A 196,029-nucleotide genomic window follows, 5' to 3' on the forward strand; every position below is an offset into this window, starting at 1 on the left:
TACCAAAAGATACTCGCCAGTGTTCGTGCCAAAGTTGAGCACGCGTTCCGCATCATCAAGCAGCAGCTTGGCTCTACCAAGGTGCGATACCGCGGCATTGCCAAAAACGACAACAAGCTGCAGACGATGTTTGCGTTGGCCAATTTGTGGATGATGCGGCGCGCTTTGCCACAGCTGCAGGCATGAGTAGGCCTGCAATATGGCCCGACAGGGCCAAATACCTCAAATGAGGCTTAGAAGAGCTACTAATTTGCTCAAATGGGGTTTCACCACAAGTCGCATTGAACCCTCTTGTCTTGATTCTGGTAGTTTTGCAGAGTTTCCCTTAGTTAAGGCGCGCATCAACGGCGCCTATCCATTCAATAGTGAGGAGGTAATTCATCTCGCGGATCGCGAGTGCCTTCTGCAGAAGAGCTGCTTTGCACTTGCTGCAGGCGTTGCACTTGTGCTGTAAGGGTGTCAATTTGGGCTTGTTGCTTGTACACAAGTAAATTGAGCTGTTCAAGTAAATCGTCGTTGTAGCTTTGTTTGATTTCCAGGTCGGTCAAGCGGGTTTCGATGTGCGCTGGCAGTGTATTCGCTTGCGGCAATGGTGGTGTGCTGGTCATAGGAAAGTGTGCGTTCAGGGCGAGCGGCTTGCAAGATGCAGCTTGATTATTGGCTGCTGGAATGCGGTGGAATACGTTTGGCCGACCGTTCATGTCTGCGCAGAGTGTCTACATACAGCTGTTCTACCTTGTCTCGGGCCCAAGGTGTTTTGCGCAAAAATTTAAGACTGGAGGAAATACTAGGATCGAGCTGAAAGCAGCGTATGGGAATACGTTGTGCCAGTGCTTTCCAGCCGTAGTGGTCGACCAAATCGGTCAGGAGACGCTCCAACGTCACGCCGTGGAGCGGATTTCGCGGTTGTTCTTGCAAAGTCATGCGGTATTGTCAAGCATTTAAGACTGGATGGTTGACTGGTACTGGCAGTACTTTAATGTTCTGCCGTATGCAGACATGCGCGCATGAAGAGCTAGGTTTGCGCCTAGCAGTGCTCAGGTAATAACCAATTCAACTGGAATATTTCCGCGTGTCGCGTTGGAGTATGGACAGACTTGATGGGCCGCATCAACCAGTTTTTGTTTTATATCAGCATCCAAGGCTGGCAGCGCAATGACCAGTTTGACGGCAATGCCGAATGCGTTACCTCCTTGCGTTGGACCTAGTGAGACGCTGGAATCAATGGCAACGTCTTGTGGGACTTTGATTCCAATTTTGGGGCCAACTGCCTTCATTGCCCCAATAAAACAAGCTGCGTAGCCAATAGCGAAGAGTTGCTCAGGATTTGTTCCTGGCTTGTTAGAGCCGGGTGGACTCAATTGCACGTCCAGCGCGCCATCACTGCTTTTGCCAGTGCCATCACGTCCGCCAGTGGTATGGGCTTGGGCGGTATAGATAACTTTGTCGAGTGGGGTGCTCATGGTGGTCCTTTGCGTTCAGAGAGATAAGGCTTACAAGAGTAGACCCAACCGTGTGCTGGCGTAAAAGTGATGGCCAAGTCGCGGTTGCAAGTAATGGTATTGGCTCTTGGTCAGCAGAGAACGTCGGTAGAAGTTAGTGGTCCTGCTGTAATGGATGTTTGGACGATTCCTGGATTGTGAATTTTGAGGAACCCAACAATCGTGCATGACCAAGTTACGGTATACAACGTTTGCTTAGCTTGCTATTGTTTTCACGTATTGCTTCATAATTCCGTCTCGTTCGCGAGGCGGTGTTGTGCAAAAAAGGGCGGCCAGCGACGATCCGCAGTAATCGTGCTGCAGCAATTACATGAAGGAAATCGCGGCCATGGGTGCGCAATGGAAAGAAAAAGGCAAGGCGCTTGTCGCTGATGCCAAAGGAAAACTCTTCGGCAAACTGGTCAAGGAAATTACAGTCGCAGCTCGCATGGGCGGGGGAGATCCAGCAGGAAATTCACGCCTGCGCATGGCTGTTGAAGCGGCGCGTAAGGCATCGATGCCAAAAGATACGCTTGAGCGCGCCATCAAAAAAGGCTCTGGCGCAGGCGCTGATGCAGTCAATTATTCAACCGTGGTGTTTGAGGGGTATGCTCCGCACCGCGTGCCGGTGATGGTTGAGTGTTTGACAGACAACCCTAACCGCACGGCCCCAAACATGCGTGTGTGTTTTCGCAAGGGGCAGCTGACTGCAGTGGCTTGGGACTTTGATCACGTTGGCATGATTGAGGGAGAACCTGAGAATGGCGCTGATGTCGAGTTAGCTGCGATCGAGGCTGGAGCCCAAGATTTTGAAGCTGGCGAAGAAGAGGGTGTGACACTGTTTTTGACTGAGCCTGGCGATCTGGATTCTGTCAGCAAAGCGTTGCCGCAGCAGGGGATCAAAGTCATATCTGCCAAGCTTGGCTATAAAGCCAAGAATCCGGTCAGCATGGGCAGTTTGCCTGCTGAGGCACAGGAGGAAGTGCAGACTTTTCTTGCTGGTATTGAAAACGATGATGACGTGCAGCACGTCTATGTCGGTTTGATCGACTGATTTAGAAAGCACTCAAGGCCTGCCGAAGGGATACTTCAGCAGGCCTTGAGAGTCGGTTTGCAAGATTTAGATCTTGATGCTGTTCATATACTGGTTGAATGGGAATTCAGAGAAGCGGTTCCACAGAATTTGATCGCGTTGGAATGCGCGCATATCTTGGTGGATTTCTTTGAATTCAGGTGATTTGGCTTCGTGTTCGGCAAAAACCTCCATGGACGCCTTAAAGCCTGCATCCATGATTTCTTTTGAGAACATCTTGAGTTGAGTCTTGTCTGCAACCAACTTTTTCAAAGCGCCAGGGTTGTAGGCCGTGTATTTAGATGTCATGTCTGCTGCGGCCACGCGGGTTGCGGCATCCAAAATCGCTTTGTTTTCTGGTGAGAGTTCGTTGTATTTTTTTATGTTGATGAAGAACTCAAGTTCAGCACTGCCTTCCCACCAACCTGGGTAATAGTAAAACGGAGCCACTTTATTCAGACCCAACTTCTCGTCGTCGTAAGGGCCAACGAATTCTGCAGCATCCAACGTACCTTTTTCCAGTGCGGTGTACACATCACCACCAGGAATGTTTTGAGCCACAACCCCTAATTTGGCCATGGCTTCACCAAACACGCCGCCGCCCAAGCGCATTTTCAAGCCCTTGAGATCATCAACGGTTTTAATTTCCTTGCGGTACCAACCGCCCATTTGCGTGGTGGTATTACCCGCGCTTGCTGCACGGAAGTTGTATTTCTCAAAGAAAGCATTGAGCAATTTATACCCATTGCCGTGGTCTTTCCATGCGTTCAGTTGCAGGGTCGTCAGACCAAATGGAACCGCGCAGCTAAAGGCAAAGATAGGGTCTTTGCCTGTGTAGTAATAGGCTGCTGTTTGTCCAATTTCGATTGTGTCAGCTTGCAGTGCATCAACCACTCCAAAAGCGGGCATCAGTTCACCAGCTGGGTGAACGCTGATTTCAAATTTCCCACCAGACATGGCTTTGACGGAGGAAGCCAGTTTTTCAGCGCTGCCGAAAATAGTAGGGAGTGACTTAGGAAAGCTAGAAGCCAGGCGCCAGCGGACTGCTTGTTGGGCGTGCACGGCTGGGGCAACGCCAGCAGCTAAAACGCCAGCCAGCCCTGCGCCTTTGATGATTGATCGACGATCCATGAAAATTCTCCCGTGTAAATAGAGGGGCCATCCTGCGAAACAATGCAGGTCTCTTTGGCCGCCTGCGCATTGTATTGAACGTGTTTCAAAGCGAAATAGCGGGAAAACCCCGCTAACTGGCAATAGCCGTGCAGGCGGGTTGCGAGATGCCGAATGCACATGGCTAAACAAGGATGAATTGGGTGCAATCCGGTCATAATAAGCAGCGATAATCATTTCCAGTTTTGAGTCATTGTTGCTGCAGATCGCAGTCACCCTGGTGAGTTGATGACTCGCATTTTTTCTTTTTTGACGTGACTTGTCCGAACTCCCATATTGATGATGCGTTTTCGTTTGTTCAGACGTAGATATCCTTTGAACGGCCGCCGTTTGATGGTGCGTCGACTTGTTCCGAAGTCTTTGCGCTGGCTTCTGGGGATGCTGCTGACTGGAATAGCTGTGCTGGCTATTGTCGCGAGTCAATGGGGGCATGATGTCATGCAGCGTTTTAGTAGGCAGGAGCAATCGCAAGCCGAATTGGCTCGTTTGCAGCAGGAGATGCTGAGTTTGCAACACCAATTGCAAGCCCAAACACCGCAACCTCCGGCAATGCAAGAAAATTTTGCAGAGTTGCAAGGCTTGCAAGCGCCTGCCCTAAGGCATGAAGATGCACAAGCCTTGGATGCCTTGGCGGTTATGCATGAAGCAACACTAGAGGCATTGCGACAGCAAGTTAAAGAGCTGCAGCAAGAGAATCAACGCCTCAATAATGAGTTGAGCTTTTATGAAAACCTGCTGCCCGCAGAGGACAATGGCGGAGTATCCATCCGTAGTCTGAATGTGGAGCGGCGCGTGCCCGATGAGTTGTATTGGCAACTTTTGCTGATGCAGCTCAAACGCAACGCAGCTCCTTTCAAGGGCGAATTGGAATGGCAGGTGGCTGGCACATTGGACGGGAAAACATGGCGTCTACCTGCTAAAGATCGAAGGCAGAGCCTTACGCTTGAGACATACCAGCGTTTGGATGGCCGAGTTCCTATACCAGCAAATTTACAGCTCAGCAGTGTGACTATGATCGTGTGGGAAGGCAAACAAGAGCGCACGCGTCAGTCCATCGCCTTTGACACACAGTAGCCATCCGATCATCGAAAGTGAGTTTGAATATGTTTTCTAAAAACAAACAAGCAGCCATCCGAAGCCTAGTCGCACAGGGGTGCCAGATCCAAGGCAATATTTCTTTTACGGATGGCATTCGGATTGAAGGGGTCGTGGAAGGGGCACTCACTGGAGATGTGACTGCGTCCAAAAAGGGGACATTGGTTTTCGTGGCGGAGCATGGGCGAATTGCCGGTGGTATCAAAGCCGATGTGATCATCGTCAATGGTTTGGTTGAGGGGCCGATTCATGCAGCGCAGTTGTTGGAGTTGCAACCCAAAGCCCGCGTGTGTGGCGACATCAGTTACCGGCAACTTGAAATGCACCAAGGGGCATTGGTGTCTGGGCGAATGAATCCTATTTTGCCTGCACAAGAGCCAACCACCGCAGCGTTGGAAGTGCAACAGCCCGAGGCGATTGGTACTGAATTACCTCAACTGCAAGGCGTTCAGACTCAACGCAATACTGCAGCGCAAATACCTGCTGCTAGACGCGCTGAGGACAGCAGTAGCAGCACTGCTAAAACAGCAAAAACCAGCAGCGCAGCATAGACATCTAATTTGGCCTAATATGACGGCCATTACCACGCTGAAATGCAGCGTATTGTCCAGTGATGGCATGTGGGCTGCAGAAGTCCAATATCCATCCACTTTGGAGAGCAACGATGAATGCAGTAGCAGAGCAAGCACAAACAACAGATTTGCCGACCCCCATTATTTTTACCGATTCAGCTGCTGCGAAAGTGGCTGATCTGATTGCCGAAGAAGGCAACCCTGACTTGAAGTTGCGGGTGTTTGTTCAAGGCGGTGGTTGTTCAGGTTTTCAGTATGGTTTCACGTTTGATGAAATCGCTAATGAAGACGACACCACGATGACAAAAAATGGTGTTTCACTCTTGATTGATGCGATGAGCTATCAATATTTGGTGGGCGCTGAAATTGACTATAAAGAAGACCTTCAAGGTGCGCAGTTTGTCATCAAGAATCCGAATGCGACAACCACGTGCGGTTGCGGATCGAGCTTTTCGACCTGAGTTGCCCTTGTCGCTTAAACCAGCAATACAAGCGAATGGTTCATTGCAACTTCACTGAGGTTTGTTTAGAGCGTTATCCTTACTGCGGGTATTGAAAAAAACAAAAAGGTGCTATCGAAAGCGCCTTTTTTATTTTGAATGGAGTGTTATTCCTGTTCAATATGCTTTATCAGGATATCTCCAAAGCCTGAGCAGCTCACTTGCACGGCACTTTCCATCATGCGGGCGAAGTCGTAGGTGACGTGCTTGCTTTGGATGCTTTTGGTCATTGCTCGGATGATGACATCAGCCGCTTCTGTCCAGCCGATATGGCGCAAGAGCATTTCTGCCGAAAGAATGCTTGAGCCTGGATTGACATAGTCTTTGCCTGCATATTTGGGCGCTGTCCCATGCGTGGCTTCAAACATCGCGACGGTTTCATTCATATTGGCACCGGGCGCAATACCAATACCGCCGACCTGTGCTGCCAGTGCGTCTGAAATGTAGTCACCATTGAGGTTCAATGTGGCGATCACGCTGTATTCAACCGGACGCAGCAAAATTTGCTGCAAGAAGGCATCGGTGATGCAGTCTTTAATGGCAATGTTCTTGCCTGTACGTGGGTTTTTCAGGCGTAACCATACGCCTCCGTCAATTTCCTCTGCGCCAAACTCGCGCTTAGCCAGGGCGTAGCCCCAATCACGAAACGCCCCTTCGGTGAATTTCATGATATTGCCTTTATGCACCAATGTCACACTCGGTTTGTCATGGTCAATGGCATATTGAATCGCTTTGCGGACAAGTCGCTCGGTCCCTTCCTTTGATACAGGTTTGATACCAATACCAGAGGTTTGTGGGAAACGAACTTTATTGGCACCCAATTCGTTTTGTAAGAAAGCAATGAGTTTTTGCGCCTTCTCACTGTCAGCCTGAAATTCAATACCAGCATAAATGTCTTCTGAGTTCTCCCGGAAGATCACCATATTGGTTTTGTGTGGCTCTTTGAGCGGCGAGGGGACTCCATCAAAGTATTGAATGGGACGCAAACAGACGTACAAATCCAGTTGTTGGCGTAGGGTGACGTTCAATGAGCGGATTCCGCCTCCTACTGGAGTTGTTAGTGGCCCCTTGATTGAGACCAGATGTTCTTTGACCACATCAACCGTTTCGGTAGGTAGCCATACGTCGGCACCATACCGTTGCGTGGCCTTAGCACCCGCATAGACTTCCATCCACTCCAGTTTTCGTTCTCCAGCATAAGCTTTGGCTACTGCCGCATCAACGACCTTGCGCATCACGGGAGTGACATCGACCCCTACGCCATCGCCTTCAATAAACGGAATGATGGGATGGGCGGGGACATTCAATGTGTTGTTCGCATTGAGTGTGATTTTTTGACCTTGTGCGGGTACTTGAATGTGCTGGTATGTCATGGAAGTCTCCGGGGAATGCGAAAAAATCTTGCTTGCGTTTCAACCAAGAAACACAGTCAAAAAAAGAGAGTGGTTGTGGGAGTACCTAACGCAGGCCAAGCCTTCGGGTAGGTGTGGCTGGGTTTGCATACGTACTAACGAAATGCAGTGGTTTCGCATTTTAACGGGCACGGATGGATAACGGTGCGCAGTCGATTCTATCCATGCAGTATGTTCATTCCTTCCACGCACCTAGTGGGTTAGGGTGTGTGTTTTGTTTGGGGTAGACAAATTTTTTTAGCTGCGACATAAAAAAACAGCATTCCGTAGGAATGCTGTTTTATCTTGATGCATTTAACGCGATATGGAGATCAATGCGCTTCTTCGTGCATTTGCGACTGAAGGTAATTGGGCAATCCTGTCTGCTCGATCAGTGACAGTTGAGTCTCCAGAAAGTCGATGCGCTCTTCAACGTCTTCAAGAATCTCCAGCAACAGGTCTCGGGAGACGTAGTCCATCACCGTTTCACACTGGGTAATGCCTGCTTTGAGTGCGCTTTGTGAGTCGTGTTCAAGCTGCAAATCGCACTCCAGCAACTCTTGTACGTCTTCGCCAACGCGCAGTTTGCCCAAGTCTTGCAGATTGGGCAGGCCATCCAATAGAAAAATGCGAGCCATCAAAGTGTCAGATTGCTTCATGGCCTTGATAGAGGCTTTGTACTCTGCTTTTCCCAGCACACCAAATCCCCAATGCTGCAACATACGGTAGTGCACGAAGGTTTGGTTGATGTTGGTCAGCAGCACTTTGAGCTCGGCCTGCAAATGGGTCATGACTTGAGGGTCGCCAATCATGGGGCACTCCAATATAGGTATGTTATCAATGACGCTATTGTTTCAAGCTTGCTGTGCTCTGGCAATGCAATCCCATGCTTTGCCAGTCTGGTTGCGCGTGATATTAAGAACGGTTCTCTCTACGCATTGAGTGTGCCTAGTGCACAGGACATGCTGGGCACTCTGGCTGAACAGATTTGATTCAGGTTCAGCCAGAAGCCGTTATGGCTGAGCGACACAGTCGGCGAAGAAGCGTTTGTTGCCATCGGCGTCTTTTTCCATCACTAAACCGTGGATATCGGTTTCGAAACCTGGCAGTTGTTTGGCAAATTCGCGGGCAAATTTCAGGTAATCCACGATTTTCTTGTTGAAGACCTCCCCAGGAATCAACAGTGGAATACCCGGCGGGTATGGCGTGACCAAACCCACAGTGATGCGACCTTCCAAATGGTCGATTTCCACACGTTCAGTCTTGCGGCGGGCAATGTGCGCATAGGCATCAGCAGGGCGCATGGCCGGCGTTAAGTCAGACAGGTAAATTTCGGTGGTCAGGCGCGCAATATCGTGCTTGGCGTAGAGTTGGTGCACATGCTGGCACAAGTCGCGCAGGCCCATTTTTTCATAGCGGCGGTGTGCAGCAGAGAACTCCGGCATGATGCGCCAGAGTGGTTGGTTTTTGTCGTAGTCGTCTTTGAATTGCTGCAGCGCAGTCAAAAGCGTGTTCCAGCGGCCTTTGGTAATGCCAATGGTGAACATGACAAAAAAGCTGTAAAGCCCCGTTTTTTCCACAACCACGCCATGTTCGGCCAAAAATTTGGTCACGATGGAAGCTGGGATGCCGGTTTTGTCGAACTTGCCATCCAAATCCAAACCTGGCGTAACGATGGTTGCCTTGATCGGATCCAGCATGTTGAAGCCGTCTGCTAGGTCGCCAAAGCCGTGCCAATTGCTGCTGGCTTTGCGTGACTTGGTGCCGTTGCTGGAGATGATCCAGTCCGCTGAGCGGCCCACTCCTTCTTCGGCGAGCTTTTCAGGCCCCCACACTTTGAACCACCAGTCGTTCTTGCCAAACTCATCTTCCACCTTGCGCATGGCGCGGCGAAAATCGAGTGCTTCTAAGAGGCTCTCTTCGACCAGCGCTTCGCCGCCGGGCAACTCCATCATGGCGGCAGCCACATCGCAACTTGCAATGATGCTGTATTGCGGGCTGGTGGAGGTGTGCATCAGATAAGCTTCATTGAACAAAGCGAAATCAAGTTTGCGCTCTTGAGAGTCTTGCACCAGTACATGGCTGGCTTGGCTAATGCCGGCTAGCAATTTGTGGATGGACTGCGTGGCGTACACCACACTGGTTTTTGGGCGGGCGCGTTTTTTGCCCATGGCATGGTAGGTGCCATAGAAAGGGTTGAATGCGGCGTGTGGCAGCCATGCTTCATCAAAATGCAGGTTGTCGACATAGCCGTCGAGCATGCTCTTGATGGTTTCTGTGTTGTAGAGCACGCCGTCATAAGTCGATTGCGTGAGGGTCAACACACGCGGCTTGATCTCTTTGACGTTGACATCTTTGAGCAGCTCTTTCATCAAGGGGTTGGCCTTGATTTTTTTCTGGATGTTTGCAGGCTCAAATTCGCTTTTATGGATGGGGCCAATGATGCCAAAGTGGTTGCGTGATGGTTTCAAAAAGACCGGAATAGCGCCGGTCATGATGATGGAGTGCAGGATCGATTTGTGGCAGTTACGATCGACCACGACCACATCGCCTGGCGCCACATTGTGGTGCCAGACAATTTTGTTGGATGTGCTGGTGCCATTGGTCACGAAGAAGCAATGGTCGGCGTTGAAAATGCGAGCAGCATTGCGTTCGCTCTCGCCAATGGCGCCGTTGTGGTCGAGCAGTTGGCCTAGCTCTTCAACTGCGTTACAAACGTCTGCACGCAGCATGTTTTCGCCGTAGAACTGGTGGTACATCTGCCCAATAGGCGATTTCAGGAAAGCGACGCCACCTGAGTGCCCGGGGCAGTGCCAAGAATAGGAACCGTCATCTGCATAGTCCAGCAGGGCTTTGAAGAAGGGCGGCTGTATGCTTTCGAGGTAATTTTTTGCTTCGCGGATGATGTGCTTGGCAACAAACTCAGGCGTATCTTCAAACATATGGATGAAGCCGTGCAACTCGCGCAGAATGTCATTGGGCAAATGGCGGGCTGTTTTGGTTTCCCCATGGATGTAGATGGGCACTTCGTCGTTGCGACGTCGCACTTCTCCGATGAAATCACGCAAGCTCTGAATAACCAGTGGTTCGCCTTCATCGCTGGTGGTCAATTCTTCATCGTCAATAGACAAAATAAAAGCACTTGCGCGGCTTTGCTGTTGGGCAAATTGGCTCAAGTCGCCATAACTGGTCACACCAACAACTTCAAAGCCTTCTTCCTCAATGGCATGTGCTAAAGCACGAATTCCTAAGCCGGAGGTGTTTTCAGAGCGATAGTCCTCATCAATGATGATGATGGGAAAGCGGAATTTCATGGGGTGACACTCCCGAAAAAAGCTGCCAGTTCAGGCCAAAATGGAAGGCCGCCCGCAGATGCCAAAGACATGTGCGGGCGGAAATGCGCGAAGTGTAATCAAATCGTGTGGCAGATGCATGAAAAAACGCCAAAACATATCACTTCAGCAAGGCATTCAAGTGACTTTTGATGATGAATAGGCGGTGTTTTAGCCCAAACTAGGTTCTTCGCCTCCAAGGGCTTCAATCAATTGTGGGATGAGCTGGCTTAACTCTCCTGTCGTCAATGCCACATCGGCATCAAAATGGTCGTCATTTTTGTCTTTGTCTTCGTGTACAGCATCACTGAACGCGAGTTTTTTTACTTGGAGTGTCTCGGTGAGTACCAATTGGCAGCGGTCGGACCAGCCCAGAGACAGCCGGGTAGGGCGTTTTCCTGCTTGTAGGTGTCCGCGGATTTCCTCAATCTCCAAGGAGTGTCGTGCATAACGGACACTGGCTTTGGTGTCATCAACAGCTTTGAGTTCGCACTCATCCCCTAGGCTGAATGCGCCCGGCGCGCTCTGGTCTTCGAGCCAGGCGGTCATGGCTGTTGCCGGGCTTTCTTGTGTCTGCAAAATTTTGGGAATGAAACCGGGCAATTGTTCAACCAACGCTGTGAGGATTTCATCGGCTTTTTGTGGGCTGCTGGCGTCGATCACCAAGAAGCCTTGTTTGATATCAATCCAAACCCAATGGCCTTGGGTTTTGGTAAAGGCCATTGGGAGCAGGCTTAGGCGGGCTTCGTCTTTGAGATCTCGTAATTCTTTACGACCCGGCTTACGCCCTGTTTGGGCCTCAATTTGCAGGCTTTTTTCATTGACTTGCGCATCTACTACAGATGCAGGCAATATTTTTGTTTCCGTGACGTGGCGCAAGATCCATTGACCATTGATGGATTCGACCATTGGTGCATGGGGCTGGCCACGGGGCGCAACCCAGCCTAGTGCGCGTTCTTGCGTCGGGGTGCAAGGGGTGAATGGATGGGCCTCAAGGGCCTGGGTGGCGGCGGTAAGGTCTGGCGACCAACTCGAAGCAATGCGGTAGATCAGTAGGTTTTTAAACAAAACAATAGGTCCTTGCGATGGTCATGCACTGGTAGCGGTGGCAGTTCGTGCATGGGTGGGCAATGTCTGATTATCACCGCTTCGTGTTGCAATGCATGGACTGCGACTTCTTCAAGAGGCTTGGTGTGCAGTATGCTCAGAGGATTATTTCTATTGCGTTATACGAGGAGTGACCATGTCAGCGCTACCAGCTTGCCCCCAGTGCAGTTCAACATTTGTGTATGAGGATGGTTCTTTACTGGTTTGTCCAGAATGCGCCCATGAGTGGTCTAGTGTGGACGTTGTTGATGAAGCAGAGGAGCTTCAGGTAGTCAAAGATGCCGTGGGGAATGTGCTGCAAGATGGCGATGCTGTGACCGTGGTCAAGGACTTGAAAATCAAGGGCTCCTCAACAGTGGTAAAGGTAGGCACTAAGGTTCGTAGCATCCGCTTAGTAGATGGGGATCACAATATCGACTGCAAGATTGATGGAATTGGTCCGATGCAGCTCAAATCTGAATTTGTTAAGAAAGCTTGATGTACTCGCCGCAGCGAGCCACGCGTGCCAATATTCAGTAAGTCGGCACAGAAGAGTCAACCGTGGCAGACCATGCGTCGATTCCGCCCACAATGTTGGCGAGTGTAGAGAAACCGTTGGTGTGCAGGAAGTTGGCCACATTCTGGCTACGTACACCATGGTGGCAGAGCAGGGCAGTGGGGCGATCCGGGTCAAGGTGGTTCAGGGCACTAGGAATCTCACCCATAGGCAATTGCTTTAATTCACACGAAGCGAGAGGTTCAATGCTGGCGATTGCCCATTCCCAAGGCTCACGCACATCAATGATGAGAGGCTTTTCATCAGATGCTGCGTGGTTCTGAGCCCATCGCAATAGGTTCTGTGGTGTGATTTGTTCAATCATGGCTGCGGTTGTCTATTTGAGGAGGTTGGGATTTTCCCTAGCTAGGCGTGAGGAAAGGGTAATGAATCACAATGGTATGGCTTTTTAATTCGGAGAGTTTAGCCCCATTCGTACACTGATTTTGATGTGACAGCGGCACATTCAATGTTCTAGTCCTGTGCAAACAGTTGCGGTTGGCATGTGCTGCACGGGGTTTACGCTATTCTTGCAACTGTTTTATAGCGTCAAGCGGTTTGCGCATATTTGATCTGTTCGATAGACCGCATGACAATTTTTTTCATGCGCATTGCTTTAGATGCGCAATCGTTTTTATGACATCTTCACGTTCACCACGTATTGCATTAATTGCTGCATTGACGCGTAATCTTACTATTGGCCGCAGTGGAGGGATGCCGTGGCATCTGCCACAAGATTTGCGCCACTTTAAGGAAAAGACGATGGGCAGCCGGATGATTATGGGAAGCCGCACTTGGGCGTCTCTGCCCGGATTATTGCCAGGTCGTGAGCATGTGGTGGTTTCCTCTCGTGCCTTGGAGTTGCCGGGGCAGGTCATTTTGGTCTCTAGCCTTGAACAGGCTTTGGCTTTGCCAAGCAGATCAGAGGCAAAAGACGGGGCTGAGACGGTGTTTGTGATTGGTGGTGGCCAGGTGTATGCCCAAGCCTTGCCATTCGCGACGGACTTGTACTTGACAGAAATCCATACTGATATCGAAGGGGATACCCACTTCCCTGCATGGAATAAATCTGATTTTGTTGAGCAAAGTCGCCAGTCGCATAGTGCCCCCTTGGAGAAGGATGGGCCTGCAGTGCCATTCGATTTTGTGCATTACAAACGCCATGCGACGTAATTGAGTGCATGCCTTCTGGGCCTATAGATTTCTCGACAATTTTGGTTTTTAGGGGGATGCGCTATGTCTGCCTCAATTCTGGCTATTTTTCCAGGAACATTCGATCCTATTACGCGTGGGCATGAGGAGATGATTCGCCGTGCCGCACGCATGTTTGATCGTTTTATCGTCGCGGTTGCTGCGGGGCACCACAAGAAGACACTGTTTACGCTAGAAGAGCGTATGGATATGGTGCGCTCTGTATTTTCTGATTTGCCACATCTCAGTGTGCATAGTTTTTCAGCATTGATGCGTGATTTTGCGATGGAGCATGGTGCACAAGTGATGGTGCGTGGCGTGCGTGGCGTGACGGATTTTGACTATGAAGTGCAGCTAGCCGGCATGAATCGAAAACTGATGCCTGAGGTGGAGACCATCTTCATGACGCCGAGCGAGCGCTATCAATATGTCAGCAGTACCTATGTGCGAGAGATTGCGACACTTGAAGGCGACGTAGAGCAATTTGTTTCGCCACAGGTGCACCAGCGGCTCTTGGCGCGCGTGAAAGAGCGTCAGCAGACAGCAGGCTGATCGGGGAGAGTCGCTCTGTTTTTTTGATGGGCGTACCGACGGATGGCGTTGTGCACAAAGCCTAGTTTTTGCAGAACAGGTGACGAGAGTGCAAACGGATAGGCATCGTTATGCCCTAGGCTGCGATTGAGACTGTTGAGCACTAAAGAGATGCCCATACTTTGATTCAATAGGTGGCTAATGTCTTGCGGTGAATCATCCTGTGGCGCTTGTGCGAAGGTGGTGAACGGATTTTCTACCTGTGTGCAAAGCACTCCTTGCGTACCATGTATTGCGAATTGAAGCTGATAACTAGAAGCGGTTTCCTGTAAATCGATCAAATGCAGGTAGTGTGCCCAAGTTTCAGCCCAATCCTCCCAAGGGTGGGCTGAAGCATAACTGCTGACATAGTTGTTTTGCCAGTCCCCTTGAGGAGTTTGGTAGTGCTGCTGTAGTGCTTGGCTATAGTCCAGCCGTTCATCGCCAAACAGCAGTCGAAATTTTGCAAGCGCCCATTCGTCACGGATGAAAAATTGATCCCAGTAGAAATGGCCTACTTCATGACGTAAATGCCCCAAGAGGGTTCGATAGGGCTCGTGTAGGTTGATGCGTCTACGCGTGCGTTCTGCGTCATCAGCTTCGGCAATATTGAGCGTAATCAAACCGTTTGCATGCCCGGTCATTACAGGGTCCTGACCCTCTATATCTTCAAGAAAATCGTATTTAGGGGGGTGTTGGGTATTTTTCAGCCCTAGCTTGGCCAGTGAGTAAAACAAGCGTCGTTTAGCATTTTCAATGGTAATCCACGCATGAAGGTTGCTGAGGTTCGATAGATTTGGAATAGTTTCCGTCTGTCTGCATGAGAGGCAGTAGTCATGCGAATCAGAGGCTGCAAGGAGAAAGTTGCATCCGTGCGCGTCGATATGGTTTTTGCAAAACTTATAACCTCCCACAGGTTGTTGCGTATGGATTTGAAAACCCATCGCATTGTTGAGTTGCCAGTGTGACTGAACGATAAGGGGCGAATCACCAACAGGCGCAGTAGGCGCCGTCGTATCGTTTACTGCATCTTCTAAATTGAGGGCGCTTGGATGAGGTGCCTCAATAGATTGCAGCGCGAGCAGAGTGAGCGACTCTGGATCAAATCCAAGTGGGCTGCCGCAATTGACGCAAACTTGGCTATCAAAGAAAACCAAATTGGCGCATTGTGTGCATTGAAACGTTTGCATAATGCCCCTAGAGCAACCCTACAAGGGGTTAATAAAGCAGTGGGACTGGCATCAGACTCAACAAAAGCAACGTGCATTGCCGCATTAGCACAGCCGCTGCACATTGCGCGCTCAACTACACACGTAAATGTTGAAGATCGGTGAGTCCCTTACAGTGCTCAATAGCCTATGTTGAGGCAAGAAACAGCCTGCATATAGATGTTATTAATGCACAACGACAGGATGTTGAGCCAGTCCGGTATAGCTGTCCAGTGTGTCTTCCACTTCTTCTTGAGTTGGTGTATTGCGTTGCCACTCTTGAATTTGGGCATGAAACACCTCAGCCCAACTCCCATCTAGATAAACTTCGCGTCCGGAGCGTTTGTCGACGATTTCAAAGCCATGCCGTACGAGATTGTGCTCAGGCTTGGGCTCCCATAAAGAGTCTGCTTGCAATGGGTTGGGAATATCCTGCTGCATATGCACGACTGAAAAAGCTTCAGAGTCATACAAAGTATTCATGGAGTCCTCCAATGAGATAGGTTCATTCCACATGGATGGGGGCGTTTGGCTAACTTTCAATAGAACGGAAGTTTGTGGGGCAGGCCCCCAACTGTGAGCAGTTTTTAACTGTGTTGTCAATAGTGACCAGTATGCACGAAAAATACCAACATTTTCGCGAAGTGCGATGAAGCGTTTTTAAGTACGGCAGCTTGATTGAAATCGTGCTTTTACGTATGGCTTTATAAAAAAAGCCCGGCATATGCCGGGCTTGAAAGGATCCATGAAAATGGTTTCGAAAGGATCCAAGGAGACAAAGGTTACCTGCCTTGCAAAGGCGCCACCGCTAGGTTGTGCTAAGTGACTCCGTTCCGGGCAATCGTCTATGCAGGCATTTGTACAAAGCAATGCCTTGCACTAAATATCAGGAGCGGCGACGTGTGGTGCTTTTGGCTGCGTTCGATGCACTTTCGGTCACGGCGTTGAAATTTGCTTGTGCAACATCAGAAGCTTGCTTTACCGTTTTTTGCACTGACTCAAAAGCATTGTTGGCTGCGGAAAGAGCACTGCGCACAACGGCGACAGAAGCTTCAGTACCTGCAGGAGCGTTTTTTGCTGCGCTTTCAACCAAATTGGTCACAGCCTGTTGCGCCTCAGCGGTGCGTTCTTCAACGACTTTGTTAAGCTCCTGACCGCTTTCAGAGGCGATTTCGTACAACTGGCGGCTGTAGTTGGAGACTTTTTCAGCCAATGGTTGGAAGATACTCGATTGCAGAGCCGCCAACTCTTGTGCGTCTTTAACCGACAGAACAGCTTGGCTGTGCTTGGCCGCATCGCTCAAGGCTTCGCGTGAAACCTTGACGTTCAGTTCAATGAGTTTTTCCACGCTGGCAAAAGCTTTGTTGGTCAAACCAAACAATTGCTCGATATTGGCTTTGTGTGCTGCGAGAACTTGTTCTGGGGTCAGTGCCATGTCAATCTCCAAATTACAAATGGTAAGAGGGGTAATCCATGCTGCTACTGGGGGATGCCCATTTTTCAGGTCTCATACAACTCATGTTGCGCTGCAGCATGCTTGTGATTATGCACGACGCACCAAATACATGCAATCTTTTTGTTGCAATGCAGCATTAATTGGATTGCATAGCGCAAAGCCGGCATCATTCAATCGACTTGACAGAGGGTACTAGTGCAAGAAGCTGCTGAAGTGCATGCTTTGTTGCAGCCTGCCTTATGGATGCACGATCACCATGAAAGACAATTTTCTCGCTGACAGTTTTATTGTATGCAGACCATGCAAACCAAACGGTGCCCACAGGCTTGTCGTATGAGCCTCCCCCAGGGCCGGCAATACCGGTAATGGCAACGCTGAAGTGCGCGTTTGAATGGATGATTGCGCCGTGGGCCATGGCCCGCGCAACGGGCTCGCTGACTGCACCATGCTCCATAATCAATGCGCTCGGCACACCGAGCAGATCCGTTTTGGCGTCGTTGGAGTAGGTCACCATGCCTCGGTCAAACCACAGACTTGATCCTGCCAGATCAGTGCATGAGGCTGCTACGAGGCCTCCTGTGCAGCTTTCAGCGGTCACCAGCATGGCGTTTTGCGCAATTAATGCACCAGCCAGATCAGATACTAGCTGTGTAATGGTTGCTATCGTCGTTGGTGGGGAGTTGCTTGTCATGGCTGCGTTGGATCTAAAGTGATGGAGGTACCAGATGTGGTGCCAGGGATAGGCTCAAGATTCGTTTTTAGCCTAGCCATTGGTGTAGGACTGCAAGCACGAGGAGACTGCAAAAGGCGGCCACCAAATCGTCCCAAATGATTCCCCAAGCCCCACGCCAACCTGTGCCTTTGAAGGTGCTGTCAGCCCATTTGACTGGTTGTGGCTTGGCTGCGTCGAAAAAACGAAACAGCAGGAATGCGAGCAGTTGTAACCCAAAAGCACTTGGCCCAAGCAGCCATAACACTAGCCAGAACGCCAGAATTTCGTCCCACACAATGTGACCAGAGTCAAGCGAGCCTAAAGCATCCGATGTCGCTTTACATGCCCACCAACCAAAAAATAAGGCAGACAGCCAAACAATAGCAATGGTTATATCGTTTCTTTGCGCTAGAAACAGATTAAAGCTCAGCCAACCCCATGCTGTGCCTACAGTGCCGGGGGCGTATTTACTTAAACCTGAGCCAAAGCCGAGTGCGATCAGTCGGGCAGGGTGTTTGAGGTCTTGAATGCTTGGAGAACGTTCAATGGAGGCGGTCTGTGAGGCCATGGATGGTGGATTTGAGCGTGAAGTCGTGGGCAGTTTGGGCGTGCATGCCTGAGGCTGTGTGCGTGTTTGCGAGCTTAGGAATGTCACCTATGTTAGAGCGTAAATAGGTGAAAAATGACAATATTCCGTCAGAATGGACTGTGTTGGAATCAAAGAGACAAGGGCTGCGCTTGGCGCAGCTTTCAATAAAAGGAGTTGAATGGTATGAATCATCGCCCCTGGCTTTCAGCCTATCCAGATGGTGTTCCTTCCGATATTGATCCAGATCAATACAGTTCTTTAATTGATTTGATGCGCATCGGGTTCGCGCAGCATAAAGACAAGGTGGCATACAGCTATCTGGGGAAAGATTTTAGTTTTGCCCAGATTGATGAGCAGAGCAAAATATTTGCAGCCTATTTGCAAGGGCTTGGCCTTAAGAAGGGCGATCGTGTTGCTGTGATGATGCCTAACGTGGTGCAGTATCCGATCGCTGTCGCAGGCATATTGCGCGCAGGATTGATACTTGTGAATGTCAATCCGCTCTACACAGCACGCGAATTGGAGCACCAACTCAATGATTCTGGCGCAGCCACCATTGTGATTATTGAAAATTTTGCCCAAACATTGCAAAAGTGCTTGGGCAACACGCCCATTAAGCACATTGTTTTAGCCAGCATGGGGGACCGTCTGGGCATGATTAAAGGCTCGGTGGTCAATTATGTGGTGCGAAATGTGAAGAAATTGGTGCCAGAGTTTGCAATGGCGGGTGCGATCCCTTTCAATACTGCGCTGAAACTAGGCACTGGAAAACCGTTAACGGCAGTATCGATAGACCGGGATGACCCTGCGGTTCTTCAATACACAGGTGGAACCACAGGCGTGAGTAAAGGCGCTGTGCTGAGCCACCGCAACATCATTGCCAATATCCTCCAGTCCGAGGCCTGGAATGCGCCAGCGATGAACCGTATCCCCAGTACAGAGCAGCCTACCTCAGTATGTGCCTTGCCGCTCTACCATATCTTTGCTTTTACGGTGAATATGATGCTGGGCTTGCGCAATGGGACGAAAAACATTTTGCTGCCTAATCCGCGTGACTTTCCAGCTGTTTTGGGGGAGTTATCAAAGCACACATTCCATCAATTTCCTGCAGTCAATACATTGTTCAACGGCTTGCTGCACCACCCTGATTTTGCAAAAGTCAATTGGCGCAATTTGAAAATATCGATTGGTGGCGGTATGGCCGTGCAGGGGGCGGTTGCGAAACTGTGGCTTGAGAAAACAGGCTGCCCGATTTGTGAAGGCTATGGATTGTCAGAGACCAGTCCTTCAGCAACATGTAATCCTGTGACGGTACGTGAATATACGGGAACGATTGGGGTGCCTTTACCGAGTACGTTGCTCAAATGCATTGATGACGAAGGCAATGAGGTTGCACAGGGGCAGCCAGGTGAAATTGCTATCAAAGGGCCGCAGGTCATGCAGGGATACTGGCAGCGCCCTGACGAAACAGCCAAAGTGATGACAAGCGACGGTTTTTTCCGCTCGGGCGATATTGGAACAATGGATGCCAATGGTTATTTCAAAGTTGTAGATCGTAAAAAGGATATGGTGCTAGTGAGTGGCTTCAATGTATTTCCCAACGAAGTCGAAGACGTGATTGCTGGGTTGCCTGGTGTTTTTGAGTGTGCAGTTGTGGGCATTCCTGATGACAAAACAGGTGAGGCGATCAAGCTGGTGATTGTGCGCAATGATCCGGCGCTGGATGAGGCTGCTGTGCGTAGCTATGCCGCTGATAATTTGACGAACTACAAGAGACCCAAAGTCATTGAATTCCGTGACGCATTACCCAAAACTTCTGTGGGAAAAATTTTGCGCAGAGAATTGCGCGGGTGAATTTGGCCCAGGGTGACGATTTTTTGAAGTTTTCCGCAGATTTTTCGACTGACTGAGTCTTTATAAAAAAATCCCCGCTTGCTTAAGCGGGGATTTTTATGTATGTGCCATTGCTGGCACTGTTTTGACGCAATCAGTGTGTTTGCAGCAACCGGCGAATATCACGGTTGTTGGGCAATGCGTAGTCATAAGCGCTAATGATGCGGCTGTCTTCTGTACGCACCAGCTTCAAGCTGACATACGTAAAACGTGAAGCAGCAGAGTAGGTGCCGACCAATACGATAGCAGAGTTCTGGCTCTTGGCTACATTCTGAACTTCGCGCGACAGAAGCAGCTCACCTGTGCCTTCTTGCACAAAGACGTTGCCGCGGAGTTTGATTTCGCGCACATTCAGCCCCGAATTGGCCAATGTCGAGGAATACTGCTCCGACAGTGTACGCCCCAAAGGTGCTGAAACGCGTGTGTCGTTGACATCGACAATGGTGGCAACCAGCAGCGGATTATTCTCAAAATTAGCGGCGCCATAGCCCGCAATCAGCTTTTGAGCAGCCTCTTGATTGGTGCTCAAAAACGTATTTGCTGTTGCGTCTTGGTAGCTGGGCTCTGAGCGGACAGCGTTCGTGTTGTAAGAGCAGCCGGTTAGTGCGACTGCTGCAGCCAATGATGCGAGGAATTGGATTTTCATTGATTCACCACTTTCAGATTCACGCTTTTGAGGCTATTGCCGTTGTCGACGCCAAACAAGCCGGCATCTACATTTTCAAGGTAATACACATCGGTTGTACGCGAGATAAAACGATCTTGGTGCAAGACAGCCGTAGTTAGCACCAGTTCAGTACCTGTTTGTGCAGAGTAGGTTGAGAGCTCTGGATGTCCGTAACCTTGGTGCAGTGGCACAGATTCAATGTTGTGCGCACCATGGCGAACGGTAACGCCATCACCGAGGTTGTAATAGTCGCGCCCACCATGGCCGGTCACCCATAAATTGGATGGATGACGCACAACTTGCGTGTGGTAAACCACCGTGTATTGACCGGCTACGGGGTGGGCTTGCACCGTTGCGCCGCTATCAACCAGAGCGGTTGTCAGCATGTCGCGGAAAGCCCAGTCAAAGCTTGATGCATTCTCCGGCAAGGCGACATACAGAGGTGTACTTTGTGTCGCCCCTGCTGCTTCCAGTGCTGCAACAGTACGATTTGTTGCATCGGCACTGATGGTGCTCCAGTGCTTAGCCGAACGGACTTTGTATTGGGATGTTTGATCAAAGTTCTTTGATAAGGGGATGGCACTGCTGCCGCAGCCAACAAGACCTGCTACGGCTAAACACAGCGCAGTAGTGCGAAATACGCGTTGATGCATTTTGACTCTCCTAAATACTGTCTGACCTTAAAGGTCGTTCGTTTATGCGTAAAAGTAACTATTAGTGACCTGATGCCTATTGGAAAACAATCTTGAGCTTTTCTCACGCATTACAAAGCATTTTTATAGTTTATTTGCAAAAAAAAGCGATTGATTGACGAGAAAGCTACGTTTTTGAATGCCCTCCAGTGGTAACGCGTATTTTTTATGCTTTGGCTAAACCTAATGGGTAAGCATAGGTTTATCTAACCCAATTCAGGATGCGCGTTTTGCCAGAATTTCAAAGGCAGGAAGTGTTTTGCCTTCGAGAACCTCTAAGAACGCACCTCCCCCAGTGGAAATGTAACCAATTTCCGACTCTAACTGATATTTGGCAATTGCAGCAAGAGTATCTCCACCGCCTGCGATGCTGAATGCCTTGGAGTGTGCAATAGCTTGTGAGAGGGTTTTTGTTCCATTTTCGAACGCATCGAATTCAAAAACGCCAACTGGACCATTCCATACAATTGTCCCAGCAGATTGCAGTTGCGTAGCCAAGTGTGCGGCGGTATTTGGACCAATATCCAGAATCATGTCGTCATCTTCGACATCCTGCGCATTTTTAGTGGTTGCGGGGGCGTTGGCTGCGAAGGTCTTTGCTGTCACCACATCTTCTGGAATGGGAATGATGGAGCCCCGCTCTGACATCATCTTGATAATGCTTTTGGCTTCTTCAACCAGATCCGTTTCGGCCAAGCTTTTGCCTATGGGTAAACCGGCTGCCAGCATGAAGGTATTGGCAATGCCCCCTCCGACAATTAGAGCATCGACCTTCTCAGCAAGGCTGCGCAAAATCGTCAGTTTGCTGGAGACCTTTGAGCCGCCAACAATAGCGATCAATGGCCGTTGAGGTTGGCTGAGCGCTTTGCTGAGCGCATCGATCTCAGCGGCGAGCAAGGGGCCTGCACATGCAACAGGCGCGTATTGGGCCACGCCATAGGTGGATGCCTCTGCACGGTGGGCTGTGCCAAAAGCATCATGAACAAACACATCACAAAGCGCTGCCATTTTCTTTGCAAGTACTGGATCGTTCTTTTTTTCTCCAACGTTGCCACGGCAGTTTTCAAGCAGAACGACGTGTGATGGTGTAACGTTGACGCCATCGATCCAGTTTTGAACTAGGGGTACTTCTTGACCTAGTAGCTCGCTTAGGCGTTGTGCCACAGGGGCCAATGAGTCTTTGGCCTGCAATTGCCCTTCCGTAGGGCGCCCCAAGTGACTGGTGACCATGACAGCAGCGCCTGCGCCGAGTGCTGCTTGAATGGCTGGGATGGAGGCGCGAATGCGTGTGTCTTCCGTGATCAGCCCTTGTTCATTAAGGGGCACGTTCAAGTCAGCGCGAATCAGTACACGCTGATCTTTGATACGCCCTTGTTGACAAAGGTCGGTGAAACGGATGAATTGCATGCTTGACTCCGATTTGAATAAAGTGAAATCAACTAAGCTGGCACAAGCGCCGCGTAAGCCGTGCGGTGTGCGAATGCCTCACTCAGTAGGGGGCGCTTAAAAGGCCGTATTGTCGCGTAAATTGGTGCGGTGAAACGGCTTGGTGAGGTGTGAGCGTTGTGGTTAGCTGTTCTGCAGTGGTGGTTCACCAGCCTAGTAGCAGTCGCAAGGGTAAATACACCGCCATGCCCGCAAGAATGGTCCCAAGAATGCCTTGCCGCCAAAAATAGTAGGCGCAAGCGGCAGGGACTGCATAAAGCCGAGCGTCTTGCCAAGTCGCGATCAAACTGCCGTTGCTTGTGACTATTTCCGGGATGATTACGGCTGCCAATGCTGCTAAAGGCGCGTATTTCAAGCCACGCTTGAGCCAGGTTGGCAGAGGAATTTCTTTGTTGGGGAACATGAAAAAGCCTCGGGTGATCACTGTGACGATAGTCAGTCCAATGATTGCGCTCAGTACCCACCAGTCGTCGTTACTCATTTCAACTTACCTGCAGAAGATGGGGCCCCTGTTTTCAAAGCTTGTTCGAGAGACTCAAAAATCAAGCCGATGACGATGGCCGCGGAAATCGCAACCAAAATGTTGAGTTTCAGGGGCAGGGCATAAGCCAATACAGCAACTACGCCTGCAACGGCAATGGCAATATAGGTGTAGCGATCAACCAGCAAAGACAGTGTTACGCCAAGAAGGGCCAGAATACCGGCAAAGCCCAAACCCCAATGAAGGGGGATGAATTGGGCAAGAAAAATGCCTGCAAAGGATGTGCCTTGCCAAACACACCATGTCACTAGCGCACCACCTAGAACATAGTATTCATGCTCTGGCGATGGCTGAATATTTTTGTAGCGTTTGAAAAAAAGCACGAAAAGCATATCTGTGGTGAGGTACATCAGCCAAATCCGCTTGCGGCGAGGTAGGTGGCCAAAGGGCTCGCGCCAAAGACTGCTGAAAATCACAAAGCGCAGGTTGACGCATAACCCGGTAAGCCAGATGACCCACAGTGGAGAGTGACTGGCTAACAGCGGAAGGACTGCCAATTGGGAGCTGCCTGCGTAGACCAGCAGTGACATCAGTCCAGCCATCGGAACAGATAGCCCGCTTTTGACCATGGCGACACCAGTGACCAAACCCCATGCCCCGACGCCGAGGGCGACCTGAGCTTGGTCTTTTGCACCATCACGAAACGCTGGATGTTTGAGCGTCGTTTGCAGCCGTTGGCTTAGCGACAAAGGAAGAGGGGCGTGAGGGCACATGAGCAGAAGTAGGGAGCAGAAAGTACTATTGTTTTTTTAGTGATGAATGTGGCTCAAGCAAGTAGTTTGGAAACCAAAATTGCAATCTCTTGTAGCAAGCTGCTTGCAGATATGGATTGTCAGTTGCTGAGCAAGGGACCCAGAAGCAGGCATGCAAAACCAATAATGGCAAGCGCGCATCTAGACTTGCGTGGCCCCACCGCAGCGAGCTCTGACTCTGTCCATAGGCTATGCAAAGGAGCGTTCAGTACCGGAGGCTGGAGAAATGCCAGTATGCCAAGCGCGATCCACCCCATTACCTGCCAAACCCCGCCTGAGGCTGGCGTTACTGCCATGTTCCAAACTTCAAACATGCCCATTCCAATGAGTAAGCTGGAAAAAACGATTCGCGACGTAATGTGAGGCCACAGCTTGGTCATAACGGGATTGGACTTTTGGGGAGCAGGCAGCGGAGTGCGCAAAAGAAATGGCGCTCTTGGCGCCAACATGAAACGGTATTATGCCTTTACTGCGCAAGCATCATTGTGTGATTAGGTTAATCCAGAGCTGCAAGCTCATGCTCATGGAGTAATAAGCTCGAACCGGTCACCAACTTGGAGATCAAAACCATTGAGGAACTGCTGCACAGGCAGGCGCTTGCTGCCAGCACGCTGCAATTCAATAAGGCGCAATGCGGTGTTTTCTCCGCAAGCAACGAGAATGCCTTGGCTGCGGTCAATGGCCACAACCGTACCGGGTTCATCTGCGTTATCTGTGGGGGATTGTTCAACCCGAGCGGTCCATACTTTCAAGGTCTCGCCCTGCGCTTTATCCGCTGTTGTGTCGCGTTTGAGTAATGTGGATTGGGCTGCGGGAAATGGATTGAAGGCTTGTATTTTCTTGACCAATTGTGGTGCAGGAAGCTGCCAATTCAAATTGCTTTCTGCGCGGCTGATTTTTTCTGCATAAGTGATACCTTCTGCAGCTTGAGGCGTGCTAGGTAAGAGGTTTCGTGCTTGTGCCAATTGTTCCATCGCTTGGACTATGCATTGGCCGCCAAGTATGGCTAAACGATCGTGCAACTGCGCAGTGGTTTCATTCGCCTCAATAGCCAGATGCGCGATGGAAATGACGGCACCTGTGTCCAGGCCTTCATCCATTTGCATGATGCTGATCCCGGTTTCAGCGTCCCCTGCCTCAATAGCGCGGTGAATTGGGGCAGCTCCGCGCCAACGTGGGAGCAGACTGGCATGGATATTTAAACATCCAAAACGCGGCAGCGTAAGCACCCACTGGGGAAGGATCAATCCGTAGGCAGCGACCACCAATACATCCAGATTCAATGCTTGCATTGCAGCCTGCGTGCTCTGCGCTTCTTGGGCGAATTTACCATCGAGACGCAAACCATGCGGTTGGAGTACAGCAATGGAATGTTGCTGTGCTAACTGTTTAACGGCCGAGGCTTGCTCTCGCATGCCACGCCCTGCAGGGCGATCGGGCTGGGTTAAAACGAGTGTGGGTGTATATCCTGCTTCAATCAGGGCCTGAAGCGCATGTTGGGCAAATTCCGGGGTTCCTGCAAATGCAAAGCGTATGTCTGATCTCATTGCGTGGTGTTATTTGGGTCTGCAGAAATTTCAATGTTTGATACCACGCCTTTAGCGTCCACTGTAATGGTCACTATAAAGTAGCGGTTGAATTCACGGCTGCCGTAGATCCAGTTTCTACTGTCTGTATCGGCCTCCGCTTGAACGTTGCTTGCTGGTGCATCGTCACCGAGACTTTGCAGTAATCCAGCTCGTGGCATTTCTTGCCGGATAGGTGGGCCAAAGTGTTGAAGTAGCTGTGCCGTCGTCCATGTTTGTGCTTGCACTAGAGAAAATGCTGCCCGTGTCCACGCCGGACCAGACGTGATCAATTGCTTTTGTGTGTCAAAAACCACGCGATCCCGCTGCATGTCACGGATGGCGGTGTTGTAAAACCAAATACTACCTTGATCATTCGTATAAATGGCAAACGGTTCGCCACGCTGCGCGCGCAATTGGTCTTGGTTTAATCCTTGAACAACGCGTTGACCAAAGAGTGTGGGACTGGCTGGGTGCGGGGCGCCTCCATCAGAAGAGGCACAACCGGCCACAATGGTGCAAAGGAGAGTGAGGCAAACGAAGAGTCGCACGCGCATAAACTTGTATGTGAGTGATGAAGGAAAGGGGGGGACTGCAGATTGTCACATTTGATAGCAGCCATGCGCTGACAAAAATAGCATTGCTGATCCTGCTTAGCTGCGAAATAGCATACCAGTATTGCTGTGGCCTCACCGCGTTATCCCGGCTTTGGCATTCCTACTGTACAGAGTGCAAGCTTTAATTTCTCATCTACCCTGGGTAGCAACGGGCCTGCGTCCGGCTCCTCAGTCTGTAGTTTTGCTTTTTTGGCGTTTAAGCAACTTGGCTTTAATACGATTGCGTTTGAGAGGGGATAGGTACTCAACAAAAAGTTTACCCATGAGGTGGTCCATCTCATGTTGAACGCAGACGGCTTGTAAACCCTCCGCCTCAATAGTGCGCCATTGACCATGTTCATCCTGCGCTTTGACATGCACACGTACATGCCGCTCAACACCGTCGTAAATTTCAGGAACCGAGAGGCAACCCTCATCGCCTGTGGATGTTTCGTCACTGGCCCAGACAATCTCCGGATTGATGAGGATAAAAGGCTCTTTGCGTGATTCTGACGTATCCATGACCAGCATTCGCTGATGGATGTCCACTTGCGTTGCCGCCAAACCCACGCCGTTGGCTGCATACATAGTTTCCAGCATGTCGGCGGCAATTGCCCTGATTTGATCGTTAACTTCAACGACAGGAACTGCCACTTTGTGTAAACGTGGATCGGGGTACTCAAGAATATTCAGGATAGCCATAATACGTTGCTTAGTAATCTGTCGTTATTTTCGCGACTTTTGCGATTGATCACACTCAAGCCAGAAGAAAATCATTGATTAATGAAGGCCTTAGAATGAGAATCTATGAGGATTGTCACAATTTGGGACGCTTGTTAGTCTCTTGAAACCATGAGGTGAGGCGGTGCATGGAAGTGGCCCAGTCGCTCATTTTGGGTTTTGCCACGGATTCTTGCTGCTAGGATCGCGTGTTGCGTAAGCGGCGCTTCTCCATCTTGATTCAGATTTGTTTATCACCATGATTTTGAACCAATTTAAAAAATTTCAATACAACCGCGTTTTCTTCGCGCAAAAAACAGGCCTTGGATTGGCCGCTACATCGTTGATATTGGTTTTCGCCATGCCCTTGGCACAAGCTGCCAGCACCACTAGCGTGACGGTGGCACAGAACCAGGCTGCACAGCAAGCTGCAAGTCAGGGCGTTCCTGTTTCGGCCTTGAATGCCAACGCACCTAGTTCCTACACCGTGCAGCGTGGGGACACACTATGGGCTATTTCAGGCTTGTATCTTAACCAGCCATGGCGTTGGCCTGAATTGTGGGGAATGAACTTGGATGCGGTTAAAAACCCGCATCTCATTTATCCTGGCCAAGTCTTGCACTTAGGCGTGCGTGATGGCTATGCTCGCTTATCTGTTGACGCCTCGTCCACAGGAACCATCAAACTGTCCCCGTCTGTTCGCTCGGAGCCCTTGGCGGCCGCCGCGCTGCCCACGATTCGCCGCGATTTGATTGAGCCGTTTTTGGTGCGCCCGGTCATCAAGGATGAGGCAGAGCTGGAACGCCTGCCGGATATCCTTTCCTCCGTAGATGATCGTTTGATCATGGGGGTGGGGGACAAAATTTATGTGCGCGGCACTGACCAGTTGCCGTTATCCACTCGAGATGGCTCTCCAAAACAGTTTTCTATCTTCCGCCAAGCAAAACCACTCAGAGATCCTGAAACTAAAGAAATTTTGGGTTACGAGGGTGAGTACGTGGGACAGGCGCGCATTGTGCGCGATGAGTTTTTTGAAGAAGTGCCTGACCGTCGTGGTCGTACCGTAGAAGAGTACCGTCCTGCGACTTTGGAGATCACCAAGTCGGTTTCGGATGTGCGCGTTGGTGATCGACTGGATTTATTGACTGAGGATGCTGATTACTCCAGCTTTGTGCCCCGGCTTCCGCCCCCGGAAACTACTGGCCGTGTGATCTCGCTGTATGCGGATGTGTCGGTGGCCAATGCGACATCAGGCCAAGTGGTGGCTGTGAATTTGGGCACGGATGATGGAATTGAAGCAGGGCAGGTTTTGCAAATTCTCAAAAAAGGGCGCTTGAGTCGTGACCGGGAAAATGGGCCGAATGCGCGCATTCGCCTGCCAGATGAGCCCAATGGCGTGCTCTTGATGTTCCGTGTTTTTGAACGCGTCTCTTATGGCTTGATCATGGATAACAATGATCCAGTCACGGTTGGAGATAAGCTGACAAGCCCCGAGTGAGATAAAACGTTTTTTTCTGTGCTTGTATCTGGATTGTCCCGCCTGCACCTGCTGTAGGCGGGATTTTTATTTTCTTATCCTCGCCTGAATTTTAAAAAACAAAGACATGGCCGATTGCGTTCGGCAATACTGATGGCCTTGCCACGCGTATAGAGGGCCTACCGACCTAAATTGCAGGAGGAGACAATGATGCGAGAGCAATTCGACCAAGAAATTGCACCATGGTTGCGCTTACATGGGTGCGCACATATTGGAGCATTACGTGCGGCCCAGTTGATTAGAGCATTTGGATTGCCGCAGCACGTTTTTGCGCAATCTGAGCAGACGTTGGCGCACGTATTAGGTAGTCAGCGCTACGCCCAATCTGTTTTGCGACAACCATCTCCGACCATGTTGGCGACGATAGAAGCCTGCTACCGCTGGCTGTCCGAGGGCAATGTGAAAGCGTCCGGCTTGAGCAAGGCAATAGTGACGTTGGGAGATGCACGTTACCCTCCTAGCCTCAAAGAAATTGACGACCCACCATTGTTTCTATTTGCCATTGGGGCTGAGCGATGGCTGGATCTCAATACACGACCGTGGTGGCAGAGCTGCAATGGATTATTGGCTGTTGTGGGCAGTCGGGCGCCAACAGGGCAAGGGCAGCAAAATGCACACGTACTAAGTGGGCAAATTCAAGCGCAAGGTGTATGTATTGTTTCAGGGTTGGCGCGTGGTATTGATGCTGCAGCGCACGAAGGTGCCTTGGATGTGGTTAGTGGCCAAGGGCCTGCAACAGTTGCAGTCATGGGGACAGGCGTTGATCGAATCTACCCTGCATACCATAAAGAGCTTGCTCACCGCATTGCCCAAAATGGCTTGCTGTTGAGTGAGCAGTTGCTTGGGGTCGGGCCATTGGCCACAAATTTTCCCAAACGCAATCGCATCATTACTGGGATGTCGCAAGCGACCTTGGTTATTGAGGCGGCTGAAAAATCCGGTTCCTTAATTTCTGCTCGTTTGGCCGCTGAACAGGGGCGTGATGTGATGGCTGTTCCTGGCTCCATCCATTCTGCGCAGTCCAAGGGGTGCCACTGGTTGATCAAGCAAGGGGCTAAATTGGTGGAAGACGCAGTAGATATCTTGGAAGACTTTTCTACGCTTGGTACTTTGGATCTATCCCTAACACAGAGCCCAATAAATACTGTGAAACGCACCGGAACAAACACTTCTGAAGCGTCGCAGGCATTGCCATGTGAGGCCGAGGAGGATGACGCGTTTTTGGTCGCAATGGGTTATGACCCCATTGACCTAGAACAATTACAGGCGACGACAGGCCTACCTACCGCAACACTTCAAGCACGGCTGCTTGAGCTGGAGTTGATGCAAAAAATAGTCCGATTGCCAGGCGGATTGTTCCAGCGACTGGGGCGTTGCTGAGTACGCATGCATAAGGCTTGCCTTCTTAAGGTTCATGAGGCTTTTTGAATGGCATTTTCGCGCTTGCGGCCTTTCGTATTGAATGGGGCCGATGAGTAAAGAAATAGCGTTTAAAGTCTTGTAAGTGACAGTTTGCTGCACTGCACTGGGGGTTACCCGGTGCGATGGTTGGGCGCTGGCCGATACCCTTGCGGATATTGAAGTTCACTGTAATTAAAAAAGCGCAAGGAGACCGACATGAAGTCACTTTATCGTTCCTTACCGAGCCATCTCGTTATGGCTACGCTGGCCGGTTTGCTGGCAGCGAATGCTGCTCAGGCACAGCAAGGTGAGTCTGTCAAAATTGCTTGGATTGATCCTTTATCAGGGTTGATGGCTTCTGTGGGCAGTAATCAACTCAAAAGCTTTCAATACACCGCTGATTATTTCAATACGCAAAGTAAGAATAATCCCGCTGGCGTTAAGTTCGAAGTGGTTGGTTTTGACAACAAGCTGAGCCCACAGGAAACGGCAAGCATTGTGCGCAGTGTTATTGATCAAGGCATTCACTACATCGTGCAGGGCAACGGTTCGGGCAATTCGTTGGCCATCATGGAAGCGTTAGAGCGCCATAACGCTCGCAATCCTGGCAAGGAAGTGATATTTCTCAACCATGCCGGTGTGGATTCGGACATGACCAATGAGAAGTGCAGCTTCTGGCATTTCAGGCTGGATGCCGACAATACCATGAAGCTCAAAACGATGACCCAGTTCATTGCCGACAAGCCAGAAGTCAAAAAAGTTTTTTTGATTAACCAGAATTATGGCCATGGGCAACAAGTTGCGCGTTTGGCCAAAGAATACCTGAAGCAGGTTCGTCCAGATATTGAAATCGTCGGAGACGATTACCACCCATTGGCGCAGGTGCGAGATTTCGCACCCTATATTGCCAAAATTCGCCAATCTGGGGCTGATGCCGTCATTACAGCCAATTGGGGGTCAGACTTGTCTTTGCTGATTAAGGCGGCAAACGACTCTGGGCTACATAACGTGAACTTTTATGTCTATTACGGCACTGCCAGCGGTTCCCCGACACAGCTGGGCGCGGCTGCTGAAGGTAAAGTCTATGAGGTGTTTTATAGCCACATGAACTTGCCTGGTGAGATAGGTGAGGTGACCCAAGGTTTCAAGTCCAAATTTGGTGAGGACATGTATACCACTGCGGTCTATAACGGTTTGGCCGCCTTATCGCATGGGATGGCGAAGGCCCAATCGACTAATGCTCTGGCCGTTGCCAAAGCAATGGAGGATCTGGAGTTCCCTGGCGCTTATGGCACGGTGCAAATGCGCAAGCAAGACCATCAGTTGCAACAAGGCTTGTTCATGACCCGCTGGAGTAAGGTGAGTGATGCACTTCCCTATTCACAAGAGAATACTGGCTACGCGTTCCAGCCGGTGAAGTTCTACCCGCGCGAAGAAACCAGTACGCCTACGACGTGCCAAATGAAACGCCCCTCCTGAGGAGGATTCATATTCACCGTACAAACAGGTAGATCAACTCATGAGTTTTGAGTTCTTTGTCATATCGCTGCTCAACGGATTGAGCTATGGGCTGCTGTTATTCATGCTCAGCTCTGGGCTGACCTTGATATTCAGCATGATGGGGGTGCTGAATTTTGCACATGCCAGTTTCTATATGCTTGGAGCATATTTAGCCTACGTCGTCTCTAATGCAATTGGCTTTTGGGCTGCATTGATTGTGGCGCCATTGCTTGTTGGTGCGTTAGGCGCTGCGTTTGAACGCTACAGTTTAAGGCGAGTGCACAAGTTTGGCCATGTGCCAGAGTTACTGGTCACCTTTGGGTTGTCTTACCTGATTCTTGAGGTGGTCCAACTAGTCTGGGGCAGAGCGGCTGTGCCCTATGGTTTGCCACCATTCTTGCAAGGCCCACTTTTTACGCTGTTCGATACGCAGTTTCCTAAGTCGCGGGCTTTCATCATGCTGGTGGCCGTTGTGATGTTGGTTTCCATCTGGCTTGTCCTGACACGCACGCGCATTGGTCTGGTCATCCAGGCCGCGCTGACACATCCAGATATGGTGGAGGCATTGGGCCACAACGTGCCGCGCGTATTCATGCTGGTTTTTGGTGGCGGTGCAGCGCTTGCTGGGCTTGCTGGGGTGATTGGTGGCAACACCTACATCACCGAACCTGCCATGGCGTTGGCAGTGGGGCCAATTATTTTCGTGGTCGTCGTGGTTGGAGGCATGGGATCGCTTGGAGGGGCGTTTGTTGCATCACTGTTGATTGGCATCATGCAAACTTTTGCTGTTGCGATGGATTACTCGCTGCTCGGCTTGTTGCGTAGCGCCGGCGTGGATGCAGGGCCTGATACGTTTGGCTATCCTGTTTTGAGGCTGACTATTTCCCAAGTTGCACCGATTTTGCCGTATTTGCTTTTGGTGTTGATGCTTGTGTTCCGCCCACGCGGCCTCATGGGTAAGCGGGAGGGATAAAACCATGAACTCGACTTCGATCACTTCATCTGTCGCAGGTACTTCTCCTGTGCATGTGCCCATGCTTAATAAATGGCGCATTCTGGTTTGGGGCGCATTCGCACTGATTTTGATTATTGCGCCGCAATGGTTCAACAGCGGTTTGGCCCTGACGATGCTCTCACAAATGGGCTATCTGATTATTATTTGCTTGAGTTACAACATTTTGCTCGGTCAAGGTGGCATGCTCAGTTTTGGCCATGCTGTGTATGTTGGACTGGGAGCTTTCATTGCCATCCATGTGCTCAACAAAGTTGGAGATGGTGCATTTTTCCTTCCGGTCTCGCTGATTCCATTGGTCGGCGGTTTGGCTGGTGCCTTTTTCGCTGCGTTGTTAGGCTACGTGACGACGCGCAAGTCCGGTACTACTTTTGCCATGATCACGTTGGGTATTGGTGAGCTGGTGGCATCCATGGCCTTGATGTTTCCAGAGTTCTTTGGTGGAGAGGGAGGTATTTCAACCGATCGTGTTGTAGGTAATGCCTTTATGGGCATCACCTTCGGCCCTTCCATTCAGATGTATTACCTCATTGCCGCGTATTGTTTCGTGTGCACGGCCCTTATGTTTGCGTTTACACGTACGCCATTGGGGCGCATGCTCAATGCTGTCCGCGACAATCCTGAGCGGGTGGAGTTTATTGGGTACAACACCCACAAAGTGCGTTACTTCTCCTTCATCATCGCAGGCTTTTTTGCCGGTATTGGTGGCGGTTTGATGGTGTTGCACTTTGAGATTATTACTGCAATGGACAGTTTGAATGCCATCCGTTCAGGCACCTATTTGCTATTCACATTTTTGGGGGGAGCAACTTTGTTCTTCGGCCCCATCATTGGTGCGGTACTGATGGTGTTTGCGATGATTTTGATGTCTGAGCTGACGCAGGCATGGATGCTGTATTTGGGGCTGATTTTCCTGTTTATGGTGATGTTTGCGCCAGGAGGGGTTGCCAGCATCATTATGGTCAATATTCGAGTTTACAAATTTCACAGATTCAGGCCATTGGTATTGCCTTACATCGCGTTGGCAATCACAGGTGTCTTGGCATTCATAGGTATTGCTGCATTGATTGAAATGATTTATCACCTGCAAATGAATGCCATTATGAGCACCCAATTCACATTTATGGGGCAAACGCTGGATGTGGCCAGCGCCATGCATTGGTCGGTGATTGTTGGCTGGACAGTCCTAACTGTTGGCGTGTTTTTGTGGGTTCGAAAAGGCTTTGTCAAGCGCTGGCATCAGCAGCAAGAGCTGATTGAGGCAGATATTCGCCGTATGCAAGAAGGAGGTCGCACATGAGTGTGCAGCAACCATACGCTTTGGAGTTGCGCGACCTGCGCAAAGCATTTGGAAAAACGGAAATCATCAGGGGTGCCAATTTAGCTGTTCAAAAAGGTGAGCGAGTTGCCATCATCGGCCCTAATGGCGCAGGAAAGTCAACCTTATTTAACCTCATTAGCGGACGCTTGCTGCCATCTGGTGGAGAGGTGCAGCTCAATGGGCAGCGCATTGATGGAAAGACTCCTTACGACATTAATCGCTTGGGCTTGGCACGCAGTTTTCAGGTCAGTAATCTGTTTTCGAAATTGAGTGTTTTTGAAAATTTGCGTTGTGGCTTGCTTTGGAGTGCAGGCTACAAATACACCTTTTTCCGCTTCTTGGCGAATCTGCATGATGCAAACCAGCGTGCGGAAGAGTTGCTGCACAAGCTCCACCTTGAGAAACGGCGTGACGACCTGGCGATGAACCTGACCTATGCAGAGCAACGCGCTTTGGAAATTGGCGTCACCATTGCCGGTGGGGCAGATGTGATTTTGCTCGATGAGCCCACTGCAGGAATGAGCAAGACTGAAACAGCCCATTTCATTGAATTGATCAAAGAAGTGACAGTAGGCAAAACCCTTTTGACTGTGGAGCATGACATGGGCGTGGTTTTTGGCTTAGCTGACAAAATTGCCGTGGTCGTCTATGGGCAGGTAATTGCATTTGACACACCAGAGAAGGTGCGCGCGAACGCCGCAGTGCAGGAAGCCTATCTGGGATCTACCTTGGCAGATAACCAAGCCAACGCAGTACTCACTGGCGCTTCACAAGCAGAAGGGAGCGACTATGTTGCGCATTGAACAATTACATGCCTACTATGGCAAAAGCCACATCTTGCACGGCGTGCAATTCCATGTGGAAAAAGGCGAAATCCTGGCTTTACTTGGGCGTAACGGTTCAGGTCGCTCGACCACTGCCAAGGCCATTTTGGGGTTAGTCGATTGTCAGGGGGAAATTTTGCTTAAACAAGCCAATGGCCAAGAGGTCAATTTGGTGGGCAAAAAACCGTATGAAATTGCCTATATGGGAATAGGGTACGTACCTGAAAATCGAGAAATTTTCCCAAAGTTGACGGTGCATCAGAATTTGATGCTTGGAGAAAAACGTGGCCATCAATCCACACGATGGAGTTTTGAAGACTCTTATCGTTTATTTCCAAGGCTGAGAGAGCGACAACACACAGAAGCGGGTGTGCTTTCTGGGGGGGAGCAGCAAATGTTAGCGCTGTGCCGTGCGTTGATGGGCGATCCCGACCTTGTTGTCATTGATGAGCCTACAGAAGGCTTGGCCCCCAAAATCGTCGAGCAAGTGGGCGAGTTTCTTATTACTTTGCGAGAGCGCGGTGTTTCTGTATTGCTTATTGAACAAAAACTCACCATCGCTTTAGAGATCGCTGACCGTTGTCTGCTGATGGGACATGGCAGTATCGTGTTTGAAGGAACTCCTGAGGAGCTCAAGGCTGATTCAGCAATTCGTAAAGAATGGCTGGAGGTGTAATAAATTTACATGGATTTTTATGCCATTGCTAAGTGGGCTGTGGCGTCATCAAATGCAAAGACCATTCACGTGCGCTCCATTGTCGTGAGCACCAACGAGGTGGGCGACCTTTCAGTGGTGCCGAATCTGCTCGATCAAATACCAAAAGAAGAGACTGAATCGACCAGTATTTCCTACACAGTTTTGAGGCTCATGGAATTGCGTTTCTCGAACGCTACAGGATATAGACCGCTCTACAGAGGGATGGCTGCGTCTGAGGTGTTTGATAAGCGCGCCCTTCATTCGATTTATGCAAGGACTCCCCATATACGTGCAAACGGCCTTCATTGAATGGAGTTCGTCCTATAGGCGGTTGGCATCGCTTGTCAGCAGTTGTTACATATTTGAGGTTGAATCAAGCATCTTTTCATCCTTGTATAGTTTAGTTTGATCGGTATGCCATGGTTTAATGCCAATCAAATGCACTCTCAGCGTTAAGGCCGTATGGCTGCTATCTTTGTAGGATAACCTGAGTTTTTGACAGTGCTCTGGCGTTGAATTATTTCGCTTTTAATTGATATGGCAATGGCTCCTTTTCATTTGACTACCTCACTTTTAGGCCTTGGACTTGCGATCTTGATTGTGTTGTTGATTCGTCGAGATGATCTTTATATAAGGCATGCATTATTTTGGCTTGCCGTTGCCTTTGCCGCTGCCGTTTTGGGGGTGTGGCCTCGTATTCTGGATGGGATTGGGCATGTGGTTGGGGTTCAGTATTCTCCCGCCTTGGCATTGCTTTGTGGTGTGATTGTGCTTTTCATCAAAGCCTTGCATGCGGATGTGGTGAACACCCGTCTGGAGACAGATCTACGTCATATAGAGCAATCTGTAGCCCTGCTTGAAGCCGAGTTGGCTCAATTCAAGGTGTTGCGTGACCAAGTTTCCAGTGAAGCTCAAATGCGACATCAAAATAATTCACAATCTCCCTCATAATGCACTAACAGGTTTCAGTGTTCAGAAGTTTGCAACCGCCATTTCTGTTTGAATAAACCTCTGCCCGTAGTAGGCGCCCCTTGATGGCGTGCCTTTTGTGTTTACCCCAACTACAGAGAGCTGGTCATATTTGATCACGCGCTGCTGTCTTCGATGATCTCACTCAATCAACAAAACAACAATTTGTTAACCATGGGGCAGCCATATGAGCGTGTCGTGAAAATGGCTTTCATCGCGATTGCGCTGGTGTGCATAGCGGTGTATTGTCATGGTTTGGGAAATGGTTTGGTGTTTGATGATCGGCGCTTATCCGATGGAACTGTGATGGATGCGTATGGGGGCCTCTGGCCTTTTAAGCAGCGCTTGTTGTCTTATGGAAGCTTTGTTTGGATTGCCCACATTTTTGGGGAAGACAATTTTCTCGCACAGCGAATTTTCAATTTGATGCTGCATGTGGCAACAGCCATTGTTGTTGGACTCTTGTCACAGGCATTGCTTAATCAATGGCTGAAAGAGGCGGCATTGCGAGCCCCGCAGAGCGAGCTCGATGCAGTGCTTGATAAACGTCTGTCAGTCCAAGAATTGAGCACTCGTGCTCGCGTCGCTTGGGTGGTTGCCGTTGGTTGGTTTGCGCTCAACCCTGTGGCGGTCTATGCAGCTGGCTATTTGATTCAGCGCTCTATTGTGATGGCCACCATGTTTACTGCTTTGGCCTGCTGGGCATGGGTGTATGCATTGCAGCAGCAGCAATCAGGCCGCTCGCGTGGCTGGGGCTGGATGATCTTGGCCCTAGTGTCTGCTCTTATGGCATTTTTGTCTAAGGAACATGCTGTTTTAGTGCCAGCGTTGGCTGTGCCTCTGTATGTTTATGTAAAACGGCCCTCTGCGAAGTCATTGCTATTGGTGCTGGTAGGGGCTGTCGTTGCTGTTGCGTTGCTCTCTGCTGTGCTCTGGAGTCGTTTTGGCCAAATCTTGGGAGCCGCTGCGTTTGATGAGACGTCTGGCGCATATGTGCGTGAGCTTGCTGCACTCCAAACGGATGGCGCTGCGGGCCCATTTGTGCTGAGCATTTTTAACCAAGCTAAACTGTTTTTCTTTTATTTAGGTTATTGGCTGGTTCCTGACGTTACCTCTATGTCGATTGACATGCGTCCAGAGTTTCCTCTAAGTTGGTCGAAGCCTATAACGCTATGCTGGATGCTTGCATTCATTGCGTTTGTTCTCGCAAGCATTTGGGCACTGCTAAAGCGACGTGATGGTTGGAGCTTATTCGGGCTGTGTGTTTTGTGCGCCACGGTTCTTTTTGGTACGGAATTCGCTACAACCTGGATTCAAGATCCATTTGTTTTGTATCGCAGTTATTTGTGGGCTATTTTTCTTCCTCCAGGCATGGCCATGCTCTGGACCGTATTGCCACGTAAAGCCATTTTGTTGCTAGGTGGTGGGATTTTGTTTGCGATGGCAGCATTGAGCTACCACCGTCTGACGTCCTTCAAAAGTGAATACACCGTTTGGGATGATGCCGCAGATAAAATTGATCAATCTGCGTCTGCGCAGGCATTTGGTCGCTGGCGTCCCTTCATGAATCGTGGCGCTTATTACCTTGAGCAAGGCGAAGGTAATGCGCAATTGGCGTTGGATGATTTTGATCATGCGGTGCGACTTGGGGAGCCTTTAGGCAGTGCCTTGTTCAGCCGAGGGATGGCTTTGCAATTACTGGGTAAGTATCCTGAGTCCGTTCAAGCGTTCCACCAAGCTGAACAAAAAGGTTTTCAAGATACTTCCTTGTATTACCAAGCAGCAGTATCGCTGCGAAGTATGAATGCAGCTCAGAACGCGGTGGCGGCGATTGAGCAAGGGCTCAATCGCAACCCCGATGCAGTGATGAAGGAGCATTTGATTCTTTTGCGCGCGGAGATTTACAGCCAAGCCGGTGCGCATGCGCAAGCAGCGAAGGAATATGCTGATTTGCTTCAATTGGTGCCGGAAAGTGGAAAATATCTGGTCGGCCTTGGTATGGCATGGATGGCGCAGGGCAATAAAGATAAGGCGCTGGAGCAATTCAATCGGGCAATTTCACTTAGAGATGACTCTGCAGCGTATTTTGCGCGCGGCTTGTTGCAAATGCGCATGGGTGATGGGCCCGTAGCTGCATTGGCAGATGTTGAAAAAGCTGTGGCACTTGCCCCTCAAAATCAACTCTATCGGCAGGCTCTTGCTAGCCTACGCAACCAAACCTCTACGACGGTTGTGCCTCAGTTGGGGCCGTTGCGGCAACTTGAGCGTTAACCTCACATCGCTCTGTGAAGGTAACGACTTTGACATGGCTCTAAGGCAACGCTAATGCGGACTTTTGTCACGGAACCTCTGGACGGTCAAGCTTCCCCCAGTGCAGATGGGCCCTCTTCATCAGATGTCGGAGGGGACGGTTTGCGCAGGGCGGATAACCAGTTTCGAATCTTGCATATCGGCAAGTTTTATCCTCCTGCGCGCGGCGGGATCGAAACTTATCTCGCAGACTTGATGCAGCAGCAGCGTTCGCATGGTATGGATGCCCGGGCACTGGTGCACGGCCAACCACTGGCCGATGATCCATCTTGGATTGAGCGTTTGCCCGTCCATATTCGACTGATTTTTACACCTATTTCTCTTGGCTTTCCTTGGGCTATCAGACGCCAGCTTAAAAGTTTTCAACCTGATGTTTTGCATCTGCACATGCCTAACGTGGCTGTGTTTTGGTTGCTTTCTTTGCGGCGTGCAAGGCGTATCCCATGGGTCATTCACTGGCACTCAGACGTAACGTTCAGTGCAGGGCAAAAAGCATTGTCATTGGCCTACCGCTTGTATCAGCCGTTTGAACGTTCTGTTCTGGCTCAGGCTCGCTATGTGATCGCAACTTCTCCTCCTTATTTGCAGGCAAGCGAAACACTGAAAGATTGGCATGACAAATGTGTCGCAATTCCTTTGGGATTGCAGTTGCAAGACACCAGTCAGGCACAGTGCATGTGTAAAGGGGGGCGTGACCAGCAAGACCTGTGCGATGAGAGCGTAATTACAAAGGCGCAATGGGTAGAGGGTAAGTTACGCGTGCTCTCTATTGGACGTTTGACTTATTACAAGGGTTTTGAAATCTTAGTGCAGGCTGTGAGCGCCATGCCAAATGTGCAATTGCAGATTGTTGGCGATGGTGATTTACGTTCTGAATTGCAAGAGCTTATTGCAGCGTTGCGCGCCCAAGGTTTGCCTGCGGATGTACAGTTGCTCGGGGGCGTTAGTGAGGATACTAAACACAGTTTGCTTGCTACATGCGATGTTTTTGCCTTGGCTTCTCGTGAAAGAACTGAGGCCTTTGGCTTGGCGTTAGTAGAAGCAATGCAATTTGCACGCCCCTGTGTGGTTACTGATTTGCAAGGTTCAGGGATGCCGTGGCTGATTCGACAATCTGGCGCAGGTTTATGTGTGCCGATGGAGGATGTTTCTGCTTGGCGGCGTGCCTTTTCTACGCTTGCCTCTGATCCGGGATTGCGACAGTGTTTTGGCAATGCGGGGCGCCTGGCTGCACACGAGCTATTCTCAATAGGGGCCAATAGTTCGCATGTCAAATCGCTATACGCATCGCTGGTGCCGGAGCACCAATCCACTCACAGAGGTACGGTAATGGTTATGTCGCTTCAAAAAGCCATTTCCGTATCTCAGTTACAAACATGGCATACATGGCTAAAGCACAGTCATGACGGAGATATGGTCCTGATTGAAGAGGCGCAAGCCTTCGATGGAGGGGAGGCAGGACTTGCTGATTGGCTCCGTGCCAATGGTGTGGTTGTGATTCATGCGCCACGCGACTTTTCTACATTAAGTGCTACGCAAACAGCCATGCGCTGGGCTTTGCGACAGGGTTATAAACAACTACTCTTTGTTCCAGCGCAAATGGCTCTCATGCCTGACGTTTGGTCATCGCTGAGAGCCTCCATGGGAGGCTTGCTTGAGCAAGCAGAAGCCAATGATGTGGATATTGTGCAAGTCGTTGCAGTAGCCCCTTCTACCAAATTGTCGAAAGGTTGGGTAGAACGTTGGTTAAGCTTTCTTATGAAAACTGACGTTTCGCTCGACAGCGGGCAGAGTCTCTATGTGTTTAAACGTGCTGCGCTGGAGAAGTCCTATCAAAAACGTTTGTCGATTCTGGATCAGCCAGAAATAGGATTGCGCCTGCTTGCGATACAAGCGCAGATCAAGATAGAGGTCATTCCTTTAGAAATACAGCTTGCTACGCCCAAAAAAACACGTTGGCGAGAGCTTGGTCGTTCTGCCCGTTTGTGTGTAGTTGGCACTTTGATGTATTTTGCAAAACGCACAAGCTGTAATAGCAATCAGCATTAAATGGCGCATCAAAAGCGCTGCATATTGGCCTGCCAGGAGGGACTCGAACCCCCGACCTGCTGCTTAGAAGGCAGCTGTTCAATAGAAAAAATATATTAAAATCAATGACTTACGATAGCAAAAAATCTATTTGGGAAAAATTTGGGAAAAATTTTGGAAAAAATAAGAGTTTCTTCACTAAAAGCTTTAAAAATCTTAAATAGGGTTTTTGTAAGCTATTGATTTTACTTATATATTTTCTTGTTTCTAATGTTTGGAGTGGGGCTTTGAGATGGAACAGCTGCCTCAAAGGTAGCTGTTCTATTTATGAAATTTTTTTTTGGTTTATATTCCGTAATTTTTCTCTAAAATCAACCAATTTTGATTATTTTTCTTGCTGATGGGCATCGTCCGGTTGAACTTTCATTTAAGGAGAACTGAACTTTAGCGCCCTCGTATATTTCGGCTTCATTTTCCAAGTCTTTGTAAAAAAAGAAAACGTCTTTTCCTTTTTCTCGTCTGATAAAACCATAGCCTTTGAATGGAAAAAAGCATTTAATAGTTCCAGTTTCCATGTTATCTCTCAGATCGGTTCGTTGTAAAGAAGTTCATCTTTCATGCCTAATGGTTTGCATGATTTAAGATTCCCTTTTATTTGGTTTGCCAGTGATTTGTTGTTTCTAGTTAAAATATTTAATTTGTATAAGAGCTTGTGATATTTTTTGAAATAGACATATTTTTTTCTATAATTTGGTTTTGATTTTAGTAAATAGTTTGCCTGTTTCCGAATACTGACTTCTTTACTTTTATCGAATAGTGGCAGGATGCCTCTTAAAATATATCTATATCTTTCGGACTCTTTATGTTTTAGATATGAAAGTTTTGCAACTTTTCCTGAAATGCTATTGTGTATCTCATGATACTCTGCACTAAAGCGATCTTTTTTTGCCATTGTTTGACATTTATGCATTTCTGCTCTTATTAATTTTCTATCGTATGTATGCGCTTTGGGGGTTCCTCTGTTTAGCCATAGGCCAGTCACTTCCATGAGTATTTCAGGATTCGATCTTGATGTTATTTTTTGTTTTTTATTGTTGAGCTTTAAATCTGATTTGCTGATTGTTTCTTTTGTTTTTTTGATTATTTTTGTTATTTCTTCTTTGCTTATTAAATGTTTGGAAGAAATATTTATATCATCCAGTAGGCGTGTGTATGTATATTTTTTACTGGATAGCCAAGATACTAGTGAGTATTCTGTATTATTCAGAATCAAATTTGCAATGTGTGAGCTGCTGCAGCCGCCTTGTGGAACCGAATTGTTTAAACAACAAAGTTCTGCTAATAATTTAGATACATCTTTGGGGAAGTGACAGAAAAATTGAAAAATCTCTTCTACTTTATCAATTGAAATTGATGGATAGAAATTTTTAATATCTAATGCAATTACAACCTCTGCTGAGGAGTGACAATTTGCATTTTTAACATAATCTTTTTCTGGCAATCCACCGTGCAAATACGATGGATAAACAACATTTTCAAAAATGTGTTTGTTAATTCTCTTTTGTATTATTTTTAAATGATTGCTTGGTATATTGATTTCACGAGTGCCGCCACTTTTTTTAACTATTTCATGAGCATGATAATGCTCCTCAATATTAGAGGCTGTTCTTTGGAGAATGCTTAGCTCAACTTGTAATGTCTTTGATAGAGCAGCCAAGGAGCCGATAGGGCGAGCATCGTAAAATGGGCGCATAAATGAAAAAGGTAAATGTCAACTTATATCGAGAAAATATTTTACTAATTCAACGATAATCAGTTTTGAAAAAAATATTGACTGTTTAGAGAAAATAATTTTTTCGAGCCAGCTATTAGCGCTGTTTTTAATCGGAAGTTGCTCTCGCTTCTTCTGATTTTTTTTGTGGTTCTCTTGCGAGATCCCGAATATGATTTTTTTTGTGACTTTTTAGTCATCTTAACCTCTTTTCCGTTAAGCACACCGAGATTGATATGCAGCACAACGCGGAAAAGAAGTGTTAGAGAATTAAAAACTTATAGCTGACCCAGACATTTACTTTTTTAGCACAACAACCGACTCTATAAAAAGAGTTCTCAGGAGTCTTTGCCGCTCAATGGGATTAGAGGGGGGGGACTGCCTGACCCGCCGGTACAGTTCTGTTAAACAGAACGTTTTCCAAAAAAGAAAACTCAGACTTCTCTAAAAAAAAATCAAAACAAAAATACAGCCCAGACGAAGCATCTGGTATGAGACATACTTTAACGCAAAAAATACTTCCGCTAACTTTTCTGGAATAGATTTTTCACATTTATTGTTTATTTTTGTATCATGTGTAATTTTAGTGGTGTTTTTGAGTATTTTTATCGAAATACATCTGAAGATGTGCTAAGTTTTTTGCTCTATGGATCTAGCATCCCAAACTTTTCCTGAATGGTACTTGTGATGCATTTTGAGAGGTAGCGATAGGTTTCTTATGAGTGAAATAAAACTTCCACGTGTAGCTTAAACCTCATAGGTACTTCTTTGCAGGCAATAAAAAAGCACCCTTTGGGTGCTTTTTGTTTATGGTGCCCCGTGCTGGGTTCGAACCAGCGACATCTCGCTTAGAAGGCGAGTGCTCTATCCAACTGAGCTAACGGGACAATTTGGGAAAAATTTGGGAAAGATTAGATAAGAATAGGCAAGAAAAGGCCGGAAATAACGGTAGTTCTAAGGATGGCTTATTTTTGTAAGTTGTTGATTTTAAATATATTTTTTTAGATTTTGCACCAAATCATTTGAAATTAGAAGGCAGCTGCTCTATCCAGTTGAGCTACTGGCAGCTTGATTGCTGAGCCGATAAGAGCCTGGCATCATACCAGTAGTCATCGGCCCTTTTGTGATGGTCACGCGTTTTCATGTGGAGTTACTTTGTGAGGGGCATTGCCTTGAGTGGGCTGTGCGCTTGTAAATGGTGTGCGTAGTCCTGTGTATGCTTGCGTTCTCGCTCAAGATAGCGACCTATAGCCGCTTGAAATGGGCCGTCGGCGATCCAGTGGGCGGAATAGGTTGTTTCAGGCAGCAAGGCCCTTGCGAGTTTGTGCTCGCCTTGGGCGCCACCTTCGAAGCGGTCATAGCCATGCGCAATGCACCAAGCAATGGGCTGGTAGTAGCACAGATCAAAATGCAAACTGTTGACGCGCGCGAGTGCGCCCCAATAGCGGCCATAGGCGATGTTTTCGCTGCCGCCGTGCAGCGATTGATCGTGTAATGCCAATAGGCTGCAAGCAATAGGTTCGCCCTTTGATTGCGCGATGAATAGCAGCCAGTGGTCCGGCATGGTGTGTTGCATGTCTTTCCAGAATGCGGGCGACAAGTAAGGGCTGTTGCCGTGTTCGAGGTAGGTTCTTTCATAGCAGCGATAGAAAAAGGCCCAGTCTGCTGAGGTGATTGCCTTACCTTGTACTGTTCTGTATTCAATGCCTGCATCTGCGACTTTGCGCATTTCTTGCTTGATTTTTTTACGCTTATTTCCTTGAAGGGACTCAAGAAATTGCGTGAAAGAGGCAAAGCGTTGATCGGTTCCGGGCGCAGCGTTGTGCCAGTGAAATTGCACTCCCTGACGAATCAGCCAATGCTGTTGAGTGCATGCTTGGCGATCTTGTTCAGATAAAAAGAGGATATGTGCTGTCTCCAAACCCTGTTCGTTACACCACTGGCTAAGAGTCTGTAGCAGCCAAGTGCGAGTGGTGTCATCTTGGGCCATCAAGCGTGTACCAGGCGCAGGTGTGAAAGGGGGGGCAACCAGAGCTTTTGGGTAATACGCTTTGCCATGTTCGGCGTAGGCATTGGCCCAGGCGAAATCAAATACATATTCGCCCCATGAATGGGACTTTAAGTAGAGCGGACAGGCTGCAATAAGTCGCTGGGCATCCCATAAGCACAGGTGGCAAGCTGTCCAGCCGTTTTCAGGCCTTGCGCTTTGGCTTTGTTCCATTGCCAGCAAGTATTCATGCCGCATAAAAGGAGTGGGCTGCTTTTGCTGTGCCAGCAGCGTATTCCACGCATGGGCATCAATCTCGCTGATGGCTGAATGCAGGCGCGCGATAATGCGGCTATGCCCTGAGGGCGTTGGGAGAGGGTGCATCTGAATACGGTGTTTTCTTACCTGATGACCGATTGTGCGCTTTCTTGGTGGGCGATGCAGTTGGCACACGCATTGTGTGTGAAACGTTTAAATATGTGCGCGCCTATTGGTTTTTGCCAGCTATGCAGTGGCGCTGCGGCTGGCAGTCAACACAAATGAAGTCATGACACTGTCTATTTGTATTGCGCAGCTCAATCCTGTGGTTGGGGATGTGAAGGGCAATCTTGCCAAAGCGATTGCAGCGGCAGAATCTGCACACCAACAAGCCCATCAGTTGGTGGTCTTTCCTGAGTTGTTTTTATGTGGCTATGCCGCTGAGGATTTGTTTTTCAGGCCTTCGTTTCTTGAAGACTGTGCGTTGGCATTGCAAGAGTTGATTCAGGCCAGCATTCGATGGCCTGGTTTGCATATCTTGATGGGGCACCCGCAAGCGGTCGATGCCGCCGCACCTTGGCCGCGCGACAGTGATTTTTTGCCACCTGCATGGAATGCGGTCAGTCTGATTTCACAGGCGCAAGTGTTGGCCACTTACCGTAAACAAGCTTTGCCTAATTACGGAGTGTTTGACGAGAAACGTTACTTTGCTAGCAGCACAGTGATGGAGCAAGGGCTAGCAGCAGACCACATAGAAGCGAGCGCTGCGACTGTGGTTGACATTGCCGGTGTGCGTTTGGGGTTACTGATTTGTGAGGATGCTTGGGTGCCGCAACCAGCGCTGCGCGCCAAGGCGGCGGGTGCGCAGGCGTTGGTGGTGGTGAATGCATCGCCTTTTGTGGTCGGTAAACCGCAACAACGAGCCCATATTTTGGCCCAGCGTGCACAGGAAACAGGGCTGCCATTGGTTTACGCCCACATGGTGGGCGGGCAAGATGAGCTGGTATTCGATGGGCACTCATTTGCGTTACAAGCCGATGGCGGCATGGTGGCGATGGCCCCTGGTTTTGAGGAAATTTTGTGGCCGTTGGTATTGATTACTGATAGTGCGAGTGCGCAGCAATGCCGTTGGGCAGACGCGGAAAAAACGCAACCACAGCCATGGGACGATGCCTCATTGCAAGCTTGGCCGCAAATCTGGCAGGCTTTGGTATTGGCCACGCGTGACTATGTGCGTAAAAATGGGTTTGCCCATGTGCTGTTGGGGCTCTCTGGTGGGCTCGATTCGGCGTTGGTGCTGGCGATAGCCGTAGATGCATTAGGCGCTGACAAAGTGCGTGCCGTGATGATGCCTTCCCCCTATACCGCATCGATCAGTCTGGAGGATTCCCGAGAAATGGTGCGTCGACTGGGCGTACAGTATGACGAGATAAGCATTCGAGAGACATTTGAAACTTTCAAACTCAGCTTGGCTGCGCAGTTTCAGGGGCGAGCAGAAGATACCACTGAAGAGAATTTGCAGGCGCGCATTCGCGGTGTGATGCTGATGGCGCTGTCCAACAAATTTGGAGGGCTGCTGCTGACGACGGGCAATAAAAGTGAGGTGGCAATGGGCTACAGCACTTTGTATGGCGACATGTGCGGTGGCTTTGGCCCGCTCAAGGATGTGTATAAATCTGATGCGTTTGAACTGGCGCGTTGGCGCAATAGCTGCGGTGATGCTTATGGCGTTGCCAATCCGATTCCAGAGCGCATCATCACGCGGCCGCCGAGTGCAGAGTTGCGCGAGGGCCAGACGGATCAGGATAGCTTGCCTCCGTATGACATGCTGGATGCTATTTTGCGCTTGCGCATGGAGCAAAACCAATCGCGCGCGGAGATCGTTGCAGCAGGCTTTCCTGAAGACCGTGTGGACCAAGTGATTCGACTGCTTCGCATCAACGAATACAAGCGCAGGCAAGCTGCTCCCGGGCCTAAATTGAGTGCGCGGGTGTTTGGTAAGGATTGGCGCTACCCCATCACCAATGGTTATAGAGGGTGACGGTGCACAGGCCAGGTGCTACGCGCTATTTTTAAATGTCAAATCGCCTGGGTAGATATCCCCCGCACCACAATGGCACGGAGCCGCGCTTGCATGGTAGGAGGCGATTCCGCGTTACTATTAGGTATGCGGGCGCATGCACAGTGCCCGATTTATCTGTTTGACCTATTACAAGAGGCAGGAGTATTCCAATGAGCATGAAACTGATCACCGCCATCATCAAACCTTTCAAACTCGATGAAGTGCGTGAAGCGCTGGCCGATGCAGGCATTACTGGCTTGACCGTGACTGAAGTGAAAGGCTTCGGACGTCAAAAAGGCCATACGGAACTCTACCGTGGCGCTGAGTATGTGGTGGATTTCCTGCCTAAAGTGAAAATTGAAATTGCAGTAACAGAAGACGTGGTCGAGTCCGCTATTGAAGCGATTACGAATGCTGCGCGTACTGGAAAAATTGGTGACGGCAAGATTTTCGTGACCCCTGTGGAACAAGTGATCCGGATTCGCACAGGCGAGCAAAACGAATCTGCCGTCTAATTAGTGTGACGTGCCTGTGGCGGTTGCGCTGGAGTCCCTCAGAAAAAAGCGGATGCAACCTCGATGGCTTTCTAGCTTGCCCGCTTGTTATCGTGATGGAATGCCAAGCTAGAGCGTATTGCGATTAGGTGCGCCCAAGCCGTGGGCGAATTTCAGCGGCATAAGAACAAAAAATTTAGGAGCACAAGCATGGCATTGCCTGCCAAAGTCAACATCATCGACGTGGGCCCGCGCGATGGCTTACAAAACGAAAAGCAATTGGTGCCCGCGCAGGTCAAAACCGAATTGGTGCACTTGTTGCAAACGGCCGGTTTGCGCGAAATTGAAGTGACCAGTTTTGTGTCGCCAAAATGGGTGCCGCAAATGGCTGACAACGCGCAAGTGATGGGGCAAATTCAACGCCGTGACGGAGTGCGTTACTCTGTTTTGGTGCCAAACATGAAGGGCATGGAAGCGGCCTTGCTGACACAGCCTGACGAGATCGTGGTGTTTGCTTCTGCCAGCGAATCGTTCAGTCAGAAAAATATCAATTGCTCCATTGCTGAGAGTATTGAGCGTTTTGCGCCGGTGGTTCAGGCAGCTCATGCGCAAGGTATTGTGGTGCGTGGAGCCATGTCATGCACAGTGGGTTGTCCTTATGAGGGTGATATTGCACCTGCCCAAGTTGAGTATTTGGCGCGTTTGTTGCACGACGTAGGCGTTGATCGTGTTGATGTGGCAGACACCATTGGTGTAGGCACTCCACTGAAAATTCAAAGGGCCCTGGAGGCCACATTCAAGCACTTTGGCGTAGATAACGTCTCAGGCCATTTTCACGATACCTACGGTCAGGCCATCGGCAACACATTGGCCGCGCTTGAATTGGGTGTCTGGAATTTTCAGTCCTCTGTCGCAGGCTTAGGTGGTTGCCCTTATGCAAAAGGTGCAACGGGGAATGTAGCTACAGAAGATGTGGTGTTTATGCTGCATGGCATGGGCATTGAGACTGGGATTGACCTGGATCGGTTGGTGGATGCTGGCTTGTACATCAGTGCCCAATTGGGGCGACCCTCTCACTCGCGCGCAGGTACTGCCATCGCAAAAAAACGCCCTGTGCAAGAGGGGGCAGCAACAGGGCAAATCTGCGCTTGAAACGGCTTAGTGTGTTGCAAAAAATGACTGAACACGACCCGACTTGGCCTCTTGGTGTATTGCGCGTAGCAGAGGCATTGCAAACCTGCGAGCCGGTGGCCGAGCCTTTCATGCTGGAAAGCGATGCACGCACGGCGCAAGAGGCTGCAGATGCTTTGGGAGTTGCCTTAGGGCAGATTGCCAAAAGCGTGGTATTTCGCCGTTTGGCTGATGATGCGCCTGTTCTGGTGATGACTGCAGGGGATCGGCGTGTAGATGAAAAAAAGGTAGCAACCTTAATTGGCCCGGTTGGCAAGGCTGATGCGCAGTTTGTGAGAAGTCGCACGGGGTTTGTTATTGGTGGTGTGGCGCCTGTCGGGCACCTTACTCCCCCTATGGCTCTGCTTGATGCCAGCTTGCAGCGCTTCAGCCGCATTTGGGCAGCCGCGGGGCATCCCCGCGCTTTGGTCGCGTTGTCACCCCCTTTGCTTGAGGCGCTGACGGGAGCGCCGTGGGCCGAGGTGACGGCATGATTGTTGTTTTGTCGCGATTTTTAGTGATGGGCTGTTAACCTCATGGCTTGCGCTTCATCTGATCAACCTCTTTGGGGCGCATGTGCGCCGAAACTCCCGGCCCGCGCATTGTTGCGACTGGCTGAGCATGTACAGCGCAAAGGCATGTTGGCGAAACCGCTTCAGGCCAATTCGCGCAGCTGTACAGAGCAGAGTTCCATACCTTCCCCGTGTATTAATGTATGCACCATGCAGCAGATAGAAGCAGCGCAGCAGGAGCTGTGTTTGGGCTGTTTGCGAACGCTACCTGAAATCGTGGAGTGGGGCAGTGCGTCGCGCATACGCAAGCAGGCCATTTGGTCGGAGGTGTTGGTCCGCATTACAACAGTACAGGCATGGTCTGATGGTGCGCAGCAGCCTATGGAGGGCAGCGCAATGCAATCTGCTATGGCTAAAGCCAACGCAAAGGAGGTAAAGTGAAATCCATTCAGTTTTTCTTTGATTTTGTTTCGCCTTACGCATACTTGGCCTTTCAACGTTTGCCAAAGGTGCTGCAAGGCAGCTCATACCATGTGGCATACAAACCAGTGGTTTTGGGCGGTATTTTCAAGGAGCAAGGCATCACGGCGCCAGCCTCCATTCCAGTCAAGCACGATTGGATACGCCGCCACACCTTGTGGCTTGCGGAAGAGCAAGGCGACCATGCATTTCGATGGCCTGATATACACCCATTCAATAGCGTTGGATTGAGCCGATTGGCATTGGCCTGCAGCGTCCATGGCAGTATCAATCGCTTTACCGCGCAAACCATTTTTGAGCATGTCTGGCATGGTGGCGCAGATCCATTAAGTCCTGCCCGCTTGCAGGCCTTGGAAGTTCAATTGCAAGCGCAACTGGCCCAATCCACTGCCTATCCATTAGGCAGTGACGCCAATAAATTGCTCTTGCGGGCGCTTACGCAAGAGGCGGTTGATGCGGGCGTTTTTGGCGTGCCTGCTTATGTGGTCGATGGTCAAATGTTGTGGGGACTTGATGCCTTGCCCATGTTGAAGCAGTTGATTCAGGAAGAAGAATAGGCCTGATTTGATGGCAGGTGGGCAGTTCAGTCTGTATTGAAAAACCTCAATGCGACTCTCGATAGGCAAGTGCGAAATTTTGGTGTGCAGCCTGTACTGCTTACGATTGCGTGTTTGATTTCCCTCATAAATTTTCGGCCTGATCGCTCGTTGGTTGCATTTAATGGTAGTTCAGCCAGAGTCACGGGCTTTCCATGATGCAAACCTTGGCCTTGCGCGCAACGCACCCTTATGTAATGCGCGATAATCGACAGATCGCCCCAAGATCGACTCAAGAGGTTGTTGTCAGGGCCAGAGATGGTGGATTGATCCTCGCGCCTCTCACTTCTGCGCAGTTGATGCGATTTTTTTTGCCATAGTTTGAGCAACCACGATGCCTGTATACCGATCCAAAACCTCTACTGGCGGCCGCAATATGGCCGGCGCGCGTGCCTTGTGGCGTGCCACCGGCATGAAGGATGATGATTTCTCCAAGCCGATCGTTGCGGTCGTCAATTCATTTACTCAGTTTGTTCCGGGCCATGTGCACCTGAAAGACTTGGGCCAACTCGTTGCGCGCGAGATCGAAGCTGCCGGCGGTGTCGCCAAAGAGTTCAATACGATTGCCGTGGACGATGGCATTGCCATGGGCCATGACGGCATGCTTTATTCACTGCCGAGCCGTGACATCATTGCTGATTCTGTGGAATACATGGTCAATGCGCATTGTGCGGATGCGATGGTGTGTATTTCCAATTGCGACAAGATCACCCCCGGTATGCTGATGGCCGCGATGCGCCTGAATATCCCTGTGATTTTTGTTTCTGGCGGTCCAATGGAGGCGGGTAAAACCAAGCTGGCCAATCCAACGACCAAAACCATAGAGTTCAAAAAACTGGACTTGGTGGATGCCATGGTGATTGCTGCCGATAACCATTACTCTGACGAGCAAGTTGCACAGGTGGAGCGTTCGGCATGCCCAACTTGCGGTTCTTGCTCAGGCATGTTCACCGCCAACTCCATGAACTGTTTGACTGAGGCCTTGGGGTTGTCCTTGCCCGGCAATGGCACGGTTGTGGCTACCCATGCAGACCGTGAGCAGCTGTTCAAGCGAGCGGGACACCGCATTGTTGAGCTGGCCCGCCAACATTACGAGCAGGATGACTACAGTATTTTGCCGCGCTCAGTGGGGTTCAAGGCATTTGAGAATGCGATGACGCTTGATATTGCAATGGGCGGCTCGACCAACACCATCTTGCATTTGCTGGCTATTGCGCGTGAAGCGGAGATTGATTTCACGATGACCGATATTGATCGCTTGTCGCGTGTTGTGCCCCAGCTGTGCAAGGTTGCTCCTAACACCAACAAATACCATATTGAGGATGTGCATCGTGCAGGTGGCATCATGGCTATTTTGGGCGAGCTTGAACGTGCAGGAAAACTGCACATCAATGTGCCAACCATTCATGCCAAAACATTAGGCGATGCATTGAACCAGTGGGACATCGTGCGAACCAACGACGAAACTGTGAGGCATTTTTATTTGGCGGGCCCTGCAGGAATTCCAACGCAAACGGCGTTTAGCCAGAATACCCGCTGGCCAAGTCTGGACTTGGATCGGGCCGAAGGCTGCATCCGCTCTTACGAGCATGCCTTCTCTAAAGAGGGGGGCTTGGCCGTGCTGACAGGCAATATTGCACTGGATGGCTGCGTCGTGAAAACAGCTGGTGTTGACGAAAGCATCTTGGTGTTTGAGGGGCCAGCACGTGTTTATGAAAGCCAAGATGCCGCAGTGACTGGTATTTTGGCTGATGAGGTGCAGGCTGGTGAAGTGGTGGTGATCCGTTACGAAGGTCCTAAAGGGGGCCCTGGCATGCAAGAGATGCTGTATCCCACCAGCTATTTGAAGTCCAAAGGTTTGGGTAAGCAGTGTGCATTGCTTACTGATGGGCGCTTCTCTGGAGGTACGTCGGGGTTGTCTATCGGCCACGCTTCGCCCGAAGCTGCTGGTGGCGGCGCGATTGGTTTGGTCCAAAACGGTGATCGTATTCGCATCGATATTCCTGCCAGAACGATTGATGTGCTGCTGCCAGAGTCAGAGTTGGCCAGTCGCCGTCAAGCGCAGAATGTAAAAGGGTGGAAGCCTGCTAACCCTCGTTCACGCAAAGTCTCGACTGCCTTGAAAGCGTATGCGAAATTGGTAACATCTGCAGACAAAGGCGCTGTGCGTGATGTGACTTTGTTGGACGATTAAGTCGACGTTAATCGCACTTTTGCTTATTACCCACGCGGTTGATGCGTGGTAAACAAAAACCGCTTGTAGAAGCGGTTTTTGTTTTGGTTCTATGAACAGTCCAGTCTTTGATGTAAGGCAGGCGCAGGTTGCCGGAATAGTTTAAAAATAATTGGCGCAATGAAATTGAATTGATATGTTGCGCTGCACAATATTGCCCCATGATTTTACGACCTAAGCTCCACTGGCTGCGCATGCTTTTTGTTTGGCGCGGTTCGGTCTTACCCATCATCATGCCCCAACTGGTGGCAACAACTACGTTTGCGATACTGATTACGCTGCTGCATGGCGCCATCTTGTCGTGGAAGGTGTCATTGAATTTTGTGCCTTTCTCCTTAATTGGTATCACGCTGGCAATTTTTTTGGGGTTTCGCAATAGCACTGCCTATGCGCGGTATTGGGAAGCCAGAACGTTGCTCGGAACGATTCTTGTGGCCGCCCGCAGTTTGGCAGGGCAAGGAATGAGTCTTAGCAGCGATCCACAAGCAGCGAAATCATTAGCGTATCGGCTGTGTGCTTTTTCGCATGCAGTAAAGCACCAATTGCGGGGGACTGATCCGCGAGACGATCTGAGGCACTTTCTTTCTGCAGAAGATGCGCAAAAGGTGCAGGAGTCCCGTTATCCGGCAGCCAAATCCTTGTGGTTCACCAATCAATGGGTGGGTGAAAATTTGCGGCAAGGGAATATCCAGGCTGCAGTGGTTCCCGCGTTGGAGCAGTCGATTGCACAGCTTGGTGCCGCCTTAGGTGGCTGTGAGCGCATCGCCAGTACGCCTATTCCGTTTACGTATTCCGTCATCATCCATCGGTGCATTTATTTGTATTGTTTTTGGTTGCCATTTGGTTTGCAAGACGCGATTGGCTACATGACTCCGGTGATTGTGTGCATCATTGCCTACACATTTTTTGCGTTGGAGGCTTTAGGCGCTCAACTAGAAGATCCTTTTGGAACGGAGTCCAATGATTTACCCCTGTCCGCGATTGCGTATACGGTTGAAGCATCGGTTCTGGAGCTGGTTGGCGAGGCGCCTCGCACGGAACAACCGATGCTGAAGGATTTTGTCTTGCTATAAATGCGCTGGTGGTACACGTAGGTATTCATTCTGATTGCTGGATTTTGTAATCTAGTAGTCAAGCGAACAAACCCAGGAGCGTAAAATCTGGGTTTACACCGTTCGGTGCATTTTGCCTCGAACGCACAGCCCTTGATTTGTTGTTTGACTGTGCATGTTCAACAACACAACACGTTTTCCCACACATGACGATTAATCGCGACACCCTGCATATCATTGACCACCCATTGGTTCAGCACAAATTGACTTTGATGCGTGTCAAAACAGCAAGCACCAATAGTTTTCGCAGATTGCTCAATGAAGTCAGCACGCTGATGGCATACGAAGTCACGCGTGATATGCCTGTGCAAATGGTAGAGATCGAAACGCCCATGGAGTCGATGCAGGCCCCTATGATTGATGGCAAGAAGCTGGTTCTGGTTTCCATTTTGCGTGCTGGCGGAGGCATTCTCGATGGCGTGCTGAACATTGTTCCTGGCGCGCGTGTGGGGCATATTGGTCTTTACCGTGACCCTGCCACTTTGCAGGCGGTGGAGTATTACTTCAAGATGCCTTCCGAAGTTGCAGAGCGCGATGTGATCATGGTCGACCCGATGTTGGCCACAGGCAATTCTATTGTGGCTGCAGTCAATCGCATCAAGGCACTCAAGCCTCGCTCCATCAAATTCATGTGTTTGTTGGCTGCCCCTGAAGGCGTCAAACTCTTGCAGAAAGAGCATCCTGATGTGCATATCTATACTGCATCGTTAGATCGAGAGCTGGACAGCCACGGTTACATTTTGCCTGGTCTTGGTGATGCCGGCGACCGTATTTTTGGCACCAAATAAAGGGTGCACCTCGCTTTTTGTTGAATGCTTTATTCCTACCGGAGCGTGTGATGTGTGATGCCTGTGTTCTGTGCCGAGAGTCAGGTGGACGAGTGGTGTTTAGCGCTTCACAATTTCGATTGATTCATGCGCAAGAGCCAGGTTTGGAAGCGTTTTATCGACTCATTTGGAATGCGCATGTCGCGGAGTGGTCAGACCTGAGCGCTGAGGATCAGGTGCTCTGCATGCAGGCGGTGACGCAGGTTGAGCAAGCCATGCGTGAAGTATTGGCACCACGCAAGATCAACTTGGCGGCATTGGGCAATATGGTGCCGCATTTGCATTGGCATGTGATTGCTCGCTTCGAATGGGATGGGTATTTTCCTGCTCCTGTATGGGCGCAGCCGCATACCCCGCCAGAGCAACTGCCGGTTGCTCAAGTAGACAGGGTGCGCAGATTGCGGGGGGATTTAGAAGCCGCTATGGTCGCCAGGCTGCAGTCGCTCTGAGTATTCTCTGCGAATGCATGATTGGCTCATGTGATAGCCTGTTGGCGGCAGGGTACTGAACCTTTTTTATAGTGATGCGCACAACCCCTTGTGCACAATTTTGATAAGTAGATTTCCATGGCAGGTTTGACGTCGACCACTCCTACGCCCACAAATATCGTGGTGCATGGTACTTCCAGAATTTTGGAGGTTGCCTTTTCCACCGGTGAGGTGTTTGAGCTGCCTTTTGAGTTGCTCCGCGTGTATTCGCCATCCGCCGAGGTGCAAGGGCACGGACCTGGGCAGGAAGTGCTGCAAACGGGAAAACGGCAGGTGGATATCTTGGCTGTCGAGCCTGTTGGGCATTACGCCATACAGCCCCATTTCAGTGATGGCCACCGCAGTGGTATTTTCTCGTGGGCGTACTTGTATGAGCTGGGCCTCAATCAAAGCAAGTACTGGAATGAATACGAAATTCGCATGACGATTGCTGGTGCATCACGCGATGCTTGAGCAGTAATCACATGACTTGAATGATGAGTGCTAGAGCAGCCATTAGATCTGTTTGGAGCAGGCGTTAAGCTGCTGGAGAAAGAATAACGGCCATGATTCCATGGCCATTAATTTGAATAGAAGCATCTCTCGCAGACATGCCTCAGTACAGCTTTCGCTTCTTTAGCGGAAGACCACCGTTTTGTGGCCATTGATCAGAATGCGGTGTTCGCTATGCCATTTGACGGCACGGGCCAATACTTGGCTTTCGGTATCACGGCCGCGTGCAGTCAGGTCTTCTACTGTGTCGGTGTGGAATGCGCGGGCAACGTCTTGCTCGATGATCGGGCCTTCATCCAGATCTGCCGTCACGTAATGGGCTGTGGCACCAATGAGTTTCACACCACGCTCATGGGCTTGGTAATAAGGCTTGGCGCCTTTGAAACTTGGCAAAAAGCTGTGGTGGATGTTGATGGCTTTGCCACTGAGCTTCTGACTCAGATCGTCAGAGAGAATTTGCATGTAACGTGCCAAAACCACCAACTCTGCCTGCTCGGCTTGGATGATCTCGTATTGGCGCGCTTCAGCTTGTGTCTTGGTCGCAGCCGTCACTGGAATATGGTGAAACGGCACGTTGTAGCTGGCTGCCAGTTGGTAAAAATCGCGGTGGTTGCTGATGATGGCGCGAATGTCGATAGGCAGCAGACCACTTTTCCAGCGGAACAACAGGTCATTGAGACAATGGCCTTCACGGCTGACAAACACAACCGTTGGGACTTTCTTCGCGGCATCATGCAGACTCCAGTGGATATTCAGTGGAGGCGCGAATTCAGCCAATGCCGTTTGCAGTTCTGCCAGATTTTTGCCTTCTGCAGAAAACTGCAGGCGCATAAAAAACAAACCTGTCGTCTGGTCGTTGAATTGCGCGGCCTCTTCAATATTGCCGCCGTTGTCGAGCAAAAAGCCAGAAACAGCGTGCACCAGCCCTTTGCGGTCAGGGCAGGAGAGGGTGAGAATGAAGGTGGTAGGAGCGTGATTCATAAGGGCCAATATTGTCGCATTGATTCATGCAGTGTGCTGCATTGCACCACGATGATGCATGCCAATTGCAGGTGCGGTTTATTTGGCTGCGTGCTGTTTGGCGCGGCGTGTGCGAACAGCCTCGGCTAATGCGAGTAGTACCGGTTTGGTTTGTTCAAAGCTGATGCAGGCATCTGTAACGGACACGCCCCATGCCAGCGGCTGTCCTTGTACATGGTCTTGTCGCCCTTCGTTCAAATGGCTTTCAATCATGATGCCTGTGATGCGCGTATCGCCAGCAGCAATTTGCTGCGCTACATCGTAGGACACGTCGATTTGTTTCAGGTGTTGCTTACTGCTGTTGGCGTGTGAGACATCAATCATCACTTGTGGGCGAATTTGGGCTTTGGCAAGCATTTGGCATGCTTCTTCAACATGTGTGGCACTGTAATTGGGCTGTTTGCCGCCGCGCAGAATGACATGGCAGTTGCGGTTGCCTGCTGTCTCAAAAATGGCTGCTTGCCCCATTTTTGTCATGCCCATGAATGCATGTGGTGCACTGGCAGCCAAAATGGCATCGCAAGCGACTTTGATGCCACCGTCGGTGCCATTTTTAAAACCCACAGGGCATGAAAGTCCGCTGGCGAGTTGGCGGTGACTTTGGCTTTCAGTCGTACGCGCCCCAATTGCGCCCCAGCTGACCAGGTCGCTTATGAATTGTGGGGAAAGTAAATCCAGGAATTCCGTGCCAACAGGCAAGCCCAGCTCCAGCACTTCCAAGAGCAGGGCGCGGGCTTTTTCCAGACCTTCATTCATGGCAAAACTGCCATCCATTCGAGGATCGTTGATGTAGCCTTTCCAGCCAACGGTGGTACGCGGTTTTTCAAAATACACGCGCATGACTACGAGCAAGTCGTCTTTGAATGTTTGTGCTTGCTCGTGCAATTGACGGGCATAGGCCAGGGCCTGCTCATGGTCGTGTATAGAGCAGGGGCCAACTACGACGATCAGCCGATCGTCTGAGCCGTGTAATACGTTGGCAATTTGCGTGCGGCTGGACTCGACCAAATCCAAGGCAGCTTGTGGCGCAGGGAGCCATTCTTGCAGCAGTGCAGGGGTGATCAGTGGTCGAATAGCTTTGATAGAGCGGTCATCTACGCGTTTAGCCTCTTCATGGTTGATCGGTGTTGCTTGGCGTGGTTTGTTATTGGCTGTCATGGTGAAATATGTCTGTGTGGGCGCAGGCCTTTTGAAGGCCTGTGCTATTGGGGGGCATGGATCAGGCTTTGCGCCCAAGCATTTTGTGCAAGGTGCCATCTTTCCAGACCCAATGGTGAAGGATGACCATTCCGATATGGCCAACAATGATCAGCAAAAGCAGCCAACCTAGCAGGCCGTGAATGCTGGCGCCCAAGGTTTCGCGTGTGCCATTGATGAATTGCCCAATCGCTGGAGTCGCCGTGCCCGGAGACAAAACAGGAATGGTATTGAACAGGTTGAAGCCGCGTCCTGACGCCCAGGAACGTACGAGTGCAGAGAGTGGAACCAGGAGCATCAACAGGTACAGTGCAGCATGGCCCAAGCTGGCGCAGCGTGCCAGAAATCCTGTGCCATAGGAGGGGCGGCGATGGATGTTGGCAATGGCCCAGATGGCGCGCAAGACCATTAGTACCATGAGCACAAAGCCGACATGCGCGTGAGTACCGAGCAGCCACGAATCACGTGGGTGCAGGCCGAGGGTGACTTTGAGCACCATACCTGTGAACTGCCATAGAAACAGCAGCGCCATGCTCCAGTGCAGGATGCGACTGATACGGCCATATTGAGTAGGGCTGTCAAGCCAAAGCGTGGGGGGGGCTGCAGTGGCAGTCATGGGGAGTAGAAATTGTCAGAGTGAGAAAAATGGTTGGTTGCGGCTCAAGGAATCAGCCTCACCTTGGAAGCTTGGCGATGCTTAAAGTCCAGCATTTTGAAGCAAGAACGCCAACACAATCCCCGCAAACAAGGTAAAGCCTAGCCAATGGTTTTGAGTGAAGGCGCGAAAGCATTCTGCACGCTGGCGGTGGCGGATCAGACGCCAATGCCACACCACTTGCAACCCTGCCAGTACAAGTGCAGCATACCAAGGCCATCCTAGCGAGAGGCTCCATAGGCCCCAAGCCCAGCACAGCAAAAACAGCACGTAGCAGGAGGTCACTCCTATAACATCAAAGCGCCCCAAGGTAATCGCAGAGGTTTTCATGCCGATTTTCAGATCATCGTCTCTGTCTACCATGGCGTATTCGGTGTCGTAGGCGATTACCCAGAACAGGTTGCCCAGCAGCAAAATCCAGGCGGTAGGGGCAATGGCGGCATTGACTGCTGCGTATGCCATAGGGATACCGAAGCTGAAGGCAACGCCCAGCACGGCTTGTGGCATGGAGAAAAAACGTTTGGTGAATGGATATAAAAGCGTGACAAGTACTGCAAAGACCGAGCAATAAATCGTCAGCGCGTTGGTAGTCAATACCAGCGCAAAGGCGGCCAGTGTGAGTGCCAGTCCCACCAATAATGCTTCTTTGACCGAAACACGACCGGAGGTGACGGGGCGGTTAACTGTACGTTTGACGTGACGATCAAAATCCCGGTCGGCTACATCATTGATGCAGCAGCCAGCGCTGCGCATCAAGATGGTTCCCAGCGTGAAGACAACAACTAAATGCCACCCAGGAAAACCATCTGCAGCCAGCCACAATGCGCTTAACGTAGGCCATAGCAACAGTAACCAGCCAGCAGGGCGGCTCCAGCGAATCAAATCCAGATAGTTGTGCAAACGTTGCGTACAGGTTGGCGCAGCAGAAGGGGCGGTGTCCATGAGGTAAGCGAGATGGGATGTTGGAATTGATCTGGGCTGAGCAATGGCTGTTGGTAGGCCGTCTCTTGCGCTCAAACTGGAGGCGCGCCGTTGGCGACTACAGCGGAGGCGCCTTGCGCTTGGGGAGAGGGCAGAGCGCGGTCAAGCGCACGCAGCAGATCGGTCTGGGTGATGATACCTTGCAAATGTTGAGCATCGTCAACGACAGGTACGTGGTAACGCCCACCCTGGCAGAGAATAGGGATGATTTCCATCAGCGGTTGTTGTGGATGGGCAATGACCAGCGATGGCACCATTACATCGCGTACCCGTTGTGGCTGCATGGCATTGTGGAGTGAGGGCTCTTGCGGTGCTGCTGCGGAGGGCGTTTGGTCGGCGCGGCTATTGCCTAAACGAGCCAGTCCAACTATGCTGAGGATTTTTTTACTCCATCCAGTCTGTGTCGCTGGTTTGAGCGTTGGCTGAGATTCCTCGGATGCAGGCGCTGAGTCATCACGATCGCTGGTGTTTGGTGTTGTGGTTGAGACCGTGTTGTGAAGGACGTCAAACCATTGCTCCAAGCCAATGGTGCCTAGCAAGCGATTGTGCTTGTCAACTACGGGCAACTCCCGATGTTTGCCCTGACCGAGCAGGGTGCGCAAGTCATCCAATGGGGCATCGGCAGGTGCGCAGCGGACATTGGTGATCATGGCATCAGCGCAGAGCAGGTCGCCCAAGTGGCGTTGGTAGGCTGCACCGCTGGCAACTTGGAGCAAAGACGTTAAGTCATCGCGACTGATGGCTAACACCTCGTTATAGCGCGCCAACGCCTGGTCCACATCGGATTGGGATACTTGGCCGCGCCCTGATGCAGGGGCGGAGCTGGCTAATTGCCGATAGGGATAGCGTCGGCCAGTCAGTCGGTTGTATGCCGTCCCTACAGCCACTAGTACAACTAAGTTAAAACCTAGGGGAAAGAGCAATATCTCAGGCGCATGCACATGCTTGAGCACCATGTACAGGGCGACGGCAGTGGCTGGCGGGTGTACGGCACGCAGTTGCATCATTGCCAGCACTGACAGTGGTAGCGCAATAGTTGCCGCAACTACGGTATTGCTGAACACGTAGGTACAGCCCATGCCGATAGCTGCGGCGCTGAGGTTGCCTACCAAAATGGCCCAAGGTTGTGCAAATGGGCTGGAAGGCAGGGCAAACAAAATGAATGCTGTGGCGCTGATGGAGGCGCCTTGCCAAAACATTTCCAGTTGGTCATGCGCAACCCACTGGCTGGTGAGTGCGGTGATACATATGGCCAGTGCCATTCCCGCCATGATCCGTGCGCATTCGAGTGGCGTGATGCCTGGAGATGCGGGGCTCAAATCTAAAAGCAGTTGCTTCCAGTAGGGCGGGCGTGGCGGTGTGGATGGCATGGCTTTACGCGCAAGAAGGTGCGCGGCGTGCGGCTGTTTGGGAGTGGCGCATCATTTCAATTGCGCCAAATGGCTAGTTAGACGACGCAATTTTGCCCCTGCTTGGCTGTCTGTTTCATAGCTTTGTGTCACTTCGTCGATTTCCAGCTTCAACTGGCGAATCATGATGTGCTTGAGCACATTGCGGAATTCATCTTCATAGTCCATTTGCGGATGGCTTGCAATCGCCTCAATGTGTGGCAGCAAGCGTTTGAGTGGGCCCGGCGCCGCCGCAAGAATGGCTGGTTTAAGTTGTTCCCAGGATTGGGCACCCTGGTGTTGGAAATGGTCGTCGACAAGACCAAAAAGCATCCCATCTGGGGCAGGTAGGCGGCACAACAGTGTCATGTCTTGCTCGCCAAGAGTTTCCAGTAATGGCATGTGGGCGAGCAAAATGCAGGCGGCGTGTTCTTCGCGGCGAAGGGGGCGTTGGCGCAGCGGCCCTTTGGCGGTAGTCGGTGATGAACGTGAGGCGTCTTTGCTACGGAAAAATTTGCCGCCATCTTTGTCACCACGTCCTTGCCATGGGCCCCGTTGGCTATTTCTGTTCTTCGTATAGCCTGAATCCGTAGCCTGAAACATGCTGTCTGGCAGCATATGCTGCTGCTCGTAAGTGTTCAAGGCTGGTTCGTACCCCTGCATATGCGATAAAGCTCTGCTGTCGTCGTGCTGGGGCAACCATGCTGGCGGTAGGTCGGCTTCATCGTAGGATGCCGGGGCCATCATGTCTTCCTCGCTCCAATAGCCTTGGTCTATGGGTGCTGGTTGTTGCGCATTGATGGGGTAACCGTCGTCTGCAAATGTCGGCGTGGATGGGGGCGCTGGTGCCTGGTTACTCTGGGGCGTGCGCTGGCGATACCCGTTGGATGCATTGGCCGCATGCGCATCCCATAGCATTTGCAGGTCTTCGCGGGCCATTTGTGCTACGCGCGCAATTTCATCGCGCATTTGCAGCTTCAAGGCTCCGGTGGGGAGCAATGCCCACAATGGCCGTGATTGATGTGCCATGCGAGCGCGCCCTTCAGGAGTGGCTAAATTGCAGTCCTGACTGGCAACTTGCAGCAAATATTGGCTAAGTGGCAGGGCCAGTTCGATCTGCTCTGCAAAGGCTTGTTCGCCACGATCGCGGATAAAGCTATCGGGATCATGCTCTTTCGGGAGAAATAGAAAGCGGATGCTGCGGGTATCGGTTGCAAAAGCCAGGGCCACTTCTAGCGCTTTGGCCGCCGCTTTTCTTCCCGCGTTGTCGCCGTCGAAGGAGAAAATAATATGGTCCGTATGCCGCAGCAGCAGCTGAATGTGTTGTTCTGTACAAGCCGTTCCCAAACTGGCTACGGAATTAGCAAAGCCCCATTGCGCCAGCGCAACGACATCCATATAGCCTTCGCACACCAAGGCAAAACCTTTGCTGCGAATGGCTTGGCGCGCTTCATACAAACCATAAAGCTCGCGGCCTTTGTGAAAAATCGGGGTTTCAGGTGAGTTGAGGTATTTGGGCTGGCCATTGCCCATAATGCGGCCGCCAAAGCCAATGCATTCGCCGCGGACATTGCGGATGGGGAACATCAGCCGATCGCGAAAACGGTCATACCTTTTGCCCGTGTCTTCTTTGTAAATGACCAAACCAGCATCCTCCAGCATGGGGTCTGCGTAGTCTGGGAACACGGATGCCAGTGCATGGTCGCCTGTGGGCGCATAGCCCAGTTGAAAGCGGGCTGCAATCTCGCCACTGACGCCTCTGCCTTTGAGGTAAAGAATGGCATCTGGCGCGCGCTTGAGGTGTTCTTTATAGGCTTTGGTTGCTTGGGCGTTGAGATCGGCCAGCGTCTTTTTTTCTTCTTTGCGCTGTTGCCGTTCTGCTGCCTGGGCAGGCGAGACGTTGTCTTGTGGCACTTGCATGCCTGCCAATTGGGCCAAATCCTTGACGGCATCTACAAAGCCCGTGCCGGCGTAATCCATCAAAAAACCAATGGCATTGCCATGTTTTCCGCAGCCAAAGCAGTGGTAGAACTGCTTGCTCGGACTGACGGTGAATGATGGCGATTTCTCTTCATGAAAGGGGCATAAACCCAGTAGGTTGACGCCCCCTTTTTTGAGCGTGACATAACGGCCGACCACGTCAACAATGTCTACGCGTTCGATCAATTCATCAATAAAGGTTTGTGGGATGGCCACGGTAGGAGGCGAGAAACGGTAGGAGGAAGAGCCAAGTCAGCTAAACAGCAGGTAGGTGATTCGCTGTGTTGATGCCATAGGCCCAAGGGGCTGTGGCTGGTAGAAGGGGCCAATTATCCAACTTTCTCAGCTGCGCGCTTTTTCTTGTTCATTGCTCACATTGGGATTTAAACGGGTAATCGGTAAAAGCAGCTGGCTTGAAGACAGGGCCCATTGTTGTTTGAGGGCGCTTCAGACTCAATATGCCGAATGCTGAATCAGCATTCGGCAACTGCCTGTGCTGTTTCGCCTTAAATGTGTTGCGTGAGTTCAGCGGCATTGTGCTGCGGCATGCCGGCAGCTTGCACTAAACCTTGCAGCAAAGTCGGAACATCTTGACCAATTTCTACCAATTGCATTTGCCAATCATTCATAAAACCATTGCTGCTGCAATTGCTCAGAAATGATTCCAGTCCATCGTAATAGCCAGCAGCATTGAGAATGCCGATGGGTTTGTCGTGGTAGCCTAACTGGCGCCAAGTCCAAATTTCGAAAAGCTCTTCGAATGTGCCAATTCCACCGGGCAGAGTTAGAAAGGCATTGCTTCGCTCGGCCATCATGGCTTTGCGCTGGTGCATGGTCTCAACCACGTGTAACTCATCGCATGCGTCATTGGCCAACTCTTTGTGAACCAATGCTGTAGGGATGATGCCAATGACACGGCCACCTGCTTGCTTGGTCGCTCTAGCCACCGTACCCATTAAGCCAGTTTTTCCTCCTCCGTACACAAGTTGTCCGCCGTGCTCGCCAATCCAGTGGCCAACTTGTTCGGCAGCTTGATTCATCAGTGCGCTTGTGCCGTCACGAGATCCGCAGTACACGCAAATAGAAAAATGAGGGGATGTCATGCAATAAACCTTTCATATAGTGCCCACGCCCATGTCATGAGACAAAAGACAATCGCGAGCAAAACCGCTGCACTACCCAAATCTTTGGCATTTTTCGATAGGGCATGCCATTCGGGACCTACTCGGTCAACAACGGCTTCTACCGCTGAGTTGAGAATCTCTGTGACCAGAACAAATACAACCGTACCTATTAGAAAGCAGATTTCCAGCCAGTTTTTTCCAACTCCGAAAGCAGCGGGAATCAAGATGATGGCTAGCAGCAATTCTTGTTTGAAAGCGGCTTCTTGGCAGGCTGCGATTAACCCATGACAGGAGTTTCTAAAAGCAGAAATGATGCGCTGGAGGCCTTTTCGAGGGGCGTGCTGTTTGGTTGGCATGGATGATTTGTCGACCTTAGCTGGGCCATGCCATGATCAGTATGCGGGGGCCGCATGGAGTCTGAGCAGGCAAAAGTGTGAGTATGCCCTGAGAAATGTTGATGCAAACCCTGATGGCTAAATCTGAGAACATGACAGGCAGTGCTGCTAATACCCAATGCCTTGTATTTATTGAGAAAGAGTTTGGACTAATCGGTATAAATTTCAGGGGGCTCTGGCGGAGTGATTGGAATGCCATGCCAGTAGATGACACGCGGTGCAGTTGGAGCAGGGGGCACGGGTAAAGTTTGCTCGGGCAGGTCGACCGTTGTGACTTCGGTTACTGGCCGAGCCTCCGTTGCTTCCTGTGCAGATGCATCAGGGATGTTAGGCGTTGGCACACGTGTGCGTGCGGGAGAGGTGAATTGGACAGGTTGAAGTGGTATTTTGGGTAAATTGCTTAACCCAGGTGTGACTTGATTGGCTGCAGGGATGCGCACAAGGTTGTTGCGACGCGCAGGCTGTCGCGGTGGCGCACTGGCTTTTTGGGCTGCTTTGGCTAGCTGTTGGCGTACGTCGGGTGCCAGTGCTCTGAAGTTTTGCCAAGCTTGGTTGAGTTCACTGACGTCAGAGTCATCCCACTGGCGGTACTGCTGTCGCAGTGCCTGTCGTTGATTTTCGTTGAAGTTTGCCCAGTTGGTGATATTCAGGCTTAGCCGAGAGCGATCAAACTCGCTCATTTCGCTGGCACGTTTTGCAATGGAAAGCCAACGGCGCTTTTCTGCGTTACTGATGAATGGCCAGATGGCTTCAAGTCCCGCCAAAGTAAGTTTTTCATCATCAGATAGATCGCCCCATATTGGACGCGTGATGTGCATTCCTTTGGGAGGGGGTGACTCTTTCTGTGAGATTGTGTTTGAAGTTTGCCGCAATTCAGTGGCTACTTGAGGCTCTCCGGCTAGCATCAATGGTCCGTTGTAGCTGATGCCTGCAGGTAAAGCGGGCTTCAGTAAGGGAAGCTGAAATGACTGCCAGGACAGTAACAAGGCCAATAGCAGCGCACAGGAAATAACCGAGATAAGACGGTTGGAGCGATGAGGGGCTGGAAGACTTCTGAGAGGCACAACGCAGGGTTTGGGGTGTCTAAATAGATAAAAGGCCGCTGCCGGGAGGTGCTGCGGCCAAAGCTATCATATCAGTGGGCGGCAGTTGGTGCTTTGGCGCCTGGATGAGAAACGTCTATTTTTTGGCTTTTCAGGTATTGAAGGAAAGCCGGATCAGAGAGCGCAGATGGTGGCACGGGGCTGGAGAGAATTTGCAAGTCCGTTTGCGCCAGTTCGTTTTCACCATCGTCACTGACTGCGCCTTGCATGAAAGCAACACCAGCGCCAGCAGCAATAATTGGGGCTGCTGCAAGCAATTTTTTCCACCAGGCGCCTTGCTTTTTGCCAGCGGTATTGGTTTTTTCCGATTTAGCCGCATGCTGGTGAGCCAAAACCACACGGTGTGTTTCTATGGCTTGCATGCGCGCTATACGCAAACGCTCAGAAATGTCTCTGGGGACATCGTTTTCATGCTGTTTGAGTGGCTTGGCAAATACTTTCCCAAGTTGATCAATCTCGCTGTCACTCAATTCTGTTTTGATTTCATTCATAGTTTCACCCCTAGTGCGCTGAGCGTTGAGCTCAATGCTTGAACGGCACGAAAGCAGTGGGTTTTAACGCTCCCTTCCGAGCAACCCATTGCTGCAGCCGTCTCTGCCACATCCATGTCTTCCCAATAACGCATGATGAATGCCTCGCGTTGACGAGCAGGAAGTTTTTTTAGCGCTTCTTCAATTTGCTGAAATACTTGCTTGCGTTCTGTGGTGGTTTCAGCGCTCTCCACCAGCTCTGAGCCATCGGGCCCAGCATAGTTCTCAAGCAATGAAAACGTGTCGTCTTCGTCGGTGTGGCGTTCAAAATCACTGAAGTTGCTGAAAACGGCATTGCGCGTTTTTTGGCGCCGAAACCAGTCGAGTGTGCTGTTGGTGAGGATGCGATTGAACAACATCCTCACTTCTTCAATAGGTTTATCGGCATAGTTTTCGGCAAGGCGCATCATGCTGTCTTGCACGATATCCAGTGCCGCGTCCTCATCCTTGACGTGAAAAAACGCTTTTTTAAATGCGCGTTTTTCAACTTCTTGGAGAAAGTCTGCGAATTCTTTTTCGGAGGCCAAAGCGAGCTCTGTAGTCGAGGGGTAGGCAAAAATGCATCGGTTGTATAGAAGCAACGCATGCAGTTGTGCTGAGTGAAGGAATGAAGGTCAGTCAGAATCAGGGCAAATTGTGCCTTGTCTTTGTAGTAGCGCCATTGGTTTCAAGTGGTTTCTTGCTCTCAATTTTGGAAGGCGCCAGTCTAGGGATTATTACGCATAAGCGCATAAAGTGCGTTCTTGGCTTGTTAGGCTGCAATATTTGATGCCATAATTGACAGCTATTCTCCCGCAATTAATGCAAACGGGGTGTAATGGGGTGGGCATAAAGCCCTGTATCAGGCCCGTTTTACACTCTTAAGTCTTGAGTCTGCTTCACAAGAGTTAGGCAAGGGGCACCGAAGGTTTTTCAGTTTAGAAAATCAGAAGGTTCATCATGGAAATCTCTAAAGCCGAGTACCAGTCAGCAGCCGACGCTGCGCAGCGCGCCAATACTCCCGCTCAAGCCCCCACCGAATTGATGGGCGCTGACATCCTCATCAAATCCCTCGCTGAAGAAAACGTCAAGCACCTCTGGGGCTATCCAGGTGGCGCCGTTCTCTATATATACGACGCGCTGTACCGCCAAGATGCCGTACAGCACGTTCTGGTTCGCCACGAGCAAGCTGCAGTGCACGCAGCCGATGGCTATGCACGCGCTACTGGCGATGTTGGGGTGGCACTGGTCACCTCCGGTCCAGGCTTGACCAATGCCATTACTGGCTTGGCGACTGCTTATATGGACAGTATTCCGATGGTGGTGATCTCTGGCCAGGTGCCAACGCCCGCCATTGGCCAAGATGCATTCCAAGAATGCGATACCGTGGGTATCACGCGCCCGGTGGTCAAGCACAACTTTCTGGTCAAGAACGCAGAAGACATTGCAATCACCGTCAAGAAAGCCTTCCACATCGCCCGCTCTGGCCGTCCAGGCCCAGTGGTGATCGATATTCCTAAAGACGTCTCGTTCAAGAAGGTGCCCTACAACGGCTACCCCGAGACCGTCGAAATGCGCTCCTACAACCCGGTGCGCAAAGGCCATTCCGGTCAAATCCGTAAAGCCTTGCAGTATTTGCTGGCTGCCAAACGTCCTTATATCTATGTCGGCGGCGGCGCTATTTTGTCCAATGCGACCGACGAAGTGCGCGCCTTGGCCAATAAGCTGGGTTACCCAGTGACCAACACCCTGATGGGCTTGGGCGCATTCCCTGCATCGGATCCCAAGTTCTTGGGCATGCTCGGCATGCATGGCACGGTGGAAGCCAACAACGCCATGCAGAACTGCGACGTGCTGATTGCCATTGGCGCACGCTTTGATGACCGCGTGATTGGCAACGTCAAGCACTTCATGCAAAACGAGCGCAAGATCATCCACATCGATGTCGATCCGTCGGTGATCTCCAAGCGCGTCAAAGTGCAGGTGCCGATTGTGGGCGACTGCAAGGACGTGCTGATTGAATTGCTCAGTATGCTCGATGAGAGTAATGAGAAGCCCGATGCCGAAGCCCTGCAGCAATGGTGGGCACAAATTGACGGCTGGCGCGAGCGCAAATGCCTCGATTACGACCGTGGTAATCAGGATGTGATCAAGCCACAGTATGTTGTTGAGACACTGTGGAACATGACCAAGAACGACGACGTCTACATCACCTCCGATGTGGGTCAGCATCAAATGTGGGCCGCGCAGTACTACCGCTTTGATGAGCCGCGCCGCTGGATCAACTCCGGTGGTCTGGGCACGATGGGCGTGGGCATTCCTTATGCCATGGGCATCAAGCTGGCCAAGCCGCAAAGCGAAGTGTTCACCATCACCGGTGAAGGCTCGGTGCAAATGTGTATTCAGGAATTGTCGACTTGCAAGCAATACGACACGCCGATCATCATTTGCGCGCTGAACAACCGCTATCTGGGCATGGTGCGCCAGTGGCAAGAGATTGAATACTCGGGCCGCTACAGCAACAGCTACATGGATGCCTTGCCAGACTTCGTCAAACTGGCCGAAGCCTACGGCCATGTGGGCATGCTGATTGAGCGCCCGCAAGACGTTGAAGGCGCACTGCGCGAGGCGCGCAAGCTCAAAGACCGTACGGTGTTTTTGGACTTCCGCACCGACCCTACTGAAAACGTATTCCCGATGGTGCAAGCCGGTAAAGGGATTACCGAGATGCTGCTAGGCGCAGACGACTTGTAATCTCAGCCTTCTTTGAATTGTTGTTTGAGTGCCAAGCCGCTAGTCAGATTCACCATGATCTGACAAGCGGCTTGGAGGCAAGAGCACGATTCGCCTCCCGTTTATTGTTCGATGAATCAATTGCTTGCCAAATTCTGCTGTTACCGCTGCAGGGTGAGGGCAACGAAAAGAGGAGTCTTTAGATGCGACATATCATCGCAGTCCTGCTCGAAAACGAGCCAGGCGCTTTATCCCGCGTTGTCGGTTTGTTTTCTGCACGCGGCTACAACATTGAATCACTGACCGTCGCTCCGACGGAGGATCCATCGCTCTCGCGCATGACGATCCAGACAGTGGGCTCAGATGACACCATCGAGCAAATCACCAAACACCTCAACCGCTTGATTGAAGTGGTCAAGGTGGTCGATTTGACCGATGGCGCTTATACAGAGCGTGAATTGATGATCGTCAAAGTGCGTGCTTCAGGCAAAGAGCGTGAAGAAATCAAACGCACTACGGACATCTTCCGTGGCCGCATCATTGATGTAACCGATAAGAGTTACACCATTGAATTGACCGGCGATCAAGGCAAAATTGATGCCTTTCTCAATGCCATCGACCGCACGGCCATTTTGGAGACTGTTCGCACAGGACCCAATGGCATTGGTCGAGGTGAGCGCATTTTGCGTCTCTGAACCCCCTGTTTCAATCGCACTGGCTAAGTAGCCTGATTGGCGCAAAGAGGGTGCTGAAAGAAATGGTTTTTTGTTTTTTTACCGGTTGAGAACAACCCCCAAAGCAGGAGCAAACAATGAAAGTGTTTTACGACAAGGACTGTGATCTGAGCTTGATCAAAGGTAAGACTGTCGCCATCATCGGTTACGGCAGCCAGGGCCACGCCCACGCACAAAACCTGAATGACAGCAAAGTGAAAGTCATTGTGGGCGTGCGCAAAAACGGTGCATCCTGGGAAAAGGCTGAGAAAGCCGGCCTGAAAGTCATGGAAATTGGCGCAGCGGTGAAAAAAGCCGACGTCGTCATGATCTTGCTGCCTGACGAAGACATCGGCGCAGTCTACAAAGAGCATGTTGAGCCCAACATCAAAAAAGGCGCTTCGCTGGCTTTTGCTCACGGTTTTAACGTCCACTACAACCAAGTCGTGCCACGTGAAGACCTGGACGTCTGGATGGTCGCTCCTAAAGCCCCAGGCCACACCGTGCGCAGCACCTACGCCCAAGGCGGCGGCGTGCCACATCTGGTCGCTGTTCACCAAGACAAATCCGGCAAAGCTCGTGACCTGGCCCTGTCGTACGCGACAGCCAACGGCGGCGGCAAAGCCGGCATTATCGAAACATCGTTCAAAGAAGAAACCGAAACCGACTTGTTCGGCGAACAAGCCGTATTGTGCGGTGGTGCTGTTGAACTGATCAAAATGGGCTTTGAAACCCTGGTTGAAGCCGGTTACGCTCCAGAAATGGCCTACTTCGAGTGCTTGCACGAGCTGAAACTGATCGTCGATCTGATCTACGAAGGCGGTATCGGCAACATGAACTACTCCATCTCCAACAACGCGGAGTATGGCGAGTACGTGACTGGCCCAGAAGTGATCAACAGCGAGTCGCGCACAGCGATGCGCAATGCGCTCAAGCGCATTCAAGACGGCGAATACGCCAAGATGTTCATCCAAGAAGGCCGCCTGAACTACCCATCGATGACAGCCCGTCGTCGCAACACGGCCGATCACCAAATCGAAGTCGTGGGCGGCCAACTGCGTTCGATGATGCCTTGGATCGCCAAGAACAAGCTGGTTGACAAAACACGCAACTAAGCGACTCCCCGTACACGCTGGTCTTGACTGGCGTGCACAAAAAAACCATCCATGCGTAGGCGTAGGATGGTTTTTTTACGTTTGCGACTAAGTTTTCTTTTATCAAGACGTAATGCAGTTTCGTTTTTGCGCGATGAGACTATTTGAAGTAGAGGGGCTGTTGATTGCGAGTGGCTCAAGCGCGCCATGCTGCAGCGTAAGAAATTCTGAAAATAGCCAGCGTTTCTTCAAGATGCTTTATTCACGTATGCTGGGGTGCTTTTTCCTGCATGGTTGATGGAATAATTGTGGTAACAAGCGTTTTGAAACTCAGAAACGCTCGTCCGCGATAGCAGGCAAAACCAACTCTCGTACAAATGAGGCATTAGAAAGCCGAGTCAATGCGCGCACCATGGACACCACATCGTGTACCGGAATTAGGCCGCCTTCTCCGCGCGCAGCTGCAGTGGCTATAGGCGTCGCTAATGCATCTTCGGTATTGAGGTAGCCCAGTTGCAAGCTGGTGACGGCCAAACTTCTATTGCGGTAACTTTCCCGCAATGCGTCAGCCATGCCGGTCAAGGCGAATTTTGAGGTTCCAAATACCACTTCTGGTCGACCGCTTTGGCGCAGACCCGAGGTCGAGCCAGTCAAAATGATCTGTGGTTTTGTTGATGACTCCAGTAACTTGGGCATCAGGTGCTTGATAAGTAACAAGGCTGCGGTGATATTGGTGTTGACCATGGCCATGATCTGCGCATCAGAATCACCCTCAAACCGGTAGGTGTCGGTAAAGGCTAACTCCTCCCAAACCCCCAAGTTGTAAATTAGTACATCTAATGTGTCGGGCGCTTGCTTAGCGATGGTTTGTGACGCAGTAAGAGGCTGGCTCATGTCGGCTTCAATCCAGTCCAAGCTTACACCAGTGGGCAATGTCAAATCAGTTGGGCGCTGGCGGGAGATGCCTACGATATGGTCGCCAGCTTGGCCAAGGCCTTCGACAAACGCTTTGCCCAGCCCTTTGCTGGCGCCGATGATGAGGTAGTTCATGATGAGTTTGAGCGTAGCAATGGGAGCTGCTGCATGACATAGGCTAAGCGCAGGAGCTGAATAAGAGACTGCACAGCTACTTGAGCCAGACGTAAGAGAGGGGGCATGAAACCCTGCACATTGCCATTTTCCAGGCGGCGATAGGCATCCTATTGAATTGACTTGAGGGTAAATACGGAGATCGTCTAGCTGGCACTTTATAGCCAAAAGCATACACTCGCGCCGAGCCCATAAGAGATTCGTGCAGTGTATGTATAGAGCAAGATAGTGCGGCTCAAACAACGTCTTTGGGAGATCATTCAATGGTTGAGGCGAATAATAAACAGAGGTGGTTGAATCACCTCGGCTGGCTGGCGCTGGCTTTGTTGGGTGCGTGGTCTTTAGGTGTAGTGGCCCTGCGACGCGGCGAAAGTATCAATGCGTTATGGCTGGTTATTGCGGCAGTATCTATTTATTTGGTGGCTTATCGATACTACAGCCTGTTCATCGCTACCAAGGTCATGCAGTTGGATCCTCTGCGGGCCACTCCTGCAGTGCTTAAAAATGACGGTTTGGATTACATCCCGACCAATAAGCACATTTTGTTTGGTCACCATTTTGCTGCCATTGCAGGGGCAGGCCCTTTGGTCGGTCCTGTACTTGCAGCGCAAATGGGTTATTTGCCTGGAACGTTGTGGTTGATTGCAGGGGTGGTGTTTGCAGGCGCGGTGCAGGACTTTATGGTGTTGTTCATCTCAAGCCGCCGCAATGGTCGCTCATTGGGCGAGTTGGTCCGTGAAGAGATGGGGCAGGTGCCCGGCACCATTGCCTTGTTTGGCGCTTTCCTGATCATGATCATCATTTTGGCTGTGCTCGCTTTGATTGTGGTCAAAGCCTTGGCCGAAAGCCCATGGGGCATGTTCACTGTTCTAGCCACCATCCCAATTGCCTTTTTCATGGGCGTATACATGCGCTTTATCCGCCCGGGGCGTATTGGTGAGATTTCGATCATTGGTGTGGCACTGCTGCTGCTGTCCATTTGGGCTGGTGGTTGGGTTGGGGCTCACCCATACTGGGCTAACATCTTCACATTCACTGGCGTGCAAATCACCTGGATGCTGATTGCCTACGGTGCAATTGCTTCGGTCCTGCCCGTCTGGTTGCTGCTCGCACCACGTGATTACCTGTCAACCTTCTTGAAAATTGGCACGATTGTGGGCTTGGCCATCGGCATTGTGATCGTCAACCCCGAATTCAAAATGCCTGCAGTCACGCAATTTATTGATGGCACTGGCCCGGTCTGGAAAGGCAGCGTTTTCCCATTCATGTTCATCACCATCGCTTGTGGTGCGGTATCTGGCTTCCATGCTTTGATCTCTTCTGGCACCACACCGAAACTGCTTGATCGTGAACCGCACGCACGCTATATCGGTTATGGCGGCATGTTGATGGAGTCGTTTGTGGCCATCATGGCCATGGTGGCCGCGACCGTGATTGAGCCCGGCGTCTACTTTGCGATGAATAGCCCTGCCGCCTTGGTGGGCAGCGATGTGGTATCTGTGGCTGCGGCTGTCTCGCAATGGGGTTTCCATATCACACCTGAGCAGCTCACAGCTGTCGCATCGGACGTCGGCGAAAACACCATTTTGGCCCGTGCCGGTGGCGCGCCCACTTTAGCTGTCGGTATTGCTTACATCTTGCATCAGGCGCTGCCGGGTGAGAACACGATGGCATTCTGGTACCACTTTGCCATTTTGTTTGAAGCGCTGTTCATTCTGACGGCAGTAGATGCCGGTACACGTGCTGGCCGCTTCATGCTGCAAGATTTGCTGGGCAACTTTATCCCCGCTTTGAAGAAAACTAATTCCTGGTCGGCCAATATCATCGCCACTGGCGGTTGCGTGGCCATGTGGGGCTGGCTGCTTTATCAAGGTGTGGTTGATCCATTGGGGGGTATTAATACCTTGTGGCCATTGTTTGGTATCTCTAACCAGATGCTGGCAGCGATTGCTCTGATGCTGGCGACGGTGGTTTTGGTGAAGATGAAGCGCGAGCGTTATGCTTGGGTGACCGCGTTACCAGCTGCTTGGCTGTTGCTGTGCACTACAGCGGCTGCGCTGATCAAACTGTTTGATCCCAATCCTGGCATGGGTTTTATTGCACTGGGCCGCAAATACAGCGAAGCGGTGACGAAAGGCGAAATCGTCGCACCAGCTAAGAGCTTGGAACAAATGAATGCGATCGCTTTCAATGCGTATACGAATGCGACCTTGACGGCCATTTTCTTGGTGGTGGTTTTCAGCATCTTTGTTTACAGCATCAAAGCCGTGATCAAAGCTAAGCGCAACCCAGAACGCACCGACAAAGAAACCCCGTTTGTCGCCATTTCAGCCAATGCGTAAATATTTTGCTGGTCGATTGGGTATATCCATCCAATCGACCAGCGAAGGAGTGTTATTAGTATGTTTAAAGACTTGGATATCAAGCAAGTGGGGGCTTATCTAGGGCGTGCGGCTCGGATGATGGTCGGTATGCCTGATTACGGGACCTACGTCGAGCACATGAAGAAAACGCATCCAGATAAGCCCTATATGTCTTATGAGGAGTTCTTTAAGGAGCGCATCAACGCCCGTTACGGATCAACTACGACCAGTCGTTGTTGTTGAGTGTGGCGGGCATCAGCATATGCTTAGCCTGCAGATTTCTCCCAGCCTTGCAGCGCATGCACCCACAAGCGCGCAGGCAACTTCCACTTCGCTTCAATGATCTCGGCCCGCTGGCGCAACACCGCCATACTGACCTCAATCGGCGCTTTGCGCGCCAGAATCACAGTATTGCCTTCACGGGTGGGTTTGAAGTGCCACACATTGGCATCGCCAAACGCCGCCGCGATATTGCGCATATTGCGCTCAAAGCTGGAGGTGCGGCCAAACAGGTTGACGGTCATGCAGCCGTTGGGGGCCAGCATGCCAAAACAGTCGGCATAAAATTCGGCGCTCTCCAAGACGGGGCCAGCGGCATCGTGGTCGTACAGGTCGATTTGCAGGGCGTCAATGCTGCTTTGCCAATCCGGGTCTTGCACCGCGTCGGCGGCGTTGGCGACCAGCACTTGCAGGCGCTCGTCATTTTCGGGCAGTCGAAACCAGCGCATGCAGGCAGCCACCACTTGCGGGTTCAGCTCAATGGTGGTGGTGCGCATGCCCAAGCGTTTGTAGCAAAACTTGGTCAGCGCAGCTGCACCCAAACCCAGTTGCATGGCTTGCAAGTCAGCAACTTCTTCGGGCTCCACAAACAGCAGCCAGGCCATCATGCGCTGCACATATTCCAGCTCGATCTCAATGGGCTTGGCAATGCGCATCGAGCCTTGGATCCATGGGGAGTCCAGGTGCAAATGGCGCACGCCATCTTCCTCGGAGATGCTGACATCGGGTAATTCGTAGGAGTCTGACAAAGCGGTTTTCCTTATGGGTGCGTGTTTGCAGACCTTCCCTAGGTGAAAAGAGTGCACATACGCTGCAAGCTAGCAAAACGCTTATTGTCCACTGACTTGGCGTCTTTGGTCGGCTTGGTCGACCTGAGTGATCGATTCAAAGACCAAGAGTCGGCACAAAAGCCGCGCGCCAGGCGTCGATTTTTTGCTCCAGCCGCATGCTGGCGTTCGCTGGGCTGGTCGAGGGTAGGCGCACCGAGGGCAAACCCAAGTGCTGCAAGCGGGTGTGGTGGCGGTAGCTTTCCTGGCCGTTGTGGGCAATCAAGGCCAGTTCTGGGCTTTGAGCGTGCAGGTGTTCAAAATCGTTGCAGATGGCAGAGCGTATGGCGCTGTCCAGGCTGCCTTGGCGCTCGCAACTGGCGTATACATCCCACAGCCCCACGCCATGCGCGAGCAACCACGCGCAGCGCTCTGCATAAGCGCTGGGTTGTGGATCGCTCGGCCACAGCGCGGCCATGATGGGCCAGAAGTGGTTGCGTGGATGGGCGTAGTACTGCTGCTGCGCCAATGAGGCCGCGCCGGGAAAGCTGCCAAGCACCATGATCCGCGTGTGGGCGTTGGCGATGGGAGCAAGGCCTTGCAGCGTCGGCACTGGGTTGGATGGGGCGGGTGTGGCGTTCACCATGTGGCTTTGCTTATTCATAGGCGTTCATTCAATGCTTGAGCGCTTATGGGGTGAGCCTTTGCATCGGCATCTACATTCGGCAGCAGCTGCGCCAGTTTGGGCAGCGCTGCCAAAGCATTGCGGGTGGTTTGCGCGGCCCAGGCCTCAAGTTCTACGCCCCGAAGTTCGGCGATGTGTGTCGCAATGCGCGGCAATTCTGCAGGGCTATTGCGTCCTTGCGGCTGGCCTTGCGCACGGGCTTCGGCATCTACATACAGCCAGTGCGGTGGGATGTCGGGGGAATCGGTTTCCATCACGATGGCATCACAGGGCAGGGTGCTGGCCAATTGGCGCAATTGCCTGGCGCGTTCATAGGTCATTGCGCCGCCAAAGCCGAGTTTGAAGCCCATGTCTAAAAACGCATGGGCTTGCTGCACGCTACCATTGAAGGCGTGGGCAATGCCGCCATGCGTGAAATGCGTTTGGCGCAGGTATTTGAGCACGCGGTCCACCGATTTGCGCACGTGCAAAATCACCGGCAATCGCTGGGTTTTGGCCAGCAGCAATTGTTCATGGAATACGCGTTCTTGCCAGACCGGATCCAGATTAACGAAATAATCCAGGCCAATTTCACCGACGGCGACCAGGCGCACATCGCTGTGGTTGGCGCTGAGCATGGCGTCCAGCAGTTGGAGATCATCGGCTTGGCTCTCGGGCGTGTAGAGCGGGTGAATGCCTAGCGCGTAAGCATCGCCAAAACGGTGGGCATCTTGTCTGGCATCATCCCAGGTGCGCTGCGCGACTGCGGGAATCACGCAGCAGGCCACGCCCAGCGCACGGGCACGTTCGCGCTCTTGCGCGCGGTCGGCGGCAAATTCGGGGGCATCCAAATGGCAGTGGGTGTCAATCCAGATCATGCGGCGATGATACGGCGGCATGCAGATGCCTGCATTCAGTCGAGCTGATTTCTTTTATTTCTGTCTTGACAGAAATAAAAGAAGGAATAAAATTGCGGCCATGGAACTGAGTCAAAGCGCACACAAATTTGTTCTCCATTGGGGTGAGATGGGAGTGGCATGGGGGGTTAACCGAACTGTGGCCCAAATCCATGCCTTGCTGTTTTTTCATGGCAAACCGCTCAATGGCGAAGAGATTGCCCAAACCCTGAATGTGGCGCGCTCCAACGTCAGCAATAGCCTGCGTGAATTGCAAAGCCTGCGTTTGGTGCGGCTGACTCAGGTGCTGGGCGATCGGCGCGATTACTACGAAACCTCGCACGATGTGTGGGAGCTGTTTCGCACCGTGGTGCGCGAGCGCAAGGAGCGGGAGTTTCAGCCCACGGTGCAGATGCTGCGCGACTTGGTGGCCTCGCCCGATTTTGAGCACGAAGCGCCCGATACCCAGGACCGGGTGCGCGAAACCCTGGCCTTGATGGATTCTTTGGGCGTGTGGGCCGATGAGATGCTGCGCTTGTCGCCCAGCACCTTGGTCAAGGTGCTGAACTTGGGGGCAAAGGTGCAGAAGTTTGTGCGTGGAGACAGTGCAGACAAATAGTCAGTGGTAAACGCGCATTAGAAAATGGTGGATCACATCCTTTTTATTTGAATAGTTATTTCTTTTTAGACAGAAATAAACGAATGAACTGAAATGCACGGTAGGTGATGTGTTTGGTAGTCGATGAATTGTTCAAAGGGGGTTCTATGCAAGCAGCTCACAAACCAGCTACTCAGTGGCCGCTAACGGTCTTTTATGACCATAGTTGCACCCTGTGCCGCAGCGAAATGCACAATATCAAAGCGCGCGACCATGCAGATGTGCTGCGTTTGGTCGATGCCTCGGATGCGCAAGCGCTGCTGCCACACGCGCCCGTCAAACCCCAGCAGGACCTAATGGCTTTGCTGCACGCTCGTGATGCGGCGGGTGTTTGGTATGTGGGGGTTGATGCCTTTGTTGTTATATACAAGGCGACTGATATGGGCTGGGTGGGGCGCATATTGTCTTGGCCAGTGGTGCATTCCATCGCGTCGGCCTTGTACCCCAGCGTGGCGCGCAACCGCTACCGCATGCCCAGCCGTTGGTTGTCGAATGCGTTTGAGGCCTCGCGCCAACGCGCCAGCAACCGCCAGGCGCAAGCTGTGCAGGCAGAGGCACATTGGCAGGCCAATCGTTGTGAGGCGGGCGCTTGTGAGCTGCGCGACCATGCTCCGACTGCGAATGTGGCAGGCAACCAAGCGGCCGCGCCTGCAGGTCATCACGAGGCCAGTGCAAGACCGCATCAGCCTGAATAAACCCACTATCTAAGGAGATCCAAGCATGAAAGTACTGGTTTTAGGTGGCAAAGGATTTATTGGCCGGCATATCACCGCTGCCTTGCAGCAGCAGGGCCATCAGGTCGTGCAAGGCGTGTCAGCCCGCCATGCGCAGTCTTTGCAACCGGGCGATGTGGTGGTGGACTACGCGCGTGATACGCAGGCCGATGTCTGGCTGCCACGTCTTGACGGCGTGGATGCGGTGGTCAATGCCGTGGGGGTCTTGCGCGACACGGCCCAGCGCCCGATGCGCGCCGTGCACACTGACACGCCCGCAGCCGTGTTTGAAGCCGCCAGACGCCTGCAGCTGGCGCACCTGGTGCAAGTGAGTTCGCTCGGCATCTCGCTCAACACCACACCGTATGGCATCACCAAACGGGCGGCTGAGCAAGCCTTGCAAACGCAAATGCAGGCCGGTTTATCGGCCACCTTGGTGCGGCCCAGCGTGGTGTTTGGCAAGGGCGGTGATAGCTCCAACCTGTTTTTGAACCTGGCGCGTTTGCCTGTGTGTGTATTGCCCGCCGTGGCATGGCGCACGCAAATCCAGCCGGTGCATGTGCTGGAGCTGGCCCAAAGCATTGCCCGCATATTGGCCCTGCCACAGGCCGAGCGGCCTACGAGTTTGGATGCGGTTGGCCCGCAGGCCGTGCCTTTGTCGGGTTTTATTGCCAGCCTGCGTGCGCAACACCAGCGCAAACCGGCGCTGATGCTGAAGTTGCCAGATGGCCTGACCAAGGCATCGGCCAAAGTGGGCGATTGGGTGCCCGTCACCCCTTGGGGCAGTGAAGCGCTGGGCTTGCTGAGCCATGACAACGTGGCCGATGCCGCAGGCATCACCGCCTTGCTCGGGCGTGTGCCAACGCATTACAGCCAGCTGATGCAACACGCTTAGTTTGGTACTCTGATATCGCTCAGCATCTGAGGCGATCTTCACTTTTGAATACACCGGCGGGCGATCAATGCCGCAGGTACGGGGTCACCTCGCCCTAAAAATTGGTTTTTATCAGAACGTAATCGAAGGAGCCCGCATGTATTCAGCAACCCGTCAATGGTGCGCGCAGACCGGCATGCCTGCATCGCTGCATTACGCGGTCGTGGCTGTGTGGTTGATGACCGCCTGGGTCAGCTGGTTTGACCACTACGGCTTTGGCGTGGCGCTGCTGGCGCAAAGCGGTATGGAGTCGGCTCTACTGCGCAGCAGTCTGATTTACGCAGGCGCTGCCTGGGATGCGCTAATTGGCCTGGGGCTGCTGTTCTGGCCCTCCAGGCCAATGTACCGCGTAGCCTTGCTGGGCATGCTGGTGATGACCTTGGCGGCCACCGTGCTGCAGCCCAGCTTGTGGTGGCATCCGCTAGGGCCGTTGTTTAAAAACATTCCGATTGCGGCCGTGCTGTGGTGGGGTAGTCAAGGGCCAGTGGCCAAACCTGAGGCGCGGGTTGAAAGCCCAGCGCAATGAACACAAGGAGTTCGCTATGAATAGCTATTTGGTCCTCAAGTACGTGCATATTCTCTCCAGCGTGTTGCTGGTAGGAACCGGTTTTGGTAGTGCGTTTTACTTGTTTTTTGCTAATCGCACGCGCGATGTATCAGCGATTGCTGCGGTTAGTCGCTTGGTTGTGCGGGCCGACTGGTGGTTCACCACGCCTACGGTTGTCCTTCAGCCACTGACGGGGATTGCGTTGGTGCATTGGGCTGGCTGGGGGTGGGATGCCGCTTGGCTGCAATTGACGCTGGGCTTGTATGCCCTTTCTGGTGCGTGTTGGCTACCTGTAGTGTGGCTGCAAATTCGTATGGCACGTATAGCGCTGCAGGCCCACCAACAAGGCGAGAACACATTGCCACGCCGCTATTGGCAATACGCCAGGGTATGGGAGTGGTTGGGCTACCCCGCATTTATTGCCATGCTGGTGATTTACTGGCTTATGGTGCAAAAGCCACCGTTGTGGAATTGAATGAATGTTGTGGGCTCTGAGTGTGGTGAGAGAGGGGTGTTGTGCAGGGAGGGCTATGGCATTGGCTCTGCACTTGAGATTCACAAATGTGACGATGAAAAAATGTTTTGCAGTAGCGCAAAGAAAACGCTGAAAACTGGTATGACCTCTTGTGCCTTCAGTTATCACATGATTTTGCTGCTGTGCTGCTAGAGTCCTCAGGTTTTACAAGGGGAGATGTGTGATGGGGGTTCTGGCCATTGTGGTGTCATTGGCACTGTTGATGTTTTTTGCATATCGTGGTGTCACGGTGCTGCTGTTGGCGCCATTGATGGCCGCAATGGCGGTAGTTTTGTCGGGCGAAATGGCACTGTTGCTGCCGTTTTACACTGGTACGTTCATGCCCGCGCTGGCCGGATATGCCATGAATTTCTTGCCAATTTTCTTGCTTGGCGCTTTGTTTGGGCGTTTGATGGCTGATTCTGGCGCTGCGCATACGTTGTCTACATGGATTGTGCGCGTAGTGGGGCAGCGCCATGCTGTTGTCGTTGTGGTATTGGCTTGCGCGCTGCTTACCTATGGGGGCGTTTCTTTGTTTGTGGTGGCTTTTGCCGTCTATCCGATTGCCAAAGATCTCTTCAAAACAGCGCAGGTGCCCAAGCGGCTGATTCCTGCATCTATTGCGTTGGGTTCTTTCACGTTCACGATGACGGCTTTGCCAGGAACACCGGCGATTCTTAATGCGATTCCAATCAAGTATTTTGGAACCAATTCGTTTGCAGCGCCCGGTTTGGGCATCATTGCTGCCTTGATCATGATGTTGGGTGGTTTGTGGTGGTTGCAGTCACGTGTTTCGGTTGCACGCAACGCAGCCGAGGGGTACGGTGAGCATGATGACGATGACGAAGCGCTACAGGAAGAGGGCATCAGTACCACGGAAATGCCCGTGTGGCAGGCGCTGCTGCCTTTATTGCTTGTTGTCGGGGTGAATGCCTTGTTCACATATAGGGTGTTTCCGGGCATGAACTTGGCGTTTATGACGGAGGCTTTTCCAAAGCTCAATACGGCAACAAGTGTGGGGCTTTGGTCGCTTATTATTGCGTTGGCTGTAGCTTGCACGACTTTGGTGGTAATGCGCCTTGGCCACTGGAGCGATTTGAAATCAACCGTCAATAAGGGCGTGTTTGGTTTCATGCTGCCATTGTTCAATACGGCTTCTGAAGTGGGGTATGGCGCTGTGGTAGCCAGTTTGGCTGGGTTTGCATTGATCAAAAATGCGGTGCTTAATGTGTCGCCTCACAATCCGCTAATCTCCGAAGCGATTGCCATGAATATTCTGGCTGGGATAACGGGCTCATCGTCAGGTGGTTTAAGTATTGCGCTGGAGGCTTTGGGCGCTGATTACCTGCACATGGCCGAGCAAGCGGGCATCAGCCCTGAGTTGCTGCACCGTGTGGCCGTGCTGGCCGCTGGCGGTATGGACACATTGCCGCATTGCGGCGCCATCATCACGTTGCTGGCCATTTGCAAACTAACGCACCGCCAGTCGTACGCCAACATTGCCGCAGTCACTATGCTTTTCCCTATGACTGCATTGGTTGTGGTGATTGCGCTAGGCTCTATGTTTGGAAGTTTTTGATACAGATGAACGCCATAAAGGTTTCCTGATGCAGCAGCGCCGTTTCGCTCAAGTTGATGTTTTTACCAATACGCCTTACCGTGGAAATCCTTTGGCAGTAGTGCTGGATGCGCAGGGGCTGAGTACGGCGCAAATGCAGGACTTTGCGCGCTGGACCAATTTGTCTGAAACCACGTTTGTGCTGCCAGCAGAACACAGCGCAGCTGATTATCGGGTGCGAATTTTCACGCCTGATGAAGAGTTGCCTTTTGCTGGCCATCCGACCTTGGGCACGTGTTTTGCCTGGTTGGCGGCGGGTGGGGTGCCAAAAGCGACTGATGGGCGCGTGACGCAACAATGCATCAAAGGGCTGGTCCGCTTACGACCTCAACCTCATGCGTCAGGGCTGTGGTCTTTTGAGGCTCCGGCACTTCAGCGCAGTCAGGTAGACCATGCGCGCTTAAGCGCGGTTGCCAATGCATTGGGTTTATCGAATGAGCGCATTGTGGCGCATCAACTGTTGGACAATGGGCCGCAGTGGTTGGTTCTGGTTGTGCCTTCTGCGCAAGAGGTAATGGCGTTGCGGCCTGATTTTGCTGCACTGCGTGCGCTCAAAGCGGATGTGGGTGTTGTCGCCTTGGGGGATCGCCATGCTTCTAATACTCCCCAGATGCCGTTCTTGACCGTGCGTGGATTTGCGACTGCCATGGGCATTCCTGAAGATCCTGTGACGGGAAGTCTCAATGCCAGTTTGGCCCAATGGTTGATTCATGAAGGTTGGGCGCCTGCGCGCTACTGGGCCAGCCAAGGGGAGACATTAGGTCGGGCGGGGCGTATTTTTTGTGAGCAAGATGAAAATGACCGCGTATGGGTTGGAGGGCACACGGTGTTGTGCATCCAGGGACTGGTTACTTTGTGAGATACGAGCGATGCATCCTATCCATAGTGGCAATCAGCCGTGCTGTTGAGGCGAGTTCTGCAAGATTTTTAATGCCGAAACAGGTTGTTTGGTTCAGTTAAACATAGACGTTTGCGCAAGCTTTGCTATAATCTTTGGCTTTGCAGCGTAGTCGCTGGCCGGGTGGTCATGTCGCGTGTCTCAAACGCTGTGGATTTTTCGCCTTGAATCGGTTGAGTAGGTGAAGAGGTATTGATAGTGCACGTTGGATCTAGGCGTGTATTGTTATCTTGACCTGGTTGAACTGCTAAAGGCAACCCCAAGGAAAATTTCGCAATGGTCGTAATCAGACTCTCCCGTGGCGGCTCTAAAGCACGTCCTTTCTTCAATATCGTTGTGGCTGATAAGCGTGTTCGCCGTGACGGTCGTTTCATTGAGCGTATCGGTTATTACAACCCTAACGCCCGTGGCGCAGAACAAGGCCTGAACTTGGCCCACGACCGTCTGGCTTACTGGCAAGGCGTTGGTGCACAAGCTTCTGACACTGTTGAGCGCTTGATCAAGCAATCTGCTAAGCAACAAGTGGCTGCATAATTTTTGCGCACTCTCGCACATCAATGGCCGTGCTCAAGCATGGCTGTTGGTTGCAAACGAACAGGTATTGGTTGCTACGACCGTAGCACAATGCCTGTTTTTTTATGGTTTTTTTGGGACTTGACTATGTATTGCTTGTGCATGGGTTGAGTCTGTGTTGTTTGGGTATTGTTTATGGCAACCTCTTCAAATCAATCTTCAAATGGGGCGCGAGTGGTCGCAACGACGAGTGCTGCAGAGCGTGTGGCTGAAGGCGTGCGCCAAGGGCTGGCGCAATTGGTTGCCAAGCAGGCGCCTGCCGAGGAGTTGATTGAGCTGGCGCGTATTACCGGTGCTTTTGGCGTCAAAGGTTGGGTCAAGCTGGCGCCATTCAGTGCGGATGCGGATGCCCTGCAAGATGCCGACGAGTGGTTCATTCAACCAGGTACTGGCAAGCAGCAAGCAGGCCCAAAAATGTTCAGTCAGTTGCTGCACGTCAAGGTTCTGCAACTCAAGCCCCAGGGTGATGCGTTGGTGGCTCAACTGGAAGGCGTCAACGATCGCGATTGGGCACAAGCTTTGCGCGGGGCGAGTATCGCTTTGCCGCGAAGCGCTTTTCCTGCTTTGGCAGAAGGAGAGTTTTACTGGGTTGATTTGATTGGGTTGGTGGTTCGCAACCGCGAAGGCTTGTTGCTGGGGGAGGTTTCTGAACTGCTTTCAAACGGGCCGCAGTCTGTATTGGTGGTGCAGCAATCTGCTGAGGGGGAGGCCAAGCCGCAAGAGCGTTTGATTCCTTTTGTGGATGCGTATGTGGATGAGGTGCGCATTCAGGAAAAATTGATTGTGGTGGATTGGCAGCCTGATTACTGATTTGGCCGTGGCCTTATTTTTCTGAGAGTCATGGGTATGCGTATTGACATCATTACTTTGTTTCCTGAATTGATCGCTCCATTTTTGGAGCATGGCGTCAACCGGCGTGCGGGGCAGGCAGGGGTGCAGGTGCAGTTTTGGAATCCACGCGACTTTGCTCAAGGAGGGTATCGCCGCATTGATGACCGGCCATTTGGTGGTGGGCCGGGCATGGTTATGCAGGCAGAGCCGTTGGCGCTATGCATGGATGCGATTCGTGCAGCACGCTCAGAAGTGTTGGGCCCTTCTTGTGTGGAGGGGCGCCCCATTTGCGCCACCAGTGATCGTGCACCGTTAGTGTTTTTTACGCCGGTTGGGCGTGCGATTACACACAGCGTGGTTGCGCAGTTCGCGCAAAGTGCGGGAATGGTGTTGCTGTGTGGGCGTTACGAAGGGGTGGATCAACGGTTCATTGATGCATATGTGGACTGCCAGCTCAGTTTGGGGGATTTCGTACTCTCGGGCGGCGAGGTCGCTGCTGCAGCTTTGCTGGATGCGGTGCTGCGTTTGCAGCCGCAGGTCTTGCATGATGCGCAAAGCCATATGCAAGACAGTTTCAATCCTGACCTTTCTGGCCTGTTAGATTGTCCTCATTACACGCGGCCTGAAGTGTGGCGCGGTCAAGCGGTGCCCCCCGTTTTGATGAGTGGTGACCATGCGCGTATTGATGCCTGGAGGCGGCAGCAAAGCCTGCAGTGGAGTGCGCATTTACGCCCAGATTTGCTTGAGCAAGCCAGAGGCAACGGGCAAATTACACAAGCCGATGAGAAACTACTAGCCAAAAAATCGGATTCATTCTTATAATGCTCTGTTTTGATCCTCTACTTGAGCGCATAAAACACCAAATGCTTGAGTCGGCTTCGTGATTGGGGCTTGATGAAGCATTTGGGCCAATGCATGGCATTGGGCCAATCAGGGCGTGATACTTTTTTGCCAAGCATGATCGAGAAGGATAGAGATGAATCTGATTCAAACCCTTGAGGCCGAAGAAATTGCGCGCCTGAATAAAGACATTCCTGATTTCGGTCCTGGTGATACTGTGATCGTCAGCGTGAATGTGGTTGAAGGTACACGTAAACGTGTGCAGGCTTATGAAGGCGTGGTGATTGCTAAGCGCAACCGTGGCTTGAACAGCAGCTTCACTGTGCGTAAAATTTCTAGCGGCGAAGGCGTTGAGCGTACATTCCAAAGCTACAGCCCATTGATCGCTAAGATCGAAGTCAAGCGCCGTGGTGATGTGCGTCGTGCCAAGTTGTACTACCTGCGTGAGCGCAGCGGTAAGTCTGCTCGCATCAAAGAGAAGCTGCCTTCTCGCGTTAAAACAACAAGCCAAGCGTAAGCATCGGTTCTGCTGTTCAGTGTCGCGTTGTAAGCAACGCTCCCTGTGCGCGATAAAACCGCTAACAGTTGCGAAAGCAATTGCTAGCGGTTTTTTATTGGGTCATGCTGAGGCTATTGCGCCGAGCTTGATCGTTCTATTTGGTTTTTTGTTAGGCTGTCGGCTATTTTTGTGACCTTTTGAACAGCTCGCTTCTGAGGTGGCCACATTCCCCATGCAAGACAACTCTTTTCTTTCGTCTTCACGTTCGCCAACCAGTGCAGATGGGCTCTTGGCGTCCTCTGCACCAAGCCGTTTGCCTAGAACACGTTTGCCACTTGGGGTGCGACCAGAGGATGTGCCAGTGGTGGCTGTCGATGATGGTTTGCCCGCTATTCCTTCTGCACAGCAAAGCATTGCTGCACTGCGTCAGCATTTTCAAGCGCAGCCGGTCTGGACTCCAGAGTGGGTGCGCGAAAGCGATGGGATAGATGTCACGCCGGTGCAGGCTGCCGTTTTGGTGCCCATTGTGGTCAGGCCACAACCCACCGTGCTGCTGACAAGACGGTCTGCGCATTTGAAAACGCATTCTGGGCAAGTTGCTTTTCCGGGGGGGAAGGTAGACCCATTGGATGCCAGCGCTGTCGCAACCGCGCTGCGGGAGGCGCAAGAAGAAGTGGCGATTGCTCCACGCTCTGTAGAAATATTGGGGCAGTTGCCAGGCTATATCACAGGAACAGGGTTTGAGGTCGTGCCTGTAGTCGGCTTGATTCCTGCTGATTTGGTGTTGCAACCCAACCCAGGTGAGGTTGATGAAATATTTGAAGTGCCATTGAGTTTCTTGCTCAATCCGGCCAACCATCGCCACCATGTTTTTCGTTTGGGCGAGCATGAGCGCCAATGGCTTTCTATGCCGTACGCAGCGCATGGAAAAGAACATTTCATTTGGGGCGTTACGGCCAGCATCATTCGCAACCTCTACCGTTTTCTTCAGGCGCCCGTTTAGTCATGAGTGTTTTTTCGCTATTTTGTGCTTTGCTGTTGGATCAGTTCAGACCTTTGCAATCGCACCATCGTGTGTATGCGGTCATGCGTGCAATGGCCCGGCGGTTGCGCCAGCATTTGGATGCGGATACGGCCCAGCAAGCTTGGCTGATCTGGGCCTTGGTAGTGGTCATTCCTGCTATTTTGGTTTGGCTGGTTTATTGGCTTGCGGGTCATTTCTTGGGGGGCTTCTTTGCCTTTCTGTGCTCCCTGATGGTGTTGTATGCCTGTCTCGATTTTCGTGCTTTTGGCTTGCACTTCACCGATGTGCGTAATGCGGTAAATACAGGCGATCTCGATGCGGCAGGAGATGCATTAGAGCGCTGGTGTACCGCGCGAGGACAAGAAGGAGAATGCGTAGCATCGCATGCCATCGATGCAGAAGATATGGGCAGTGGTGCGATGAAGATATCTTTGGAACATATGCATCGCTACGTTTTTGGCGTTTTTACGGCATTTTTGCTCTCATCCTTTGTCGGCTTAGGCCCATTGGGCGCAGTGCTGTTTCGCAGTGCCGCCCATGCGTATCGTTTTTGGGTGGAGCAAGACGAGGAGCCTTGGACGGATAACGCCAGCCCGGCCTTGGTGATCGCGACGCGTATGGGCTGGCAGGCCATCAACTGGTTGCCCGCACGGGTTACTGCATTGATGTTTGCCGCCGTTGGGCGCTACGACGATGCTCTGAGCGCCTGGCGCACCTATTCACTGCGATGCCCGGGTGATGGCGATGCGCTGGTGTTGGCTACAGGTGTTGCGGCAATGGGAATGGCGCCAAACGTGGTGGACCGTGTTGTAACTTGGTCCCCATGCAGTCGCAGTGAGGGGGAATCGTTCGAGCGCGATACAACTGATGAGGCAGAAGCGCTGTCGCGATTGCTGCATGCACTGGCCACGATGATTTGGCGCGTCTTGGTTGTGTGGTTGTTGATTTGTCTAGTTATCGGCCTGATTGACGCCGTTCTTTGACCACAGTTGCCCAGTTTTCTGAGCTGCTTGATGGAAATTCTGATTCCGTGGACTACGACTGCTGGTCGTTGGCTGATAATGGCCTACGCAAGTTTGCGGTCAAACGCGCATTGCCGGAGCCGAGAAACTTTTGGCTGCTCTCAAGCAGGCTTGCCCTTTATTGATACCGCACAATCTAACCACATCCCAACACCATGAATTACTGGAGTGATGGCCTTGACCTGCTCGATCCTTATGTTCCTGGCGAGCAGCCCCGCGTCAACAATTTGATCAAGCTCAATACCAACGAAAATCCTTATGGCCCATCACCACGGGTGATTGAGGCGGCTGCGCAGGCTGCCCAGCAAGGACTTGAGCGCTACCCTGATCCGCTTTCCATGGCGCTACGTGAGACAGTGGCAACCCACCATAGCGCAGCGGGTTTGAATAGCGGCCATATTTTCGTTGGCAATGGTTCTGACGAGGTTTTGGCCCACGCCTTTCGGGCGTTTTTTGTGCGTGGTGCACTTCCTTTGGTGATGCCTGACATCAGCTACAGCTTTTATAAGGTGTATTGCAGTTTGTTTGGTATTGAGACCAAACAAGTGCCGTTGCGCAAAGACTGGTCCATCGCGATCGAGGACTATTTAGCCATTGATCCAGCGCAGTGCGCCGGCGTGGTGATCGCCAACCCGAATGCCCCAACTGGCATGGCCTTGCCGTTGGCCGATATCGAGCGCTTGCTGCAGCACTTCAGTCAGCAAGTCGTGCTGGTCGATGAGGCGTATGTGGATTTTGGGGCTGAATCGGCGGTGTCCTTGGTGCAGCGTTATTCGAATTTGCTGGTCGTGCACACCTTGTCCAAAGCCTGGGCTTTGGCGGGATTGCGTGTTGGCGTCGCATTTGCGCAGGCAGGCTTGGTCGATGGCCTGACTCGCGTCAAAGACAGCTTCAACTCCTACCCGCTGGGCCGCATGGCGCAAGCCGGTGCGAAGGCCGCGTTTGAAGATTTTGCCTACTACCAAGGCACCTTGGCCCAAGTGGTGCAAACCCGTGAGCACTTGGTGGCGCAGCTGGCCCTGCGCGGTTTTGAGGTATTGCCCTCCAAAGCCAACTTTATTTTTGCGCGCCACCCGGCGCACAGCGGAGCGGCCTTGATGGCCGGTTTGCGTGAGCGCAATGTCTTGGTGCGCCATTTTGCCAAGCCGCGCCTGGAAAACCATTTGCGCATCACGATTGGCACCGATGCCCAGGCCCAGGCCTTGCTCGATGCCTTGGATGCGGTGCTGGCCAAAGCGGCCTGATCCATTGCACATTGAAAACATGCCACGCTTCACAGTCGCCCTTGGTTGGTTTCTGCAAATTGCAGGCGTCTTGCTGATGCCCTTGTTTGTTGCGGGCAGCTTTTATTTGTTTGCACTGGGCTGCGGCATGAGCACCACGGGCTGTAGGCTCACTGCCGGGCAGCGGTTCATGCAGTTGGCCTTTTCGAGTGAGTCCTGGTGGTTTTGGGGCGTGTTGCTGTTGCTGGCTGCAATGGTCTGGCTGGGCTATTACTTGCGCGCCAAGGCGCGACTGGCGCACTGAAGGAGCGTCGCGGTGCTTGCGTCCGTGATCACGCCAAGCGCGTGCGCTTAGATCTTCAACACGCTCTTGGCCAATCCATCCGATCGGTCGTTGGTATTAAAGCATCCCCGGCAGGCCTGCATTGGACCATGCCAGGGTGGTGCTAGTATCCTGGCACTTTAACGCGTGAACGCTTTATCCCAGCATGCTGGCCGTGTGCAGCTGCTGCGCTTGGTAATTGCGCGATTTCACGGTGTCCACCGCATGCCAGGAGCCAGTCGCCGCTTCTGGGGTGAACTCCATCAGCAAAAAACCGCGTTTTTGCGTCTCCAGGAATTTCAAGCTGTCAATCACTCCCAAAAAGGCTTGCTGAATCAAGGCCGGGTCAATGCCGCTCAAATACGCCTCAAAGCCAGGCGAGCTGACGCTGCTGGTGGCAAATTCTTCGCCGACTTTGGTCGTGCCATCCAGCAGTATCAAATCACTGTGCCAGGCGTTGTGCGTGTCACCGGCCAGCACCACCAGCGGTTTGCCCAATTGGTAGGCGGTTTGGAAAATGGCTTCACGCGCGGCCGGGTAGCCATCCCAAGCATCGAGGTTGTAGCCGATTTTCGGGTTGAGGCTAGGGTCCAACAGAGCTGCTTGTTCGGGAGTTAGCAACTGCGGCGCTTGGGCGGCAGTGGCTTTGGCGGTCAGATACGCTTGAATTGCGGCAATGGCTGCCTGCTGGGCGGTCGCATCCATGTTCTCGGCATTGAGATGTTGCAAGATCGAGGCCGGAAACTCCATGCGTGCCATCAAAACTTGCTGGCCCAGGACCTGCCAGGTGGCGTTGGAGTTTTGCAACTGCTGTGCCAGCCAGGCCTGCTGTTCCTGGCCAATCATTTGGCGCGTTGGTGAGACCAGCTCCGCTTGCGCTTGTGCGGCGGTAGCCGGGTTGGCCAAGTCGGAGATCGACACCGGCTCGTTACGGGCCGTCAGGCGGGTCTCCAGCATGTGTAGCGAGAGCAAATTGCCAAAATCAAAGCTGCGCCAGATCTTGCTTTGCACGCCACTCGCATCCAGTCGAATCGGCATCCATTCGTGGTAGGCCTTGAGCGCGGCCGCCACGCGCTGAGCATAGGAGCCCTCGGTGGCTTTGTTGTGGTTTTCTGCGCCGTCGGTCCAGGCATCGTTGGCGATTTCGTGGTCGTCCCAGATGGCAATCATCGGCATGCTGGCATGCAGTTGCTTCAAATCTGGATCAGTGCGGTACTGTGCATAGCGTCGGCGGTAGTCATCCAAGCTGATAATTTCGTGTGGCGGCTCCACCATGCGGTTCAATGCCTGAGCATCTTGCGAAGCGTAACCGCCAGCTTCATATTCGTACAGATAATCGCCTAAGTGCAGCGCGTACTCAGCGCCGCTGCGGCGTGCTTCGGCATACACGTGAAAGTACCCTGCGGGGTAATTGGAGCAACTGAGTACGGCCAGCTTCACATTCTGCACGCCTGCTGCTGGCAGGGTTCGGGTTTGCCCGACGGGAGATAGGTTGCTGCCATGGCGAAAACGGAAAAAATATGAAGTGCCTGGGCGTAGCCCTGTGGCATCGACTTTCGTGGTGTGGCTTTGACTTGCCGCAGCAGTTGTCTTGCCTTGGCTGACAATCGTTGTGAATCCCGCGTCGGTTGCGATCTCCCAAGTGAGCTCTACATCGTCTGAGATAGCATCAAAATCACCGTACTTGGCATGGGTCCAAAGTACCACTCGATCAGAAAGTGGGTCTCCGCTGGCAACTCCATAACGGAAAGAAATAGGGACTGCTGAGGAGGAGGCGTCATCGTCCTCAGAGCCAGCGCCGCATGCAGACAGGACACTGCCTGCAGCCAGCGCTGTGGAAATAGAGCTCAGGCGAATAATGAATGTGCGGCGGTTCGTGGAGGACTTGGCCATCGTGGATTTCCTTGGGATGTATTGGATTTGGCGTCAACCGCATCAATTTAAGGAGCCTGTATGTCACCGGTTTGACAGTCGATTGAATAAGCGCAGAAACCCCGCTGGGTGTTTGTTTCAATAGCCGTTCACAACTCTTGAGTGAACAGTGAGGAGACAAACCATGCAGTGCGGTCCAAAACATGTTGATGTCCTGAGGTGTTTTCTTTTTTGCGGTTGGATGATTTGGGCTGTATCGCAAAGCATTGACGCCTATGCCAAAGAGGTTGCTCCGGTGGCAGAGGAGATCTCGCCCACGCTAGCCAATGCATTCCACCCAGGTGTGGCGCTTGATCAATATTGGGTGAGTGAGAAGTACGATGGCATTCGCGCTATCTGGAACGGCCGACAGCTGATCAGCCGCCAAGGTTTGGTGATTGCAGCGCCTGCATGGTTTACCGCGCAATGGCCTTCGCAACCTATGGATGGCGAGTTGTGGGCCGGGCGAGGGCGCTTTGAGTGGGTTCAATCCACTGTGGCAAGTGCATCTCCGCAAGAGATGCAATGGAAAAAAATGCGTTATATGGTTTTTGACATGCCACTTCACCCCGGTTTGTTCACTGCACGCCAGCAAGCATTGCAGGAGTTGGTAAATACCATCAACCAACCATGGGTGCAATGGGCGCCGCAGTGGCAGGTAGATAGCCATCAGCAGTTGCATGCTCAGCTGCGGAGGATGACCGCGCAGGGGGCTGAAGGTCTGATGTTGCGCCGCGCCAATGCGCCTTATCGCGGAGGGCGCAGTGATGATCTGATTAAATTAAAAACGACAGAAGATGCAGAGGCTGTTGTCGTTGGTTATGTGCCTGGAAAAGGCAAATATGAGGGAATGACTGGCGCTTTGGTCGTGGCGATGCCCAGTGGCCAGACCTTTCGCATAGGCAGTGGGTTAAGCGATGTTTTGCGGGCGCAGCCGCCAGCCATTGGAAGTGTGATCAGCTACAAGCACAATGGTTGGCATGCCAGTGGTCTACCGCGTTTTGCACGCTTTTGGCGAGTGCGTGAAGGGGCTTCTGACGTAGCAAAAGCGCCTTGATTAGCTTCGAATGAAACGCTCCTAGTCAACGCGCATTGACTAGGAGCAGGCGGTCACTTCGCTGCCTTGCGTGAGACGGGATTTACCCCTCAAACGCCATGGTGCGGCGATACCATTCGTGGAAGTGCTGCATTCCATCTTCCATGGGGCTTTGGTAAGGACCTACTTCGTTGTCGCCGCGCTCAAACAATGCTCGCCGACCTGCATCCATGCGTTCGCCAATTTCATCGTCTTCAATGGCTGTTTCCATGTAGGCCGCACGTTGGGCTTCAACGAATTCACGCTCGAAGGCCACAATTTCTTCGGGGTAATAGAACTCCACCACATTCATGGTTTTGTCTACGCCCATCGGGTGCAGGGTAGAGACCGTTAGCACATGGGGATACCACTCGATCATGATGTGCGGATAGTAGGTCAGCCAGATGGCCCCGTGCGAAGGCACCTTGCCGTCGTTGTATTGGAGCAGCACTTCATGCCAACGACGATACACATCGCTGCCAGATTGTTGCAGGGCATTGGCAACGCCTACTGTTTGTACCGAATAATCTTTGCCAAATTCCCATTTCAGGTCATCACAGGTCACAAAGTTGCCAAGACCTGGGTGGAAGGGGCCGACGTGGTAGTCCTCTAAGTACACCTCAATGAAGGTTTTCCAGTTGTAGTTGCAGACGTGCATTTCCACGTGGTCTAGCGCAAAACCTTCAAAATTCAGGGCGTGCTTTGGGCCCAGTTGGGCCAAATCAGCAGCAATGTCGCGGCCATTGTCTTCAAACAGCAACCCATTCCATGTTTGCAACGGATACTGATTCAGGTTCAGGCATGGATCCTGCGGAAAGTGTGGTGCACCCAGTAGGTCTCCACCTTCGCTGTATGTCCAGCGGTGCAGAGGGCAGACGATATTACCCGCAGCGCTGCCTTTTTGGTTGCGTTGCAAGCTGCCTCGTCCATTGAGCATGATGGCTTGGCGATGGCGGCAAACGTTGGAGATGAGTTTGATGGAGCCATCGCGCTGGCGCAACAAAGCGCGACCTTGATTTTCATGCGCGAGCGTGAAGTAGTCGCCCGCTTCAGGGACGGCAAGTTGGTGCCCCACGTAGCGGGGCCCGTGCTGGAAGATGGTCTCCAACTCGCGCTGTAAAAGCGCCTCATCGAAATAGCTGGAAACTGGTAGTTGGCTTTTGGCCTGCTGCAGTTGAAGACTTAAATCAGACATTTCATCCTGACCTAAAGACCCCCCACAGGGGCGCGCGCTGTTGTTATCGAGTGCGCAATGGAAAAAAACAAGCCGGCATGGTCCAAGAAAAACCGCCGGCTGCGAAAGGAGTGTGATTCTAGCAGTAGTGCTGGCAATAGGGAGATTGTTGAGTTTGCTGACTGTGAATTGTCATATTGACGGGTATTTGTGAAGAGGTGTGCATGCATATAGCCCCTTGTGCCGCTTTGGCGTTGATTGTTTGCGCATTGCATGGGTGTATTGGGGCCGCTGATGGTCCAGTAGGGTTGTCTGTTCCTGTATGAGCAATGAATCCCGTAAAATGGCCCGTTTTATCCAAATGCATGGCGAGTGGGCATTGAGGGCTTATTTCCCCATGTTTTTTTATGGTTACAAAATCCAAAAAAATTGAGCCTGCTACCTACGAGGCGGCTTTGCAAGAGTTGGAGCAGTTGTTGGTGCAAATTGAAAGTGGTGCCTTGCCCCTAGATCAATTGCTCACAGGCTATCAGCGGGGTGCAGAATTATTGGCGTTTTGCCGTTCTAGGCTTGAGGCGGTGCAAACACAGATTCAAGTGTTAGATGCGAATCTCAGCCAGCCTTTGGGTGAGTAGGCATACTGAGTTTCCAGGGAGGGGGAACGCTCCTTTTTTACACCTTATGGCGACCGCATCTTTTTTTGCTGGTGTATAGGCTTGAATGCCTGGGCCGTCTCGGGCGCGTATGTCCTTTAGTTGGATTGCTGACTCATGCCAGCTACCAAGAGTACGTAGAAGTACATGCTACCGCCATTCCTTTGCTGTTTTAGAAAGACTGTTTTGAACCTCTCTGTCGCTTCCATTTCTACAGCACCAGATCTTGCTGCTAGCAATACTGCTGCAGCCACCAATTTTGCTGTCTGGCTGGACACGCATTTACGCCATATTGAGCAATCCCTTGAACGATTTGTGTTGCCACAGCCGCCTGCTGATTTGCAGGGATTGGCCCAAGCCATGCAATATGCCGTTCTGGGCGGCGGCAAACGTTTGCGGGGGCTTCTGGCGTTGGCTGCGCAGCAGGCGGTGGCACAGCAAGTGGCAGATCAAAACGCACTCCCTTCTATTACCAATGCGGCCACGCGGGCGGCATGTGCGGTTGAGTTGATCCACGCCTATTCCCTCGTTCATGACGACATGCCTTGTATGGACAACGATGTCCTGCGCAGAGGCAAGCCCACCGTGCACGTCCAGTTTGGAGAGGCCACTGCGTTACTGGCAGGGGATGCTATGCAAGCATTGGCCTTTGAACTGTTGACCGAGGAAGAACTGCCCGAGAGCCCTGCTGCTATTTCTCCTTGCGTTCAGGCGAGACTGTGCCGTCTGTTGGCTCAAGCCTCGGGGCCTGCCGGAATGGCAGGCGGGCAAGCGATTGATTTGGACCATGTGGGCAAAAGCATGTCGCAAGTGCAACTGCAGCGCATGCATGAATTAAAAACCGGTGCTTTGCTGAAAGGCAGTGTGTTGATGGGCGTACACAGTGTTCCGAACGTGCCAGCGTCCATCGCGGAGGCGCTGCATGCCTACGGACACGCGCTGGGTCTGGCTTTTCAAGTGGTCGATGACATTTTGGATGCGACGGCTGACTCGGTCACACTAGGAAAAACAGCGGGTAAAGACGCTGCCGACAACAAGCCTACCTATGTGTCCATCATGGGGGTTGATGCTGCCAAGGCGTATGCCAAGCAATTGCACCAGCAGGCCTATGCGGCCTTAGCGCACAGCGGTTTAAGCGCAGACAGCTGTATGGCTTTGCGCGGATTGGCGGACCTCGTCATAGAACGTTCTTACTGAGGTGTAATGGCCGTGCGAGGCCATTGTGCAGTTGCTGCGCGCCAATCATTTCCTGACATGGCTTGATAAAGCCCGATAAAGACAACAAGCTCCATCATGACAAGCTCAGACTCTTCAAACGATTCGTACGGATTACTCAAAACGATCAACAGCCCGAGCGACTTGCGCAAACTGCCACGAGAAAAGCTCAAGCCACTGGCTGATCAGTTGCGTGCGTTTGTGCTCGACAGTGTCTCTAAAACCGGTGGGCACTTGAGTTCTAACCTGGGCACGGTGGAGTTGACAGTGGCTTTGCACTATGTCTTCCAAACGCCTGAAGATCGATTGGTCTGGGATGTGGGGCATCAAACCTATCCACACAAAATTCTGACCGGGCGGCGCGATCAAATGGCGACGCTGCGTCAGTGGGAGGGGCTGTCAGGTTTCCCATTGCGCACAGAAAGCGAATACGACACTTTTGGCACCGCCCATTCGAGTACCAGTATCTCGGCTGCCTTTGGCATGGCACAAGCGGCTGCCTTAAAAGGTGAAAACCGCTGGGCCGTTGCCATTATTGGTGATGGGGCGATGACTGCAGGCATGGCGTTTGAAGCACTGAACAATGCTGGCGTTGCAGACAAAGGGCGCTTGCTCGTCATCTTGAATGACAACGACATGAGCATTAGCCCGCCAGTGGGGGCGCTGAACCGTTATCTGGCGCAACTGATGAGCGGGCAGTTTTACGCGGCGGCCAAAAATGTGGGCAAAACCGTGCTCAAGCCAGTTCCCCCGTTGTTTGAATTGGCCAAACGTTTTGAGCAGCAGGCCAAAGGGATGGTGGTGCCTGCAACCTTGTTTGAGAAGTTTGGCTTCAATTATGTTGGGCCTATTGATGGGCATGATCTGGAGTCACTGATTCCGACATTGGAGAATTTGCGTCAGCTCGATGGCCCCCAGTTTTTGCATGTGGTGACGAAAAAAGGTCGAGGCTACAAACGGGCCGAAGCGGACCCTATCGCCTACCATGGACCTTCCAAGTTTGATCCTGCTGTGGGCATTGTCAAACCCAGTACAGCACCTAAGCAAACCTTTACGCAGGTCTTTGGCCGCTGGCTATGCGACATGGCTGGGCACGACCAGCGATTGATTGGAATTACCCCCGCGATGCGTGAAGGCTCAGGCATGGTGGAGTTTCATCAACGCTTTCCCGCTCGCTATTACGACGTGGGTATTGCGGAGCAGCATGCGGTGACCTTTGCCGCTGGTATGGCTACCGAAGGGCTTAAGCCAGTGGTGGCTATTTACTCAACGTTTTTGCAACGCGCTTACGACCAGCTCATTCACGATGTGGCACTGCAAAATCTGCCCGTCGTATTTGCGCTGGATCGTGCTGGTCTGGTTGGGGCCGATGGTGCAACCCACGCCGGAGCCTACGACATTCCATTTGTGCGCTGCATTCCTAATATGGCTATGGCATGCCCTGCCGATGAGCGTGAATGCAGACAGTTGCTTTCCACCGCGTATGCCCAAAACCATCCTGTTTGTGTGCGTTACCCTAGGGGGGCAGGCGTAGGGGTTGAGCCGTTAGACGATTTGCAGTCTTTGCCATATGGCAAGGCAGAAGTGCGTCGTACTTTGGATGTGAGCCTGCTGCAAGAAAGGCAGCCACGCACCGCCATTTTGGCGTTTGGAACATTGCTTTACCCTGCGTTGACGGCAGCCGAGGCATTGAACGCCACTGTGGTGAATATGCGATGGGCTAAACCCTTGGATGAGCAGCTGCTGCAGTTGATCGCCCAGCAGCACGATATTTTAGTGACACTGGAAGAAGGCGCCATCATGGGGGGCGCAGGTAGCGCTGTGCTGGAGGCTTTGCAGCGGGCCGGAATCTCTAAACCAGTGTTGCAACTGGGTTTGCAAGATGCCTTCATCGCACATGGTGATCCTGCCAAGCTTTTGGCGATGCAGGGTTTGGATGCCGCTGGTATTGAAGCGAGTGTGCGTCAGTTCTGGTTGGCAAAAAACAGCCAGTCAAATTAAACGCTGTACAGGAAAATGTGAAAGCCCCATGCAGTCTCTGCTGCATGGGGCTTTTACGCTTTTTGAAGCGTGCGTAGCATTCCTTCAGTGCCTGAAGGTCACTTTAGTCTGATTGCAGACTCGGTTGTTTCAGAGCAGGATACAGCTGATGCAAGGTTTCCAACATGATGTGCGACAGCAGTGCCTGTAGCTTGGTTGTCGCTGTTTCTGAGGCTTGCATGGTGTTGGCTCCCTCCATTGCCGCTTGACTGCGCAGTTGTTCCCATATCGTGTGCAGAGAGTCTAAGTGCGGGGCGGTTTGCTGCGTCAGCGTTTGGGCCCAGTGCGCCGGGGCTTCTGATTCTGCGTAATGGCCGCGTCCCCGACCGAAGTGCGCAACAGCCAAATACTTCAGCAAGCTGGTGTGCAATACCGTGTCTAAAAAATCATTGTTCAGGTGAACTTGGTGTTTGGCTTGCCCGCGCAATTTATTAATGCCTAGCGCAGCCCCAGCAAACGTGATGGCACCTGCCAATGCCCCAAGCACAGCGCCAGCCCCCATGGTTAAACCGCCTGCGGCCAAATCGGCGCCAAGACCGCCAGCGGCGCCCGTCGTCAAGGCGCCCCACAGGCCCATTTGGCGCGAGTCCAAGGGCTGGTGCACGGTGAAGTATTCGCGCAATTGCTGGTGGATGTGACCTGCGACTTTGCCGTCAAGGTGGTGCAGTTCCAATAAGGTTTGGGTATTGCGTGCGTCTTGTTGCTGCAAGTGCCGTAGTAAGCGTTGCATGGCTTGGCCTTCGGGAGTGTTCTCGGCACCCGTTGGCGCTGTACTGATTGCATTTTTCAGGGTCGACCAACTTAGTGCAGCGCCGGGCTCTGCCACTGCTTCATTCCACTGGGCGGCTTCTACCAGCATGTTGGCCACGGCGCGCATGCTGTTTTGAAAGCGCTCATGATTCTGTGCCTGCCAGGTTTCTATGATGCGTTGGTAGGCTGCTTGTTTGTCACTCGGAATGGCGTTTTGCACCACCTGAAAAAGCCGTTGCTCATGAATCCAGCTGCGGGTAAATGCATCCAGAGCCACGACGTGGCGCACCATGGGCGTATAGGGTGTCAATGCGGTTTGCCATGCCAGCATGTCACGCTCTTGCTGCTCTGGGGTTTGTGCAGCCCCCAATTGGTTGAGCAATACGACGACTGGCTTACCCAGCCATTGGAGCAAGTGCATTTCTGCATCCAGGTAGCCTGCATCGCCCGGGTCTTCTGCAGCGTTGACCAAATACAACACGACATCTGCACTGTCGCGTGCCGCTTGCATGGCGCGTTGGCTCATCCAGAAGGGCTTGTCGCGCCAGCGGTCCCACAGGTTGGTTAGAAACCACCCCATAGGATTGCTGTGCTGGCGCAGCCGTTGGTATAGGCGTACTGAATCTCCAAAACCAGGGGTATCCCACAACGTCAGCACATCGCCTTGTGGGGTTTGCACAAGCGGATGGCCTTCAGCTGATTCGGTGACATGCGGCGCATCCCGGATGTCTCCCACATCTTGCCCAAGCAGGGTGCGTGTGAGTGTGGTTTTGCCAATATTGGTGTGCGAGATCAAACACCATTGAACCAGTGTTCCTTGGGGGATTGGGCTGAGGTCTTGGGTCATGGCCGAGCCGAGGTAAGTTCAGTGAGGAGAAGAGGGGCGTCGCAGAACATTGTCAGGGTGCATCTATGAATGCAATGTGCAAGTCATGTATCTGCGCATAGTGTTGCCATAAATGTTTGCGCTCGTCCAGGCGCTGCAGCGCCGCTGCTCCATTGCCCATTCGTTCGGCCATCTCAGCGCTATACAACCAGATGCCTTTGGCGCCAGAGGTCGCTGCTTCAAACTGCGCCATGACAGCGCCATGGGTTTCCTCTTCTGGTGTGGCAGAGAGGTTGAATAGCAGTATCTGCAGGTTGGGCTCAGTGTCTTGCAGCGTGTCTCGGAAGTAGCCGCTGTTGCCTGCAGCCTCGCCATACTCAATTTTTGGCGCAAACTGCAAATGCGCTGCCGCACCGAGGTGGGCATGCACGTAGTGCTGCAAGACCTGTTGGCGCTGGGCATTCATGGTCATGCTGAACGGGTGGATGAGTACCAGGGTCGTGTCACTTGAAAAGTCACGCGCAAGCTTTTGGAAATATGGGCTGGCCAAAGGCAGGTGCAACGATTGTCCCATTTTGAGCATGGCAACGGCGTTCCACAATGCCAGTAATAGCCGAGGCAGTACCACAACCAAAACCAGCAACAGGCTATAGGCCACAATCCATTGCTGCCCGCCTTGTTGATTGCCTGTGGGCCAGGTTTGCAGTAGCTGCATTTGCTCCAAAGTCCAAGCAGGCATGCCGAGTATTTTTTGCGCAGGCCAGGTCAAGAGATTGGTCAGGTATTGCATATGTTGAGCATTGAGCCAAGTACTTTCCCAGCCAATACGGTATTCAGCAAACATCCCTGTGACCCACAAGCCAGCAACAACACCCACTGCCAGCATGGCCGCGCACAAGTGCAGCATGCATTGCACCAGGCGCGCTTGTTTGCGTTGCAGGTAGGGACTCCAGTCTTGCAGAAAACGCTGGTAGATGCTTCGAATGGCTGGTTCTTTCATGGCGGCGGTCGATCGCGACCACCAACGCTGTACGGGGGCAGGTACCGCAAGCAATGTTTCAGTTGCTGTGGCGTGCTTTTTATTCCTGCGTAGCAGTTTGATCAGCAAGCGGGCCAGCATGGCCAGGTACATCACGAGATTCCAGACCACGATGGCCAGCAGAGGCAGGGCTATTAAGCTGAGGCGATGGGGTTCAGTGATTTTTTCGCTGCAAAAGCCCAAAATCAACGCCAGTGCAGGCAACCACCATAGCCATGCTGACCAGCGCCGAGCTGGCGTGCGCAGAGCAGCAATGTGTTTTTCTCGTGACGCTGCTGTGTGCAGCAGCAATTGTGCGCGGCGTGCAGCGAGTCGTTCTAGCTTGCGTGTATTGCTGCTTTTGTTGCTGCGCAGCTCATGGAGTGCTTTTTCTGTGGCCACACGTGTATCGTGTTGGCTCAATAGGGCCGCATCAGGGGATGTGGGCGTTTCGATGGCCTTAGCCAACAATACGTCACGGTACTGCTGTTCGTTCATGTGTCGTTGCGACTTGGCACCACCGTGCCAGCCAAGGATAAGGTTGTTGCCTTATGATAATCGGTCTTTGGTTAATGAGACGACTATGCCTAAAGCCTCCCCCAGCGCTCTAGTGTCAGCCGATGCGGCCGATGAAGGAGTGCCGGTTTCCGTCAAAATTCGTGAACGCCTGCGTGCACAAAATCGCCGCTTTAACGCCAACGACAATATTGCCGACTGCATTGAACCCGGTGAGTTGGCCGCCTTGCTTGATGAGGTTGAGGTCAAAATGCAGGGTGTACTCGATAGCATGGTGATCGATACTGCAGGTGACCACAACACCGTCAACACAGCACGCCGGGTTGCGAAGATGTACCTCAACGAGGTGTTTCGTGGCCGTTACGTGCCTCAGCCTGAAATCACCGAGTTTCCGAATGCAGAACACCTCAATGAATTGATGATTGTGGGGCCCATTACTGTGCGCAGTGCGTGTAGCCACCACCTGTGCCCTGTGATTGGGAAGATTTGGGTGGGAGTGCTGCCCAATCAAAACACCAATGTGATCGGCTTGTCGAAATATGCACGCTTGGTTGACTGGGTAATGGGCCGTCCGCAAATTCAAGAAGAAGCCGTGGTGCAACTGGCCGATCTGATCATGGAGCGTACCCAGCCCGATGGATTGGCTATCGTGATGGAGGCCAGCCATTTCTGCATGTCCTGGCGCGGCGTTAAAGAGATGGACAGCAAAATGCTCAACTCCGTCATGCGTGGCGTCTTTTTGAAAGATGCCAATTTACGCCGAGAGTTTTTGTCATTGATTCCAGGTCGTCGCGCCTGACGCAACAGGGAGTGTGGGCATGCTTGTTCAACTGATTTATGCCAGCGTGGGCAAGTCCATGTCTGCCGCCACTATCAACGCCATCGTCACGCAAGGGCGCAAGCACAATCAGGAGCGGGGCATCACTGGCGTGCTTTGCCATGGATATGGCATTTTTTTGCAGGCCATTGAGGGTGAGCGCGCGGTGGTCAATCAAACCTATGCCGAAGTGTTGCAAGACGAGCGCCATTGCGATGCGCAGTTGTTGTACTTTGCCGAGGTAAGCGAACGCAGTTTTTCCAATTGGGCTTTGGGGCAGGTCAAGCTGGAAAAGCTCAATGCCCCATTTGTTCTTAAGTACGCAGAGCGCTTGCCGTTAACGCCTTCGCAGCTCTCCGGTGCATCCGCCAAAGCCATGGTGCTGGATTTGGTGGCCACAGCGGCTGTCGGCCACCGTTAAAACGCAGGTGTATGGATGGGGCGATTTGCCCCTTTCGCGCCTTTTGGGCACCTGCGTATAGGGCTGCGTCGCCATGCTTTCGTTTGAGTCTTGCGCGACTGTGTGGGGATCGTAAGCACGTTCTTACGACTGCACCGCAGGGCGACCAAACAGACTGACAGCCAAGCCCAGCAGCACCAAAAGCATGACAGCATTGACGGCGTTCCAGCCTAGCGTCTGAATCAGCATGCCACAGCTCAGCGACATCGCTGCAGCGCTGCCGTTGTTGACCCATTCCATCAGTGGTTGGGCCTGTTGTGCCTCTTGTGGCGTACTGGATTGAGACAGTAGGGTGGTGCCAGCAAGAATCATCAAGTTCCAGCCAGCACCCAGTAATAACGAACTGACAAGAAAAGGCATGACCTGCAGCCCAGTCAGTGCAATCAGTGCGCTGGCAACCAGCAGCAATGCGCCAAGCCATGCAATGCGGCGAGCGCCAAAGCGGTCAACGGCAAAACCAGCCAGAAGGGATGGCAAGAACATGCCCAATACATGCCATTGAATCACATGGGTTGATGTGGCCAAACTATGGCCCGCGTCGTGCATGGCCAAAGGCGTAGCATTCATAACCAAAATCATCAAACCATGGCCACATGCACTCAACACAATGGCCTGGCGAATGGCAGGGCGCTGCCATAAAGCGCTGCGCGATATCTTGGATGCTGCAGATGTTTTAGAGGATGTTGGTGCCGGCGCTTTGAGTTGAGCGGGCAGGCATTGCAGTAGTGCGCATGCCAGTAAGGCCAGTGCAGCAATGGCCAGATAGGCTCCAACCATCGGTGTTGGCAATGCTGAAGAGGTGTAAATGGCCAGCGATGGTGCAAGCAATGCTGCAGCGATACCGCCAGCCAATACGATGGCTGCGGCGCGGCCTTTGTGCAGCACGTCCATGCCATCAAGCGCAGCAAAACGGTAAAAGCCTGCAGATGCCTGGTAGGCACCCAGTAACACCATAGCGGCGCAAAACCATGCAAATTGCGCATGGGCGACTGCCCAGGCAGCCAGAAGGCCTGCTGCCATGCCCAACAATGCGCCGTATTGCAGACCACGTGCGCGACCAAAGTGTTGCATCCATCGGGCCAGCAGACCAATGGAGAGCAAGTTGCCTGCGACCAATAAAGTTAAGGGCAGGGTAGCCAGCAGTGGCCATGGCGTAAGCCGCTGACCAGCCAGACCCGTTAGGGCAATACCAATGATGGAGCACGACCAGTACAGGGCTTGGGCCAGACTCAGCGTTAGCAATTGGGGGTAGCGCTGTAACAGCATATAAGACTTTCAAAAGGGGTGAAAAATAAGCGTCATGGCCACTCGCTCTGTGCCTATCTCTGCTAACACGGTCCTTGATACGTTGTTGCAAAACCTTGCCGTACTAACGTGCTGCCTTGGGCTTTGCGCTTGACCTCAAACGCAAACCTTTCGTTTGCTGGGGTGTGTGAGCAACGCCAAGAGGCCCATGCGCTCGTGTTGCGACTTTCAGAAATTGCGTTCAACTGGGCGGGTGCATGCCAAACCGCTCAGCAAAGGCTTGCGGGCTGATAGCCATGGTTTTATGAAAGCTGCGCCGCAGGTTTTCAGGGTGACCAAAGCCACAGAGTCGCGCAACTGTGGCAATGGAGGCATGCGGTTGACTTAGTAATGCGGAGGCGGCTTCCAATCTGACGCGTTCCACATACTTCGCAGGGCTTGTGCCCAGTTCTTGCTGAAAGACCCTGGCCAGCGTACGCGGTGGAAGGCAAGCTTGAATGGAGAGTTGCTCAACACCAAGGTCATCACCCAAGCGGCTTGGAATCCATTCCAGCAACTTGGCCAAGCGTGGGGCATGCCGTGTTTCTGCAGCCAATAAGGGACTGAATTGCGCTTGGCCTCCAGGGCGGCGCACGAACATAACCAATTGGCGCGCCACGGCCAAAGCCATGGCGCGTCCCAGATCTGCTTCTACCAAGCTGATGGCTAGATCAATGCCTGAGGTGACGCCTGCTGAAGTGAAAATGTGTGCGTGTTTTGGGTGTGAGGCATCGTAAGTATGCAGACGATCCCCTTCAATGTGGATGTCGCGTGCTAAAGCGCTGAGTTCGGGAAGGCGACACCAATGGGTCGTGGCACTGAGCCCGTCCAGCAGCCCAGCACGGGCCAGCACCAAGGCCCCGGAGCAGATTGAGCCCAAACGCTGTACGCGTGGCGCCACGCGTTGCACCCATGCGCGCAAGCTGGCATCGTGCTGAGCCACTTCAATACCGTCACCACCAGGAATCAGGATGGTGCTGTTGTTTTTGATGCTCAATTGCGCAATTCCATGGGTAGCCACGATTTGCAGGCCACACGAGAGCGTGACTGGGCTAGCGGTCAGGCCTGCAAAGGTTAAATCGTAAAAAGGCGCAAGGCCTTGTTTTTTGCGCATGTCATTGGCCGTGGCAAACACCTGCATCGGGCCCGTAATGTCCAGGCTCATGGCGCCTTGGTAGGCAATGCAGACTACCCGGTGCAAGGCTGTGGCTGGGCTTGACGGTGAGGCAGTTGGGCTGTTGTGGCGTTTCATGCGAGCAGTGTGCATGCAAGTGCATTTGGCTGCAATGACATTGTTCCCACATATTCGGCCAAAAATGTGCAGACATGTTCATGCTGCATATCAAACGTGCGGATGCCTGTATGTGTGGATATTGGAGGCTCTGCATCGCATCCGTATTTATACGGGGGTAAGCAGAAAGGCCCCAAAGATGGCACGCGCCGACGTCGGACTGGTACATAATGCGGCCTCTACGCAGGGGTACTCACGAGCTGCGGCTGAACAGGCCAACGCCAGTGGGTTGAGAGAGTCCCTTTGCACCAGTACGGATAATGCCGACGCTGGGAGCGCGTACTTCCACATGCCAAGGGATTGCCACGCCTTGGCAGTTGGTGGTATTCATCCCCGTTCGGCTCCAAATTGTTTTTCTTTGGAGCTTATATGAACCAACCTTCCTCTTTTCCTGAATCCAGCGCCACACGTGTGCGCTTTGCTGCGGCCACTGCCAAGGTAGACAGTGCCGCCATTGCGCCGTTGAGTGCATCGCGGAAAATTTACCAAACTGGCTCACGCACGGACATTCGTGTGCCATTTCGGGAAATCACGCTGACGGCAACCCCGACCACTTTCGGTGGTGAGGCCAATCCGCCGATCACGGTGTACGACACCAGTGGCCCCTACACCGATCCGCAAGTGGATATTGACATTCGCAAAGGCTTGCCTGCACTGCGCACGGCCTGGATTGAAGAGCGTGCAGATACGCAGGCGCTGAGTGGGCCAACCAGTGCGTATGGGCAACAACGCCTGCAGGATCCGCAATTGACGGCCATGCGTTTTGGCTTGGTGCGCCAGCCGCGCCGTGCACGCAGTGGTGCAAACGTGACCCAAATGCACTACGCAAGGCAAGGCATCATTACGCCGGAGATGGAGTTTGTGGCCATTCGTGAAAACCTGCGGCGTGATGCGTATTTGCAGTCGCTGCATGACAGTGGCCCTGAGGGTGCTAAGTTGGCATTGCGTATGGCGCGCCAGCATCCTGGGCAGTCGTTTGGTGCGGCCATCCCCGCAGCCATAACGCCAGAGTTTGTCCGCGATGAAGTCGCTCGTGGTCGCGCCATTATTCCTGCGAACATCAACCATCCTGAGTGCGAGCCGATGATCATTGGTCGAAATTTCCTGACCAAGATCAACGCCAATATCGGCAATTCCGCGCTCGGCTCAGACATTCATGACGAGGTTGAAAAAATGACGTGGGCCGTGCGCTGGGGCGGCGATACGGTGATGGATCTGTCTACAGGCAAGCACATCCATGAAACCCGCGAGTGGATTTTGCGCAATTCACCCGTGCCCATTGGTACGGTGCCCATGTACCAAGCGCTGGAAAAAGTAGGCGGCAAGGCCGAAGACTTGACGTGGGAAATTTTTCGCGACACCTTGATTGAACAGGCCGAGCAAGGGGTGGACTACTTTACTATCCATGCGGGGGTGCGCTTGCCCTATATCCCCATGACGGCCGATCGCATGACCGGTATCGTCTCGCGCGGAGGCTCCATCATTGCCAAATGGTGTTTGGCACACCATCGCGAAAGCTTCATTTACGAGCACTTTGAAGACATCTGCGACATCATGAAGGCTTATGACGTGAGCTTCTCGTTGGGCGATGGTTTGCGACCAGGCTCTATTTGGGATGCCAATGACGAGGCGCAATTTGCTGAGCTCAAAACGCTGGGCGAACTGACCCAAGTGGCATGGAAGCACGATGTGCAAGTCATCATTGAAGGCCCAGGCCATGTGCCTATGCAGATGATCAAGGAGAACATGGATTTGCAGTTGGAGCACTGCCATGAAGCACCGTTCTATACCTTGGGGCCATTGACGACGGATATTGCGCCGGGCTACGACCACATCACCTCAGGTATTGGGGCGGCGTTAATCGGTTGGTACGGCACGGCCATGCTGTGCTACGTCACGCCCAAGGAACATTTGGGATTGCCCAATAAAGACGATGTGAAAGCCGGCATCATCACCTACAAAATTGCTGCGCATGCAGCAGACTTGGCTAAAGGGCACCCAGGGGCAGCCATTCGAGACAACGCGATGTCAAAGGCTCGGTTTGAATTCCGTTGGGAAGACCAGTTCAACATTGGCCTAGACCCTGATACGGCCCGTGCCTTTCACGACGAGACTTTGCCCAAGGATTCGATGAAGGTCGCACACTTTTGCAGTATGTGCGGTCCGCACTTTTGCAGCATGAAAATTACGCAGGATGTGCGTGAATATGCCAAAGGCAAAGGGCTGTCCAACCAAACCGCCCTGACGCAAGGGATGCAAGAAAAGTCCATTGAATTCCGCAAAAAAGGAGCTGAGCTGTACCACGCGGAGTGAGTTTGTCGCGTCATTGACTACGCAGCGATGATTTGAAATCGGTGGTCTGGATTGACGCGCGATGGGTAGGTGCTTGAGCCAAGAGGCTGCGAAGAGATTTTCGGCTTGGTAGCTGTAGGCCTTTGCGCCAGTTTCGCTTACGATAGGCGCCCTATGATTGCCGCCTTGCCTGTTGTATCGCTTTTTTCTACTTGCTATTGGGCCATGCGTCCGGGCCATGCGTCCTGTGCCACGGCGCTGGTTATGGCGCGCCAACGAACTGGCTCTGTTCTGGGGAGTTGTGGCGTGAAATATGCGTTATGGCTTGTGGCTTTCATACTCGTTTGGCCTCTGCATGCTCGGGCAGCAGAGGATGTGGTTAACGCCTGTACGCCGCAAATTGTGGCGATACAGGCCGCGCGTGCAGATCCTGAAACGCCTGAAATCCGCCCTGTACAAGGGTGGGTGGATGTCAAGGTGCCTGAGGTATGGTTCAGACGTTGGCTAGGCTGGGGCGGCTCGGTGTGGTATCGCATTGACTGGAAACGTGCTGCCGAGAGCGTCTGTGAAGATAGTACGTCTCCTGTTGCTTTGGGTATTGATGGCATCATGGTTGCCGGCGAAGTTTTCAGCAATAACGACCTTTTGTGGCGTGATGCTTCATTAGTGGAGCCGCTCTCGCGCAGTTGGAATGTGCCTCGTTGGGGTATTCTGCCCGCGTCGAGTTTGCACACAGGCATCAATTCTGTCTGGGTGCGGGCGGTTGGCGCCATTGGTGTGTCTTCTGGTTTGGGGCCAGTTCGTCTGGGCGAGGTGCATGACGTTGCTGAAAAATACAACAGCGCACTTTGGCGGCAGCGCTTGGTGTATTTCATCAATGCCGTGCTATGTACGATGGCCGCTGCATTGTTTCTGTTGGTGTGGGCTGTTGGGCGAAGAGGCCGCTCACAAGCACAAGGCACAGATATCAATGCTTATGGCTGGTTCGGCTTGATGGCCCTGTGCTGGCTGGCCTATCTCACCACTTATTTGGCACCTTCGCCATGGCCGTGGCCTGACTCTTTGGCGCGTGCGCGCTTTAGCCAGGTGGCGCTGATTGGTTATGCACTGTGCGTTTGCATTTTCACCTTTCGCTTTGGCGGCCAACATTTCCCGCGAATAGAAAAAATACTTTATGGGCTCGCGGCATTGGGAACGGCGGTGCTGGCACTGCTGCCGCATGAGGCGGTTATGCATTGGCTTAACCCTCTGTGGCAGGCCACGATGTGGGTAATTCTGCTCAACGGATTGCAGTTTCAGTGGCACGCATGGCGTCCTAGGCAAGGGCGCATTCATGTTTCGCACCGTTTGCTTGCCGTGTGTTGGCTGGTTTTTGTTGTGGTCGGGGTGGCTACGCAACTGTCCTTTGTGGACATGTGGCAAGTAGCGCGCTATTGGGCCGCTCTGTCTGGCTTGTCTGTGATTGGGCTGGTCATGCTGTTGTTAGGGGCTCAGTTGGTGCGGCAAATGCGCAGCATGGCGCTATTCAATCGTTCCTTGGAAGAGCGTGTGGCCCAAGCCCGCAATGAGTTGGAACAGGCACAAGGCCGTGCGCATGCCCAGGCCTTGGAGAACGCCAAGTTACAAGAACGCATGCGCATTGCCCATGATTTGCACGACGGTTTGGGGGCCAGTTTGGTGCGGGGGATGGCTCTGGTTGAACAAGCCGGGCAGACGCTGCCCAACGACAGGGTGCTTTCACTTTTCAAAACCTTGCGCGACGATTTGCGCCAAGTTATTGACTATGGCTCCAGCGCAGGGGCTACAGTGCCCGACACACCTGTGCAGTGGGTCGCTCCGCTGCGCCATCGCTTTACGCATATTCTGGACGAGTTGGACGTAGCGTCTGAGTGGAATATCTCACCCCAATGGCCCGCACCCTATCTGCCCAGCGCGTTGCAGTGCTTGGGGTTGACGCGCCTGATGGAAGAGGCTCTCTCCAATGTGATTAAACACAGCCACGCCCGGCATTTGCGGGTAGCGATTGAGACGGGCATTGCCACGCCGCGGCAGGAAGGTGTGTTGGTCGTGCGCATTGAGGATGACGGAACAGGCTTTGATGTAGCGGCAGTGCGACAAGCCGGCTTGTCGGTGGGAATGCGCAGCATGGCCGCCCGTTCTGAGCGCATTGGCGCGCAATTGCAGGTGACATCAAGCCCATGTGGCACGATGGTCAGCGTGCTGATGGTGCTAGCTGTGGCGCCTGCTTCTGCTGCGAAGACCTGAGCCGTGCGTGAGCGGGCTGCTGCAAACATCCATTTTCAGAGGGCGCAATATCTGCTTGCTGTTGCAATGCTCTTAGGTATTGACCAATACCAGCTTGCCCCGCACTGCACGCTGGCCCATGCGTTCGTAAGCTTTGTGCAAGTCGCTCATGGGCATGGTGCCATCCATCACGGGTTTGATCTTGCCTTGCACATACCACTGCGCCAACTCTTGCAGCATGGCGCCATTGGCCGCAGGCTCTTTTTGGCTAAAAGCGCCCCAGAAAACGCCGACGATTGACGCACCTTTGAGCAACGGCAGATTCAACGGTAGTGAGGGGATTGGGCCAGCGGCAAAGCCAATGACGAGGTAACGCCCGCGCCAGGCGATGGAACGAAAAGCCGCTTCAGCGTAGTCGCCACCAACTGGGTCATACACCACATCAGGCCCTTTGCCATTGGTCAGCGTTTTCAGCGTTTCACGCAAATCTTGCGTTTGGTAGTTGATGGTTTCGTCTGCCCCAATGCTTTTGCACAGTGTGCATTTGTCGTCGCTGGAGGCTGCGGCAATGACTTTGGCGCCTTGTGCCTTGGCAATCTGAATGGCTGCTGTGCCTACACCACCAGCTGCGCCAAGCACCAACACGGTCTCTCCTGCTTGCAGGCCGCCTCGGTCAATCAGTGCGTGGTGTGATGTGGCGTAAGTCATGATGAAGGCCGCAGCATCTTCATAGCTGAACGCATCAGGCAGGGGAATGCACAGGTGCGCGGCAACCGTTGCGTGCGTACCAAACCCACCGGTGCCGCTCAGGGCTGCCACGCGTTGCCCCACTTGCAGATGCTGGACGCCTTCGCCAACGGCTTCAATTTCACCTGCGTACTCAGAGCCCGGCACGAATGGCAAAGCAGGCTTCATTTGGTATTTGTTCTGCACGATCAGCAGGTCAGGAAAATTCAAACTGGCGGCATGAATACGCACCAGCACTTCGCCTTTGCCGGGTGTTGGTGTGGGTAATTCTTGCCACTGCAGGTTGTCTACGCCGGTGGGGTCTGTGCAAAGCCATGCGTGCATTGTGTGTTGCTCCTTCGTTGCTGTTGTGTTGGGCTGAGATCGGCCAAAGATCGTGATCGCGGTTAAGCACTTGTTTACGGCCGCTGCGCTATCTGTGAATATGCAGAACATGCATTCAAGCGCAGTTTGGGAGTTTGCGCAGTAACCTAGGTGTCGCATTGGGGGCTGTTCGCGTTTGAAAGATCTGCAAAAGCAGCGCTTCCTGGAACGGCAGAAAACACCCACTGGATTCAATAAGCGTTGTGCAGCGTTGGGGCACCGAACGTATGCAAACCGCCTAGAATCGTGGCCATGATTCGATATACCTTGGTTGTCATGGCCCTTGCTGCATGTTTGCTGCTGGGCAATGTGGTCATTCAATGGACGGGGCTGCCAGTGCCGGCAGCTTTGATTGGGATGCTGTTGCTGCTCGGCGCATTGCTGTGTCTGCCCCGCGTTCCTGAGGTTTTGGCACGTATCTCCGATTGGATGCTGCGCTACCTTGTGCTGTGGATACTGCCTTCTGCATTGGGGGTGGTGGCTTATGGCGCTGCTTTGAAGCAGCACTGGCTGCCCATTGTGTTGGCTGGTGTGATTGGTACCGCGTTGACTGCTGTTGTGACGGCCTGGGTGTTTGTGGTCACACTGCGTTGGACTGAAAAGAATAAACAGGCGCCAGCCTCCTCGGCTCTCGCTACAAATACAGACAATGGCGCAACCACGCCCGCTCATCAGGAGTTGCCATGATGGATGTCGATGCCATGCTCTCTTGGGGGCAAACTTGGCTGGCCGGACTCACTTGGCAAGCGGTGGCCAGCACATGGTTTTGGAGTGGCTTGACCATCATGGTGTACTTGTTGGCTGTTGCGGTATACCGGCGTTCAGGCGGCCATGCTTTGGCTATCCCTGTGCTCACCGGTGGTGCGGTGATGGTGGCCGTATTGGTGCTTTCAGGCACGGCATACCAGGACTACGCGCAATCGGTGGCGTTGCTCAAATGGATGCTAGTGCCCGCTTTGTTGCTGTTGGCTGTGCCGATGCGCCAGCAACTGCAGCGTTTGCGTGCCGTATGGTTGCCTTTGACGGTTGCCGTGCTAGCAGGCAGCGCCACGGCCATTGCCAGCACGATGGGCATTGCACTGTTGTTGGGCGTGGACGAAACGACCCTGATTTCCATGTTGCCCAAGTCGGCCACAATGCCCATTGCCATTCAAGGTGCACAGGCGCTTGGCGGCGCAGGCGGCATTGTGGCGTTGAATGTCGTGGCTACAGGCGTTCTCGGGGCCATGATGGTGCCTTTGTTGCTACGCATGCTGCGTGTGGAAGATGAAGTGGTGCGCGCCGCAACCTCTGGCTTGGTCGCTCATGCCATTGGTACAGCACGCGAAATGCAAGACGGTCCGACGGCAGGGGCTTTTGCCGCATTGGCCATGAGCATGACAGGCTTGTGCACCGCGATCATGTTGCCCATTGCCGTGTGGCTGATGCGGTGTTTCATGGCTGGTTAACCCTGCGGTTTTTTTGTTCAGTCGTGTTTGGCTGGCCGCCTGGTTTAACGGCCGGTTGTTCAGATCAAGGTCTAAAGCGCAAGGCTGACTGTGATGGTTCTAGGGCAGTCTGTTGCAGGCCACCATGGCAGCACGGATAATGCGCCCCTTATGCCTTCAAATGGACAGAAAACCAATTCCCAAGCAAGCTTCAATAGCTTGCAAGATTTGCGCAATGTGCGTGCTAGCCAGAACAAACCAGGTGAGCCCTTGGCCGAGAGTGACTTGGTGATGAAACCGGCTGCGCCGGTTGTTCCTACTGCGCTGCACATCGACTTTCCCGATAACCTACCGGTCTCAGCCCGTAGAGCAGAGATTGAGCGAGCCCTGCGTGAGCATCAGGTCATCATCATCAGTGGGGAAACCGGCTCCGGTAAAACGACCCAACTGCCCAAAATTGCGTTGGCGCTTGGGCGTGGCTTAGGGCGAGGTCATCAAGACGCGAAAACCGGTAAGCGTGGCCAATGGATTGGACACACACAGCCAAGACGCATCGCAGCCTCCAGCGTGGCCAAACGCATCGCAGAAGAACTGCAGACGCCTATGGGTGAGGTGGTTGGCTACAAGGTGCGCTTCAATGACCGTTTGGGCCCCCATGCCCGCGTGAAACTGATGACCGATGGGATTTTGCTGGCCGAGACGCAAACCGACCCGCTGCTCAAGGCGTATGACACGCTGATCATTGATGAAGCGCACGAGCGCAGCCTGAATATTGATTTTCTGTTGGGATACCTCAAGCAGATTTTGCCGCGTCGTCCTGATCTGAAGGTCATCATCACATCGGCCACGATTGATGCAGACCGCTTTTCTCAGCATTTCGCCACACGGCGTGGTGGTAACTTGGTGCAGGCCCCCGTATTGCATGTGTCGGGCAGAACGTATCCTGTCGAAATTCGGTATCGCCCCTTTGAAGAAAGCCGCGAAACCGATTTGAATACCGCTATTGCCGATGCGGTCGACGAGTTATGGAGCGGCCATGTGGGCGGCGACATTCTCGTTTTCCTGCCCGGTGAACGTGAAATTCGTGAAGCGGCAGACCATTTGCACAAGCATTTGTCACATGATCCCATGCGCCGCCACAGTATCGTGCTGCCCTTGTTTGCGCGTTTGTCGCAGGCTGAGCAAGATCGTGTATTTGAAACAGGTGGGCCGCCCCGCGTAGTACTGGCTACCAACGTGGCTGAAACGTCTCTGACGGTGCCGGGCGTGCGTTATGTGGTCGACGCCGGTACCGCACGCGTGAAACGCTACAGCTACCGCAGTAAGGTCGAGCAGTTGTTGGTTGAACCCATCAGCCAAGCCGCAGCCAACCAACGCAGCGGGCGTTCAGGCCGCGTAGCCGATGGCATTGCCATTCGCTTGTATGAGCAAGAGGGTTTTGACAGCCGTCCACGGTTTACTGATCCTGAAATCCTGCGCTCATCACTCGCTGGTGTTATCTTGCGCATGAAGTCGCTTGGTTTGGGGGCGGTAGAGGACTTCCCATTTCTGGAAGCCCCTACGCAACGCGCCATTACCGATGGCTACCAGCTCCTGCAAGAGCTTGGGGCTATGGACGAGTGGAACCACCTCACCGATGTGGGGCAGCAAATGGCACGTCTGCCGTTAGATCCGCGTGTCGGCCGGATGTTGCTGGAAGCTAAGAAACGCGGCGCGTTACAGGAAGTGCTGGTCGTGGCCGCAGCCCTTTCAGTACAAGACGTGCGTGATCGCCCGCTGGATAAGCAAGCGCAGGCTGACCAGCAGCATGCCCGCTTTGATGATGAAAAAAGCGAATTCGTCAGTTACCTCAAGCTGTGGCAATGGATTCACGATGCGCGCGGCGGTAAAACGGGTGGTTTGCCATCGGCTAAGCAGCAAGCCGTGGCAGCTGCCCAAGCTAAAAAAAGTGTACGCAACCATGCTGCTTTACCTGTGGCGCAGCGCAGCAGCTCAAGTGTTGCGGTGGAACAGGCCTCCCCCATTTCCCCTGCACCTGTCAGTTCAACGCAGGGCAGGGCCGCGCATGTCAACGCGCAGCCCTCACACCGCCTAACAAACCGGCAATATGAACAACTGCTCAAGAGCAGCTTCATCAATATCCGCCGCGTGCGCGAATGGCGAGATATCCATCAACAACTCACCGCAGCAGTTACCGAACAGGGCTGGAAGCTGGCTGAACAAAAAAATGCAGCCAGCTATGAAGCTTTGCACCTGTCACTGCTGGCTGGCTTGCTTGGCAACGTGGGTTACAAGCAAGATGAGAACGACTGGTATCTGGGGGCACGTGGCATCAAGTTCTACCGCCACCCCGGCGCGCATTTGCGCAAAAAACCAGGGTGCTGGGTAGTGGCAGCGGAACTGGTAGAAACCACGCGCCTATTTGGGCGAGAGATAGCCACGATTGAGCCCCAATGGCTGGAAGAAGTGGGCCACCATTTGCTGAAAAAACAGTTGCTGGATCCACATTGGGAGCAAAAAGCGGGCGAAGCCGTTGCGCTGGAGCGTGCGACTTTGTATGGCTTGGTTGTGTATAGCGGGCGCAAGATTCCCTACGAGCGATTGGACCCGGCAGCAGCGCGTGAAATCATGATTCGCCAAGCCTTGGTGCAGGGCGATTACGTGGATGACTGGGAACGTAAATTTCCTTTTTTAGTGACCAATCGCAAGCGCATTGCCAAGGTCGAGGAGCTTGAACACAAGTCGCGCCGCCAAGACGTGCTGGTGGATGAAGAGTTGATCTATGCGTTTTATGACCGTCTTATCCCTGAGGCAGTGGCCAATGGCCGCCAATTGGAAAATTGGTACCGGCAAGAGCGCAAGTTGCAGCCGCAGTTGCTGGAATTGCAAAAGGACGAGCTCATGCGGCACGAAGCCGCAGGCATTACAACGCAAGCCTTCCCGCCCACCATCAAGCTGGCGGGTATGGACTTGAATGCCACGTACTTGCATGAACCGGGCAACCCGCGTGATGGTGTTACGGTCACGATTCCACTATATGCACTCAACCAAGTGCAGGAAGAGCGGGCCGATTGGCTGGTGCCCGGCATGCTGAAAGTCAAAGTGCAGGCCTTGATTAAAAGCTTGCCGCAGCGGCCGCGCTCACGCTTGCTGCCGTTGGCTGAAACAGCCGAGGTGATTGCGAACACATGGATGCAAGAAGGTGGCTTTGCACAAGGCGATTTGAGCGAACGCCTGCGCCAGTGGGTACGCACTAAAACAGGCTTGGAGATCAAACCTACCGATTTCAAGGCCGATATGCTCAGCCCGCACTTGTTCATGAACTTTCGCGTGGTGGATGAGCATGGTCGCCAACTTGGGCAAGGCCGTAATTTGGCGGCCCTGAAGGCGCAGTGGGGCCAGCAAGCGCGAGGGGCCTTTCAGGCTTTGGCTGGTTTGAAGTTGGCGCAAACGGTCGAGGGGGATGTAACGGCTGATGCAAGTGCCGCAGGCAATTTAACATCAGTCCACGCTCAGCCCTTTGGAGGGGCAAAAGCCGCAGATAAAAACCGTGTTCAAGATTCAAAACAGGCTCGTTTTGAGTCTTCCGGTTCAGCACACGTTAAGGCGGCTCAAGAGCAAGGCCAAAATGCCACAACGACCATAACGAATACGCAATCTGCGTTGGGTGAGCCTGATCAACGCCACACCAGTTGGGATTTCGGTGAGTTGCCCGAGATCATGGAGTGGGGCAAGGGCTGCCGTAAATTGGTCGGCTTTCCTGCACTGGTAGACCAAGGTGACGTCGTCACCATTGAAGTGTTTGATGAGCCAGAAGCGGCAGCCAAAGTGCACCGAAAAGGCTTGCAGCGCCTGTTCGCCCTGCAGATCAAGGATGCCCTTAAATACCTAGAAAAAAATATCCCTGACTTGCAGAAGATGTCGATCGCCTTCATGCCGCTTGGTACTTTGGAAGAACTTCGGGAGCAAATTATCCAAACGGCATTGCAGTTGGCTTTTTTGCAAGAGCCTTTGCCTATCAATACGGAGCAATTTGCACAACGCCTGCAGGACGGCCGTCCGCGGCTGACATTGTTGGCGCAAGAAGTGGCACGTTTGGTAGGGCAAGTGCTGGCTGAATACAGTCTGGTGGTGCGCAAACTCAAAGACACCAAAGGTGCAGACGGGGCAGTGGCAGACATTCGCCAACAACTTGAGCGTTTGGTGGGCAAGCGCTTTGTGCAAGACGTTCCGCAAGCGGCGCTAAAGCACTTCCCCCGCTACCTCAAAGGGATGCTGATGCGGCTGGACAAATACCGTGAAGACCCCATGCGCGATCAAGTACGCCAAAGCGAAATGGCTCCATTGGAGGCGCGCTATTGGAAAAAGCTGGCTGAACGCCGTGGTCAGGCCGATGACACTTTGCAGGATTACCGGTGGTTGCTGGAAGAGTTGCGCATTAGTTTCTTTGCTCAGCAACTGCGCACCCCTCAGCCTGTGAGCGTGAAACGGTTAGATAAAGTCTGGGCGCAAGTGGTGGCGTGATGGTGCTCGGCATGCGAGGGAGTATGTTGGTGTCGCCCCTGGAATGGGCTGCATCAACCTTGCCTCAGTGTTCTCAGTAAGCAGACTTTTCAAGCGATTGCCGCTATTTTCAGTGGGCGCATCAGGTAACTTGCTCCGGGGCCGTAGGCGGCCAGTTTTTCTTGCAAATCGCGCGAGTGCACCATGGGGGGATTGAAGCCGCGTGCTTGCCAATAGGTGGTCGCAGAAGCTAACGCCACCAGTGCAGCAGAGTCAAAGCCATCTTGGCGCGCTGCCTCTATGGCTGCTGCATACAAAGCCTGACCTACACCAAGCCCTTGTGCATCAGTTGCAACTGCGCAATCGTGCAAGAACCAATGTGTGGCCGGTTGCGGAATTTGTACCAGCTTTTCGTTCAAAGCAGGAGGTAACCCTGCGTGCCAAGGGTAAGCAATCAAATAACCCAGCATGCGTTGCGTTTGCTTTTCCTTCGCAGCCCAACAGGTGCCAGGAGACAGCGCCAGGCGGTTAAGGAAAAAGTCGGCATCTTCCAGTAGCTGTGCGGGATAGGCGCTTGCCTGCACACTCAAAAGCGCATCAATGTCAGCAGGCAAGAGGGGCGTAATGGAATAGGGCATGTTGAATGGAGCGCAACCAGAGACCAGCCGCGTAGGCTTTGCCTCTCAACGAGAATGTGTTGTGCAGAGAGAGCTGGGGCAATACATGCTTAATGCATGGAATCTAGCTGTGGTAACTACTCACTTACTGTGTATTTCTGCTTGAATGTCAATTTTTAATGGTATGTTCAATATTGTGCAGCCAGTTCGGTTACCTATTTAGATTCCCGTAAAGGCTGTTGCGAGTCGTTTGTGCTTTGTTGTGCAGCAATTTGGTGCATTAGAATCGGTCGCTTTTTGGTGTGCAAAGTGTGGTGCGAGGCGTTCGTTGGGGCGCATGGAAGTACGTATTTTTTAACTGCTGCGAATAAACGCTCTGTAAAAGATTCTATTTGCAGCGTTCTATTGCATCAATCATATGGGTGAACGTGCGTCAGAAGATGGCGGCGAAACCTGCCAGTGTTTTATTCATCACTTATGCCTTCATTAACGCCAGTTATTCTGTGTGGTGGAAGCGGTACACGCTTGTGGCCCCTCTCGCGTGAACATTACCCAAAACAATTTTTAAGCTTGGGTGGTAACGGCCAATCCATGCTGCAAAACACAGCAGTACGGCTCAGTGGCCTGTGCTCAAGCATTGAAACAGCACCTCCTGTTTTGGTGTGCAATGCTGAGCACCGTTTTTTGGCAGCGCAACAACTGCAGGAACAAGGCGTGCAAGGCGCTAAGCTAGTGCTCGAACCCATGGGGCGCAACACTGCCCCAGCACTGACTTTAGCCGCGCTAGCCGCCCAGCCTGATACCGTGCTGCTTGCCATGCCTGCGGATCACGTAATGACACGACCACAAGCACTTCACCGCGCGGTGGAGGCCGCCTGGCCTTTGGCTGTAACAGGTGGTATGGTGACTTTTGGTATCGTGGCCGACCGCCCAGAAACTGGCTACGGTTATATACAAAAAGCGCAGTTTCACACCAGCGGAGCATTTGGAATTGCCAGTTTTGCCGAGAAACCAAGCCTTGAGCTGGCGCAGCAATACCTCTCTAGTGGGCAATATTTGTGGAACAGTGGCTTATTCATGGTGCGCGCTGACCAGTGGCTCAAAGCAATGGCCCACTTGCAACCGACCATGCTGCAGGCCTGCCAACAAGCGATGGCGCAAAGCACTGAGGATCTGGATTTCATTCGCCCTAATGAGTCAATCTTTGCTGCATGTCCTAGCGACTCTATCGACTATGCCGTGATGGAGAAGTTGCCCAACGATTCTGAATTGGGAATTTCAGCCTACGTCATGCCACTAGACTGTGGCTGGTCAGATCTAGGGGCTTGGGACGCTTTATGGGACGTCTTGCCTAGGGACGCGCAAGGCAATGCTGGCAGCGGCGAAACCTTGGCTGTTGATACCCGCAATAGCTTGCTGTTTTCGGAAAACCGACTAGTAGCGGCTGTGGGAGTGGAAAACATCGTAGTGGTTGAAACAGCAGATGCGGTTTTGGTTGCAGACAAACGCCGAACCCAGGACGTGAAGAAAATTGTGGCCGAACTTAAAGCTCAAAACCGCAGTGCAGCCTCAACACACCGCAAAGTGCATCGTCCGTGGGGCTGGTACGACAGCATTGATAGCGGCAGCCGTTTTCAGGTCAAGCGTATTGTCGTCAACCCTGGCGCACAGCTGAGCTTGCAAATGCACCACCATCGCGCTGAACATTGGATTGTGGTTAAAGGGACCGCTCAAGTGACCAAGGGGGAGGAGACCTTCTTGTTAGGCGAGAACGAATCTACCTTTATTCCTTTAGGTCACATGCATCGCCTAGCCAATCCAGGTATGTTGCCTCTAGAAATCATTGAGGTGCAGTCGGGAAGCTACTTGGGTGAGGACGACATAGTCCGTTTCGAAGATCCTTATGGACGGGCATCTCCCACATCTTCAGGTGTCCTCGGGAAGAAAACAATCTAAGTTCCAACCCGATCCTACTCATGGGGCGCTGTCTTTTTTTATTGCGTCGTAGAGTCTGCGCATACGATGATGAATTTCTTATGACCATTACCTCTGACCGAAACTCCATGTCTCCGTTGGCCATTGCGCGCGCTATTAGAAATAATGGAAGTCTTATCAATGAACTGATTCAGCGAGATATTGTTGGACGTTATCGCGGCTCATTCATGGGGTTGCTTTGGTCATTTTTTAATCCCATCCTGATGCTTTTGGTATATACCTTTGTATTTGGTATTGTATTTAACTCGCGTTGGCCGGGTGGGACTGGATCTAAATCCGAGTTTGCATTGGTGCTATTTTCTGGATTGATGATATTTAATTTTTTTTCAGAATGTATAAATAGAGCGCCAGGGCTTATCGTCGGGAACGTGGGTTACGTTAAGAAGATAATTTTTCCATTGGAGATTTTACCTGTTGTGGCGATGGGTGCGGCATTTTTCCATTTTTGTATTAGTTTTATAGTTTGGCTATTGTTCTACATTACATTCTTTGGTTTTCCCCAGTCTACGTTACTGCTTCTGCCTGTAGTGCTTTTGCCTTTGCCTTTTGTAATTCTCGGATTGAGCTGGTTCTTGGCATCGCTAGGTGTCTATCTGCGTGATACTGGACATATTATTGGCGTCATCTTGATGGTCATGATGTTTATGACCCCTATTTTTTATCCCATATCAGCTTTGCCTGAGAAATATCGGCCTCTTCTCAGGCTCAATCCTTTAGCAACTTTGATCGAGCAAGCACAGAGTGTCATGATTTGGGGGCGCACCGTTGATTGGTCAGTCTGGGGTCTAACGTTGATGGCATCGTTGATGATTGCATTTTTAGGCTTTGCCTGGTTCCAAAAAACAAGAAGTGGATTTAGTGATGTCCTCTGAAATTGCAATATCTGTCGAAAGCGTTTCCAAGCGCTACGAGATGTATTCGAAGCCACGGGACCGTCTGTTGCAGTTCTTTTCCTCTGGTAATAAGCAGTACTTCAAGGAGTTTTGGGCATTGCAAAAGATCTCCTTTGATGTCAAAAAAGGAGAAACTCTAGGGATTTTAGGGCGCAATGGTAGTGGTAAGAGCACCTTATTGCAAATTATTGCCGGGACACTCACCCCAACAACTGGTAGCGTGCGTACCAGTGGTGTCATGGCTGCTCTGCTTGAACTGGGTTCTGGCTTTAATCCTGAGTTTACGGGGCGCGAGAATATATATCTGAATGGCGTGATTCTTGGGTTTTCCAGGCACGAAATGGATAAGCGTTTTGATGAAATAGTTAGCTTTGCAGATATCGGAGATCACTTGGATCAACCGATCAAGACATATTCCAGTGGTATGACCGTTCGGTTGGCATTTTCCGTTCAAGCTTGTGTATCGCCGCAAGTATTGATCGTTGATGAGGCTCTTTCGGTTGGCGATGAAAAATTTCAACGCAAATGTTTTGAATATATTGAAAAGCTGCGAAAAGATGGCTGCTCTATTCTCCTTGTTACTCACTCGACAGCTACAGTCGAAAAATTTTGCCAGCGCGGAGTTTTGTTGCATAAAGGTGAGATGCGAGGTATAGGTCCAGCGAAAGAGATCGTTGATCAATATCATGCGCTCTTATACTCAGATGAAAAAGCCTATTTGCGCTATCAAGCAAGTAGGGATGCGAACCAGCATTCCTCTGCGATGCAGAACCAGCATGCCAAGGAAGATACACCTTCAAGTGGCTTGAGCACTGAAGATACTTCGGGTCTTCGAGCAGTTATTTCTGGTTGGGATATCTTCGATACCCAGGGGAATCCATGTGAGCAATATCAGACTGGTGACACTTTCAGGGTTAAGTTGCTTATTGATGTACTCAGTTCCGTAGAGGAAATTCAGGCAGGCATGCTAATGCGTACGGTCGAGGGGGTCAGTGCATTTGGCACAAGTACGCTTTACCACAAGAAAAATATTACAGCCCCTCAAAAAGGCAGCCGCTATGAAGTGGAATTTGAAGTTGAAGTGAGTCTGTGTGCCGGCAGCTATTTCATCACCTTGGCCATTGCAGAGGCAATATCACATAGTGATATGAGATACCTTGATAGAAAGACGGATGTCATTGTTGTTACCGTACACCAGCCGCGCACGCTTGCCAGTGGCATCGCCATGCTTGATGCGAAAATCACCGTAAGCGAGGTTCTGTGATGAATATGAAATCTATTCTTATAATCACACAGCAGTTCTCTATCGGGGGACTTGAAACACATATTCGCGGAGAGATTGAGCAGCTGTCCGCCATGGGCATAGATGTACATCTGGCAACTGGCTCAATACTCGAGAAAGCACTTTTGCCATCTGGTCTGGCGTCAATTTCTGCTGGCTTAGCTTTGGAACCCTCAGCTACTGCGCAGCAAACATTGACTGCAATTGAAAAGTTAAGAGAACTGATCCGAGAGCATTGTATTGATCGTGTCCATATCCATCCTTTTACATCAATTGTGCCCGCTGCCATTGCTGCGGAGCTGGAAGGCGTTCCCTATGGCGTAACCCTGCATGGGCCGGATTCGCTTGGAAGTTTCTATGGTCCGACATTCGATGTAGTTCTCAAAGATGCAGTTCTACCCAATTGCAGTTCCGTGATCGGAGTGTCGCCGGAGGTAAAAGAGATGGCTGCAGCCTACGCTGCTGACAGCCAAATACATTACATCCCCAACGCTGTGTCAATGGAGCGTGTTACTCAGTCGACGAATGTTGCTGGAGTGGATCATTGGCTTGTGGTCTCGCGTCTGGATGATGCAAAAGTGCCAGGCATTTTAGATTTCTGTGTCAAAGCCAGAAAAACGGATATACCACATATCTTCATTGCGGGAGATGGCGCAGCGCGACCGATGCTCAAATACTGGTTGCAGGAAAAAGGCCTGAGCGATTTTGTGCAATTTTTGGGTAGCAGTGCAGAGATTGGTGCTCTCATGGCACGTGCCTCAGGTATTGCGGGTATGGGACGGGTTTTGCTTGAAGGTATCGCTGCACGCAAGCCAGTGGTAATGGTGGGCTACGATGGCGTCAAAGGCGTGCTTGATCGTAATCTTTTTGAAAGCGCCGCGCATGCTAATTTTTCTGGGAGAGGGCTTCCTACAGTAGGGGGCGAAGCTTTAAATCAACAGTTGTTAAGGCTCTCTAATTCAACCGAAAACAGCCATTTATATACCCTCCTGCAGAAAGACTTTGACGAAAAAACCGTATGGGCGCGCTTTGCAAAATTTATGGAGATGGCCCAGCCTCCACGAAATTCCTACTTACAGCATATCTATGCTTGCCTGCAAGCGATGCCTGTGAACGACGAAACTCCATACCTTAACAGCCTAGAGTTCCTGAGCAAGTTGGCTGAATGTCGAGCAAAGTCTCCCGTTGAAAGACGGTTCGAGACGTCAATTGCATTGGCTAACTGTCGTCTGAAAATGGCAGCGCAGATTGCGCAGAAAGATGAGCAGATTGGAAATCACAGTATGCATAAAGATACGAGGATTGCAGATCAAGACGTTCAAATTGCGGATCTGAAAGGGCAGCTGGCTGAATTGAGCCAGCACATCGCCGCTTTAAATCAAGACATTATTGATCGTGATAGGCAAATTGATCAAATCAGCCAATCCGTTGTCGTTCATCAAAATGATTTGAAAAATATTCGTTACTCTGCGTCTTGGCGGATTACTCATCCGTTGCGCGTAGGTTATTCCTTTATTAGTAAGTGGGGTTCACCTATATTTTCAAGGCTTCCGCAAGGCTTGCGTAAGGTGGCTCTTGGTCAAATAAATCCTGTTGCTCATTCTTCGAGTCCTAAAGCATCGCAGCAAGTTAATAAAGATCTATCTTGGAGTGATTTTTCCAGGAAGGTACTTGCGCGACGTGATAGTTATAAAGGAATATTTGTCCAAGAAATCGTAATTGATTGGAACGTGCCATTATATCAACGGCCTCAGCATATGGCCGTAGCAATGGCTCGTCAAGGTTACTTGGTTATTTATAGAACTACCAATTGGACAAACGATGATGTAAATGGTTGTCGAGAGGTCGAGGAGAATGTATGGGTTACGAATTGCGATGAAGTGGATTCATTAGAGGATGTGGTTCGTTCTTTGTACTCCACGGCATATTCAAACTCTGTAAATAATATTTTAAAAAATGGCGCGAGAGGGAGAATTGTATACGAATATATTGATCATATAGACCCAGAAATTTCTGGAGACGATGAAAATATAAAACGCCTAATTTCGTTGAAGGATTTTGCGTTTTCGGGAGGTGCTGATTATGTCGTCGCGTCTGCACAAAATTTATATAACGAAGCTGTAGATGCGGTTGGCGTCAATAAAACTATTTTGGTTCAAAATGGTGTGGATACCCGTCATTATCGTAATTCTTGTCATAAATCACAAGTACTCCCTGCATCACTTGCAGAGTTTAGGAAGAAATATAAATATATAGTTGGCTACTTTGGGGCGCTGGCGCCTTGGTTGTGGTATGAGATAATTGAGCGGCTGGTTAATCAGAAAAATGATGTGGGCTTTGTATTTATTGGTCCCGATTATTATGGTGGCGTAGCAAAACTACCAAATGCAGATAATGTAATATATCTTGGTTCGGTTGATTATAAAATATTGCCGGCTTATGCTATGAGTTTCGACGTATGTTTTATACCGTTTAAGCCTGGAGATATTGCAAAATCAACGTCGCCTTTGAAGCTGTTTGAATACTTTGCCCTTGAGAAGCCAGTGGTAGTAACCTCGGATATGGCTGAGTGCACTAGGTATCCGGAAGTTTTCCATGGTGCTTCGGTGCAAGAGTTATCTTCAGCAATTGACAAGGCAATTGCAATTAAAGATGATGCTCATTTTAAAAAGCGTCTTTCGCAACTTGCGGATGAAAATAATTGGGATATGCGCGCCACAGCATTAATTGCCGGTCTGAAGATTTAAGGTTTTAAGAATGAAAAATATTCTCTGCGTCGTCGGCACGCGTCCTGAAGCAATCAAGATGGCCCCTGTGATCCTCGAGTTGCGCAAGCAGCCCTGGGCCAACGTGCGCGTGTTGGCAACAGCCCAGCATCGCCAGATGCTGGACCAAGTGCTGTCTTTTTTCGATATTCAGCCTGACATTGATCTGAACATCATGCGCCCCAACCAGGCGCTGACTGAACTCACTGCGCGCCTCTTGCTGGAGCTGGACGCGGTACTCAAGGCAGAGAAGCCGGATGTGGTCTTGGTTCAAGGCGATACAACGACGGTCATGACCGTCGCGTTGGCTTGCTTCTATCACCGTATTCCAATCGGTCATGTGGAGGCCGGCCTGCGCACCTGGGATATGCAGAATCCATTCCCCGAAGAGGCCAATCGCGTTATCGCGGGCAAGTTGGCCCGCTGGCACTTTGCTCCTACAGAGGGCTCGCGCCAGAATTTGCTGAAAGATGGTATCGCTGATTCAGACATCATCGTCACGGGCAATACCGTGGTGGACGCCTTGCTGGCCACCGCGCAGCGAGATCTGGATCTGGGCATCACATTGCCGGCAGACAAGCGCATGGTGCTGGTGACCTCCCACCGACGAGAGAACTTTGGCGCGCCGTTCCGCAACATCTGCCGCGCATTGCAGACGTTGGCGCAAAACAATCCGGATGTACAGTTTCTCTATCCGGTTCACCCCAATCCAAATGTGAAGGATGTGGCGTATGAGTATCTGGCGCATATCCCGAACGTCACCTTGTGCGAGCCGCTGGACTATGCGCCTTTTGTTGCGGCGATGAAGCGCGCCTATCTGATCCTCACTGATTCCGGTGGGGTTCAGGAAGAAGCACCCGCTCTGGGTAAGCCGGTGTTGGTGTTGCGTGAGGAAACTGAGCGACCAGAAGCCGTTGAGGAAGGTGTCGTCAAACTGGTGGGTTCCGACTACGACAGGATCGTCGCCGAGGCTCAACGCTTGCTTGACGATGAAGCAGCCTATAAAGCAATGGCTCGAGGTGTATCGCCCTACGGTGATGGACACGCTTCTGAGCGCATCGGTCGTCTACTTCAAGAGCAGCTTCTGTGAAGGTTCTGCTGATTGCCTATGAGTTTCCCCCAATCTTGGCGGCGCAGTCTTTGCGCTGGCTCCATTTAGCGAACGAACTGGTTGCACAGGGGGTTCAGATAGAGGTGATCTGCCCGGACATCGCTCCCAACCAGGCGTTCCCGTTGCTGCTGGACCATCGCGTTATCACCCACCGGGTTTGGCCAGGCCCATTCATCGGCCTTGGTGAATATGCAGCCAAGCGTGCTGCAGCGCAAAGTTCAGTGTCTAGCGGCGCAGCATCGGCTGCGCCCTCGGCTAAGCCTTCGCTGCTTTCAAGAGCTTATGGGATCGCTCGAGATCTGCTCAATCGCCTTGTCTATCCCGACATCCGAAGCGAGTGGTACTTTTTTGCGCGCAAGAAACTCAAGGAGCTTTTGGCTGCGAATCGGTACGATATCGTGCTGAGCTCGCACGAGCCTGCGGTGGACATCTTCGTAGGGTTCTATGCGAAAAAGGCGAAGCTGCCATGGGTCGTGGACTTGGGTGATCCTCTGCTCACACCATACTCTCCGCGTTGGCGCAGGGGAATCGATCTGCGCGTGGAGCGCCGCATCATGCGCCATGCAGACCACGTCGTGGTCACAGATGACAAGGTCATTGAATTGCTGGTGGAGCGGCATGGCGAGCATCTGCGAGAGAAGCTGTCGACGATCTCTCAAGGGTTTCCTGCATCCGCACCTGCTGAACGAAAAAGTGCCAACGCCAGCTTCAGCATTTGCTTCACTGGCAACTTCTACAGTGACTTCAGAAATCCCACGCAGCTCGCTGAAGCCCTACGCACGCTGCAAGGGGTCGATTTCACTTTTCAGATCATTGGCAACAATGGCCGGTTCAAGCCCCTCTTCGAGGGAATCCAGGGCGTTGAGTTTTTGGGCCAGAAGAACCATAGTGAGTGTCTGGAGTGGCAGCGTCGCGCTGATCTATTGATCAACATTGGTAACGTGCAGAATTACCAGATCCCCGGCAAGATCTATGAGTACCTGGGGTCTGGCACCGCAATTCTGCACATTCAGACCAGCGAATCGACGGATCCCGGTGCGACCTTGATCAATGAGACTCGAGCTGGCGTCGTTGTGAAGAACGACTCCCAAGAGATTGCTGTTGCACTCAAACAGTTGTTTTCAGAATGGCAACACCAGCAGCATTGGCCCCTGTCTTCTAGAAACGAGGAACTGATCCAAAGCCATACTTGGGCCAATAAAGCGAATCTTTACAGGCGACGGCTTTCCCTTCTCGCTAGGCTTTGTTGCACAAACGCTCACAGCTAAGCGGTAGGATTGCAGCATGAGTGAATCGACTTGGGGCAATAAGGCCTACGGCACCACGAACTGGAAAAAATACAACGCCTCATTGAAAACCAGAGGCAGCTTGACGGTCTGGCTGGATAAGAACATGCAGTGGCTCGCTCGTGCCAGCGGCAAACGAGGCAGCCATCAAAAATATTCAGAAGCTGCCATTCAATTCTGCTTGACTATCAAACGCTTGTTTGGACTGGCTCTGCGCCAAACTTTGGGATTGGTCGAATCGCTATTACAGCTAGCTGGCTTAAATTGGCCATTGCCTGATTTCAGTACCGTCTGTCGACGTCAGAAAGACCTGCAGGTCAACGAGCGCTACCAAGCCAGCCAAGGTGCTCTGAACCTGCTCGTTGACTTTACTGGTATCAAGTTCCTTGGTGAAGGTGAATGGAAGGCCAAGAAGCATGGAGCTGAACGAAGACGCCAATGGCGCACAGTGCATCTGGGCATAGATGCCAATACTTTGCAGATACGAGCCATAGTAGTGACCACAAACGATGTGGGCGACTCCTTCATGATCGAGCCCTTGCTGGATCAAATTCCAATCAATGAACCGATTGCAACACTGATCGGTGATGGTGCTTATGACACCGAAGCTGTATATGCCGCATGTCAACACAGGCAGATCACCCCCATCATCCCACCACGCAAGAGAGCTCGCTTGCGTAAAGGAGCTGCCTTTGCCCATCGCAACCAAGCAGTCATAGCATGTAGACGACTAGGCAGAGCGATATGGAAAGACTGGAGCGGTTACCACCGACGCTCCCTGGTGGAGACAAAGATGCATTGCTTCAAGAGGCTTGGAGAGAAGGTGATGACGCGTACGTTTGAGAGACAGGTCACGGAGTTGAATGTGCGTGCATTCATTCTCAATCGGTTCACCGAGCTTGGCTGCCCCAACACGGTGGCTGTGGGATAGCTGCGTCTGGGGTCAGGGGTGGTTTACGCTAAATTTGATTTGTGCAACAAAACCATGCAAATGAAAATAGATTTGATTATGGGGGCCGATGCTTTACGGCCTCCATTGACCGGCATCGGCCGTTACACCTACGAACTGGCTAGGCGTTTGGCAGACAGTGAAGATATCGCTCGCTTGCGCTATTTCTCGATGGGCCAATGGGTTGAGGACCCGATTGCGGCTTTGAGCCAACCCGTTGCCGACGACGCGCCGGTGGCCGCGCCAGAGCGCAAAACCTTGCGCGACCACTTGTCCTCCAGCCGGGTTGCGGTGCGCGTGTTTGCTGCGCTCACTCCCGCACTCTTTGGCTGGCGGTTGCGCGGCAACAAAGCTGCTATTTACCATTCGCCCAATTACATCGTTCCACCGTTTTCGGGCAAGACGGTCAGCACGGTTCACGATCTTTCTCACCTTGTGCACCCCGAGTTCCATCCGCAGGCACGGGTAGACTATCTACGTCTTGCTCTTGCTGCTAGTTTGGTCCGCACGGATCAGGTCATCACAGTATCAGAAACTGTGCGGCAAGAGATGCTTGCTCATAAGTTGATGTCTGAGGATCGTATTCAAGCCATTCCTTTGGCTGCAGATAGGGTGTATCGCCCTCACTCTTCAGAATTACTAGTGCCTGCAATGCAGGCACTAGGCTTGCGTAGAGGCCTTTATTCTTTGTTTGTTGGCACGGTAGAACCAAGGAAAAATGTCGAGCGGTTAATAGAGGCTTATGCATTGTTGCCAGTGGACTTGCGGCGCGAATGGCCGCTCGTGATTGCCGGCGGCAAGGGCTGGAACTCGGAAGCCGTCCACGCCCGCATGGCAAAGGCACAAGCTGAAGGTTGGCTGCGTTACTTGTCATTTGTTGACCAGCGCTGGCTGCCTGCGCTTTATGCGGGTGCTCGCCTCTTTGTATACCCATCCCTTTACGAAGGCTTCGGCCTGCCTATTGTGGAGGCGATGGCCAGTGGCACGCCGGTGCTGACATCCAACACGTCATGCATGCCTGAGGTCGCAGCAGGGGCTGCATATTTAGTGAATCCCTTGGACGTTGAAGAGTTGGGGCATGGCTTGGAGCAGTGCTTGACCGATGAGGGGTGGCAGGCAAATGCACGAGTTAAAGGCTTAGAGCGATCCAGCCAGTTGTCTTGGGACCGCTGTGCGAGCGAAACGGTGGCGGTTTACAAGCAGCTTGTATGACGAATTGGCCGCTATACCGAGTCTATGGGGGCCCGGTTGCGGTCAGTTTGCTTTTTGCCGTATTGGCTTGGGCTATGCGTTTTCATGGTGGTTATCCAATCTGCCATAACGATGAAGTGAATTGGATGGGCATTGCCGAGCAGCTCGATAGTGGGGTGCATTGGCCTGTTTCGGGCCCAGCGTTTATCGAGACGGTGCGCTTTATTTCCGCGAATGCAGAGCTGCCCCATGCACATACGCTTTCCGCTTTGGGTATTGGGTGTGTTTTTTTATCGATTCTTCTTCTGTGGTGGGGGTATCGCAAGTTAGGGTTGGTATCGCCTGCTTCCGTCTTGATGGCGCTGGTTTTATCTAGCTATTTTTGGGCCCCGCTGATGGAGTCTCGCCCCCAGCAGTGGGGGCAAATGCTGGTGTTTGCCGGCATCATTTGTGCTTGGCAATGGTTGCATCGGCAGGGCGGATGGATGTTTTTTCTGATCGTTCCTGTCATTGCGGTGTTGCATATTCTCAGTCATGCCATTTTGATTTTTCTTTGTGCGGTATTGGTTTTTGTGGATTGCCTGGAGAGGCGGCCGCTGGGTATTCGGCATGTATTGCTTGGTGTTTACCTGTTGATCAGTTTGGGGATTTATTTGCTGCCACATGGGCCTTATGCTGCGATGTTGATGGATCTGCAGCAGGTGCACCTGAAACGATTTTGGGCTACCGGTAATACGGTGTTTTGGGTGTTGGGTGGTGGCGCAATTCTATTTCTTTTGTGTTTACGCTATGGTCATTGGCGCCCGAGTTGGAATGATGCTATTGCGCAGGCGATGCTGCGCAATAGCACCGCTATGGCTTTGAGTCTGATGTGCATCGTTTTAACAGCCTTGGCTATGCAGGCCTATTTGCTGCCAGCGGCGGCTTGGATGCCCTACAAAGGTTCGTTGTTGCGTTTTGTGTTTGTGCAGCTAGGAAATGTGCTGTTCGCTGCTTTTTTTGTGGTGGGTATTTTTGGCTTAGTCAGCGGTGTTCGTGCTGACCAATTTGATGTTCAGAAGGCAAGGGTGTTGATCGTCTTGCTAATAGGATTCGGGGCGCTTTCGGGTGTCGCTATTGCTGCATCCTGGTGGTTGCTGGATACAAATTGGTTTTTACGTGTGCTGAATTACGGAGTATTTTTTGCCGCGATTATTTGCTCTATTGGTGTGCGGATCACTATGCAGAGCAGGCCCATTTACGCCATATGGGGTGTTTTGGGTGCAGGTGTTTTGGCCAGCATCATTGCAGTGATCCGACCTCCTCAATTGCTGGGCTGCTAGATGTCGAGACTCATGTGATCATATCCCCTATCGAAGCTGGGCACTGTTCGAAGCCAGAGCAGTGATGCACAGCGTTATAGAGTCATTCAAGCGGGAGCCAAGCAGATGAGTCGAGTACACGCCCAAGCGCGCACCACACCCAGAGTCAGAGCCGAGATCAAAGCCTCATCGGCCCCTCTCAAAGAGCTTGCTGCGCGCTACAACATCAGCCTTGCCACCGTGCGCAAATGGAAGCGCCGTGATCTGCCAGACGATCTCTCGCACCGCCCACACACCTTGCACACCACGCTCTCTGAAGTGCAGGAGGCCATTGTTGTAGAACTGCGCCGTTTGCTGCTCTTGCCGCTTGATGACCTGCTGGCGGTGGTGCGAGAGTTCATCAACCCCGATGTCTCCCGTGCAGGGCTGGGCCGGTGCTTGCGGCGCCACGGTGTCAGCAGCTTGCGCGAGATGCAGGCGCAAGAGAGTCAAGGAGAAGAGCAGCCCAGTAAAACCTTCAAGGACTATGAGCCAGGCTTTATCCATGTGGATATCAAGTACCTGCCGCAAATGCCGGGTGAAGCGCATCGGCGGTATTTGTTTGTGGCCATAGACCGCGCCACGCGTTGGGTATTCGTACACATCTACGCCGATCAAAGTGAGCAAAGCAGCGTTGACTTTCTCTCTCGTTTGCAAAGGGCAACTCCCATCAAAATCACCAAGGTGCTTACCGACAACGGCAGCCAATTCACGGATCGTTTTACCAACAAGAGGCGTCAGGCTAGTGGCAAGCACGTGTTTGATGTGCGCTGCAAAGCGATGGGCATTGAGCATCGTCTGAGCCCACCGCGGCATCCCCAGACAAACGGGATGGTGGAGCGTTTCAATGGCCGAATCAGCGAGGCGATCAAGCAAACCCGATTTGCCTCAGCGGCGCAATTGGAGGTCACGTTGAAAAACTACGTGAAGGTCTACAACCAGCAAATTCCGCAGCGGGCGCTTGAGCACGTCGCACCGCTTCAGGCTTTGAAGAACTGGTATGCCAAGAAGCCGGAATTGTTTAAGAAGCGGGTTTATAACCAGTCGGGTCTTGACAGCTAGACGACTAAAGGCGCAGCATTGATGAGGTCTTTTCAGTTCAAGTTCAATGGCCTCTGATTGCTTTGCTTTACGCAAGGGTGCAGGAGAAGGCCATTCTGGCATGTGGCTTCGCAAGAATTTCAACTCTAAGCTGAAATCTGCTGAAATGTATTTTCATAAACTATCTGAATTATCAGAAGCTAGCGGCAGCTGCAGTCAGTCCACTCAAGATATGTTTACCCATTTCATACCTTGCTGTTTCGGCATTGCTTTTGATGATGGCTTGCATGATGGCTTGATGCTCCATTAAAGACTCTTCGATACGGCCTTGCTTGAGCAATGAGTTGTGGCGATGCAGCTTCATGACTTTGCGCAGATCGGTAACGATCTGCAAGCGCCAACGGTTGTCAGCCAATTCCAAAACTTTGAAGTGAAAGGCTTCATTGATGCGGAAAAAGGCTTCGCGGTCATGGATTTGTGCTTCCAGATCTGCATGAATCGTCTGAAGCTCCTGCTTTTGAGCGATATTGGCCTGCACAGCCACTGTGGCTGCGGCATCTGCTTCTAGAAGGCTGAGCATTTGGTAGACCTCGCGCAGCTCTTTTTCATCGACCTCGGTGACATAGGCGCCACGGCGTACCTTCATCGTGATTAAGCCTTCCGCAGCCAGCACTTTCAGAGCTTCGCGCAAAGGGGTGCGACTGATTCCTAGCTCTTGTGCGATAGCGATTTCGTCAATCCATGTGCCTGGTTTGAGGGCGTGCGAAAAGATACGCTGGCGTAGCCAGTCAGCGACGTCTTCGTAAAGCGCGCGGCGACCTAGGGTTATCACTGATTCTGTCATCGCTGGGATTTTATCGTATTCCAATTATGAATTCATAATTATGAATGATGTACACTTCTCGCGTTTCAGTTTGTAGACCCTCCGTTGAAGAGTTGGAAGAATCCATGAGCACACCCGAATTCAAACCGCAAAGCCTGGCTGACTGGGAAAAAGCCGCTAATAAGACTTCACCTGGGGGGGATGTCAATAACCTGAACTGGACGACGCCCGATGGCATTGTCGTCAAGCCTTTGTATACGGCGGAAGACATTAAAGATCTGCCGTTTACCAATACGCTGCCAGGTCTTGAGCCTTTTATTCGGGGGCCGCAGGCAACCATGTACGCTGGCCGCCCTTGGACGATTCGCCAATACGCGGGCTTCTCCACCGCAGAAGAATCCAATGCGTTTTACCGCAAAGCCTTAGCGGCTGGCGGGCAGGGCGTATCGGTTGCATTTGATTTGGCCACGCACCGTGGTTATGACAGCGACCATCCGCGTGTAACTGGCGATGTGGGCAAGGCCGGTGTGGCCATTGACTCTGTCGAAGACATGAAAATCCTGTTCGACGGCATTCCGCTGGATAAGGTGTCCGTCTCCATGACCATGAACGGCGCGGTGCTGCCGATTTTGGCGGGCTACGTGGTAGCGGCGGAAGAGCAGGGCGTCTCGCAGGACTTGTTGGCCGGAACGATTCAGAACGACATTCTGAAAGAATTCATGGTGCGCAACACCTACATCTACCCGCCCAAACCGTCGATGCGCATCATTGGCGACATCATCGAGTACACGGCGCAGAACATGCCCAAGTTCAACTCGATCTCGATCTCGGGCTACCACATTCAAGAAGCGGGTGCGAATCAGTCGCTGGAATTGGCGTTCACCTTGGCCGATGGCAAGGAGTACGTGAAAACCGCCTTGGCCAAAGGCATGGACGTGGATGCATTTGCCGGTCGCCTGTCGTTCTTCTGGGCGGTGGGTATGAACTTCTATCTGGAAATTGCCAAAATGCGCGCGGCACGTTTGCTGTGGACGCGCATTATGAAAGAGTTCAATCCAAAGAATCCAAAGAGCTTGATGCTGCGCACGCACAGCCAGACTTCGGGGTGGTCCTTGACCGAGCAAGACCCGTACAACAACGTGGTGCGCACCACCATCGAAGCGATGGCTGCGGTGTTTGGCGGCACGCAATCGTTGCACACCAACGCGCTGGATGAGGCGATTGCTTTGCCGACCGAATTCTCAGCGCGCATCGCTCGCAACACGCAGCTCATCATTCAAGAAGAAACGCATATCACCAGCGTGGTCGATCCATGGGCTGGCAGCTACTTGATGGAAAAACTCACGCAAGAAATGGCCGACACCGCTTGGGGATTGATCCAAGAAGTGGAAGAAATGGGCGGCATGACGCAGGCGGTCGATTCCGGCTGGGCCAAGCTGAAAATCGAAGCGGCTGCTGCGGAGAAACAAGCGCGCATCGACTCTGGCAAAGACGTCATCGTTGGCGTCAACAAATACAAGCTGGCCAAAGAAGATCCGATCGACATCTTGGACGTGGACAACGTCAAAGTGCGCGAAGGCCAAATTGCCCGCTTGACCAAAATCAAAGCGACCCGCGACAGCGCTGCCGTGCAAGCTGCGCTGGATGCCTTGACCGATGCTGCTGCCGATGGCTCCGGCAACCTGCTCGATCTCTCGATCAAAGCGATTCGCTTGCGCGCCACGGTGGGCGAGGTGTCGGATGCTTTGGAAAAAGTCTTTGGGCGCCACCGCGCCGATACGCAAAAGGTGACCGGTGTGTACGCTGCCGCTTACGACTCGGCCGAAGGCTGGGAAAAACTGAAGTCCGAAATCAACCAATTTGCCGAAGAGCAAGGCCGTCGCCCCCGCGTGATGATCGCCAAGCTGGGGCAAGACGGACATGACCGTGGCGCGAAAGTCGTCGCCACTGCTTTTGCCGATTTGGGCTACGACGTGGACATGGGGCCGCTCTTCCAGACCCCGGAAGAATGCGCCCGCCAAGCGATTGAAAACGACGTGCATGCCGTGGGCGTTTCCTCTCTAGCCGCTGGCCACAAGACATTGGTGCCCGCCATCATCGAAGAGCTGAAGAAGCAAGGCGCGGACGACATCATCGTGTTCGTCGGCGGCGTAGTGCCGGCGCAGGATTATGACTTCCTCTACCAATCCGGCGTCAAAGGCATTTACGGGCCGGGAACACCGATTCCGGCCAGCGCCAAAGATGTGTTGGAGCAGATTCGCAAAGCGGTGACGGCTTGAGGCTGACTTGTCAGTGAGGGGGCGCCTGTTGAAGGCCGTTCACAACCACCGTTCAGGCTAAGCTTGTCGAAGCCGGGCTACGCGAATTTTCTGGCTTATTCCATGTCCTTCGATAAGCTTGTCCTGAGCGGGGTTGAAGGGCTTAGGATCAAAGGTGTTTGGGGAAGTATTACTGTGGTACTGCGATGCATACGGATTAAAGATGAGTGTGTTCAATAGCTAAAGAAAATTGAAGTTGTGAAACCTTTTTTTGTTTATATCTTGCGTTGCCAAGATGGCTCGTACTACACAGGTCATACCGATGATCTGGAGGTGCGTTTGCGTCAGCACCAAGATGGCAAAACGGGTTACACGGCCACACGCAAGCCGGTAGCGTTGGTTTGGCAGGGTGAGTTTGAAAGCAGAGAGGCAGCATTGGCTTTTGAATTGCAAATAAAGGGCTGTTCACGATCTAAAAAAGAGGCGTTGATGGTTGGGGATTGGGAGCGGGTTCAACAGTTGGCGAAGTCACGCAGCAGTGTGGTTGCAGGTGAATGCCCTTCGACAGGCTCAGGGCGAACAGTGGCGAGCATGGTTGATGCAGTGGCAGGAAAATTCGAGAAGAGGGCGAATGGTCATGGCATTTGATCTGTTTGCAGGCATTCTCGAAGGCAATGCTGCGCAGCAGCGCCGTGCCATGGCCAAATCCATCACCTTGCTGGAATCGACCCGTGCCGACCATCGTGCGCAGGGCGATGCCTTGCTGACGCAGTTGCTGCCGCATACAGGAAAGGCGTTTCGCCTCGGCATCAGCGGTGTGCCGGGTGTGGGCAAGTCGACCTTCATTGAAACGCTGGGTTTGTATTTGATTGGCCAAGGCCATCGCGTGGCGGTGCTGACGATTGACCCTTCATCCAGCGTGAATGGTGGCTCGATTCTGGGCGATAAAACGCGCATGGAGCAGCTCTCTGTGCATGAGAAGGCCTATATCCGGCCCAGCCCATCCGGCGGCAATTTGGGCGGTGTGGCGGAGAAAACGCGTGAAGCCATGCTGGTGTGCGAGGCTGCAGGGTACGACGTGGTGATTGTCGAAACCGTGGGCGTGGGCCAGAGCGAAACGGCCGCTTGGGGCATGACGGATATGTTCGTGTTGCTGCAATTGCCCAATGCCGGTGATGACTTGCAAGCCATCAAAAAAGGCGTGATGGAGATGGCAGATTTTGTCGTCATCAACAAAGCCGATATTGACGCTAAAGCGGCCACACGGGCGGAGGCGCAAATCACCAGTTCCTTGCGATTGCTGGCGCTGCACGGCTCAGCCGAGCAGCACGATGGTCGCCATTGGTCACCCAAAGTCATGCAAATCAGCGCGCTCAATGGCACGGGCGTGGATGCCTTCTGGAATACGGTGCAGGCATACCAGCAACTGCAATCAGGCAATGGCCAATTGCACAAACGCCGCCAAAAGCAAGCCATGACGTGGATGTGGGAGCGCATTGAAACCGGGTTGAAGCAAGCCTTTCGCCAGCAAGCCGACGTGCAAGCTTTGTTGCCGCAGTTACAAACGCAGGTGTTGGATGGGCAGTTGGCGGCATCCACCGCAGCGCGGCAGTTGCTGGATGTGTACGCAGGCGCGGCGGCAACGAATCCGCAGTTGTTGCAATCATCAAAAGAGGGAGGCAGTGCATGACGGCCGTGATCCCGATTTTGCGCAGTTTTGATGAAGCCAAAGCGCGTGAGTTTTACGTCGATTTTTTAGGCTTTCAGATCGATTGGGAACATCGCTTTGAAGCGAATTTTCCGCTGTACTGGCAACTCTCTCTGGCAGGCTGCGTGCTGCACCTGAGTGAGCACCACGGCGACGCCAGCCCCGGTGCACATGTCCGTGTTGCCGAGGCCGATGTGGATGCGTTGCGGCAAACCTTGATTGCCAAAGATTACCGCTATGCCAAGCCTGAGGTGCGCGAGACGCCTTGGGGCAACCGCGAGATGACAATTGCCGACCCGTTTGGCAACCGGCTGACTTTTTATACCGAAGGCAAAGCGCTCAGCGTTGGCTAACGGTTTGAATGTGAGATGTAAAGACCAACCCGATGGGAATGTGAAGGAAGACCATGCAAGACATCGTTGAACAGTTAAAGGAAAAGCGTGCACAAGCGCGTCTGGGTGGCGGGCAAAAGCGCATTGATGCGCAGCATGCCAAAGGCAAGTTGACAGCGCGCGAACGCATTGAGCTGCTGCTTGATGAAGGCACGTTTGAAGAGTGGGACATGTTTGTCGAGCACCGCTGTGCGGACTTCGGCATGCAAGACACCAAGATTCCCGGTGACGGTGTGGTGACTGGCTACGGCATGATCAACGGCCGTTTGGTGTTTGTGTTCAGCCAAGATTTCACGGTGTTCGGTGGTGCGTTGTCGGAAGCGCATGCTGAGAAAATCTGCAAGGTGATGGAGCAGGCCATGAAGGTCGGCGCGCCAGTGATTGGCCTGAACGATTCGGGTGGCGCCCGCATTCAAGAAGGCGTGGCATCGCTCGGTGGTTATGCCGATGTGTTCCAGCAAAACGTGCTGGCTTCCGGCGTGATTCCGCAGATCAGCGTGATCATGGGGCCTTGCGCGGGTGGCGCGGTGTATTCGCCTGCGATGACCGATTTCATCTTCATGGTCAAGGATTCGAGCTACATGTTCGTGACGGGCCCTGAAGTGGTGAAAACCGTCACGCACGAAGAAGTCACGGCCGAAGAACTGGGCGGTGCGGTCACACACAGCACGAAGAGTGGTGTCTCTGACTTGGCGTTTGAGAACGATGTGGAAGCGCTGATGATGGTGCGCCGCCTCTATAACTACCTGCCGCTGTCCAACCGTGAGAAGCCGCCGGTGCGCCCTACGAATGATCCGGCAGATCGCAAAGATTTCAGTTTGGATACCTTGGTACCCGCCAACCCCAACCTGCCTTACGACATCAAAGAGCTGATTTTGAAGGTCGTGGACAACGATGATTTCTTTGAACTGCAGCCCGAATACGCGCAAAACATCGTCATCGGTTTGGCGCGCATGAACGGTGAGACCGTCGGCATTGTGGCCAACCAGCCGCTGGTATTGGCTGGTTGTTTGGACATCAAGAGTTCCATCAAAGCCGCGCGCTTTGTGCGCTTCTGCGATGCGTTCAACATCCCGTTGGTCACCTTTGTGGATGTGCCGGGCTTCATGCCGGGCACCAGCCAAGAGTACGGCGGCATCATCAAGCACGGGGCCAAACTGCTGTACGCGTACGCTGAAGCGACAGTGCCAAAAATCACCGTCATCACCCGCAAAGCCTACGGCGGCGCGTACGACGTGATGGCCTCCAAGCACCTGCGCGGTGATGTGAACTTGGCATGGCCACGTGCTGAGATTGCGGTGATGGGCGCCAAGGGGGCGGTGGAAATCATCTTCCGCCAAGACAAGAACGACCCGGAGAAACTCGCTGCTCGCGAAGCCGAATACAAAGCCCGTTTTGCCAACCCGTTCGTGGCTGGCGCACGTGGTTTTATCGACGATGTGATTCACCCGCACGAAACGCGCAAACGCATTTGCCGCAGCTTGGTCATGCTCAAAGACAAACAGCTGGACAACCCGTGGCGCAAGCACGGCAATATCCCGCTGTAAGGCATTGGTAGAAGGCGATTGCGGATGAACGCAGACCAACGATTTGAAGCGGCCGCACAACGCTTGGGTTATACCTTTGATGGTGCGCTCAAGATTGGCGGTAACTACACGCCACTGCTTGAAGATGGCAAGACCCTCTACATCAGCGGGCAAATACCGCGTGTGGGAGATCAAGTGGTTGTCACGGGCCGTGTGGGAGCTGCTGTGTCGTTGGCGCATGCGCAGTTGTCCGCGCAGATCTGCACGATGCGTGCTTTGGCGTTGCTGCAACGTCATTTGGGTAGTTTGGACTTGGTGGCTCGTGTGCTGCGTTTGACGGTGTATGTGCAGTGCACAGAGTCATTTACGCAGCACAGTGAAGTCGCCGATGGTGCTTCTAACCTACTCGTAGAGGTGTTGGGCGATGCAGGTCGTCACACCCGCACGTCGGTTGGTGTGTACCAACTGCCCAAGAACGCCAGCACCGAGTTGGATCTGATTGCCGCAGGAGCTTAAGACATGGACCCCCGCATCACCATCATCACTTTAGGCGTGGCCAACATCGCACGGGCGACGGCGTTTTACGAACGCTTGGGTTTTGCACGTGCGCAAGACAGCAACGAGAACGTGAGCTTCATGCAAGCCGGTGGCGTGGTGTTGTCGCTCTACGGTCGTCAAGCTTTAGCCGACGATGCGCAGTGGCCGGCAGATGCAATAGCACACGATGCGAGCACATTCACAGGCATCAGCTTGGCGCATAACACGCGCAGCGAGACTGAGGTGGATACCGTGCTGAAACAGGCCGTGGCGGCTGGTGCGCAATTGCTCAAGCCTGCACAGAAAGTATTTTGGGGTGGGTATTCCGGCTACTTCCGTGATCTGGATGGGCATTTGTGGGAGGTGGCATACAACCCGTTTCTGCAACTGAATGCCGCAGGGGCGCCGGTGCTGGAAAGGGTTGAAGAAAAGACATGATGTGCCTTGTAAGGCTGTCTGCAATATCGAACAGGATGATATTGCTTGTGGTGGAGATAAGCGTGGTTGGCCGATGAGTGCAAATCACCTAGTTTGATTTTTATTGGAGTTGCTACGATGTTTACCAAAATTTTGATTGCCAACCGCGGCGAGATTGCCTGCCGTGTGATCGCCACTGCGAAAAAAATGGGCATTGCCACGGTCGCGGTGTACTCCGAGGCGGATAAAGAAGCGCGCTTTGTGAAACTGGCCGATGAGTCGGTTTTGCTCGGTCCTGCGCCATCGCGTGAATCGTATTTGGTGGCTGACAAGATCATTGCTGCGGCCAAGCAAACCGGCGCGCAAGCCATTCACCCTGGTTACGGCTTTTTGAGTGAGAACGAAGCGTTTGCGAAACGTTGTGAAGACGAAGGCATTGCGTTTATCGGTCCTAAAGCCCACTCCATCGCGGCGATGGGCGACAAAATCGCTTCCAAGAAGTTGGCCAATGAAGCCAAGGTCAACACCATTCCCGGCTACAACGATCCGATTCCGGATGCGGAAACTGCGGTGGGCATTGCCAAAGGCATTGGCTACCCCGTGATGATCAAAGCATCGGCCGGCGGCGGAGGCAAAGGTTTGCGCGTGGCCTTTAACGACAAGGAAGCGCTGGAAGGCTTTGCTGCTTGCCAGAATGAAGCACGCAACAGTTTTGGCGATGACCGCATTTTCATCGAGAAGTTTGTGGAGCAACCGCGCCACATTGAAATCCAAGTGCTGGGCGATAGCTTTGGCAATGTGATTTACCTGAACGAGCGCGAATGCTCGATTCAGCGCCGTCACCAAAAGGTGATTGAAGAGGCGCCATCGCCTTTCATCAGCGATGTCACACGCAAAGCCATGGGCGAGCAGGCCGTGGCGCTGGCCAAGGCAGTGAAATACCAATCCGCTGGTACGGTGGAGTTTGTGGTCGGCAAAGACCAAGATTTCTATTTCTTGGAAATGAACACCCGCTTGCAGGTGGAGCACCCGGTGACCGAGTGCATCACCGGCTTGGACTTGGTGGAGCAAATGATTCGCGTGGCCGCTGGTGAGAAGCTGAGCATCACGCAGGCTGATGTGAAGAAAGAGGGCTGGTCCATCGAATGCCGCATCAATGCAGAAGATCCGTTCCGCAACTTCTTGCCATCGACCGGTCGCTTGGTGCGCTTTGAAACACCGCAAGAAACCATGTGGCAAGGCGATACCGAGCACCGCTATGGCGTGCGCGTGGATACAGGCGTGTACGAAGGCGGCGAGATCCCGATGTTCTACGACTCGATGATCGCCAAACTCATCGTGCATGGCAAAGACCGCAACGATGCAATCGCCAAAATGCGCGAAGCCTTGAACGGTTTTGTGATTCGCGGCATCAGCAGCAACATTCCGTTCCAAGCGGCTTTGCTGTCCCACCCGGATTTTATTTCTGGCAACTTCAATACCGGCTTCATCGCCAAGCACTATCCAGAAGGCTTTCACGCCAGCGATGTGTCGCACGACGAGCCGGAGTTTTTGTTGGCCTTGGCCGCATGGACGACGCGCCGTTTCCGCGATCGCGCCAGCCGTATCTCCGGCCAGTTCGCTGGGCAAGAAGTACGCGTGGGCAAAGACTTTGTGGTGGTTGAGCTCGACCCCCAAGCTGGAGAGAACCAATACACCGATGTGCAAGTGGAAGACTTCCATGCCGACCACAGCAAAACGGTGGTGACGGTGGGCAGCAAGCGTTACGAGTTGGAGTCGGATACGGCGCTGGGTCACATCGCAGTGCAAGGTACGGTCAACGGTAAGCCCTTCACAGCGCAGATTGAGCGCGGCACGGCGAAAAATCCGCTGGCTTTGCGCATCAGCCATAACGGTAAGCAGATTGATGTTTTGGTTCTGTCCAAACGCGGCGCGGAGCTTTACCAGATCATGCCGTTTAAAGCACCGCCTGATTTGTCGAAATTCTTGTTATCGCCCATGCCCGGCTTGCTGGTGGATGTGGCGGTTAAAGAGGGGCAAACCGTTCAAACCGGTGAGCGCTTGGCAGTGATTGAGGCCATGAAAATGGAAAATGTTTTGTTTGCCGCGCAAGATGGTGTGGTGAGCAAAGTGGTGGCAGTCAAAGGTGAATCTTTGGCGGTAGATCAGGTGATTATTGAGTTTGCCTGATCGCAGCAATGGTTTGGTAGGGTGGTTTTGGTTTGTTTGTGCAAATTTGCATATGCCATCTGAATGGCATTTAAAGGCCATTCGCAACTCCTTTATTGCCATACCAAACCGTTGCGAAACTTGCCTTAAACATTAATTAAAAGACACGATTTGCTTGGTATCGATTGGGGAAAATTGCAGATTGAACGGGATAGTGCGGCGATGGAAAACAATGTGTTTTGGCGATAACAATGGGGCTTTGCGAGCGAAACAGATTTTGTTTGCGCGTTTTAAAAACAACGGAGCCACCCATGACGATGATTCAACCTACTGCATCCCATCCCCATACAGGTCGTCCCTTGACGATGGCAACACCCGTTGCACAAGCAGTCGTTCTGCACCGCAAATCCAAGCCTGTAAATCAGCCTAAGGATGTTGAACGCTGGAGTGTGGCGCAAGTGCAAGCACTGCTCGATTTGCCTTTCATGGACTTGCTTTTTCAGGCACAAACTGTGCATCGTGCGCATTGGCCTGAAGGCGATATTGAGTTGGCGACCTTGCTGTCAGTTAAAACTGGAGGGTGTCCAGAGAACTGCGGCTACTGCCCACAATCTGCTGAATATGAAACAGGTGTCAAAGCGCAAAAACTTTTGTCTGTTGTTGAGGTGACGGCAGCTGCGCAGGCGGCTAAAGATGCCGGAGCGACACGTTTTTGCATGGGCGCTGCGTGGCGTGCACCCAAAGATCGCGACATTGAAAAAGTGGCGCAATTGGTTACAGCAGTCAAAGGCCTTGGCATGCAGACTTGCGCCACCTTGGGGATGCTGGAGCCTCATCAAGCGCTCGCCCTGCGTGATGCAGGTTTGGACTATTACAACCACAATCTCGACAGTGCGCCAGAGTACTACGACCAGGTGGTTGATACACGCAGCTACCAAGACCGTTTGGATACTTTGGCTGCAGTGCGCTCGGCAGGGATCAGCGTGTGTTGTGGCGGCATTATCGGAATGGGCGAGGCACCAGTGCACCGTGCAGGTTTGATCGCGCAGTTGGCCAATTTGGCGCCTTATCCAGAGTCCGTGCCCATCAATAGTTTGGTACCAGTACCAGGCACTCCGTTGGCAGATTCTGAGCCTGTTGATCCGCTTGATTTTGTTCGCATTATTGCGGTGGCACGCATCACTATGCCCAAGGCGCGTGTGCGTCTTTCTGCAGGGCGTCAACAGTTGGGGGAAGCCACGCAGGCGCTGTGCTTTTTGGCAGGAGCCAATTCGATTTTTTATGGCGACAAATTATTGGTAACTGGCAATCCCGAGGCGGGTGATGATGCTGCTTTGATGGCCAAGCTTGGCCTGCGTGGTACGCGTACACAGGTGCAAGATGAGCACCATAGCCATGCGCACCAACATCTCCAGATTCAGGCTGCTGTTGGCGCAGCTGGCTAATGGTGTAGCCCGCCTTGCATTTTTGTCGTCATACATTTTTTGTTCCAATTTTGTCTATGAAACACTACAGCAAGGAGGCCGCATGACCATTCAACCCCGCCCATTCAAAGTTCTGGGCATTCAACAAATTGCCATTGGAGCTTTAAGCAAGGACAACCTCAAGCGCCTTTGGGTGGATGCTTTGGGATTGGAGTTGACCGGCACATTCCAGAGTGAGCGTGAAAACGTTGATGAGGATATTTTGGCAATGGGCAAAGGTCCTTTCAAAGTGGAGGTGGACTTGATGCAGCCTATTGACCCTGATAAAAAACCTGCGGTGCATGCAACCGCCTTGAACCATGTAGGCTTATGGATTGACGACCTACCTAAAGCGGTGGAGTGGCTTGCTGCTCAAGGTGTGCGTTTTGCACCCGGGGGCATTCGTAAAGGGGCTGCAGGGTATGACATCACTTTTCTGCACCCCAAAGCCAATGATGAATTTCCGATTGCAGGAGAGGGCGTATTGATTGAGTTGGTGCAAGCGCCGCCAGAAGTGATTGCTGCTTTAGGCTAAGCGGCCTGCCATCTACGTGCGCCCATTCATGGGGCAGTGTGTACAGTGGCGTACCGATTGTGACATCGTGACAGGAGATTACTGCGCCGCGGGGGATGGGCGCAAACCCACGGTAAGTAGTGCTCCTCCAACGCCACTGGCGACAATCATTGCAATCCCTATCAGCGACGTGGCATCTGGCATGTTGTCAAAGAAAAGCCAACCCAGCAAGGTGGCAACTGCCACTTGTACGTACAGATAGGGCATCAAAACGGTACTACTGGCGAAACGGTAGGCATGAATTAATAGCAGGTGGCCAACGGTGCCACAGATACCTCCGGCGAGCATGGCAGGCCAGAATGTCCAATGAAAATCCGGCGTTTGCCAGAAGAATGGCAGTACAGCACTTGCCAGGACCAGTCCGAGTGCGCCTGTGTAGAGGTGCGTTGTTAGGGGCTCGTCGTAGCGTGCGACATGGGCGGTGACGAGCAGGTATACAACGTTAGCGGCCACTTGCATCAATGGAAACAGCAAGAACCAGCCCATTCCCACATTGCCTGGCCTGACAATGACCAGAGCCCCCATCAGTGCCAATGGCAACAGCAGCCAGCGCATGAATGAGAGCTTCTCATGCAAAACCAGCATGGCCAGAATGGAAACAATCACAGGGGCAATCAAAGCAATGGCAGTGAATTCAGCCACCTTCATATAACGCAAGCTCAAAAAAGCAAAGATATTGCTCAGTACAAAACAGCAGGCCCGCACAATTTGCCATGACCAATTGTTGCTGTGAGGGAGCCAGTTGCCTGTTTGCTTGCGCAGCATTGCCATTGTTAAGGCCGTGTGGATGGCATAACGAACCCATAGGGCCATCAGCACCGGTACAGCTACCGCAACATAGCGCACACTGCTATCGAGCAAGCCAAAAAAGACGACTGCCATGCATGTGAGCAAAATACCGGTGAGAGCAGAGGGAGCGGTAGGGGATGACACGGCGATTAACTATGCAACAAGAAATGAAAATGCGAGAAAGAAAAAGTGCTTGAATAGGAGGCGGTCATAGCCATAACCATCGTTTGTACTTGCTTCTTATGTTTCGAGCCAAAAGGTGAGCGTAACCGCCTTAAATTGCCGCAAGGCGTATCTTGCGCATCCATGATTATGTTGCAAGGCGATTGCAAAAAAATAATGGGGATGAGTTTACGGCAACGATTGCGACTCAGATTAAGGGGGATATGCCATCAAGTCGATTTATAGGTGGGAGGGGCCCAACTCTTTTTGTTGAAGGCAAAATAAAAGCACCTGCATGAGGTGCTTTTAAATATTTGGCGGAGCGGACGGGACTCGAACCCGCGACCCCCGGCGTGACAGGCCGGTATTCTAACCAACTGAACTACCGCTCCTGGTAGCATTTTGGCATAAGCCAAAACCATTAACTGTGGCGACCCTACGGGGAATCGAACCCCGGTTACCGCCGTGAAAGGGCGATGTCCTAACCGCTAGACGATAGGGTCACAGAATTTCAAATTATAGCTTATATTTTTGCTATTNCAGAATTTCAAATTATAGCTTATATTTTTGCTATTTTTTAAAAAATCTTATTTGGTCGGCGTGGCGGGATTCGAACTCGCGACCCCTTGCACCCCATGCAAGTGCGCTACCTGGCTGCGCTACACGCCGAAGAGCGAGATTATAGACTGTATTTTTGAATGCCTTGGGCTAAAAAATCACGAATTTCCATTAATTCTTTTTTCAGATCTAAACCAGCGCTTACCACATCAGATTTTGGTTGCAAGTGGCCTGAAAACACTGTTGTCTGCGGCGTTGAATCGGAGAGGTTGGATACCGCATCCGATGGCTGCGACGCATTCTCTGGTGTTGTGGTTTGCTGCGCAGTGCTTTCTTGCGTCGTCAAGCCATTGTGGTTGGTTTCGTTGGGGCTCCAGCTTTGCAGACGGGTACGCGCGCCACTGATGGTGAATCCTTGCCCATACAACAATTCGCGAATGCGGCGAATCATCAGCACTTCATGGTGCTGGTAGTAGCGACGATTACCGCGCCGCTTCATGGGGCGCAACTGAGTGAACTCCTGTTCCCAGTAGCGCAGCACATGGGGCTTGACATCGCACAACTCAGCGACTTCACCAATGGTGAAATAGCGTTTAGCAGGGATAGGGGGCAATGGGGTGTTCATGTGCGCGTACGAGAAACCGATGGGAAATAAAGCTGATACACCAGTGCATGGACTGGCTTGCGACTCTGTGAAGATTCACGCCCAAAAGGGAGAATCAAAATGAGAACTCTCTTTTAGACGATCAATATTGCTACGGCTTAGCTTGAAAGCTGCAGCACCTTTTTGGCGCGATCATACCTTGATCGTGCATGGAACAATGGCGCAGATGTAAATACATGCACAAATCAATGAGATCTGGACGGGGACGCCTTCTTTTTATATAAAAAATGTCCTCAACGCGATTGCGGTTTGAGGACAGGTTTGGATGCAGCTATCGCAAATATGAGTAAGCGCACGCTAACGTCTCATGGCGTTGCAGGCCGATTACATGGCATCTTGTTGCACTTTCTCTTTGAGCTTGTTGCTTGCATGAAAAGTGACCACACGCCGCGCTTCAATAGGAATGGCTTCGCCAGTGCGGGGATTGCGGCCTGGCCTAGCCGCTTTAGCACGAACCTGAAAGTTACCAAACCCTGAGATACGAACGCTGTCGCCATCAATCAGACGCTTACCGATCAAATCAAAAAAAGCATCTACGATGTCTTTTGATTCACGCTTGGACAAACCAATTCGCTCATACAAAAGTTCTGCCATTTGCGCCTTGGTTAGCGATGCGGGCTCTAGGCTGTCGATATCGATAGGCAATTCGTTCATATCTCATTCACTCAGGTGATGAATTTCAGGTGCGAAGGCGTGCCGAAACGGCGCTTGCGAGCTCTTTTACCACAGCCGTAACGGTTTGATCAATGTCGCTATCGGTCAATGCCGTGCCCGCGCCATCAAGAGTTAGCCGAATGGCCAAACTTTTCTCTCCTTGGCTCACTCCGGTTGCGGTTTGGCCTGCAACAGGGCGGTAGATGTCAAACAATAAAACGTTGGCAATTTTGATGGCGGTTTTGGCTTTGCCAATGGCTGTTTGAACTTGTGCAAAGCTGATCGATTCAGCCACGACAACAGCAACATCACGCTCAATCAGTTGGTATTTTGGAACTGGTTTTGCAGCCGGCACCGGACGTTGTAACGCAGCGTTTAAATCCAATTCAAACAACACGGGGGCTTGAGGAAGTTCCCATTGCTGGCGCCATTTGGGGTGGAGTTCGCCAATCCAGCCAATGGCTTGCCCTTGCAGCAGCACTTGAGCACTACGGCCAGGGTGCAGTGCGGGGTGTTCTGCCGCCACAAATTCCAGGGTGTAAGGCGCCAGCAACGCCTCTACATCACCTTTGGTTGCGAAAAAATCGCTGCGTTGCTCTGCCTTGCTCCATTGGCGTCCATCGACATCCCCATAGGCCAAGCCTGCCACTCGCATGGGTTGGTGTACCCCTTGGACGGTGGTATCTGTTGTTTGTACCGATTCGTCGCGCAAGAATACGCGCCCCACTTCAAACAATCGTACACGTGTTGCTTTGCGATCCACATTCGCGCGCAAAACATTCAAGAGCGAGCCTAGTAAGGTCGAGCGCATCACGCTCATGGGGGCTGCAATTGGGTTGAGTAAGCGAATAGGGTTGACATTCCCAGTCAAGTCACGTTCCCAAGCCTCTTCAACGAAACTGAAGTTGATGGTCTCCTGGTAGCCAAGATCTGCCAGTAAGTGACGCAATGCAAATTTGCTGCGTTGGGATTCAGGCTGAATACGAGCCACGATAGGGGCTTGGGGCGGCGTATCAGGCAAGGCATTAAAGCCAATAATGCGTGCAACCTCTTCAATTAAATCCTCTTCAATTTGAATATCAAAGCGGTAGGTAGGAGGGGTTACACGCAGCACATCACCCTGTGCGCCGCTGATTTTTTCGTAGCTCAGTTGCAGGCGTTGGAATGCGGTTTCACATTGCTCTGTGGTGATTGGCATGCCAATGACTTTGGCTGCGCGCGCAACACGCAAATCAACGGGCTTGACTTTGGGGAGTTGAATGATTTGATCATCAATCGGATTTACTTGCGTATTTGGTGTGCCGCAAATATCCACAATCAACTGACTGATGCGTTCAATAGCCGGTATGGTCGCGCTGGGATCAACACCGCGCTCGAAGCGGTGCCCCGCGTCAGTCGAGAAGTTGTAGCGGCGAGAGCGTCCTTGGATGGATTCAGGCCACCAGAAGGCGGCTTCAACGTAGATGTTGCGTGTGTCATCGCTCACAGCGGTGGCATTACCCCCCATGATGCCTGCCAGCGATTCGACTTGATGTGCGTCACTAATAACGCCCACTTTTTCGTCCACTTCAATGGTATTGCCATTGAGCAGCTCTAATTGCTCGCCAGCCTTACCCCAGCGAACTTCCAGGCTGCCCTGGATTTTATCGAGGTCGAAAATGTGGCTTGGTTGCCCCAGTTCAAACATCACATAGTTGGAAATATCCACCAGCGGAGAAACACTGCGCTGGCCGCAACGGGCAAGTTTTTCAACCATCCAAGCAGGTGTTTGGGCTTGGGTGTTGATTCCATTAATTACCCGCCCAGAAAATCGACCGCACAGATCAGAGGCTTTGACACTGACGTGGAGTTTTTGCGCGCCATTGACTTGCACATTGGCCGTTGTGGCTGGTGGTAACGCTGCTCCAGTCAATGCAGAAAGCTCACGTGCAATGCCATAGATACTCAGCCCATGTGCCAGATTTGGGGTGAGCTTGAGTGTTAGCAAGGCATCGTCAAGTCGCAGGTAGTCGCGAATATTGGTGCCCACAGGAGCATCTGAAGGCAGTTCTAGCAATCCACCTTGATCATCTGCAATTTTGAGCTCTTTGGCTGAGCACAGCATGCCAAAACTTTCGACACCACGCAGTTTGCCTATTTTAATTTTGAATGGCTTGCCATCTTCACCAGGAGGCAGTTCAGCCCCTACCATGGCACAAGGAATTTTGATACCTACTCGGGCGTTGGGCGCACCGCATACGATCGTCAGTGGTTCGCCTTGGCCTGCAGGGCCAACATTGACCTTGCAAACGCGCAAACGATCCGCATCAGGATGCTGAACCGCTTCAAGAATTTCGCCAACCACAATGCCGTGAAAGGGCGGTGCGACGGTGTCAATTTCTTCGACTTCAAAGCCGCCCATGGTCAGGGTATCGGCCAATTCTTGGGTGGACAAGGCGGGGTTGCAGAATTCGCGCAACCAGGATTCAGGAAATTGCATAGGGCTTATCTCGTGGCAAGAGGTGAGATGAACATCAACCTTATTGGAATTGGCTCAGGAAGCGAATGTCGCCATCAAAAAACAGGCGTAGATCATTGACTCCGTATCGCAGCATCGTGAGCCGATCTGGCCCCATACCAAATGCAAAACCAATGTATTTTTCAGGGTCTAAGCCCATGTTGCGCACCACGTTCGGGTGCACCTGACCTGAACCGGCCACTTCCAGCCAACGCCCAGCCAATGGGCCGCTGGCAAACTGAATGTCGATTTCTGCGCTCGGCTCAGTGAATGGGAAGAAGCTGGGTCTGAAACGCAAAACCAAGTCATCACGCTCAAAAAATGTTTTGCAGAAATTGGTGAAGACGAATTTCAGGTCTTTGAAGCTCACGTTCTGGCCTAGCCACAATCCCTCACATTGGTGGAACATAGGGGAATGCGTCGCATCGCTGTCAACGCGGTAAGTGCGGCCAGGAGCAATGACGCGCACATCAGGTAATGTTTGGTCAGCGTCAGTGCAATCGGCGTACTTTTTTACGTGCTGATGGGCGTAACGCACTTGCATCGGGCTGGTGTGTGGCCGCAAGTTGTAGTACTGGCCTTGCTCGTCTTTGATGTCCACGTAAAACGTGTCTTGCATTGAGCGGGCAGGGTGGTTTGGGGGATTATTCAGTGAGGTGAAGCTGTGCCAATCAGATTCGATTTCCGGGCCGTCAGCCACATCAAAGCCCATAGAGCCAAAAATCTGCTCAATGCGCTCCATCGTACGAGAGACTGGGTGTAAGCCACCAGGCTGGCGTAGTGTGCCGGGGAGGGTGACATCTAAACGCTCGGCCTGCAATTGGCGCATCAACTCTGCATCCGCCAGATCTTGTCGTCGTGCTTGCAGTGCTTTTTCTATGGCCTGCTTGGCTTGGTTGATGGCCGCCCCACGTGTTTTCTTTTCATCAACACTCAGCTGCGCCATGCCTTTCATCAGCTCTGTGATCTGGCCGCTTTTACCTAAAAAACGCGCCTTGGCGTCTTCCAGAGCGGCAGGAGTGTCGCTTTGTGCAAACTGTGTTTGGGCTTGTGCAATCAATGCATCCAAATCAGTGCTCATATTCATATCCTCAAAGCTGCGGGCGTGTGCAACACCGTATTGATGTGTGCTTGGTTGAATCCAATAAAAAAAGGCTGGTGCCTTGAGAATCTGCTTAGAGGCAGATTCGCGAAGCCCAGCCCTGTGCGAGGGAATGTGGCGCGACTGAACGCGCGCTCCAATCCCTATCTTTACGCTGCCAGTTTTGCCTTCGCCTGATTAACCAGGCTACCAAAAGCGGCTTTGTCATGAACAGCCAGATCAGCCAGCATTTTGCGGTCGATCTCAATCTGAGCTTTCTTCAGACCGTTGGTGAATTGGCTGTATGTCAAGCCCAACTCACGAGAAGCAGCATTGATACGAGCAATCCACAACTGACGGAATACACGTTTTTTGGTACGGCGGTCACGGTAGGCGTATTGACCTGCCTTCATGACTGCTTGTTTAGCAACGCGGAAGACGTTACCACGACGGCCGCGGAAACCCTTGGCCAGTTTCAGAATTTTCTTGTGACGGGCATGTGCCGTAACACCACGTTTAACGCGAGGCATGTGTGAACTCCTTAATGCAGATTACAGACCGGCGAATGGCAACATTTGTGCCACATGACCGAGGTTGGACTCATGCACATTCACTGCGCCGCGCAATTGGCGTTTGTTTTTGGTGCTCTTCTTAGTCAAGATGTGGCGCTTGAACGCTTGACCGCGTTTAACGGTACCACCTGGGCGAACGCGAAAACGTTTTTTCGCGCTGCTCTTGCTTTTCATTTTTGGCATAACAGCTTACCTTTGGTTTGACATTGTGCCTGCTAGGCGTGACGCATATGCAAGCCTTGATGCTGCATTCGCAATCCCTTTATGAGCCCACAGTGCACTTGTTTTGAAATTCTTTGTACGGTATGTGCCCATACAAAGAACTGCGGATTATATATCTATTAAATCTTGCTGCCTATTGCTTGATGTGAAAGAGGCATGTGTTCGCTCTGTAAAAGAGACGTTTTCACAACGGTTGCCGGTGGTTATTAGCATCAATCAACTTTGGCCGTTGGCTATTGTGCGTCGTTCATCGCTGTTCGTTGCTCGTGTCGGCGAGTGTGCTTTGATTTGCAGGCGATGTAATAGCATCCAAGGGCCAGCGCGGTTTGACATCAAAGCTCCAATCGCGATTGGGTTCTTGCAAACCGGCCTGTAAACGCATAGCTGCAGCGAGCGCAATCATGGCGCCGTTGTCCGTGCATAAGTACAGCTCGGGGTAGTGCACACGGACGCCTCGTCTCGCGCATTGCGCATTCAATTGGTCACGCAAATGTTGATTGGCACCAACGCCGCCTGCGACTACCAGACGATTCAGACCTGTGTGTTTGAGAGCGAGCATGGATTTTTTGACTAAAACCTCCACAATGGCCGCTTGCGTGCTAGCAGCGAGATCGTTTTTTCGCGTCTCCAGATCAGCATCAAGTTTTTGCACTTGCGTTAATACGGCAGTTTTTAATCCAGCAAATGAAAAGTCGAGATTGTCACCACGCAGCAAAGGGCGTGGCAGTGCAAATGATTGCGGATCTCCGTCGCGAGCCAACCGCGCCAGAATCGGACCTCCAGGGTACGGTAAACCCATCAATTTTGCGGATTTGTCAAAAGCTTCTCCTGCTGCATCATCAATGGTTTCACCCAAAATCGTGTACCGGCCAACCGCGTCTACACGCATTAACTGCGTATGTCCTCCGGAAACCAATAACGCAACAAATGGAAATTCGGGCGGGTCTTCACTCAGAAACGGCGAAAGCAAATGGCCTTCCAGGTGATGCACTCCTAACACGGGTTTATTTAATGCTGCTCCCAGCGCACAAGCCACGCCAGCGCCTACCAATAGCGCACCAGCCAGACCCGGACCTTGCGTGTAGCCTATGACATCGATGTCTTTAAGCTGGCATTGTGCTTGCTGCAAGGCTTGTTCGGCCAGCGGAATTACGCGGCGGATATGGTCGCGGCTGGCCAACTCAGGCACTACGCCACCATAGAGTTGGTGCATATCAATTTGGCTGTGCAGTGCGTGTGCAAGTAATTTCGGTATAGCTGGCTTGTTCGCAGCATGCGATGGAATGTCTGCGCGAACCAGTGCAACGCCAGTTTCGTCGCATGAAGACTCTATGCCTAGGATTAGCATCGAGGCCTGTTTTGCTGGAGAAGGAGGTGTCATGAAAATTTTGCTGTGCCGTAGTGGTTATACCTGCTATTGCCATTCAAATAATGGAAAGCACAGCCGTGCGGCGTGGTGTCAAGTATGGAGGGGTGTTGGGTATGTTTGGTTCTCAAACTTCTTGTGCAGCGCGGTTGCGTGTTGATGCCTCTAGTGTAGTGTTCTAGTGAGTCTCCGTGCTGTATCTGGGTTTTACTGCATCAGTCAGATTGAGGTTGAGCATCCCTTGATTCCAGGCGCATTTATTACTAGGACACTAGGGCATCGTTGCAGATTGGATTAGTCCAATGAAACTGTTGATGATGCTCGAATATTCAGTAACTAAAACTGGGTAGAACGAAAAGAGTTGCGTTTGACTTTGGGCCGTTGCAGACGCTGCTCTTCTTCCCATTGTTTGTTACTTGGGGCTTGGTCCAGCCGAATGTGTGCAACCAAACCACCAGATTGCGCGTTGGTCAAGGCGAAGCGGCCTCCCATACGCTGAATGGTTTTGTCGACAATCGACAGACCAAGCCCTGCGCCTGCCGCTGCGGTACGCGCGCTGTCACCACGGAAGAAAGGCTTGAGTAGATTGTTCAAGTCAGCCTCCGTCACGCCTGCACCATGGTCTCTGATTTTCAACAGTACGTATTTTCCGTTGGCAAAAGTAGTCGCCAGAATATCAACTTTGCTGGTGTTCGTACCTGGCGTCTTGCCATAGCGGCGCGCATTTTCTAAAAGGTTGGTGACCACGCGGGAGAGCTCGACCTCATCGGCGTATACGTACAGCGAATCAGGGACGTTGGCTTTGACTTCCATTTCCCCTGTTTCTTGAATAGAAAAGACACAGTTGGAGACCACACCCTGCAAATTGACGCTGGCACGAACACCTGATACTGGGCGAGCATAGTCCATGAACTTGTCAATAATGGCATCGAGCTGGACGATATCAGCCACCATGTGTTCACGTGCAACATCATCGCTGACGCTCATTTCTGTTTCTAAGCGAAGGCGTGCCAGGGGGGTGCGCAAGTCATGTGAAATTCCAGCCATCATGACGGCACGGTCTTGCTCTACTTTAGAGAGCTGCTCGGCCATGCGGTTGAATCCAATATTCAACTGTCGAATCTCACTGGTTGCTACTTCTTCATTGAGCTGGCTGTTGCCAAAATCACCCTCCCGCATGCGGTACGTAGCATCAAAAAGTTGTTGAATTGGTTTGTTGAGTAAGCGTGTGATGATCGCAGCCCCAAGTAACGATACGGCAATGGCCGTGATCAACCACACCAACACCGTTCGCCCGCCGACTGGAGAAAGGCGGGAGTCGTCCATGAGCAGCCATGTGTAATCATCGCCCAAGCGAAAACTAACCCATAAGCCGGGAACGCCATTGACGCTTTTAGCAACCAAGGTTTCTGCACCTATGCGCTTGCGAAGCTCTTCTGTGATTTGTAAGCCCAAGGGCGTATCGGGCATTAACTCATAGGTGTCAGTCGGCTCATGGGGTTGTATCCGCATGCCTTCTTGTTCTGACATCGTTTTGAGCAAAGAGACGCGCGCAATCGAGTCTGAATGCGTCAACCCCACGCGACTGAGGTTGACCATGCTGGCGATTTGCTGCGCCGTGTGCAGTGTTCTTGGCTCTGTATCCAATGCGCGGAAAGACTGAAGCCACGCCAGAATTGTGGCAATCAGCAGCAAGGCCAGCAAAATGAATGTGCGCCAAAACAGCGTGACACGAATACGCCGCTGTCGCGATCCAAGGTTATCCAGATACATCAACGACGTGTCGTTGGGCGTGTCGTAAGCTTCCATAGCCAAGTAGTGTGGGCAGGCAGTGTTGGGCGCAATGACGCATTAGCATGCGAAACAGAGCGCGTACGAGAATAGATGAAACGTTTCTATTTGTGAATCATAGGCGATGATGGAATGCCTTGATGATGCTGCGTGATTGAGCTTGCTCCTTCACTTTTCTTATGGGTGCCGCTCTGAAATGCCGAACCGGCACACAAATGCCGGTTCAATATATTCAGGTCAACACGCACACAAAAATCACATTGCTTGCTTAGCTTGGCTATGAGGTCTTTGTATGGCAGCCAGTTCACGCTCCAACTTACCGCCACGGCACAACCCTAATGCCTAACACACATGATTTGTGTGCTGCTGCCTGTTAGTTATTGCCATCCGGAACAAAAACATAGCCAACACCCCAAACGGTCTGAATGTAGCGGGGGGAGGTCGCATCTTCTTCAACCAATTTGCGCAAGCGGGAGACTTGAACGTCCAAACTGCGGTCAAATGGTTCAAATTCACGGCCGCGGGCCAATAACGCCAGCTTTTCACGTGACAGTGGCTGCCTTGGATGGCGTACCAAGGCTTTGAGCATGGCGAATTCACCTGTCGTCAAAGGCAGTTCTTCACCATTTTTATGCAGAGAACGGGCTCCCATATCAAAAGTAAATGCCCCAAAGTGGGCCACAGCACTGTCGCCGGCTGGCGCGCCTGGCGCCTCAATGGCAGGGCGGCGGCGCAGCACTGCATGGATGCGTGCGAGCAGCTCCCGTGGATTGAACGGCTTGCCAAGGTAGTCATCTGCACCGACTTCTAAGCCCACAATGCGATCCACATCTTCGCTTTTTGCCGTCAGCATGATGATTGGGGTGCGGTCGTTATTTCCGCGCAAGCGACGACATATGGATAGGCCATCCTCTCCCGGTAACATCAAGTCAAGCACGATCAAATCGAACGTGTCTCGCAGCATCACGCGATTGAGCGCTTTACTGTCCTCTGCGACCATGACCTCAAATCCTTCCTGCGCAAGGTAGCGGCGCAACAAATCACGGATTCGGGCATCGTCATCAACGATCAGAATTTTGTCGCCGCGACCAGTCGTCACGGGTTCTTGAGCGTCATCAATCAATGTATTTTCTTCAGTGTTCATGGCATTTTCTGAATTTGTAACATGGCTATTGTGTCCAAAAAATTAAAAAAAATCCCGATAAGCCTTTGATTTTTATAATTGTTACAATTTCATATTGTGAACTGTTTACTTCTTTGCGTGAAAATCATACTGCGAGGGAATATTTGGCAGGTACAGTAAAAAGAACGCACAAAGTCTTGTCTGGCCGTTCTGATGCTTTCAAAAGTTAGGTGATAAACAAGGCCTGTAAGTCGCTCAAAAAATCAAAACCGCGCGTAGTGGGGCGAATGTGTCCGGGCGAGACTTGTTCAAGCAAACTGCGTTCTATGCCTTGCTCAAGGGCGGCTTCAATGCTTGATAGCGGCATGCCTGTACGGCTTTGGTAGTCCTCAAGCAAAAAACCAGCACGCAACCGTAAGGCGTTGAGCATGTATTCAAAAGGGAGATCTTTGCGACTGACTTCGCTGTCCTGGGCTATGGCTTGCCCCTGCAGTGCAGCTTCGGTATAGCGCTGCGGATCGCGTATTCGCACTTGGCGAACAATGCGGTGCGCAAAACTCAGTTTGCTATGGGCACCGGCACCAATGCCAAGATAGTCACCAAATTGCCAGTAATTTTGGTTGTGCTGGCATTGATGAGCAGCTTGCGCGTAGGCAGAGACTTCATAGCGGTGTAGCTGGTGCAGCGCTGTGTCCTCAGTGATCTGGTCGAGCATGTCGTAAGCCAAATCATCATCCGGCAGGGCTGGAGGGTACTTGGCAAAAAAAGTATTAGGCTCGATGGTCAAATGGTAGACAGACAGATGGGGGGGGGCAACCGATAAAGCCGTTTTCAAGTCGTCTTTGAGCATGGCGAGCGTTTGCCCGGGCAAGGCATACATCAAATCCAAATTGAACGTATCAAAAGCCTCTTTGGCTTCGTGTACTGCTGCTAAAGCTTGGTCGCGGCTGTGTACCCGACCGAGCTTTTTCAAATGCTCGTCATCAAAGCTTTGTACTCCTATCGACAAACGAGTTACCCCGGCTGCGCGGTAGGCTGCAAACCGGTCTGTTTCGAATGTGCCTGGGTTGGCTTCGAGTGTAATTTCGCAGCCTGGGACTAAGCGCAAACGCGCACGCACACTGGCGAGCAGTTGGTCAATCTGCTCAGCAGAAAACAGACTGGGCGTACCGCCGCCAATAAAAATGCTGATGACACTGCGTCCCCAAATCAGAGGCAGTGCCGCATCAAGATCGGCTTGTACCGCATCAAGATAGCGCTGCATGCGGTCTTGCCCATCCGGTGATTGTGGCGAAGAAAGCGCATGCGAGTTGAAATCGCAATAGGGACACTTTCGAATACACCATGGCAAGTGGATGTACAGCGACAGTGGCGGCAGCTCTTTGAGTTGGAGTATGCCTGGGCGCATGTAATGCTGGATATCGGCAGGGTAGGACATGAATAGAAAAAACGAATACCACTGCAGCATGACAGATCGGATCTGTGTTGTCAGAGGGCTATGGCGCCGATGCGGTGCAGCAAAGTGGCCGAATCTTACCTGCGTGCACAGTCCTCCGCTGGCGATGCCATCAATACCATTGCATGCCGCAGCTTCTATTGGTTGCCCCCCCCTGCTGTTAAGCGATTAAAAATCATCAGCACTGATGTGAAGATTCAGCGCTAATGCTGAGATCACCCCCAATACAATTGAGCCACTTAGGAGAATAATGCGCAGCCAGTTGCACTAGCAGGCGCTGCGGTATTCAAACTAAAGCATCATCCATGCGCATATTAATTTCGTTTCGTGTATGTGCGGCTTTGCCGCATCCAACGCGACACCTGACTTTGCCTGTGGTTGAGAAATTTATCGTTTCACTAGAGCAACAGGGCATAAGCATGCACGCACTTTGGATGGTTTTGGGCGCTTTTCTGTTTGCAACGATGGGCGTTTGCGTTAAATATGCATCGGAAAGCTTCTCTGCTGCTGAGATGGTTTTTTACCGGGGTGTCATCGGCATGGCGATTTTGGCGTTGCTGGCAAGGCAACAAGGGGTTTCACTTAAAACGCACCATCCGGGCATGCATGCGTGGCGAAGTTTTATTGGTGTGCTGGCTTTAGGTGCATGGTTTTATGCCTTGGGTCTGTTGCCGCTAGCAACGGCCATGACGCTTAATTACATGAGCAGCGTGTGGATTGGCGTTTTCATCGTGGCCAGTGCACTTTTGTATTGGCGCCCCAGCGTGGGTAATAGCAAGCCACCACTGCATGTAGGCTTATTGCTCACGGTACTTATGGGGTTTGCTGGTGTCGTCATGATGCTGCAGCCCAGTTTTCAGGCGGACCAGAGCGTGCCCGCCATTGTAGGCTTGCTTTCGGGGATGTTCGCTGCGTTGGCGTATATGCAGGTGGTGGTTTTGGCGCGCATCGGTGAGCCCGAAACACGAGTCGTTTTTTACTTTGCAGCAGCAGGCATGCTTGCTGGTGGTGTGGTGATGCTTTTTACCGAAACGCACTCACTACTCACGCCGCAAGCGTGGTGGCTGTTGCCTATTGGTATATTGGCTGCACTGGGGCAGTTGTGCATGACACGCGCGTATTCCACGGCAGCCGGCCCCCGAAATACGCTTGTAGTAGCTAGCCTGCAGTATTCAGGCATTGTGTTTGGCGCTATATATAGTGTGCTGTTGTTTTCTGAGGCATTGGGTTTATGGGGGTGGATTGGGATGGCGCTGATTGTGGCTAGCGGCTTGGCGGCCACCTTCTTGCGCACGCGCGCTGTTAAACCGAGTTGAGCAGCCAATTCAGGTTGCCGTTCTTGTCAGATTGATCGATTAGAGGTTGTCACCGCTGACCTGAAGCACCGGTGTCAAGTGCGTATACAACTTAAGGTCTCCATGCATGCTGCTTTTCCAACGGTTATGATGGCGCTCTTCTTTTGTTCGCTCTTTGAGGTTGGAGGTTTTAGCGTGGGATCTGCATCCCAGATCATGACTCGTTGCTATGCTGCGCTGCTGGTTAGCGGGCTGTGCCTTGCCCCACTGCTTTCCTATGCCCAAGCCGCTGTGGTAACGGACTCGCCAACAAAAAGTACTCTTCCCGCCGATAATTCTGCGGCAACTGGAGAGGATGCTCAGGTTGCCAGAGTCATTGCAGGGATGTTGGGCTACACCTACTGGCCGGAGCAGAAAAGTAAGCGAACCTTGTGCGTGGTCGCTGAGAGTTCATTTGCAAACCAGTTGCAAGAACATGTCAGTGCTCTGGCCAACCGCGAACAGTGGGAAACAAAAACGCTTCAACCTCCTTATGGCACCAGTTTGCCTGAAGGCTGCGATGCGTTGTACTTGACGTCAGCTTTTGCGCAAGCACATGCTTCGGTGCTCTCCAGTATTCAGAATTTACCTGTGATGACGGTGATTGAGAATTCACCATTTTGCGATGAAGGGGCTGTTTTTTGCCTAGATGCAAAACAAGGTAAGCGCATCACATTTCAAGTCAATCTTGACGCGATGGCTTTGAGTACCCTGCGGGTGAATCCTCAAGTCTTACGTATGGGGCGCGAACAGGAGCGCAGTGCCCCATGAAAAACGGGGCCGAAGTTCGAGAGCTTTCGCCCGCCTCCGAGATGAGCCTGCGCAGGCTAATACGCAGGACCCAACTCAAAGGAGCGCTGGTGATCGTGCTGATCACCAGTCTTTGCCTGATTGCTGCAGGGATGTGGACGATTGGCAGGTATGCCGATATGCATTTAAATCTGTTGGCGAGGACCTTGGCTTACAACGTTGAGGCGGCCATGGTGTTCGATGACCGTGTGGAAGTGCAGCAAATACTTGACTCCATTGCTGAACCCGAAGGCTTATCGCAGGCGCAGGTGCAAGATACACAGGGAGTAGTTTTGGGAGCCTACCGGGATGAAGGCGCTGTGACTGCATTTGCCAATATTCTCTCGAACAGGGTTATCAAGCAACCGGTAGTGGTGCCTGTGGTGCACGAAGGAAAAATGATTGGGCAAGTGAGTGTGCGCATCAAAGCCCATACTCTATTGGGTTTTCTTGCTGTTGGTATTGGTTTGGTTTTGGCTGCGGTTGTGCTGAGTGCTGGCGTATCAACCTTAGTATCCAAATACTTGCAGCGTAAGCTTTCGCAGCCTTTGGGCGTTTTGTCTGGCGCCATGCGCCGTATTGCCCGCGAGCGAAGCTTCCATGAGCGTATTCCCCACACCAAAATTGCTGAACTCGACCGCTTAGGCCGTGACATCAATAGTTTGATTGAGGAGGTTGAACGTTGGCATAGTTCACTTGAGGGTGAAAAAGCCTTGCTGGCATACCATGCAGAGCATGATGCGTTGACTGGCGCTGCCAATCGCAGGCAGCTGGAGCCTCTTTTTCAGATTGCTATCAAGGAATCAGAGCGAACAGGACGAAGTTTTGCTTTACTGGCTCTTGATTGTGACGACTTCAAACAGGTTAATGATCGCTATGGGCATGCTGCTGGCGATCAAGTGCTTAAAAAACTCGTCTATGTGATCAAGCGATCAATCAGGCAGACCGATGCAATCGTTCGAACTGGCGGGGATGAGTTTGTCATTTTGCTTGCAGGAGTTAAAGGCAGGGACAATACACAGTTGATTGCGAGAAAAATCATTCAGAGAATCAGCCAAACCGTTTTACTTGGTGAGACTCAAGGCCAGCAGCTGTCCATCAGTATCGGGGAAGCTTTATATCCAGAAGACGGGCTAACCCTTGAGCAGCTGATGAAGGTTGCTGACGTGGCCATGTATTCGGCCAAGAGGCATGGACAGGACAGTCCCGCTTTGTGGCCATCAAAATCGCAATAGAAATAACCTTTTAGGAGAATGACAGTGCTGAGTAAACGACATTTTTTGACTAAGAGTCTCGCCATTTTGGGGGCGGGCTTGGTATTGGCAGCATGCCAGACGCCGCCTGCAGGCCATGCAGGCCTGAGCGCTGCGCAGGTTGCCGCGCTCGAGCAAGAGGGGTTTCACATCGTTGATGACGGAATGCAACTGGATTTGAGTGGACGTTTATTGTTTGCGTTGGATTCGTCGACAACAAGCCCTGAAATCAAGACCGTTGTGACCAAAATGACAACGGTGCTGTTGACAGTCGGAGTGAACCGCGTTCGTCTTGATGGCCATACGGACAATGTTGGCAATGAGGCGTACAACATGCAGCTGTCTGAAAAACGTGCGCAATCGGTTGCGGCGCTGATGGAGGAAACAGGTTTTAACCCGGCTGCTATTCAAGTTCGCGGCTTGGGCCCCACACGACCGATTGCAGACAATGCGACTGAAGAAGGGCGCGCTATGAATCGCCGTGTCTCTGTAATCGTTAGCAACGTCAATTAACCTATGTTTTTTTTGATCTAGTTCGATTTTCTGGCAGGGTTTTTTAAAGCGGTATGGCCACATCTTCTTCAGTAAATCCTGCTATTGGCAAAGCACTGGATAAGCTGGGCTTGTTGCGAGACATCGATTTGGTCTTGCACTTGCCGCTGCGTTACGAGGACGATACGCGTATCGTGCCCATTGCCGAGGTTAGAGATGGGCAAGTCGCCCAGATTGAAGCTACGGTGATTTCCAACGAAGTGCAGCAGCGGCCAAAGCGACAACTGGTGGTTGTGGTGGAAGACACTTCTGGCAGTTGCCAGTTGCGGTTTCTGCACTTTTATCCATCGCAGCAGAAAACCATGGCACCGGGCAAACGCTTACGCATTCAAGGTGAAGTGCGTGGCGGCTTTTGGGGCAAGCAGATGGTGCACCCGCAACTGCGCAAGGTTGAGGCGCCTTTGCCTGTTGCATTAACTCCTGTATACCCCACAAGCAAAGGCCTACCGCAGGCCTATTTGCGGCGCATGATTGTGATGGCGCTGCATCGTGTGCGCTTGCGTGAAACCTTACCTGATGGAGTTTGGCAGACCATTGGTCCGCCGCCCATCCTTGCCCAGCCACGCGCACAAGCTCAACCGCTTTGGTGGCCTTTAGATCGCGCTTTGCAGTTTCTGCACCATCCGCAGCCTGATGTGGCGATTCAGACCCTGGAAGACCACAGCCACCCGGCGTGGCAGCGCCTCAAGGTCGAAGAGTTGCTGGCCCAACAGCTCTCTCAGTGGCGGGTACGCCAGCTGCGCGAGCAGTTCACAGCCCCTGTGTTAAAACCTGTTCGTAAGAGGGGTGAGCTGGCCTTGCATGAGCAGCTTCTGGGGTTGATTGCATTTGAACTTACTAAGGCGCAGCGGCGTGTCGTCACGGAGATTGCTGACGATATTGCTCGCGACGTTCCAATGCACCGGCTGTTGCAAGGCGATGTGGGCTCGGGTAAAACGGTTGTGGCCGCATTGGCTGCCTGCATCGCCATCGATTCAGGCTGGCAGTGTGCTTTGATGGCCCCCACAGAGATTTTGGCCGAGCAGCACTTCAGAAAACTCTCTGATTGGCTCTGCCCCTTATTGGTGGCACGCGGCAAGCAAGTAGCATGGCTGGCTGGAACACAAAAGAAAAAACAACGGGAGCACATGCTGGATATGGTGCGTAGCGGTGAAGCCGCACTGGTTGTGGGCACTCATGCGGTTATTCAAGAGCATGTTGAATTTGATCATTTGGGTTTGGTCATCATTGATGAGCAGCATCGTTTTGGTGTCGAACAACGCTTGAGTCTGCGCGATCGCCAGCGCAGTAAAGGGGCTAATGCGCAGCAGGCTAGTACAGGAGCGGTACTTGAGCCGCATATGCTGATGATGTCTGCCACGCCTATTCCGCGCACGTTGGCAATGACCTATTACGCCGACTTGAGCGTTTCAACGATTGATGAGTTGCCGCCAGGAAGAACTCCAGTAGTGACCCGATTGATTGTTGATAGCCGCCGAGAAGAGTTGATTGAGCGGCTCAAGCACCAAGTGACCCAAGGGCGTCAAGCTTATTGGGTATGCCCTTTGATTGAAGAGAGTGAGGCGTTGGATCTTTCTAATGCGACCGCCACCTACGAAGATTTGCAAGAAGCCATGCCACATATTCCTATGGGGTTGTTGCACTCGCGCATGCCTGCGGCACAGAAGCAAGAAGTTATGGCTCGCTTTTCGTCTGGTGAACTTGGTATTTTGGTCGCCACTACAGTGATTGAAGTAGGGGTGGACGTGCCCAACGCCTCACTGATGGTGGTGGAGCATGCCGAGCGGTTTGGTTTGTCTCAGTTGCACCAATTGCGCGGCCGTGTTGGCAGAGGTAGTGCTCAATCGGCGTGCATTTTGCTTTACTCAACTGGTGAGAGTGGCCACTTGAGCGATACGGCCAAGGATCGACTCAGCGCCATGGCACAGACCAACGATGGCTTTGAAATTGCCAGACGAGACTTGGAGATTCGCGGCCCCGGTGAGTTCATGGGAGCGAGGCAGTCTGGTGCGGCCTTGTTGCGCTTTGCCGATCTGGAGACTGACCAGCACCTGCTGGAGTGGGCCAGAGAACTGGCGCCGATCATGCTCAAAGACCATCCGCATTTGGCCGAAGAGCATATGCAGCGCTGGCTGGGTGGGCGCTGGGATTATTTGAAGGCCTGAGCACCTCTTACGGCGCTCAGCGCATTATCCAAGCGCAGTCGCTTAACTGCTTTTCTTGGGCAACCAAAAGGTCGCCATGCCCAAGAGCGGCACCCAAGCCATCACCTGGTAGACCCAGATAATGCCCTTCATATCGGCCAGCAGCCCCAGGCCCGCTGCGCCAATGCCGCTGATGCCAAACATAAGCCCAAACATCAAACCCGACACCATGCCCACGCGGCCAGGCGCGGCTTCCTGTGCGTAGACGACCATCGCGGCAAAGGCCGAGGACATCACCAAACCAATGCCAATCGAGATCGCCGCGGTCCAGAACAGGTTCGCATGCGGCAAGACCAGCGCAAACGGGATCACGCCCAAGAACGACGTCCAGATCACGGCGCGGCGGCCAATGCGGTCACCGACCGGCCCACCGGCAAACGTGCCAATCGCCACCGAGGCGAGGAACACAAACAGGAACAGCTGGCTTTGCTGCACATTCAGCGCAAAGCGCTCAATCAAATAAAAGGTGAAGAAATTGGTGAACAGGGCGATGTAGATGAACTTGGTGAACATCAAAATGCAAATCACCACAATCGCGCGCACGGCCAAGCTCTTGTCCAGACCGGCGGTGTGCTTTTTGGCCAAAGCCATATGGCGGCTGGCACCGTGCGCAATCACCCACACAGTCATACGGTACAGCACGACGCTCGCCAAAGCGGCCACTAGCATGAACCAGGCGGCGCCTTTCTGGCCAATTGGGATGATGATGGCTGCTGCCAGCAAAGGGCCAATGGCCGAGCCCGCATTGCCGCCAACCTGAAAAGTTGACTGCGCAGTGCCAAAACGCCCGCCAGAAGCCAACCGGGCAATGCGCGAGGCTTCCGGGTGGAAGGTTGCCGAGCCAATGCCGATGATGGCCGCTGCCAGCAGCAAGGTCGCGTAATTGGGTGCAATCGCCAATACGCCAATGCCGATGAAGGTGCAGCACATGCCCGAGGGCAGCAAATACGGCTTGGGGTATTTGTCGGTGTAGAGCCCAATCCAGGGCTGCAGGATCGAGGCCGTGAGCTGGTAGACCAGGGCGATCAAACCAATCTCGGCGTAAGAGAGCGTGAAATTGGTTTTGAGCAGCGGGAAAATCGCTGGCAGCATCGCCTGAATGGCATCGTTGAGCAAATGCGCAATCGCCGCCGCGCCCACAATGGGTAATAAAAAGCCGTGGTGGGCAGTAGCAGTAGCAGCAGTGCCAGCAGCAGGCGCTGGACTGGGCGGGTGGACGCCGATGGGCTCGGTGGTCGCGGTAGAGGCGGTCATGGTGTCTCGCTGGAACAAAAGCAATAGCAATAGCAAAGGCATTGGCCAAAGTGGTGGCAACAATGCTGGGCTGCCCGCAGAGCCATGGGAGCATCGATCAAGCAGTCGGTGCATTCCATTCTTCGATGGACAGCCGGGCGAAGCATACGCCTGGTAACAAAGACAATCGTACGCCAATGCGTCATAATCTGTCGCGATCCTGCCATGTCCGATTCACAAACACTCAAATCCAAACAATACGACAACCTGCCAAGAGCACTGGTGGTCATGGAAGAGGCCAGCCCGAATGGCAAAGCCACCGGCTGGCACAGCCATCCGCGCGGGCAGTTGCTGTATGCCACCAAGGGCGTGATGCTGTATGCCACCAAGGGCGTGATGCTGGTGCATTCGGATTTGGGCTCCTGGGTCATACCGCCCAACCGTGGTTTGTGGCTGGTGGCGGGCGTGCGGCACAACGTCATCATGTCGGGCGATGTGTTGATGCGCACCGCGTATATCGATGCCCGGCAAATTCCCCATTTGCCCAGCCAGAGCTGTGCGATTGTGGTCTCGCCCTTGCTGCGTGAGCTGCTAGTGGCCGCTTCCTCGATCTCGCCCACCGCGGCTTTGGATGCCCGGCAAACGCGCATTCTGGAATTGATCGTGGATGAATTGCGCGTCTCCAGCACCATGGCCTTGCATTTGCCGATGCCCAGCGATGCCCGGCTGGCGCGCATTTGCCAGGCCTTGGCCAGCAACCCGGCGGACCCGACCGATGCGGCCAAGTGGGCTCTGCGCATCAATGTCTCAGAGCGTACCTTGCACCGCTTGTTCAGCAAGGAGCTGGGCATGCGCTTTGCCCAGTGGCGCGAGCAAGCGCGGCTGATGCTGGCGCTGCAAAAAATGGCCGCAGGCCACAAGATGCTCAGCGTGGCGCTGGATTGTGGCTACGCCAGCCCCAGCGCGTTCTCGGCGATGTTCAAGCGGCATTTTGGCTTGCCGCCTTCCGAGTTTTACCAGTAGCGCTGCGGTTTTTAAGACGCGGCCGTAGCGCCTTCCCATTGCTGTAGCAAGGCTAAAAACGCGGACTCGTCGACAATCGTCACGCCCAATTCCTGTGCCTTGGTGAGCTTGCTGCCTGCTTCCAGGCCTGCAATCACGTAATGCGTTTTCTTGCTCACTGAGCCCGAGACCTTCGCGCCCAAGGCTTCCAGGCGGTCTTTGGCTTCGTCGCGGCCCATTTGGGTCAGGGTTCCGGTCAGCACAATCGTTTGGCCAGTCAAAGGTTTGGCCGCCGGGTCTTGGCTGGCGCCATCGGTTTCTGGCCAGTGGATGCCCTGGGCTTGCAAGTCGCGCAGCACTGCGCGGTTGTGCTCTTGCTGCAAGAAGGTGTGGATGCTGTGCGCAACCACTGGGCCGACATCGCGGATCGTGAGCAATTGCTCTTCACTGGCGACTTGGCTGGCGTCTGCGCCCATCAAGGCGTCGAGCTTGCCAAAGTGCGCAGCAATGTCCTTGGCAGTGCGCTCGCCGACATGGCGAATGCCCAGCGCGTACAAGAAGCGCGCCAAGGTGGTGGTTTTGGATTGCTCCAAAGCTGCAACCAGGTTTTGGGCCGAGCGCTCGCCCATGCGATCCAGCGCACCCCATTGCGCCAGTGTCAGCCGGTACAGATCGCCCAGCAATTGGATATGGCCGCCTTCGACCAGTTGGTCAACCAGCTTGTCGCCCAGACCTTCAATGTCCATCGCGCGGCGGCTGGCAAAGTGGATCACCGCTTGTTTGCGCTGGGCTGGGCAAAACAGCCCGCCGGTGCAGCGGTGGTTGGCTTCGCCTTCTTCGCGCTCGACATCGCTGCCGCAAACCGGGCAATGCAGCGGCATCACAAACAGCGGCGCATCGCCTTGGCGCTTGTCGGGCAGGCTGGCAACCACTTCGGGAATCACATCGCCCGCGCGGCGCACGATCACCGTGTCGCCCACGCGCACGTCCTTGCGCTGGGCTTCGAGTTCATTGTGCAAGGTGGCATTGGTCACTGTGACGCCGCCGACAAAAACGGGTGCGAGTTTGGCCACCGGTGTCAGTTTGCCGGTGCGGCCCACTTGCACGTCAATGGCCAGCACGGTGGTCAGCATTTCTTGCGCCGGAAATTTATGCGCGACGGCCCAGCGCGGCTCGCGCGAGACAAAGCCCATATCGCGCTGCAAGATCAGGCGGTTGACTTTGTAGACCACGCCATCGATGTCAAACGGCAGCGCATCGCGGCGCTGGCCAATCGATTCGTGAAAGGCCACCAGTTCTTCTGCACCGGTGGCGATAACGCGGTCGGCATTGACCGGCACGCCCCAGTTGGCAAAGACGTCCAGCGTCGCTGATTGCGTGGTGGGCTGCTCACTCCAGCCTTGCAACTCGCCCCAGCCATAGGCAAAGAACGACAAGGGGCGCTGCGCGGCAATTGTCGGGTCGAGCTGGCGAATCGCGCCTGCAGCGGCATTGCGCGGATTGACAAAGGTTTTTTCGTTTTTCTCACCCTGGGCAATGCGTTCGCGCTGGCGCTCATTGAGGGCTTCAAAATCGTCGCGGCGCATATAGACCTCGCCGCGAATTTCCACCACCGCAGGCGGCGTGTCGGTGTTCAGGCGCATCGGTATTTGGCGCACGGTGCGGATGTTATGGGTCACGTCTTCGCCGGTTTCACCATCGCCACGGGTGCTGGCCTGCACCAGGACGCCGTTTTCATAGCGCAGGTTGATGGCCAGGCCGTCGAACTTCAGCTCAGCCTGGTATTGCACCGGCTCGTCGCCGGGCTCCAGGCCCAGCTCTTTGCGCACACGGGTATCGAATGCGCGGGCGCCTTCTGCAGTGATATCGGTTTCGGTGCGAATGCTGAGCATCGGGACGCGATGGCGTACGGGAGTGAATCCATCCATCGCTTTGCCGCCTACGCGCTGAGTAGGGGAGTCTGCGGTGATCAGCTCTGGATTCAGTGCCTCCATCGCCTGCAATTCACGGAACACGCGGTCGTACTCTGCATCTGGAACTTGTGGCGTATCCAGTACGTAATAAGCATGTTCCCATTGCTGCAATTGGGCTCGCAACTGCGCTGCAAGCTGCGCTTGATCTGTGGTGGCGCAAGGAAATAACGGCAATGTTGAGTCTAATGGTGTAGATGACGGCATAGTGCGCAGGGATATGGGAGGGGGCAGATCCGCATCACGCGGTAATTTTTGCTTGAGCAACAACCCAATAAAAAAGGCGGCTACTGCCGCCTGCTAGGGAGGGGGTTAGCTGAATAGTTTTAGCGCCGATGGACTGCCTGCTGGAAAACCACGTGCTTCAAGCGCATCATAAATGCGCTCCATGTCGGCCCCAATCGATTCAATGGCCATTGCCGGAAGTTTGCGGCCCTCGGGGTCGGTCACTGCGCCCTCCATGGTTTGGGCCATGCTATCAAGAATGCTTCGCAAGCGTTCATAAGCATTCTCGCTGCGATCCACGTTGGGCACATCCAAAGAAAACAGAATTTCATGAACCGGCGCATGGTCGAGGTCATCAGCCATGGCTGCTTGCGGATCATAGTTAAGCACCAAGACCGGCGGAGAGTTCGGGGACGCTGCAGGCAAAATCAGGCGTCCTGGAGTAACTGAACTCTTGAAACCGAACTGAGCCGCCGTCTGACGGACATACCCAGGGCTCCAAGTTGCCCTTTGCGCAACCAGCATGAGGTTCAAAATAGCATCATTTTGCGCCGCAAAGTGGTCGACTTCACGCCCACGAGCAACCTCATGCAACATGTCTGGGAAGTCGGGCGATGCGCCAATCGCATCTGCAAATTCCTGCGTTTTCAATACAAATTCTGAAAACTCAATTTCATTGAGCGGCCCTTGCCGGTTGGCCAATTGAATCGCTGCTTGAAACTGGCTGTAACGTGCGCCGGCGCGTGGAGACTCCCACAAATGGTTTTGTTGGTTCAAGCCTTGAATCAAAAATTGTTTTTTGCCAATTCGTCGTGTCGGTGGCAGTGCTGCCAACGCTGCATCACCAGAGACGGTTTTTTCCAACTCCAGCGGCACGACGCTAAAGACCAAGCTGTCAAATTCTTGTGCAGCAACAGCAAGGGGTGTGCTGGACAGCTGGCTTGGTGTTTCTAGCACTTGCGCAGGCGGAACGAGCCCTGCAGAAGGGGCCGCCTCTTGCTGGTGCACAGGCTCTTCTGCAGGCGCCATTGAGCTTGGTGCCTTGCCTTTGCCGAATAGGCCGCCCTTATGGTTGTTTGTGGCTGCTGTGTTGAGTAAAGGTTCTTGCGCATGCGCTGTGTCATCGACGTTGTTCAGTGAGGCGATTTCACCAGCCAGCGATGGTTCTCTGCGATTAGAAGCAGGGGCTTGCGGCTTGTCTGCATCTTCATCAGACACAGGGCGTGCTTTGCGCGGTGCATAAGTGGCGCTGTACCAAGCGTTGTATCCAATGACTGCTAAAACAATCACAACGCCCAAGATGATGAAGGTGGTTTGCAAGGTGCTCATAGTGCTTGCTATTGTAGGAATATCGGGCACTGATTTAGACCGGGAATGCGGGGATTTTTTTGCCGCATTTGTTACCGCGAAGGCTGTGTCAGGGCAAGTAGAAAACGGTTTATTTGGAGTGCGTCGCTGGCAATGGCAGTTGCGCCTGTTTGGCGACTTCAACGCATTCGCGCAAATGTTGCTCTCCAAGGTAGCGCAACGCGGCATAACCAATCGTGGCAGAGATCGCTTGCCCCGCAAAAGGAACAAACTTGGCAGCTTGTTTGCTGCTCATGCGTACACCGATGGTGGTGGCAAGCTTGACCACCATTTCCCGGGTGATGAGCTTACCAATAAGAACAGACCCTACCATTGCAACGGCTCTTTGCACTTGTTCACGTTTTTCGGGGTGCAAGGCGTCGATTTGTTCTGGGCTAAGGCCGAATTCCCGGTTGATTTGTGGGATTAATTTGGTCAAAAGAGCCGCATCAGCAGCCCAATCCAGACCGGGAATGGGGACCGAGCTGGCGACTGCTGCCATCAAGGCCTTCTTGTGAAGAATTTTCTTGCTGCGTTGAACGGCCTGCTCAAGTTCAGGATAACCCTCAGCAAGATTTGCTGCACTGGCCGTAGCGGATTTAGGCAACCAATTCATAGGTGTTGAGTTTTCAAGCAGGAAACATACCAAGCACCATTGGCTATTGCCTTTCTGGCAATAGGACTAGACGTGGTGCAGCGTTCTGCACAGCACCCACACTGCATGAGTGGAGTGCTGTGTGCACTAAACCTTATTTTTTCTTGGTGACTAGGCCCCAGATGATTAAAAGCACAATGGCTCCAATCACAGAGGCGATAAACCCTGCGGCTTGACCTTCTTGGTAAAACCCCATCTGTGCACCAACAAACTGGGCAAAGAAGGAGCCGGCAATGCCAAGCACTGCGGTCATGATCCAACCCATCGGATCGTTACCCGGTTTGAGGAACCGTGCCACAACCCCTACAACCAAGCCGATCAAAATTGTCCAGATAATTCCCATAATCACTCCTTCAGTTTTCTTGCTACTAGAGAACAATGTTTAAGGGCGGCAAGCCCAATATCAAGTCAGATGCAATGCATTTGCTCGCATGCATTGCCCTGCGACCTTACACCAAAATGCTTGAGTAATGGCGTAAGGGATTGTTTGTCAAGTCATGGCGAAGGGATGAATGCTGTTGATTGGTTTCAATCTCGCCTGTTCCGTGCTTTATTGCGGTTACGACTTGGGTTTGCTGTAGCCACTTTGAATTGGCTCGAAGCCCTACAATCGGCGCCATCTCAAACGATTAAACGGAGCTTTTCGTGCAAGTGTCCCCTGCTATTTTCAAAGCCTACGACATACGAGGTGTGGTGCCTACGACGCTCACAGCAGATGTGGCTCGCAACATAGGCCGTGCATTTGGCACGGTTGCCAAAGCGCTCGGTGAGCGCGAGGTGGCTGTGGGGCGTGATGGTCGTTTGAGTGGCCCAGAGCTGCAGCAAGCACTGATGGCAGGGCTAACGGATGTGGGGCTGAATGTATTGGATGTGGGGATGGTGACCACGCCGATTTTGTATTTTGCTGCGGCAACCCACACCCAAAGCGGCATTCAAATCACCGGCAGCCATAATCCAAAAGATTACAACGGTTTCAAGATGGTGTTGGCTGGCAAGGCTATTTACGGTGATGACATTCAGCATCTGCGGCAGTTGATTGAGGTAGCGCAGTGGGACTTTGCACACAAAGGCAGCATTCGTGAGCACGATGTGGTGCCTGAATACATTGCCCGCATTGCTTCAGATATTTGTTTGGCGCGGCCCATCAAGATCATTGTCGATGCAGGCAATGGTATTGCCGGTGCAACTGCGCCAGCCGTGCTGCGTGCAATTGGTTGTGAAGTGGAGGAGCTGTTTACCGAGGTCGATGGCAGTTTTCCCAATCACCACCCAGATCCCAGTAAGCCAGAAAACCTGCAGGACCTTATTGCCGCACTGAAAAATAGCGATGCGGAGTTGGGCTTGGCGTTTGACGGGGATGGAGACCGTTTGGGCATTGTCACCAAAGAGGGGCAAAACATTTTTCCAGACAGACAAATCATGCTGTTTGCGCAAGATGTGCTTTCTCGCGTACCCGGGGGAGAAATTATTTACGACGTCAAATGCTCGCAGCAATTGGCCCCCTTTATCCGTGATGCAGGCGGGCAGCCGGTGATGTTCAAAACGGGGCATTCTCTGATCAAGGCCCGCATGCGTGAAACTGATGCGCCATTGGGCGGTGAAATGAGTGGCCATATCTTTTTCAAAGAGCGCTGGTATGGCTTTGATGATGGCACCTATGCGGGCTGCCGTTTGCTTGAAATTCTTACCAAAGGGGTAGATCCCTCAGCCCAGCTCAACGCTTTGCCCATCAGCCATAGCACCCCAGAGATGAACATCGCCTGCGCAGAAGGTGAGCCGCATCGTTTGGTTGCCGAGTTGGTCGCCAAAGCGCATTTTGAGGCACCCGCTCAATTAAGCACCATTGATGGCCTGCGGGTTGATTGGCCTGATGGTTTCGGCTTGGTGCGCGCCTCCAACACCACGCCTGTGTTGGTGCTGCGCTTTGAGGGACAAACGCCTCAAGCCCTTGAGCGTATTCGCGCGGCATTCATGGCATTGGTTCACAGCGTCAAGCCCGACGCGCACATTGCGGCGGCGGCCCATTGAGTGGGCAACAACCGTTTATGGGGCCAACCCGCTGCGCGGAGTCTGTGCGTACACCGCTGCGTTGGGTTGAGCGTGTTGCCTTGGCTGTGTATGGTGTTGCGATAAGCGCGGCGTCTCCCTTGTTGCGCAAGAAGCTGCGCAAACGTGCATTGAAAGAACCTGGATACGGCGAACACGTCTCTGAGCGCTTTGGCTTTTACAAGCATGAAGGCAATAACCCGGCGCAATCGCCAGAACGGGCGCCAAACGGCCCCTTGCTTTGGGTGCATGCAGTCTCGCTGGGCGAAACCCGCACCGCAGGTTTGCTTTTGGGTGCGCTGCGCGCGCGTATTCCGGGTTTGCGCATTCTGTTGACGCACGGCACCGCCACAGGGCGCGAAGAAGGCCGCAAGTATTTGCGCGAAGGAGACCTGCAGGCATGGTTTCCTTGGGATTCACCACGTGCAGTAAGGAGGTTCCTGGCGCACTTCAGGCCTCAAATGGGCGTGCTGATGGAAACCGAAGTCTGGCCCCATATGGTGCAAGGCTGTGCGAATCAAGGCGTACCGCTTTGGTTAGTCAATGCGCGTCTGAATGAGAAATCTCTGCAAGGCATTCAAAAGACGCGTTGGCTGATGGGGCCTGCATACCGCGACTTGGCAGGAGTGTTTGCGCAAACAAGCACCGATGCCGATCGCTTGCAATCTGTGGGTGCTTCAGTGCTAGGGATAACAGGAAACATCAAGTTTGATGCCCAACCCGATGCGCAACAGGTCGCGTTAGGACTGCAAATGCGCCGTGAATACTGGCAGCGTACTGGCAAAACCATCGTGGTGCTGGCCAGCTCACGGGAAGGTGAAGAGGCGGCTTGGCTGGATGCGATTGTTCAAAACAAGTTGCAGCAAACCGTACAGTGGATGGTGGTGCCCCGCCATCCTCAACGCTTTGCTGCTGTTGCAAGTCTGGTCGAGGCCAAAGGGCTGACGCTGGCGCGCCGCAGCGCATGGGGTGTGATGCAGGCAGCAGCGCTGCCCACGCATGCTAATGTGTGGCTTGGTGACAGCATGGGCGAAATGGCGCTGTACTACAGCATGGCCGATGTGGCTTTACTGGGGGCTTCGTTTGAATCGTTAGGGGGGCAGAACCTGATTGAGGCTTGTGCCTGTGCTTGCCCTGTTGTCATGGGGCCGTACACATTTAACTTCACACAGGCGGCGGTTGATGCCTTGGAGCACCAGGCGGCCATCCGTGTCAATACGATGCCTGAAGCCGTTGCGGTTGCAGTGCAGTTGGCACACGACAGCCATCGCCTACCCATGATGCAAGAACAAGCGCTTGCCTTTGCCCAAGCGCACCGCGGTGCTTTGGATGCGTTAGCCAGCCATTTGACCAACCTTTGGCTGTGTCGTAATTCAGGCAACAGGGATACGCCTGCTGCTTGATTGTGGATTTTGTTGAAACCTTCTTTGATCGATGCCAAGGATGGCCGCTATAACCTGGCCACCGTATCCAAGGCATTTAGAATTTCGCTATGAATGAAGAATCCGACTTGCTTACCCTTTCTGATGCTGCTTCTGAGGGCCAGCCGCCAGTAGAGCCACCAGTGGCGGCACCTGCCATTGGCGATGACGATGGCTCTTCGTTGGCCGCTTATGCGCAAAGAGCCTATTTAGAGTACGCCTTATCAGTGGTCAAGGGCCGTGCTTTGCCTGATGTCGTGGATGGTCAAAAGCCCGTGCAGCGGCGCATTTTGTTCACTATGGATCAAATGGGGCTGGGCTATAGCGGTAACACTGCCGCAAAGCCTGTGAAAAGTGCTCGGGTAGTGGGTGATGTGCTGGGTAAGTACCACCCGCACGGCGATAGTGCGGCCTACGATGCCATGGTGCGGATGGCGCAAGATTTCTCACAACGTTACCCGCTTATTGATGGCCAGGGCAACTTTGGCAGCCGTGATGGCGATGGCGCAGCCGCTATGCGTTATACCGAAGCTAGGCTAGCCAAAATCACCCGTTTACTGTTGCAGGAAATCGACCAGGGCACCGTCGATTTCGTACCCAATTACGACGGTTCTTTTGAAGAACCTTACCAGCTGCCTGCACGTTTGCCGTTCACCTTGCTCAATGGCGCCAGCGGTATTGCTGTGGGGATGGCCACGGAGATTCCTAGCCACAATCTGCGTGAAGTTGCTGATGCGGCCATCGCCTTGGTTAAAACACCCAAGCTCAGCGATGAGGAGTTGCTGGCGTTGATTCCTGGGCCCGATTTCCCCGGCGGAGGTCAAATCATCAGCAGCAGCAGTGACATTGCCGCAGCCTACCAAGGTGGCCGTGGCTCACTCAAAGTGCGTGCCCGCTGGGAAACTGAAGAGCTGGCGCGTGGTCAATGGCAGTTGGTGGTCACCGAATTGCCGCCCAATGTCAGTGCGCGCAAAATCCTGGAAGAAATTGAAGAGGTCATGAACCCCAAGGTCAAAGCAGGTAAAAAAGCCTTGACCCAAGAGCAGACCCAACTCAAAGCTACCGTGCAAGCGGTGCTCGACGGGGTTCGTGACGAATCCAACAAAGATGCACCTGCGCGTTTGGTGATTGAGCCCAAATCGAGTCGCACCGATGCACAAGAACTCATTGGCGCGTTGCTGGCTCATACCAGTTTGGAGACATCTGCATCCATCAACTTGACCATGATTGGCATTGATGGACGTCCCATGCAAAAGTCGCTGCGCCAAATGCTTGTCGAGTGGATTGAGTTTCGCCAAACCACCATTACGCGCCGCAGCCAACATCGTCTGGACAAAGTGCTCGACCGCATCCATATTCTGGAAGGTCGCCAGCTCATCCTGCTTAATATCGATGAAGTGATTGCCATCATTCGTGCAAGCGATGAGCCGAAGTTGGCTTTGATGGAGCGCTTCAAACTCAGCGACCGACAGGCTGAAGACATTCTGGAAATTCGCCTGCGTCAGCTGGCGCGTTTGGAGGCGATCAAGATTGAGCAGGAACTCTCTGAGTTGCGTGCTGAACAAGCCAAACTCGAGGACATTCTGGCCAATCCCAACAGCCTCAAACGCTTAATGGTCAAGGAGATCGAGGCCGATGCCAAAGAATTTTCAGACCCACGCCGCACGCTGATTCAAGAAGAGAAACGGGCTGTGGCTGAGGTGAAGGTGCTTGATGAGCCGGTTACGGTGGTCATCTCTGAGAAAGGCTGGGTGCGTGCCCGCACAGGGCATGGGCATGATCCACAAGGCTTTAATTTCAAGGCCGGGGATGGGCTGTACAGCACCTTTGAATGCCGCACTGTCGATACTTTGCTGGCCTTTGGCAGCAATGGCCGCGTCTATTCAGTGGCTGTTGCCAGCTTGCCCGGCGCGCGTGGCGATGGGCAACCACTGACCACCTTGATTGAGCTGGAAAAAGGCACCGATCTTGTGCATTATTTTGCTGGCCCCGTGGATGCCCAACTGCTGCTGGCCAGCTCTGGTGGCTATGGCTTTATTGCGCAATTGAGCAGCATGATCTCCCGGCAAAAGGCAGGCAAGGCATTCATCAGTTTAGGCGAGGGCGAGACCGTGTGCGCACCTTCACACATCGCCGGCAGTACCGCTTCACAGGAGCTGCTTGCCGCTACCCATGTATGTGCCGTATCCAATGCGGGGCGTATCTTGACCTTTGCCATCACAGAGATGAAAACCATGACCAATGGTGGTCGTGGCTTACTCCTGCTCGACCTTGAAGACAAAGATGCATTGGCTGGCGCAGCCGCTTACATACGCAGTGTGTGCATTGCTGGTGTCGGCCGCGGGGGCAAAGAGCGTGATGAAACGCTAGAGATTCGCAGCCTAAACAACGCCATGGGTAAACGGGCACAAAAGGGCAAGAAGGGTGATTTTGGCTTCAAGCCCAATGCGGTAATGCGGATGCTTTGATACACAGCCAATACCCTGTTGATGGCGTTGTCTCGTTTGAGGCAATCACAAAAAAAACCACTGACTCTAATTGGAGTCAGTGGTTTTTTTATGATGTGAAGATTGCTCACCAAGCAATACGGGCGACACTTTCTTTCGTGTCTTTAGGGTCTTTCTCCCCATTTTTGATGGACACAAACAGTACATTTTCCTGTGCGTCTTGTGCCAACGTATTTGGGTGTGTTGGCACGGCAATAGTGTCTAGCTTGGTGTAGCTGTTGCTGTCAAACACAGTGATGGTGCCTGCGCCGCGATTGGTCACGTAGAGGCGTTGGCGTGCGCTGTCAAGCCACAACTGCAACGGTTCCGCATCAGTTGGAATACTGGCCAATGCTTTGCCGCTGTCAGCATCTAACACAACAACACGGTGACCAAGGCCATTGGCTTTGAATTCAGGCACAACCTTTGCGAGATAGTTATTGAGCGTTTCAGAGCCTTGATCGGTCACGAACAGGCGGTTGGTTGCAACGTCGAGCACCATGTTCATGGGTTGTTCTAAATCTGTTTTGACGCGTTTATCAATCGTCAGCGTACGGGTGTTGATGGTCAACACTTCGCCAAGCAAATTACTGACGAATAAGCGCTCGCCTGCAGCATCAAGCAAAATACCAGGGGCTTTTGCTTGGCCTAAGCCTTCAATTTTTTTCTCCACTTTCAGTGTTTGCGTATTGATGGCATATAGAACACTGCCGGCGTCAAAACCATGCGCGGCAATGTAGACACGTTGTTTGGCAGGATCTACCACCAACTGGCGCAAATCCCGTGCGTAGCGGGCTTTGCCATCTGCCCCCGTGGTTTTTTCTTCCAACTGAATCACGGCCAGCTCACGTTGGCTTTGAATATCCACGACAGTCAAAGAGGTGTCGACAGTATTGCCGACATACAAGCGACCTGCCGCTTCATCAATAGCCAAGCCAAAAGCTTTACGCTGGAGCGGAATTTCAGCCTCAATAGCCAGAGTGTGAGGATTCAGGCGCAAGACCTTGGGTGTATCGGCTTGTTCGCCCCAGCCGCCTGACGATGTGACAAATACGGCTTGGTATTTTGGCGAGTAGACCAACTCGTACAAGCCTTTGGCAATGGCCTTGCGTTGGACGCTCTCAGCGTTAACCGGCTGATAGATGGCAGAAGCTGTACCTGATTGGAGCGTATCTGAATTGGCGCATCCCGCTAATGTAGCCAGCGCAGCGATGGACAGAGCCATTGCGCCCCAATACGGTTGAATTCGTTTCATAGAAGTGCCTTTCGATAGTGCAGTGAAGAATGTGGTTTCAAAATGGGGCTGAATTCGCTTTAGCTAAGAAATTGATAAAGGCGTTAATCCATCACCCAGGTTCCGTGACGTTGGCTAAGCAGTGCGGACGCTTAGTTCGCGCACTCAATTCAAACGCTCTTGGTGGCTCTGGCTTTAATTGCTGAGTGCGCGCGCCTGCGCGCAAGCGCAACCAAAACCGATAAAACGACTGCCGCAGCTGCATTGAGGTGTCCAAACCAGGCAACCATGGCCAGTGATGGTCTGGATGCCACCCCTACAGCGATAAGTGACCCCACCAGAGCCAGCCAGCCAGCACTGCGCAAGACGAGGTTGCTGCGTGCCGAAAGTTCGCGGCCATACCAATCACTTTGGTACTTGTCCATAGACATCGCCAGCGCTGCCATGGAGATCAGGCATAAAGCATGCATTCCGATATGGTTCATAGTGCTTGATCGTGAGAGGAGTGGGCCACAGGAGTGGCTGCGGTTGCCGCATCTGTTGCTGAGGCAACTGAAGGTGCGGCTTTATGGCTTGCATGGCTGGCAGAGGGCTTTGCTTTTTTAGGCGTAGCCGATTTAGGAACATAGCGCTGCACGCGCCACCACAGCATGGCATGCAGAGCCGCCAGTGCCAACAAGGTCAAGTCCAGGCCGGCAAAGACCCAATCTCCAGCAAATAAACTCGTCACCAATCCGCGTTCAGTGGTGAGGGCATTGACGATGGGAAGCCCGGCCAGCATCACCACCGCCAATCCGAGCGATTCCAGCCACGCTTTTTTGACTGGCCTCACAAAACACCAAAGTGCCACGACTGCCCAGACGATGAACATCACATCCACCTCCCATGTTGCGCGGGTTTTCAGTTCGACCGGCAATAGACGGTTGGCCCAAAGCATGGTAGCCATACCGCATGACAGGCCGGCAATGGTGCCAATATTCAAACGCTCGACCAATCGAAAGCCAAAGTAAGGCTTGCTGGGGTCAGGCAACCGGGCCCGTCGCTTGACCGTCCACAGAACCAAGCCTGTGCCAACCATGGCTGTTCCAGCCAGACTCGAGAGGAAGTACAGCCAGCGGGTTGCCACATCACCAAAACGGCCCAAGTGCAGTGCATACAGCACGCCTCTGGTTTCTGCGGCTGCACCAACCCCATTTTGCTGCGCCAGCAAATGGCCCGTTACGCCATCGAATTGCAGCCAATGGGGACTGATGTTGGGCCGCTGGATGTCGCTGCGCAGAACGTAAACGCGGGCGTTGGCATCACCTGGGTTATCGATCGAGACCCGGCTGACCGAATCCGGCCCCCACATTGCTTCTCCTTGCGCGATCATGGTTTGTAAAGAAACCATTGGTGCCGCTTGGCCTGCGGCAGGTTGTGGATCATTAAAGAGATACATTTTGGAGTTCAGCGCCTGCCGCTCTTCTGCATTGCGAAAGGCTGCATCGCTGCCCCAAGGCATGTACATCAGCATCAACGTCACCAAGCCTGTGTACGTGATCATGGCGTGAAAGGGTAAGCCAAATACCGAAAGCAGGTTATGGGCATCCCACCACGAACGTTGGCCCTTGCCCCAGCGGAAGGTAAAGAAATCTATGAAGATTTTTTTATGAATGATCACTCCAGTAATGATGGCCACCAACATGAACATGCCAGCCAAGCCTGCCAGCCAGCGTCCCCACATCACGGGCATGTAGTGCAATTGGAAATGAAAACGATAGAAAAAATCGCCTCCACGCGTAGCCCTGGCGTGGCGCTCCAATTGCTCGCCTGTTTGAGGGTCGAAATCTCCTGAGTTGAAACCGCGTCTGCCGCCTTCTGGCGTGCGCCAATAGGCACTGGCGATGGGATGGCGCTGCGTTGGTAGCGAGATTGACCATTGCGTGGCCGTTGGTGCTTGCTGCGCCAAAGTTTGGGCGACCCGATCGGCCACCCCGCTGTAATTGGCTGTTGGAGTAAAAGGCAGCTCAGGCCGCATCCATTGGCTGATTTCCTCTTTGAAGAAACTGACTGTGCCTGTGAGGAACATGGCATACAGAAGCCAGCCCGCGAGTAAACCCAGCCAAGTGTGCAGCGGCGTCATCGACTGGCGAAACCCCGCTTTGGCTGCTGGCTTGGCTGCTTTTTTCGGCTTGTCTGGTGCTGGAGGCTGATCGTTGTTGGCAGCTTGTTCGGGGTGCTTATTTGTTGTGGAGAGGGCCATCATGCACTCCACACCACAACAGCAAAAGGCAGCAGTGCCAGCGCGGCGCATCCAAGACCCCACCATGCTTTGCTGGCACTGCTTGCGGCAAACACCCATAAAACAGCCATAGACCACACCAAAAAACTGCCCAGCATTCCCCATAACACGTTGCCAGCTGTTTCGCCTGGCAAGGCCACTAGCGCAACACTAAAGAGCGCGCCAAGTGCATATCCCCCAAAGGCTGCCGCCGCAATGCGCGAGAGCAATGGGCCTTGGCGCAGCACTGCAGCCACTGGGGCTAGGGGGCCTGGAGTTGATGAGGAAGGGGAGTCGTTTGGTGTAGACATGGTTGCTTTAAAAACGTGCGTTGAGCGACAGTTGCCAACTGCGCGAATCGCCGTAGTAGTTGTTAATTCCTGAGCCCACTTGCATGTAGTAGACCTTGTCGAACAGGTTGTTGACGTTCAATTGCATTGACCAATCCTTATTGAAGGCGTATTTGGCCATTGCGCTGTATAGGGCCAAGCCGCCTTGGCGGTAGGTCACGCCGCGCGTGGTGGCGTACTTGTCGCTTTGTGCTTGCACGCCGCCACCAAGCGTCAGACCACTAAGGGCGCCATCAAAGCGATAGCTGCTGTACAGACGCAGAATGTGCTTGGGATCGAGTGAGCGCAGTGGCTTACCCACGTTGCTGGCAGTGCTGTCACGCAGGTATTTCGTGCTGGTGTTGGTATAGCTGCCTGAGAGGTTCCAGCGAGGTGTGATCTGACCTTGCAGCTCAGCTTCCCAGCCTTGGCTGCGGGTCTTTCCACCTGCCATCTTGCAATATCCCGTTGTATAGCTGGGCAAGCACGGATCAGGCGTAGCCGTGTCATCCACAGCCTTACCTATGTTGTTGATGCGAAATACTGATAGAGACGCCTGCAGGCGTCCATCCATCAAATCTCCCTTGATGCCGGTTTCATAGTTTTCACCGCGTACTGGCGCAATGATGTTGCCTGCCGCATTGAACGCTTGCTGGGGTTTGAAAATTTCGGTATAGGCCGCATACAGGCTCCAGTCTTGGGAGACGTCATACACCAGCCCCAAGTATGGTGTGACTTCACGATTGACGGCGTAATTTCTCGATGGTGTGGCAGGAACTTGGTAGTTCCACCAGCTTACGCGGGCTCCGACAATGGCTGTGAGCGGGTCCGTCAACGACAGGCGTGCGGTGGCAAAAGCACCGCGTTGGCGCGTATAACTTGGGGCATAACGTGTGGGCTCTCCACTGATCACAGGCATCGGAATGTCGTTGTACGGATCCAGTGTACGGATATCGTCCACATCGACGGTGATCTGACTGCTCCAGCCATAGCCAAAACCGTTGTCGCGCACGCGCTGCAAATCAGTGCCGAGCACCAGCTCATGCTTGCGACCAGCCAGTTCAAATGGGCCGTTGGCCGTAAAACCTAGATTGCCTTGAGTCACAGCCATGCCGCCATATACAGAGGCGGTCATCTCGCCTGCGTAAGGATTGCTGGGGTTAGGCGTGAAATAGCTTTGACGATAGGATTTCAAACCGGTTTGCGACCAAGAACCCATTAATTTCAAGTCCCAACCATTGCGCAGTGCGTGTTTGAGATCAAAAAAAGTTTCATGCTTATCGCGGTCAGCTTGGCTCCAAGATGCACCAATGTATGTTTGCCGTGGCAACCCCAGTTGTGAGCCATCCGGATGGGTTGGCAAGCTACCTAACGCCCCCGTGGCATTCATCCGTGAATATTGCCAGCCAGCAGTCAATTCAGTCTCAGGGGCCAAGTCCGCTTGCAACACGCCATACAGAACGCGGCGGTTGTCATGGCGAACCGTTTGCATCAGGTTTTTGTTTTCGCCCGCAGCCACAAAGCGGCCGCGCACTGTGCCTGCTGCGTTGAGTGGCCCAGAAATGTCGAATTCGCCACGGCGTTTGTCGCGCGATCCGACGATCGCAGCTACTTGCGACTGGAATGCATGGGTTGGCATTTTGCGCACCACGTTCACCGTCGCCGAAGGATTGCCCGCACCCCGCATAAGGCCGTTGGCACCTCGAATGACTTCAACGCGATCCAATACGGCGGTATCGGTTTGGATGCCGCTGATACCGGCCTGATAGTCGCTTAGTCCATCAACCTGCATGGAGTCGATCTGATGCCCGCGTGCGTAAAAGCTGATGCGCTCACTATCTACGTAGTTGATCGTCACGCCTGGTGCCGCAGTGGTTAGCACATCCTGCAAATTGGTCATGGCTTGTTCTTCCATTTGCTGGCGAGAAACTACCGTCACCGGTTGCGGTGTATGGCGCAAATCCTGTGTTCCCTTGAAGGCGGTGATGGCCGTGCCACCATACGCACCAGAGTTTTCTGTGCGAGGGCTCGCTTGTGCCGAGACCACTACTTCAGGCAAGGTATTGCCCATCGCTGAAGCATTACTGCGCGGTGCAGGTATCCCTTGCAGTACATAAATTCCATTGACTTGCTGCACCACTTCCAGCGCAGTGCCTTGCAGCAGTTGTGCAAAGCCAGACGCCACACTGTGTGGCCCCTGTACACCAGCACTGTGCAAGCCTTGTGTCAATTGCGCATCGGCAGATAACTGCACACCTGCTTGCGCTGCAAAACGTGGAAGCACCTGTGCCAAAGGACCAGCTTCAATCGCGAAGTGCTGCATGCCTTCTGCGGCTGGCGCTGGCGCGACAACTTGCGCTGTACTGATGACCGGATTGGTCAATGCAAGCGCAGCGGCACATGCACTGGCCAAATGGCTCATGCGTAGTTTGGGCAACCAAGTTGGGCTTTGCATTGGGCAGTCAACGAGGCCGATTAAGCGCTTCTGTACGCCTGGCGTGGTCATGCGATAGTCCTTTCTGAGGTGGTATGGGCAACGGTTTGCATTCAAAGCAGCCACCACAATCGCGGTGGCTTCTCTTTCATGCCACTTGGCACAGGGCTAAGAGGAACCTGTACCCCTCAGAAAGTTGTCAGTAAATGTAGGCGCGGAGTATGTTGGCATCTCAACGTGCTCCTACACGAATCCACCATGGCGTCACACGCATCACTTTGATGGGCAAAGCCTCTGCCAGCGAGTCGAGTACCGCATCAGTATCATCGAGGCGGTAGACCCCAATCAAATGCAAATTCGCCACCTCTGGGGCGCAGTCAATTCGGCCTCGCCGGTGGCGCGCAAGTTCGCGCAAAAATGCATCGAGCTGAATGTCTTGTGCAAGCAGTACGCCGCTGCGCCAGAGTTGCCTTTCAGGCGTTGCTGCTTGCTGCGCCTGAATACCGGCGGCGGAGAACCGCACGCGCTCACCTACTGCAATCGTGTGCGCTTTCAAGCCAGTTTGCGTGGCAAAGGGCAGGGGTTCTATTCGCACAGCGCCTTCATATACGCTCACATCGACTGCATCCGCATCAAGCCAGACACTGAATTGCGTGCCCAGTGCGCGCAAGCGAGCCAATGGGGTTTCGACCAATAAATCTCTCGCTGGAATAGTTGCATCCTTGCCGCTTTGCAGCCACAGCTCGCCTTCCAGCAAGGCAATTGAACGCTCATGCGCGTTGTAGTTCACTTGAGCAGTGCTCGCACTGTTGAGCCACAGTGCGCTGCCATCAGCCAATGTAAAGCCCGCACGCTCCCCAGTTGCCGTACGGTGGCTGCCCCGGGGGTAAATCGCCCAAGGGCTATAGTGCAGGGCAGACCAGCTCCCCAAACCCAACGCGGCCATGATGGTTAAAGCAGTAAGGCTGCGGCGCTTGTGTAAGCGTTGTTGGCCAACGCGGTCCAATATACGCCCCACGTGCTCACGTTCGGGTTCATGCAAACCTTGCAAGTGACCGATGCGTGCGCCTATCTGTTCAACCCGTGCCCAAGCTTGGCGATGTGCAATATCGGCATCCAACCAGGTTTGCCATTGCACTCGGGCTTGACTAGGGGCGCAGTCATCCCCCAAGAGCGCGAACCAATGGGCAGCTTCGCTCAAGACTTTGGCATTCAGTGGAGCAGGGCGGTTGAGGTCCATTGCAGCGGTATATGCAATACAAATATCGAGCTGGCTTAGGCTTCGCTCAATGCCGACTCCACATTGCCCCAAGCGTCGCTGAGCAAACAGTGCAGCATGGCTTGCGCCATGTATTTGCGCACCATGCGTGTGGAGACCTGCAACTGCGCAGCAATCTGCGCGTAGTTCAGCCCTTCCAATTGAGCCAGAACAAAGGCACGGTAGGCTTTTGGATTCAAACCAGCGAGCAGCGCATCGAGTTCCATGACGATTTGCTGCAATTGCAAACGTTGTTCTGGTGTGGGCGCGTAGTGCTCGGCAACCAAAGCGAGCGTCTCAAGGCATGCGCGCTCTACATCCAGATGCCGCCAATGGTTGACGACCAAACCATGGGCTACTGTGCGCAGCAATGCGCGGGGCTGCTCGATGCCTGCGAAGTCAAAGGCGTCTTTGCTTGCTAAACGTACAAAGGTGTCTTGTGCCAAGTCCTGTGCATCGAAGCAATTGCCCAGTCGCCGCTCCAGCCATGCCAATAGCCAACGATGGTGGCCTTGGTAGAGCCCACTAAGCGTTGCCACTGGTGCTTCGCTAGTTATTAAGGGCAGAGGCGTAAGTGCCTGATTCATGGGCTATAGAGCAAAAAAGTGCGCTAACGCGCAAGTGGCAGGGATACAAACACACAGCTGTCTTGCTCTATGGATCGAGCACTGATGGTTGACTGTTCGAGAGCGACGCCCAGTCCAAGTGCTTAACTTCACACTATTTGGAAGTCGCTAGATGAGGCGTGTTTGCATCTAATTTTGCGTATTATATTAAGAATCAGTATCATTAAATTTCAATTGCCGGCAACCATCTTTGCTATCAGGGCCATCCTAGGAGTTATTCAGCTTCTATTGCGCAGCAAAAGAAGTAATCTCCACTCGTAAATTGGGAGAGTGAGTAAGCAACTCAATGGGCTTTTTGGTGCAAGCGCGCACACCATAAGACGCCAGCAATCAGCGCAGTCATTGCTAACCACTCTTGCACACCAGGCCAACGCCATTCGTACAGGAACCCATAAACAAGAGCAAAGATGGTTTCAAAAACGATCATTTGCCCAATCATCGTCAGGGGTAAAAGGCGGCTTGCATGGTTCCAGAATGCATTGCCAACAACAGAGGCCAAAATGGCCAAGGTACCCGTAATCACCCAAAACCGCAGCCAGTTTTGATCTGAGAAATCAGACGCCGCCGTCCACCAAGGGACGCCAAAAGCAGGAATTGCGAGAAGGATGGCCAACGCCCCCGTGACCAGCCCAGTCAGTAAAGACCAGTCCCATGGAGAAATATCACGGCGGCGCATCAGCCATTGGCTATTCCAGATGGAGTAGGTTGACCAAGTTAATAAAGCACCTGCTGCCGCAAGCAGTCCCAGTGCACGTTGCCATGTATTGGTCGATTCCGTTGCGGCAGAGCCATGCGTGAGGCTGTGCATGGCCACCAATGCCGTGCCGAGGACACACAGACATAAAGGCGCCAACATAGCGGTTAAGGAAACTGTCTTGTGGCTGCGAAGTCCCATCAATGTGGAAACTACGGGGATGAGCCCAATGATCAATGCAGTGGGGGCTGCACCTGCCCACTGCACTCCCCAAACCAGCAACACGTAGTAGACGATATTGCCCAGAAGACTCAGGCCCAGCAGCGCTTGCCATTCGGCACGCCCTAAACGACCAAATACCTGGCGCCAGCGCGGCAAAATCAACAAAAGTGCAACCCCGCCATATACAAGGTAGCGGGCCGCCGACAATTGCCATGCATTGGCTTGGGGAAGCAGTAGTGGGATTACAAAAATCAAGCCCCAAAAAGCGCCCGCAGACATACTGCTGAGAATGCCTGCGCCGACTCGGTATGACGGCGCAGTGACTGGGTGTTCTGCTGGCGTGAGTGCAGCTTGGTTGGACGTGGACATGAACAATAGATCAAGAGGAAACAGCGGGCGATACTAGCACCATCACAGGAAAAAAAGAGCCTTGGCATTGCCAAGGCTTCTAGACTTGATGCATGCAGGTGCATCAGTGCAGTCCATGTTTATGCTGTTGGTAGTTGATAGCCTTGCAAGCTTTCACGAACTTTGGTTTTGAGCATCTTGCCTGTTGCCCCAAGCGGGATGGCTTCCACGAACACCACGTCATCTGGAATTTGCCATTTCGCCAATTTGCCATCATAAAACTGAAGAAGTTCTTCTTTAGTGACTTGCTGCCCAGGCTTGAGCGAGACCACCACAATAGGGCGCTCATCCCACTTTGGATGGGGCATGCCGATGGACGCCGCCATCGCAACAGCAGGGTGGGCCATCGCGATGTTTTCAATGTCAATGGAGCTGATCCATTCCCCCCCTGATTTGATGACGTCTTTGCTGCGATCGGTGATCTGCATAAAACCATCGGCATCAATGGTCGCCACATCACCAGTGGGAAACCAACCTCTGCCCTGAGCGTCGTAGACCAGCGGATCATTGCCTTCTTGCTTGTAATACTTTGAAATGATCCAAGGTCCACGCACCAGCAAGTCACCATAGGTTTTACCATCCCAAGGTTGATCTTCGCCGTTTTCGTTGACAATTTTCATATCAACGCCATAAACCGTACGGCCTTGCTTTTCCAGGATTTTTTGCTGTTCAGCTTCGCTGAGTTGGAGTTGCTTGTTCTTGAGCTTACCCAATGTGCCCAGTGGGCTCATTTCGGTCATCCCCCATGCGTGCAAGACTTTCACATTCAAAACATCTTCAAAGGTTTTGATCATGGCTGGCGGGCAAGCCGAGCCCCCAATGACGGTTCGGTTGAGTGTGCTGAATTTCAAATTGTTGGGCAGGATGTGGCCCAGTAACATTTGCCAAATAGTAGGAACGCCGGCCGCCATGGTGACGCCTTCGGCTTCAACCAACTCATAAATGGATTTGCCATCCATGGCCGGCCCTGGAAACACGACTTTGGCCCCTGTAATGGCCGCTGCATAAGGCAAGCCCCAAGCATTGACGTGAAACATAGGCACCACAGGCAATACGGCATCGGTTGCGGACAGGCACATTACATCTGGCAATGCGGCGCCATACGCGTGCAAGGTGGTAGAGCGATGGCTGTACAGCGCAGCCTTGGGATTGCCCGTAGTGCCACTGGTGTAGCACATGCTGGAGGCAGTGTTTTCATCCAAATCAGGCCATTTGTAGGTAGTGGCTTGTCCGCCAATCCAGGCCTCATAACTGAGCAGTTGGGGGATACCGGTATCTGCAGGCAATTTATCTGCATCGCACAGAGCAACCCACTGCTTGACCCCCGGACATTTGCTGTGCACGGCTTGAATAATGGGCGTGAATGTGGTGTCAAAGCACACAATCACATCTTCAGCATGGTTGATGATCCATGCTACCTGTTCCGGGTGCAGGCGTGGGTTGATGGTGTGCAGCACGCGGCCTGAGCCACTGACACCGAAGTACAACTCCATATGGCGGTAGCCATTCCATGCCAGACTGGCTACGCGATCGCCTTGGGCAACGCTCGATGCATCCAACGCATTGGCTACCTGGCGTGAGCGTGCGGCCAGCTCGGTGTAGGTGTAACGGTGAATATCGCCTTCTACACGGCGCGAGACAATTTCACCATCATGGTGGTGGCGAGCCGCATGCTCGATCATGGCTGAAATCAAAAGTGGTTGGTGCTGCATTAAACCCAGCATGTGTTCTCCTTAATCGTTTTGTTTGTCTGCATTGGTGCTTCACATCCTCGTGCGCCGGGGCCGACGCAGGGGTGAAGAATGGAAAGCGATGTCTCGCTCAGAACCATTGTCATCCAAGTTTGCGCGTTCGCAGGTCATTTTGTTGTCAACACTTGCCACTTTTTTATGCATAAGGAGGTGGGCAAAGCATTCGCCTAACGATACATGCATGTATGCACGTGCTGTGTGCGGCCGTTAACCCATCTGTCTGAATGGGCTCTTGCGCAAGAGAAATGGGGTGGAGCACATGCATGCAGCTGACGAACACGCTTGCACGCAGGGCTGCATGAGGGCAGGCCTGCACGAAGTGAAGCGAATCAATAGCGCGTATGGTTGCTGTCAGTGCGACTCAAGCGTAGAGGGGGCAAAGCTTGTCCACCGTTCGTTGAATCGCCGAATGCATACAGAACAATCGCCTCATCACTGGTGGGGCGTTCAATACGGGCAATACGACGCCATCCTTGAGCCAATAAATGGGGCTCGTAATGCCGGACTTGGTGTGCGGCAACCATGCTCTGTGGGCATGCGACGTTCGCCGTTGGTGCCTGCAGTGGCCATTGCGCCTGTACTGCAAAAGCCGCACGTTGTGCCGCATTGAGGCCGTATGCCCAGATGCATTGCGTCTGCTTAGGGATGTACGGCGCCATCTTCTCGATTTGAGGCGCAAAGCTTCGACCGTAATCAAGCATAGGCAACCACAGCGTCATCACCAAAACAACGCACCATGTGGCTCCGCCTGCAGGCAGCACCAAGCTCTTCCACAGCGCCGCTTGGTGTCTACCCGTACGCCACACTACGACAGAGAGCCAAATTACCGTCGCAGCAACAGCCAAACTGAGATCGACAGCAGAAAATGTAGGGACATATTCAGGAGCCAATTTGGCGACATTGGCAGCTGGTTTAGCGGGAAAGCCGGTTTGTGTTGCCGTCCAAATCACCCAAATGGCGATGCCACAGATGGTGAAGAACAGCATCGTGAACCAATCAATCAGGGACGACACGCTGCGCCGCATTGTCGGCAGCGCAAATGCGGCCATGGTTGCAGCCATGGGCAAGCTCAAGAACAGTGTTCGATCACGGGCTGACCCGGTCGAACACGCGGCCAATAACACCGTCATGGCGATCAAGCCCAGCGGCAATGCTAAATGGAAGCTCGGAGCGCGATTGAATAGGTGAGCACGCCAACGGTACAGTGCCCAGCAGGCCAGCGGCCAGGCTGGCCAGCCAAACCAGATCAGAAGTTTGAGAAAACTGGTCCATTGAGAGAGGGTTGACAGTTCCCACCGGTATTGCTCAACCTGAAAAAAATTAGGCAACCAGAGTTTGGCCAGCAGAGCAACCACCGTGCCTGTTACAACGTACGCACCAATAGCCCGTGTATTCGGTGTGCGGCGCAATAGGGCCAATACCAGCAGACCTACAAGCGTAGCCCCTCCTGCAAGTCCCCCCCATGCAAGTCCTCCGCTGGTTAACAGCACGAATGCGGCAACCACGGTGATGAGGCAGCCGCGTAATATGTGATTGGTCGGCTGCGCAAATCCTAGAAACAACAAGCTTGCGCCGAACAGCTGCACCAGTGTTGCGCTGACTTCATGGGAAAACTGCACAAGCCCAAAGCAGGCAATCAGGGCCAGCACGCTGCCATCCGCAATAGCGCGTGCATAGCCTTGAGGGTCGGCTTCGCCGCCAAAGGCAAAAGCCACAGGTTGGGCTTCATCTCGCCGGGCCAGATAAAACGTCGCCCACCACACAGCGGCAAAACTGAGCAGCACCATTCCCATAAAAGGCAGACGGGCTACCAATTGTGGATCAATCCACGATGGTGCTATTTTCAGTGCCACTGCTCCCAACCAGATTGGCAACACATGGTTGGCAGGCTCTAGAGACAGCCCCACCAGTTCAGGTGTGAACCAATCGGTATGCCCTTGTGCAAGCGCCTGGATATAGCCGTAAGTGGCCATGTCCTCGTTTTTCCATGGATGGCGTCCAATAAAGCCGGCACAGGTATAGACCAAGCACAACAACCATAACCACAGTCGCGGCAGGGTGCGAACGGCTGCTTGGGTCACAATGGCTGGAGTAGGGAGTTTGGTATTCACGCGCTAGACAATCATCTTGGCCATGCATCGCATCATCGCATGCTAGGCCGCTAGTAAAACGCTAGGAGGGCGAGCTTGAGAGGTTACATAAAAAAAGCAGCGCGACCACAAAATCGTGCTGCTTTTATTTTCCTTCGAAGAGAAGGACTGCGGAAAGCGAAAATTACTTAGCGCCGCCGATTTTGCCGAAACGGTTGCGGAATTTCTCAACGCGACCGCCCATGTTGTCCACAGATTTTTGAGTACCTGTGTAGAAAGGGTGTGATTCGCTGGAAGTATCCAGCTTGAACAATGGCAGTTCACGGCCATCGTCAGTCGTACCTGTTTCTTTTGTTGGAACGCAGGAACGTGTTACGAACTTGAAGCCGTTGGACAAGTCAACGAACAGCACTTCGCGGTAATTAGGGTGAATGCCTTCTTTCATGGCGTATCTCTTTAACTTTTCTCTTGCTATTTGGGATAAGGGCAAGAACCTCGCGCCAGCCACGCCGGACACCCATTGCCCAAGCACTTAGCGCAGAAAACGGCGGATTATCGCATGTTTGTCTGACTTTTGAAAAGTCTTTTACAGCGCGCTATCTTCCAGCTCTGCGATCAACTCGATTTCAACGCATGCCCCCATTGGCAATTGGGCTACGCCAAAGGCGCTGCGCGCGTGAACGCCTTTGTCGCCAAGTATCTCAACGAGAAACTCACTTACCCCATTGGTCACCAAATGGTGCTCGGTGTAATCTGCCGTGGAGTTGACCAGGCTGAGCACTTTAACGATGCGCTTGACCCGCTCCAAATCACCGCCTGCTGCGGCCTGGAGGGTCGAAAGCAAGTCAATACCAACAGCACGGGCTGCGAGCTTGCCTTCTCCTGTGGTCAGGTCTTTGCCCAATTGACCAACCCATGCTGCGCCGTCTTTTTTTGCGATATGGCCACTGAGGAAAACCAGATTGCCAGTTTGCGAATACATCGAATACGCTGCAACTGGCTTTGCTGCCGGTGGCAAAGTGATTTGAAGAGCTTGGAGTTTCTCGTAAATTCCCATGGCAAACCTTTCGTTGATTGGGCAAATGGCTCAGAAGCAACTGCAGCGCCATCAACGATGCCGTAAGGCCATGGATATGTTGGTGGACGCATATGCAAACGCAGCCGCGATCATACGGCAATGCGCTTGTGCGTAGATCGCAGGCAATAGATGGCTAAAGCACAGCGATTGCCAAGCATATGCAAAACAAAATACTGTCATTAAGAGTGAGGGGCACCTTTGGGCATATCAAACGCATTACACCCCTCAGTGGGGCGTCAATATGGCACATACCGTTTTGGTTTACTGGGCTGGCTGACTGCGTTTGCAGTGGGCATTGCGTTGCAAATGCACCAACCGGAGTTATTTGCAGCTTGGGTTTATATCTTCCTCACGGTTGTAGCAGGAGGGGTGTTGGCCATCGTGCAGGTTCTGGTGCACCGCTGCCTACCACAGGCGCGGTCAGTATTTTGGCCTCAACGCAATTTCGCTATTCAAGCCATGGCGCCATGGCTGATGGTTGCCTTACTAGGCTTTGGCTGGGCAGGCATGCGTGCCGCATGGTTTGCGCAATCTGCTTTACCAGCTGCGTTGTACGGTGCTGATGTCTCTGTGCGTGGCGTGGTTGCGGGCTTGCCACGCGTGCAGGATGGTGTCGTGCGTTTTCGGTTTGACGCCGAAACTATTGGCCAAGAGGGAGATGCACACCACCAGAAATTGCCGCAACTGATCGAGGTGGCTTGGTATGCCCCGTCATCGACGCCATTTGCATCGAAGGCAATGGCTGAGCCGCACCAAGATCATGTGCAATTTCACGTTTGGCCCGGCCAAACCTTAAAAGTGGGAGATCGCTGGATACTGACTCTACGCTTGCGTCAACCAAGAGGGGTGCGTAACCCCGGCATGTTTGATTACGAAAAATGGCTATGGCAAGAAGGCGTTCAAGCCTCGGCTGTCGTGCGAGATCCACCAAATAATACCGCGCCATTATGGCTAGGTGATTCTGGAGGTTATCGTCTTGATCGTATGCGCCAATGGGTGCGTGACCATTTGCTTGCGCCACGTGCACAAACCAATCCGAGTGCACTATCAGAGCGCAGCGCAGGCGTACTGGCCGCATTGGTTACAGGAGATCAACGCAGCATTGACCAAGAAGACTGGGAAGTCTTTCGTATTACAGGAGTGGCCCATCTCATGGCCATTTCGGGGGTGCATATCACCATGTTTGCATGGGTCGCCATGGCCATTGTTGGCGGCTTATGGCGGCATAGCCGCCGGTGTATGGCTTGGCAGCCTGCACCGACAGCTGCGCTATGGGGTGGTTTGGCTTTGGCAGCAGCTTACGCGTTGTTCAGTGGTTGGCAGGTGCCGGCGCAACGTACAGTGCTGATGTTGGGTATCTGGGCAGTGATTCGTACCGCTGGCTTGCGCTGGCCTTGGCATGCGACGCTGGCATTGGCCGCATGCATTGTCCTGTTGGTACAGCCATGGGCTTTGCAACAAGCAGGGTTTTGGTTGAGTTTTGTCGCCGTGGGCGTTTTACTGGTATTGGCCCAGCGCACGCAAGATGCAGCAAAAGGCAGTCTGTCGTCACATGAGCATGAAAAGGAAACCCCCAACTTTGCGCCACCTAATGCCGCCTTCGCAACACTTTTGCGTGGTTGGCGTAAGTTGGTACGGCAAGGGCATCAGTTCTGGCAACTGCAATGGCGTTTGACCTTTTTGCTGGTGCCATTGACCGTGTCTTTATTTGGACAAATTTCTTGGTCAGGCCTGCTTGCAAACTTGATCGCCATTCCTGTAGTGACGTTTGTCGTCACGCCTTTGGGCATGTTGGGCATTGTTTTGGAGCCTGCATTGTGGTGTGCCACTTGGTGTATGGAGCAACTGCTCGCTATCCTTCACTGGATTGCGCAGTGGCCTTTTGCGGCGGTGTTCTGGCCTGCCGTGCCATGGTATTGGGCGGCAGTGGGGCTATTGGGGGCGCTGTGGATGGTTGGGCCGTGGCCTTGGTGGCTCAAGACGCAAGGTGCGGTGCTATTTGTATTGATGCTGACGTGGCGCCCGGCCCCAGTCGCTGAAGGTGAGTTTGCCATCTTGGCATTTGATGTGGGGCAGGGGGCTGCAATATTGGTGCAAACACGCCACCACAGCCTGTTATTTGATGCCGGCCCAAGTTACCGCGGCGGGGGCGATGCAGGTCAGCGCATTGTGTTGCCTGCGTTGCAACGTTGGGGCGTTGCGCTGGATAAGCTGGTACTCAGCCATAGCGACAGCGACCATACTGGCGGCGCTTTTGCGCTGATGCAGGCTTTCCCAAACATGGAGGTGGTTGCGCCTTTTGCTCAGGCTCCTTGGGCACAATCTTCGTTGGTTCGCCCCGACCATCAAATGGCAAGAGCAGACAGGCCCATAAGTCCATGCCACAGCGGCGTAGCATGGGAATGGGATGGTGTTGAATTTGCCTTTCTTTACCCAAGTCACGCCCAGCTGCAGCACTGGTTTTCTCCTGCCGAGAACGGGACAAAGCCCCCCAGCAATGCCACCAGTTGCGTACTCAAAATCCGTACGCGTCAATCAGTACGAGCTTTATTGACAGGCGATATTGGTCGCCTCCAAGAGTTGGAATTGCGCATGGCTGATGCTGCCGCGCTCAAGGCAGATTGGCTTCAAATTCCGCATCATGGCAGTAGCAGTTCCTCTTCTGCTGGGTGGATTGAGGCTGTCAGTCCTCGTTTTGCGATTGCACAGGCTGGCTTTGGCAACCGATTTGGCCACCCCCATGCAGATGTCGTGCAGCGGTATGAAGATATGGGCAGTATTGTCGTGGACTCGCCCCATTGTGGTGCATCACGATGGCAGTCGATGCATCCTCATGCCGTGGTATGTGACCGCCTCGCCCAGCGCCGTTATTGGCAGCGTACAGAGGACTGATGACCAGAGAATGGGCGCCACCCGAAGTGGTGTGGGGCAGGGTTTTTCTGAGAACGAATGCAGGGATTTAAACGGAGCACGCGGCGCAAGTGCGCTACTATTTTGTGCATGGGACGCCGCATAGCCAGTGCTGGCTGAACGTGTTGGTGCATGAGAGGGAGGCTTGCACCAAGACTGGCTGCAAAGCTGGCTAGCTAATTGCTTATGACCAATTGGGGCAACTGATGAGGTGGTAGGAGTTGCCCCATCACACTGGAAAACAATACTATGCAAAAGTTTGACGAAATGTATCAGACCCTGCCCATTGAGCAGGCCAAAGAGCGAGAGCATTACCAAACCTATGCCAAATGGCTCAAAGGCATCCCCCGAGATGAAATGGCGTTGCGGCACGAAGAGGCTGAGGTCATCTTCAGGCAAGTGGGCATCACCTTTGCGGTCTATGGTGAAAAGGATGAAACCGGCGCGGGGACCGAGCGGCTGATTCCTTTTGACCTGATTCCACGCATCATTCCTGCGCATGAGTGGCGCAGCATGGAGCAAGGCCTGATTCAGCGTGTGACAGCCTTGAACCGATTTCTGCACGACGTCTATCACGATCAAGATATCTTGCGTGCAGGCGTGATACCTAAAGACTTGATCCTCAATAACGCGCAATACCGCCCGGAAATGCGTGGAGTCGATGTGGCCAGTCAGATTTATTCGCATATCTCTGGAATTGACATCGTGCGGGCGGGCGATGGGGACTACTATGTTCTGGAAGACAATTTGCGCGTGCCCAGCGGCGTCAGCTACATGTTGGAAAACCGCAAAATGATGATGCGTCTGTTTCCCGAGCTTTTCAGCAGCCATGCCATTGCTCCAGTGGCACATTACCCTGATTTGCTGCTGGAAACACTGCGCGATTGCACCCCTGACAACATTCATGACCCGACGGTCGTCGTCTTGACCCCTGGCATGTACAACAGTGCGTATTTTGAGCATGCCTTCTTGGCCCAGCAAATGGGGGTAGAGCTGGTGCAAGGCCAAGATTTGGTGGTGCAGGATAAATTTGTGTACATGCGCACTACCCGTGGTCTGCAACGGGTCGATGTGATTTACCGCCGTGTGGATGATGACTTCCTAGACCCCGATGTTTTTAGATCCAACTCCACATTGGGCGCGGCTGGTTTGATGGAAGCCTACCGCGCAGGCAATGTGACCATTTGCAATGCAGTGGGTACCGGTGTGGCTGATGACAAATCGGTTTACCCCTACGTGCCAGAAATGGTGCGCTTTTACTTGGGTGAAGAACCCATTTTGAAAAACGTTCCAACTTATATGGGACGTAAACCTGATGACTTGGCTTACGTGTTGGACCATTTGGATGAATTGGTGGTCAAAGAAGTGCATGGGGCGGGCGGCTATGGCATGTTGATTGGCCCACAAGCCTCCAAGGAAGAGTTGCAATATTTCCGTGATGCGCTTAAAGCCAATCCAAGCGGCTATATCGCCCAGCCAACACTGAGTCTCTCCAGTTGCCCCACCTTCGTGGAAAGTGGAGTTGCCCCGCGCCATATTGATTTGCGTCCGTTTGTGCTCAGTGGCAAGACCGTGCGTATCGCCCCTGGTGGGCTAACGCGTGTGGCACTCAAAGAGGGCTCGCTCGTGGTGAATTCATCGCAGGGCGGTGGCACGAAAGACACTTGGGTGCTCGAAGACTGGCCAAGCAGCCGTCAGGAACCAGATTGGAATGATCTGGAACTGCAACAACAGCAATAAGCGCGAGGAGAAAAAACATGCTATCGAGTACGGCTGACCATATTTTCTGGATGTCGCGCTATGTTGAGCGCGCCGAAAACACCGCACGCATGCTGAGCGTCAATAACGACACGGCCCTCATGCCGCAATCTCGCGATGCAGCTATGCAAGCCTGGGCAGGGGTGCTGTCTATTAGCGAATTGCAACCGGACTACACCAGCCGCTATGGCAAAGTCACGCCTGAGCAGGTAATGTCATACATGGTGCTAGATCCCCTCAATCCCTCATCCATCTATTCGTGCTTGAAAGCTGCTCGCGAAAACGCCCGCGCTGTGCGCGGCGCGTTGACCACTGAAGTGTGGGAAACCCACAATATGACGTGGCTAGAGTTGCATCGCTTCACGCGCAGTGGCATTTTCGAGCGTGACCCCGGGCGTTTCTTTGAATGGGTGAAATACCGTTCGCACCTTTCACGCGGTGTTGCATTGGGCACGATGCTGCAAAACGAAGCATTTCACTTCTTGCGTTTGGGCACTTTTTTGGAGCGGGCAGATAACACCGCCAGATTGTTGGATGTGAAATTCCATGCCATGGAAGCCGCCAGCCCTGGCCGTAAAACCCCAGAGCCACGCAGCCATACGCAAGAGTATTACCACTGGGTTGCGTTGTTGCGCAGCGTTTCTGCGTTTGAGGTCTACCGTCAGGTTTATCGTGATGTGGTCAGTCCCAAGCGCATTGCTGAACTGCTGATTTTGCGCAGTGACATGCCCCGATCGCTGCACGCGTCCATGGTGGAGGTCATGACCAACCTTAGCAGCGTATCCAATGGCCATTCAGGCAAAACCGAACGCCGTGCGGGCCGCTTGCTTGCGGACTTGCAGTACGGCACGATTGATGAAATTCTGGCCAATGGTCTGCACGCGTTCTTGACGCAGTTCTTAGAGCGCGTCAATGACCTTGGGGTTGGGGTGAGTAAGGACTTTTTGGTTCACTGATCCGTATTGACACGTCAAGCCAATGCCCTCATGCAAACCATGAGGGCATTGTTATTTCTGAGGAAATCAGCCCATGCGAGCTCAAGAATCCCCGGGTACGATGCGCCTTACTTTTGACCATGCCTTTTTGGGACACGATGGATTGTTCCTTGACCTTAAGTGTCAAATTCGAAGTTGTCGATCAAGCGAGCCCCGCCAATGCGCGCAGCCCCAAGCACCACTAATGGCGGCAAAACATTAGCCCTTGTGGGAGGGAGTTGCAGGTCACTGCGTTGGCGCACTGTGAGGTAATCTGGCTCCCAGCCCGCTTTACTCAATTGCGCAATCGCATCTTGTTCAAGCAGATTCCAATCGCGTGCACCGGCCTGCACTTTGCCAGCTATCTGCTGCAAAACCTGCGCCAGTTGAGTGGCTTGCTGTCTGGCTTGGCTGTCCAAGTACTGGTTGCGTGAGGACAGGGCCAAACCATCTTCTGCGCGTTGCGTATGGCCCGCAAGAATGGCCACAGGCATGGCAAACTGCTGCGCCATACGGCGAATCACGGCCAGCTGCTGGTAGTCTTTTTGACCAAAAATAGCATGTGTGGGGGACACACACTGCAGTAGTTTCATGACAACGGTGCAGACACCGGTGAAAAAGCCTGGCCGAAAGAGGCCTTCGAGCATATCGGCAATGGCAGGGTCTGGCTGCACGCGGAAAGTCTGCGGCTCTGGGTACAGATCCGCCTCGCTGGGTGCAAAAACAATATCGCAGCCTTCAGCGCGGAGTTTTGCGCAGTCATCTTCCAAGGTACGTGGATAAGTGTCGAAGTCTTCGTGCGGCAAAAACTGCAGCCGATTGACAAAAATAGTCGCCACGGTTGTTCCGCCCAAGGCTTTGGCTTGGCGGATCAGGCTGAGGTGCCCGTCGTGCAAATTGCCCATGGTGGGCACCACCGTACGGGGTAGAGGTCGTGCAGCCAAGGCCTGCCGCAATTCAACCAATGTATGAATAACTTGCATGGTGTTCTCAATTTTTCAATAGTGGGGGAAATCGGGGCGTTATGACCAAGCATGCTCAGCATCGATGGGAAACTGCCTTTGCTTGACTGCTTGCACATACGTTTGCATGGCATTGGCAACACTTTCGCTGCCTTGCATGAAATTGCGTACAAATTTAGGCATTTTGCCAATATTCATTCCCAGCATGTCATGCAGAACCAGCACTTGGCCTGCCGTGCCAACACCTGCACCTATACCAATCGTTGCGCAAGATTGCAGTGCTTGGGTGAGTGATGCCGCTAGTGCCACAGGCACCATCTCAAGCACCAGCAACTGGGCTCCGGCATCCGCCAATGCCTGTGCATGTTCGCGCAAGGTTTGTGCCGCATCGTCACTGCGGCCTTGTACACGGTAACCGCCTAGTGCATGCACAGTTTGTGGGGTTAAGCCCAAGTGCCCACAAACAGGAATGCCGCGTTGCGTGAGAAAGTGCACGGTCTCTGCAGTCCAGCCGCCTCCTTCAAGCTTGACCATGTGCGCGCCTGCCTCCATCAAAATAACCGCATTGCCCAGCGCTTGTTCATGCGATTGCTGGTAACTTCCAAAGGGCAAATCGGCCACTACCCATGCGGTACCTTGAACACGGCGTACACCGCGCGCAACACATGCTGTGTGGTAGCGCATCTCCTCCATTGTGACGCCCACCGTACTGTGCCGGCCTTGGCACACCATGCCCAGAGAGTCCCCGACAAGAATGCAATCCACCCCAGCTTGATCCGCAATCGCAGCAAATGTGGCGTCATAGGCCGTGAGCATCGTGATTTTTTCGCCGCGCGCGTGCATTTCCATCAGTCGCGGCAAGCTCACAGGCTTGCGTTGTGCCAACGCAGCCGCAGGCGGCAAAGTTCCGTATGGACTGGCGCTGATGTTGGGCGCAGAAGAGGGGTGTGCCATGGGTTGATGTCTCCAGTTTGTTTTATTGCAATGCAGCATTTCAATGAAGCCGCGGCGATTGTGACATGTATTGTCAAAAAAACGTAGTGACTGTCGCCTAATTGAAGCAGCACGGTAGTGCGCTTTTTCGCTCTCTTGGCTGCGCGCTGTATGGGCCAAGGCTATGATGTGCAGTAGTGATGAACGCAGAATTTTTGCTTGCACTCACCTATATCCTTGCTTTTCATTTGAGCCTAACCATGCAATTCGCACAGCGCCTTCAAAACGTCGAGACATCGGCCATTCGTGAAATTTTCAAACTGCTGAGTACCCCCGGCATCATCAGCTTTGCAGGCGGTTTTCCCGACGCGGCTTTATTTGACGTAGAGGGTATTAACGAAGCTTCTCAACGGGCACTGTCGCAACATCCTGCACTGGCACTTCAATACGGACCAACCGAAGGCTATATGCCGCTGCGCGCGCAAATTGCAGATGGTATGCGAGAGCAGGGCAGTGATGTTCAGGCGACACAATTGATGGTGACAACAGGCAGCCAGCAAGCGCTGGACTTGCTCGGTAAAACAATGCTTTCGCCTGGCGACAAGGTATTGGTAGAAGGTCCCACATTTTTGGCCACCATCCAGTGTTTTCGTCTGTACGGTGCCGAAGTGGTTTCTGTGCCGATTGACCAAGATGGTGTGCAAGTGGATTTGCTGGAGGCACAAATACAGCAGCACAAGCCTAAACTGATTTATCTCATTCCCACTTTCGGCAACCCAAGCGGAGCCATGCTGACATTGGAACGGCGAAAGCGGATTTTGGAATTGGCCGCACAATATAAAGTTCTGGTGGTTGAAGACAATCCCTATGGCGAGCTGTATTTTGATGCGCCACCTCCACCCACTCTTTTGGCATTGAGCGCGCAAGTGCCTGGTAGCCGGGAATGGTTGGCCTATTGCGGCAGCTTTTCAAAGGTCGTTTCCCCCGGTTTGCGTTTGGGCTGGATTGTTGCCCCAGATGCACTGCTCGCCAACGCGGCCATGTGCAAGCAATTCAGTGATGCCAACAGCAGTATGCTGGCCCAAGTTACCGCCAGTGAATATTTGGCTGGTGGGCGTTTACCGCAAGCCTTGGCCAGGGTGCAGAAAGTCTATGCAAGCCGCGCTAAGCTGATGATGGACACACTCAACCAAGAACTTGGCGACGCTTTGCATTACACCGCACCCCAGGGCGGCATGTTCATTTGGGCCAGCCTGACAGGAGCAGGGGGACGCAACAGGGATGCAGCAGCTTTTGTTAAGCGTGGTATTGAGCACGGGGTTGCCGCAGTGCCTGGCGCGCCGTTTTTTGCAACAGACATTGACCACTCCACCTTCCGCATGAGTTATGCCAGCGTGCCTGAAGAGAAAATCATTGAGGGCGTAAAGCGCTTGGCCAAAGCGCTCTGAAAAACTTGTGGTATTGAGCGCTAGGTGCGTTCTGAGCCAAGGCTGCGTTGAAATTTATGGCTCAAGTTAATTGGGAAAGTGTAGTTTCAAAACACTCTTTCGATCTCGACGCAGACCGTTTGGGCTCGCGCTAAGAACGTGTTTACGATCTTTGTAAGCGTATGC

General features: G+C 52.7%; 178 protein-coding genes and 4 tRNA genes. 96 read left to right on the forward strand and 86 right to left on the reverse strand.

Annotated features, from left to right (window positions below; genetic code table 11):
- Nucleotides 1-186, forward strand: a 186-nt coding sequence (locus tag E9531_RS06375; RefSeq protein ID WP_136572926.1) for a transposase, incomplete at its 5' end; no start/stop codon positions are given.
- 173 nt (nt 187-359) lie between these two features.
- Here E9531_RS06375 and E9531_RS06380 read toward each other — a convergent pair.
- From E9531_RS06380 to E9531_RS06390, 3 genes are all read right to left on the reverse strand, one after another.
- A complete protein-coding gene (locus tag E9531_RS06380) occupies nt 360-608 on the reverse strand; it encodes a SlyX family protein (protein WP_136572927.1) in 249 nt (82 codons plus the stop codon).
- Nucleotides 609-654: 46 nt separating this feature from the next.
- Entirely contained in the window at nt 655-924 is a 270-nt protein-coding gene (locus tag E9531_RS06385) for a VF530 family protein (RefSeq protein ID WP_136572928.1), read from the reverse strand.
- A 113-nt stretch (nt 925-1,037) separates the two neighbouring features.
- Nucleotides 1,038-1,463 (reverse strand): organic hydroperoxide resistance protein, encoded by a 426-nt coding sequence (locus E9531_RS06390; protein ID WP_136572929.1) that lies wholly within the window; start codon nt 1,461-1,463, stop codon nt 1,038-1,040.
- A gap of 367 nt (nt 1,464-1,830) precedes the next feature.
- On the opposite strand from E9531_RS06390, the gene E9531_RS06395 reads away from it, so the two are divergent.
- On the forward strand, nt 1,831-2,535 hold the full coding sequence (locus E9531_RS06395; protein WP_136573083.1) for a YebC/PmpR family DNA-binding transcriptional regulator: 705 nt from the start codon (nt 1,831-1,833) through the stop codon (nt 2,533-2,535).
- A 66-nt stretch (nt 2,536-2,601) separates the two neighbouring features.
- Here E9531_RS06395 and E9531_RS06400 read toward each other — a convergent pair whose 3' ends face one another.
- Together E9531_RS06400 and E9531_RS17465 are read right to left on the reverse strand one after the other, a co-directional pair.
- Nucleotides 2,602-3,684, reverse strand: a complete 1,083-nt coding sequence (locus E9531_RS06400) for a TRAP transporter substrate-binding protein (protein ID WP_136572930.1) — start codon at nt 3,682-3,684, stop codon at nt 2,602-2,604.
- The gene (locus E9531_RS17465) at nt 3,636-3,881 is read right to left on the reverse strand and encodes a hypothetical protein (protein WP_158291729.1); all 246 of its coding nucleotides are present in this window, start codon (nt 3,879-3,881) and stop codon (nt 3,636-3,638) included. The genes E9531_RS06400 and E9531_RS17465 overlap by 49 nt, the downstream gene beginning before the upstream one ends.
- A 175-nt stretch (nt 3,882-4,056) precedes the next feature.
- Here E9531_RS17465 and E9531_RS06405 point away from each other — a divergent pair, with 175 nt between their 5' ends.
- The 3 genes from E9531_RS06405 to erpA all read left to right on the forward strand — a co-directional run bounded on the left by E9531_RS06405 (nt 4,057) and on the right by erpA (nt 5,851).
- Nucleotides 4,057-4,797, forward strand: a complete 741-nt coding sequence (locus E9531_RS06405) for a DUF6776 family protein (RefSeq protein WP_211343384.1) — start codon at nt 4,057-4,059, stop codon at nt 4,795-4,797.
- Between the two features lie 29 nt (nt 4,798-4,826).
- Complete coding sequence (locus E9531_RS06410) at nt 4,827-5,369, forward strand: bactofilin family protein (RefSeq protein ID WP_136572932.1); 543 nt, start codon at nt 4,827-4,829, stop codon at nt 5,367-5,369.
- Between the two features lie 113 nt (nt 5,370-5,482).
- Nucleotides 5,483-5,851, forward strand: coding sequence for an iron-sulfur cluster insertion protein ErpA (gene erpA, locus E9531_RS06415; RefSeq protein WP_136572933.1), 369 nt, complete (start codon nt 5,483-5,485; stop codon nt 5,849-5,851).
- Between the two features lie 146 nt (nt 5,852-5,997).
- Here the strand turns inward: erpA and icd are convergent, their stop codons facing one another.
- The 4 genes from icd to E9531_RS06435 all read right to left on the reverse strand — a co-directional run bounded on the left by icd (nt 5,998) and on the right by E9531_RS06435 (nt 11,681).
- A complete protein-coding gene (icd, locus tag E9531_RS06420) occupies nt 5,998-7,263 on the reverse strand; it encodes an NADP-dependent isocitrate dehydrogenase (protein ID WP_136572934.1) in 1,266 nt (421 codons plus the stop codon).
- A 350-nt stretch (nt 7,264-7,613) separates the two neighbouring features.
- Complete coding sequence (bfr, locus tag E9531_RS06425) at nt 7,614-8,093, reverse strand: bacterioferritin (protein ID WP_136572935.1); 480 nt, start codon at nt 8,091-8,093, stop codon at nt 7,614-7,616.
- 201 nt (nt 8,094-8,294) lie between these two features.
- Nucleotides 8,295-10,595 carry an arginine/lysine/ornithine decarboxylase gene (locus E9531_RS06430; RefSeq protein WP_136572936.1) on the reverse strand — a complete coding sequence of 767 codons (2,301 nt, stop codon included), beginning with the start codon at nt 10,593-10,595 and terminating at the stop codon, nt 8,295-8,297.
- 189 nt (nt 10,596-10,784) lie between these two features.
- Nucleotides 10,785-11,681 (reverse strand): recombination-associated protein RdgC, encoded by an 897-nt coding sequence (locus E9531_RS06435; RefSeq protein ID WP_136572937.1) that lies wholly within the window; start codon nt 11,679-11,681, stop codon nt 10,785-10,787.
- 175 nt (nt 11,682-11,856) lie between these two features.
- On the opposite strand from E9531_RS06435, the gene E9531_RS06440 reads away from it, so the two are divergent.
- Nucleotides 11,857-12,198: a zinc ribbon domain-containing protein YjdM gene (locus E9531_RS06440; RefSeq protein ID WP_136572938.1), complete on the forward strand. Its 342-nt coding sequence runs from the start codon at nt 11,857-11,859 to the stop codon at nt 12,196-12,198.
- A gap of 34 nt (nt 12,199-12,232) precedes the next feature.
- Here E9531_RS06440 and E9531_RS06445 read toward each other — a convergent pair whose 3' ends face one another.
- Nucleotides 12,233-12,580 (reverse strand): rhodanese-like domain-containing protein, encoded by a 348-nt coding sequence (locus tag E9531_RS06445; protein WP_136572939.1) that lies wholly within the window; start codon nt 12,578-12,580, stop codon nt 12,233-12,235.
- Nucleotides 12,581-12,891: 311 nt separating this feature from the next.
- Here E9531_RS06445 and E9531_RS06450 point away from each other — a divergent pair, with 311 nt between their 5' ends.
- Nucleotides 12,892-13,428: a dihydrofolate reductase gene (locus E9531_RS06450; RefSeq protein WP_136572940.1), complete on the forward strand. Its 537-nt coding sequence runs from the start codon at nt 12,892-12,894 to the stop codon at nt 13,426-13,428.
- Nucleotides 13,429-13,491: 63 nt separating this feature from the next.
- Nucleotides 13,492-13,998 carry a pantetheine-phosphate adenylyltransferase gene (gene coaD / locus E9531_RS06455; RefSeq protein ID WP_136572941.1) on the forward strand — a complete coding sequence of 169 codons (507 nt, stop codon included), beginning with the start codon at nt 13,492-13,494 and terminating at the stop codon, nt 13,996-13,998.
- On the opposite strand, the gene E9531_RS06460 is transcribed toward coaD, so the two are convergent.
- The 5 genes from E9531_RS06460 to E9531_RS06480 all read right to left on the reverse strand — a co-directional run bounded on the left by E9531_RS06460 (nt 13,980) and on the right by E9531_RS06480 (nt 17,960).
- Nucleotides 13,980-15,206 carry a zinc-binding metallopeptidase family protein gene (locus E9531_RS06460; protein ID WP_136572942.1) on the reverse strand — a complete coding sequence of 409 codons (1,227 nt, stop codon included), beginning with the start codon at nt 15,204-15,206 and terminating at the stop codon, nt 13,980-13,982. The two genes, coaD and E9531_RS06460, sit on opposite strands and share 19 nt — an antisense overlap.
- 204 nt (nt 15,207-15,410) lie before the next feature.
- Entirely contained in the window at nt 15,411-15,707 is a 297-nt protein-coding gene (locus E9531_RS06465; protein ID WP_136572943.1) for a BTH_I0359 family protein, read from the reverse strand.
- 403 nt (nt 15,708-16,110) lie between these two features.
- Entirely contained in the window at nt 16,111-16,659 is a 549-nt protein-coding gene (locus tag E9531_RS06470; RefSeq protein ID WP_136572944.1) for a phasin family protein, read from the reverse strand.
- A 187-nt stretch (nt 16,660-16,846) separates the two neighbouring features.
- The gene (locus E9531_RS06475) at nt 16,847-17,371 is read right to left on the reverse strand and encodes a CinA family protein (protein WP_211343385.1); all 525 of its coding nucleotides are present in this window, start codon (nt 17,369-17,371) and stop codon (nt 16,847-16,849) included.
- Nucleotides 17,372-17,438: 67 nt separating this feature from the next.
- On the reverse strand, nt 17,439-17,960 hold the full coding sequence (locus E9531_RS06480) for a phosphatidylglycerophosphatase A family protein (RefSeq protein ID WP_136572945.1): 522 nt from the start codon (nt 17,958-17,960) through the stop codon (nt 17,439-17,441).
- Between the two features lie 204 nt (nt 17,961-18,164).
- Here E9531_RS06480 and E9531_RS06485 point away from each other — a divergent pair, with 204 nt between their 5' ends.
- Nucleotides 18,165-19,835 carry a long-chain-fatty-acid--CoA ligase gene (locus E9531_RS06485; protein WP_136572946.1) on the forward strand — a complete coding sequence of 557 codons (1,671 nt, stop codon included), beginning with the start codon at nt 18,165-18,167 and terminating at the stop codon, nt 19,833-19,835.
- Between the two features lie 133 nt (nt 19,836-19,968).
- On the opposite strand, the gene E9531_RS06490 is transcribed toward E9531_RS06485, so the two are convergent.
- The 8 genes from E9531_RS06490 to def form a co-directional block, all read right to left on the reverse strand.
- Nucleotides 19,969-20,520 (reverse strand): FlgO family outer membrane protein, encoded by a 552-nt coding sequence (locus E9531_RS06490; protein ID WP_136572947.1) that lies wholly within the window; start codon nt 20,518-20,520, stop codon nt 19,969-19,971.
- The gene (locus tag E9531_RS06495; RefSeq protein WP_136572948.1) at nt 20,517-21,194 is read right to left on the reverse strand and encodes a hypothetical protein; all 678 of its coding nucleotides are present in this window, start codon (nt 21,192-21,194) and stop codon (nt 20,517-20,519) included. Before E9531_RS06495 ends, E9531_RS06490 begins: the two co-directional genes overlap by 4 nt.
- Before the next feature lie 255 nt (nt 21,195-21,449).
- The gene (locus E9531_RS06500; RefSeq protein ID WP_136572949.1) at nt 21,450-22,640 is read right to left on the reverse strand and encodes a phosphoglycerate kinase; all 1,191 of its coding nucleotides are present in this window, start codon (nt 22,638-22,640) and stop codon (nt 21,450-21,452) included.
- A gap of 184 nt (nt 22,641-22,824) precedes the next feature.
- Complete coding sequence (locus E9531_RS06505; RefSeq protein ID WP_136572950.1) at nt 22,825-23,160, reverse strand: AzlD domain-containing protein; 336 nt, start codon at nt 23,158-23,160, stop codon at nt 22,825-22,827.
- Nucleotides 23,157-23,933 (reverse strand): AzlC family ABC transporter permease, encoded by a 777-nt coding sequence (locus E9531_RS06510; RefSeq protein ID WP_211343386.1) that lies wholly within the window; start codon nt 23,931-23,933, stop codon nt 23,157-23,159. The genes E9531_RS06505 and E9531_RS06510 overlap by 4 nt, the downstream gene beginning before the upstream one ends.
- Nucleotides 23,934-24,493: 560 nt before the next feature.
- Nucleotides 24,494-25,507 carry a methionyl-tRNA formyltransferase gene (gene fmt / locus E9531_RS06515; protein ID WP_136573086.1) on the reverse strand — a complete coding sequence of 338 codons (1,014 nt, stop codon included), beginning with the start codon at nt 25,505-25,507 and terminating at the stop codon, nt 24,494-24,496.
- A gap of 8 nt (nt 25,508-25,515) precedes the next feature.
- Nucleotides 25,516-26,094: a hypothetical protein gene (locus E9531_RS06520; protein ID WP_158291730.1), complete on the reverse strand. Its 579-nt coding sequence runs from the start codon at nt 26,092-26,094 to the stop codon at nt 25,516-25,518.
- Between the two features lie 228 nt (nt 26,095-26,322).
- On the reverse strand, nt 26,323-26,835 hold the full coding sequence (gene def / locus E9531_RS06525; RefSeq protein WP_136572952.1) for a peptide deformylase: 513 nt from the start codon (nt 26,833-26,835) through the stop codon (nt 26,323-26,325).
- A gap of 277 nt (nt 26,836-27,112) precedes the next feature.
- Here def and E9531_RS06530 point away from each other — a divergent pair, with 277 nt between their 5' ends.
- The 11 genes from E9531_RS06530 to E9531_RS06580 all read left to right on the forward strand — a co-directional run bounded on the left by E9531_RS06530 (nt 27,113) and on the right by E9531_RS06580 (nt 40,473).
- On the forward strand, nt 27,113-28,351 hold the full coding sequence (locus tag E9531_RS06530; protein WP_136572953.1) for a LysM peptidoglycan-binding domain-containing protein: 1,239 nt from the start codon (nt 27,113-27,115) through the stop codon (nt 28,349-28,351).
- A gap of 189 nt (nt 28,352-28,540) precedes the next feature.
- Nucleotides 28,541-29,770 (forward strand): DNA-processing protein DprA, encoded by a 1,230-nt coding sequence (gene dprA / locus E9531_RS06535; protein ID WP_342210851.1) that lies wholly within the window; start codon nt 28,541-28,543, stop codon nt 29,768-29,770.
- Nucleotides 29,771-30,007: 237 nt separating this feature from the next.
- The gene (locus E9531_RS06540) at nt 30,008-31,270 is read left to right on the forward strand and encodes a branched-chain amino acid ABC transporter substrate-binding protein (RefSeq protein WP_136572955.1); all 1,263 of its coding nucleotides are present in this window, start codon (nt 30,008-30,010) and stop codon (nt 31,268-31,270) included.
- A 40-nt stretch (nt 31,271-31,310) separates the two neighbouring features.
- Nucleotides 31,311-32,264, forward strand: a complete 954-nt coding sequence (locus E9531_RS06545; RefSeq protein WP_136572956.1) for a branched-chain amino acid ABC transporter permease — start codon at nt 31,311-31,313, stop codon at nt 32,262-32,264.
- A 4-nt stretch (nt 32,265-32,268) separates the two neighbouring features.
- Nucleotides 32,269-33,603: a branched-chain amino acid ABC transporter permease gene (locus tag E9531_RS06550; protein WP_136572957.1), complete on the forward strand. Its 1,335-nt coding sequence runs from the start codon at nt 32,269-32,271 to the stop codon at nt 33,601-33,603.
- On the forward strand, nt 33,600-34,427 hold the full coding sequence (locus E9531_RS06555) for an ABC transporter ATP-binding protein (protein ID WP_136572958.1): 828 nt from the start codon (nt 33,600-33,602) through the stop codon (nt 34,425-34,427). Before E9531_RS06550 ends, E9531_RS06555 begins: the two co-directional genes overlap by 4 nt.
- Nucleotides 34,414-35,124: an ABC transporter ATP-binding protein gene (locus E9531_RS06560; RefSeq protein ID WP_136572959.1), complete on the forward strand. Its 711-nt coding sequence runs from the start codon at nt 34,414-34,416 to the stop codon at nt 35,122-35,124. The genes E9531_RS06555 and E9531_RS06560 overlap by 14 nt, the downstream gene beginning before the upstream one ends.
- A 9-nt stretch (nt 35,125-35,133) precedes the next feature.
- Complete coding sequence (locus E9531_RS06565) at nt 35,134-35,454, forward strand: hypothetical protein (protein ID WP_136572960.1); 321 nt, start codon at nt 35,134-35,136, stop codon at nt 35,452-35,454.
- A gap of 228 nt (nt 35,455-35,682) precedes the next feature.
- Nucleotides 35,683-36,096: a DUF2304 domain-containing protein gene (locus E9531_RS06570; protein WP_342210852.1), complete on the forward strand. Its 414-nt coding sequence runs from the start codon at nt 35,683-35,685 to the stop codon at nt 36,094-36,096.
- A gap of 192 nt (nt 36,097-36,288) precedes the next feature.
- On the forward strand, nt 36,289-38,385 hold the full coding sequence (locus tag E9531_RS06575) for a tetratricopeptide repeat protein (protein ID WP_136572961.1): 2,097 nt from the start codon (nt 36,289-36,291) through the stop codon (nt 38,383-38,385).
- A 54-nt stretch (nt 38,386-38,439) separates the two neighbouring features.
- On the forward strand, nt 38,440-40,473 hold the full coding sequence (locus E9531_RS06580) for a glycosyltransferase (protein WP_136572962.1): 2,034 nt from the start codon (nt 38,440-38,442) through the stop codon (nt 40,471-40,473).
- A gap of 350 nt (nt 40,474-40,823) precedes the next feature.
- Here E9531_RS06580 and E9531_RS06590 read toward each other — a convergent pair whose 3' ends face one another.
- The 4 genes from E9531_RS06590 to E9531_RS06605 form a co-directional block, all read right to left on the reverse strand.
- Nucleotides 40,824-41,027 carry a retron Se72 family effector protein gene (locus tag E9531_RS06590; RefSeq protein ID WP_211343387.1) on the reverse strand — a complete coding sequence of 68 codons (204 nt, stop codon included), beginning with the start codon at nt 41,025-41,027 and terminating at the stop codon, nt 40,824-40,826.
- Between the two features lie 8 nt (nt 41,028-41,035).
- Entirely contained in the window at nt 41,036-42,205 is a 1,170-nt protein-coding gene (locus E9531_RS06595; protein ID WP_136572964.1) for a reverse transcriptase family protein, read from the reverse strand.
- A gap of 828 nt (nt 42,206-43,033) precedes the next feature.
- Nucleotides 43,034-43,110: transfer RNA gene (locus E9531_RS06600), tRNA-Arg, on the reverse strand.
- 263 nt (nt 43,111-43,373) lie between these two features.
- The gene (locus tag E9531_RS06605) at nt 43,374-44,594 is read right to left on the reverse strand and encodes a GNAT family N-acetyltransferase (RefSeq protein WP_136572965.1); all 1,221 of its coding nucleotides are present in this window, start codon (nt 44,592-44,594) and stop codon (nt 43,374-43,376) included.
- A 163-nt stretch (nt 44,595-44,757) separates the two neighbouring features.
- On the opposite strand from E9531_RS06605, the gene E9531_RS06610 reads away from it, so the two are divergent.
- The 7 genes from E9531_RS06610 (at nt 44,758) to ilvD (ending at nt 51,976) form a co-directional block, all read left to right on the forward strand.
- Nucleotides 44,758-46,509: an NAD+ synthase gene (locus tag E9531_RS06610; protein WP_136572966.1), complete on the forward strand. Its 1,752-nt coding sequence runs from the start codon at nt 44,758-44,760 to the stop codon at nt 46,507-46,509.
- A 197-nt stretch (nt 46,510-46,706) separates the two neighbouring features.
- Nucleotides 46,707-47,045: a P-II family nitrogen regulator gene (locus tag E9531_RS06615; RefSeq protein ID WP_136573088.1), complete on the forward strand. Its 339-nt coding sequence runs from the start codon at nt 46,707-46,709 to the stop codon at nt 47,043-47,045.
- Nucleotides 47,046-47,234: 189 nt separating this feature from the next.
- Entirely contained in the window at nt 47,235-48,176 is a 942-nt protein-coding gene (locus E9531_RS06620) for a hydroxymethylglutaryl-CoA lyase (RefSeq protein ID WP_136572967.1), read from the forward strand.
- 23 nt (nt 48,177-48,199) lie between these two features.
- On the forward strand, nt 48,200-48,688 hold the full coding sequence (locus E9531_RS06625) for a YbaK/EbsC family protein (RefSeq protein WP_136572968.1): 489 nt from the start codon (nt 48,200-48,202) through the stop codon (nt 48,686-48,688).
- 144 nt (nt 48,689-48,832) lie between these two features.
- Nucleotides 48,833-49,147, forward strand: coding sequence for a DUF1289 domain-containing protein (locus E9531_RS06630; protein WP_136573089.1), 315 nt, complete (start codon nt 48,833-48,835; stop codon nt 49,145-49,147).
- The gene (locus E9531_RS06635) at nt 49,144-49,743 is read left to right on the forward strand and encodes a 2-hydroxychromene-2-carboxylate isomerase (RefSeq protein WP_136572969.1); all 600 of its coding nucleotides are present in this window, start codon (nt 49,144-49,146) and stop codon (nt 49,741-49,743) included. Before E9531_RS06630 ends, E9531_RS06635 begins: the two co-directional genes overlap by 4 nt.
- Nucleotides 49,744-50,116: 373 nt before the next feature.
- The gene (gene ilvD / locus E9531_RS06640) at nt 50,117-51,976 is read left to right on the forward strand and encodes a dihydroxy-acid dehydratase (RefSeq protein ID WP_136572970.1); all 1,860 of its coding nucleotides are present in this window, start codon (nt 50,117-50,119) and stop codon (nt 51,974-51,976) included.
- A gap of 7 nt (nt 51,977-51,983) precedes the next feature.
- Here ilvD and E9531_RS17615 read toward each other — a convergent pair whose 3' ends face one another.
- Nucleotides 51,984-52,244, reverse strand: coding sequence for a hypothetical protein (locus E9531_RS17615; protein ID WP_170181415.1), 261 nt, complete (start codon nt 52,242-52,244; stop codon nt 51,984-51,986).
- Between E9531_RS17615 and E9531_RS06645 the strand changes: the two genes are divergently transcribed.
- The 4 genes from E9531_RS06645 to E9531_RS06660 all read left to right on the forward strand — a co-directional run bounded on the left by E9531_RS06645 (nt 52,210) and on the right by E9531_RS06660 (nt 54,895).
- A complete protein-coding gene (locus E9531_RS06645) occupies nt 52,210-53,088 on the forward strand; it encodes a bestrophin family protein (protein ID WP_425293566.1) in 879 nt (292 codons plus the stop codon). The genes E9531_RS17615 and E9531_RS06645 overlap by 35 nt on opposite strands.
- 185 nt (nt 53,089-53,273) lie before the next feature.
- Complete coding sequence (upp, locus tag E9531_RS06650) at nt 53,274-53,915, forward strand: uracil phosphoribosyltransferase (RefSeq protein WP_136572972.1); 642 nt, start codon at nt 53,274-53,276, stop codon at nt 53,913-53,915.
- A gap of 50 nt (nt 53,916-53,965) precedes the next feature.
- Nucleotides 53,966-54,403, forward strand: coding sequence for an HIT family protein (locus E9531_RS06655; protein ID WP_136572973.1), 438 nt, complete (start codon nt 53,966-53,968; stop codon nt 54,401-54,403).
- Between the two features lie 117 nt (nt 54,404-54,520).
- Entirely contained in the window at nt 54,521-54,895 is a 375-nt protein-coding gene (locus E9531_RS06660) for a gamma-butyrobetaine hydroxylase family protein (protein WP_136572974.1), read from the forward strand.
- Between the two features lie 162 nt (nt 54,896-55,057).
- Here the strand turns inward: E9531_RS06660 and purU are convergent, their stop codons facing one another.
- The 11 genes from purU to E9531_RS06715 form a co-directional block, all read right to left on the reverse strand.
- Nucleotides 55,058-55,915, reverse strand: a complete 858-nt coding sequence (purU, locus tag E9531_RS06665) for a formyltetrahydrofolate deformylase (protein WP_136572975.1) — start codon at nt 55,913-55,915, stop codon at nt 55,058-55,060.
- A gap of 78 nt (nt 55,916-55,993) precedes the next feature.
- Entirely contained in the window at nt 55,994-57,112 is a 1,119-nt protein-coding gene (locus E9531_RS06670; RefSeq protein ID WP_136572976.1) for a 3-deoxy-7-phosphoheptulonate synthase, read from the reverse strand.
- A 61-nt stretch (nt 57,113-57,173) separates the two neighbouring features.
- Complete coding sequence (locus E9531_RS06675) at nt 57,174-57,767, reverse strand: cytochrome b (protein ID WP_136572977.1); 594 nt, start codon at nt 57,765-57,767, stop codon at nt 57,174-57,176.
- Nucleotides 57,768-57,848: 81 nt separating this feature from the next.
- Nucleotides 57,849-58,748, reverse strand: a complete 900-nt coding sequence (gene ubiA / locus E9531_RS06680; protein WP_136572978.1) for a 4-hydroxybenzoate octaprenyltransferase — start codon at nt 58,746-58,748, stop codon at nt 57,849-57,851.
- Nucleotides 58,749-58,819: 71 nt separating this feature from the next.
- A complete protein-coding gene (locus tag E9531_RS06685; RefSeq protein ID WP_136572979.1) occupies nt 58,820-60,157 on the reverse strand; it encodes an HPP family protein in 1,338 nt (445 codons plus the stop codon).
- A gap of 51 nt (nt 60,158-60,208) precedes the next feature.
- Complete coding sequence (gene dnaG, locus E9531_RS06690; RefSeq protein WP_136572980.1) at nt 60,209-62,371, reverse strand: DNA primase; 2,163 nt, start codon at nt 62,369-62,371, stop codon at nt 60,209-60,211.
- A gap of 290 nt (nt 62,372-62,661) precedes the next feature.
- Complete coding sequence (locus E9531_RS06695; protein WP_136572981.1) at nt 62,662-63,258, reverse strand: LOG family protein; 597 nt, start codon at nt 63,256-63,258, stop codon at nt 62,662-62,664.
- A complete protein-coding gene (locus tag E9531_RS06700) occupies nt 63,255-63,635 on the reverse strand; it encodes a diacylglycerol kinase (protein WP_136572982.1) in 381 nt (126 codons plus the stop codon). Before E9531_RS06700 ends, E9531_RS06695 begins: the two co-directional genes overlap by 4 nt.
- 188 nt (nt 63,636-63,823) lie before the next feature.
- Nucleotides 63,824-64,492: a DUF3106 domain-containing protein gene (locus tag E9531_RS06705; RefSeq protein ID WP_158291731.1), complete on the reverse strand. Its 669-nt coding sequence runs from the start codon at nt 64,490-64,492 to the stop codon at nt 63,824-63,826.
- A 317-nt stretch (nt 64,493-64,809) separates the two neighbouring features.
- Nucleotides 64,810-65,268: a DUF3619 family protein gene (locus E9531_RS06710; RefSeq protein ID WP_136572984.1), complete on the reverse strand. Its 459-nt coding sequence runs from the start codon at nt 65,266-65,268 to the stop codon at nt 64,810-64,812.
- Nucleotides 65,265-65,834, reverse strand: a complete 570-nt coding sequence (locus tag E9531_RS06715) for an RNA polymerase sigma factor (RefSeq protein ID WP_136572985.1) — start codon at nt 65,832-65,834, stop codon at nt 65,265-65,267. Before E9531_RS06715 ends, E9531_RS06710 begins: the two co-directional genes overlap by 4 nt.
- Nucleotides 65,835-66,246: 412 nt before the next feature.
- Between E9531_RS06715 and E9531_RS06720 the strand changes: the two genes are divergently transcribed.
- From E9531_RS06720 to ilvC, 3 genes are all read left to right on the forward strand, one after another.
- Complete coding sequence (locus E9531_RS06720; RefSeq protein WP_136572986.1) at nt 66,247-68,040, forward strand: acetolactate synthase 3 catalytic subunit; 1,794 nt, start codon at nt 66,247-66,249, stop codon at nt 68,038-68,040.
- 182 nt (nt 68,041-68,222) lie between these two features.
- Nucleotides 68,223-68,714 (forward strand): acetolactate synthase small subunit, encoded by a 492-nt coding sequence (gene ilvN, locus E9531_RS06725; RefSeq protein WP_136405198.1) that lies wholly within the window; start codon nt 68,223-68,225, stop codon nt 68,712-68,714.
- 116 nt (nt 68,715-68,830) lie between these two features.
- Nucleotides 68,831-69,847 (forward strand): ketol-acid reductoisomerase, encoded by a 1,017-nt coding sequence (gene ilvC / locus E9531_RS06730; protein ID WP_136572987.1) that lies wholly within the window; start codon nt 68,831-68,833, stop codon nt 69,845-69,847.
- 309 nt (nt 69,848-70,156) lie between these two features.
- Here ilvC and E9531_RS06735 read toward each other — a convergent pair whose 3' ends face one another.
- Complete coding sequence (locus E9531_RS06735; protein WP_136572988.1) at nt 70,157-70,876, reverse strand: SDR family NAD(P)-dependent oxidoreductase; 720 nt, start codon at nt 70,874-70,876, stop codon at nt 70,157-70,159.
- Nucleotides 70,877-71,178: 302 nt separating this feature from the next.
- On the opposite strand from E9531_RS06735, the gene E9531_RS06740 reads away from it, so the two are divergent.
- Both E9531_RS06740 and E9531_RS06745 read left to right on the forward strand, forming a co-directional pair.
- Nucleotides 71,179-73,257, forward strand: coding sequence for a carbon starvation CstA family protein (locus tag E9531_RS06740; RefSeq protein WP_136572989.1), 2,079 nt, complete (start codon nt 71,179-71,181; stop codon nt 73,255-73,257).
- A 60-nt stretch (nt 73,258-73,317) separates the two neighbouring features.
- Nucleotides 73,318-73,521, forward strand: a complete 204-nt coding sequence (locus E9531_RS06745; protein ID WP_136572990.1) for a YbdD/YjiX family protein — start codon at nt 73,318-73,320, stop codon at nt 73,519-73,521.
- 23 nt (nt 73,522-73,544) lie between these two features.
- Here the strand turns inward: E9531_RS06745 and E9531_RS06750 are convergent, their stop codons facing one another.
- From E9531_RS06750 to E9531_RS06760, 3 genes are all read right to left on the reverse strand, one after another.
- Nucleotides 73,545-74,306, reverse strand: a complete 762-nt coding sequence (locus tag E9531_RS06750; RefSeq protein ID WP_136572991.1) for a class I SAM-dependent methyltransferase — start codon at nt 74,304-74,306, stop codon at nt 73,545-73,547.
- A 136-nt stretch (nt 74,307-74,442) separates the two neighbouring features.
- Nucleotides 74,443-74,988, reverse strand: coding sequence for a DNA-deoxyinosine glycosylase (locus tag E9531_RS06755; RefSeq protein WP_136572992.1), 546 nt, complete (start codon nt 74,986-74,988; stop codon nt 74,443-74,445).
- Nucleotides 74,985-75,887 (reverse strand): TatD family hydrolase, encoded by a 903-nt coding sequence (locus E9531_RS06760; protein WP_244610014.1) that lies wholly within the window; start codon nt 75,885-75,887, stop codon nt 74,985-74,987. The genes E9531_RS06755 and E9531_RS06760 overlap by 4 nt, the downstream gene beginning before the upstream one ends.
- Before the next feature lie 79 nt (nt 75,888-75,966).
- Here E9531_RS06760 and E9531_RS06765 point away from each other — a divergent pair, with 79 nt between their 5' ends.
- The 15 genes from E9531_RS06765 (at nt 75,967) to E9531_RS06835 (ending at nt 88,082) form a co-directional block, all read left to right on the forward strand.
- A complete protein-coding gene (locus tag E9531_RS06765) occupies nt 75,967-76,503 on the forward strand; it encodes a GbsR/MarR family transcriptional regulator (protein WP_136572994.1) in 537 nt (178 codons plus the stop codon).
- Nucleotides 76,504-76,649: 146 nt separating this feature from the next.
- Nucleotides 76,650-77,237: a thiol-disulfide oxidoreductase DCC family protein gene (locus E9531_RS06770; protein WP_158291732.1), complete on the forward strand. Its 588-nt coding sequence runs from the start codon at nt 76,650-76,652 to the stop codon at nt 77,235-77,237.
- Nucleotides 77,238-77,262: 25 nt separating this feature from the next.
- Nucleotides 77,263-78,150 (forward strand): NAD-dependent epimerase/dehydratase family protein, encoded by an 888-nt coding sequence (locus E9531_RS06775; RefSeq protein ID WP_136572996.1) that lies wholly within the window; start codon nt 77,263-77,265, stop codon nt 78,148-78,150.
- Between the two features lie 136 nt (nt 78,151-78,286).
- On the forward strand, nt 78,287-78,715 hold the full coding sequence (locus E9531_RS06780) for a DoxX-like family protein (RefSeq protein WP_136572997.1): 429 nt from the start codon (nt 78,287-78,289) through the stop codon (nt 78,713-78,715).
- A gap of 16 nt (nt 78,716-78,731) precedes the next feature.
- Complete coding sequence (locus tag E9531_RS06785; protein ID WP_136572998.1) at nt 78,732-79,211, forward strand: DUF2269 family protein; 480 nt, start codon at nt 78,732-78,734, stop codon at nt 79,209-79,211.
- Between the two features lie 223 nt (nt 79,212-79,434).
- On the forward strand, nt 79,435-80,829 hold the full coding sequence (locus tag E9531_RS06790) for a GntP family permease (RefSeq protein ID WP_136572999.1): 1,395 nt from the start codon (nt 79,435-79,437) through the stop codon (nt 80,827-80,829).
- Between the two features lie 28 nt (nt 80,830-80,857).
- Nucleotides 80,858-81,727, forward strand: coding sequence for a PhzF family phenazine biosynthesis protein (locus E9531_RS06795; RefSeq protein WP_136573000.1), 870 nt, complete (start codon nt 80,858-80,860; stop codon nt 81,725-81,727).
- Between the two features lie 315 nt (nt 81,728-82,042).
- A complete protein-coding gene (rpsP, locus tag E9531_RS06800; protein ID WP_136573001.1) occupies nt 82,043-82,300 on the forward strand; it encodes a 30S ribosomal protein S16 in 258 nt (85 codons plus the stop codon).
- A gap of 174 nt (nt 82,301-82,474) precedes the next feature.
- A complete protein-coding gene (rimM, locus tag E9531_RS06805) occupies nt 82,475-83,149 on the forward strand; it encodes a ribosome maturation factor RimM (protein WP_136573002.1) in 675 nt (224 codons plus the stop codon).
- Between the two features lie 36 nt (nt 83,150-83,185).
- Nucleotides 83,186-83,992: a tRNA (guanosine(37)-N1)-methyltransferase TrmD gene (gene trmD / locus E9531_RS06810; RefSeq protein ID WP_136573003.1), complete on the forward strand. Its 807-nt coding sequence runs from the start codon at nt 83,186-83,188 to the stop codon at nt 83,990-83,992.
- Nucleotides 83,993-84,146: 154 nt separating this feature from the next.
- Entirely contained in the window at nt 84,147-84,527 is a 381-nt protein-coding gene (rplS, locus tag E9531_RS06815; protein ID WP_136573004.1) for a 50S ribosomal protein L19, read from the forward strand.
- A gap of 214 nt (nt 84,528-84,741) precedes the next feature.
- On the forward strand, nt 84,742-85,512 hold the full coding sequence (locus E9531_RS06820) for a CoA pyrophosphatase (RefSeq protein WP_136573005.1): 771 nt from the start codon (nt 84,742-84,744) through the stop codon (nt 85,510-85,512).
- Between the two features lie 2 nt (nt 85,513-85,514).
- The gene (locus E9531_RS06825) at nt 85,515-86,516 is read left to right on the forward strand and encodes a CobD/CbiB family protein (protein ID WP_136573006.1); all 1,002 of its coding nucleotides are present in this window, start codon (nt 85,515-85,517) and stop codon (nt 86,514-86,516) included.
- A 194-nt stretch (nt 86,517-86,710) separates the two neighbouring features.
- Entirely contained in the window at nt 86,711-87,799 is a 1,089-nt protein-coding gene (gene hisC, locus E9531_RS06830) for a histidinol-phosphate transaminase (protein WP_136573007.1), read from the forward strand.
- 19 nt (nt 87,800-87,818) lie between these two features.
- A complete protein-coding gene (locus tag E9531_RS06835) occupies nt 87,819-88,082 on the forward strand; it encodes a hypothetical protein (protein WP_136573008.1) in 264 nt (87 codons plus the stop codon).
- Between the two features lie 174 nt (nt 88,083-88,256).
- Here E9531_RS06835 and E9531_RS06840 read toward each other — a convergent pair whose 3' ends face one another.
- A complete protein-coding gene (locus E9531_RS06840; RefSeq protein ID WP_136573009.1) occupies nt 88,257-89,993 on the reverse strand; it encodes an alkaline phosphatase D family protein in 1,737 nt (578 codons plus the stop codon).
- A 220-nt stretch (nt 89,994-90,213) separates the two neighbouring features.
- Here E9531_RS06840 and E9531_RS06845 point away from each other — a divergent pair, with 220 nt between their 5' ends.
- Nucleotides 90,214-91,068 (forward strand): DNA ligase, encoded by an 855-nt coding sequence (locus E9531_RS06845; protein WP_244610015.1) that lies wholly within the window; start codon nt 90,214-90,216, stop codon nt 91,066-91,068.
- 82 nt (nt 91,069-91,150) lie between these two features.
- Here E9531_RS06845 and E9531_RS06850 read toward each other — a convergent pair whose 3' ends face one another.
- Nucleotides 91,151-92,281 (reverse strand): aromatic ring-hydroxylating oxygenase subunit alpha, encoded by a 1,131-nt coding sequence (locus tag E9531_RS06850; RefSeq protein ID WP_136573011.1) that lies wholly within the window; start codon nt 92,279-92,281, stop codon nt 91,151-91,153.
- A 386-nt stretch (nt 92,282-92,667) separates the two neighbouring features.
- On the opposite strand from E9531_RS06850, the gene xseB reads away from it, so the two are divergent.
- From xseB to dxs, 3 genes are all read left to right on the forward strand, one after another.
- On the forward strand, nt 92,668-92,895 hold the full coding sequence (gene xseB, locus E9531_RS06855; RefSeq protein WP_136573012.1) for an exodeoxyribonuclease VII small subunit: 228 nt from the start codon (nt 92,668-92,670) through the stop codon (nt 92,893-92,895).
- 165 nt (nt 92,896-93,060) lie between these two features.
- Entirely contained in the window at nt 93,061-94,110 is a 1,050-nt protein-coding gene (locus tag E9531_RS06860) for a polyprenyl synthetase family protein (RefSeq protein ID WP_136573013.1), read from the forward strand.
- A gap of 96 nt (nt 94,111-94,206) precedes the next feature.
- Nucleotides 94,207-96,129: a 1-deoxy-D-xylulose-5-phosphate synthase gene (gene dxs, locus E9531_RS06865; protein ID WP_136573014.1), complete on the forward strand. Its 1,923-nt coding sequence runs from the start codon at nt 94,207-94,209 to the stop codon at nt 96,127-96,129.
- A 103-nt stretch (nt 96,130-96,232) separates the two neighbouring features.
- On the opposite strand, the gene E9531_RS06870 is transcribed toward dxs, so the two are convergent.
- Entirely contained in the window at nt 96,233-97,765 is a 1,533-nt protein-coding gene (locus E9531_RS06870; RefSeq protein WP_136573015.1) for a DUF3482 domain-containing protein, read from the reverse strand.
- Nucleotides 97,766-97,817: 52 nt separating this feature from the next.
- Nucleotides 97,818-99,260, reverse strand: coding sequence for a DUF2868 domain-containing protein (locus E9531_RS06875; protein WP_136573016.1), 1,443 nt, complete (start codon nt 99,258-99,260; stop codon nt 97,818-97,820).
- A gap of 85 nt (nt 99,261-99,345) precedes the next feature.
- Between E9531_RS06875 and folE the strand changes: the two genes are divergently transcribed.
- Nucleotides 99,346-100,077, forward strand: coding sequence for a GTP cyclohydrolase I (gene folE / locus E9531_RS06880; protein ID WP_136573017.1), 732 nt, complete (start codon nt 99,346-99,348; stop codon nt 100,075-100,077).
- A 19-nt stretch (nt 100,078-100,096) separates the two neighbouring features.
- A complete protein-coding gene (locus E9531_RS06885) occupies nt 100,097-100,516 on the forward strand; it encodes a BLUF domain-containing protein (RefSeq protein WP_136573018.1) in 420 nt (139 codons plus the stop codon).
- A gap of 123 nt (nt 100,517-100,639) precedes the next feature.
- Here E9531_RS06885 and E9531_RS06890 read toward each other — a convergent pair whose 3' ends face one another.
- From E9531_RS06890 to E9531_RS17975, 3 genes are all read right to left on the reverse strand, one after another.
- A complete protein-coding gene (locus E9531_RS06890) occupies nt 100,640-101,821 on the reverse strand; it encodes an MFS transporter (protein ID WP_136573019.1) in 1,182 nt (393 codons plus the stop codon).
- Nucleotides 101,822-102,041: 220 nt separating this feature from the next.
- On the reverse strand, nt 102,042-103,091 hold the full coding sequence (locus E9531_RS06895) for a GlxA family transcriptional regulator (RefSeq protein ID WP_136573020.1): 1,050 nt from the start codon (nt 103,089-103,091) through the stop codon (nt 102,042-102,044).
- 232 nt (nt 103,092-103,323) lie between these two features.
- Nucleotides 103,324-103,461 carry a hypothetical protein gene (locus tag E9531_RS17975; protein ID WP_425293565.1) on the reverse strand — a complete coding sequence of 46 codons (138 nt, stop codon included), beginning with the start codon at nt 103,459-103,461 and terminating at the stop codon, nt 103,324-103,326.
- Between the two features lie 38 nt (nt 103,462-103,499).
- Between E9531_RS17975 and thiC the strand changes: the two genes are divergently transcribed.
- Both thiC and E9531_RS06905 read left to right on the forward strand, forming a co-directional pair.
- Complete coding sequence (thiC, locus tag E9531_RS06900; protein WP_136573021.1) at nt 103,500-105,443, forward strand: phosphomethylpyrimidine synthase ThiC; 1,944 nt, start codon at nt 103,500-103,502, stop codon at nt 105,441-105,443.
- A gap of 243 nt (nt 105,444-105,686) precedes the next feature.
- On the forward strand, nt 105,687-107,687 hold the full coding sequence (locus E9531_RS06905; RefSeq protein ID WP_136573022.1) for a sensor histidine kinase: 2,001 nt from the start codon (nt 105,687-105,689) through the stop codon (nt 107,685-107,687).
- A 72-nt stretch (nt 107,688-107,759) separates the two neighbouring features.
- Here E9531_RS06905 and E9531_RS06910 read toward each other — a convergent pair whose 3' ends face one another.
- Nucleotides 107,760-108,737: an NADPH:quinone oxidoreductase family protein gene (locus E9531_RS06910; RefSeq protein ID WP_136573023.1), complete on the reverse strand. Its 978-nt coding sequence runs from the start codon at nt 108,735-108,737 to the stop codon at nt 107,760-107,762.
- Nucleotides 108,738-109,028: 291 nt separating this feature from the next.
- On the opposite strand from E9531_RS06910, the gene E9531_RS06915 reads away from it, so the two are divergent.
- From E9531_RS06915 to hrpA, 3 genes are all read left to right on the forward strand, one after another.
- Nucleotides 109,029-109,463, forward strand: a complete 435-nt coding sequence (locus tag E9531_RS06915) for a CidA/LrgA family protein (protein WP_136573024.1) — start codon at nt 109,029-109,031, stop codon at nt 109,461-109,463.
- Nucleotides 109,460-110,224, forward strand: coding sequence for an LrgB family protein (locus E9531_RS06920; protein WP_244610016.1), 765 nt, complete (start codon nt 109,460-109,462; stop codon nt 110,222-110,224). Before E9531_RS06915 ends, E9531_RS06920 begins: the two co-directional genes overlap by 4 nt.
- Nucleotides 110,225-110,494: 270 nt before the next feature.
- A complete protein-coding gene (gene hrpA, locus E9531_RS06925) occupies nt 110,495-114,727 on the forward strand; it encodes an ATP-dependent RNA helicase HrpA (protein ID WP_136573091.1) in 4,233 nt (1,410 codons plus the stop codon).
- An 89-nt stretch (nt 114,728-114,816) separates the two neighbouring features.
- Here hrpA and E9531_RS06930 read toward each other — a convergent pair whose 3' ends face one another.
- Nucleotides 114,817-115,344 (reverse strand): GNAT family N-acetyltransferase, encoded by a 528-nt coding sequence (locus E9531_RS06930; protein ID WP_136573025.1) that lies wholly within the window; start codon nt 115,342-115,344, stop codon nt 114,817-114,819.
- A gap of 456 nt (nt 115,345-115,800) precedes the next feature.
- Between E9531_RS06930 and E9531_RS06935 the strand changes: the two genes are divergently transcribed.
- From E9531_RS06935 to E9531_RS06980, 10 genes are all read left to right on the forward strand, one after another.
- Nucleotides 115,801-117,279 (forward strand): mannose-1-phosphate guanylyltransferase/mannose-6-phosphate isomerase, encoded by a 1,479-nt coding sequence (locus tag E9531_RS06935; protein WP_136573026.1) that lies wholly within the window; start codon nt 115,801-115,803, stop codon nt 117,277-117,279.
- Nucleotides 117,280-117,359: 80 nt separating this feature from the next.
- Entirely contained in the window at nt 117,360-118,190 is an 831-nt protein-coding gene (locus E9531_RS06940; RefSeq protein WP_136573027.1) for an ABC transporter permease, read from the forward strand.
- Nucleotides 118,180-119,475, forward strand: a complete 1,296-nt coding sequence (locus tag E9531_RS06945; RefSeq protein ID WP_136573028.1) for an ABC transporter ATP-binding protein — start codon at nt 118,180-118,182, stop codon at nt 119,473-119,475. The genes E9531_RS06940 and E9531_RS06945 overlap by 11 nt, the downstream gene beginning before the upstream one ends.
- Complete coding sequence (locus E9531_RS06950; RefSeq protein ID WP_136573029.1) at nt 119,475-122,240, forward strand: glycosyltransferase; 2,766 nt, start codon at nt 119,475-119,477, stop codon at nt 122,238-122,240. The genes E9531_RS06945 and E9531_RS06950 overlap by 1 nt, the downstream gene beginning before the upstream one ends.
- A 10-nt stretch (nt 122,241-122,250) precedes the next feature.
- On the forward strand, nt 122,251-123,348 hold the full coding sequence (gene wecB / locus E9531_RS06955) for a non-hydrolyzing UDP-N-acetylglucosamine 2-epimerase (protein ID WP_136573030.1): 1,098 nt from the start codon (nt 122,251-122,253) through the stop codon (nt 123,346-123,348).
- Nucleotides 123,345-124,637 carry a glycosyltransferase gene (locus tag E9531_RS06960; RefSeq protein ID WP_136573031.1) on the forward strand — a complete coding sequence of 431 codons (1,293 nt, stop codon included), beginning with the start codon at nt 123,345-123,347 and terminating at the stop codon, nt 124,635-124,637. Before wecB ends, E9531_RS06960 begins: the two co-directional genes overlap by 4 nt.
- Before the next feature lie 16 nt (nt 124,638-124,653).
- A complete protein-coding gene (locus E9531_RS06965; protein WP_136573032.1) occupies nt 124,654-125,586 on the forward strand; it encodes an IS5 family transposase in 933 nt (310 codons plus the stop codon).
- A gap of 54 nt (nt 125,587-125,640) precedes the next feature.
- Nucleotides 125,641-126,816: a glycosyltransferase family 4 protein gene (locus E9531_RS06970; RefSeq protein ID WP_136573033.1), complete on the forward strand. Its 1,176-nt coding sequence runs from the start codon at nt 125,641-125,643 to the stop codon at nt 126,814-126,816.
- Nucleotides 126,813-128,117, forward strand: coding sequence for a hypothetical protein (locus tag E9531_RS06975; protein ID WP_136573034.1), 1,305 nt, complete (start codon nt 126,813-126,815; stop codon nt 128,115-128,117). Before E9531_RS06970 ends, E9531_RS06975 begins: the two co-directional genes overlap by 4 nt.
- A gap of 105 nt (nt 128,118-128,222) precedes the next feature.
- Nucleotides 128,223-129,197 (forward strand): IS481 family transposase, encoded by a 975-nt coding sequence (locus tag E9531_RS06980; protein WP_136573035.1) that lies wholly within the window; start codon nt 128,223-128,225, stop codon nt 129,195-129,197.
- A 172-nt stretch (nt 129,198-129,369) separates the two neighbouring features.
- Here the strand turns inward: E9531_RS06980 and E9531_RS06985 are convergent, their stop codons facing one another.
- The gene (locus tag E9531_RS06985; protein ID WP_136573036.1) at nt 129,370-130,020 is read right to left on the reverse strand and encodes a GntR family transcriptional regulator; all 651 of its coding nucleotides are present in this window, start codon (nt 130,018-130,020) and stop codon (nt 129,370-129,372) included.
- 104 nt (nt 130,021-130,124) lie between these two features.
- On the opposite strand from E9531_RS06985, the gene scpA reads away from it, so the two are divergent.
- The 10 genes from scpA to E9531_RS07035 all read left to right on the forward strand — a co-directional run bounded on the left by scpA (nt 130,125) and on the right by E9531_RS07035 (nt 141,004).
- The gene (scpA, locus tag E9531_RS06990; protein WP_136573037.1) at nt 130,125-132,278 is read left to right on the forward strand and encodes a methylmalonyl-CoA mutase; all 2,154 of its coding nucleotides are present in this window, start codon (nt 130,125-130,127) and stop codon (nt 132,276-132,278) included.
- A gap of 237 nt (nt 132,279-132,515) precedes the next feature.
- Nucleotides 132,516-132,905 carry a GIY-YIG nuclease family protein gene (locus E9531_RS06995; RefSeq protein WP_136573038.1) on the forward strand — a complete coding sequence of 130 codons (390 nt, stop codon included), beginning with the start codon at nt 132,516-132,518 and terminating at the stop codon, nt 132,903-132,905.
- Nucleotides 132,895-133,947, forward strand: coding sequence for a methylmalonyl Co-A mutase-associated GTPase MeaB (meaB, locus tag E9531_RS07000; protein WP_211343388.1), 1,053 nt, complete (start codon nt 132,895-132,897; stop codon nt 133,945-133,947). The genes E9531_RS06995 and meaB overlap by 11 nt, the downstream gene beginning before the upstream one ends.
- Complete coding sequence (locus tag E9531_RS07005; protein ID WP_136573039.1) at nt 133,944-134,318, forward strand: glyoxalase superfamily protein; 375 nt, start codon at nt 133,944-133,946, stop codon at nt 134,316-134,318. The genes meaB and E9531_RS07005 overlap by 4 nt, the downstream gene beginning before the upstream one ends.
- 53 nt (nt 134,319-134,371) lie before the next feature.
- Nucleotides 134,372-135,904 (forward strand): acyl-CoA carboxylase subunit beta, encoded by a 1,533-nt coding sequence (locus E9531_RS07010; RefSeq protein WP_136573040.1) that lies wholly within the window; start codon nt 134,372-134,374, stop codon nt 135,902-135,904.
- Between the two features lie 24 nt (nt 135,905-135,928).
- Nucleotides 135,929-136,399, forward strand: coding sequence for a RidA family protein (locus E9531_RS07015; protein WP_136573041.1), 471 nt, complete (start codon nt 135,929-135,931; stop codon nt 136,397-136,399).
- Nucleotides 136,400-136,402: 3 nt separating this feature from the next.
- Nucleotides 136,403-136,858 carry a VOC family protein gene (locus E9531_RS07020; protein WP_136573042.1) on the forward strand — a complete coding sequence of 152 codons (456 nt, stop codon included), beginning with the start codon at nt 136,403-136,405 and terminating at the stop codon, nt 136,856-136,858.
- Nucleotides 136,859-136,975: 117 nt separating this feature from the next.
- Nucleotides 136,976-139,027 (forward strand): acetyl-CoA carboxylase biotin carboxylase subunit, encoded by a 2,052-nt coding sequence (locus E9531_RS07025; protein ID WP_136573043.1) that lies wholly within the window; start codon nt 136,976-136,978, stop codon nt 139,025-139,027.
- Nucleotides 139,028-139,317: 290 nt separating this feature from the next.
- Nucleotides 139,318-140,451: a biotin synthase BioB gene (gene bioB, locus E9531_RS07030; RefSeq protein ID WP_244610017.1), complete on the forward strand. Its 1,134-nt coding sequence runs from the start codon at nt 139,318-139,320 to the stop codon at nt 140,449-140,451.
- Between the two features lie 82 nt (nt 140,452-140,533).
- A complete protein-coding gene (locus E9531_RS07035; protein ID WP_211343389.1) occupies nt 140,534-141,004 on the forward strand; it encodes a VOC family protein in 471 nt (156 codons plus the stop codon).
- Nucleotides 141,005-141,082: 78 nt separating this feature from the next.
- Here E9531_RS07035 and E9531_RS07040 read toward each other — a convergent pair whose 3' ends face one another.
- From E9531_RS07040 to hemW, 14 genes are all read right to left on the reverse strand, one after another.
- Nucleotides 141,083-141,976: a DMT family transporter gene (locus E9531_RS07040; RefSeq protein WP_136573044.1), complete on the reverse strand. Its 894-nt coding sequence runs from the start codon at nt 141,974-141,976 to the stop codon at nt 141,083-141,085.
- A gap of 333 nt (nt 141,977-142,309) precedes the next feature.
- Nucleotides 142,310-142,386: transfer RNA gene (locus E9531_RS07045), tRNA-Asp, on the reverse strand.
- A 36-nt stretch (nt 142,387-142,422) separates the two neighbouring features.
- Nucleotides 142,423-142,497: transfer RNA gene (locus E9531_RS07050), tRNA-Glu, on the reverse strand.
- A gap of 89 nt (nt 142,498-142,586) precedes the next feature.
- A tRNA-Pro gene (locus E9531_RS07055) sits at nt 142,587-142,663 on the reverse strand.
- A 10-nt stretch (nt 142,664-142,673) separates the two neighbouring features.
- Nucleotides 142,674-143,177 (reverse strand): MerR family transcriptional regulator, encoded by a 504-nt coding sequence (locus tag E9531_RS07060; protein ID WP_136573045.1) that lies wholly within the window; start codon nt 143,175-143,177, stop codon nt 142,674-142,676.
- A 363-nt stretch (nt 143,178-143,540) separates the two neighbouring features.
- Entirely contained in the window at nt 143,541-143,870 is a 330-nt protein-coding gene (locus E9531_RS07065; RefSeq protein ID WP_136573046.1) for an integration host factor subunit alpha, read from the reverse strand.
- 25 nt (nt 143,871-143,895) lie between these two features.
- The gene (gene pheT, locus E9531_RS07070; protein WP_136573047.1) at nt 143,896-146,349 is read right to left on the reverse strand and encodes a phenylalanine--tRNA ligase subunit beta; all 2,454 of its coding nucleotides are present in this window, start codon (nt 146,347-146,349) and stop codon (nt 143,896-143,898) included.
- Between the two features lie 40 nt (nt 146,350-146,389).
- Entirely contained in the window at nt 146,390-147,448 is a 1,059-nt protein-coding gene (gene pheS / locus E9531_RS07075) for a phenylalanine--tRNA ligase subunit alpha (protein WP_136573048.1), read from the reverse strand.
- 170 nt (nt 147,449-147,618) lie between these two features.
- The gene (rplT, locus tag E9531_RS07080) at nt 147,619-147,978 is read right to left on the reverse strand and encodes a 50S ribosomal protein L20 (protein WP_136573049.1); all 360 of its coding nucleotides are present in this window, start codon (nt 147,976-147,978) and stop codon (nt 147,619-147,621) included.
- 21 nt (nt 147,979-147,999) lie between these two features.
- Nucleotides 148,000-148,203 carry a 50S ribosomal protein L35 gene (rpmI, locus tag E9531_RS07085; protein ID WP_136406961.1) on the reverse strand — a complete coding sequence of 68 codons (204 nt, stop codon included), beginning with the start codon at nt 148,201-148,203 and terminating at the stop codon, nt 148,000-148,002.
- A gap of 286 nt (nt 148,204-148,489) precedes the next feature.
- On the reverse strand, nt 148,490-149,623 hold the full coding sequence (tsaD, locus tag E9531_RS07090) for a tRNA (adenosine(37)-N6)-threonylcarbamoyltransferase complex transferase subunit TsaD (protein WP_136573050.1): 1,134 nt from the start codon (nt 149,621-149,623) through the stop codon (nt 148,490-148,492).
- A gap of 321 nt (nt 149,624-149,944) precedes the next feature.
- Nucleotides 149,945-151,417, reverse strand: coding sequence for an ATP-binding protein (locus tag E9531_RS07095; protein ID WP_136573051.1), 1,473 nt, complete (start codon nt 151,415-151,417; stop codon nt 149,945-149,947).
- Nucleotides 151,418-151,772: 355 nt separating this feature from the next.
- Nucleotides 151,773-152,543, reverse strand: a complete 771-nt coding sequence (gene ompR / locus E9531_RS07100) for an osmolarity response regulator transcription factor OmpR (RefSeq protein WP_136573052.1) — start codon at nt 152,541-152,543, stop codon at nt 151,773-151,775.
- Nucleotides 152,544-152,748: 205 nt separating this feature from the next.
- A complete protein-coding gene (hemW, locus tag E9531_RS07105) occupies nt 152,749-153,960 on the reverse strand; it encodes a radical SAM family heme chaperone HemW (protein ID WP_136573053.1) in 1,212 nt (403 codons plus the stop codon).
- Between the two features lie 84 nt (nt 153,961-154,044).
- Here hemW and E9531_RS17470 point away from each other — a divergent pair, with 84 nt between their 5' ends.
- From E9531_RS17470 to recG, 6 genes are all read left to right on the forward strand, one after another.
- The gene (locus E9531_RS17470; RefSeq protein ID WP_158291733.1) at nt 154,045-154,185 is read left to right on the forward strand and encodes a hypothetical protein; all 141 of its coding nucleotides are present in this window, start codon (nt 154,045-154,047) and stop codon (nt 154,183-154,185) included.
- A gap of 212 nt (nt 154,186-154,397) precedes the next feature.
- On the forward strand, nt 154,398-155,294 hold the full coding sequence (locus E9531_RS07110; RefSeq protein ID WP_136573054.1) for a DMT family transporter: 897 nt from the start codon (nt 154,398-154,400) through the stop codon (nt 155,292-155,294).
- A 195-nt stretch (nt 155,295-155,489) separates the two neighbouring features.
- Nucleotides 155,490-156,083 carry a regulatory sequestration protein YfiR gene (gene yfiR, locus E9531_RS07115; RefSeq protein WP_158291734.1) on the forward strand — a complete coding sequence of 198 codons (594 nt, stop codon included), beginning with the start codon at nt 155,490-155,492 and terminating at the stop codon, nt 156,081-156,083.
- The gene (gene dgcN, locus E9531_RS07120; protein WP_136573056.1) at nt 156,080-157,336 is read left to right on the forward strand and encodes a diguanylate cyclase DgcN/YfiN; all 1,257 of its coding nucleotides are present in this window, start codon (nt 156,080-156,082) and stop codon (nt 157,334-157,336) included. The genes yfiR and dgcN overlap by 4 nt, the downstream gene beginning before the upstream one ends.
- 24 nt (nt 157,337-157,360) lie before the next feature.
- Entirely contained in the window at nt 157,361-157,867 is a 507-nt protein-coding gene (gene yfiB, locus E9531_RS07125; protein ID WP_244610018.1) for an outer membrane lipoprotein YfiB, read from the forward strand.
- Nucleotides 157,868-157,920: 53 nt separating this feature from the next.
- Complete coding sequence (gene recG, locus E9531_RS07130; protein ID WP_136573058.1) at nt 157,921-160,071, forward strand: ATP-dependent DNA helicase RecG; 2,151 nt, start codon at nt 157,921-157,923, stop codon at nt 160,069-160,071.
- 42 nt (nt 160,072-160,113) lie between these two features.
- On the opposite strand, the gene E9531_RS07135 is transcribed toward recG, so the two are convergent.
- Nucleotides 160,114-161,364 (reverse strand): MFS transporter, encoded by a 1,251-nt coding sequence (locus E9531_RS07135; protein WP_136573059.1) that lies wholly within the window; start codon nt 161,362-161,364, stop codon nt 160,114-160,116.
- A gap of 204 nt (nt 161,365-161,568) precedes the next feature.
- On the opposite strand from E9531_RS07135, the gene E9531_RS07140 reads away from it, so the two are divergent.
- A complete protein-coding gene (locus tag E9531_RS07140) occupies nt 161,569-162,366 on the forward strand; it encodes an AraC family transcriptional regulator (RefSeq protein WP_136573060.1) in 798 nt (265 codons plus the stop codon).
- 11 nt (nt 162,367-162,377) lie between these two features.
- Here E9531_RS07140 and ligA read toward each other — a convergent pair whose 3' ends face one another.
- From ligA to E9531_RS07160, 4 genes are all read right to left on the reverse strand, one after another.
- Complete coding sequence (ligA, locus tag E9531_RS07145) at nt 162,378-164,522, reverse strand: NAD-dependent DNA ligase LigA (protein WP_136573061.1); 2,145 nt, start codon at nt 164,520-164,522, stop codon at nt 162,378-162,380.
- A gap of 105 nt (nt 164,523-164,627) precedes the next feature.
- Complete coding sequence (locus E9531_RS07150) at nt 164,628-165,869, reverse strand: cell division protein FtsZ (protein ID WP_136573062.1); 1,242 nt, start codon at nt 165,867-165,869, stop codon at nt 164,628-164,630.
- A gap of 109 nt (nt 165,870-165,978) precedes the next feature.
- Nucleotides 165,979-166,503, reverse strand: a complete 525-nt coding sequence (locus E9531_RS07155) for a hypothetical protein (RefSeq protein WP_136573063.1) — start codon at nt 166,501-166,503, stop codon at nt 165,979-165,981.
- 133 nt (nt 166,504-166,636) lie between these two features.
- Entirely contained in the window at nt 166,637-166,885 is a 249-nt protein-coding gene (locus E9531_RS07160; protein WP_136573064.1) for a GlsB/YeaQ/YmgE family stress response membrane protein, read from the reverse strand.
- 302 nt (nt 166,886-167,187) lie between these two features.
- Here E9531_RS07160 and E9531_RS07165 point away from each other — a divergent pair, with 302 nt between their 5' ends.
- The 3 genes from E9531_RS07165 to parC all read left to right on the forward strand — a co-directional run bounded on the left by E9531_RS07165 (nt 167,188) and on the right by parC (nt 172,477).
- On the forward strand, nt 167,188-168,570 hold the full coding sequence (locus tag E9531_RS07165; protein ID WP_136573065.1) for a phosphomannomutase/phosphoglucomutase: 1,383 nt from the start codon (nt 167,188-167,190) through the stop codon (nt 168,568-168,570).
- A 17-nt stretch (nt 168,571-168,587) separates the two neighbouring features.
- Entirely contained in the window at nt 168,588-169,991 is a 1,404-nt protein-coding gene (locus tag E9531_RS07170) for a 3-deoxy-D-manno-octulosonic acid transferase (protein WP_136573066.1), read from the forward strand.
- A gap of 89 nt (nt 169,992-170,080) precedes the next feature.
- Nucleotides 170,081-172,477: a DNA topoisomerase IV subunit A gene (gene parC, locus E9531_RS07175; RefSeq protein ID WP_136573067.1), complete on the forward strand. Its 2,397-nt coding sequence runs from the start codon at nt 170,081-170,083 to the stop codon at nt 172,475-172,477.
- Between the two features lie 106 nt (nt 172,478-172,583).
- Here the strand turns inward: parC and E9531_RS07180 are convergent, their stop codons facing one another.
- From E9531_RS07180 to E9531_RS07235, 12 genes are all read right to left on the reverse strand, one after another.
- Nucleotides 172,584-173,750, reverse strand: a complete 1,167-nt coding sequence (locus tag E9531_RS07180) for a YncE family protein (protein WP_136573068.1) — start codon at nt 173,748-173,750, stop codon at nt 172,584-172,586.
- Between the two features lie 149 nt (nt 173,751-173,899).
- Nucleotides 173,900-174,214 (reverse strand): DUF3325 domain-containing protein, encoded by a 315-nt coding sequence (locus E9531_RS07185; protein WP_136573069.1) that lies wholly within the window; start codon nt 174,212-174,214, stop codon nt 173,900-173,902.
- On the reverse strand, nt 174,211-175,971 hold the full coding sequence (locus tag E9531_RS07190) for a PepSY-associated TM helix domain-containing protein (RefSeq protein ID WP_211343390.1): 1,761 nt from the start codon (nt 175,969-175,971) through the stop codon (nt 174,211-174,213). Before E9531_RS07190 ends, E9531_RS07185 begins: the two co-directional genes overlap by 4 nt.
- Entirely contained in the window at nt 175,971-176,300 is a 330-nt protein-coding gene (locus tag E9531_RS07195) for a DUF3649 domain-containing protein (protein WP_244610019.1), read from the reverse strand. Before E9531_RS07195 ends, E9531_RS07190 begins: the two co-directional genes overlap by 1 nt.
- 7 nt (nt 176,301-176,307) lie before the next feature.
- Nucleotides 176,308-178,824: a TonB-dependent siderophore receptor gene (locus E9531_RS07200; RefSeq protein ID WP_244610020.1), complete on the reverse strand. Its 2,517-nt coding sequence runs from the start codon at nt 178,822-178,824 to the stop codon at nt 176,308-176,310.
- A 160-nt stretch (nt 178,825-178,984) separates the two neighbouring features.
- Complete coding sequence (locus tag E9531_RS07205; protein WP_136573070.1) at nt 178,985-179,992, reverse strand: FecR domain-containing protein; 1,008 nt, start codon at nt 179,990-179,992, stop codon at nt 178,985-178,987.
- 35 nt (nt 179,993-180,027) lie between these two features.
- The gene (locus E9531_RS07210) at nt 180,028-180,597 is read right to left on the reverse strand and encodes a sigma-70 family RNA polymerase sigma factor (protein WP_136573071.1); all 570 of its coding nucleotides are present in this window, start codon (nt 180,595-180,597) and stop codon (nt 180,028-180,030) included.
- A 322-nt stretch (nt 180,598-180,919) separates the two neighbouring features.
- Nucleotides 180,920-181,921: a DMT family transporter gene (locus tag E9531_RS07215; RefSeq protein WP_136573072.1), complete on the reverse strand. Its 1,002-nt coding sequence runs from the start codon at nt 181,919-181,921 to the stop codon at nt 180,920-180,922.
- 119 nt (nt 181,922-182,040) lie between these two features.
- Entirely contained in the window at nt 182,041-183,684 is a 1,644-nt protein-coding gene (locus E9531_RS07220) for a 3-(methylthio)propionyl-CoA ligase (RefSeq protein ID WP_136573073.1), read from the reverse strand.
- Nucleotides 183,685-184,040: 356 nt separating this feature from the next.
- The gene (locus E9531_RS07225) at nt 184,041-185,822 is read right to left on the reverse strand and encodes a hypothetical protein (protein WP_136573074.1); all 1,782 of its coding nucleotides are present in this window, start codon (nt 185,820-185,822) and stop codon (nt 184,041-184,043) included.
- A gap of 163 nt (nt 185,823-185,985) precedes the next feature.
- Nucleotides 185,986-186,246: a type B 50S ribosomal protein L31 gene (locus tag E9531_RS07230; RefSeq protein ID WP_136573075.1), complete on the reverse strand. Its 261-nt coding sequence runs from the start codon at nt 186,244-186,246 to the stop codon at nt 185,986-185,988.
- 141 nt (nt 186,247-186,387) lie between these two features.
- Complete coding sequence (locus E9531_RS07235; RefSeq protein WP_136573076.1) at nt 186,388-186,858, reverse strand: RidA family protein; 471 nt, start codon at nt 186,856-186,858, stop codon at nt 186,388-186,390.
- Nucleotides 186,859-187,077: 219 nt separating this feature from the next.
- On the opposite strand from E9531_RS07235, the gene E9531_RS07240 reads away from it, so the two are divergent.
- The 3 genes from E9531_RS07240 to E9531_RS07250 all read left to right on the forward strand — a co-directional run bounded on the left by E9531_RS07240 (nt 187,078) and on the right by E9531_RS07250 (nt 192,503).
- The gene (locus E9531_RS07240; protein WP_136573077.1) at nt 187,078-189,771 is read left to right on the forward strand and encodes a DNA internalization-related competence protein ComEC/Rec2; all 2,694 of its coding nucleotides are present in this window, start codon (nt 187,078-187,080) and stop codon (nt 189,769-189,771) included.
- A gap of 267 nt (nt 189,772-190,038) precedes the next feature.
- A complete protein-coding gene (locus tag E9531_RS07245; RefSeq protein ID WP_136573078.1) occupies nt 190,039-191,529 on the forward strand; it encodes a circularly permuted type 2 ATP-grasp protein in 1,491 nt (496 codons plus the stop codon).
- Nucleotides 191,530-191,546: 17 nt separating this feature from the next.
- Nucleotides 191,547-192,503, forward strand: a complete 957-nt coding sequence (locus E9531_RS07250; RefSeq protein WP_136573079.1) for an alpha-E domain-containing protein — start codon at nt 191,547-191,549, stop codon at nt 192,501-192,503.
- A gap of 155 nt (nt 192,504-192,658) precedes the next feature.
- Here the strand turns inward: E9531_RS07250 and panC are convergent, their stop codons facing one another.
- Both panC and panB read right to left on the reverse strand, forming a co-directional pair.
- Entirely contained in the window at nt 192,659-193,504 is an 846-nt protein-coding gene (gene panC, locus E9531_RS07255; protein ID WP_136573080.1) for a pantoate--beta-alanine ligase, read from the reverse strand.
- Between the two features lie 39 nt (nt 193,505-193,543).
- A complete protein-coding gene (gene panB, locus E9531_RS07260) occupies nt 193,544-194,437 on the reverse strand; it encodes a 3-methyl-2-oxobutanoate hydroxymethyltransferase (protein WP_136573081.1) in 894 nt (297 codons plus the stop codon).
- 239 nt (nt 194,438-194,676) lie between these two features.
- Between panB and E9531_RS07265 the strand changes: the two genes are divergently transcribed.
- Entirely contained in the window at nt 194,677-195,864 is a 1,188-nt protein-coding gene (locus E9531_RS07265; protein WP_136573082.1) for an aminotransferase-like domain-containing protein, read from the forward strand.
- Nucleotides 195,865-196,029 lie beyond the last annotated feature (165 nt).

The organism is Lampropedia puyangensis, from assembly GCF_004833285.1.
Taxonomy (GTDB): Bacteria; Pseudomonadota; Gammaproteobacteria; order Burkholderiales; family Burkholderiaceae_C; genus Lampropedia; species Lampropedia puyangensis.

Bases quoted from the DNA above. Each gene is read 5' to 3' on its own strand.
- E9531_RS06380 (WP_136572927.1), bottom strand. From the start codon at position 608: ATGACCAGCACACCACCATTGCCGCAAGCGAATACACTGCCAGCGCAC.
- E9531_RS06385 (WP_136572928.1), bottom strand. From the start codon at position 924: ATGACTTTGCAAGAACAACCGCGAAATCCGCTCCACGGCGTGACGTTG.
- E9531_RS06390 (WP_136572929.1), bottom strand. From the start codon at position 1,463: ATGAGCACCCCACTCGACAAAGTTATCTATACCGCCCAAGCCCATACC.
- E9531_RS06395 (WP_136573083.1), top strand. From the start codon at position 1,831: ATGGGTGCGCAATGGAAAGAAAAAGGCAAGGCGCTTGTCGCTGATGCC.
- E9531_RS06400 (WP_136572930.1), bottom strand. From the start codon at position 3,684: ATGGATCGTCGATCAATCATCAAAGGCGCAGGGCTGGCTGGCGTTTTA.
- E9531_RS17465 (WP_158291729.1), bottom strand. From the start codon at position 3,881: ATGACCGGATTGCACCCAATTCATCCTTGTTTAGCCATGTGCATTCGG.
- E9531_RS06405 (WP_211343384.1), top strand. From the start codon at position 4,057: ATGGTGCGTCGACTTGTTCCGAAGTCTTTGCGCTGGCTTCTGGGGATG.
- E9531_RS06410 (WP_136572932.1), top strand. From the start codon at position 4,827: ATGTTTTCTAAAAACAAACAAGCAGCCATCCGAAGCCTAGTCGCACAG.
- erpA (WP_136572933.1), top strand. From the start codon at position 5,483: ATGAATGCAGTAGCAGAGCAAGCACAAACAACAGATTTGCCGACCCCC.
- icd (WP_136572934.1), bottom strand. From the start codon at position 7,263: ATGACATACCAGCACATTCAAGTACCCGCACAAGGTCAAAAAATCACA.
- bfr (WP_136572935.1), bottom strand. From the start codon at position 8,093: ATGATTGGCGACCCTCAAGTCATGACCCATTTGCAGGCCGAGCTCAAA.
- E9531_RS06430 (WP_136572936.1), bottom strand. From the start codon at position 10,595: ATGAAATTCCGCTTTCCCATCATCATCATTGATGAGGACTATCGCTCT.
- E9531_RS06440 (WP_136572938.1), top strand. From the start codon at position 11,857: ATGTCAGCGCTACCAGCTTGCCCCCAGTGCAGTTCAACATTTGTGTAT.
- E9531_RS06445 (WP_136572939.1), bottom strand. From the start codon at position 12,580: ATGATTGAACAAATCACACCACAGAACCTATTGCGATGGGCTCAGAAC.
- E9531_RS06450 (WP_136572940.1), top strand. From the start codon at position 12,892: ATGACATCTTCACGTTCACCACGTATTGCATTAATTGCTGCATTGACG.
- coaD (WP_136572941.1), top strand. From the start codon at position 13,492: ATGTCTGCCTCAATTCTGGCTATTTTTCCAGGAACATTCGATCCTATT.
- E9531_RS06460 (WP_136572942.1), bottom strand. From the start codon at position 15,206: ATGCAAACGTTTCAATGCACACAATGCGCCAATTTGGTTTTCTTTGAT.
- E9531_RS06465 (WP_136572943.1), bottom strand. From the start codon at position 15,707: ATGAATACTTTGTATGACTCTGAAGCTTTTTCAGTCGTGCATATGCAG.
- E9531_RS06470 (WP_136572944.1), bottom strand. From the start codon at position 16,659: ATGGCACTGACCCCAGAACAAGTTCTCGCAGCACACAAAGCCAATATC.
- E9531_RS06475 (WP_211343385.1), bottom strand. From the start codon at position 17,371: ATGACAAGCAACTCCCCACCAACGACGATAGCAACCATTACACAGCTA.
- E9531_RS06480 (WP_136572945.1), bottom strand. From the start codon at position 17,960: ATGGCCTCACAGACCGCCTCCATTGAACGTTCTCCAAGCATTCAAGAC.
- E9531_RS06485 (WP_136572946.1), top strand. From the start codon at position 18,165: ATGAATCATCGCCCCTGGCTTTCAGCCTATCCAGATGGTGTTCCTTCC.
- E9531_RS06490 (WP_136572947.1), bottom strand. From the start codon at position 20,520: ATGAAAATCCAATTCCTCGCATCATTGGCTGCAGCAGTCGCACTAACC.
- E9531_RS06495 (WP_136572948.1), bottom strand. From the start codon at position 21,194: ATGCATCAACGCGTATTTCGCACTACTGCGCTGTGTTTAGCCGTAGCA.
- E9531_RS06500 (WP_136572949.1), bottom strand. From the start codon at position 22,640: ATGCAATTCATCCGTTTCACCGACCTTTGTCAACAAGGGCGTATCAAA.
- E9531_RS06505 (WP_136572950.1), bottom strand. From the start codon at position 23,160: ATGAGTAACGACGACTGGTGGGTACTGAGCGCAATCATTGGACTGACT.
- E9531_RS06510 (WP_211343386.1), bottom strand. From the start codon at position 23,933: ATGTGCCCTCACGCCCCTCTTCCTTTGTCGCTAAGCCAACGGCTGCAA.
- E9531_RS06520 (WP_158291730.1), bottom strand. From the start codon at position 26,094: ATGCGCGTGCGACTCTTCGTTTGCCTCACTCTCCTTTGCACCATTGTG.
- def (WP_136572952.1), bottom strand. From the start codon at position 26,835: ATGGCTATCCTGAATATTCTTGAGTACCCCGATCCACGTTTACACAAA.
- E9531_RS06530 (WP_136572953.1), top strand. From the start codon at position 27,113: ATGATTTTGAACCAATTTAAAAAATTTCAATACAACCGCGTTTTCTTC.
- dprA (WP_342210851.1), top strand. From the start codon at position 28,541: ATGCGAGAGCAATTCGACCAAGAAATTGCACCATGGTTGCGCTTACAT.
- E9531_RS06540 (WP_136572955.1), top strand. From the start codon at position 30,008: ATGAAGTCACTTTATCGTTCCTTACCGAGCCATCTCGTTATGGCTACG.
- E9531_RS06545 (WP_136572956.1), top strand. From the start codon at position 31,311: ATGAGTTTTGAGTTCTTTGTCATATCGCTGCTCAACGGATTGAGCTAT.
- E9531_RS06550 (WP_136572957.1), top strand. From the start codon at position 32,269: ATGAACTCGACTTCGATCACTTCATCTGTCGCAGGTACTTCTCCTGTG.
- E9531_RS06555 (WP_136572958.1), top strand. From the start codon at position 33,600: ATGAGTGTGCAGCAACCATACGCTTTGGAGTTGCGCGACCTGCGCAAA.
- E9531_RS06560 (WP_136572959.1), top strand. From the start codon at position 34,414: ATGTTGCGCATTGAACAATTACATGCCTACTATGGCAAAAGCCACATC.
- E9531_RS06565 (WP_136572960.1), top strand. From the start codon at position 35,134: ATGGATTTTTATGCCATTGCTAAGTGGGCTGTGGCGTCATCAAATGCA.
- E9531_RS06570 (WP_342210852.1), top strand. From the start codon at position 35,683: ATGGCAATGGCTCCTTTTCATTTGACTACCTCACTTTTAGGCCTTGGA.
- E9531_RS06575 (WP_136572961.1), top strand. From the start codon at position 36,289: ATGGGGCAGCCATATGAGCGTGTCGTGAAAATGGCTTTCATCGCGATT.
- E9531_RS06580 (WP_136572962.1), top strand. From the start codon at position 38,440: ATGCGGACTTTTGTCACGGAACCTCTGGACGGTCAAGCTTCCCCCAGT.
- E9531_RS06590 (WP_211343387.1), bottom strand. From the start codon at position 41,027: ATGGAAACTGGAACTATTAAATGCTTTTTTCCATTCAAAGGCTATGGT.
- E9531_RS06595 (WP_136572964.1), bottom strand. From the start codon at position 42,205: ATGCGCCCATTTTACGATGCTCGCCCTATCGGCTCCTTGGCTGCTCTA.
- E9531_RS06605 (WP_136572965.1), bottom strand. From the start codon at position 44,594: ATGCACCCTCTCCCAACGCCCTCAGGGCATAGCCGCATTATCGCGCGC.
- E9531_RS06610 (WP_136572966.1), top strand. From the start codon at position 44,758: ATGACACTGTCTATTTGTATTGCGCAGCTCAATCCTGTGGTTGGGGAT.
- E9531_RS06615 (WP_136573088.1), top strand. From the start codon at position 46,707: ATGAAACTGATCACCGCCATCATCAAACCTTTCAAACTCGATGAAGTG.
- E9531_RS06620 (WP_136572967.1), top strand. From the start codon at position 47,235: ATGGCATTGCCTGCCAAAGTCAACATCATCGACGTGGGCCCGCGCGAT.
- E9531_RS06625 (WP_136572968.1), top strand. From the start codon at position 48,200: ATGACTGAACACGACCCGACTTGGCCTCTTGGTGTATTGCGCGTAGCA.
- E9531_RS06630 (WP_136573089.1), top strand. From the start codon at position 48,833: ATGTTGGCGAAACCGCTTCAGGCCAATTCGCGCAGCTGTACAGAGCAG.
- ilvD (WP_136572970.1), top strand. From the start codon at position 50,117: ATGCCTGTATACCGATCCAAAACCTCTACTGGCGGCCGCAATATGGCC.
- E9531_RS06645 (WP_425293566.1), top strand. From the start codon at position 52,210: ATGCTTTTTGTTTGGCGCGGTTCGGTCTTACCCATCATCATGCCCCAA.
- E9531_RS17615 (WP_170181415.1), bottom strand. From the start codon at position 52,244: ATGGGTAAGACCGAACCGCGCCAAACAAAAAGCATGCGCAGCCAGTGG.
- upp (WP_136572972.1), top strand. From the start codon at position 53,274: ATGACGATTAATCGCGACACCCTGCATATCATTGACCACCCATTGGTT.
- E9531_RS06655 (WP_136572973.1), top strand. From the start codon at position 53,966: ATGTGTGATGCCTGTGTTCTGTGCCGAGAGTCAGGTGGACGAGTGGTG.
- E9531_RS06660 (WP_136572974.1), top strand. From the start codon at position 54,521: ATGGCAGGTTTGACGTCGACCACTCCTACGCCCACAAATATCGTGGTG.
- purU (WP_136572975.1), bottom strand. From the start codon at position 55,915: ATGAATCACGCTCCTACCACCTTCATTCTCACCCTCTCCTGCCCTGAC.
- E9531_RS06670 (WP_136572976.1), bottom strand. From the start codon at position 57,112: ATGACAGCCAATAACAAACCACGCCAAGCAACACCGATCAACCATGAA.
- E9531_RS06675 (WP_136572977.1), bottom strand. From the start codon at position 57,767: ATGACTGCCACTGCAGCCCCCCCCACGCTTTGGCTTGACAGCCCTACT.
- ubiA (WP_136572978.1), bottom strand. From the start codon at position 58,748: ATGGACACCGCCCCTTCTGCTGCGCCAACCTGTACGCAACGTTTGCAC.
- E9531_RS06685 (WP_136572979.1), bottom strand. From the start codon at position 60,157: ATGCCATCCACACCGCCACGCCCGCCCTACTGGAAGCAACTGCTTTTA.
- E9531_RS06695 (WP_136572981.1), bottom strand. From the start codon at position 63,258: ATGACATCCCCTCATTTTTCTATTTGCGTGTACTGCGGATCTCGTGAC.
- E9531_RS06700 (WP_136572982.1), bottom strand. From the start codon at position 63,635: ATGCCAACCAAACAGCACGCCCCTCGAAAAGGCCTCCAGCGCATCATT.
- E9531_RS06705 (WP_158291731.1), bottom strand. From the start codon at position 64,492: ATGCACATCACGCGTCCAATATGGGGCGATCTATCTGATGATGAAAAA.
- E9531_RS06710 (WP_136572984.1), bottom strand. From the start codon at position 65,268: ATGAATGAAATCAAAACAGAATTGAGTGACAGCGAGATTGATCAACTT.
- E9531_RS06720 (WP_136572986.1), top strand. From the start codon at position 66,247: ATGGAAATCTCTAAAGCCGAGTACCAGTCAGCAGCCGACGCTGCGCAG.
- ilvN (WP_136405198.1), top strand. From the start codon at position 68,223: ATGCGACATATCATCGCAGTCCTGCTCGAAAACGAGCCAGGCGCTTTA.
- ilvC (WP_136572987.1), top strand. From the start codon at position 68,831: ATGAAAGTGTTTTACGACAAGGACTGTGATCTGAGCTTGATCAAAGGT.
- E9531_RS06735 (WP_136572988.1), bottom strand. From the start codon at position 70,876: ATGAACTACCTCATCATCGGCGCCAGCAAAGGGCTGGGCAAAGCGTTT.
- E9531_RS06740 (WP_136572989.1), top strand. From the start codon at position 71,179: ATGGTTGAGGCGAATAATAAACAGAGGTGGTTGAATCACCTCGGCTGG.
- E9531_RS06745 (WP_136572990.1), top strand. From the start codon at position 73,318: ATGTTTAAAGACTTGGATATCAAGCAAGTGGGGGCTTATCTAGGGCGT.
- E9531_RS06755 (WP_136572992.1), bottom strand. From the start codon at position 74,988: ATGAATAAGCAAAGCCACATGGTGAACGCCACACCCGCCCCATCCAAC.
- E9531_RS06760 (WP_244610014.1), bottom strand. From the start codon at position 75,887: ATGCCGCCGTATCATCGCCGCATGATCTGGATTGACACCCACTGCCAT.
- E9531_RS06765 (WP_136572994.1), top strand. From the start codon at position 75,967: ATGGAACTGAGTCAAAGCGCACACAAATTTGTTCTCCATTGGGGTGAG.
- E9531_RS06770 (WP_158291732.1), top strand. From the start codon at position 76,650: ATGCAAGCAGCTCACAAACCAGCTACTCAGTGGCCGCTAACGGTCTTT.
- E9531_RS06775 (WP_136572996.1), top strand. From the start codon at position 77,263: ATGAAAGTACTGGTTTTAGGTGGCAAAGGATTTATTGGCCGGCATATC.
- E9531_RS06780 (WP_136572997.1), top strand. From the start codon at position 78,287: ATGTATTCAGCAACCCGTCAATGGTGCGCGCAGACCGGCATGCCTGCA.
- E9531_RS06785 (WP_136572998.1), top strand. From the start codon at position 78,732: ATGAATAGCTATTTGGTCCTCAAGTACGTGCATATTCTCTCCAGCGTG.
- E9531_RS06790 (WP_136572999.1), top strand. From the start codon at position 79,435: ATGGGGGTTCTGGCCATTGTGGTGTCATTGGCACTGTTGATGTTTTTT.
- E9531_RS06795 (WP_136573000.1), top strand. From the start codon at position 80,858: ATGCAGCAGCGCCGTTTCGCTCAAGTTGATGTTTTTACCAATACGCCT.
- rpsP (WP_136573001.1), top strand. From the start codon at position 82,043: ATGGTCGTAATCAGACTCTCCCGTGGCGGCTCTAAAGCACGTCCTTTC.
- rimM (WP_136573002.1), top strand. From the start codon at position 82,475: ATGGCAACCTCTTCAAATCAATCTTCAAATGGGGCGCGAGTGGTCGCA.
- trmD (WP_136573003.1), top strand. From the start codon at position 83,186: ATGCGTATTGACATCATTACTTTGTTTCCTGAATTGATCGCTCCATTT.
- rplS (WP_136573004.1), top strand. From the start codon at position 84,147: ATGAATCTGATTCAAACCCTTGAGGCCGAAGAAATTGCGCGCCTGAAT.
- E9531_RS06820 (WP_136573005.1), top strand. From the start codon at position 84,742: ATGCAAGACAACTCTTTTCTTTCGTCTTCACGTTCGCCAACCAGTGCA.
- E9531_RS06825 (WP_136573006.1), top strand. From the start codon at position 85,515: ATGAGTGTTTTTTCGCTATTTTGTGCTTTGCTGTTGGATCAGTTCAGA.
- hisC (WP_136573007.1), top strand. From the start codon at position 86,711: ATGAATTACTGGAGTGATGGCCTTGACCTGCTCGATCCTTATGTTCCT.
- E9531_RS06835 (WP_136573008.1), top strand. From the start codon at position 87,819: ATGCCACGCTTCACAGTCGCCCTTGGTTGGTTTCTGCAAATTGCAGGC.
- E9531_RS06840 (WP_136573009.1), bottom strand. From the start codon at position 89,993: ATGGCCAAGTCCTCCACGAACCGCCGCACATTCATTATTCGCCTGAGC.
- E9531_RS06845 (WP_244610015.1), top strand. From the start codon at position 90,214: ATGATTTGGGCTGTATCGCAAAGCATTGACGCCTATGCCAAAGAGGTT.
- E9531_RS06850 (WP_136573011.1), bottom strand. From the start codon at position 92,281: ATGTCTGATTTAAGTCTTCAACTGCAGCAGGCCAAAAGCCAACTACCA.
- xseB (WP_136573012.1), top strand. From the start codon at position 92,668: ATGGTTACAAAATCCAAAAAAATTGAGCCTGCTACCTACGAGGCGGCT.
- E9531_RS06860 (WP_136573013.1), top strand. From the start codon at position 93,061: ATGCTACCGCCATTCCTTTGCTGTTTTAGAAAGACTGTTTTGAACCTC.
- dxs (WP_136573014.1), top strand. From the start codon at position 94,207: ATGACAAGCTCAGACTCTTCAAACGATTCGTACGGATTACTCAAAACG.
- E9531_RS06870 (WP_136573015.1), bottom strand. From the start codon at position 97,765: ATGACCCAAGACCTCAGCCCAATCCCCCAAGGAACACTGGTTCAATGG.
- E9531_RS06875 (WP_136573016.1), bottom strand. From the start codon at position 99,260: ATGAACGAACAGCAGTACCGTGACGTATTGTTGGCTAAGGCCATCGAA.
- folE (WP_136573017.1), top strand. From the start codon at position 99,346: ATGCCTAAAGCCTCCCCCAGCGCTCTAGTGTCAGCCGATGCGGCCGAT.
- E9531_RS06885 (WP_136573018.1), top strand. From the start codon at position 100,097: ATGCTTGTTCAACTGATTTATGCCAGCGTGGGCAAGTCCATGTCTGCC.
- E9531_RS06890 (WP_136573019.1), bottom strand. From the start codon at position 101,821: ATGCTGTTACAGCGCTACCCCCAATTGCTAACGCTGAGTCTGGCCCAA.
- E9531_RS06895 (WP_136573020.1), bottom strand. From the start codon at position 103,091: ATGAAACGCCACAACAGCCCAACTGCCTCACCGTCAAGCCCAGCCACA.
- E9531_RS17975 (WP_425293565.1), bottom strand. From the start codon at position 103,461: ATGAATACCACCAACTGCCAAGGCGTGGCAATCCCTTGGCATGTGGAA.
- thiC (WP_136573021.1), top strand. From the start codon at position 103,500: ATGAACCAACCTTCCTCTTTTCCTGAATCCAGCGCCACACGTGTGCGC.
- E9531_RS06905 (WP_136573022.1), top strand. From the start codon at position 105,687: ATGGCGCGCCAACGAACTGGCTCTGTTCTGGGGAGTTGTGGCGTGAAA.
- E9531_RS06910 (WP_136573023.1), bottom strand. From the start codon at position 108,737: ATGCACGCATGGCTTTGCACAGACCCCACCGGCGTAGACAACCTGCAG.
- E9531_RS06915 (WP_136573024.1), top strand. From the start codon at position 109,029: ATGATTCGATATACCTTGGTTGTCATGGCCCTTGCTGCATGTTTGCTG.
- E9531_RS06920 (WP_244610016.1), top strand. From the start codon at position 109,460: ATGATGGATGTCGATGCCATGCTCTCTTGGGGGCAAACTTGGCTGGCC.
- hrpA (WP_136573091.1), top strand. From the start codon at position 110,495: ATGAAACCGGCTGCGCCGGTTGTTCCTACTGCGCTGCACATCGACTTT.
- E9531_RS06930 (WP_136573025.1), bottom strand. From the start codon at position 115,344: ATGCCCTATTCCATTACGCCCCTCTTGCCTGCTGACATTGATGCGCTT.
- E9531_RS06935 (WP_136573026.1), top strand. From the start codon at position 115,801: ATGCCTTCATTAACGCCAGTTATTCTGTGTGGTGGAAGCGGTACACGC.
- E9531_RS06940 (WP_136573027.1), top strand. From the start codon at position 117,360: ATGACCATTACCTCTGACCGAAACTCCATGTCTCCGTTGGCCATTGCG.
- E9531_RS06945 (WP_136573028.1), top strand. From the start codon at position 118,180: ATGTCCTCTGAAATTGCAATATCTGTCGAAAGCGTTTCCAAGCGCTAC.
- E9531_RS06950 (WP_136573029.1), top strand. From the start codon at position 119,475: ATGAATATGAAATCTATTCTTATAATCACACAGCAGTTCTCTATCGGG.
- wecB (WP_136573030.1), top strand. From the start codon at position 122,251: ATGAAAAATATTCTCTGCGTCGTCGGCACGCGTCCTGAAGCAATCAAG.
- E9531_RS06965 (WP_136573032.1), top strand. From the start codon at position 124,654: ATGAGTGAATCGACTTGGGGCAATAAGGCCTACGGCACCACGAACTGG.
- E9531_RS06970 (WP_136573033.1), top strand. From the start codon at position 125,641: ATGCAAATGAAAATAGATTTGATTATGGGGGCCGATGCTTTACGGCCT.
- E9531_RS06975 (WP_136573034.1), top strand. From the start codon at position 126,813: ATGACGAATTGGCCGCTATACCGAGTCTATGGGGGCCCGGTTGCGGTC.
- E9531_RS06980 (WP_136573035.1), top strand. From the start codon at position 128,223: ATGAGTCGAGTACACGCCCAAGCGCGCACCACACCCAGAGTCAGAGCC.
- E9531_RS06985 (WP_136573036.1), bottom strand. From the start codon at position 130,020: ATGACAGAATCAGTGATAACCCTAGGTCGCCGCGCGCTTTACGAAGAC.
- scpA (WP_136573037.1), top strand. From the start codon at position 130,125: ATGAGCACACCCGAATTCAAACCGCAAAGCCTGGCTGACTGGGAAAAA.
- meaB (WP_211343388.1), top strand. From the start codon at position 132,895: ATGGCATTTGATCTGTTTGCAGGCATTCTCGAAGGCAATGCTGCGCAG.
- E9531_RS07005 (WP_136573039.1), top strand. From the start codon at position 133,944: ATGACGGCCGTGATCCCGATTTTGCGCAGTTTTGATGAAGCCAAAGCG.
- E9531_RS07010 (WP_136573040.1), top strand. From the start codon at position 134,372: ATGCAAGACATCGTTGAACAGTTAAAGGAAAAGCGTGCACAAGCGCGT.
- E9531_RS07015 (WP_136573041.1), top strand. From the start codon at position 135,929: ATGAACGCAGACCAACGATTTGAAGCGGCCGCACAACGCTTGGGTTAT.
- E9531_RS07020 (WP_136573042.1), top strand. From the start codon at position 136,403: ATGGACCCCCGCATCACCATCATCACTTTAGGCGTGGCCAACATCGCA.
- E9531_RS07025 (WP_136573043.1), top strand. From the start codon at position 136,976: ATGTTTACCAAAATTTTGATTGCCAACCGCGGCGAGATTGCCTGCCGT.
- bioB (WP_244610017.1), top strand. From the start codon at position 139,318: ATGACGATGATTCAACCTACTGCATCCCATCCCCATACAGGTCGTCCC.
- E9531_RS07035 (WP_211343389.1), top strand. From the start codon at position 140,534: ATGACCATTCAACCCCGCCCATTCAAAGTTCTGGGCATTCAACAAATT.
- E9531_RS07060 (WP_136573045.1), bottom strand. From the start codon at position 143,177: ATGAACACCCCATTGCCCCCTATCCCTGCTAAACGCTATTTCACCATT.
- E9531_RS07065 (WP_136573046.1), bottom strand. From the start codon at position 143,870: ATGAACGAATTGCCTATCGATATCGACAGCCTAGAGCCCGCATCGCTA.
- pheT (WP_136573047.1), bottom strand. From the start codon at position 146,349: ATGCAATTTCCTGAATCCTGGTTGCGCGAATTCTGCAACCCCGCCTTG.
- pheS (WP_136573048.1), bottom strand. From the start codon at position 147,448: ATGAGCACTGATTTGGATGCATTGATTGCACAAGCCCAAACACAGTTT.
- rplT (WP_136573049.1), bottom strand. From the start codon at position 147,978: ATGCCTCGCGTTAAACGTGGTGTTACGGCACATGCCCGTCACAAGAAA.
- rpmI (WP_136406961.1), bottom strand. From the start codon at position 148,203: ATGCCAAAAATGAAAAGCAAGAGCAGCGCGAAAAAACGTTTTCGCGTT.
- tsaD (WP_136573050.1), bottom strand. From the start codon at position 149,623: ATGACACCTCCTTCTCCAGCAAAACAGGCCTCGATGCTAATCCTAGGC.
- E9531_RS07095 (WP_136573051.1), bottom strand. From the start codon at position 151,417: ATGGAAGCTTACGACACGCCCAACGACACGTCGTTGATGTATCTGGAT.
- ompR (WP_136573052.1), bottom strand. From the start codon at position 152,543: ATGAACACTGAAGAAAATACATTGATTGATGACGCTCAAGAACCCGTG.
- hemW (WP_136573053.1), bottom strand. From the start codon at position 153,960: ATGTCCTACCCTGCCGATATCCAGCATTACATGCGCCCAGGCATACTC.
- E9531_RS07110 (WP_136573054.1), top strand. From the start codon at position 154,398: ATGCACGCACTTTGGATGGTTTTGGGCGCTTTTCTGTTTGCAACGATG.
- yfiR (WP_158291734.1), top strand. From the start codon at position 155,490: ATGACTCGTTGCTATGCTGCGCTGCTGGTTAGCGGGCTGTGCCTTGCC.
- dgcN (WP_136573056.1), top strand. From the start codon at position 156,080: ATGAAAAACGGGGCCGAAGTTCGAGAGCTTTCGCCCGCCTCCGAGATG.
- recG (WP_136573058.1), top strand. From the start codon at position 157,921: ATGGCCACATCTTCTTCAGTAAATCCTGCTATTGGCAAAGCACTGGAT.
- E9531_RS07135 (WP_136573059.1), bottom strand. From the start codon at position 161,364: ATGACCGCCTCTACCGCGACCACCGAGCCCATCGGCGTCCACCCGCCC.
- E9531_RS07140 (WP_136573060.1), top strand. From the start codon at position 161,569: ATGTCCGATTCACAAACACTCAAATCCAAACAATACGACAACCTGCCA.
- ligA (WP_136573061.1), bottom strand. From the start codon at position 164,522: ATGCCGTCATCTACACCATTAGACTCAACATTGCCGTTATTTCCTTGC.
- E9531_RS07150 (WP_136573062.1), bottom strand. From the start codon at position 165,869: ATGAGCACCTTGCAAACCACCTTCATCATCTTGGGCGTTGTGATTGTT.
- E9531_RS07155 (WP_136573063.1), bottom strand. From the start codon at position 166,503: ATGAATTGGTTGCCTAAATCCGCTACGGCCAGTGCAGCAAATCTTGCT.
- E9531_RS07160 (WP_136573064.1), bottom strand. From the start codon at position 166,885: ATGGGAATTATCTGGACAATTTTGATCGGCTTGGTTGTAGGGGTTGTG.
- E9531_RS07170 (WP_136573066.1), top strand. From the start codon at position 168,588: ATGGGGCCAACCCGCTGCGCGGAGTCTGTGCGTACACCGCTGCGTTGG.
- parC (WP_136573067.1), top strand. From the start codon at position 170,081: ATGAATGAAGAATCCGACTTGCTTACCCTTTCTGATGCTGCTTCTGAG.
- E9531_RS07180 (WP_136573068.1), bottom strand. From the start codon at position 173,750: ATGAAACGAATTCAACCGTATTGGGGCGCAATGGCTCTGTCCATCGCT.
- E9531_RS07185 (WP_136573069.1), bottom strand. From the start codon at position 174,214: ATGAACCATATCGGAATGCATGCTTTATGCCTGATCTCCATGGCAGCG.
- E9531_RS07190 (WP_211343390.1), bottom strand. From the start codon at position 175,971: ATGGCCCTCTCCACAACAAATAAGCACCCCGAACAAGCTGCCAACAAC.
- E9531_RS07195 (WP_244610019.1), bottom strand. From the start codon at position 176,300: ATGTCTACACCAAACGACTCCCCTTCCTCATCAACTCCAGGCCCCCTA.
- E9531_RS07200 (WP_244610020.1), bottom strand. From the start codon at position 178,824: ATGACCACGCCAGGCGTACAGAAGCGCTTAATCGGCCTCGTTGACTGC.
- E9531_RS07205 (WP_136573070.1), bottom strand. From the start codon at position 179,992: ATGGACCTCAACCGCCCTGCTCCACTGAATGCCAAAGTCTTGAGCGAA.
- E9531_RS07210 (WP_136573071.1), bottom strand. From the start codon at position 180,597: ATGAATCAGGCACTTACGCCTCTGCCCTTAATAACTAGCGAAGCACCA.
- E9531_RS07215 (WP_136573072.1), bottom strand. From the start codon at position 181,921: ATGTCCACGTCCAACCAAGCTGCACTCACGCCAGCAGAACACCCAGTC.
- E9531_RS07220 (WP_136573073.1), bottom strand. From the start codon at position 183,684: ATGCTGGGTTTAATGCAGCACCAACCACTTTTGATTTCAGCCATGATC.
- E9531_RS07230 (WP_136573075.1), bottom strand. From the start codon at position 186,246: ATGAAAGAAGGCATTCACCCTAATTACCGCGAAGTGCTGTTCGTTGAC.
- E9531_RS07235 (WP_136573076.1), bottom strand. From the start codon at position 186,858: ATGGGAATTTACGAGAAACTCCAAGCTCTTCAAATCACTTTGCCACCG.
- E9531_RS07245 (WP_136573078.1), top strand. From the start codon at position 190,039: ATGCAAAAGTTTGACGAAATGTATCAGACCCTGCCCATTGAGCAGGCC.
- E9531_RS07250 (WP_136573079.1), top strand. From the start codon at position 191,547: ATGCTATCGAGTACGGCTGACCATATTTTCTGGATGTCGCGCTATGTT.
- panC (WP_136573080.1), bottom strand. From the start codon at position 193,504: ATGCAAGTTATTCATACATTGGTTGAATTGCGGCAGGCCTTGGCTGCA.
- panB (WP_136573081.1), bottom strand. From the start codon at position 194,437: ATGGCACACCCCTCTTCTGCGCCCAACATCAGCGCCAGTCCATACGGA.
- E9531_RS07265 (WP_136573082.1), top strand. From the start codon at position 194,677: ATGCAATTCGCACAGCGCCTTCAAAACGTCGAGACATCGGCCATTCGT.